Here is a 186027-nt window from a genome sequence, read left to right on the forward strand (position 1 = left end):
GCGGCGGCCCTGGCGCGCGGGCACCGTGCGGCGCTTGGCGTCCAGCACGCGTGCCTGCACGGTGACGTCCTCGCCCTCGCGCAGCGCGGCGAGGTCGGTCAGCTCGCCCCGGCGGTCGTATCGGCGCGGGTAGTACCGCAGCAGGTCGCCGAGGGTGTGCAGGTCGAGTTTGTCCTTGAAGGCCCGCGCGGAGCCCCCGAGGGCCACGCGCAGCGGTTCGTCCCAGGTGCTCACAGTGTCCCCGTCCCCGCCAGTCCGCTCTGCTCAACGCCACGGTAGTGGCAGCGTGTGACGCGTGGGAGGTTGCGCGGGCGGGGCCGGGTGGGCGTCCGGCCCCTCCCGACAGGGGTATACTCGTCGGAGTTCATCGCCTTTTCGCCATGCCCGCGTGGCGGATGCGATGCTCAGGTGGGGGTGCGAGGGCTTCGGCCGCACCGTCTCCACCACGACGAGTACGGGCACCGGTCTACGGTACGCATCCGCGTCTGACCACGTCCTTCGTGTACTCTTCCACGGTTGGCGTCCGCGCCAGCCTGTCCACCCGGCCTCTCCCGGTCGGTCGACCCTTCGCGTGCGGCGACGTGCGCGATCCCGAGCGCTTGAATGGAGTTACCGTGGCTTCCGTCTGCGACGTCTGCGGCAAGGGACCAGGGTTCGGTAACAGTGTTTCCCACTCGCACCGTCGCACCCGCCGCCGCTGGAACCCCAACATCCAGACCGTTCGCACCCGTGTGGGCGGCACGCCCAAGCGCGTGAACGCCTGCACCTCGTGCATCAAGGCCGGCAAGGTGACCCGCTAGGGTTCCAGCCTTCTGGATTCGACGAAGGCCCTCCGATCACTGGTCGGGGGGCCTTCGGCGTGTCCGGGGACCCGGTTGGCCGGGCCCCGCCCCCGTCCGGGGCGCGACGCGGCGGCTCAGAGGGCGCAGACGTGGCCGTTGAGCGAGCAGCGCACCGGGTACTGCGGTGCGCCGAGGGCGTCGAGTTCGAGCGTCGCCGAGTCGCCGGGCTCCAGGTCCTCCTGGGAACCGGGCTGACCGGCGAGGATGCCGTCCGAGAACGGTTCCCAGTCGGCGTCGCGGACCTCGATGACCTCCGCGGTGTCGAAGGCCAGGGCCAACTCCCAGGCGTCCAGCGTGACCCGGGAGGTGTTGGTGATGGTGACCCGCGCCGTGAACCCCGTCGCACTGGTCTCGACGAGCTCGTACACCACCGTGGTGGGCTCCACGCCCGACTGGACCTCCTCGCCGCGCTCGCCGGAGGAGCCGTCCTCCTCGTCGTCCGGTGAGGCCCCGTGGCTCGGACGCGCCCCGTCCTGGGTGCCCGGGATCTGTGTCGCACCCGGCGAACCGCCGAACTGGAGGTAGATCTGGGTCGTGCTGTAGCCGAAGAGCAGCAGGCCGAGGATGACTCCGGACACGACGAGGACGTTGATCAGCCGCGGGGGTTCGACGCGCTTGGGGACGGTGCTCTCCAGGTAGCCGCCGATCCGCCGCAGCACACCGGCGTCCTCCCGTTCGCTGCGGTGCACACCGCGCCGGGAGTCGTGCCGCGACACGTGCCGCCCCATAAACCGCCTCTCGACGATGCTCCGCTCCTGCCGGCCCTCGCCGGATGGACGCCGGTCGCGGACCTTCCGTGCCCGGGCGGTGACGAACGTTCCGGGGCTCTTCGCGCTCCACGAGGACGGGCGGGCCGCCCAGCGGACGGCGCGAGCCGCGTTGGCACAGCCTAGCGCGATCGCCAAACGGGACAAATCCCGGCAGTGTCAACGTTCGCGGAAGTGATCCCACCCGCTCCGGGCCGGTGGTCGGCCGCCCACGGTGACGGGCGTTCGCTCCGACGGGTCGGTCCCCTCCCCGGCCTCCCCTCCACCAGTGAGGACGCCGCCCATCCGGATCCAGTTCTCGGGGAGGTCGACGTCGGGTGGAAACGTCGCGGCCAGGGCGTGGTCCTCCCCGCCGCCGACCATGAGGTCACGGGCGACGCGTTCGGCGTCCTCCGGCCTCGTGCCCAAGAGGCGGACCCCCTCCAGGAGGGCGGGGTCGGGGCGGAGCGCGTCGGGGTCGAGGTCGACGCGGACCCCGCTGGCACGGCAGACGTGGCCGAGGTCCTGGGCGAGGCCGTCGCTCACGTCGAGCATGGCGGTGGCCCCCGCCCTCGCCGCCACCGGCCCCTCGGTGTAGGGCGGGCTCGGCCTGCGGTGTTCGGACAGGCACTCCGCGGGGCCGTCGATCCCCGCCTCCAGGAGGGCGAGGCCGGCCGCCGACAGTCCGAGGTGGCCGCAGTAGGCCACGACGTCGCCCGGGCGGGCGCCGTCGCGGCGTACGGGCGCGCGCCCCTGGAGATCGCCGAGCGCGGTGATCGCGACGGTCAGTGTGTCGGACGCCACCGTGTCCCCGCCCACGACGGCGCCGCCCGCCAGCGCGCACTCGTCGCGCACCCCGGCGGCGAACTCCTCCACCCAGGAGACGGGCAGGTCGGAAGGCGCGGCGAAGCCGATGAGCAGCCCGGTGGGGCGGGCGCCCATGGCGGCGACGTCGGCGAAGTTCTGGGCCACGGCACGGTGTCCGACGTCGCGCGCCGACGACCACTCCCGACGGAAGTGACGCCCTTCGACCAGCACGTCCGTGGTGGCGACCGTCCTGCCGTCGGGCGCCGCGACGACCGCCGCGTCGTCGCCGGGTCCGAGGATTACATCTTGCGTCGCGGGGAATTTGCTCGTCACACGTGTGATCAGAGCGAACTCACCAAGACCCCCAATGGTGCTCAACACAGGGATCAGGGTACGGTGACGCTCCGGAACGGTGGTCTAGACCCACGTTTGTCACCTGTTCGTCATCGGCCGCACCGTCGGCTCGGCCGGGGCCGCTCCACCTCACACCCGGCACACACGAAGGAGTTCACATGGTGCAGGCATACATCCTGATCCAGACCGAGGTCGGGCGGGCCGCCGAGGTCGCGGGGCGGATCAGGGAGATCGAGGGCGTCGACGAGGCGCACGACGTCACCGGGCCCTACGACGTGATCGTCCAGGCCCACGCCGACGACGTCGACTCCCTGGGCGCCCTGGTCGTGGCCCGGATCCAACGGCTGGACGGGATCGCCCGCACCCTGACCTGCCCGATCGTCAACATCTGACGGGACGGGTGGGGGTGCTGACCGTGGGGAGAGCCGGTGTGGGAGCGGCCGTCGCCGCCGTCCTGTTGGTGACCGGGTGCGGGGCGGGGACCGTGCGGATGGAACCGCCCGCGGTCGACGGGACGACCACGGAGGTCTGTACCGCGTTCGTCGCCGCGCTTCCCGACACCCTCCTGGACGCCGAACGCGCGAACGTGCGCCCCGAGTCCGACGTGATGGCGGCGTGGGGCGATCCCCCGATCGGTGTGCGTTGCGGAATCCCCCGTCCCGCGGCGCTGACCGTCGACGCCCCCCTCCAGGAGGTCGACGGGGTGCCCTGGCTTCCGGTGCCCGCCGACGATCCCGCCATGTTCGTGGCGGTGGGCCACACCGCCTACGTCGAGCTGACGGTGCCGCCGAGCCACGGCCCTCCGGCCGCCGCGCTGACCACCCTGAGCGCGCTCGTCGAGGAGCACATCCCGCCGCTGCCCGAGGGTCGGCTCTGACCCCGGGCGCGCGGGCCGCGCGGAGACGGGGAACACGACGAAAGACGAGAGAGGGGCCGCCGACGGTGCGTCGGCGGCCCCTGGTCGTGCGGCGGGAGGGATCGGTGAGGGAGTGAGGGGTTACTCCTCGGCGGGCGCGTCCGAGGCAGCGGCGTCCTCCTCGTTCCCGGACTCCTCGTCCGCCCGCTCCTCGTCGTCGGCGGCGTCGCCCTCGGCGTCCTGGTCCTCGTCCGCGCCGGTGTCGGCGCCGGAGCCGTCGTCCATCGGGCCCCCTCCGCCGAGGAAGCCCATGTCGCCCGTCTCGAGGCCCTCCTCGACCACGGACTCCGTCGCGGAGACCGCGCCGGAGCAGGCGGCACCCGGCTCGGGAACGTCGGTGCCGCGCTCGTAGAGGGCGACGAAGCGCTGGAGGGCCTCGTCGTCCGCGGTCTCGGCGGTGATCTGGCGGCCCCAGCTGGAGGCGACGATCGGCGCGTCCAGGTCGTCGTGGGGGGTGATGAGCAGGTAGTCGCCGGGGCTGTACATGTCCACCAGGGCGTCCACCTGATCCTGCGCCAGGTCGGGCGCGTAGTTGATCCACACCGCGCCGTGCTCCAGGGAGTGCACGCCGAGCTCGGGGGTCACGGCCTCGGGGTAGACACCGCAGTTCTGCCAGTAGGCCCAGTGGTCCCCGCCGACCGACGGCGACTGCGCGTAGTCCACCCGCTCGCCGACGTCGACGTGCTGGTAGGAGCCGACCTCGAACTCCTCCAGGCCGGGGATGATGCGGCTGCGGATCTCCATGAAGACCGCGAAGGCGAGCAGACCCAGGACCAGGGCGGCGGCGGCGCTGACGCCCGCGATGTTGAGTACCTTGCGGCGGCGCTCGAGCTTGAGCCGTTGTTCCCGCATCTCCGCGGCTCTACGACGCCGTTCCGCCGCCGTCTTCTTCTTGGCCACTGGGCCTCCCGGTACACATGCGGTCGAATGGGACTTATCTATCCTCTACTTTGGCACCACAGCCGTGCGATTCGACCAGGATGGGTCCATGGGACACAGAAGCGAGACCTCCGCCGGAGCCACCGGGGGAACCGACGACGCGCCGGACGAGGCCGCGCTCGGACCGGAGGAGGCGGACGGCGTCGCCGGGGGCGGATCTCCCCGTTCGGCCGGTCGCACCGTCCCCCTGGGCATCACTGTGATTCTGGTCACCCTCGCACTGGTGATCGGCTACCTCGTGGGACGCCCGTCCAGCCCGTTGGACAACAGCGCCGACGCGGGGTTCCTCCGGGACATGAGCTCCCACCACGCCCAGGCCGTGGACATGTCGCTCGTCATCATGGAGAAGACCGAGGACCCGGAGCTGCGGATCGTCGCGGTCGACATCGCCCGCACCCAGCAGGGCCAGATCGGGATCATGCAGGGCTGGTTGACCATGTGGGGGCTGAACTCGCGTGGCGCGGAGCCGCCGATGGCGTGGATGGAGGGCTCCGAGCACGACCACGGCGCGGGCGAGGGCGTCGTCCCGGAGACCATGCCCGGCCTGGCGACCGCGGAGGAGATGGACGCCCTCCGGGCCGCCGAGGGAGTGGCGGCCGAGATCATGTTCCTGGAGCTGATGATCGCCCACCACGAGGGCGGCATCGACATGGCCGAGGTGGCGGTCGAGCTCGGCGGCGAGGAGCTCGTGACCGACCTGGCGCAGGGGATGGCCGACGCCCAGGTGAAGGAGATCGAGGCGATGGAGGCCATGCTGGCCGACCGCGGCGTCGACGTCGAGGCGACGGCCGCGCGGGACTGACCCCGTCCGCCTCCGCGCGACCGCGTTGTCGCAGGTAGAGGCCTGATCCCAGGAAGAACGGGCGACCTCGCGCGATCCACCGCCGCAGCCCCCCACCCCCGCATCCACCCCCGAGGCCGCGCCGAGCAGGCGTTATCCCGGGGCCGCCCAGACTTACGACACGACGTAGCACTACGATGCGTAGTACTACGGCCAGTCGGTACCTGAGAGGTGGGCATGGAAGCTCTTGATCTCGCGAGGTGGCAGTTCGGGGTCACCACGATCTACCACTTCCTCTTCGTACCCCTGACCATCGGGTTGTCCTTCATCGTGGCGGTGCTCCAGACGGTCTGGTACCGGACCGGCAGACACGAGTACCTCCAGGCGACCCAGTTCTTCGGGAAGCTGTTCCTCATCAACTTCGCCATGGGCGTGGTCACCGGGATCGTGCAGGAGTTCCAGTTCGGGATGAACTGGAGCGAGTACTCCCGCTTCGTCGGGGACGTCTTCGGCGCCCCGCTGGCGATGGAGGCCCTGCTGGCCTTCTTCCTGGAGTCGACCTTCATCGGCCTGTGGATCTTCGGCTGGCACCGGCTGCCGCGCGCGGTGCACCTGCTCTGCATCTGGCTGGTGGCGCTCGGGACCAACCTGTCCGCCTACTTCATCCTGGCGGCCAACGCGTGGATGCGGCGGCCGGTCGGCTACGAGGTCGACCCGGAGACCGGCCGCGCCCAGCTCACCGACATCTGGGCCGTGCTGAGCAACGACCAGGCGTGGTCCACCTACCTGCACACCGTGTCGGCCGCGTTCATCACGGCCGGGCTGTTCGTCGTGTGCGTCAGCTGCTACAAGCTCTGGCGCAACACGCGGCACGACGACACCGGGGTGACGGGCGTGGTTCCGCCCAAGGGCGACCGCGCCCTGTTCCGCGGAACGCTCAAGGTCGGGCTGGTCTTCACCCTCCTGGCCGGGATGATCGTGGTCGTCTCCGGCGACCACCAGGCCAAGCTCGCCGCCGAGTACGAGCCGATGAAGCTCGCCGCCGCCGAGGCCCTGTGGGACACCGAGGAGGGCGCCGACTTCTCCGCCTTCGCCGTCGGCGACACCGAGGCCCGGTACAACCCCATCGACGTGACCGTGCCCAACGTCCTCAGCTTCCTGGCCACCGGGGAGTTCGACGGCGAGGTGCACGGGATGAACGACCTTCAGGAGGCCTACGAGGAGTACTACGGCCCCGGCGACTACACGCCCAACGTGTTCGTCGTGTACTGGGCGTTCCGCCTGATGATCGGTCTGGGAATGGCGGGGGTCGCGGTCGCGATCCTCGGGCTCCTCCTGACCAGGGGCGGCCGCTCGCCCCGGCCGTGGTTCTACTTCCTGGGGATGCTCGCCCTGCCCGCGGCGCTGGCCGCGAACATCCTGGGCTGGGTGCTCACCGAGATGGGCCGCCAGCCGTGGACCGTCCACGGCGAGCTGCTCACCGCCGCGAGCGTCTCCCCCGGGGTCAGCCTCGGGACGGTCGCCACCAGCCTCGCCGTCTTCACGGCCCTCTACGGCGTCCTCCTCGTGGTCGAGGTCGGGCTGCTGGTCAAGTACGTCAAGGCCGGGCCGTCGCACCTCGTCCCCGAACTGGAGGACGACGAGGACGAGGCCCGCATCCCGCACTTCAGCTACTAGGAGCCGAGGACCATGGAACTGACCGTCATCTGGTTCGTCGCCATCGCGGTCCTGTGGACCGGATACTTCGTCCTGGAGGGGTTCGACTTCGGGGTGGGCACGCTGCTGCCCTTCATGGGTCGGCGCGACTCCGTCGACCGCCGGGTCGCGATCAACGCGATCGGCCCGGTCTGGGACGCCAACGAGGTGTGGCTGCTCACGGCGGGCGGCGCGATGTTCGCCGCCTTCCCCGCCTGGTACGCGTCGCTGTTCAGCGGGTTCTACCTGCCGCTGCTCCTCATCCTGGTCGCCCTGATCGCGCGTGGCGTGGCCTTCGAGTACCGGGGCAAGCGGGACAGCGCGCGCTGGCGCGCCTGGTGGGACCGGGCGATCTTCTTCGGGAGCGTCGTCCCAGCCTTCCTGTGGGGGGTGGCCTTCGCCAACATCGTCCGGGGCGTGGCGATGGACGCCGACCACATCGTCACCGCGGGCCTCCTCGACCTGCTCAACCCCTACGGCCTGCTCGGCGGCGTGACCACGCTGTCGCTGTTCACCCTGCACGGGGCGGTGTTCCTGACGCTCAAGACCGACGGTCCGGTGCGGGTCCGGGCCCGGCGGGCCGCCCTGGCCTCCTCGTGCGTCGCGATCCCCGCCGGGGCGGCCTTCCTCGCGTGGACGCAGCTCGCCCACGGAGCCGCCTGGACCCTGCCGGTCGTGGTGATCGCCGCGACGGCCCTGGTGGGCGGGGTCGCCGCGACCTGGCGCGGACGGGAGGGGGTGGCCTTCACCCTGACCGCCGTGACCGTCCTGGCGGCGTCCACGGCCCTGTTCGGGTCGCTGTTCCCGAACGTGCTGCCCTCGACCACCGACCCGGCGTTCAGCCTGACCGTGTCGAACGCGGCCTCGGGCGAGTACACGCTCACGGTGATGACCTGGGTGGCCGTGGTGTTCCTGCCGTTGGTCATGCTCTACCAGGGGTGGAGCTACTGGGTGTTCCGCCGACGCGTGACCGGGGCGCAGGTCACGGGCGCGTCGGTCTCGGGGGGTGCGGCTCCGGGCGCGACCGGCGCCGCGCCGACCCCGGCCCCGTAGCCACCGCGCGTGGGACGTCCGTGCGCATCGCCCCGTACGGACGTCCCACGCGCGGCGTTCCCTCCCGTGCGCCCGGCGTCCCGCGCACGGCGCTCCGGCGCGTACGGCCCTCACCGGACGTTGTCCACAGCGCGCGAAGAGGCCCTGCCGCGCCTCGGATCGAGTGAGTAGGGTCCTAGGAGATCGTCCCGCCGTAGCATCCCCCGGCAAGGAGACCCGGTTGAAACCGCTAGACCCACGCCTGGTGCGTACCGCCGACGCGGTCCGGGTCCACCTGGCCGTCTCCGTCGCCAGCGGCGTGCTCATCACCGGGCTGATCCTGGCGCAGGCCTGGCTGCTCGCGTACACCATCACCGGGGCGGCCGGGGGCGCCGGGATGCGGACCCTGGGGTGGGCGATCGCGGCCGTCGCGGGGGTGGCCGTGGCCCGGGCGGTGCTCGCGTACCTGGCCGAGACCTCCGCCCTGCACAGCGCCGCGCGGACCAAGTCACAGCTGCGCAGACGCCTGGTCGCGCACGTGACCGACTCCGGTCGGGTGTGGACGGCCGAACCCGGAGCCGACGGCGAGGCGGGCTCCCCCAAGGCGGGTGAGCTGGTCACCCTGGCCACCCGAGGGCTGGACGCGCTCGACGACTACTTCGCCCGCTACCTGCCGCAGCTGGTGCTGTCCGCCATCGTCCCGCTCGCGGTGCTGGCGGTGGTGTTCTGGGCCGACTGGATCTCCGGGGTCGTCATCCTGGTGACACTGCCGCTGATCCCCCTGTTCATGGCGCTGATCGGGATGCACACCCAGTCGCGCACCGACCGCCAGTGGCGGCTGCTGAGCCGCCTGGGCGGGCACTTCCTGGACGTCGTCGAGGGGCTGCCCACGCTCGCGGTGTTCCGGCGTGCCAAGGCGCAGGCGGCCATCATCCGGCGGGTGGGCGAGGAGCACCGGCAGGCGACCATGGGCACCCTGCGGATCGCCTTCCTGTCGGCGTTCGCGCTGGAACTGCTGGCCACCCTGGCGGTGGCGCTGGTGGCCGTGGAGATCGGGCTGCGGCTCCTGGGCGGCTACATGGACTACCAGACGGCCCTGCTCGTGCTGATCCTGGCCCCCGAGGCCTACCTGCCGCTCCGGGAGGTGGGCGCGCGCTTCCACGCGAGCATGGAGGGGGTGGCCGCCGCCGAGCAGGTCTTCGCCGAACTGGACCGCACCCGCGGCACCCGCCGCCGTGCGACCGCGGTCGGGGCCGGGGAACCGCGGGAGCCCGAGGCCGGAGAACGGAGGGAGCACGCGCCGACCGGCGGAGTCTCCCCCGCCACCGGCGGAGACATCCGCCTGGAGGGGGTGGGTGTGCGCTATCCCGGGCGGGACCTGCCCGCGCTGACCGGCCTGGACCTGGAGATCACCGCTGGGGAGCACGTCCTGCTCACCGGGCCCAGCGGGGCGGGCAAGACGACCCTGCTGTCCCTGCTGCTGCGGTTGAACGAACCCGGCGAGGGCCGGATCAGCGTCCGGGCGCCCGGTGGGGACTGGGCACCGCTGGAGGACATTCCGGCGGAGGACTGGCGGCGGGGGATCGCGTGGGTCCCCCAGCACCCCTACCTGTTCGACGTCTCGGTGGCCGACAACATCCGGCTCGGTGCCCCGGACGCGTCCATGGAGCGGGTGCGCGAGGCCGCGCGGCGGGCCGAGGCCGACGCGTTCGTCTCCGCACTGCCCGAGGGATACAGCACCCGCCTGGGCGAGCGCGGCGCACGTCTGTCGGCCGGTCAGCGGCAGCGGATCGCGCTGGCGCGGGCGCTGTGCCGCGACGCGCCGCTGGTCCTGCTCGACGAGCCGACCGCCCACCTGGATCCGGAGAACGCGGCCGCGGTGCGCACGGCGGTCGCGCGGCTCCTGGAGGGGCGGACCGCCGTCATCGTCGCCCATGACACCGGATGGGCCCACGACGTGCTCGGCGCCGCGCCGCGCGTCGCCACCCTGCCACTGCCGAGCCTGGAGCGGAGTGTGTCGCGATGAGCGCCGAGGCGGAGGTCCCCGTGGAACACGGAACGGACGGGATCGTCAACGGCCGGGACCCGCTGCGGCGGATGATCGCCCTGGCGTGGCCGCGCGGGACCCGGTTCGCGTTGGGCGTGCTGTTGGGCGCGGCCGCGACCGGCGCCGGGGTCGCCCTGCTGGGTGTGGCGGCGTGGATGCTCGCGACCGCCGCCGACCATCCGCCGATCACCGCGCTCGGGGTGGCCGTGGTGGCCACCCGGGCCCTGGGCGTCAGCCGTGGTGTGGCCCGCTACCTCGAACGGCTCGTCACCCACGACGCCGCCTTCCGCACCCTGGCCGAGGTCCGCGTGCGGGTGTACGAGCGGCTGGCGGCCACCGAGCCGTTCGGCCGGTTCCGATCGGGCGACCTGGTGTCGCGGCTGGTCAACGACACCGAGGCGACGCTGGACCTGCTCGTGCGCGGACTGACGCCGCCGCTGGTGTCGGTGGTGACCGGTGGGGCGACCGTGCTCTTCCTGACCACGGTGTACGTGCCCGGCGGTCCGCTGCTCGCCGCGGGGCTGCTGCTGGCCGGTCTGGCGGTGCCGCTCGCGGCCGCCGCACTCGGCCGGGGGCCGGGGCGGCGGCAGGCCAGGGCGCGCGGCGAGCTGTCGACCGCGCTCGTGGACACCCTGCACGGGGCTCCGGACCTGGTGGCCTACGGGGCGATGGACCGGCAGGTGGAGCGGGTGAACGCCGCCGACGCCGAGCTGGCCCGGACGGAGCGGCGGGACGCGGCGATCCTCGGGTTCGGCGCGGGGGCGACCGCGCTGATCACCGGGCTCACCGTGTGGGCGGCGCTGCTGCTGGGCGTCACCGCCGTGGAGGGCGGCACGCTGAGCGCGGTGTCCCTGGCCGTGCTCGTGCTGACCACGCTCGCAGCGTTCGAGATCGTGGCGCCGCTGCCCGCGGTGGCCGCCAGGCTGGGGGCGATCCGGGCCAGCGGGGCGCGGCTGTTCGGGGTGCTGGACACGCCGCCCGCCATCGCTTCCCCGGCCCGTACGGGGCTGGAGCCGGAGGGCGACCCGACGGTGCGCGTACGGGACCTGCGCGTGCGGTACGGCCCCGAGGAGCCCTGGGCCCTGGACGGGGTGGACCTGGAGATCCCGGCCGGGTGGACGGTGGCGGTGATCGGGCCGAGCGGCGCCGGGAAGAGCACGTTGGCGTCGGTGCTGCTGCGGTTCCGCGACCCCGATGCGGGGCGGGTGGAGATCGGCGGCACGGACGTGACCGCCTACCCGGCGGACGAGGTGCGCGCCATGGTGTCGGGGGTGCCGCAGGATCCGCACGTGTTCGCGTCGACGCTCCGGGAGAACCTCAAGCTGGCGCGGCCCGGCGCGGAGGACGACGAGCTGTGGGCGGCGCTGCGCCGGGCCCGGCTTTCGGACGAGGTCGCCGCGATGCCCGAGGGCCTGGACACCCGGGTGGGCACGCACGGGCTGGGGCTGAGCGGCGGCATGGTGCAGCGGCTGGCGCTGGCCCGCGCCCTGCTCGCGTCACCCCGGGTGCTGGTCCTGGACGAGCCGACCGCGCACCTGGACCCGGACACCCGCGACGCGGTGATCGACGACCTGCTCGACGCCGCCGAGGGGTACTCGACCCTGCTGATCACGCACGACCTGGCGGGGCTGGAGCGGGTCGACCGGATCTACGTCGTGCGCGAGGGGAAGGTGATCCAGTCGGGCACCCACGCGGAGCTGTCGCAGGAGGAGGGGTGGTTCCGAACCGTGAGCGCTCACTGACCGTGATGGGCAGAGGAGTCCCCCGGACGTCCCGGAGACAGCAAGCCGGCCGGCCGCCCAGGCCACCCAGCGCGTTCGGTAGACCGCCCTGCTAGGTGAGGAGTGGTGTCGCCTCGATCTCGATGCCGAAGGGCTCCGGCAGCTTCACGGACGCGTGCAGGCCAGAACCCGACCCCCCTGGTCACCCGCGCGGCTGACACCGGCGGACCCATCCTCTAGGGTGCGTGCGTGATCAAGTCTCTTCGCGAAATCCTCGGTGGTGCGGGCGCGCTCGCGCGCGGCTTCGGCATGATGGTGCGCAGTCCGCGCCTCTTCGTGCTGGGCGCGCTGCCTCCGCTGTTCACGTCGCTGGTGTTCCTGGCGCTGTTCGTGACCCTGCTGGTCAACGTGTCCGACCTGGCGGCGTGGGCGACGCCGTTCTCGGAGGGGTGGGACCCCCTCTGGCGCGACGTCCTGCGTGGCGCGGTCGCCGTGGCGCTGTCGGTCGGCGCCGTCCTGGTCATGGTCGTGACCTTCACGACGGTGACGCTGACCTTGGGCTCGCCGATCTACGACAAGATCACCGAGCTGGTCGAGGAGCAGTTGGGCAACGCGCCCGAGGGGTCCGACGAGTCGCTGGCGGCCTCCATCGTGCGGGCGATCCGCCAGTCGCTCGGGATCATCCTCGCCTCGCTCGCGGTCACCCTGGTCGTGTTCGCGGTCGGGTTCGTCCCCCTGATCGGGCAGATCGTCGGCGCGGTCCTGGCGGCGGTGCTCGGCGGGTGGCTGCTCGCCATCGAACTCCTGGCCGGGGCGTTCGACCGGCGCGACCTGCTGCTCGTCCGGGACCGCCGCAGGTACATGGCCACCCGGCGGCTGCGCGTCCTCGGCTACGCGGTGCCCACGTACTTCCTGCTGGCGATACCGTTCGTGGCGATCGTGGTGTTCCCCGCGGCCGCGGCGGGCGGCACCATCCTGGCCCGGGAGCTGCTCGGCGCCGACGCCCAGCGAACCGGTGGCGGCGCGCTCCCGCACGGCGGCCCCCAGCCCCCGGGAGTTCCCCAGGGGCGGCAGCGCCCCCACACCCCGGGTTGGCACCAGGGCCAGGCCGGGCCGGGGACCCTGCCGGCTCCCGGCACCCCCTGGTCTCCCCAGGGTCCGGGGCACCCGCCCGCCCGGGGCTGACCCCTCCCCAGCGCAGGTGAAGGGCGGGTGACCGGCTCGGTCACCCGCCCTTCACGTGGGTCGCTAGCGCAGGCCCGGCGACCGTTGGAGAGCCGTCGTGATCATCCGGTCGACGAGCGCCGCGTAGTCCACGCCGGTCGCCTCCCACATCTGCGGGAAGGCCGACGCCGGGGTGAATCCGGGCATCGTGTTCAGCTCGTTGACGAGGATCTCGCCGTCCTCGGTGTAGAAGAAGTCCACCCGGGCCAGCCCCTCGCAGCCCATCGCCTCGAACACGTCGGCGGCCATCGCGCGCAGTCGGGCGGTGGCCTCCTCCGGGATCCGCGCCGGGATGGTCAGGCTGCTCGTGGAGAGGTACTTGGCCTCGAAGTCGTAGAAGTCGAACCCGTCCGCGACGTGCACCTCGGCGGGGAAGGAGACGTCGGGCGCTCCGCCGTCCTCGGCCTCCAGCACGCCGCACTCGATCTCGCGCCCGACGACCTGCGCCTCCACGATCACCTTGGGGTCGTGCTCGCGCGCGGCCTCGACGGCGGCGATCACCGCGTCGGCGTCCCCCGCGTCGCCCACCTTGCTGATGCCGACACTGCTGCCCGCGCGGGCGGGCTTGACGAAGACGGTCCCGCCGAGCTCGGCGACGTCGTCGAGCACCTTCTTGCGCTCGGTCCGCCACTGACGGTCGGTGATCGCCACGTAGTCGCTGGTCGGGATCCCGTTGCCGATGAGCATCGCCTTCATGAACACCTTGTCCATGGCGGCCGCGCTGGAGAACACCCCCGCGCCCGCGTAACGCACGCCCATCATCTCGAACAGGCCCTGGACGGTGCCGTCCTCGCCGAACGGTCCGTGCAGCAGCGGCAGCACGACGTCCACCCCGGCCAGGCGCTCCACGCCGTGCTCCGGGTCGACGGTCATCAGCTGACCGGCGGCGTCGAAGGGCAGCGCCAGGTCCGCGCCGTCCTCCGGGACGGCCGGCAGCGCCTTGGTCTCCCCGTCGATGCGCAACCGCTCGGGGTCGGCCGGGGTCAGGACCCAGTTGCCGGCCTTGGTGATGCCGACCGGCACGACCTCGTAGCGGTCGTGGTCGATGACGGACAGGACACTGCCCGCGGTGACGCAGGAGATCTCGTGCTCGGAACTACGACCGCCGAAGACGACGGCGACCCGAATCTTGCGCTGCTCGGACGACATGCTGCCTGACCCTATCTCGCCTTTTCATGGAACCGGAAACAGGAAACCATCCCGTTCGCGTCAAATGTCCCCGCCGAGCGCCGCGAGGGCGTCCTCGATGAGGTGTCGGGGGTCCTCCAGACCGATGGAGAACCGCACCGCTCCAGGTGAGATACCCGCGTCCGCCAGTTCGGTCTCGCCCATCGTGCGGTGCGTGGTGGAGGCCACGTGCCCCACCAGCGTGTGCGTCCCGCCCAGGGAGGCGGCGACCGTGCCCAGCCTGATCCGGTCGGCGAAGGCCATCCCCGCCTCCCTGCCGCCGCGCGGGTGCACGGTCACGACCGCACCGCACCGCCCGGCGTCGAACAGCTTCGCGGCCAGCTCCGCCTGCGGGTGCGAGGCCAGGGACGGGTGGTCGACCCGCTCCACCTCGGGATGCCCCTGCAGCGCGGCGGCGAACGCGGCGGCGGTCTCGCACTGCCGCTGGACCCGCAGCGGCAGGGTCTCCAGCCCCCGGTGCAGCAGATAGGCCTCGTCCGGGGCCAGGCACGGCCCCAGGTCGATCCGGGCCGCGCGGATCCGGTCGATCAGCTCGGGCGCGGCCACCGCCACACCGCCCGTGGCGTCGCTGTGGCCGCCGATGTACTTGGTGGCCGAGTGCAGCACGACATCCGCCCCGTGCTCCAGCGGACGGCACACCACGGGGGAGGCGAACGTCGAGTCCACGACGAGGGTCGCGCCCGCCTCCCGCGCGATCCGCGCCAGCGCGGGCAGGTCGGACACCGCCGTGGTGGGGTTGGACAGCGTCTCGGTGAACAGCACAGCCGTGTCCGGTCGCACCGCCGTCCGCACGGCGTCCAGGTCGGTGATGTCCACGAAGTCCGTCCGCACGCCGAACCGCCGGAGCAGCCCGTCGAGCAGCGAGTGCGTGTTGCCGTAGATCGACCGCGCCGCCACGACGTGCGACCCGGCCCGCGTCAGCGCCATGAGCACCGTGCTGATCGCCGCCATGCCCGACGCGAACGCCTGCCCCCGTACCGGCGCGTGCGATCCGCCGCCCTCCAGGGCGGCGACCCCCTCGGCGAACGCGTCCACGGTCGGACTGTCGATGCGCGCGTAGGAGTACCCCTCCCGCCGCCCCGCCAGCACGTCCGCGTACTCCCGCGAGGTGTCGAACGCGTAGGTGGTGGCCCGGTGGACCGGCATCCGCATCGGACGCTCGGCCGGGACGGGGGCGTGCGGGAGGTTCTGCGCCAGGGTGTGCTCCGAGTCGGGCCCCGGTGCGGGTGTACGCGGCATACTGCTCTCTCTCAGACCCCGTAGCGCTCGGGCTTCGTGCTGCGCGCCATGAACGCGATCAGCGCCTCCGCCGGGCTCAGGTCGTGGTGCATCATCTTGACGACGGCCTCGGTGATCGGCATGTCGACGCCGTGCCGCCACCCCAGTTCGAGGATCGACTCCGAGGACTTGACCCCCTCGGCCGTCTGCTTGGTCTCCGCGACGACCTGCTCCAGGGTCTTGCCCGCGCCCAGTTTCTCACCGAAGGTCCGGTTCCGCGACAGGGGTGAGGAGCATGTCGCCACGAGGTCACCCATCCCTGCCAGCCCGGACAGGGTGTGCTCGTCGGCCCCCAGGGTCACCGCGAGACGCGTCGTCTCGGCCAGCCCCCGGGTGATGAGCGACGCCTTGGTGTTGTCCCCGAGGCCCATCCCCTCCGCGACGCCCACGGCGAGCCCGATGACGTTCTTCATCGCGCCGCCGATCTCCACCCCGACCAGGTCGGTGCTCGTGTACGGACGGAAGTACGGCGCCCGGAACAGCGCCTGGAGCCGCACGGCCGTCTCCTCGTGCGGGCAGGCCACCACGGCGGTGGCGGGCTGGCGCTCGGCGATCTCCCGGGCCAGGTTGGGCCCGGAGACCACGGCGATCCGCTCCTCGGGGAACGCCAGGACCTCGGCGATGATCTGGCTGACCCGCAGCAGCGTGCCCAGCTCCACGCCCTTCATCAGGCTGACGATCACCGCGTCGTCGCGCAGGTGCTCCCGCCACTGGACGAGGTTGGCCCGCAGCGACTGCGAGGGCACCGCCAGCACCACCACGTCCGCTTCGGACAGCGCCTCGGCCGCGTCGGCCGTCGCCCGCAGCCGCGGGTTGAGCGTGATCCCCGGGAAGTAGTCCGGGTTCTCCGAGGTCTCGTTGATCGCGTCCACGACCGACGCGCGCCGCCCCCACAGCACGACCTCGACCTCCGGACTCCCCGGCTCCTCCACCCGCGCCTGGTCGGCCGCGTCCGCGATGATGTTGGCGAACACGGTCCCCCAGGAACCGGCGCCGAGAACGGCGATCCTCACCTTGTCGCTGCCCATCAGCCCCGTCACGCCTCGTTCTTCCCGTTGTCGTCGTCCGAGGTCCCGTCCTCCGCCGGTCCCCCGTCGTCCTTCTCGACCGTGCGCTCGGCCCGGGCCTCGACCCGCGCCCGCTTCATGTCGTAGGGCACCGCCGGGGGCTCCTCACCCCGGATCTTCGCCTGGAGGTCGGTGATGTCGCGCATGATCGCCTCGGTGGCATCGGTGAGGACCGAGGCGGTCAGCGGCCTGTCCCGGAAGCGGGACAGGTCCACCGGCGGTCCGGCCAGGAACTCCACGCGCTTGGGCGGGAACAGGCTGAGCTTCTTCTCCCCCTGGTACGGAAGGATGTTCTGCTCACCCCAGTGCGCCACCGGCACCACCGGCACGCCGGTGGTCAGCGCCAGGCGGGCCACGCCGGTCTTGGCGGTCATCGGCCACAGCTGGGGGTCACGCGTGCAGGTCCCCTCCGGGTAGAAGATCACGGAGGCGCCGTCCCTGGTGAGCGCCAGCTCGGCCTCCCGCAGCGCCTTGACCGCCTCGGTGGTGCCGCGCTTGATCGGGATCTGCCCCGTGCTCCTGGCGACCGACCGGACCACGGGGATCCGCATGACCGCGTCCTTCATGGTGAAGGTCGGCCAACGCCGCGCGCCCACGTACATGAAGTGCGAGACCGTGAGCGGGTCGACGGTGGACAGGTGGTTGGCGGCGATGATCACCCCGCCCCGGGCGGGAACGTGCTCGGTCCCCCGCCATACGGGCTTGGTCACCAGGCGGAGGAGGGGGCGCACGATCCACGCCACGACCACCTTCACCCACCGTGATTCTCGTTGCTTGGCCACGGGACTCCTCACTTCATCGCTCCCGGCCCGTCCGGACCCCGAAGCACAACCGGTTCAGTGTAGGACGAGCCGGTACCCGCTCCTCCAGTCCGGAGACGCACGTCACCGGGTGGGCGGCCGACCCGCCGGGCCCCGCGCCGCGCCGTGCCCCGAGCGCCTACCCTCGTGTCACTGTCGTTGCCGTATCCGACGCCCGGGGGGACCGTGACCGGCTTTGGAGAGCGAGACGGGGCCGCGGGCGCCGGGGTGCGCTGGTCCCTGGTCGTCCCAGTCAAGCACCTCGACCGGGCCAAGTCGCGACTGGCCCGTGCCGCGGGGCCGCTCCGGGGCGAGCTCGCGCTGGCCGTGGCCTGCGACACGGTGGCCGCCGCGCTCGCCTGCGCACGGGTCGACGCGGTGTTCGCGGTGACCGACGACGCCCGGGCCAGCGAGGCGCTGGCCGCCCTCGGCGCGGTCGTGGTCGGCGGTGAACCGGGCACGGGGCTCAACCCCGCGCTGCGGCACGGGGCCGCGGTCGCGCGGCGGCGCCTCCCCGGCAACGGGGTGTGCGCCCTGTCGGCCGACCTGCCCGCGCTGCGCCCCGGAGAACTCGCCCGCGTCCTGTCGGCGGCGTCGGGTCGGCGCCGCTCCTTCCTCCCCGACGCGCCCGGTGTGGGCACGACCCTGCTCGCGTCGAAGCCGGGGGAGCCGTTCCGACCGGCGTTCGAGGGCGCCTCGCGCGCCCGGCACCTGGCCTCCGGCGCCCGGGAACTGGTCGTGGAGGACGTGGACTCGGTCCGGCGGGACGTGGACACCCCCGAGGACCTGCGGGCGGCGGTCCGTCTCGGTGTGGGGGAGCGCACACGGGACCTGCTGGCGCGGATGGACGGGCACGCCCTGGCCGACGCGGCCCCGCGGACGCGGACCGCCCGGGCCCCCGTCGGGGACCCGGGCGGTGCCGACCCGTCGCCGTTGGGCGGTGGGACTACTTCTTCCCGTCGTTGACCAGGGCCTTGAAGTCAGCGCCAGCGCGGAACTTCGGAACGAAGCTCGCGGGGACGTTGATGGTGGCCCCGGTGGCGGGGTTGCGGGCGGTACGGGCCGCACGCTCGGACTTCTCGAACACACCGAAGCCCGTGATGGCGACCTTGTCGCCCGACGCCACTGTGGTCTGAATGGTCTCGAGCACAGCGTTGACCGCTTCGGTCGCGGTCTTCTTGTCTCCGAGACGCGCGGAGATCGCGTCGATCAGGTCACGCTTGTTCATAAGGTTCCTCCGGTTCCCCCTTGCTCGCACGAAATTAGGGGAAGCCCGGCCCGTTACACAAATACAAACGCCTGCGGGGAAGGCGTGTCGAGCCCTCGCCCACCTGCGCGCCAGTGACCGAAGGCAGCGGGCTCAGCTCACGGGACACCGTCCCACGCGTCCCTTTTGCCCTCGTGTGTGAGGCTCAAATGCCTACGTATAACCGGATTCCGGGCACCTCATGTGACGCGCTTAAGGACGCAAAGGCCGCAAGCGACCGGTCACACCAAGTAAAGGTAAAATATTTGGGGGCTGGCGGGTGTACTGCGTCACACCGCCCGCCAGCCCCCGCCCAGAGCACGATCCGGTGTCTACAGGGTCACGGGCAGCCAGCGCTGGCGCGTCTGCTCGAACTCCCCGATCCCGTCCGTGTGACGCAGCGTCAGGGCGATGTCGTCCAGCCCCTCCAGCAGCCGCCAACGGGTGTAGTCGTCCAGCTCGAAGGCCTCCTGGACGCCCGGGGCGCGGACCTCGCGGTTGACCAGGTCGACGGTCACCTCGGTGGCGGGGTCGGCCTCGACCATGTCCCACAGCCTCTCGATGACCTCCTGGGGCAGCAGGACGGTCAGCAGCCCGCCCTTGAGCGAGTTGCCCCGGAAGATGTCGGCGAAGCGCGACGACAGCACCGCGCGGAAGCCGTAGTCCTTCAGGGCCCACACGGCGTGCTCACGAGAGGAGCCGGTACCGAAGTCAGGGCCCGCCACCAGCACGGACGCGCCCGAGTGCTCGGCCCGGTTCAGGACGAAGTCGGGGTCGCTCCCGCGCCACTCGGCGAACAGGCCGTCCTCGAAGCCGGTGCGGCTCACGCGCTTGAGGTAGACGGCGGGGATGATCTGGTCGGTGTCCACGTTGCTGGCGCGCAGCGGCACGGCCCGACCGGTGTGGACGTCGATCTTCTCCATGACAGGTCTCTCCTAGGTGGTCGGGGCCCTACCGGGACACCAGGTCGGCGGGCGAGGACAGCGTTCCGCGCACGGCCGTCGCGGCGGCCACCTGCGGCGACACCAGGTGGGTGCGGCCGCCGCGCCCCTGGCGGCCCTCGAAGTTGCGGTTGGAGGTGGAGGCGCTGCGCTCACCGGGCTTGAGCTGGTCGGGGTTCATGCCCAGGCACATGGAGCACCCGGCCTCGCGCCACTCGGCGCCGGCCTCCTCGAAGATCCGGCCGAGCCCCTCCTCGTTGGCCTGCTCCTTGACCCGCATCGAGCCCGGGACGACCAGCATGCGGACGCCGTCGGCGACCTTGCGGCCCCGGATGATCTCGGCGGCGGTGCGCAGGTCCTCGATCCGGCCGTTGGTGCACGAGCCCAGGAAGACGGTGTCGACGCTCACCTCGCGCATCGGCGTGCCGGGGGCCAGGTCCATGTAGGCCAGGGCCTTCTCGGCGGCGGCGCGCGCGGTGGGGTCCTCGAAGGCGGCCGGATCGGGCACGGAGGCGTCCAGGGGCACGCCCTGGCCGGGGTTGGTGCCCCAGGTGACGAACGGGCTCAGCTCGTCGGCGTCCAGGACCACCTCGGCGTCGAAGACGGCGTCCTCGTCGGTGCGCAGGCTCTTCCAGTGCTCGACGGCCGCGTCGAAGTCCTCGTCCTTCGGGGCGTGGGCGCGCCCGCGCACGTAGTCGAACGTGGTCTGGTCGGGGGCGATCATCCCGGCGCGGGCGCCCGCCTCGATGGACATGTTGCACACCGTCATGCGGGCCTCCATCGACAGCGACTCGATGGCCTCGCCGCGGTACTCGATGACGTAGCCCTGGCCGCCGCCGGTGCCGATCTTGGCGATCACCGCGAGGATGATGTCCTTGGCGGACACACCCGGCCTGAGCGTGCCGTTGACCGTGACGGCCATGGTCTTGAACGGGGCCATGGGCAGCGTCTGGGTGGCCAGCACGTGCTCGACCTGACTGGTGCCGATACCGAAGGCCAGCGCGCCGAACGCGCCGTGGGTGCTGGTGTGGCTGTCGCCGCAGACGATGGTCATGCCGGGCTGGGTCAGGCCCAGCTGGGGACCGACCACGTGGACGACGCCCTGCTCGATGTCGCCCATCGGGTGCAGGCGGACGCCGAAGTCCGAGCAGTTCTTGCGCAGGGTCTCGACCTGCTTGCGGGAGACGGGGTCGGCGATCGGGGCCAGGAGGTTCTGGGTGGGGACGTTGTGGTCCTCGGTCGCGATGGTGAGGTCGGGGCGCCGCACGGACCGACCCGCCAGGCGCAGCCCCTCGAAGGCCTGCGGGCTGGTCACCTCGTGGATCAGGTGGAGGTCGATGTAGAGCAGATCCGGCTCGCCGTCGGCACGTCGGACGACGTGCTCCTCCCAGACCTTCTCGGCCATCGTGCGTGCCATGGGCGATCGCCTCTCTCGTTCTTCGTCTCGGGTCCGGACGGTGGTGGACCCAGCGCGGACGTGCGGGCTGACTTGCATTCCATATTTCGAGACGGCAATATCAAGTCATGGACAACTCTAGCTCATCCAGCGGCGTCGGTGTGCTGGACAAGACGATGTCGGTCCTCGACGCCTTGGAGTCGGGCCCGGCGTCCCTGGCCCAGTTGGTACAGATCACCGGTCTGGCGCGGCCCACCGCCCACCGTCTGGCCGTCGCCCTGGAGCGGCACCGCATGGTGGCCCGCGACAGCCAGGGCCGCTTCGTGCTGGGCCCGCGCCTGGGCGAGCTCTCCATCGCCACCGGCGAGGACCGGCTGCTGGCCGTGGCCGCGCCCGTTCTCGTCCAGCTCCGCGACCTGACCGGGGAGAGCGCCCAGCTCTACCGCCGCCAGGGCGACCTGCGGGTCTGCGTGGCCGCGTCGGAGCGCACCAGCGGCCTGCGGGACACCGTGCCGGTGGGCAGCGAACTCCCCATGAACGCCGGTTCGGCCGCCCAGGTGCTGCTCGCCTGGGAGGACCCCGACCGCATCCGCCGCTCCCTCGTGGGCGCCCGGTTCACGGCGGCCAGCCTCGCCCAGGTGCGCCGCCGCCGCTGGGCCCAGAGCGTCGCCGAGCGCGAACAGGGCGTCGCGTCGGTGTCGGCTCCCGTGTCGGGCCCGGGCGGACGGGTGATCGCCGCCGTCTCGGTCTCCGGACCGATAGAGCGCCTGACCCGCTCACCCGGACGGATGCACTCCCAGGCGGTGCTGTCGGCCGCCGAGAAGATCAGCGAGTCGCTGCACACGTACGAGGGCCGCTAGCCCCGTAGTCCCCCCGAGACCAGCCACCGCCACCAGGCCCGGAACGCACCGGCCACCGACCGCGCCCGCCGCACCCCGGCGGGCGCGGTCGTTTCCGTGTGCGCGAAAGCCGGCCCCGACCGTGGACACTTACTGACAACCTGTCTAACATGACAGCATGTCTCACACGAAAGTGACCGAGGACACACCCCCTCAGGCCGAGCTCGACGCCTTCCGCGAGCTCCAACAGCTCGCCTACCAGGCCGCCGGCGACGTGGCGGCCACCCTCGAACCCGGCGTCACCGAACGCGAGGCGGCCCGCCGCGTCCGCGAGCACCTCGAAGGACACGGGGTCCAGGACTGGTTTCACACCCCGTTCGCCTGGTTCGGCGACCGCACCGCCTTCCGCGGCTTCACGGTGCCCCTCCAGTTCTTTCCGACCAGTCGCGCACTCGAGGAGGGGATGCCGTTCATCCTCGACTGCGCGCCCGTCCGCGACGGCTACGTCGCCGACATCGGCTACTCCGGCTACCTCGGTGAGAACCCCCTGCACGACCGCCTCATGGACGACCTGCGCGCCCACCGCCGCCTCATCGTCGAACGGGTCCGCGCGGGCGACACCCTCCAGGACGTCTACCGCGCCGTCGACGCCCTCATCCGAGAACAGGGCTACGACAACCGCCACCGGGTGTATCCGGGCCGCGTCATCGCCCACCAGGTCGGCAGGGTGCACTCCCGGCTCCCCCGCGCGGTCGTCGCGGGCTTCGGGATCCGCTCGCTCCAGACCCTCGTCGGCGACCTCGTCGTCGAGCGCATGCACCACCGCTCACCGCTGTGGGCCGACGGGGACATCTCCGCGCACCCCGCCACCCCCGGCATGTGGGCGGTCGAACCGCACATCGGCTTCCGCGACATCGGCGTGAAGTTCGAGGAGATCCTCGTCGTCACCGAGGACGACGCCTACTGGCTCGACGACGACCTGCCGCACGTGCGCCGGTGGGACGCCCGTGCCCTCCCGTCGCCCTCCTCCTCCACCACCACCGAGGTGACCCGATGAGCTCCCCCTTCCGCCTCCACGGCCGCGTCACCACCGGCGACGGCCAGAGCCTCGCCGTCCACACCGCCGGGGACCCCGCGCGCCCCACTCTCCTCCTGGTCCACGGCTACCCCGACAACTCCTCCGTCTGGGACGCCCTCGCCGCGCGCCTGGCCACCGACCACCACGTCGTCGCCTACGACGTGCGGGGAGCGGGGCGCTCCACCGCGCCCGACGACCGCTCCGGGTACCGCCTCGACCGGCTCGCCGAGGACGTGGTCGCCGTCGCCGACGCGGTCAGCCCGGACACCCCCGTCCACCTCGTCGGCCACGACTGGGGCGCGATCCAGGGCTGGCACGCGGTCACCGAAGCCGCCCACGCACACCGCTTCGCCTCCTACACCGCCGTCTCCGGACCCAACCTCGACCACGCGGGCCACTGGTTCCGCCGCCGCCCCGACGGCCTGCGCCACGTGCTGCGCCAGTCCCTGCGCTCGGGCTACATCGGGTTCTTCCACCTGCCCGGCGTCCCCGAGGCCGCCTGGCTGACCGGCGTCGGCGGCCTCGCCCTGTCCGCACTCGAACGCGTCGGCGGCGGCCCGGGCGTCCCCGCCCGGCGCACCACCCGCGACTACCTCAACGGGCTCGCGCTCTACCGCGCCAACATGATCCCCCGCCTCACCCGCCCCGCCGAGCGCCGCACCGACGTCCCCGTCCAGGTCCTGGCCCCCACCCGCGACGCGTTCATGGTCGACCAGATCCAGTCCAACGCCGGCCGTTGGGCACCGGACCTGCGCTTCCACCGGTTCCAGGGCGGGCATTGGACCCTGCGCTCCCGCCCGGCGGCCGTGGCCGACCGCGTGCGCTCCCTCGTGGCCGAGATCGAGTCGGGGGCGCCGCGCCCCCGCCGTGTCCTCACCGCCCAGCAGGCCCGACGCCACGGCGGTTCCTTCGCCGGCCACACCGCCGTGGTCACCGGCGCGGGCAGCGGCATCGGCCGCGCGCTCTGCTTCGAGCTCGCCGAACGCGGCGCCCGGATCGTCGCCGTCGACATCGACGGCCCCGGCGCCGAACGCACCGCCGACCTGTCCGCCATGCTCACCCCGGGGGCGAGCGCCCAGCGCGTGGACGTCACCGACGCCGCCGCGGTGCACAAGCTCGCCGCGTGGGTCCGCGACGAGTACGGGGTCCCCGACCTGGTGGTCAACAACGCGGGGATCGGCGTGGCCGGGCCGTTCCTGGACACCACCGCCGAGGACTGGGAACGGGTCGTGGACGTCAACCTGTGGGGCGTGATCCACGGCTGCCGCGCCTTCGCCCCGATGATGGTCGAGGCCGGAGGCGGCGGGCGCATCGTCAACACCGCCTCGGCCGCCTCCTACCTGCCGTCCCGCGTCTACGGCGCCTACGCCACCACCAAGGCCGCCGTCCTCATGCTCAGCCGCAGCCTGCGCGGCGAACTCGCGGACAGGGGCGTCTCCGTCACCGCGGTGTGCCCCGGCCTGATCGACACCGGGATCGTCTCCAGCGCCCGCCTGTCCGGCCTGGGGGAGGACTCCGCCGCCAAGGACCGCCTCAACCGCCTCTACCGACTGCGCGGCTACACCCCCGAGAAGGCCGCCCGGCGCATCGCCGACGCCCTCGACCGGGATCCGGAGATCGTCCCGGTCACCGGTGAGGCCCACGCGGGCCTGCTGCTGTCCCGGCTCAGCCCGGGCGCGCTGCGCACCGCCGCCCGCCTGTCCCCTCCGGTCTGATCCGCCACCCCCGCTCCGCACAGGAGGCACCATGACCCCCGACCCCGTGGACACCGGCGTCCTCGCGCCCGCCACCACCTCCGAACCCCGCCAGGACGAACCCGACCGCCTCGTCCTGCACGCCCGCGACGTCCAGTTCGACTGGAGCCGCCTCGACCTGCACTGGATCCCCGGCGAACCGTTCGCCACCCACGTCATCAACGTGCTGCACCTGCTGCTGCCCGAGGGCGAGCGCTGGTTCGTCGAGGTCTTCAAGCAGGCGGTCCCCCACATCACCGACGACCGACTGCGCGAACAGGTGCTCGGGTTCATCGGCCAGGAGGCCGTGCACGCCGAGGCACACGCGGGCGTGCTCGACCACATGGACGCCCACGGCCTGGACCCGACGCCCTACGTCGCGCAGATCGCCTGGCTCTTCCGGATCGTGCTCGGCGACCGCGACCTCACCGGACAGCGCGCCGAGTCCTGGCTGCGCACCCGCCTGGCGATCATCGCCGGGATCGAGCACTACACCGCCGTCCTCGGCCAGTGGGTGCTCGACGCCGAGGAACTGGACCGGGCGGGCGCCGACCCGACCATGCTCGACCTGCTGCGCTGGCACGGCGCCGAGGAGGTCGAGCACCGCGCCGTCGCCTTCGACCTGTACACGCACGTGGACGGCGGCTACGCCCGCCGTGCACTGGCCATGGGGATCTCCGCGACCGTGCTCGCCGCCCTGTGGGTGCGCGGCGTGGCCTTCCTCGTCCGCGCCGACCCCTACCTGCGCGGTCGCGTCGACGGCCGCGTCCCGCGCGTCTCCTGGGCCCTGCGCGACGGACGGCGCGGCCTGATCCCCCACCTGAGCCGACTGGCGCGGGCGGTGCCCGAGTACCTGCGCCGGAGGTACCACCCCTCCCAGCACGGGTCCACCAGCCAGGCCGTCGCCTACCTGGCCGTCTCGCCCGCCGCCCGCGCCGCCGAGGCCGCGGAGCAGGAGGCGGCCCGGTGAGCGGCGGCGACCGCCGGACCGGCGACGCCGCCGACGTCAAGCACAGCGCCGAGTACTACGCGAACCCCGGGCCGCCGACGTCCCTGTTCCGCGGACGGGGCCCGGACCGTTTCTTCCGCCGGATCGGGTGGCTGGCCGACGCGATCGAGCCGATCGGCGCGCGGCTCCCCCCGGGGCACGCGCCCCCGCCGCCCACCGGGGACCTGCCGGTGCGCGTCGCGCGCGTGGACCGCCCGGCGCCGGACGTGGCCGCGCTGACCCTGGTCCCGGCCACCCCCGGCGCCCGCCTGCCCGCATGGCAGCCCGGACACCACGTGGACGTGGTCCTGGGCGGGGGCGTCGTGCGCCAGTACTCGCTCAACGGCGACCCGCGTGACCGCTCCTCCTACCGGATCGCCGTCCGCCGCATCCCCGGCGGCGCCGGGTCGGAGCTGGTGCACGCGCTGACCGAGGGCGATCCGGTGGGCCTGCGCGGGCCGCGCAACGCGTTCCCGTTCGCGCGCGCCGAGCGGTACCTGTTCGTCGCGGGCGGCATCGGCGTCACCCCGATCCTGCCCATGGTCCGCGAGGCGCACCGTGCGGGGACTCCGTTCCGGATGGTCTACACCGGGCGCTCGCGGGAGAGCATGCCGTTCGTCGACGAACTCCCCGAGGGCGCCGACGTGGTCGTGCGGCCCGACGACGAGTGCGGCGTCCCCGACGCGGCGGAGATCCTGGCGGGGCTCGGTCCGGGGACGGCGGTGTACGTGTGCGGTCCGGCGCCGCTGATCGGCGCGGTCCGCGCACGGGTCCCGGCGGGCACACCGTTCTTCTCCGAACGGTTCGCGCCCGCGCCGATCGCCGACGGCGCGCCGTTCGAGGTGCGCCTGGGCCGCGACGGCCCCGTGCTGTCCGTCCGGGCCGACGAGACGGCGCTGGAGGCGGTCCGCCGGGTACGCCCGCAGACCCCCTACTCCTGCCGTCAGGGCTTCTGCGGCACCTGCCGCGTGCGGCTGCTCGCGGGCTCCCCCGACCACCGGGACCGCCCGACCGGCGGCTCACCGCGCGGGGAGGAGTTCGCGCTGTGCGTGTCGCGCGCCCCGGAGGGCGAACGGCTGGTCGTCGACCTGTGAGGGCCTCGGCCGCGGGCGTCGGCGTCCGCGGCCGGGCGGTAGGTTCGAGGGGCGGGGACGCGGCGCCCGGACGGCCGGGCCCGTACCCGCACGGGCCGCCGGGCGCACGCCCGCGCGCGACACGTCCTCAGGAGGTCATGACGACCGTGGTGTCCCACAGGACCGACCGTCACCAGGCGCGGGTGACCACACGGTCGGAGGTCCCGGCGGACACGCCGACGACCCGGCGGCGACCCCGCCGCATGGCGCCGCACGAACGCCGGAACGACCTGATCCGGACGGCTCTGCGCGTGTTCGCGCGGCGCCCTCCCGGCGACGTCACCCCCGAGGACGTCGCGGAGGAGGCCGACGTCTCCCGAGCGCTGGTCTACCGGTACTTCCCCAACATGGCGGAGCTGCGGCGGGCCGCCCTGGAGCAGGCGATGGCCGAGCTGCTGCCCCGGCTCGCCCCGGCCGAGGACCTGCCGCCCCTGGAGCAGCTGCGCGAGGCGCTGCGGACGTTCGTCTCGTTCGCGGAGGCCTACGCGCCCTCGTACCGGGCGCTGCTGCGCGGCGGCTCGGTGGTCGCGACGGAGGAGACCGAGGCCGAGATCGACCGCGTGCGCGACCGGGTGCGCGCGATGATCCTCGAACGGGTCGGGGTCGACGACCCCTCGCCGCGCGTGCTCCTGTCCCTGCGCTGCTGGACGGCGTCGGTGGAGACCGCGGTGCTGGTGTGGTTGGAGGAGCGCCCGATGCCGCTGGAGGACCTGGCGGACCTGCTGCTCGACCAGCTGGTCGCCATGGTGGCGGCGTGCGGCGCGCCCGACGGCGAGCTGGCGAGGATGGCTCTGCTGGCCGGGAGCGGCACGGACTGACCGAGCCGCCACACGGCGTTCCCCCTCGCGACCGCCCGTGTCCACCCGGTGCCCCTACGGTGCGGAGCGTCCGTTCCCCCGCGGAACCACCCGTTCCTCCCGAAGAAGAGAGGCACCATGGCCCACGCGACCCGACGAGGCTTCCTGACCACCGTCACCGGCACGGCCCTGGCCACGACCGGTATGGCCTTCCTCCCCGCCGCCGAGGCGCTCGCCCGTCCCAGGGGCCGGGTCAGGGCCACCCTGGACGTCGTCTCCGACGTGCAGGGCGACCTGCGCGACTTCTCCATGGCCCTGAACCGGCTGGACGCCATGGGTACCGCGGACGCCCTGGTGGTCAACGGGGACCTGGTCAGCCACGGCCACGTGTCGCAGTACGAGGACTACTACGGTGTGCTCGACTCCCACCCCCACCCCGAGCTGGTGCTGAGCAGCATCGGCAACCACGAGCAGTACACCGACGAGCCGTTCGACACCCAGGTCTCCCGGTTCCTCGACTACACGGGGATGTCCGACGTGTACACCAGCACCGTCGTCGGCGGGGTCCCGCTGCTGACCATCGGCACCACCCGGCCGCAGCGGTCCGGGGACGTCGGGAGCCTGTTCGTGACGCTGGGCCGGGAGCAGCTGTCCTGGCTCGACTCCCGCCTGTCCGATCACCGACGCTCCGGTAAGCCGGTGCTCGTCTTCAGCCACCACGTGCTGCCCGACAGCATCTCCGGCTCCGTCGGGGAGGACCGCGCCGGCTTCTACGACAAGGACTTCGTCGACGAGACCGAACTGCTGGAGATCCTGGGCGACCACCCCAACGTGGTGTTCTTCTCCGGGCACACGCACTGGTCCCTGGAGCGCGACGACTGGGCCTCCAGGAAGATCGTGGCCGGTGGCCACCCCGACGGCTTCACCTGCGTCAACACCGGGTTCATCCAGACCATGTACGGGCCCGACGGCAACGGCGGCGAGACGACCGTCGACGGCCGGGCGGCACAGGGCCTGCGGGTGGAGGTCGCCGCGGACGGCGAGGTGACCGTGCACGCCCACGACTTCCGGGACGACCGGCTCATCAGGTCGCTGGTGATCCCCGCGACGCGCGGCCGCCGCCGGGGGCGCGGGAACTGACCGCGAGACGCGGCCCCAGCACGACGAAGGCCCCGCTCCGTACGAGCGGGGCCTTGCGTGACGTGTACCCCCGAGCGGATTCGAACCGCCGTTACCGCCTTGAGAGGGCGGCGTCCTAGGCCACTAGACGACGGGGGCCTTGGACGATCCAAGCGCGACCGTGAAGACCACGATACCCGCTCGAACCGGACATCAGCGACAAGCGCTGACCAGAGCAAAAGCTCCCACGATGTGGGAGCCTCTCCCTGTGGTACCCCCGAGCGGATTCGAACCGCCGTTACCGCCTTGAGAGGGCGGCGTCCTAGGCCACTAGACGACGGGGGCGCACGTTGGGTCGACGACCCGTGCGGCTCACGGAGGACCGTGAGACCGGAGCTGGGGTACCAGGACTCGAACCTAGACTAACTGAACCAGAATCAGTCGTGCTGCCGATTACACCATACCCCAGTGCTTTCGGGAGGACCTGGCCGCTCTCGCTTCCCTGTCCCCCTCGGCGACGTCGTTAACTCTAGCGGACATTCAGAGTGCTCGCGAACCGGAATCGGGGTGACCAGGCTGTGGCTCCGGCCACCCCGTCCGCGTCACTCCGCCGCGGCGTCCTTCTCCTGGGCGCGGAGCCGCTCCAGGGCCGCGCCGATCCGCGCCAGGACGCGGTCGCGGCCGAGCACCTCCAGCGACTCGAACAGCGGCAGGCCGACCGTGCGTCCGGTCACGGCCACGCGCACGGGGGCCTGGGCCTTGCCGAGCTTGAGCCCGAGCGAGGCGCCGGCCTCCTCCGTGGCGGCCTTCAGGGCCTCGGCGGTCCACTCCTGAGCGGGGTCGGCGAAGCGGTCCCGCGCGGCCTCCAGCATCTCCCCGCCCACGCCCGGCTTCATGGCCTTGGTCCAGCTCTTCTCATCCTCCACGGGCTCCGCGAGGAAGAGGAAGTCCACGTTGGGCACGATCTCGCTCAGCACGGCCACACGGCTCTGCGCGAGCGGGGCGACCGCCCGGAACACCGCGGGGTCGAAGTCGGCCGGATCCCAGGGCGCGGCGTCACCGGCCAGCCAGGGCTGGCAGCGGTGGATGAAGTCGTCCAGGTCCAGGGCGCGGACGTACTCGCCGTTGAAGGCGCGCAGCTTCTTCTCGTCGAAGAACGCGCTGGAGCTGTTGACGTCCTCCACCCGGAACAGCGGCCGCATCTCCTCCCACGGCATGATCTCGCGGTCGTCGCCCGGCGCCCAGCCCAGCAGCATGAGGTAGTTGACCATCGCCTCGGCCAGGTAGCCCTCCTCCTGGTAGGACTCCAGGGCGACCTTGTCCCGGCGCTTGGACAGCTTCTTGCGCTGCTCGTTGACGATGACGGGCAGGTGCGCCCACGTCGGCGGGGTCAGGCCCAGCGCCTCCCACAGCAGCTGCTGCTTGGGGGTGTTGGACAGGTGCTCCTCGCCGCGGATGACGTGCGTGATGCCCATCTCGACGTCGTCGACCACGTTGGCCAGGACGAACAGCGGGGAGCCGTCGGCGCGGGCGATCACGAAGTCCTCGATGGCGGCGTGGTCGAACTCCACGCTGCCGCGGATCCGGTCCTCGACGACCGTGGGGCCGCCCTCGGGCACGCGGAACCGCAGCGCCCGGCCCGGGCCGGGCTCCAGCCCGCGGTCGCGGCAGAAGCCGTCGTAGCCGAGGTTGGGGTTGTCCCGGCGCTCCTGCACCCGCTCACGGGTGCAGTCGCAGAAGTAGGCGCGGCCCTGCGCACGGAGCCGCTCGGCGGTCGCACGGTGCTGGTCGGCGTAGGACGACTGGAAGTAGGGCCCCTCGAAGTGCGGGTCGGCGTCGCTGATCCCCAGCCAGGCCAGCGCGCGGATGATGCCGTCGGTCCACTCCGGGCGGTTGCGGGCGGCGTCGGTGTCCTCGACGCGGAGCACCATGCGGCCCTCGGGGTCCTGCTGCGCCAGGGCCCAGTTGAACAGCGCGGAGCGGGCGCCGCCGACGTGGAACATGCCCGTGGGGGACGGGGCGAATCGGGTGCGAATAGGAGTCTCAGTCACGGTCACCAGGGTATCGGGGGCGGGCGGCCGCTCCCGGAACGCCGCTGGTCGGCGTTGGTGGCCGGGGCTCAGGTGGCCGAGGGCAGCGGTCGGGGGTAGGCGGGGCCCATCCCGAACCGCTGTGAGAGGACGTCGGCGAAGGCGGCGGCGATCTTCAGCTCGCCGTCGGCGTTGGGGTGGGTGCCGTCGTAGGCGTCGACGGCCGGGTCCCAGCCGTGGGGTCCGGCGATGTCCACGCTGACCACCGGGGAGGCGTCCGTGGACAGGTCGGCGGCGACCGCGCGGACCACCTCGTTGTAGGCGTACACACGCAGGGCGAACCCCTCGTCCGTCTCGGCGAGGGCGATGGGCAGGGCCTCGGCGATCACGACGCGCAGGTTCGGGTCGCCGCGCCGGGCCGCCTCCACGTAGTCGCGCAGGCGCCGTTCCATCTCCTCGGTCTCCACCGGCCAGAGCAGGTCGTTGACGCCGATCATGACGCACAGCACGTCCGGCTGGTGGACCCTCACCTCCTCCTCGATGGAGCCGGTCGCGTCGAGCAGGGTGCGCCCCCACAGGGCGTTGTGGTCCTGGTCGAAGGAGGGATCCCGGTACTCGACGGTGGCGGGGTCGCCGTCCGCGCCGGGCCACGCGGTCGCCGACGGGTCGGTCGGCTCCCCGGAGGCGCCCGTCGCGTCCTCCTCGGCGGTCGGCACCGGGAACATCATGTCCCGGGTGGCGGGGGCGGAGTAGGGGCCGACGAAGTCCAGGTCCTCGACGTGCGGGGCGAGGTGGTTCCACAGGCGGTAGCGCCAGGTCCAGTCGCCGTCGGCGCCCTGTGTCATGGAGTCGCCCGCGATCATGACGCGGCTGGGTTCGCGCACGGGGACCTCCTGCGCGGGGTCGCGGTCGTCGGATCCGTACCGGGTGAAGGCCCACAGGCCCGCGCCCAGCACGACGAGCAGGACGGCCAGTGCCCCCGCGATCACGAGCGGGGCCGGACGTCGGAGCGTGGCCACGGGGGATCCTTCCGTTTCCCGGGGTCGGCGGTACGGAGAGCGTACCGCCGACCCTCGGACGGGCCCGGCCTCGGGGGCGGGCGGCGTGCCACCGTGACCCGCGCGGAGGGAAGCGGCGGAGGAGGGCGGGTCAGTCCCGCGCGACCACGCGGTTGCGGATGGTGCCGAGCCGCTCGACGGTCACCGCGACCTCCTGGCCGACCCGGACCGGACCCACGCCCGCCGGGGTGCCGGTGAGGACGACGTCACCCGGGAGCAGGGTCATGAACGAGGTGACGTACTCGATGACGGCCGGGATGTCGTGGATGAACCGGGAGGTGTGGCCCTCCTGCCGGACCTCGCCGTCGACCGTGGTGGTCAGGGCCAGGTTCTGGGCCTCCTCGACGGTCAGCCCCGTGGTGATCCAGGGGCCGAGGGGGCAGAAGGAGTCGAAGCCCTTCGCCCGCGTCCACTGCTTGTCCCTCCTCTGGAGGTCGCGGGCGGTGACGTCGTTGGCGACCGTGTAGCCGAAGATGACGTCCTTGGCGCGCTCACGGGGCACCTCGCGGCACGGCCGGGAGATGACGAGGGCCAGTTCGCCCTCGTAGTGGATCTCCTCGGAGACCGCGGGGTGGAAGACGGGGTCCCGAGGACCGGTCACCGCCGTCGAGGGCTTGAGGAAGACCACGGGTTCCTCCGTGGGCTCACCCGTCACCTCGCGCATCTCCTCGACGTGGTCGGCGTAGTTCTTGCCGACGCACACCACCTTGGTGGGCAGGACGGGGGACAGGAGCCGGACGTCGGAGAGCTTGGCGCGCTCGCCGGTCGGCGCGATGTCACCGAGGAGGGGGTGGCCGTTGAGACGGGCGACGAACTCCTCCCCGCTGTCGGTGTCGGTCTCCACCAGGCCGAACCCGACCTCGTCCCCGGACGCGAAACGTGCGATGCGCACCTGATGCCTCCCAGCACCCCCGTCGACTCACTTGCGGTTGAAGGGTAACCGCGCGGACCGCCGCGAGCACACGCCATCGGGCCGCGTGACCGACATCCCCTCCCCCGTCGGGCTTCCGGCGCGACGCCTTGGCACGGATTCCGGGCCGCCTCTGGCATCCTGGAAGGGACGTCCGTTGTCGAGAGGTTGCAGCCAGTGCCCACGTCCGCTTCACGCAGGGGATCCCGCGCCCGGCACCGCCGACGCCGCCGGTACCCGTTGGGGCTCGCGCTCGGCCTGTGCCTCGTCTCCGGGGCCTCCATGGTCCTCATGGTCGCCGTGCCCGAACCGGGCGGCCTCGTCGCGCCGACCGAGACCGGGGCGACCGCGCTCCTGGAGGAGGGGTCGGGCGGGGACGGCACCGAACGCCGCTCCGCACCGGAGGGCCCCGCGAGCGCGACCGCCACCGTCGGTCCGGCGGCGGAGCCCGAGGCCGACGAGGAGGCCGCCGCCGAGGCCGAGGAGGACGTTCCGGTCCTGCTCCGCGCGGTCGAGGAGGAGGTCGACACCGCGGACGGCCGGGTGCGCACCATGGACGGCGAGGGCGAGGTCATGGGCGAGGGCCCGCTGCTGACCTTCGCCGTCGAGGTGGAGAAGGGCCTGCCCGGTGCCGCCGAGGACTTCGCGGCGGCCGTCGAGGAGATCCTCGGCGACCCCCGCAGCTGGGGCAACGACGGCGAGCGGTCGCTCCAGCGGGTGGACGGGGACGACGCCGACATCCGCGTGCTCCTGGCCGCCCCGGACACCGTCGACCGCCTGTGCGCGCCGCTGCGCACCAACGGGTTCGTCTCGTGCGCGAGCGGCAACCGCGCCGTCATCAACCAGAACCGGTGGGTGTCGGGCGTGGAGCACTTCGACGGCGACCTGGAGACCTACCGGATCTACCTGATCAACCACGAGGTGGGGCACACCCTGGGGCACGGCCACGTCTTCTGCCCCGGCGGGGGAGAGCCCGCGCCGGTGATGCAGCAGCAGACGCTGGGCCTCCAGGGGTGCGAGCCCAACGGGTGGGTGTACCCGGAGAACGGTTGACCCGGCGCCGGGCGCGCCGCCGCCGACCTCAGCCCCGCGGGTAGCCCTGCCGCAGGAGGCCGTAGGTGACGGCCTGTTCGAGCGCCACCCAGGACGCGTCGACGACGTTCGGGCCCACGCCCACCGTGGTCCACTCCCCGGCGCCGTCGCTGAAGCTGATGAGGATCCGCGTGATGGCGTTGGTACCGGAGCTGCCCTCCAGGATGCGGACCTTGTAGTCGGTCAGCTCCAACCCGGCCAGCGCCGTGTACACGCCCTCCAGCGCGCTGCGCAGCGCGCGGTCGAGCGCGTTGACGGGGCCGTTGCCCTCGGCCGTGGCGATCACCCGCTCGCCCTTGACCTGGAGCTTGACCGTGGCCTCGGTGAGGCTCTCGTAGCTGTCGTCCAGCGGGCTGGCCCCGCTGGTGGGGCGGCGTTCGGTGATCACCCGCCAGGACTCGGTGTCGAAGTAGCGGACCGGCGTGCCCAGCTCCTCCCGCAGCAGCAGTTCCAGCGAGCCGTCGGCGGCCTCGAAGCTGTACCCGGACAGTTCCAGGCCCTTGACCCGGTCCACGACACGCCCCGACAGCTCGCGGTCACCGCCCAGGTCCAGCCCCAGTTCCTGGGCCTTGAGCTCGATCGACGCGCGCCCGGCCATGTCGGAGACCAGCATGCGCATGCGGTTGCCGACCAGCGCGGGGTCGGTGTGCTGGTACAGGTCCGGGTCGACCTTGATCGCGGAGGCGTGCAGCCCGGCCTTGTGCGCGAACGCCGACACGCCCACGTAGGGCTGGTGGGTGTCCGGGGCGAGGTTGACGATCTCGGCGATCGCGGTCGCCACGCGCGTCATCTCCGGCAGACAGCCCTCGGGCAGGACGTCGCGCCCCTGCTTGAGGGTGAGCGCGCCGACGACGGAGAACAGGTTGGCGTTGCCGACCCGCTCTCCGTAGCCGTTGGCGGTGCACTGCACGTGCGTGGCCCCGGCCTCGACCGCGGCGAGGGTGTTGGCCACGGCGCATCCGGTGTCGTCCTGGGCGTGGACGCCCAGGCGGACCCCGGTGGCCTCGCGCACCTGGGTCACCACGCGGGCGACGTCGGCCGGGAGCATGCCGCCGTTGGTGTCGCACAGCACGACGACGTCGGCCCCGGCCTCGGCGGCCGTGCGCACGACGTCGAGCGCGTGCGCCGGGTCGTGGAGGTAGCCGTCGAAGAAGTGCTCGCAGTCCACGAACACCCGCTGACCGTGCTCGCGCAGGTGGGACACCGTGTCGGCGATCATGGCGAGGTTCTCGGGCAGGGTCGTGCGCAGGGCCCGTTCGACGTGCCGGCCGTCACTCTTGGCGACAAGGGTGACGACCGGTGCGCCGCTGTCGCGCAGGGCGGCCACCTGTGGGTCGTCGGCGGCCCGCACACCGGCCCGGCGGGTCGCGCCGAACGCGGTGAGTCGCGCGTGCTTCAGCGTGAGCTCTCGTGAAGCCCGCTGGAAGAACTCGGTGTCCTTGGGGTTGGCCCCCGGCCACCCGCCCTCGATGAACCCCACCCCGAAGTCGTCGAGCAGCTGCGCGATGGCCAGCTTGTCGGAGACCCGCAGGTTGATCCCCTCGCGCTGGGCGCCGTCGCGCAGCGTGGTGTCGAAGACGTGGAAACCGTCATCCCTCATGGGTGGTACTCCCGAAGGTGGACGCCGGGGCACCGGCCCGACCAACAAAAAAGACCCCTCGTGGACACGAGAGGTCAGCGCGCTGGCAGGGTCCGTGTGGACTGTCCCGGCGTGGATGGGCAGTCGGTCAGCCAGCGCGCCTCACGATAATGAGAACCTGAGACGGCATGGGGCCAGTGTGCCACATGGGGGTCGCGTCCTCCGAGTTCACACACGGATTGTCTCACTGTTCGAGACAGTGATTTCTCTTACCGGACGTTTCACCCCGGAGCCCGCTCCGCTCCGGGGGCGCCCGACCGGCTCGGGACCGGCCCGACACGGCGGCGGGCCGCCCGGCGCTCCGGACGGCCCGCGGTGGGACCACTGGGCGGTGACGCTGCTAGAACCGCGCGACCCACCCGTACTTGTCGGCGCGCTGGCCGGTCTGGATCCCCACGAGTTCCTCGCGCAGGCGCATCGTGACGGGGCCGGGGGTGCCGTCGCCGATGCGGAACTCGCCGTCGTCGCTTCTGACGAAGCCGACGGGGGTGATCACGGCGGCGGTACCGCAGGCGAACACCTCGGTGATCTCGCCGGACTCGGCGGCCTCCCGCCACTCCTCGATCGACAGCGGCGCCTCCTCGGCCTCGTGGCCCAGGTCCGGCGCCATGCGCAGCAGCGACTCGCGGGTGATGCCCGGCAGCAGCGTCCCGGTCAGCGGGGGCGTGCGCAGGCGCGCGTTCTCGCCGGAGCCGAACACGAACCACAGGTTCATGCCGCCCATCTCCTCGACCCAGCGGTGCTCTCGGGCGTCGAGCCAGACCACCTGGTCACAGCCCTTCTCGACCGCCTGGGCCTGGGCGAGGAAGCTGGCCGCGTAGTTGCCCGCGAACTTGGCGGCGCCGGTCCCGCCCGGGGCGGCCCGTGTGTAGTCCTTGGACAGCCAGACGGTCACCGGCTTGATGCCGCCGGAGAAGTAGGAGCCGACCGGTGACGCGATGAGCAGGTAGACGTAGCTGCGGGAGGGGTTGTTGACGCCGAGGCCGACGTCGGTGGCGATCATGAAGGGGCGCAGGTAGAGGCTGAAGTCGGGCTTGCTCGGAACCCAGTCGCCGTCGTGCTCGAGGAGGAGCTCGATCGACCGCAGGAAGAGGTCCTCGGGCAGCTCCGGCATCGCCATGCGGGCCGCGCTCCGGTTGAACCGCGCCGCGTTGGCGTCGGGCCGGAAGGAGGCCAGGGAGCCGTCGGGGTGGCGGTAGGCCTTGAGGCCCTCGAAGATCTCCTGGGCGTAGTGCAGCGCGGCGGTCGCCGGGTCCAGGCTCAGCGGCCCGTACGGCTCCAGCTTCGCGTCGTGCCAGCCCTCGCCCTCGGTGTAACGGATGGTCACCATGTGGTCGGTGAACACCTGGCCGAACCCGGGATTCTCCAGCAGTTCCTCTCGTTCGCGCGGGGTCTTCCGCCGGTCGGAGAGCTGGATGTCGAACGTCAACCCGCTTGTGGTGGTGTCGTTGTTCATGTCGTCGGTGGTCCTCTCGGGTGCATCAGGTCGGCAGCGCCGCCGACCTGGGATCTAGTCTGTCGGAAGAGCGCACCCGGTGCCAGACCGGAAGGTATGCGGACAACGGGCGCGCGCGGATGATCCGGGCGCGCCCGTCGGCGTGTGTCGGTGGTTCCGGCCGACGGCCGCGCCCGCGTGAGGGGGCAGGGCCGACGGCGTCGCGTCAGCCCTGCTCGCCTACTCGCGCGGCGAGGTCGTCGCCGATCTGGGAGGTGGAGCGCTCCTTGCCGCCCTGCGCACGGGTCTTGAGGTCCGCGGCGACCGCGCCCTCGATCCGGCGGGCGGCCTCGGGCACCCCGAGGTGGTCCAGCATGGTGGCGACCGACAGCACCGTGGCGGTGGGGTCGGCCTTGCCCTGACCGGCGATGTCGGGGGCGGAGCCGTGGACCGGCTCGAACATGCTGGGGAAGGTGTTGTCGGGGTTGACGTTGCCGCTGGCGGCGAGCCCGATGCCGCCGGTGACGGCGGCGCCGATGTCGGTGATGATGTCGCCGAACAGGTTGTCGGTGACCACGACGTCGAAGCGCGCGGGCTGGTTGACGAAGAACATGGCGGCCGCGTCGACGTGGCAGTAGTCGACGGCGACCTGCGGGTACTCGGCGCCGACCTCGCGCACGACGCGCTGCCAGAGCTCACCGGCGAAGGTCAGGACGTTGTCCTTGTGGACCAGGGTGAGCTTCTTCCGCGGGCGGGCGGCGGCCTTGGCGAAGGCGTAGCGGACGACGCGCTCGACCCCGAAGCGGGTGTTGACGCTGTCCTGGGTGGCGATCTCGTGCGGGGTGCCCTTGCGCAGCACGCCCCCGGCTCCGGCGTAGGGGCCCTCGGTGCCCTCGCGCACGACGAGCATGTCGATGTCCTCGGGCGACACGCCCGCCAGCGGGCTCTCGACGCCGGGGAAGAGGCGGACGGGGCGCAGGTTGACGTAGTGGTCGAAGTCGAAGCGCAGGCGCAGCAGGAGGCCGCGCTCCAGGACGCCGCTGGGGACGCTGGGGTCGCCGACGGCGCCCAGGAGGATCGCCTCGTGCCCGCGCAGCTCGGCCTCGACGGAGTCGGGCAGCGTCTCGCCGGTCCTGTGCCAGAGCCTGGCGCCCAGCTCGTACTCGGTGGCCTCGATGGCGAGGTCGTGCTGCGGGGCGACGGCCTCCAGGACCTTGAGCCCCTCGCCGACCACCTCGGGACCGATCCCGTCACCCGGGATGACGGCCAGTTTCACCGTGCGCGCTGCCATACGGACTGCCTCTAACTCGAACGGATCCCGCTTGTCTCACATGGCGAGATCAGATGAACAGTGAATGAGACAAGCCTAGCGGTCCAGCGGACCTCCGCCGTCCCTGCGGTCCAGAGCGCCCTGGAGCGCGCGGTGGACCTCGTCCTCGGTGTCGGGCGTGGACGGGTACTCGACCATGTCGTACATGTGATCCTCCGGGTGCGACGCGTGACGGCCGTCGGAGACGGCGCTGTCGGCTGTGGATGCGTGCGGCGGAGCCACGCGGAGCGGGGCGCGGCGGCCGTGCGGTCCCGGGCGCCGGAGCGCCTCGGGCGTGGGCGGCGATGGCCACGGAAGAAGGAGCGGTTCGCCCCGGCGGGATCGACTGCCGGATGTCGCCGTCGCGGGCCCGGTTCGGGCGGGCGGGGCGATGGGCGGCGGCGCCGGACGGTGGGTCCGAGCCGCTGACTCCTAGGACGACAGAATATCGGATGTCCAAGTATTTGACCAGGGCATCTCACCATGCGAGATACTAGCGTGTCGCCGCAGGTCAGAGGGGTTCCACGTCATGGCGCGAATACGGCGCAGGGCCGCGCCACGGTCGTGGCACGGCCCTGCGGTGATCGGGGGACGGAGAGACAGCCCACTCCATGACCTTCCCGTCCGGCAAACACCGGACGCGGAAAGGATCACGCCTGTGGACAGCCCTCCCCGAGAGGGGTCCCTCAGTCCTCCAGGTCGACCTGACGGGTGATGTCCGCCTGGATCTCGGCGGAGATCGAGGCCAGGACCTCGTCCGGCACCGCGGAGTCCACGGTCAGCGCGATGAGCGCCTTGCCGCCCTCCTGGTCCCGGATGACCTGCATGCCCGCGATGTTGACCCGGGCGTCGCCCAGCAGCGCGCCGACCTTGCCCACGATGCCCGGGCGGTCCTCGTAGGAGAGGAACACCATGTGCTCGCTGAGGCTGATCTCCATGCCGTAGTTGTTGATCTCCACCAGCTTCTCGACCTGGCGGGGACCGGTCAGGGTGCCCGACACCGACACCCGCTGGCCGTCGGCGAGCACACCGCGCACGGTGATGAGGTTGCGCCAGTCGCTGTTGTCGTCGCTGGTCACGAGGTTGACCTCGACGCCGCGCTCCTTGGCCAGCAGCGGAGCGTTGACGAAGGTCACCGTGTCCTCGACCACGTCGGCGAACACGCCCTTGAGCGCGGCGAGTTCCAGCACCTTGACGTCGTGGGCGGCGATCTCCCCGCGCACCTCCACGTCGATCCGGCTGGCGATCGTCCCCGCCAGGGAGGTGAACACCCGGCCCAGCTTCTCCGTGAGCGGCAGGCCCGGCTTGATCTCCTCGGCCACGCCCGTGCCCTGCACGTTCACCGCGTCGGGCACGAACTCGCCGGACAGCGCCAGCTTCACCGAGCGCGCCACCTGCGTGCCCGCCTTCTCCTGGGCCTCGGCGGTGCTGGCGCCCAGGTGGGGGGCCACCACGACGTTCTCGAACTCGAACAGCGGGCTGTCCGTGCACGGCTCCTTGGCGAAGACGTCGATACCGGCGCCGGCCACGCGGCCGTCCTTGAGCGCCCGGTACAGCGCGTCCTCGTCGAGGATCCCGCCGCGCGCGGCGTTGACGATCCGCACGTTCGGCTTGACCTTGCTCAGCGCCTCGTCGCTGATCAGGCCCAGCGTGTCCTTGTTCTTGGGCAGGTGGATGGTGATGAAGTCGCTGCGCTCCAGCAGGTCGTCCAGCGTGGTCATCTCCACGCCGATCTGCGCGGCCCGCACCGGCTGCACGAACGGGTCGTAGGCGATGACCTTCGTGCCGAACGCCGACAGCCGCTGGGCGACCAGGGCGCCGATCCGGCCCAGGCCGACGATGCCGACGACCTTCTCGTACAGCTCCACACCCGTGTACTTCGAGCGCTTCCACTCACCGTTGACGAGCGCGTTGTGCGCCGGGGCGGTGTTGCGCGCGCTGGCCAGCAGCAGGTTGATCGCCTGCTCGGCGGCGCTGATGATGTTGGAGGTCGGGGCGTTGACCACCAGGACGCCCGCCTTGGTGGCCGCGTCCACGTCCACGTTGTCCAGTCCGACACCGGCGCGGGCCACCACCTGGAGGCGGTTGGCCGCGGCCAGGGCCTCGGCGTCGATCTTGGTCGCGCTGCGCACGATGACGGCGTCGACGTCGGCGATGGCCGGGAGCAGCTGGGAGCGGTCGGCCCCGTCGACGCGGCGGACCTCGAAGTCCTCCTCGAGCAGCGCGATTCCGGCGGGCGAGAGTTCTTCCGCTACGAGTACGGCGGGTTTGGGCACAACGATTCCTTTTCGGGTGGTGCTACCCGAACGGGTGGAGGGAGCAGCCCGCATCGGGTGTGACGGCCGATCAAAAGTCTACTGCCGGAGTAGGGAAGCCCGCTGGTCGGTCGCTGGATCGGGGATCGAGCGCACACGTCCCCCTCCCCGCCACCCGCCGGGCCCCACCCCGTATACGCCTCCGGGGCGGGTGGGCACCCGCCCCGGAGGCGTCGGATCGTCAGGCCTTGAGCCAGCTCATGAGCGGGCGCAGCTGGGCGCCCACCTTCTCGATCGGCTCGTTCTGCTCGGCCTCCCGACGCTTGGTGAAGGTCGGCTGACCGGCGTCGAACTCGTCCATGAGCTCCTTGGCGTAGCTGCCGTCCTGGATCTCGCGCAGGATCTTGCGCATCTCCTCGCGGGTCTGCTCGGTGACGACGCGCGGGCCGCGGGTGTAGCCGCCGTACTCCGCGTTGTCCGACACCGACCAGTTCATCTTGGAGATGCCGCCCTCGTACATGAGGTCGACGATCAGCTTGAGCTCGTGCAGGCACTCGAAGTAGGCGATCTCCGGCTGGTAGCCCGCCTCGACCAGGGTGGCGAAACCGGCCTTGACCAGCTCCTCGGCGCCACCGCACAGGACGGCCTGCTCACCGAACAGGTCGGTCTCGGTCTCCTCGGTGAACGTCGTCCTGATGACGCCCGCCTTGGTGCCGCCGATGCCCTTGGCCCAGGACAGCGCCAGGTCCCAGGCCTGCCCGCTGGCGTCCTTCTCGACCGCGACCAGGCAGGGCACGCCGCGCCCGGCCTCGTACTGGCGGCGGACCAGGTGGCCCGGGCCCTTGGGGGCGACCATGGCCACGTCGACGCCCTCGGGCGGGGTGATGAGGCCGTAGCGAATGCTGAAGCCGTGGCCGAAGAAGAGCGCGTTGCCCGCCTCGAGGTTGGGCGCGATCTCGTTGGCGTACAGGTCCCGGTGGATGTGGTCGGGCACCAGGATCATGATGACGTCGGCCTCACGGGCGGCCTCGGCGGGGGTGAGGACGCGCAGCCCCTCCTCCTCGGCCTTGGCGCGGCTCTTGGAGCCCTCGGCCAGGCCGATCCGCACGTCGACGCCCGAGTCCCGCAGCGACAGCGCGTGCGCGTGCCCCTGGCTGCCGTAGCCGATCACGGCGACCTTCTTGCTCTGGATGAGCGCCAGGTCCGCGGCGTCGTCGTAGTACATCTGTGCTGCCACTTGGGGTTTCTCCTTGATTCTTACGTTCGTGTCTCGGGCCCGGCGCCGGCGTCCGGATGCCCGCGCGGACTCTCAGGCGCTGCGGTCGACCGCGCGCAGGGAGCGGTCGGTGATCGACCGGGGCCCGCGGCCCAGGGCGACCAGACCGGACTTGACGAGCTCCCTGATACCGAACGGTTCCAGGTTCTTGACCAGGGCATCGAGCTTCTCGGGATCACCGGTGGCCTCGATGACGACGACGTCCGGGCTGACGTCCACGACGTGCGCGCGGAACAGCTCGGCCGTCTGAAGCACGTGGGTGCGGCTGGACGCGTCGGCCTTGACCTTGACGAGCAGGAGCTCGCGCTGGACCGACGCGGTGGTGTCCATCTCCACGATCTTGACGACGTTCACCAGCTTGTTGAGCTGCTTGGTCACCTGCTCCAAGGGGTGGAGGTCGCAGTTGACCACGATCGTCATCCGGGACAGGCCCGCGTACTCAGTGGTGCTGACACTGAGCGAGTCGATGTTGAACCCGCGGCGGGAGAAGAGGGAGGAGGCACGTGCGAGGATACCCGGGGTGTCCTCCACCAGAACGGAAAGCGTGTGGCGGCTCATGGTGGTTCGGGCCTCTCCTAGTCCTCGTGTTCCCAGTTCGGCGCCATGTCGCGCGCGTACTGGATGTTGTCGTTGCTGACACCGGGGCCGACCATCGGCCAGACCATGGCGTCGTGGTTCACGGTGAAGTCCACGACGACCGGGACGTCGTCGATCGACATGGCCTTCTCGATGGTGGCGTCGATGTCCTCGGGGCGCTCGCAACGCAGGCCGACACAACCGTACGCCTCCGAGAGGCGGACGAAGTCGGGAATCCGCACCTTCTCGTCCTTGGGGGCGGTCTGGAGGTTGGTGTTGGAGTAGCGCCCCTCGTAGAACAGGGTCTGCCACTGGCGGACCATGCCCAGGTTGCCGTTGTTGACGACCGCGACCTTGATCGGGATGCCCTCGATCGCGCAGGTGGCGAGCTCCTGGTTGGTCATCTGGAAGCAGCCGTCGCCGTCGACCGACCACACCACGCGGTCCGGGTCGCCGACCTTGGCGCCGAGCGCGGCCGGGACCGAGAAGCCCATGGTGCCGAGGCCGCCGGAGTTCATGAAGGCCCCGGGGCGCTCGTAGTCGATGAACTGGGCGGCCCACATCTGGTGCTGGCCGACGCCGGCGACGTAGCTGGCCTCGGGTCCGGCGATCTTGCCCAGGCGCTGGATGACGGCCTGCGGGGACAGGCTCCCGTCGGTGGGCTCGTCGAAGCCCTTCGGGTAGGTCGTGCGCAGCCGGTTGAGCTGGCTCCACCAGCCGGCGTAGTCGCCCTGGCGGCCCTTCTCCTGTTCGGCCCGGACCGCGACCACCAGGTCGGCCAGCACCTCGCGGCAGTCGCCGACGATCGGCACGTCCGCGTGGCGGTTCTTGGAGATCTCCGCCGGGTCGATGTCGGCGTGGACGACCTTGGCGTCCGGGGCGAAGCTGTCCAGTCGGCCGGTGACGCGGTCGTCGAAGCGGGCGCCGAGCGCGACGATCAGGTCCGCCTTCTGGAGCGCGCCGACCGCCGCCACGTCGCCGTGCATGCCGGGCATGCCCACGCACAGCGGGTGGCTGTCGGGGAAGACGCCGCGGGCCATGAGGGTGGTGACCACGGGGACGCCGGTCAGCTCGGCCAGGACCCGCAGTTCGGCCGAGGCCCCGGCGCGCAGGACGCCGCCGCCCACGTACAGGACCGGGCGCCTGGCCTCGCTGATCATCCGGGCGGCCTCGCGGACCTGCTTGCCGTGCGGCTTGGTGACCGGGCGGTAGCCGGGCAGGTCCAGCCGCTCGGGCCAGACGAAGTCCGCCGAGGCCTGGAGGGCGTCCTTGGAGATGTCCACCAGGACGGGGCCGGGACGGCCGGTGGAGGCGATGTGGAAGGCCTCGGCGACCGTGCGCGGGATGTCGCGGACGTCCTTGACGAGGAAGTTGTGCTTGGTGATCGGCATCGTGATGCCGCAGATGTCGGCTTCCTGGAACGCGTCCGTGCCGATCATCGGGGAGGCCACCTGGCCGGTGATCGCGACCATGGGAACCGAGTCCATGTGCGCGTCGGCGAGGGGTGTGACGAGGTTGGTCGCTCCGGGGCCGCTGGTCGCCATGCACACCCCGGGACGACCCGTGGCGTAGGCGTAGCCCTCGGCCGCGTGGCCCGCTCCCTGCTCGTGGCGCATCAGGATGTGGCGCACCTTGGCCGAGTCGTAGAGGGGGTCGTAGGCGGGGAGGATGGCGCCACCGGGAATCCCGAAGACAGTGTCAACGCCGGCGTGCTCCAGCGACCTGATCAGCGATTGGGCGCCGGTCATCTGCTCGGTCATCTCAAGATCCTTCAGCGAGGGTCCAGAGCGGCACTGCGGCTCTGGCGTGGTGGGTCTGACTCAAGGTCTGGTCGGGCAATAAAAAAACCCCCACCGCCGGTGCGGTTGAGGGGTGGCGCGCAGCAGAACCAGGTCAGCTGGCTGCGGCGCGCCGACCAAGTACGAGAATCAGGGAGTTGCTCTGCACGATCACAACAGTGACCGAAGGAGTGGCCGCGCGTCAACAAGAACGACGTTTTGTCTCACTTTTTGAGACGCGAATGTCAGCATCCGACCGCCTACGCTGACACCCTGCGGCGTTGAGCAGGGCAAATCCGACGAAGCGCCCGCCGCCGTGTAACACAGAACACGCCGGAGGCCTTCCGCGTGTCCACACAGCGGAACACCTCCGGCGCCACGGCGGCGGGGGTCAGTCGAACAGCTCCTCGGCCCGGTCCACGGTCCCCGAGCGGCGTACCCAGAGCCTGAGCTCGTTCGTGTCGGTGGTCGAGGTGATCCGGTCCCGAACCTCGTCGGCGACCTCGATCCCCCGGCCGTCCAGGACCCCGAGGATCGCGTCGGCCATGCCCTTGGCCTCGCCCTCACGGAAGGGACGGCCGATCAACTCGGTCTTGAACTCGTAGTCGCGCAGCTTCACGATCTCCTCCAGAGATCCCCGGGCCGCGGCGGACAGCGCCGCGAGCACATAGTCAGAGTACAGCGAGGACGTCGACGCATCGAGGCTCTTCAGTGCCACGTACAGGGCCTCGAGAGCGGCGCGGTCCTCGGTCGGGTTGTTGGCCAGGGCCAGGACCGTCAGCACGGGGTGGTCGGCGGCCACCCCCTTGTCGGTGACGGGCTTGAGCATGTCGAGAGCGAACACCGTGGGCTGGATCTCGCCGCAGCCCAGATCGATGGGCTCGTCATAACTCTGCGCCAGGGCCGAGGTCGGCGTCAGCACCAGCAGGGCGACCGGGCACTTCAGGCGCAGACGGGTGTAGGCGACGTAGGCGGGCCAGGTGTAGAGCTTGCGAGGGTCCCACCCGCGCTGCGGCTCGGTGACGATCGCCAGCACGTGCACCGGCTCGTCGCCCTCGCCGGGGAGGGGCGGACGTTCGCACACCACGACGTTGTCCGAGTTGATGTAGGGAAACGCCGTGCTCGTGGCCTCGGCGGCGTCGCAACGCACCCGGGTGTACTCGGGCAACGGCCTCCCGGTGGCCTCCTGGAGCAGCTCCGCCGCGAAACCGGGGTCGTTCCGCAGCAGGTCGAGGGGAAACTCGTGTTGGAATGAGGGCATGGTGGCAACGTAGCCAGTGCGTCGGCATCCGCGCGGGTGAACGACGCAACGTCCGGGTATGTCGCCGATGCCCGGACGCACACGGCTACAGGCTGGCGCCCGCCTCGCCCCCGACCAGCGCCTCCACGCCGCTGGCGGGCATCGGGCGGGCCACCAGGAAGCCCTGGCCGTGGTCGCAGCCCATCCCCCGCAGCTGTTCGAGCTGCTCGGCGCGTTCGATGCCCTCGGCCACCACCTGCACGCCCAGGTCGCGCCCGAGCTGGATGATGGTGTGGGTGAGCAGCGTGACCGTGTCGTCGCGGCCCAGGTCGGCGGTGAACGACGGGTCGATCTTGATCGCGTCCACGCTCAGCTCGCGCAGGTGCGCCAGGGAGGCGTAGCCCATGCCGTAGTCGTCGATGGCCAGGCGCACGCCCAGCGCCCGCAGCTCGCCGAGGCGCTCGACCGCCTCGCCGCCGTCGCCCAGCAGGACGTCCTCGTCCACCTCGAGAGTGAGCACCTCCGCGGGCAGGCCCGTCTCGGCGAGGACCCGTTCGACGGTCTCCACGAAACGCGGCGACAGCACCTGCTTGGCGGACAGGTTCACCGACAGACCGATGTCCCAGTCCGACACCCGCCACACGGCGACCTTCTCGCAGGCCTCCCGCAGGATCCACTCGCCCAGGGGCACGATCATCCCCGACTCCTCGGCCGCGCCCAGGAAGGCGTCCGGGCCGAGCGGCTCCCCGTCGCGGTTCCACCGCACGAGCGCCTCGACCGCGGTCACCTGGGAGGTCCCGAGGTCGACGATCGGCTGGTACTCCAGGAAGAACTCGCCCCCGGCGAGCGCCTCGCGCAACCGGATCTGGAGTTCCAGGCGCGAGACCACCGTGTCGTGCATGTGCGCGGCGTACACCTCCACGTGGCCCGCCCCGCGCTCCTTGGCGCGCGTCATCGCCACGTCGGCGTTGCGCAGCAGCTCGCCGCTGTCGATGGTGGGCTCCGTGAAGGCCACGCCGATGCTCGCCGTCAGCAGAATGTTCCGGTCGGCCACCGGGAAGGGCTCCGACGCGATCGCCCGCCCCAGGCGTTCGGCCAGGTCCACGACCTGCTGGGCGCGCGGCATCCCCTCGACCAGGACCGCGAACTCGTCCCCGCCCCAGCGCGCGAGCGTGGCCGTGGAGTCCAGCTCGCCGCGGAGCCTGCGGGCCGCCTGCCCCAGGAGGTGGTCGCCGCGCACGTGCCCGGCGGAGTCGTTGACCGCGGTGAAACCGTCCAGGTCCAGGAAGATTACCGCGATGTCCCTGGTGGGCTCGTCGCTGATCGAGCGGTGCGCGAGCACGTCGCTCGCCCGTTCCTCCAGGTACGCCCGGTTCGGCAGCCCGGTGACGCCGTCGTGGAAGGTCAGGTGCTCCACCTCGTCCTGGAGCGCCACCTGCGCGCTGATGTCGCGCGTGGTCACGAGCAGGCGCGCGGGCTCACCCGGCTGCTCGTACAGGGACACCGTCGACTCGGTGTGCCGCCAGGTCCCATCCGCCGCGCGCACCCGCAGACGCAGGTGGACGCCCTGGCTGCCCCGGTCGGCGAACAGGTCGGTGACGGCCTCGGTGCGGGCCAGGTCCTCCGGGTGGACGAGCGCGGTGACCGGGGCGGCGAGGACGTCGTCGAGCCGGTAGCCGAACGCCTCCGCCGTGCCGGGGCTGACGTAGTGGACGCCCCCGTCGCGGTCCAGGACGAGGATGACGTCGCCGCTGTTGCGCGCCAGTTCGTGGAAGTGCCCCTCGCGGTTGCGCACCATGCGCGACAGGGTCGCGTTCTCCTCCAGCATGCCCAGGACGCGGACGAGCAGCACGACGACGGCGGTCCCCGCGGCCAGCGGCAGCACGGGGGCGACCCCCGGCAGCGCGAGCGAGGCGATCGTCAGGACCACGGTGGCCACCAGCACGGCGCCGACGGCCGCGAGTTCGGGGGCGAACCGGTACAGCCCCCGTCCGGTGATCCGGCGCGGGGTCGCGGCCTGGCGGTGCTCCACGAGCCACGGGAGCGCGCCCAGCAGTGCGAAGCCGAGCAGCTTGACCGGGTACTCGACGCCCCCGGCCACGGGCGGCCCCGTGAGCCGCGTGATCGCCCCGATCAGGTCCGCCCCGGCGATGAGGATCAGCGCGCCGATCGCCCACAGCACCGCCCGCCGCGTGCTGTGCGGCGACATGAACACCAGGGGCACCAGCAGGCACAGCACGACGATGTCGGCGACCGGGTAGACCAGTGCGAACCCGAGGAACCCGGCGCCCTCGCCCAGTTCCCGGTAGAGCGGCGCGAAGATCAGCAGCCACACCACGGAGAACACGGCGGCGGCGCAGACGTAGCTGTCGGTGATGTGCCGCAGCGCGGTCCGGAGCCCGCCCGGCCACGGCGCGAACCTGGTGAATCCGACTACGAAGAGTGGCAACGCGGCCAGGGCGAAGAGGTCGCCCAACGTGAGGGAGAACACGGATCCGGAACTGATCAGACCGGTGATCCCGTGCGTGAGGCCGCCCGCGCACCAGGCGAAGGCGGCGAACGCCAGGTTGCGCAGCGCGGCCGGGCCGTCGGCGCCGTCCGCCTGGGCCTCCTGGTCCGCTCCGGTCGCCGCCCAGCGGCGCGAGGCGTACAGCAGGGACGCCCCCGCGGCCCCCGCCGCCACGGCGCTGGGCCACTCGGCCAGATCCACGGCCACCGTCCCGCCAGCCGTGGGCACGAACGTCAGCGCGACGTGCACCAGGAAGACCACGCCCACGCCCGACAGCCACAGGTGGCGTGCCCTGCTGCCCATCACCGACCTCCCAGGGTGCGGGGCGCGGTGCTCGCGGCTCTCGGCCGCCGTCGCGCTCTCTCCTCGGACATGGGGCACCAACCTCGCGTCGTTCGACTCCGGGCGCGGCACGGCACCCGGTCGTCCGGGCCCTGGGACCGGGAGCGGCCGGCGGCCCGGGAGGGCGCGCGCACCCCCATGTTCGGCCACCCTACGCAACCAAGGTCACACAGCGATTGAGGACCGACTGAGAGTTGACGTCGGGGACATCACGCTCCGTGAGCAACGGGTGTGCGCCGGAGGTCCGCCGCACACCCGCCCCCGCTCAGTTCGCGCCGAGCTTGTCCAGGATGAGCTCGCGGGCGCGGCCGGCGTCGGCCTGTCCGCGCGTGGCCTTCATGACCGCGCCGACGAGGGCGCCGGCCGCGGCGACCTTGCCTCCGCGCACCTTGTCGGCGACGTCCGGGTTGGCCGCGATCGCCTCGTCGACGGCGGCGCCGAGCGCGCCGTCGTCGCTGACCACCTTGAGACCGCGCGCCTCGACGACCGCGTCCGGCTCGCCCTCACCGGCCAGGACGCCCTCGACGACCTGCCGGGCCAGCTTGTTGGTGAGCGTGCCCTCGGCGACGAGCGCGATGACCCGGGCCACCTGCTCGGGGGTGACGGGCAGGGCGGCCAGTTCGACCTCCTGCTCGGTGGCGCGGCGGGACAGCTCGTTCAGCCACAGCTTGCGCGCATCCGCGGACGGCGCGCCAGCGGCGACGGTCGCCTCGACCAGGTCGATGGCGTCGGCGTTGACGAGGTCGCGCAGCTCGGTGTCCGTGAGGTCCCACTCGGCGCGCACACGGGCGCGCTTGGCGGCGGGCAGCTCGGGCAGCGTGGCGCGCAGCTCCTCGATCCACTCCGCCGAGGGGGCGACAGGGACCAGGTCGGGGTCCGGGAAGTAGCGGTAGTCCTGGGCCTCCTCCTTGGAGCGGCCGGAGATGCTGCGGCCGGTGTTCTCCTGGAAGTGGCGGGTCTCCTGGACGACCTTCTGCCCGTCCTCCAGCACACCGGCCTGGCGCTCGATCTCGGAGCGCACGGCGCGCTCGACGGAGCGCAGCGAGTTGACGTTCTTGGTCTCGCTGCGGGTGCCCCACTCGTCGGCGCCGCGCTCGTTGACGGACACGTTCACGTCGACGCGCATGGAGCCCTCCTCCATACGCACGTCGGAGATGCCCAGCGAGCGGGCCAGGTCGCGCAGTTCGGCGGCGTAGGCGCGGGCGACCAGGGGGGCGAGCTCACCGGTGCCGGTGATGGGCCTGGTGACGATCTCCAGCAGCGGGATGCCCGCGCGGTTGTAGTCGACGATCGAGTAGTCGGCGCCGTGGATGCGGCCGGTGGCGCCGCCCACGTGGGAGGTCTTGCCGGTGTCCTCCTCCATGTGGACGCGCTCGATGTCCACGCGGAAGACCCGCGGCCCCTCGGGCGTGTCGACGGTGACGTCGAGGTGGCCGTCGACGCAGATCGGCTCGTCGTACTGGCTGATCTGGTAGTTCTTCGGCATGTCCGGGTAGAAGTAGTTCTTCCGGGCGAACCGGCCCCAGGGCGCGATCGAGCAGTCGAGGGCGAGCCCCAGCCGGATGGCGCTCTCGACGGCCTTGCGGTTGACGACCGGGAGCGATCCGGGGAGCGCGAGGCAGACCGGGCACACCTGGGTGTTGGGCTCCGCGCCGAACGCCGTGGGGCAGGCGCAGAACATCTTGGAGGCGGTGCCCAGCTCGATGTGGGTCTCCAAGCCGAGCACGGGCTCGTACTTGGCCAGCGCCTGCTCGTAGGCCACAGGGGTGGGGCCGCTGTTCGGGGCAGTGCTGGGAGTTACCGCGTGGGCCATCGCCGCGAACCCGTTTCCGTAGAGGACATACCTTCCAGGTCAGCCTACCGAGCGTAGGGGGGTGAGCTGCCCGCCCGTCGCCCCCCGTCATCCGTCGGCCCGCTCCGGAGGTCACGGGGAGCACACGATTGCGCCGCTGTCGTGCTCCGTCCCCGTCACCGACGGTGCCGGACCGTTAGTCTGGGTGTCCCAACATCGTGGTTTCGTCGGCTGCCCATCGGGCCGCCGTCCTTTCGCGGGGAGCATGTGAGCGTGTGGAGCATCCTGCGTCGGTGCGCCGCCGTGCTGACGTCGGCGGCCCTGGTCGGCGGACTGGTCGGCGCTTCCCCAGTTCTCGCCGACGACTTCTCCCGGGTGGACCGCGACCCGGTCGAGGGCGCGGCGGTGGTCCTCACCGACGGCGGTGAACTCCCCACCGCCCTGTTCAGTCTCCGGCTGGGCGGCAGCGACTCCGTGGGCGCCTACACGGCCACCGCCGAGGGCGAGGTGCGCCCGCGCACCGCCTACGTCGAGTCAGCGTGGGACGACAGCACGCAGTGGTCCGAAACCGACGCGGCGGCGGGCCCCGCGGACCGGGCGGCCTGGGTGGTCGCCAACTCCTATCCCCACGTGGACCTCACGGAGCTGGCCCTGGCCTCGGAGACGGTGTTCCTCGACGAGCGCCAGGCGATCGCGGGCACCCAGGCGGCGCTGTGGCACGTGCTGGACGGGGCCGAACTGGACCCGGCCGGCAACGACGCCGCGGTGACCGCGCTGTACGAGTACCTCGTGGCGGGCAGCGACCACGCCCCTGACGAGACGACGACCCCGTCCTTGGAGATCACCCCGTCCCAGATCGAGGCCGTGGCGCCCGAGGAACCCCTCGGGCCGATCACCGTGACCAGCGCGGGCACGGAGGCGGTCCAGCTCTCGCTTCGGGGCGCGCCCGCGTCCTGGCTGGTCGACGCGGGCGGCGAGCAGGTGCGCCGGGTGCGCGACGGCGCGTCGGTCTACCTCGACGTGGACCCGTCGGTCCCGGCCGGGGTGGTGACCCTGCACGCGCGCGGCAGCGACCTGCCGCTGCCCGAGGGACGCCTGTTCACCGGGCGGGACGGCGTGCGGACCCGGCCGCTGGTCACGGCGGAGCCGGGGACGACCACGAGTTCCACCGCCGCGACGCTCACCTGGCACGCCGGGGAGCCGGAGGCGCCCTCCAGTCCCGCGCCGCGGCCGTCCGGGACCGCCCCTCCCTCACCCGAGTCCGCGTCCGGCGCCGAGCCCCCGGTCGAGGTGCCCGACGCCACACCCGCCGACGAACCCACCCGTGAGGCGGAGGAACGCGTCGAGGGCGACGGCCTCGCCGGCACCGGGACCTGGCTCTCGGGACTGCTCGTCATCGCCGGCGCCCTGGTCGTCTCCGGCCTGCTCATCCTGGTTCTGGGTGGCAAACGCCGGAACTGACCGATATCGTTCCGCTCTGGCGTGGGGTCCGGATCAGGACATATGGCACCGCGTTTTGTACATGTCCGATTCAAGGACAAATTCCACGGAGTGGGTTGGATACGGCGGACGCGCTCGCTAGTATCGGGCCCGCGGCAGACATTCCACGACGAACGCGGCCCGCTCCCGCGTTGGCGCCCCCATCGATGACGCGTCCGCCCCACGGACGCGGTGCCTCACGCGTTCGGACTGTCCAGTGAGCGCCCAGACGGCCGTGACGAACCCGAAGACTCGTCGCGCCGGCGCCCGTGGAGGCCGTGCCCGTTCCATCCCCCCACGTCCACTCGTCCGGGCCTACCGGTAACCCCTAGAACAACCGGGACACAAGTTGATCCATTCGAATCTCCCCCGTTCCACCGCCCGTGTCGGCCTCGCGGCCACCGTGGCGGGCCTGCTCGCCTTCGGTCTGGCCGCCCCCGCGGCCGCCGACCCGGCGGAGCCCTACGAGGGTTCCGTCCGCGGCCGGTACGTCGGCAACGCCGAGTCCGGCGAGCGCATCGAGGTGAACGGCCAGCGCACCGAAGTGAGCCTGTTCAACCTCGAGCTGGAGAACGGCAACACGCTCACCACCTACTGCATCGACTTCGAGACCGCGATCCGCGGCAACGCGTGGTACCGCGAGGACGCCTGGAGCAACTACCCGGGCAAGGGCGACTTCGCCGAGCCCGGCAAGGTGCACTGGGTCCTCCAGAACGGCTACCCGGCGGTCGACACCGCCACGCTGGCCGAGGCCGCGGGCGCCACCGGGCGGACCACCGACGCCCAGGCGCTCTCCGCCACCCAGGCCGCCATCTGGCACTTCAGCAACGACGGCGCCGAGCTGACCGCGGCACACCCGAACGTGGAGGCGATCTACGACTACCTCGTCGAGCACGCCGATGAGCTCCCGCAGATCGAGGAGCCCGACGCCACGCTCAGCATCACGCCGGGCGAGGCCTCCGGTGAGGCGGGCGGGACCGTCGGCGAGTTCCTCGTCGAGACCAGCTTCGAGGGCGACATCGACGTCGACCTCGAAGCCCCCGACGGCGTCGTGCTGGTCGACCTGGAGTCCGGCGAGGTCGTGGACGAGGTCGGCAACGGCGACACCGTCGGCTTCTCCGTCCCCGAGGACGCCGCGGACGGCTCCGCCTCGTTCAGCCTGTCCACCACCGCCACGGTGCAGACCGGCCGCCTGTTCAAGGGTGAGGACGAGAACAACCCGACCCAGACCCTCATCACGGCCCAGGAGGGCGAGGTCGAGGTCTCCGCCTCGGCCACGGCCAGCTGGACCGCCGCCCCGGAGCCGTCGCCCTCCCCGAGCCCGAGCCCGGAGCCCTCCCCCAGCCCGAGCCCGGAGCCCTCGCCGACGCCGTCCCCGAGCCCGTCCGAGACCCCGACCCCGCCGCCCGCGGACGACCGTGACGAGCCGTCCCTGCCGGTCACCGGTAGCGCTCTGGCCGGTCTGGTGGCCGCCGGTGTCGCGGCCCTGGGCGCCGGTGCCGGTGCGATCTACCTGAGCCGCAAGCGCAAGTCCTCCGCCAACGAGTCCGTGGAGGGCTAACAGTATTTCTAGGGGCCGCCCTGGGGCGGTCGCGCACGAGGGGCCCGTCCGTGTGAGTGATCACGCGGGCGGGCCCCTCGCCCGTTCACGGCGTCCGCCCCGTGCCGCCCCTGCCCCGACCCACGGCCCCGGACACACGTGTGCCCGCCGTGTCGGACACGGCGGGCACCGGTGATCGCTCCGGGACCGACCCCACGCGGGGTCGATCCGAAACTAGACCGCGTACGGGTTGCGGGCGAGCAGGTCGCCGTCGCGCTCGGCCAGGGCCCGCTCGACCGCCGCCGCCACCCGGTAGGTGCGGTCGTCGGCCAGGGCCGGAGCCATGATCTGGAAGCCGACGGGCAGGCCGTCCTCGGGCGCGAGGCCGCACGGCACCGACAGCGACGCGTTCCCGGCCAGGTTGGACGGGATCGTGCACAGGTCGGCCAGGTACATCGCCATCGGGTCGTCCAGGCGCTCGCCGATCGGGAACGCGGTGGTCGGCGTGGTCGGGGAGACCAGCACGTCCACGTTCTCGAAGGCGGCGTCGAAGTCGCGCTTGATGAGCGTGCGCACCTGTTGGGCGCTGCCGTAGTAGGCGTCGTAGTACCCGCTGGACAGCGCGTAGGTGCCCAGGATGATGCGGCGCTTGACCTCGGCGCCGAAGCCCTGGGCACGGGTCAGCGACATGACCTCCTCGGCGCTGCGCGTGCCGTCGTCGCCGACCCGCAGGCCGTAGCGCATGGCGTCGAAGCGGGCCAGGTTCGAGGAGCACTCGCTGGGGGCGATGAGGTAGTACGCCGACAGCGCCGCGTCGAAGCTCGGGCAGGACAGCTCCACGACCTTGGCGCCCAGGGACTCCAAGAGCTCGATGGTCTCGTGGAAGCGCTGGCGCACGCCCGCCTGGAAGCCGTCGCTGTCCAGCTCCTTGACCACGCCGACCCGCAGGCCGTCGATGTCGCCCATGCGGGCGGCGTCCACCACCGGCGGCACCGGCGCGTCGACGGAGGTGGAGTCGTGCGGGTCGTGGCCGGAGAACGCCTCGTGGAGCAGGGCGGCGTCGAGCACGTTGCGCGCGAACGGGCCGGGGGTGTCCAGGGAGGAGGCGAAGGCGATCAGCCCGAAGCGGGAGGAGCCGCCGTAGGTGGGCTTGGCGCCGACCAGACCGCACACGGCGGCGGGCTGGCGGATGGAGCCGCCGGTGTCGGTGCCGGTGGCCAGGGGCGCCTCGAACGCGGCCACGGCCGCGGAGGAGCCGCCCGAGGAGCCGCCGGGGACGCGGTCGGTGTCCCACGGGTTGCGGGTCACCTGGTAGGCGGAGTTCTCCGTGGACGAGCCCATGGCGAACTCGTCCATGTTGGTCTTGCCCAGGATGACGAGACCGGCCTCGCGCAGGCGCGCGGTGACGGTGGCGTCGTACGGGGGCCGCCAGCCCTCGAGGATCTTCGAGGCGGCGGTGGTGGGCATGTCCTCGGTGGCGAACACGTCCTTGTGCGCGACGGGCACGCCGGCGAGCGGACCCAGCTCCTCGCCGGCGGCGCGGCGGGCGTCCACCTCGCGGGCCTGGGCGAGCGCGGACTCACGGCCCACGTGCAGGAAGGCGCCGATCTCCTCGTCCACGGCGCCGATCCGGTCGAGGTAGGCGGTGGCGGCCTCCTCCGAGGAGACCTCACCGGCCCGGATGGCCGCGCCGAGCTCGGCCGCGGTCAGGCTGACGACCTCGCTCATCACTCCTCCTCCCCGAGGATCCGCGGAACCCGGAAGCGCTGGTCCTCCACCGCGGGGGCCCCGGACAGGGCCTGCTCGGGCGTGAGGCAGGGTCGGGCCTCGTCGGGACGGTAGACGTTGGTCAACGGCAGCGCGTGCGAGCTGGGCGGGATGTCGCCCTTGGCGACCTCCTGCACCTTGGCCACGGCGGTGAGGATGTCACCGAGCTGGACGGCGAGCGTGTCGAGCTCGCCCTCGTCGAGCGCCAGCCGCGCCAACCGGGCGAGGTGCGCGACCTCATCGCGGGTGATGGCGGTCATCAGAACCATTTCTTCGGCGGACTCTTGTACCGCCCCAATCCTATGGCTCCGTGACCGGTCCCGACGCCGACCGGGGAACGAACCGCCGGCGCGCGGAGCGGTGGCGGGAGGAGGCCCCCGCGGGTGCGCCGCGGCCCCTGCCGCCGAGCCACCCGGTGACGTCGCGGGCGGCGAGCGCGGGGGAGAAGTAGTGGCCCTGGGCTGCGTGGCAGCCGGTGTCCCGGGCGGCCCGGGCGAGTTCGCGGGTCTGGACGCCCTCGGCGGTGGCGCTCATCCCCAGTGCCCTGACCAGGGCGATGGCGGCGCGGACGACGGTGTGGCCGTTGTCGGAGTCGTCGGTCAGCCGCGCGGTGAAGGACTCGTGGATCTTGACCTCGTCCAGGGGGAGTCCGGCGAGCTGGGCGAGGGTGAAGTGTCCGGTGCCGAAGTCGTCGAGGGCCAGGCCGACGCCGAGTCCGCGCAGCGCCCGGACCGCGGCCGTGGCGGCCTGGGTGTCGGTGATGAGCGCCTGTTCGCCGATCTCCAGGACGAGCTGCTCGGGCGGGACCCCGTGCTCGCGCAGCGCGGCCTCCACGGTGCCGGGCAGGGCGGGGTCGAGCAGCTCGCGCATGCTCAGGTTGACGGAGACGGGCAGGTCGATCCCGCCCTGGCGCCAGTCCGCGACGCGGGCGAGGGTGGTGTCCAGGACCTGGCCGGTGAACGCGCGGAACAGGTTGGACTGCTGCACGACCGGCATGAACTCGTCGGGGGTGAGCAGGCCCCGGGTCGGGTGGCGCCAGCGGGCGAGGGCCTCCAGGCCGACGGGGTGGCCGTCGGAGAGGCAGACCTTGGGTTGGTAGTACATCTCCAGGGCGCCCTCGGTGAGGCCGCGCCGGAGTTCGCTGAAGAGGCTGAGGCGGGCGGTGGAGTTGCGGTCCTTGCCGGGGTCGTAGGACTCGACGCCGGTCCGGCCGCTCTTGGCGACGTACATGGCGACGTCGGCGCGCTGCATGAGCAGCTCGAAGTCGGGGGCGTCGTCGGGGAAGAGCGCGATGCCGATGCTGGCCTCCAGGTCGAAGTCCATGCCGTCGAGGCGCACGGGTTCGGCGAGGGCGTCGCGGAGGCGGGCGGCGACCTCGCGGGCCGAGGCGGTGTCGCGGACCTTGGGCAGCAGGACGGCGAACTCGTCCCCGCCGAGCCGGGCGACGAGGTCGCCGGGGCGCACGCTGTGGGTGAGCCGCTGGGCGACGGTCTGGAGGAGGCGGTCGCCGGTGGGGTGGCCGAGAGTGTCGTTGACCTCCTTGAACCGGTCGAGATCGAGCAGGAGCAGGCCGACCCGGCTGCCGCGCTGCTGGGCGTGGCCGATGTCCTGGCGGGCGCGCTCGGTCAGGCGGGTCCGGTTGGCCAGGCCGGTGAGCTCGTCGTGGTTGGCCTGGTGGTCGCGCTTCACCGAGAGCAGCGCGCTGGTGTAGAGGGCGCCCAGGGGCACGGCGAACAGCGGCACGTACAGCACGGAGTGGGTCATGGCGGTGACGACCAGCGGCGCGAGGCTGAGCAGGACGCCGTTGACGTAGACCTGCTGGCCGAGTCCCTTGACCATGATCTGCGCCAGCGGCGCGCGTTCGTGCATGGCGACCGCGCACATGACCAGGACGCGGTTGACCACGAAGTAGGCGGCTCCGGCGAGGGCGACGGCGACGAGTTCGCCGCCCTCGGGCATCCAGGGGACGTCCATGACGGCGGGCAGGGCCAGGCGCAGGACCGCGTCGGCGACGCCGAGGGAGAGCGTGTACTGGGCGGCGTTGAACACGGTCCGGTGGACGGCGTGGCCGCGGACGAACCCGCCGACGCCGGTCGCCACGGCCTGGAGGAGAGCGGCGACCGGGAGGCCGAAGAAGAGGACGACGGCGAAGGAGAACGGCAGGGAGGTGGGGGTGCCGCTGTTGGGCGGCTGGCCGGGCATGGAGATCGGTCTGAGCTCGCCGAGGACGATCATGCACAGCAGGACCCACAGCAACGGTTCGGAGACGAGCGACTGGAGCTGGGCGAGGCCGAGTTCGAGGCTGGCGAAGACGAGCAGGCCCAGACCGGCGGCCATGGTGCTCGCCATGTACAGCCAGAGCGGTGTCCCGACCCGGGGACCGATGTCCCTGGTGCTGATGGGGTCCTTCATCCGTGGTCCTCGTGAGGGGGACGCGGAGACCGGCGACGTCCGGTGACGCCGCCGCTCCTGTGAGTCGAGGTTCCCACGAAACGGCCACCCCTCATGGCCGAATCCGGGATTTAGATGTGTCCACATCCAGGCGTTTGATGTCCAGCTTACGCGGTTTCATCACCAACTGTCGCGCGCCCGAGACTATCCGTGAAACACGGTGCGTAACGGTGGTGGACGAGGCGGGCCGGGCCGGATCGCCCCCGACCGGGCCCGCCGTATCCGCCATGGGTCTCCGGGGCCCGCCCTCGCCCTCCACCGACGCCTCGGTCGCGGCACCTCCCACCCGCGGACGCCCACGACACGGCGCCCGGACCGTTCGGGCGCTCCCGGTGGCACCCGACCCCGGGGAGCCGCGTCTAGGACTCGGCGCCCTCGTCGCCGTCACCGTCGCCGCCGTCACCGTCGGTGTCCTCGGGCGGGTTGGTCCGCTCCTTCATGGCCGCTTCCGGCCCCGACTCCAGCAGGACCTGGAAACCCCGTTCGTCGAGGATCGGCACGCCCAGCTTGACCGCCTTGTCGTACTTGGAGCCGGGGCTCTCCCCCGCCACCACGAAACTGGTCTTCTTGGACACCGACGCCGTCGCGCGTCCGCCGCGCTCGGCGATCGCCTCCTTGGCGCTGTCGCGGGTGAAACCCTCCAGGCCGCCGGTCACCACGATGGACAGGTCCTTGAGCAGGTCCGACCCGTACTCGGGCGCCTCGTCCTCCATACGGACCCCGGCGTCGCGCCATTTGCGGACGATCTCGGCGTGCCAGTCGACCTCGAACCACTCGCGGATGGACGTCGCGATGGTGGGGCCGATGCCGTCGACGGAGGCCAGCTCCTCCTCACCGGCCTCGCGGATGGCGTCCATGGAGCGGAAGTGGCGGGCCAGGTCCTCGGCCGCGCGCGGGCCCACGTGCCGGATGGACAGGGCCACCAGGACCCGCCACAGCGGCTTGCGCTTGGCCTCCTCCAACTGCTCGAAGAGCTTCTCGACGGTCTTCTTCGGCTCCCCCTCCTTGTTGGCGAAGAAGGACACCACCTTGGGGTCGCCGGTCTTGGGGTCGGTCTTGGGCTCGGTGGTGTCGGGGTCGAGGACGTACGTGCGGATGGGCAGCAGCTGTTCGACGGTGAGGTCGAACAGGTCGCCCTCGTCGCGCAGCGGCGGCTCGGCGGGTTCGAGCGGCTGGGTGAGGGCGGTGGCGGCCACGTAGCCGAGCGCCTCGATGTCCAGGGCCTTGCGTCCGGCGATGAAGGCGACGCGTTCGCGCAGCTGGCCCGGGCAGGAGCGGGCGTTGGGGCAGCGCAGGTCGACGTCGCCCTCCTTCTGCTGGCCGAGCCTGGTGCCGCACTCGGGGCAGTGCTCGGGCATGACGAACTCGCGCTCGTCGCCGGTGCGCAGGTCCACGACCGGGCCCACGATCTCGGGGATGACGTCGCCCGCCTTGCGCAGGACCACGGTGTCGCCGATCAGCACGCCCTTGCGGGCGACCTCCTGGGCGTTGTGGAGGGTGGCGAACTCGACCTCGGACCCGGCCACGACCACCGGCTCCATCACGCCGTACGGGGTGACCCGGCCGGTGCGGCCCACACCGACCTTGATGTCGACGAGCTTGGTGGTCACCTCCTCGGGCGGGTACTTGTACGCGATCGCCCAGCGGGGGGCCCGGCTGGTGGAGCCCAGGCGGCGCTGGAGGCCGAAGTCGTCGACCTTGACGACGATGCCGTCGATCTCGTAGGCGGGCACGTGGCGATCGCGCTCGTAACGGGCGACGTACGCGCGGACCGCGTCCATGGAGTCGACGACCTCGTAGCGGTCGCTGAGCGGCAGTCCCCACTCGCCGAGCAGCGCGTAGGCCTGGGACTGGCTGGTCAGGGCGGCGCCGTCCGAGGAGCCCTCGCCGCCGGCCGGTTCGTAGGCGCCCACGCCGTGCACGATCATCGACAGCGGGCGCGTGGCCGTGACGCGCGGGTCCTTCTGCCGCAGCGACCCGGCGGCGGCGTTGCGCGGGTTGGCGAAGACGTGCTCGCCCGCGTCGGCCATGCGCTTGTTGAGCCGCTCGAAGTCCTCGACGGCCAGGAAGACCTCGCCGCGCACCTCCAGAAGCTCGGGCGCGGGGCGGACGGACTCGTCGAGGCGTTCGGGGACGACGTCGATCGTGCGGATGTTGGGGGTGATGTCCTCGCCGACGCGGCCGTCACCGCGGGTGGCCGCGCGCACCAGGCGGCCGCGCTCGTAGACGAGGTCGACCGCGAGGCCGTCGATCTTCAGCTCGCACAGGTAGGCGTCCACCGGGACCTCGGAGCTGGCGCGGTCGGCCCAGGCGCCCAGTTCCTCGTAGTCGAAGGCGTTGCCCAGGCTCTCCATCCGCACCAGGTGCTCGACCTCGGCGAAGTCGACGCTGATGGGGGCGCCGACCTTCTGCGACGGCGAGTCCTGGGTGACGAGGATGGGGTGGCGCCGCTCGATGTCGAGCAGCTCGCCCATGAGCTGGTCGTACTCGGCGTCGGAGACGACGGGCTTGCCGAGGTAGTACCGGTAGCCGTAGTCGTCCAGATCCTGGCACAGCCGCTCGTGCCGGGCCCGGACCTCGTCGGGAACGTGGGTGGAGTCGTCGTGCGCGCTCACTGCCTGCCTTTCTTCTGCTCTCGTGCTCGCCTGCCGCGGTCGCGGACCCGGGGTGTGCCTACCCGCGGGGTTCGTCCCGCAGGACCCGGGCCCCGGCGCGGGCCGCGTCGAGGGCGGCGCGCGCGTGCCCGGGTGAGGCACCCGCGAGCCCGCACGTGGGCGTGGTGACCACCGCGCGGGAGAGCAGGTCAGGGGTGATTCCCAGCCGGTTCCAAAGCTCGCGTACGGGATCGACGGTAGCCGCCGGGTCGGACATTCGAGCATTGTCGGCGCGCGTGCCGTCGAGGGAGGGGACGACGCCGAGCAGCAGCCCGACGCCGGCCTCGACGGCGGTGCCGACCATCTCGTCGTGGTCCCGGTCGAGCAGCAGGGCGTTGAGGCTCAGGGCGCGGGCTCCGCTGCGGCGCATGAGGTCGATGGGGACCCCGGCGGAGCAGCAGTGCGCGACGGGGACCGCCCCGGCGTCGTCGAGGGCGGCGAAGAGCACGCGCAGGGCCGCCTCGACGTGGACGCGGTCGACGGCGGGCAGACGCCCGTACCCGCTGGCCGTGGGGAGGGAGCCGAGCAGGACGGCGGGCAGGGAGGGTTCGTCGACCTGGACGAGGAGGCGGGCGCCGGGGACGCGCCCGCGGACCTCGGCGACGTGGGCGAGGACGCCCTCCAGGTGGGATTCGGCCAGGTCGCGGCGGGCGCCCTGATCGGAGACGAGGCGCTGGCCGGAGCGGAGTTCGATCGACGCCGCGAGCGTCCAGGGCCCGGCGACCTGGATCTTGAGGGTGCCCTGGAAGCCGTGCGCGTGCTCGGTGAGGGCGTCCAGGTCGTAGGACATGAGGCTGGTGGCGCGCGCGATGTCGCGGCCGGGGCTGTCGACGACCCGCCAGCCGCTGGGCTGGACCTCGACGGGGAAGTCGACGAGGAGGCCGCCGGTGCGGCCGATCATGTCGGCGCCGACGCCGCGCGCGGGGAGTTCGGGGAGGTGCGGCAGGTCGGGGAGTTCGCCGAGGACGGTGCGGACGGCCTCGTCGGGGTCCTCCCCCGGCCAGGACCCGACACCGGTCGCGGAGGCGTCGGGCCAGGGGTAGCGGTGCTGTTCGGTCACGTTGCCCAAGGTTAGGGCAACGGGGCGCGGGTGACGCGTGACCGGGAGGGGGCCGTGTCCGCGCGACGGCAGCGCCGAGGAGCCGTCCGCGTTCGGTCTCGGCGGGAGTGGGCGGCGACCCGGCCATGGCTCCGATTTTAGTACCGGTATAGTATGGCCGGTATAGTTATTTGACACGGGAGAAGAGAGCCGCGTGATCGAGATCCTGAAGCCCACCCTGCTGCCCCGGGCGAGAGACACGGGCGCCCTGGTCGCCGACATCCTGCGGACGTTGAGGAGCCGTAGCACGATCGGCGTGAACCTTCTGGACATCGACCGGTGGGCCGAGAGCATGATCGCCGAGGCGGGAGCGCTGTCCTGCTACGTCGACTACGCGCCATCCTTCGGACGCGGCCCGTTCGGCCACCACATCTGCACGGCCGTCAACGACGCCGTACTGCACGGACGGCCGTACGACTACACGCTCGCCGACGGCGATCTGCTGACACTCGACCTCGCCGTCTCCCGAGGGGGAGTCGCCGCGGACGCCGCCGTCAGCTTCATCGTGGGCGACACGCGCCCCCCGGAGAGCGTCGCGATGATCAGGGCGACCGAACGCGCGCTGGCCGCGGGGATCGCCGCCGCCGGGCCCGGGGCCCGCATCGGCGACGTCTCCCACGCCATCGGCACGGTCCTCAGCGAGGCGGGGTACCCGATCAACACCGAGTACGGAGGCCACGGCATCGGATCGACGATGCACCAGGACCCGCACGTGGCGAACACCGGGCGGCCCGGCCGAGGGTACAGACTGCGCCCGGGGCTGCTGCTGGCACTGGAGCCGTGGGTCATGGCGGACACCGCCGAACTCGTCACCGACGCCGACGGGTGGACGCTGCGCAGTGCGACGGGCTGCCGGACGGCGCACAGTGAGCACACGATCGCCATCACCGACGACGGGGCCGAGATCCTCACCGCGTCGCAGCGGGCACGGCCGTGATCAACGCCCCGACCCGTGCGCCCGGACGCCCACCCCTACGCCGCACCACCGGGTCGCGACGGCCGGTGGGCCACCGGCCGCGCGGCTTCCGCCGAGGGGGTCGGGGAACCGACCGGCTCCCCCTCGGTCCCCTCCGCGTCGGCGGTCGCCGCGGCCCCGGCACGCTCCCGGCGGCGCGACCGCCACACCATGCCCGCGACGACGGCGACCGCCAGCGCCATCACGCCGACCGCCACCCACGGCGAGTCCAGGAACAGCCCCCACCAGGTGCCGACCACCCCCGAGAACACCACCGACCACAGGGCGGCCCAGATCAGCGACCCGAGGAACATCGCGACGAGGTAGCGTCCGAACCGCATGCGCATCGCCCCGGCCGCGAGGTTGACGGCGGTCTGCACGCCCACGGTGAGGAAACTCAGGGTGACGACGGGGGCGCCGAACCGGTCGATGCGGTCGCGCGCGGTCTCCAGGCGCGGGCCGAGCCGCCTGCCCGTCCGGCTACGGGACACGCCCTCGCCCAGCCCCCGGCCGATCCAGTACGTGGCCTGGACCCGGAGCAGGATCACACCGAGCAGCGTGAAGTAGACGATCCAGAAGGGCTGACCCTCCAGGAAACCGAACTCAGGCATGGACCAGGCCCCCTCATCTCGCCGTCACTATGCTATGCCTTACCTAAGTTCGGCAAGAGGGGCGGCGGCGCCGACGAGGGTGTTCCTTCCAACAGTCCAGGTCAGGCACCCGCCGACAGCCGGGTCCCGGTCAGACGCCCGTGTGCGACCGCGCCCCGGTCAGACGCCCGACGACGACCCGGTTCCGCCGACCCCGGCCTCCTCCGCCCGCGCGGTGGACGAGATCGTGGCCGACCCGAGCACGGTGTCGCCGTCGTAGACCACCACGGCCTGCCCCGGCGCCACACCCGTCGCGGGCTCCGCCAGACGCACCTCCAGCTCGGGCCCCTCCGCACCGTCGCGCTGCACGACACTGGCCGGGTACACCTCACCGTGGGCGCGCAGCTGCACGTGGCAGTCGGTCGGCTCGGTCAGCGGCTCGGAGCCGCTCCACACCGGACGCGCACCGGTGATCCGGTCGACGCGCAGCGCGTCGCGCGGCCCCACCGTCACCGTGTTGTCCACCGGCTCGATGGACAGCACGTAGCGCGGGTGCGGCGCCCCGCCCAGCCCCAGGCCCTTGCGCTGACCCACGGTGAACGCGTGCGCCCCGTCGTGCGTGCCGACCACGTTGCCGTCCTCGTCCTGGATCGGCCCCGGCCTGGCGCCCAGCCGCCGGTTGAGGAACCCGGCCGTGTCGCCGTCGGCGATGAAGCAGATGTCGTGGCTGTCCGGCTTGTCCGCCACCGACAGCCCACGCCGCTCGGCCTCGGCCCGCACCTCCTCCTTGGTGCAGTCGCCCAGCGGGAACATCGCGTGCGCGACCTTCTCGGCGGTGAGCACGCCCAGGACGTAGGACTGGTCCTTGGCGTGGTCGACGCTGCGCACCAGGCGCCCGTCGACCTTGCGCACGTGGTGCCCGGTGGCCACGGCGTCGAAGCCGAGCGCGATCGCCCGGTCCAGCACCGCCTCGAACTTGATCTTCTCGTTGCACCGCAGGCACGGGTTGGGCGTGTGGCCCGCCTCGTACTCGGCGACGAAGTCCGCCACGACCTCCCGGTCGAACTCCTCGGACATGTCCCACACGTAGAACGGGATGCCGATGACGTCGGCGGCGCGCCGCGCGTCGTGGGAGTCCTCCACCGTGCAGCAGCCCCGCGCCCCCGTGCGGTAGGACTGCGGGTTCTTGGAGAGCGCCAGATGAACGCCGGTGACGTCGTGGCCCGCCTCGGCCACCCGGGCCGCGGCGACCGCGGAGTCGACTCCGCCGGACATGGCTGCCAGTACACGCAAAGTCATAGTGCCGTCCAGCGTATGCGGCGCCCGGGGGTCACGGCCACGAGGATTCCGCCACTCCGCGCCACCCCCGCCGCGCCGCCCCATCCCACGCCGCCGCACCCGCCCCGCCGGACGCGCTCCCGACCGGCCCCGCGCGGCGAGGGTGGTCGCCGGTCTCTGCGAAAATCAGAGCATGGCTCTGTTCCGTCGTCGCCGCTCCGCCGACTCCACCACCGCCGTCACCGCGTTCTGGGACGCCTGGCCCGAGGTGCGTGAACCGCTGGCCAACGCCGTGGAGTCCGGTCAACCAGCCCCGGCCGAGGTGGCCGACCGCGTCACCGGCCTGGTCAAGGGCATCCACCCCGACCTGGACTGGGAGGTGGGGCGCCCGCCGGAGCAGAAGGGCGGCGACATCGAGGACCTGGACCTGTCGCCGGACGTCGACCCGAGCGCCCTCCTCGAACAGCTCGCCGCGTTGGACGACCCCTCCCGACTCACCGGCGGCCCCACCCACGCCATCACCCTGCGCCCCGGCGCCTCCGACGACGCGCGGATCATGTCCGAGCGCTGGGCCCGCTCCGCCCCCTCCGACGACCAGTGGGTCTTCCAGCCCGTGCGCCCCGCCGACCACGAGAAGCTGACGTCCGTCCTGACCTGGGACGACCACGAGCTCGACCTCTCGCACGTGTCGGTGTCCCTGCGTGTGAACCAGTCGACGGGAAAGATCGAGGTCGGCGTCTACCACCCCGACAACATGTTCCTGCCCGACGACGTGCGCCGCGGCGTCGCCGAGCACGTCACCCTGCTCGCCCTGGGCGAGGACGACGTGGTCCGCTGGATCGGCGAGACCATGTCGCTGGACGAGCCGCCGCTCGACCCGCTGCCGCCCACCTCGATGCCCTCGGTGGCGCGCCAGATGGCCGACCTGCTCGGCGGCGCCAACGGCTGGGTCACCCTGGAGGGCGCCCACCCGCTGTTCGGCGCGGTGCGGATCCTCGTCCGCCACCCGCTGACCCGCCGCGACTTCCCCGCGCTCTCCCTCTACGTGCAGGTGGTCGTCCCGTTCGCCACCATGGACGCCGAGAAGCGCCCGATCGAGGCCTCCGAGGCGGCCCTGGGCGACCTCGAAGCCCGTCTGGAGGGGGTGCTGGGTCGCAACGGCGCGCTGTTCGCCCAGAAGACCGAGCGCGGCGAGCGCCACTACCACTACTACCTGGACCCGGAGTCGGGCGTCCTGCCCGAGTTCGAGGCCCAGTTGGTCGACTGGCCCGAGGGGAAGGTCAAGCTCCGCAGCGAGCTCGACCCGGACTGGTCGTGGTTCAACGCCTTCCGCCGCCAGTACCGCCGCGAGCTGGGCTCCTAGGGCGGGTCCCGGGCTCCTCGCGGGACACGGCCCCGAACGGGACTCCGCCGCCGGTCGCCGTTGACCCTCGGCCGTCGGCCGTCGACCCGCTGTCGACCGCCGTTGACCCGGACCCGACCCTCGGGGCCGCGCGTCAAGCCCGAACCCGGCGTTGCACATCTGGCGCCCAAGCCGCAACAGGCGTAACGTGTCCTCACCGCCAGGAGGATGATCCGGGTTGTCATGGACGGTGTGCTGACACGATCGCCCACGCACCGACCGCGTGGATCCGCGGTCGGGCCGGTGCTCGCCCTGTGCCTGGTCGGTTCGCCGCTGATGTCCCTGTTCCCGTTGGGCGTCTGGGAGGCGGCCCGCGCGCTGGCGCTCAGCGGCGCGGTCCAGTGGGTGCTGCTGTTCGCCCCGGTCATCGTCGGCGTCATCCTTCTGATGATGTGGCTGTCCGCCCTCTGGCTGGAGGGGGCCGGCGCGCGCCACCCCACCTCGACGGCGGCGCTGGTGACCGGCACCGCCATGACCACGCCGGTGGTCGTGGGGTACCTGGCTCCGGCGTTCACCCCGTTTCCCGGGGGCCTCGCCGTCAACGTCGCCCTCCTGACCGCGGCGATCACCACCGTCGCCCTGGGCGCGTGCGCGCTGGTGGACCGGCTGCCGTACCCGTGGCCGCCCGGCCCGTTACCCGGACTGGTGGTGGTCGTGGCGGCGCTGGTGTCGCTGCCGCCGGCCTCGGAGGTCATGCGGGCGTGGGCCGCCGAGGAACGCTCACGCGACCAGATCACCGACTTCGCGCACACGATCGCCGTCCTCGACCACCCGGACTGGTCCGTCGCGCACGTCCACGAGGTCAGCGACGCCCTGCGCCTCACCTACCGCCACGCGGACGGAGCGACGGTCCACGTGCACTCCTGGGGCGGGTCGACCGCGCTCGGCCCGCACGGCGACGGCGTCCGCGCGGGCTGCGACCTCCCCGGGGTGAGCTGCTACGAGACCGACGGGTCGGTCCTGGTGGACCGGGGCCCGGACATCCCCGACGAGCTGCGCGTCCGCCTCGGCGACGGCACGGTCGTGAGCCTGACGTCGCCGCCGGACTCCCCCGCCGACGTGGCGCGCCTGGCCCCCTCCGTGCGCCCGGAGGCACCCGGTGAGCGCGACGTCCTGGTCGAGTCCGTCACCACGGACCCCGCGGCGTGAGCACGGGACCGCGGTCCAGGAGGACCCCGGGAGGCCTCAGGGGGTCGGACCGGTTTCCCCGTTCTCCCGCGCGAATGGTCACTCTGTGCGACCATCACCACCATGGGTGAGAAGACACGCCGAGTCGCGCTCCTGCGCCACTCCACGGCCAGCTGGTCCCATGACTCCGACCACGAACGCCCGCTGTCCGAACGCGGGCGCGAACAGGCCCCCGCCGCGGGTCGCTGGCTGGCGGAGAACGGGCTCGACTTCGACCTGGTGTTGAGTTCGACCGCCGTCCGCTGCCAGGAGACCTGGACCCTCGCCGGTCGCGAACTGCCCGCCCCCTCCAGAACCTCCTACGACGAACGGCTCTACGAGGCCACCCCCTCCGACCTGGTCACCCTCCTCCAGGAGATCGACGACGACGTGGACGACCTCCTCATCGTCGGCCACAACCCCGGCCTGCACTGGCTCGCCGACACCCTGACCGGGGAGGCCGAGGGCGACCTGCTGGCCCAGCTCAACGTCTCCGGCTTCCCCGCCAGCGCGGTCGCGCTCCTCACCCTCGAGGCGCCGTGGCGCGGCGTGGAGCACGGGGTCGGCCGCCTCGTCGCCTACTGGACCCCGCCGTCCTGACCGCCTCCCGCTCCCCCGGCTCCGGCCCGTTCCTGCCTCGACCGTCCCCGCGAACCGACCATTACCCTGGATCGGCACGGCTCCCGAGAGCAGGAACGACCGTTGACGCCTTGCCACACCCCTTGCCACCCCTCCGTCGGCGCCGAGGACGCGCCCTGCCCCTGGGAGACGCTGAGCCGGGCACCCTACGTCCGCGCCAACAGCGGCCCCGAGACCCACCGCTGGGAGACGCTGGCCGACACGGTTCCCGTGCTGGCGATGGCGCGCACCTACACGTCGGCGGTCCGGGTGCTGGAGAGCCTGGCGGTGTTCCGTGGCGACGACCGCGTCCGGATCGTCTTCGCGTTCAGTGACAGCACGGCCTTCAACGCCGGAACCCGGGAGCTCCTGGACTCCCACGGGGTGTCCCTCGTGCCCTGGGCGGTGCGGTTCTGCGTCCGGCCGCGCCTGGTCGTCACGGCCTCCGAGAACGTGGACCTCACCGGTTTCTCCTGCCCGGTCGTGGTCCTGCCGCACGGCATCGGCTTCCAGAAGTACGTGCCCGACCACCGCACCGGCGAGCGCCGCGTCTCCGGGCTGCCCCGGACCGAGTCCCACGACGCCGACAACGTCCACCTGGTGCTCTCCCACCCGGCCCAGCTCGCGCAGCTGCGCGCGGAACGCGTCCCCCTCGCCGACCGCGCCCACGTCGTCGGCGACCCGGCGCGGGACCGGCTCGTCGCCGCCCGACGCCTGCGCCACCACTACCGCGCCCGGCTCCGTGTCGCACGCGACCAGCGGCTGGTCGTGCTCACCTCCACCTGGGGTCCGCAGGGTTTGTTCGGCACCCGGCCCGGCCTGCCCGCCCGCCTGCTGGGCGCACTCCCCCACGACGACTACCGCGTGGCCGCCGTCCTGCACCCCAACGTGTGGTTCGCGCACAGCCCCTGGTCCGTCCGCCGCACCCTGGCCGACGCCCTCGACTCGGGCCTCCTGCTCATCCCGCCGGACGCCGGGTGGGGCGCCGCGGTGGTCGCCGCCGACTGCCTCATCGGCGACCACGGCAGCGTCACGCTGTACGGGGCCTCCCTCGACCTGCCCGTCCTGCTGGGCGCCTTCGGTGAGGAGTCCGTCCCGGACACGGCCGCCGCCGAACTGGCGCGCACCGCGCCGCGCCTCACCGACACGGGGCTGCGCGAGCAGGTGGAGGCCGCGATCGACGCGCACTCCCCGGCCCGGTACCGCCGGGCGACCGACCTCGCCTTCGCCCACCCGGGGCGGGGCGGGCGCAGGCTGGCCGAGTTCCTCTACGGGCGGCTGGGCCTCGGCCCCCGCGACGGGGACGGCACCGATCGGGCACTCCCGGTTCCCGTCCCCGACGCGGCCGGCGGCCCGCCACGCGCCTTCGAGGTGCACGGGTGGCTGGAGGGCGACCGGGAGATCGCGCTGGAACGCTTCCCCGCCGCGGCGCCCCGGACCCCGGCTCCGGTCCCCGGGACCGTCCGCCACCTGTCCGCGTTCGAGACCGAGACGCGGAACCCGCTCGTCACCTCGGCGTCGGTCGTGTGCCGGGACACCGACGCGCACGCCGACACGCGTGCCTGGGCCGAGGAGATCCTGGAGCTCCTGCCCGGCGCCCTGATGGCGGCGGCCGGCACCGGAACGGGCACCACCGGGACCACCGGCACCTCCACCACGCTCGTGACGGTCCGCGACGGCCGACGCTTCACGGTCCGCTCCGGTGCGCCGCTCGACACCGTGCTGGCGGCGGCCGTGGTCTACACGCTCCTCCGCACCTCCGACCAGGTCGCGGGCGCGTGCAAGGTCCGTGTGGGCTCGCTCCCCGTCGACGCCGTGATCGAGGCGGACCCGCTCACCCCTCCGGGAACTCCTGCTCCAACAGCCCCGTGACCTCCTTCGCCCGCGGGCTGCCCACCCGGGCGTAGAGCTCCCGCGCGCTCTCCAGGTGCCGACGCCGGTCGCCGACCGCGCCGAGCGACCCCAGGACCTCGGCGAGCCGGTGGTGCGCCTCCGCCTCGTAGTACCCCAGGTCCTCCCCGGAGCGTCTCCGGTACTCCCCGAACCCCTCCAACGCGTCGTTCAGGGCCGTCACCGCCGCGCGGTCGCGGCCCGCCTCCGCGTGGGCCCGGCCCAGCATGACGCGGGCGCGCGCCGCCATCCGGTGGTCGGGCCCCTCGGGCAGCGCGAGCAGGTCCGACAGGGCGGTCTCGACGTCGGCCGCGGCCTCCTCCGGCCGTCCCGCCGAGATCAGCGCGCCGCCCCGGAACAGGAGCGCGAGCGCGGCCCCGCGCACCGAGCGGGGGTCGTCGCTGGCCCGGTTGTGGCGGAGGGAGCGGTCGAAGGCGGCGACCGCCGCGTCCGGGTCGACGCCCTCCAGGTAGCGGCCGTGGAACTCCCACACGGACCCGCGCAGGAGTTCGTCGTCCACGTCCTCCACCAACTCCACCGCACGGGTGATGCGCGCCCGGGCCTCCTCGTCGCGACCCAGGTCGCGGAGCGGGCGCGACACCAGCGAGGACAGACGGGCCTCGGCGGCGGCGTCGCCCGCCATCCTGGCGGCGTCGGCGCCGGCGGTCCCGGTCGCGACCCAGTCGTGCACGTGGCGTTCGCCGAGGTAGAGGGCGGAGGCCAGCTCGGCGAACCGCCAGGTGTGCTCGTACATGCGCAGGTCCAGGCAGCCCAGCACCACGGCCATCAGCGTCGGGCGCTCCCGGGACAGCCACCGGCTCGCGGCCGCCCGGTCGCCGCCGAACGGGTCCTCGGCGCCCTCCAACAGCGCGTCCAGGTCGACCACGCGCAGCCGCTCGCCCCGGACGAGCCGCTCGGCGAACCCGAGCACGACCATGGCGGCGTCGAGCATCCGCCGCAGCCGCTCCCCGCGTGCCTCCGCGCCGTCCTCCGCCTCCGCGCGGTCGCGCGCGTGGGTGCGGATCAGCGCGTGCCGGAACCGCAGGGCTCCGTGCTCGTCGGTCTCGACGAGGTTGGCCGCGAGCAGCTCGTCGAGTCGGGCGTCGTCGCCCACCGCCAGGGCGACGGAGCGGTCGAAGGTCGCCCCGGGCCAGGTGCCCAGGGTCCGGTACAGGGCGGCGGTCCCGTCGGACAGCTCCGCGTACGCCGACTGGAAGATCACGTCGAGGTTGCTCCGTTCGTCCCCCACCGCCCTGAGTGTTCCGCCCGGGCCGCGCACCCGAGCGGCCAGCTCACGGGCGCCGCCCGGACCGCCCCGGCCGAGTCGTGCGCCGACCAGGACCAGGGCCAGCGGCAGCCCCGCGCACACCGCCAGCAGGTGGTCGACGGCCTCGGGGTCCTCGTCGGTCAGGTCGAAGTCGACCAGGCGTTGGAGCAGGGTGCGCGCGGCCGGAGCGTCGAGCGGCTCCAGGTCGCGCAGGCGAGCGCGGGCCGCGATCGTCAGTTCGCCCAGGTCGGGGCCGTCGCCCGAGGCCAGGACGAGGCTCCCCGGTCCGCTGGGGATCAGCGCGCGGATCTGGGCGGGTTCCCAGGCGCCCTCGACCACGACGAGGAGGCGTCGGCCCCGGGTGTGCGTGCGGTACGCGCCCGGCCAGTCCCTCGGGTCCGACGGCAGGGCCTCGCTGGCGCCGCCCAGCGATCGGAGGAACTGGGCGAGCGCGGCGTCGCTGTCCTCCCGGCCGCCGCGCTCGTACTCGTAGGTGAGCTGGCCGCCGGTGAAGTAGGCGCTGGTGGCGTAGGCGACCTGGTGCAGCAGGGAGGTCTTGCCGATGCCGAGCGGTCCCTGGCAGACCACGACCCTCGGCGGCGCGTCCGGGTCCATGAGGCCGCGGATCCACTCGATCGTGGCCTCGTGGTTGACGAAGTCCGGCGGTGGCGGCGGGACCTGCATCGGCGGGACGGCGGGGTCGCGCCCGCCGACGTGCTGGTGGAACTCCACGTTCCGGGCCTGGACCACCGTGGAGTCGCGGGCACCTCCGTGGACAGCGTTGTGCGTCTCGCCGCGCTCGGGGGTGTTGGCGCTCATACGTCTCCTGCGTGGGGGTGGAGATCCGGACCGACGGCTCTCACCGTACGGGAAAGCGCGAGGGCGGTCACGGCGGGCCGCACGGCGTGGCCGGGAGCGGTCACGGGAAGGAGCGCGTCCGGAATCGGTCACACCCCGTTCCCCCTCCACAGCACGCGGTCGGGAAGAAGCCGAAGGACGAGCCACTCAGTGACGCTGTGGGGGCTTCGACGAGGCGGGTCAACCGGCGACGGGCATCGGGTGGCGGGCCTCGCGGCGGGGCCACGGGATCAGCCGTCGCCGGGACGGAACCGGTTCGGGCTCAGGAGCCGGGGTCGGGTCGGTGTGCGGCCACAGCATCAGCAACAGGGCGTCGATGTCCTCGGCCTCCTGGAGGCCATCGCGGGTCATCACCCAGTACGACTGGGTCGCCTCGCCGAACCAGACCACCAGGTGCCGGTAGCGGGCCTGGATCGCGGCGGCCTTGGCGTGCTCGTGGGAGTACTCGGCACGGTGACCGCCGAGGCGAGGGAGAGCCTGCGCGCGAATCGTCCGGCACGTCGGGTGCGGGCAGCGGAGGCACACCGGCCCAAGCGTCTGCGACTTCCTCAGCATCGGGGCACACGGGCTCACGGGCTCGGGGGCGTGGGCTTTCGGAGCGTTGCCGGAGCGGGCGACAGCGGAGAGGTTCGTGAACATCGCGTCCTGCCTGTGGGTGTGGTTCGTACACGGGGGCGGGGGATGTGGGGGAGGCCGGGCGCGGCGGGGGTGCGCACGCCCGGCCCGTGCGTGTCAGGCCGCAGGCCGCGTGTCCCACAGGCTGCCTTCGAGGTCGAAGGCCAGGTAGTACCAGACGTGATGGGTCCGACCGCGCGCGTCGCTCCCCCAGTCGGTGGCGAACGCGTCCACCAGGGCGAGCCCCCGGCCGGATTCGGCGTTGAGGCCGAGGCCGTTCGGGTTGGCGACGGGGACGCCTTCCTCGGCGCAACCGGCCGTCCCGTTGTCCCGGCAGACCAGGTGCAGGCCGTCGCGGTGCCGGTCGACCACGAGGCTGTACGTTCCACCGGGGAGTCCCGAACGCGTGTGCTGGATGGCGTTGTTGCCCAGCTCGGAACCGAGGAGCGTGAACAGGTAGCGGTAGTCCTCGGACTCGGTCGCGGCGCAGGTGTCAAGGAACGCCCTGACCAGCGGCATGACGACCGGGATGCCGGGGAAGTCGTAGCGCCGGGCGCGGTAGTTGGAGCGCTCGGGCCGACCCGAGAAGTAATGCCTGCACCGGGGCCGGATGAAGGTCGAGAGGGGCACGGTGACGTCGCCGAGAGACGGCATCGCAAAGGTCGCGGGCATGACGAACACACTCCTTGACATGTCGGAGTACGGACAAAAGGGATGAATTGTGCCCGCAACAGGTGAGTTCGAGAATCCCGGGACGGCGGGATGGGGCACGGCGTAGCCTGGCCAGCGAGAACCCTCAGTGATCTGCTGGTGACCACACCATCTAGATAACCCTTATTCTTCGAGTTCTGCAAGTGAATCTAGAATTCTACCCATGGGTAACTAGTTAGGCTCACAACATGCAAGATCCCCGAAGCCCATCCCTGCGCCTACGACGACTCGCGACCGAACTCCGCCGCGCCCGCCTCGCCGCCGGGTATTCCTCCACCAGCGTGGCCAAGACGCTGAAGTGGAGCTCCCCTAAAGTCACAAAAATGGAGACCAGCGAGTCAAAGCGAATAAAACCGGACGATCTCGACAAGCTCATGGATCTATACGGGATCAACGACGCCGAGAAGCGCGACTCCATGCATGCGCTCGCACAGGATGCTCGCCTGCGAGGATGGTGGTCAAGGTACAAGGACGTCTTCCGGAACGAGTCGCTGCCGGACTTCGAGGCGGAGGCAACCGTCCTTCGGACGTACGAGTCCCAAGTGATCCCTGGCCTGCTCCAAACTCCTGCGTACGCGGCGGCCATCTTCAAGGGCGGACGCTACGCAAGTCCCCAGGAGATCGAACGGCGTACCGAAGCACGAATGGAGCGCCGGGGGATCCTCACTCGGTTCAGTCCCGTACACCTTCGAGCGGTCATCGATGAGTCTGCCTTCCAACGGCTCATAGGCGGGCCCGAGGTGCTGGCTGGCCAGCTCAAGTACCTGCTCCACATGGCCCAGATGCCGCACATCGACGTTCAGATGCTCCCTCTCAGCAAGGGTGCGCACTCTGGTCTCACCGCTCCGTTCACGATCCTGGACTTTCCCAACCCTCTGGACTCCTCCATCGTGTGTGTGGAGACTCTGAGCGATGCTCTGTATCTCGAGGAACCCGATGATGTAGAGCTGTACGCCGCCACCTTTGGGGATGTCCAGGCTTCGGCTATCAGTGCCGCCGAGACCGCCGAGTACATCACCAAGCAGATACACGTCTTGGAGACCACCCGTTGAGACGCTCAGCGTTGAACTTCTACAAGAGCAGCTACAGCGCGCACGACATCAACTGCGTTGAGGTCGCCCCTGTCCCCAGGAACTTCCGTAAGAGCAGCTACAGCGGACAGGGGGTCAACTGCGTCGAGGTGGGTGACCTCCCCGATGGGGCCGCCATCCGTGACTCGAAGCACCCGGACGCCGGGTACCTCCCCTTCGCCGCTACGGAGTGGGCGACCTTCCTCAGGGCCGCTCAGCTCTAGCTCCCACGCGCTCGACACCCGGACGCCCCTCCCCTCGGGTCTCCGGGTGTTCGCGCGGTCCACAGCCGTCAGTTCTCGCTTCCGGGCGGGATCATGGGTTGTCCCTCGCGCTCACGCACCAACCGTTCAAGGCGCTCGACCTGCTGGCTCAGCTCTGCGAGTCGATCCATCACGGCCTGGTGCTGAATCTCCTCCAACTCCTGGTCCTCGGCCCACATGCTCTTGTCGACCTCCTGCTCCATCGACGTGACGATCACACCGATGACGAGGTTGAGGATGATGAAGGTCGTGAGCACGATGTACAGGACGAAGAACATCCACCCCATCGGGTGGTGAGCGGCCACCGCATCGGCGACGTCCGGCCAGTTCTCGGTGGTCATCACGAGGAACAGCGTGTAGAGGGTCGTCCCCAGGTCGCCGAAGTACTCCGGCACGTTCTCGCCGAACAGCTGGTGTCCGAGGACCGCGGCGGAGTAGATGATCACCAGGAGCAGGCCGATCACGGTACCCATACCGGGGGCCGAGCGGAACAGAGCCGTGATGATCATCCTCATCTGGGGCACCACGCTGATGATCCTCAGGATCCGCAGGACGCGCAGCACCCGGAGCACGGAGAACGGGCCGGTCGCGGGGATGACGGACACGATCACGACGAGGAAGTCGAACCAGTTCCACGCGCTGCGGAAGTACTGTCCTCGCCAGGCGTAGACCTTGAGCGCCAACTCGATGACGAAGACACCGATGAACACGCGTTCCACGAGCAGGATATACGGAAGGGCGGAACCTCCGTAGGTGGCCCACCCCAAAACGGCGGCATTGGCCATAATCAGCAGAAGCATCAGGTTGCCAAACCATCTGCTCTCCACCAAGCGAGTGACCTGAGCACGCCGCAACGTCACATCCCCCTCCGCAATTCCACCCCCATTCGGGCAACCGACGACCAAATATATCGAAGGGCCCGGCCCACCCCTTGATCGACTTCCCCCCTCCGAAAGTCAGCGACGCGTCGCGTACCCCCGACCCCGAGCACCGCTGGTCACGCTGAAGGTTCGGACATGCGCGGTCACCAGTAAGTCACCGAGGGTGGGGAATCCGAGTGCGACATGCCACACTCCCGTTTTCGGTCGCGGCTGCCCCATCGGTACCCGGCCACGGAAACAACACGGTCGCGCACGGCTCACGGATACGGTCGCGCGAAATGCAGGTGACGCAAGGGATGTCACCCGGCGAACGGCGATTCCCGGGGAGACGGTGCTCGCTGGTATCTTCGCTGCTGGCCTGGCGAGAGAGCCCGAGCCGCCGGGCAGCGTCCGCGACCGAGGAAGAGGCATGCCGGAGCTGAAGTACTTCACCGGGTCGATGAACTCGGGCAAGAGCACGATGGCTCTCCAGGAGCACCACTCACGGGGTGGTGAGGGCGCGCTGTACACCAAGCAGGACCGCGCCGGGGCGGGGATCATCTCGTCGCGTCTGGGCCTGAAGTCGCCCGCGATCGAGGTGAGCGACGACCTGGACCTGTACGACGACATCGCGGAGCGCAAGGCCCCGTACGTGATCTGCGACGAGGCACAGTTCCTGTCGTTCAAGCAGGTCGGGCAGCTCGCGGGGGTCGTCGACGGGCTGCGCATCGACGTGTACTGCTACGGCATCCTGACCGACTTCCAGGGCCAGTTGTTCCCGGGGTCCAAGCGTCTGGTCGAGCTGGCCGACAAGATCGAGGTGCTACCCGTGTCCGCACGATGCTGGTGCGGTGAGCGCGCGACGCACAACGCGCGGGTCGTCGACGGCGTGATGGTCTACGAGGGCGAGCAGGTGCACATCGGCGGCAACGAGTCGTACACGACCCTGTGCCGCCACCACTTCATGGCTGGCGTCGCCTGACGCAGACCGTGGAGCTATCCGAAGGGTTCGAGGCTACCCGGGTCCCACGATGCCAAGCCTGACTTCAATGTACGAAAGCATCCAGTCCCTCTCGTACTCGAATACCGATGGCGAAAGCGGTTCGTTGCTTGCGTCTCCCACCGTGGAAGCGAACCTCATCTCATAGACGGTATCACCCGTTCGCAAAACGATTGCGTACACAGTCGTGCCATTCTCAGCAATTCCATGCGCATAATAAGATTCGTCAGTGACACCCGCGTCTCCGCTCGACGCTACGTCAATTGACAGGTCATCGATTTCAGCGACCCTGGCTTCAAAGTCATCATCCGCTAGGTACCCGGCGGGTTCACCGTTCTCATCTGCCACGAACGACTCATACGAAAAATCCATCACCAATGTCACGCTTGGCTTCTCCGACGGTGTCACACGCCACTGGCACTCGTCGGTGACAGACCTTGGAATCTCTCCCTCACCAGGATCCACATAGGCATCGCCTGAGTCGTTCCGAATCGCTTGAACTTCATTCACGTTCGGGATCGTTCTACCGCATAGATCGATCGCTCCAGTCCCTGTTGACTCCCGAGGCCTGATCGTCTGCTGGACCATGGGAACCTGAGGATCGGCTGACGGTTCCTCTTCAGCTGAAGTGAAGTCCAGAAAGACCCCTGCGATACCGATCACCGCACCGAAGACTCCGAAGGCAGCAACTGTTCCACAGCCGAAGACCGCCGCTGCCGCCCGCCAACCGTGCAGGCCCTTCTTCCGAACGGGCTCCTTCGTGTCAGCCACGGGTATCTTGTGCCTCCAACTGGGCGAGCACATTCGGGTGCTGCGACGGTCGCGTGAACCCCAGGATGTCCGCGCGGTTGGGGTCATCGTACTCGCGCACCGCGATCGGTCCACAGTTGGTGCACCAGGCCTCCACCATCAGCCCGTCACCGACCACCATTCCCACATGCCCGGGGCCCGGAGGTTCACCAGCCCTCGTGACGTCGAAGAACACCAGGTCACCCGGTTGCTCCTCCCCCATGGGAATCTCGGGCCCGAACCCCCACTGGTCCTGTGAGACGCGAGGGATGGTGATCCCGATGCTCTCGTAGGCCTTCTGCATGAGACCCGAGCAGTCAAAACCGACCGGTCCCGTTCCACCCCAGATATAGGGCTTCCCCCGCTGCGCCAACGCCCAGTCGACCACGGCCTGTGTGATCTCGTCAGGCGCCCGCCCGATCGGCAGCCCGTCCGTGTTGAGCTCGCACAGAACAGCGGTCTGAATGGAACCCGACGTGTTGAAGGCACCGTCGGCGTACCGCTCAGCCCACTCCATCACGTCGTCCACGTACCACCAGGCGTGGTTGTAGCCGAAGATGGCCTGACGTACATCCGTCTCCAGACCGGCCGCGATGAGATAGTCGGCGGCGGCCGGAATCGCGTCCGCGGGATCGTAGACGTTGACGATGCCGTCGCCGTTGCCATCGACACCGAAACCCTCGTCGGGACGGTCATTAACGGCCTGGATCGGTTCACCACCCCAACTGTTACCTGCTGCGGAGCCGTCCAGAGCACCGAACTGCATGGGGCCGGCCGCTCCCCAGTCGTTGTGTCCCTCGGTGATCCCTGGTCCGTCCCAGCGCCCGTGGTGGGATTCCACCTGGCCGACCCCGGCGAGAATGTTCCAGGGGATACCGCGATCCTCCCCGGCCTCCATGTAGAGATCCAGGTAGTTCTCCGGGATGGAGTCCATCGCATAGCCACTGGCGCCCGGTTGGTCGGCGTCGGCGTTGGGGCCACAGGCGAGCCCGTTGGAGAGAAAACTGCCGATCTGCTGTGTGGAGTTGGTGACCAACGGGACCAGGAACATCGTCAGCATGATCATGAGAGCGACCATGATCGCGGCCGTGATGCCGACCCATGTGCCCGTCGCACCTTGGTCGGAGGGGGTCGTGGGGGTGAGGCTGAGGCGGGGGACCAAGGGTTACTCCTCCCCGAACTGTCCTACGTCGGCGGGTTGGAAGTCGAAGACCAACCAGGCACCACCTTCGCGGATGACCGTCACGGCGAACTCGCCGAGGTCTTCGTCGAACTCCGAGTCCCCGGTCTCGGTGATGGACTGTGCCGTGACGACGAAGGTGACGGAGTCCTCCCCGAAGGTCCGGATCCGATCCACCTCGGCCCGCCCCTCGGCGACCGCTTCGGCCTCCGACATCTCCTCCCAGAAGGCACCGACCCGGCTCGTGTCCGCCAGCACCTCGGCGTACTCGTCGGTGGCCAGCTCCTCCATCGCACCGAAGTACGTCTCCGGGGACTGGTTGTAGTCGATGGTTCCGTAGGCCTCAGCGAAGGTCCTCGCAGTGGATCCCGCCGCGCGAAGTTCGTCCTCATCGAACGGGAACCAGGTCAGAACATCGACGTCGTCCTCGTCCGTCGTGGTGATCGGGCTCGGTTCGACCGTGGACAGGCCGCCCAGGGCAGAACTCTCACTCGTTCCGTCCTCCTGGTCCGACCGTGCCTCCTCGGGGGCAGCGGCAGGGTCTTCCCGGTCGTCATCGCCTCCGCCGAAACCGCCGAGGCTGAGATAGACACCGAACACCACCAGGACCACGATCAGGCCGATGAAGATCAGCCGCTGGGCGCGTTCGGACAGAGAGTTGGGCATCGCTCGGAGCCTTCGTACGTCAGTCGTCGTTCAGCCAGAAGGGGACGTCGCGCTTGCGGTCCCTCGGGCGGGAGCTGGACTCCCCCCAGAACGGGGTGATGGGTGCGTCGCTCTTGCGATTGCTGGATCCCGTCAGCCACCCGCCGTCACCGTCGCCACGGCTACCGCTCGGCGCCGCCGGGCGCGCAGGACGCTGGGGAGCGGGACGTTCCCGCCGCTCCCTCGAAGTCCCCCAACGGGAACCCCGGTTGCCGATGTTGCCCTTCGCGGGGGTTTCCTCTCGACCGTTGAAGATCCCTCGTCCGGTGCTGGGATCCGGCCGCTCGGCGCTCGCGGCGCGCCCACCAGCGGTGGAGGTACCTCCGCCGAACACGGATCCGCCGCTTCCACGACCGCCGTCCTCGCTTCGATCAGAGGAGCCTCGACCACCCGGGTTCGTTCCGAACACGGAGGCCCATCCGCTGTCTCCGGTTCCTGTGTAACCACCGCTCGGCCGTGGCGGGATCGAGCCGCCACCCAGGCTCGGTGCCTGCTCGGTGCTGCGACCAGTGTTCTCTCCGGAACGCTGGCCTCCACCGGAGGTAGTGGGTCCAGAGCGATGCACATTGAGCGGTGGAGCCGTGCGCTCACCGCGGACCCGTCCGTAGCCCGCGACACCACGTGCCCGAACCCCGTCACCTCGAGCCGTACCGCCTTCACCGAAGGCCGCTTCCCCGGTACCACCTTCGACCTCGCCCACCGGGTTACCGCCTCCTGCGGGCACTCCTGAGGCCGCTGCGGCGATCTGCGGAGCCCTCCTCAGCCCCCAGGCCTGAGCCTTGAGGTTGGCCATCGGCGGAAGCACGACGGCGCTCTTGCTGAGGGTCTGGCTCTGCGCCACGTCGCTGACGATGCGCGAGGTGAAGGAGTTGGCGTTGACCGACGTGAACAGGTACGCGAAGGGCTTGCGGTACACGAACAGCGCGACGGTGAACAGTGCCAGCAGGATCATCTGCAGGCCCCAACCGAGAGTGCTCGACATAACCATCCCGTAGCACATGACGAGCAGGGAGATCAGGAGCACCACGAAGATCTGCTTGAGCAGGAACCCGACCATCAGTTCCACCCATCGCAGCAGGACCATGCGGCCGTACCCCGGATGGATACCAATGAGGAGGAAGATGGGTGCTAGCAGGAAGAGCAGCAGGAACGCGATCTTCAGCACGATCAACGCCACAGACCCAGCGAGGATCAATCCACCCGCAAAGATGGAAGCAAAGAGCGCCAACGTGGCGATGCCCAAGCGACTTCCTTGATCCTCTCCAGCGAAAAGTGGATAGATGCTCGGATAGAACTCCTGCACATCCGCAGCAATCGCCTCATACGACTCCTGCTTTTCCTCAATTAGCGGTGTAGGGTCCAGTTCCCCGTCGACAATCTGCTGTTGTTCGATACGGCTGATTCCCTGAGCGGAGATGAGATCCACCGCGTGGTCCTCTCCCGCACTGTTCGCAAAAGGACCATTGCCAAACTGCCCCGCAACCCACGGCTGGCACACCAGGCTCGACCACAGCATGTCGGCGTTCCGTCTGACCTGGAAGTCCGCCTCCGACTCCCAGTCCGCCCGTTCCGGAGCCTCGGCCCCGGCCGGACACGTGCCCGAGCCTCCCCCGTACGGCACCTGTCCGACCGTACTGGTCACCAACTGACTGCCCGAATTCACCAGTCCACTCGCCAGACCCATGATCTGCGCCGGGTTCACCAGGATCCACATGCCGAGCCCCACCGCGGCCACCATCCACACCGTGGACTCGATGGTGAGTGTCACCCGCTTGCGGATCAGCCCGTACCACCCGAGCCAGATGGCTCCGAGGATGATGATCGTCGGGATCAGCGGTCGCCAGATCCCCTCCCTCAACGTCACGACGACGTCCTCGACCAGCTCGTTGAAACTGGCGAGCAGGCCATCAGAGGTGGCCGCCTGATAGACGGTGATCGTCGACTGGTTGATGGTCTTGGACAGGTCCCACGCCGTGTTGGCGAGGGTGGCCTGGGCTCCGTTGGAGATCCCGTCGACGCACGATTCGGTGATCATGTGCCACTGGGTCCCGGCGGTCCCGTACTGTCCGTACATGCTCGCGTCGGGGGGAAGCCCGTCCGGCGACCCCTGGATCGCGGACTGCGACTGGGGCGGAACCAACAACCCGTCCGAACCACTTCCCGCGGCCTCCGGCAGTGGCGCGGGCTCTCCGGGGCACAGTGTGTTCGCCTGCGCGCCGGTCGCGGGAAGCACGACGAACCCCACCATCAGGAGGAACATCATCAGAAGGCGTCGCCATCCGTGCCGTCGGACGTGCTGAAGCGTCATCTGCTGGCTCTCCTGCGTCGTGGTTCGTGCCGGGGGTCGATGGCAGACACGGTGACCCCGCCCGCGCACACGCCGTCGCCGGACCGCGCACGGGCGCAGCCCCCGCATGTCCCTACCCCATCCTCTATGGTGCTCCATCAGGGAGTCGGGAGATGAGTGCAACGCGTCGGGTTTTCCGGTTCCTACCGCCACGCCGGTCCACCCTGGGCACACGAAGCAGCACGCTCTCCATGTTTCCGCAGGTAACGGATGTCAACGGTCTTCCGGAACACCCATAAACCACCAGGCCACAATTGACGCGCCCAGCCATGAGTATGAGCGGGGTCACATCCACTTTCTCCGCCAAAAGTGGACATCTACCCAGAAATCGGACTAACGGCGGGGTTCCGGCCTGGCTTCCGCGATACCCAGAGTCCTCATTGCCGCACAGCCGAAATCCGACGCCCCTCGGCGCGTGCCCGACCACCGCACGGCCGCGTCTCCGGATGGCACCCGGACCGCCGGGGCACCGCGCACGCATCACGTCGCCCACCGGGCCGGAGCGCTCTCCGGGCATCTCCGTCGCGGCCGTGAACGCCATCGTCACGCCTCGGGCGGGGCACGGAGCAGGGGTGTTCCGGAGTGCTGAAACACCCCGCACCACCAATGACCGCAACCGGTCAGCTCGCGTCGGTCCCCGAGGTGTGCGCGGCCGTCCGCCTTACAGTGAGATGGACGCAGATATCGGCACCCGCCAGCACAATCCAGGGCGTCAGGGCTCTTCTCGGATAGATTGGCCTGCGCATCGTCCCCCACCCCCCAAGAAGGGATGCGCCCCTATGTCGTCCGACGGTCGTTCCTCCGTGGGCCGCTACGAGCTTCGCGAGCGGCTCGGCGCGGGCGGAATGGGAACGGTGTGGCGCGCCTGGGATCCGGCCCTCCAGCGCGACGTGGCCGTCAAGGAGGTCCTCCTCCCCGAGGGGATGGACCCGGACGCCCGCGCGGAGGCGTACGCCCGCAGCATGCGCGAGGCCCAGGCGACCGCCCGTATCAACAGCACGGCGGTGGTCGCCGTCCACGACGTGCTCGACGAGGGCGAGAGCCCGTGGATCGTCATGGAGCTGCTGTCGGGGGCCTCGCTCCAGCAGCACCTGGACGCCCACGGCCCCATGGCGGTGGAGCGGGTGGAGGACATCGCCCGGTCGGTGCTCGACGGCCTGCGCGCGGCGCACGCGGCGGGGGTCACGCACCGGGACATCAAGCCCGCCAACATCATGCTCACCGACGACGACCGCACGGTGCTCACCGACTTCGGCATCGCCAACGTCGACGGCGGCACGGCCCTCACCCAGACCGGCGTGTACATCGGGTCGCCGGAGTACATGGCCCCGGAGCGGTTCGAGGGCGAGCGCGCGCTGCCCGCCTCCGACCTGTGGAGCCTGGGCGTCACACTGTGCTCCCTGTTGGAGGGCCGGACCCCGTTCAAGAGGGACACCATCACCGGCATCATCAGCGCCGTCCTGACCGCTCCCCTGCCGCCGAGGTTGACCCTGCCCGGCGCCGCCGACCACACGGCGGGCACACCGCTGAACGCGCTCATCGGCGCGCTGCTGAACCGGGACGCCTCGGCACGACCGACCCCGGACGAGGCGCTCGCCCTGCTGGAGCGCGAGCGGTCGGCCCGGGCGGCCGGGAACGGCTCCGCGAACCCGGCCAGCGGCCCGCGGTACCCCCGGAGCGGCCCCCAGAGCCCTGTGCGCGAGCAGCACAGCCCGATGAGCGGCCCCCAGACGCCCGTCAGCGGCCCCCAGCACCCGGTGGGCGGACCGATGGGTGCGCAGCCCGGACGTCCTCAGCAGGGACCGCACGACACCCCGCACCCGAACGCTCCGGGGTCGCACACGCAGCAGCGGGGGTTCCCCGGGCACCAGGCCCCCGGTCCGCACACCCCCAACCCGTTGGCCGGGCGGTTCCCCGGTCAGCCGCCGAGCGGCCCCCAGCAGGCATACCAGCACCATGGTCAACACCCCGGCCACACGCGGACGGGGCCCGCCGGGGTCGGATCCGTCACGGGCACCGGTCCCGCCGGGGCTGGCGCCACCGCGCGGTTCGGTCCGGGCGGGAACACCGGGCCCATCGTCGGACAGCCGTCCCAGAGCGGGATGCGGCCTCAGGGCCCGGCCGGTCGGCCCGCGTGGAACGCCCAGGAAGCCGACGCGCCCAAGCCCGGGACGGTGATCGCCGCCGCGGTGATGCTGGGGCTCAACGCGCTCTACCTCATGGTGCTCACGGCCCTGTTCGCCCGCGAGGCGATCGACGGTTCCGAGGACTACACGTGGGGCACCGTGCTGCTGGTCGGCGGCTGGGGCGTGTTCTCGGCGTTCGCCGGGATGGGCCTGATGGCGCGGTCGCGGATCCTGTACGGGGCGGTGGTGATCGTCCAGACCGTGGTGTCGGTGCTGTTGATCCTCACCATGTTCTCGGTGTTCGTCTACACACCCGACCTGTTGTTCTGGTACGCGCTGGTACTCGTGTTCAACCTCGTGATCGGGGGGCTGCTGCTGATCCCGCCGAGGGCGCGCGCGTTCTTCGGGTTCGGTCCCGGCGTCTCCTGAGCGCGGGCGTGCTCCCGGCGCCGCCACCCGCACGGGAGGGACCGCGGGGGGAGCACGCGAGGCCCCCCGCGCCCTCTACCAGGTGATGACCGTCAGCTCACCGAGCTCGTCGAGCGCCACGCGGCCCTCCTCCGCGAGGATCCGCACCATCTCCTCCGCCTCGGAGACGCTGACGTGGCGCCCCCTGGACAGGGACTCCTTGAGGTCGGGGGTCTCCATCCACAGCCGAGGACCGGCGTGCCACATCATCTGGACGCACGAGCCGTCGTGGGCGACGAACACCGCGAAGCTGTCCGGGGCGGCGGTGAGCCGGTGGACGAGGGCGCGGGCGGCGGCGGTCTCCATGGGTTCGGGGACGTCGACGGCGCCGATGCCGTCGGCCGAGGTGTCCTGGTAGCTGGCCTCCACCATGCCGATCCGGTCCGAGACGGCGTCCTCCTCGGGCCAGACCCCGCCGACCGCCCATCGGCTGAGCGGCTCCTCCACGCGTTCACGGGACAGGGCGAGTCCGGTCTCGCGCACGCGGAGCACGTCGAAGTCGCGCTCGATCCGGATCGTGTCGCCCCGGTCGCTGGTGATCGTGGCCGCGAAGTTCTCGGGCAACCAGGGAAGGACCATGCGGGCGAGCTCGCGGACGGTCACCCTGCCCTCGTAGTGGCTGACCCACACGGGTGTGGCGTAGGCGCTGGGGTTGGTGAAGGCGGCCTCGACCGACGGCTCCCCCTCGACGGCGGGTCCCGGGTGGGCGGCGCCCCGCCCCCAGCGGCGCCAGCGGCCGTCCAGCGTGACCGCGAGCGTGGTGTCGGGGTCGCCGTTCCAGGCGACGGTGAGTCCGTGGGCGCGCAGGGTCTCGGCGATCTCCTCGCCGACGGCGGCGCGGCGGATCTCGTGGACGGCGCCGAAGCCGAGGTGGAGCCCGCGGCCCTCCGTCGCCCGGGTGGCCTCCTGGGCGTGGTAGTAGACGTAGCCGCGGATCGCGTGGCCCTCGTCCGTGTCGTGGGCGGCGATCTCCGAGCGGAGTGCGTCCCTGGCGCAGTTGCCACAGCAGGTGAAGTCCTCGCGGGCGACGATCCCGGACTCATCGAGGGCACGGAAGGCGCGGGTGAGCCGCTCGCCGTCGGTGCGCGCGGGCCAGCGGCGCTGCTGGTGGACGTGCTGGGCCATGGCGTCGTCGATGGCCGAGGCGAGCGGGGTGAGGGCCGCCGTCAGGTCCGACTCCCCCGGCCGTTCCCTCCCCTCCCGGTCGGCGTCGGACCGAAGGAGGTCGACGAGGTCCTCGCAGGCCGTCCGGTAGATCTCGACGAACCCTCCCTTCCCGTACACGACGTTGGCGGTCGCGCCGTTGAGTGCGGTGGCGAGAGGCTCCCAGTCTTCCGTCATGCGCCCAATCTGTCAGATCCGGCGGACACACGTGACCCGGCCCCCGGGACGTCGGCGCCCGGGACGTCCGTGCCCGGAACGTCGGCCCCCGGATCCGGCCACGCGCCGGGCGCCCCGGCGGTGAGGTCGTGGTCGACGAGACGCCGGACCCGTTCGTCGCGCACGCGCCGGGCGGCCTCGGTGGTCGCTGTGAGTTCCCGGAGGTCGGCGGAGCGGGTGTCGAGGAAGACCGCCGAGGCCAGGTGCTCGGCGTATTCGGCGGTGGAGTCGACCGCCTCCTGACACTGCTCCCATTCCCGGTGCGCGGCCACGGCCTGGTCCACCAGCCGCCCGTACTCGGTGATCTGCTCGACCCGGGCCCGGACCGCCGCGGCGACGGCCTCCAGCTGGGCGCGCTGGGGGCGGAGCGCCTCCCGAACCCGAGGTGAGGCCGCCCGCTGCCAGCGGCGCAGGTGGGCGCGGCGCAGCTCCCGCTGGCGGGCCAGAAGGGACGCGATCCGCCACTCCTGGTCGCGCAGGACCGCGAGGGCGCGGTCGGTGTCGAGGGAGTCGCCACCGCCGATCTCGTGGCGGGCTGCGGCGACCCGGTCGATCGTGCGCTGTACGGCCACGAGGTGGGCGTGGTCGGCGTCGCTGACGTCGTCGGGCAGCACGACCAGGCCCTCGTGGTCGGCGAGGGGTTCGCGGACCCGTGCGGTGGCCGCGTCTGCCCCGACGAGGGCGACGAAGACGCCGAACACGAGCCAGGGCACGGCCGAGACCGAGTCGTACGCCGCCACGGCGAGGATGGGGGTCGACACGACCGTTCCGGCTCCGGCGGCCACGCCCAGGACCCGGGTGGCGCGGTGGGTGTCCTCGGCGCAGACGAACACGAGGACCTGCGCCATGAGGATCACGGTGGTGACGAGCAGGCCGAGCGGCCAGCCGCCGGCGGCCGTGGCCAGAGCCGCGGTGAAGCCGACGGCGAGCACCTGGACGGCGCCCTCGCGGACGCGGAGGGAGCGGGTGACGATGTCCCCGTTGGCTCGGCGCGGGGGCGGCTCCGGGGCGTGGCTGTCCCGCGCGATCCGTTCGCGCAGCGCCTCGGGAAGGGTGGGGTCGATGACAGGTCGCGGCACGTCCTCACTCATGGGCGGTCCCTCGTGAGTGGTGGGTCTCGGTCGGGGGCGGAGTCGGTGCGCCGGGACGGGGAACCCGACAGAGTAGGTCATCCCCATCCCGGGCGGACCCCGAACCTGGCGCCACTCACCCCTTCTACGGTGGCTTGTCCGTTCCGACCGTGGACGTGCGCGAACGCCGTCGCCGCGCGGCCCGCTCCTTCTACCCGGCCTGTCCGGACGCGGACACGAGGTCGTCGTCCTCCTCGGACGGCCGTTGGCGGGTGGGGTTGGTGTCCAACCAGCGCAGGAGGTTCTCGGAGACCAGGTCCACGCCGATCCGGCCCGCCCGCCCGTCGAGGTCGCGGAACAGGCACTCGCCGTTGCCGAGGTTGCGCAGCACCGCCAGGTGGTCCTCGGTCGGCTCGACGCCGAGCAGGGACATGACGCTCTCCACCTCGAACCGCTCGCTGGAGCGGAACGCGAACACCGAGGACAGGCAGTTGGTGACCTGTTCGTTGAGCAGGTCACCGGCGTTCTGGGAGACGAGGATGAGCGCCGTGTTGCGGGAGCGGCCCATCCGGGAGACCTCCGGGACGAGCTTGGCGCCCTCGGGGGTGGACGTGACCGCCCACGCCTCGTCGAGGAAGATCGCCTTGGGCAGGTGGCGGTCCAGCCCGTTCATGAGGCGGCGGGCGAACTGGGAGACGAGGTAGAGCAGGGCGACGGACAGGCGTTGTTCGTAGGAGTAGTCGTCGCGGCCCACGCCGGAGTCGGGCAGGGTGAGGCCGCCCAGGGTGAACACGGTGGTCCAGCCCTCGGTGTCGATCCGGGCGTCGCCCTGGGGGTCGAAGCACAGGCTGGCCAGGCGCATCTCCGACATCGACTGGAGGACCGCGCCCAGGTTGCGGGAGGCGGCGCCGGGCGAGGAGACCAGGTGGTCGACCACCTTGGCCAGGGACGGGCGGGGTTGGTTGGCGACCGCGGCCACGGCCTGGATCATCGCCGACTCGCGCTCCTCGCTCATGCGCGGCAGGAGGAGTCGGAGGGTCTCGGTGGCCATGGTCTTGCGCGAGGGCAGGTCGTCGCCGAACGCGAAGGGGTCGAGCAGGCCCGGCTGGGCCGACCCCAGCGACATGACGCGGGCCTTGCGGCCACGTCGCTGGAGGAGCTCGACGAGGGACTCGGCGTCGCCCTTGGGGTCGATGGCGGCGACGGTGACCCCGCGCAGCGCGAGCTGGTAGATGAGCAGGAGGGCCAGGGTGGTCTTGCCACCGCCGGGCTCACCGGTGACGGCGATGGCGGTGGGGCGGTTGCGAGCCGCGGCGACCAGGGGGTCGAAGTGGACGATGGAGCGGGCGCGCCCGATGGTCTCGCCGACGTAGGGGCCCACCCAGCCGCCGCCGGAGTGGTCGACGCGGTCGCCGACGTCGACGGTGGCGGTGGGCATGCCGCCCGCGATGGTGCGCAGGGGCTGGCGCTGGGCGTAGGCGCCCAGGCGAATGCGGTCGCCGGGCAGGGCCTCGTTGAACAGGGAGAACTGGTCGCCGGTGGAGTTGATGACGTCGATGCCGATGTCGCGGTAGTGCTCGATGACCGCCTCGACATGCTGGCCGAGGAGGCGTTCGGTGGGCGCGGACACCATGAGGCGGTGCCAGCCGTAGACGAACGGGAGGCGCTCCTTGGTGATGCCGTGCTCCAGCATCCGGGCGGCGTCGATCTGTTCGGCCAGGGCGATCGGGGCCTCGACGCCCGCCTCGCGGATGTGCGCGTCCATGTCGCGGGCGTGCGCGAGCTTGCGGCCGACGTCCTTGCTGGCCTTGGCGGGCGGGATGAGCTTCATGCGCAGGGACATCTCGACGGGGAAGGGCAGCGCGTCGGCGTGGTGCATCCAGGGCTCGCCGTCCGGGAAGGGCATGAGGTCCGGGAAGCGGGCGAAGGACAGGAAGGCGACGTGGGTGGACCCGGCGGGCTGTTCGAGGCGGAGGGAGGAGCGGCCGTTGTGCACGACGCCGTCGACGAGCGCCTCGATCTCGCCCCGTCCCCACGTGCGGCGGCCGACGGCGGAGGGGCGGACCTCCTCGGCGGTGCCGCTGACCGCGTGGCGGATCAGCCAGGCGATCTCGTCGGAGGTGGCGTGGCGGGCGTGCAGGGAGCTGGCGGCCAGGGCGCGGCCGAGGCGTTCGGACTGCTCGGTCCAGCGGGCGATCTCGCGGTCGTCGACGGCGTCGTCGGTGATGCCGAGGACCTGTTCGGTGCGCTGGTAGGCGCCGAAGAGCTGGGAGAAGAGACCGAGGCCGCCCCCGGCGCTGCGCGGGCCGAGCCGGACGCCGAGGTAGACCTCCTTGGTCCAGAAGTCCTTGGCCCACACGTGCCGGTACATCTCGTCGAGGTAGTCGTACCAGCCGGGGCCGGAGTCGGCGGTGGCGTCCAGGCGGGTGGCCCAGGCGGCGGCGGGGTAGGTCCGGTGGGCGACGCGGAGGTGGACCTCGGCGTCGTTCATGCGGATGGCGGCGAGCGCGATGGTGATGTTCGTGGCGAGGGCCTGGCGTTCCTCGGGGGTGGTGAACTCGTAGGACACCGTCGGCAGGCGGAAGTAGGCCCAGGCCTCGGTGTCGCTGAACAGCACGCGGTCGTCGAAGTAGCGGACCGCGAGGCGGGTCGCGCCCCGGGTACCCCTGGTGCCGGTCATCTGTCACCCTTCTGGTCGCGTCGCGGCGGGGCGAGTCCCCGATCCGGGGCCGCCCCCGGGTCTCCCGCCTGTGCCACCCTCCATCAAACCATCCTGATCCCCCCGCCAGCTTGAGCCGATGGGCGAATCAGGTCGGCCGCGGAGCGGGACGGGGACGGCCGTATCGCCCCCAGCCGACACGGCGTTGGTCGCACCGGCCCGGGCGCGTGTCGGCCGCTGGAACGACCCCGGTCACGGAAGAAGGGCGCATGGTGTGCACCGCGCCTACGAGTACCTTCTTCGCCCGACCAAGCGGCAACGGATCGCCCTTGCTGGCATGATGCGGGACCACGGCTCGCCGTACAACGGTGTGCTGCAGGAACGACGCGATGTCTACGCGCGCCTGTCGAAGACGCGCATCAAGTACGCGACCAGTCCGCCCAACCCACAGCGATCCGCGTGTTCGATCCCGACGGACAGGGGCGCTGGTCGTTCTCCTCCCAACAGGCCGCCCTGCGTCGTTGGGACAAGGCCTTCTTCCGCCGCGTGCAGGCCGGTCACGAACCCGGCTCCCCCGGTTCAAGGGGGTCGGCCACTTCGACACCGTCGTCTTCCCCAAGGACGGCGACGGGTGCCGGTGGGACTCCACCCCGCCGACACGGGCGGAGCCCGCTCCTGGGAGGGGACGGGCTCCGTCGAACTGGTCCTGCGGGCGGGGCGCCACCGGAACGCCCGTTCCCGCGGACCTAGCAGCGGGTGTTGATCGTGTACTGGAGGGTGGACCGCTCGGCCGAGGTGACGGTGAGGTCGTAGCGGTACTTCACGTTGATCCAGGACTTGACGTAGTCGCAGTGGACGGCCGTGTTCGGCGGCATCCACTCGGAGGGGTCGTCGTCGCCCTTGCGGCTGTTGCTGGAGGGGGTGGCCAGCCACAGCTGCGACGAGTCCACGTCGTTGGCGAAGGCGCGGCGCTCGGAGGTGCTCCAGTAACGGGCTCCGGTCTTCCAGGCCTCGCTGAGCGGGACCATGTGGTCGACGCTGATCCGCGAGGGGTCGTCGTGGACCCACGTGTCGTCGAAGGCGCTCCACCACCTGCCGGACGTGGGCTGGCAACTGGAGTTGGTCACGACGTCGTGCCCGTCGCGCATGAGGACGACCTGGCGCGCCGAGCAGTTGCCCTGGACGTCGACCCAGTGCGGGAAGAGGCTGCGGTCGTAGCCGGACTGGGGCCCCTTGGGGGCGACCGTGAGGGAGTCGAGCTGGCTCTGGGCCGCCGAGGTGCTGGGAATGCCTGGGGGGAGCGTGTGGTCGGCGGAGGCGGGGGACGCCCAGCCGAGGACGACCACCAGGATCGCGGCGGCGACGGCGGCCAGGGTTCTGTGGAGAGGGCGGGGGATGGGGGGCACGTTTTCTCCTCTGGAGCGGGTCGGGAGAAGGGGGCCCCACCAGAGTGCGCCGCCCGCGGTTTCCACACCAGTTCCGCCAGGGGAATTCGCGCGTAATGCGGGGTGACCGAGATGGGTCCCCACGGGGACTCCGGCCTCACGGCTGTACCAGATCCCTGTGATCTAGCGCACAGGAAAAGTCGAAGTATTCGCCGGTTATCGCGGAGACGACGGCTACAAGTGGACGACCTGGGACGATGCGCCGAGTCGCGTTCTTGAAGCACCCTTGACGCAATGACGCAGGTGAGGCACACCTTAGGCGACGGAGCCGACCGAAAAAGGAGAAAAACAGGGGGACGGATTTTCCGTTTACCCCCATATAGTATGGCAGTAATACCCAGCAAGAGGTTCATTAAACACTACGCCAGGAGGCATCATCATGAAGGTCGGCGAATATTTGTTAAGTTCGCGTGTCGTAAGGTGACCGCCGACCTCAGAGAGGATGAACCCCACCGAGGGGATCGGCCATGACTCTGCAGATGGATGCCCCAACCGCGGACGAGTACCCGACCCGGAAGGCGAACGAGCCCGCTCTTCTGTACCGCAAGGACCCCACCGTCTGGGGTGCGGCGGAGGACGGACCCTTCAGCGCTGGGGAGATCAGCGCGTACGACCAGCGCGGCTACGCGCAGGTGCCGGCCCTCGTCTCGGCGCGGGAGGTGAGTGCCTTCCACGCGGAGCTGGACCGGCTCAGCTCCGACCGCGCGCTGCGCGAGGACGAGCGGGTGATCGTGGAACCGACGTCGAACGAGGTCCGCTCGATCTTCGAGGTCCACAGGATCAGCAAGGTCTTCCACGACCTGGTCAACGACCCGCGCCTGGTGGAGCGCGCCCGGCAGATCCTCGGGTCGGACGTGTACGTGCACCAGAGCCGGATCAACTACAAGCCCGGATTCGGCGGGGGCTCCTTCTACTGGCATTCGGACTTCGAGACGTGGCACGCCGAGGACGGCATGCCACGGATGCGAGCGGCCAGCGTCTCCATCTCGCTGACCGAGAACTTCACGCACAACGGCGCCCTGATGATCATGCCCGGCTCGCACAGGACGTTCGTGTCGTGCGTCGGCGCGACCCCGAACGACCACTACCGGGCGTCGCTGAGGAGCCAGCACGTGGGCACACCCGACCAGGACTCGCTGACCATGCTGTCCGAGCGGCACGGCATCGACGTGCTCACCGGCCAGGCGGGCGACGCGACCGTGTTCGACTCCAACTGCATGCACGGTTCGGGCGGCAACATCACGCCCTACCCCCGGTCGAACATCTTCATCGTGTTCAACAGCGTCGAGAACGCGTGTGTGAAACCGTTCGCCGCGTCCGACCCGCGCCCGGAGTTCCTGTCCGCGCGTGACTTCACCCCGGTCGGCCGCTGAGGTTCGACACCAGGATTCCCCTCGTGCGGGCGGGCGCGTGCCCGCCCGCACCCGTGTCAGGTCCGGGTGAGGGTGTTGACGAGGACGCCGCCCAGGGCGCCGTGGGCCCGCTTGGTCGCGGGGCGCAGGGCGCCTACGTCGACACGGGTGTAGGACGAGCCCAGGTGGTCGTCCCAGGGGACGCGGACGATCGCCCGGCAGCGACCGCGCGCGACCCGTTCGGCGGCGTCCACGTCCTCCAGGCTGCGTTTGCTCACCCCGTTCACCACGAGCACCGAACTGGCCCGCAGGGCGCCGTAGCCGTTGCCGTCCAGCCACTCGAAGGTCATGGAGACGGCCCGCTCGGCGTCGGCGTTGGCCGGGGCGACCAGGACCAGGCCGTCGGCCACCGGGAGTGCCCTGGCCACGCCGGTCGCGGCGGGGTCGAGCAGAGTCACGGAGTAGAAGCGGCCGAGCAGATCCGTCAGATGGGCGTAGTCGCGGTCGTCGAGTGTCTGGACGTAGGGGTCGTCCAGGGTCTGGACGACCTCCAGCCCCGTGCTCGCCCGGGAGGTGTAGCCGCGCATCCGCGCGTAGTCGTCGACCTCGTCCGCGTTGGCGAGCAGAGCGGTGAGGGTCTCGGGGGTCTGAGCGCCGACGCGACGGGAGAGGCCGTTGGGACCCGGGTTGACGTCGACCGCGACGACCGGTTCGTCCCGGTGGGCGGCGAGGGTGTGCCCGATCATGAGCGAGGTGACGGTCTGACCGGCACCGCCGGTGCAGCCGAGCACGACGAGGCTGCGGGGTTCGGTCAGCGGGGTGCGCAGCCGCGCGATGTCGCTCGCGGGCAGGTCGGAGCGGACGGGGGTGGCGCCGCCGGTGACCACCTTGGCCAGACGACGCCAGCCGCGCGTGCCGCCGGAGTCGTGGGCGGCCGGGTCCTGCGGTCCGGGGGCCGCGGGTACGGGGCGCGGGGCCGGGACGCCGCGGGGGGTGTCGCCGAGGCGCTCCTGTTCGCCGGTGCCGTGGTCGAGTTCGAGAGCGGGCCTGGGCTCCTCGCGACGCGGGGGCTCGGGGGCCTCGCCGGGCACGGGCCGACCGAAGAGGTGGCCGAGCTTGCGCGCGTTCTGCGCGACGCGGTGGAAGGCGCCGTCGTGCGGGTCGTGGACGTCGGGGTGGGTGTGGGGGGTGGCGGCCTGGTCGGAGACTTCGTCCCGGGCCGATGCGGCGGCGCGCTCCTCGGCGAGGGCGTCCGCCATGCTGCGGTTGGCGCGGGGGTCGCGGAGGGGCGCGTCGGAGGAGCGCCGGTCGGCCTCGCGGCGGCGGGCGAGCGCGGCGGCCTCGGCCTCCTCCAGGTCCTCCGCGGTCCGGCGAGGAGCGGCTTCCTCGCCGGAGCGGGTGCGGGAGGTGGGGGCGTCGGGGTTGGAACCGGCCGTGGTCCGGGGGTTGTCGGAGGCCTCGGACGGTGACGGGGCGTCGGCTGTGGCCTGGGCGTCGGCCGTGGCGTGGGTGTCAGGGGTGGACCGGCTGTCGGCGGTGGCCTCGGTGCCGGACGCGGTCGCCGCAGCCTCATCCTCGGAGCTGCTCCGGGCACTCGACGTGGTCCGGGGGACCGACGTGGGTCGGACATCAGAAGAGGTCCATGGGCCGGACGTGGCTCCGGAGGCGGAGCCCGGAGAGTCCGATACGGGCTGCGCGACCACGGGCTCCGACGTGTCCCGAGAGTCAGTCGCGGCCCGCGAGGCCGAGGTTGCCCCGGGGGCGGACGAGCCCCGGGAATCGGGTGTGGACTGGGCACCGGACGAGGTCCGGGCACTCAACGTGGTCCGGGGGACCGACGTGGGTCGGGCATCAGAAGAGGTCCGTGGGCCGGACGTGGCCCCCGAGTCCGACGAGTCCGAGGTCGGCTGATCTCCTGACGTCGCCCCCGAGACGGGGGTGGCCCGGGATTCGGAGCTGGTTCCGGAGGCGGACGTGTCCCGCGCATCGGCCTCGGGCCCTGGCCCGGCACTGGACCGGGAGCCGGGGCGTCGGCCGGGCGCGGCGTCGCCGTCGGTCGCGCCGCGCACCTCGGCGAAACTCGCCAGCTCCCCCGTTCCGTGGTCGAGCTGCGTGAACGGCTTGGCCTCGGTGGCTTCGCCACTGGTGGCGGGTGTGCTGTCGTCGGCGGCACCAGCCGCCGAATCCTCGGACGCGGGCGTGGCGGCGGCGTCGGTCGTCGGCTCGGCGGGACCGTCGACGTTCTCCTCCCGCAGCTCGCTGGCCGGGATCACCGGGTTCCCGCGGTCACCCACCTTGGGCTGGTCGGGGTGTCGCTTCTTGCCGTCGTCGAACCACTCCGCGGGGCTCTCCGCCTCCGGTTCGCGCTCGCCGTCGCGCAGGGCGTCGGCGAACGTGGGCCGCGGCGGTGCGGGGGTGTCCGCCTTGCTGAGGTGCTGGTCGAGCACCGACATGTGCTCTTTCCACTCCGGCCCGCGGTCCTCGTCGTCGTGGCTCGGCTGGGAAGGCATGGCGGCCTGCTCGCCGGTCCCGTGGTCCAGCTCCAGCGGAGGCTTCGCCGACGGCTCGGCCGGTTCCTCCACCGTGTCGGCGGGTTCGGCGGTGTCGTCGGAACTCGTGGTCGGCTCGTCCTCCGGGGTGGCGGAGGTCGGCGGCAGCCACGGGGCGGAGGGGCTCTCCGGCGTGACGGGGCGTCCGGTCGCCGCCGCGTAACGTTCGGCGTAGTCGGAGAGGTCGCCGAGGTTCGCGCGGTCCGACGACTCCTGCTCGGTTCCGCCCTGCCGTGCGCTGTCCAGCTCCCAGGGCGCCGCGTGGGGGCGGCCCTTGCGGCGGGGCGGGCGGGGCGGCTCGTCGGCGGGAAGCGCGGTGCCGCGTGACCGTGCGAACGGCGGCTCCTGGGGGGCGCGTTCGCGCACACGCTCGCTCCGGCGCTCGTCGAGCTCGCGGGCGACACGGATGCCCTGAACACGTCCGCGCAGGCGGCGGGCGGCGGAGGACTCGGCCGTCTCGGGCTCGGGGGCGGACATGACCTCCTCGGCGCGGCGGCGCTCGCGTTCGCGCTCGGGGCCGGAGGTCGCCTCGTCCATCTCGGCGCGGCTCATCGCCCCGGTGTCGCCGACCTCGTAGGCCGCCTTGGCGCTGAGGCCGACGGGGGTCTGGCCGGAGGGGGCGCGCAGGCGGGTGAGCCACTCGGCGTCGTCGCCCTCCTCCTCGTGCTCGTCCGGAGAGTCGGCCTCGGTGGGGGTCGGGGGCACGGGCTCCAGGGCGAAGCCGAAGTAGTTCAGCACCCGACGGCTCACCCCGCGGGTGTCCGCGGTCTCGGTGCGAACCTCGTCCTCCGCCGGGACGTACACGGGCTCGTCGGCGACGGCGGGTTGGGGGCGGGCGGCGGGCCCGGCCACACCGACGAGCGGCGGGGCCGACTCCGGGGTGGGGTGTTCCGGTTCCTCCGCGACGACCGGCTCGGCGATCTCCGGAGCGGCGTGCTCGGTGCGGCGCCGCCCGGCCACGGGCAGCGGACCGGCGTCCGGGTGGCGGTGCCACACGCGCACCACCACCCGGACCTCGCCGGACTCGTACTCGGGGGCCAGCCGCGTGTACACGCGGGACTCGGTGAGGAACCGGGCCTGGGAGATGAGCAGTTCGGTGAGGCGTTTGCCCTCGATCACCGGCCGGGTGGCGAGCACGGTGATCACTCCGGGCGGCACCACCCACAGCACCAGGTGCCAGCCGTTGCCGAAGGTGAACGGGGCGTTGAGGATGCTGAGCAGCACCACCCAGATCGCGAAGACCCCTAGGGCGACCCCGAAGGTCCCCACCGGGAGCGGCATGGGCAACCGGAAATCGTAGAGCTTGTACAGCCGCTTCTCGATACGCCAGATGTTGGTGTATGTGGGCAGATCCACGTTCCCGGCCTCCCTCGCCTATTCCGCCGATACGCCCATCGCTCGCGCGAGCGCCACCGCGATGACCTCGATGATGCCGGGGACGTAGAAGACGATCCCGATGAAGATCGCCAGGATGATGAACTGCGCGAACCGCGTGATCTCCCGCGTGAACAGGAAGAACACCGCCACGATCGACACGATGACGAGGAAGAGCGGCCCGAAGAAGCCGCGGAGGAAGTCGGCGAGGCCGCCGGTGTCCGGGGCCTCCTGCGTCGGCGCCGCGAGATGGAGCAGGTCGGCGCCGCCCGCCTGGGCGAGGGCGTCCGTCGTGGAGGACAACAGGGGGAGCATGTCAGGCGCCGTCCTCCGGTGTCGTCTTGCGTGTGCGCATGGTTCTTCTCGTCTCCTTGCCTACGGGCCCCGTCAGCCGCCGAACGAGCTCGGGGCGCCCTGGATGTCACGCACGTGCCACTCGTCGCCGGAGTCGACCACGGTGACCAGGTAGTCCTGCACCAGCTGGCCGGCTTCCGTCCCGTCGGAGGCCGGGACGTTCCAGCGCACGGTGGCCGCCACCTGTCGTACGTCATCATCCCCGGTCGAGGACTGGGATGGCACCGTGATCTCGGACAGTTCGGCGAATTCCAGGGTGTTCTGCGGAAGTGGGGTGATCGAGGCACCCTGTTCCAGGAATCGCTCCAGGAACTCCGGCTCCCCGGCGTAGGCCTCGAAGAAGCCGGGCAGCACCTCCTGGAGCTGCTCGGTGGCGGCCGGGTCGGTCTCGAAGGCCGCGCCGGGCGGCAGCGTCGCCCGCGTGGGCGCGGCCAGCAGCGCGGGGCGTCCGGAGACCACCAGGGCGTCCTCGTCGGCGTAGACCGGCACGTCCAGGCGCATGGGTTCGCCGTTGACGTCGGCGCGGACGACGACGATCGCGTTGTTGTCGTCGAGGACGTCGACGGCGACGACGGTGAGGTTGTCGCCGGTGAGGCTGTCGGCCGTGGCGTCGAGGGCGGTGGCCTCGCCCTCGGGGACGAACGCGGCGAGTTCGCCCAGACGCTCCTCGGTGTCGGAGGTGTCGAGGTAGACCTCCGCGAAGCGGAGCGCGAAAGCCGCGGACGCGGTCTCGGGGTAGGCGACGGCGTCGCCGGTCTCGGGCTCCTCCGCGGTGCTCGGCAGGGCGAAGCCGCCGCGCAGGGGGAACCAGATGCCGTTGAAGACGACGACGACGATGAACGCCCACAGGACGGCGCGGCCCACTCCGACCCACCAGCGCCCGCCGGCCCCCGCGCGGGGTGGACGGGGCCCGGGTACGCCAGCCCCCTCCTCGGTGCCGTCGGTCAGGTCACGCCCGGCCGTGCCGAGCCGTGACGCCTTCGCCATCCCCGCCTCCTGCGCTCAGTCGCCGCCGCCCGATCCGGGCGGCGGATCCACCATGCCCTTGTCTACCCCATCCCTATAGTGAGGCATTGTGCGGGTTGGGAGCGGCCATGGTGGCTCCGCGTTTCCACGCCGATGACGGACGAACCAGACCGGTCGAAGTGCACAAAAGTGATCGAATGCGGAGAATTCCCAGGTAAACGGGACCACGACCGTGCAGGTCAGTGCATTTCCGGATGTCCAAGTCAGGGATTAGTCACCTGGCGGAAAGCAGCGTGTTGCCCCCGGGAGTGAAAAACCGTTGGCGGGATGTAACCGGCGTCTCCCTCGGGGCAGCCATACACGTCTCCGCCGCGCGGGGCCCCGGCGAGACGCGCCGTCCGGGTGACGCGTTCCTCGGAATGCCGGGCAGCCGACCGCTGTTGACGTCCCTCGCAAGCAGACACCCCGCCCGGGGGCGCACCCCTCCCCGAACCCGGTCGCCCGAGAAAGAAGCCGTCACATGCGCGTCGAGATCTGGACCGACATCAACTGCCCCTGGTGCTACGTGGGCAAGGCCCGCTTCGACAAGGCGCTCGACGGCTTCGAGCACCGCGACCGGGTGGAGGTCGTGCACCGCTCCTTCGAGCTGGACCCCTCGCACCCCAGCGGCGAGGGCGTCCCCGTCGTGCCGTTGCTCGCGAGGAAGTACGGCATCACCGAGGCACAGGCCGTCCAGGCCGAGCGGCGCATCGCCGACAACGCGGCCGCCGAGGGTCTGGAGTACCGCACGGAGGGGCGGGACGTCGGCAACAGCTTCGACATGCACCGCCTGCTGCACCTCGCCGCGGAGCACGGCCGCCAGGGCGCGCTGATCGACGTCCTCTACCGGGCCAACTTCGCGGAGGAGCGCTCCGCCTTCGAGGGCGACGAGCGGCTCGTGGAGCTGGCGGTCGAGGCCGGGTTGGCGGCCGAGGAGGCCCGGGCGGTCCTCGCCGACCCCGAACGCTACGCCGCCGAGGTGCGCGCCGACGAGCGGGAGGCCGCCCAGCTCGGCGCCACCGGGGTGCCCTTCTTCGTTCTCGACCGCGCCTACGGCGTCTCCGGAGCCCAGCCCGTCGAGGCGTTCCGCCAGGCGCTGGGCCAGGCCTGGGCGCACCGCTCGCCCCTCACCGTGGTCGACGGTCCGCAGGACGCCGAGGCGTGCGGCCCCGACGGGTGCGCCCCGCCCGCCCGCGACTGACCGGCGGCGAACGCCGTCGCAGGTGGTCATCGCCTGGATCCCCTGTGGCAGGATTGCGCCATGAGCAACGTCTTCTTCGACATCACCATCGACGGTCAGCCCGCCGGCAGGATCGTCTTCACGCTGTACGACGACGTGGTGCCCGAGACCGCGCGGAACTTCCGGGAGCTCGCCACCGGAGAGCACGGCTTCGGTTACGAGGGTTCCTCGTTCCACCGCGTCATCCCGGCATTCATGCTGCAGGGCGGCGACTTCGACAAGGGCGACGGCACCGGCGGCCGAAGCATCTACGGAGAGACCTTCAACGACGAGAACTTCGAACGCAAGCACGACCGGCCCGGCCTCCTGTCCATGGCGAACGCGGGCAGGAACACCAACGGCTCCCAGTTCTTCATCACCACCGTCCCCACCCCCTGGCTGGACGGCAAGCACGTCGTCTTCGGCGAGGTCGTCGAGGGCATGGACGTCGTGAAGGAGATCGAGAAGCTGGGCTCGGCCAGCGGCCGGGTCGCCAAGGAGGCCGCCATCGCGAAGTCGGGCACCGTGTAACGACGCCCGTCACGACACGGAGGGAGTCGGCACGGGCGGCCCGTCGCCCATCCGGCACGGCACGAGCGAAAGGGTCCACCCCCACGGGGGCGGACCCTTTCGGATTTCGTGACCACCGGATCAGCGCGGTGGCGCCGTGTGTCAGACGTTGAAGCGGAACTCCACCACGTCGCCGTCGGCCATGACGTAGTCCTTGCCCTCCATACGGACCCGGCCGGCGGCGCGGGCCGCCTGCATGTCGCCCGCCTCCACCAGGTCGTCGTAGGAGACCACCTCGGCCTTGATGAAGCCGCGCTGGAAGTCGGTGTGGATGACCCCGGCCGCCTCGGGAGCCGTCGCGCCCTTGCGCACGGTCCAGGCACGGGCCTCCTTGGGACCGGCGGTGAGGTAGGTCTGGAGGCCCAGGGTGTCGAAGCCGACCCGGGCCAGCTGCGCCAGTCCCGACTCCTTCTGCCCCATGGACTCCAGGAGCTCCTGCGCCTCCTCCTCGTCCAACTCGGCCAGCTCCGCCTCGATCTTGGCGTCGAGGAAGATCGCCTCGGCCGGGGCGACGAGCTCCTGGAGCTTCGCGCGCAGCACCTCGTTGGTCAGCTCACCGCTGTCGAGGTTGAACACGTAGATGAACGGCTTGACGGTGAGCAGGCTGAGCTCACGCAGCCGGTGCGTGTCCAGGCCCTCGGCCGCGTAGAGCGAGGTGCCGTCGTCGAGGATCTCGCGAGCGGCCAGCGCCGTCTGGAGCAGCTCCTGGGCGTCCTTGTCCTTGGCGTTGCGCTTGGCGTCCTTCTCCAGCCGCGGAATCGCCTTCTCCAGGGTCTGGAGGTCGGCGAGAATCAACTCGGTGTTGATGGTCTCGATGTCACGCGAGGGCTCGATGTCACCGTCGACGTGGGTGACGTCGGGGTCGTCGAAGACCCGGATCACCTGGCAGATGGCGTCGCTCTCGCGGATGTTGGCGAGGAACTTGTTGCCCAGGCCCTCACCGGTCGAGGCGCCGCGCACGATGCCCGCGATGTCGACGAAGTCCACCGTCGCCGGGAGGACCTTCGCCGAACCGAAGATCTCGGCCAGGGTGGCGAGCCGGGAATCGGGCACACCCACGACCCCGACATTGGGCTCGATGGTCGCGAACGGGTAGTTCGCGGCCAGAGCTTCGTTCTTGGTCAGCGCGTTGAAGAGGGTGGACTTGCCGACGTTGGGCAGGCCGACGATCCCGATAGACAGACTCACAAGGTCAGAGTCTATGCGGACCGGCGGGTGGGCAGATCCGTCGCGGCCGAGCCGATCCGTCGCCGTCGGAGGGCGGGGCCAATCACCGAAACGCACTGCGCAGGGGACGCCACGCGCAGTAGGTTCGAGACAGTCGCCGGAGTCCTGGGGCGGAGGGGGCACACGGGGGCGCCGTGGACGGGCGTCGCCCCGGTGTCGCGGGACGCCGAGCGGTCCGCTCCCCCATCCCGCGCCACGACCCCGTTCCCGGGGGAGAAGCAGGGGGAGACAACTGTGGTCACCGACCAACTACGCGCACTCGTACGCCGCTATCCCATGGTGCGCTTCGCCACGCGCCAGATCCGCGTCCACCTCCCCAGACGGCTGGGCGGGCTCGACCCGGCCCGGGTGCCGCCGTGGAACCGGGACCTGACCGTCGTCCTGCCCCGGCTGGAGACCGGGACGCCTCCCACCGGTCCGGACAGCATCGCGCTGCGCCTGCCCGGCGACCTCACCGTCCCGCGGCGCCTGGCCGCGTCGGGCTTCACCCGGCACGAACCCGACAGCCTCGCCTGCTTCCTGGCGATGCTCGACCACGCCCCGCCCGGCGCGGTCCTCGACGTGGGCTCCGGGGTGGGCGTGTACTCGATCCTGGCCAGCGCGCGCACGGAGCGCGCCGTCTTCGCCTTCGAGCCCACCCCGGAGATCGCCTCGGCGGCCCGCGTGGTGTCCCGGAGCGCCGACCTGGGCTTCACCGTCGTGGAACTGGCGCTGAGCAACCACAACGGCACCGCCCACCTGCGCCGGGCCCGGCACAACGACATGTGCAACACGATCGTCCACACCTCGCGCGCCGACCTCGCGCACATCCCGGTGGCCGTGGTGACCCTGTGCCGGTGGAACGAGGAGGCGTCGGTCCGGCCGTCGGTGCTCAAGGTGGACACGGCGGGCACGGAACCGGACGTGGTGGCGGGCGGGCTGGAGGTCCTGCGGCGCCACCGGCCCTGGATGCTGGTGAAGGTGCGCCCGGACCGGGGGCTGGAGGAGCGGCTCATGGCACTGCTCGACCCGCTGGAGTACACGTGGTACCCGGTGAGCGGTCCGCCTCCCTACGAGCCGCGCCCGGAGATCGCCGGGCGGGCGTCGCCCGCGTGGGAGCGGATGTGGATGTTCACCCCCTCCCCGGCCCCGGAGGCGTTCTGGTCCTCGGTCAGCGCGTGGCGGCGCGCCCTGGAGGAGTGCTCGCCCGGGGCGCGGCGGAATCCCTGACCGCGCCCCGGTTCGGGGCCGAACCCTCAGGACGACCCGAGGGTGCCCACCAGCGCGGCCAGGCGCTCCACCGCGGCCGGGTCCTCGCCGGAGGCGTACGTGCGGTCGGCGGTGAGCGCGCTGACCGAGGCCGCTCCCTCCGCGAGGAGCGCCGCGCTGTCCGCGTTCTCCTTCGTCTCGGGCAGGCAGTCCGGGGTGTCCGGTGCGCAGACGGTCACCCCGAGCTCGAAGGAGTCCTCGCCGGAGAACTCGGGGAGCAGGACGGTTCCGGTGCCCGCCTCGGTCCACCGGACGTCGGCGGCGGGCTCTCCGTCCGGGGAGTGCGGGTGGTTGACGTTGACCAGGTACTCACTGGTGAGCAGGTCGGCGCCGTGCATCCGAGCGACGAGGTCCGCGGCGAAGGCGGCGGTGGCGGTGTAGGTCTCGGGGGTGACCATCAGGTCCTCGTCGATCGAGGCGCTCACCGCGATGGACGGGATCCCGGCGAGCTGTCCCGCGAGGGCCGCGCCGACCGTGCCGGAGTTGGGGATCTGGGTGGCCACGTTGGGACCGGAGTTGACGCCCGAGATCACCAGGTCCGGCGCGTCGTCCCAGCCGACCAGCTCCGGCAGGCCGTGGCGGAGCGCGAAGTTCACGGAGTCGACCGGGGTGGCGCTCGGCGAGTCCTCGTCGCAGGGCCCGTCCTCGACGCAGACGCCGTAGACCGCGCCCTCACCGGAGGCGTCGGCGCAGTCGCCGGCGTACTCGTCGGGGAGTCCGGGGTGCTGTCCCAGACCGAACGACCCACTGTGGGAGATGGCGCTGCTCATGCTGGACTGGTAGTCCCAGGGTGCGAAGACGACGACGTCCGCGCCCGCCTCGCACAGCGCCGACCGCAGCTCGTACAGACCGAGGCCGTCCGAACCGTCCTCCTCGGCCGCCTGCATGGAGTCGTCGTTGCCCAGGAGGACCCGGACGCCGTCGAGGGAGGCGGGGGCGAACTCCTCGGGCGCGCCGGTGTCCGAGGCCTGGTCGGAGGAGGTGTCGGGTGCGGTGCACGCGGCAAGGAGGGGGAGTGCCGCCAGGACGGCGGCGCGGCGGATCGTGCGGGATGGCATGAACGGATGACCTTCCGTGTCGGGGGATGGACGCGCGGTGGGCGCGGTGATCCGTCCGGACGCGCGAGCGGTCCGGGCGGAAGCGGGCGGGGTGGGAGGGGGCGGCGATCGGTGCGAAGAACGCACGGCGAAGGCGGGGCGCGTGTGCCGGGCGGGGCGCACGGCCCGTTGACCGGCCGGTGGGCGCCCCGCCCGTGCGGTGGTTACAGCCAGCCGTCGAGGGAGGCGAGGAAGGCCGGGTAGTCGTCCCGGTGGATGCAGTGGCCCGCGCCCTCGACGGTCCGGACGGTGAAGCCGCGCTCGGCGAGCAGGCGGGCGCCGTCCTCGCCCACGGTGAAGCTCGGGTCGGCCAGTTGGACCAGGGAGGGCACCACGGCCTCCTTCGGCATCCGGTCCTCCGCCGACGCCTCGGTGATGACGTCGAAGAAGTCGGGGTCGAAGGCGGCGAACCCGACGAGCTCGGCCTCGACGTCGGCGTCGCTCCAGCGCGGGTTCATGGCGCGCACGCTCTCCGCCGTGGCCTGGGCGACCATGCGGCGCATGGCTCCGAGTGCGGCCGCCGAGGCCCCGCTGAACTGGAACGCCGGGTCGGAGTAGACCGCGCGTGCCGGGCGCAGGCGATCGACGGCCAGGGAGAGGGCCAGACCGCCCATGGAGTGACCGACGGCCAGGTCGGCGCCGGTCGGAAGGGTGTCGACCAGGTCCTGGCCGAGCGCCGTGACGGAGTACTCACCGCGCGGACTCTTCCCGTGGCCGCGCAGGTCGACGCCGATCACCCGGTAGCCGCGGTCGAGCAGGTCGGCTTCGAGGGCATGCCAGGTGCCGTGGTCGGACATGGCGCCGTGGACGAGCAGGGCGGTGCGGTCGCCGTCGCCGGTCACGTGGGTCGCGAGTCGCATGGGTCTCTCCTGTGCGGGTGGTCGGGGACGGGTTCGGGGTGGGTCGGGGGTGCGCGGTGTCAGCGCACCTGGCGGACGAAGACGATGGCGAGCGCCCCCAGGAGGCCGACGGCTGAGCCGACCAGGAACAGCGACCCGTAGCCGCCCAGGTGGAGGATGATCGCCGAGGCGATGAACGGGGCGATGATCTGCGGCCCGGCGGCGGCGATGTTGAGGACGCCCATGTCCCGGGCCGCGTCGGCGTCGCTCGGCAGGACGAGGGTGGCCAGGGCGGTGTCCACGGCCATGAAGCAGCCGAACGCGCTGCCGTTGACCGCGGCGAACACGAGCATGCCGGTCCAGGTCGGCGAGAGGAACGGGATGAGCATCGCCAGAGCGGAGACGACGCCCGAGACCAGCGCGAAGAGCTTGCGGCGGTCGAGGCGGTCGGAGAGCGGTCCGCCGACGGCCGTGGTGAGGACGGTGCCCACGGCGGTCACGAGGGTGAGCACGGTGACGGCGGCGGCGGGTTCCAGGCCCTCGGGCAGCGCGATGAAGTAGTCGAGGATGTAGAGCTGGAAGCCGAAGATGAGGAAGTAGCCGAGGAAGAGCAGGGCGCGGCCGGTGAAGACCAGGGCGAAGTCGCGGTGGGCCAGGGCGGACAGGAAGCGGCCCAGCGCGGCGACGGGGTTGCCGCCCGCGGTGGTGTCGCGCTCGGGCAGCTCGTCGCCTCGGGGGTCGTGGGTGGTCGAGGTGAGCAGGACCGCCGAGGCGACGACGATGCCGCCGAGGACGATGTAGCCGATGGGGAGCTGGGCGGTGAAGAGGGCCGCGAGGCCGGTGCCCAGGACGCCCGCCACGGAGAGCGCGATGCCCATGGCGGCGGCCGCGGTGCCGCGCCGCTCGTGGGGAACGCGGTCGGGGATGATCGCGGTGAGCGCCGCGTGGTGCAGGTTCATGGCGCCCTGAGCCAGGCACCAGCCGATCACGATCATCAGGAGCGAGTCGGCGTAGCCCAGGACGAACACGAGGACGAACGCGGCGAGCGCGCCGCCGAGGAGCCAGGGGTTGCGGCGCCCCCAGCGGGTGCGGGTGCGGTCGGAGAGCGCACCGCCGATCGGGTTGAAGACGGTGCCGAAGACGGCGGCGATCCCGCCGACCAGGCCGAGGTTGGCGACGGCGGCCTGCTCGTCGCCGGGGGTGAGCGCCTGGACCTGGAGGGGGAGCAGAACCGCTCCGATGCCGAGGTAGAAGGCGTAGACGGCGAGGTTGCCCACACCCAGGAGCGGGATGAGGCGGCCGAGGCCACGCCGTCCGGTGGGTGGGGTGGGGGCCTGGGTGGGGGCGGACCCCCGCGCGTCCGGCCTGGGGGAAGCGTGCTCGGACATGTGGTGTCTCCCTGGCGTGAACCTGTGTGACGAAGAAACGCCTGTTCAGGCGTTGGTTACGCGTTTAAGCTAGGTTACGCGTTTAACCTTGTCAATAGATTCGACATCGGCAGTTCACACACGCCGGTCCCGCCGGAAACCTCCGCCGGGCTCCGGCCCCGACAGGCAGGGCAAGATAGGTCCATGACTTCCATCCGCCCCCGACCCGCCACCATCACCGACATCGCCAAGCGCGCGGGCGTGTCGACCGCGACCGTGTCGTACGTCCTCAACGACACCCCGGGGGCGCGCATCCCGGAGGCGACGCGGTCGCGCGTGCGGTCCGTCGCCGACGAGCTGGGCTACGTCCCGCATGCCAGTGCCCGATCGCTGCGCACCGGCAGCAGCGACCTCGTGCTGTACGTGCAGATGGACGTCGTCCAGGGGCCGCTGGCGTCGCGGTTCCTGCACGACCTGTCGCGCGGGCTGCGGGAGCTGGGTTACACGCTCATGCAGTACGGGCCGGAGCGCAGTCGGGGGGTGAAGGCCGCGCGGTCGTGGGCGGGCATGCGTCCGTCCGCCGTCATCGCCGGGGACGACCGGCTCACCCCGGCGGGGATCGAGCTGCTGCGCAAGGCCGACATCCGGGTGATCGCGGTGGGCACGTCCTCCGGGCGAGCCAAGGAGCTGGGCGTGTCCACGCTGACCATGGACCACCACGGGCTGGGTGAGATCGCCGGACGCCACCTGGTCGAGCGGGGCTGTCGCGACATCGCCTCGGTCGTGCCCGGGCAGGACGTGCTGCGCCAGATGGGTGAGCGGCGCTTGGCGGGCGTGCGGTCCGGAGCCGGGGTGGCCGAGGAGTCCGGGTCGGGGGCCGGAGTTGGTTCGGGGACCGGATCCGAGGTCACCGTTCGGCGCCACGACATGGACTGGACACCCGAGAGCGCGGCGGAACTCGTCGGGACGTGGCTCGAGGAGGGGCTGCCCGACGGGGTGTTCGGCTACAACGACGAGTTCAGCGGGCTGCTGCTCGGCGCGCTGGTGGACGCGGGCGTGCGGGTCCCCGAGCAGGTCGCGCTGGTGGGCGCGGACGACGTGATGCTGTGCCAGATGCTGCGGCCGCGGCTGACGAGCGTGCGCATGGAGTCGGAGGACCCCGAGGCCACGGCGCGGCGGATCGTCGACGCGGTCCGGGGCCGCGCCGAGGTCCACCTGTCCCCCTGGACGCCGGTCCTGGTACAGCGGGAGACGTAGGGCCGGCGGCTGGACGGCCGGGTGGGGTGCCCGCGGGCGGGGCGGGCGGAATGCCCGAACAGCCAGGGCGGGGAGGGCACGGACGGCTTGGACGGGGTGCCCGCGGGCGACCGGGGCGGGGAAGCCGTGTCGCACCCGACCCCTGGCTGTCCACAGTTCCGGGAATGGGCCTGGCAGGGCAGACCGCGACCGTGGTTTAGTCGTATTTGGGGGCGCTCACAGCCCGCCCGGCATCGGCATGCCCACCGACGCGCCCGCCCCCGGCCACTCGTCGAGGACCACTCGTCGACGACCTGGGCGGAACGCTCGGGTCGGTGGGCACACGGCATGGCGGGGACGATTGAGATCCCCCTTATAGGTCAGAGGACCACGGTGGAGCCCCGATCCGCCAGCCCTGTCCGGCTACCTGTGGACAACGCGACCTGAGCGGGGGCGCGGCACCTGCCCGCTCGGGGACACGACACGGGCCCCGCCCGGAGACACGACACCGGCCCGCCCGGGACGCGACACCCGCCCACCCGGGGGCGCGGCACCGGCCCACCCGAGGGCACGGCACCCGCCCGCCCGGGACGCGGTACGGGCCCCGCACGGCCGGGTGCTGGTCGGCACACGGCGGCCGGGCGGGGCACGGTCAACGGACGTCGACGGGCGGAGTCCCGTCCACGCGGGTCGACCGGGACGGACCCCCGATCAGCGCAGCTCGACGGGGACGGACAGGCGGGTGTCCTGGTACGAGCGGCCGACCAGCAGCTCGTACGCCCCCGCCACGTACTCCCACTCGTCGGCGTCGGCCGCCCACGTGCGGATCGCGTCGCGCGGCACCGTGACCACGGCCTCGACCGTCGCTCCCGCCGCCGCGCGCACGGTCGCGAACCCGGCCAGCACGCGCGCGGGCCGGTCCCCGGGCTCGCGCGGCGCCAGGTAGACCTGCACGACCTCGTCGCCGTCGCGCTCGCCGACGTTGGTCACCCGTACCCGCACCTCGGCCAGGTCGTCCCCCTCGGTGTCGGGTCCGGCCAGCTCGACGTCCACGGAGTCATAGCGCCACTCCGTGTAGGACAGCCCGTGCCCGAAGCAGAACGCCGGGGCGGTCCCGGTGCGCTCCCAGGCCCGGTAGCCCACGAACACCCCCTCGGTGTAGTCCAGCACGCCGTCGGTGGGCGCCACCTCCAGCACCGGCACGTCCTCCGCCGCGACCGGCCACGTCGTGGGCAGGCGCCCGGACGGGTCCCGGTCGCCGAGCAGCACGTCCGCGAGCGCCCCGCCGACCTCCTGACCGCCGAACCAGGTCAGGAGGATCGCCGACACGTCCTCCCGCCAGGGCATGTCCACCGGCGCACCGGCGTTGACCACGACCACGGTGCGCTCGTTGACCTCCGCGACCCGCGCGACCAGCTCGTCCTGGCGCCCGGGCAGCCGCAGGTCGGAGCGGTCGAAGCCCTCCGACTCGACCTCCGCCGTCGTGGCCACCAGGACGACGGCGACGTCGGCGCCCCGAGCCGCCTCGACCGCCTCCGCGATCAGCTCGTCGTCGTCGGCCATCGGCCCCCGGTGGGTGAGGGTGAAGCCGATGAAGGTGAAATCGCCCATCCCCAGGTCCTGGTGGGTCTTGACCACGCTGACCCGGACCTCCTCACCCGCGGTCAACTCCACCGGGACGGTGGTCGTGGGCGGGTCGAACATCGCCGCGCCCGGGTCGTCGCCCTCGAAGTGCAGCTCACCGTCGAAGACGACGTCGCCGCCGACCGTGAGGACGTAGCGCCCGGCGCCCGAGATCCCGAAGACGTGCTCGCCGGTCGCCTCCGGCGTGAAGGCCCCGCTCACCTCGACCCGGTCCAGCTCGGCGTTGGCCACGCCGCCGGGCAGCTCCCCGATCCAGCGGGCGGTGCCGTCGGGCAGCGACTCCGTGGTCAGCACCCGGCCGTCGGCGGCCAGGAACGCGGCGGTCATCGGCGCCGCCACGGCGGGCAGGTTCGCGCGCGGGTCGGCGCCCACCGCGTAGGTCAGCTCCACGCCCTCGGGCAGGGCGGCCCGCAGCCCCTCCAGCGGAGTGACCGTGCGCTCGGCGAACACGCTGGCGCTGCCGCCACCGCTGGTGCGGGCCTCGGAGGCGGCCAGGCCGATGAGCGCGACCCTTCGCGTCCGGGCCGGGTCGACGGGCAGCGCCTCGCGCTCGTTGCGCAGCAGCACGAAGGACCGGGTGGCGATCTCGCGGGCGACGGCGCGCCCGTCCAGCCCCGACGGCCGGTCGGCGGGGGCGACGACGGGTTCGGCCCCCTCCAGCAGGCCCACGCGGGCGGCGAGCAGCAGGACGCGTCGGGCGAGCGCGTCCACCGCCTTCTCCGGAACGCGACCGTCGCGGACGGCGTCGACGAGGTGCTGGCCGTAGACCGTGTTGGGTCCGGGCATGGCCACGTCGAGCCCCGCCAGGCAGTCGCGGACGGTGTCGCGGGCGGCGGTCCAGTCCGAGACGATGAACCCGTCGAAGCCCCATTCGTCGCGCAGCACGGAGTTGAGGTCGAGGTGCTCGGTCATCGTCGTGCCGTTGACCTTGTTGTACGCGGCCATGACGCCCCAGGGCCGCGCGAGGGCGACGATGCGCTCGAAGGGGGCGAGGTAGATCTCGCGCAGCGTCCGCTCATCGGCGCGCACGTCCACGGTGAAACGGTCGGTCTCGGAGTCGTTGGCGACGAAGTGCTTGACGGTGGTGCCGACCCCGCCGTCCTGGACGCCCAGGACGTAGGCGGCGCCGATCTCCCCGGTGAGGTAGGGGTCCTCGGAGAACGTCTCGAAGTGGCGTCCGCCCAGCGGGGAGCGGTGCATGTTGACGGCCGGGGCGAGCAGGACGTGGACCCCCTTGCGCCGGGCCTCCTGGGCGAGCAGGTGCCCGGCGGTGCGCACGAGGTCGCGGTCCCAGGTGGCGGCGATGGCGGTGGGGCTGGGCAGCTGGATGGAGGGGTCGTCGGGGGTCCAGCGCTCGCCGCGCACGCCGACGGGCCCGTCGGACATGACGAGGCGGCCGAGACCGATGGCGGGGTTGGCGGCGACGGCCCACATGGAGTCGCCGGAGAGCAGGCGGACCTTGGCTTCGAGGTCGAGGGCGGCCAGTGCGGCGTCGACCCGCCGTTCGCGGGCCAGGTCGGCGTCGGTCGGTGCGGTCATGTCTCTCCCACGGGTGCGTCGGGGACACGGAAGGAATTTACCTACCGGTCATTCAGCAAAACACTGACCTCAGATTAAACGCTTAAGCTGAGCGTGTGAAGCCCCCGCGAGTAGCCTGGCCCCGATGACCGAGCCCGAACCCACTCCCGCACCGACCCGACGGGGACGCGGCCGCCCGCCCGCGACCGGACGCCGGGACGAGATCCTCGACGCCGCGCTGGCCGAGTTCGCCGAGTCCGGTGTGCAGGGCACCTCGCTCGCCGCCGTCGCGCGCCGGGTCGGGCTGAGCCAGCAGGGCGTGCTGCACCACTTCCCCAGCAGGGAGGCCCTGCTCATCGCCGCGCTCGCCCGGCGCGACGAGGTCGACGTCCGCGAACTCGACGGCCTCGACGAGACCGCCGCCGTCGTCGAACTCGCCGAACGCAACGCCCGCCGCCCCGAGGTGGTCCGCCTGCACAGCCTGCTCACCGCCGAGGGCCTGACCGGTGACCACCCCGCCTCCGACTACGTCCGCGACCGCTACGCGCGCGTCCGCGAGCAACTCGCGCGCACCCTGCGCGCCGAACACGGGGACCGGCTGCCGAGCGGCGCCACCCCCGACCAGGCCGCGGCCCTCCTCACCGCCGCCATGGACGGCATCCAGCTCCAGTGGCTCTACGACCCGGATTCGGTGGACATGCCGGCCTTGGTGGGACTCCTCACCGATGTCCTGCGTGGCGCGCCTCCGGAATCCGGCCGCTCCTGACACCATGAGCGACATGGACGCCCTCGTTCTCGTTCTCGTGCTCCTCGTCGGTCTGGCCCTCGGGGTCGCGGTCGGTTGGGCCCTGGCCCGCGGCCGTTCGGCCGAGGACCGCGCGAACGCCCGTGCGGCCGAGGAGCGCGCCGCCTACGTCGAGGAACAGCTGGCCGACCGGTTCCGCGCGCTGTCGGCACAGGCACTGGACCAGACCAACCAGCGCTTCCTCGAACTGGCCGAGGGGCGGCTGCGCGCGGTCAGCGCCGAGGCCGGGGGCGACCTCGACGAGCGGCGCCGCGCAGTGGAGCGCATGGTCGAACCGCTGACCGCCACGCTCAACCGGGTGGAGACACAGCTGCGCGAGGCGGACGCTGGGCGGGCCGCCGCCCACGCCGAGCTCGCCAAGCAGGTCGAGCTGGTGCGTGAGGGCTCCGAGCGCCTGCGGGACCAGACGCGGGCGCTGGTGACCGCGCTGCGGCGGCCGGAGGCACGCGGACGGTGGGGCGAGCTGCAACTGCGCAGGGTGGCGGAGCTGGCGGGGATGTCCGCGCACTGCGACTTCGACGAGCAGGCGAGCACGGGCGACGGCGCCCTCCGCCCGGACATGGTGGTGCGCCTGGCGGGCGGCAAGAACATCGTCGTGGACGCCAAGGTGCCGCTGGCCGCCTACCTGGACGCGGTCGAGTCCGAGGACGAGGCGGTCTCGGACGAGCGGATGCGCGCCCACTCCAGGCAGCTGCGCACCCACGTCGGCCAGTTGGCGGCGAAGTCGTACTGGGCGGCCTTCGCCCCGGCGCCGGAGTTCGTCGTGCTGTTCGTTCCAGGGGAGGCGTTCCTGGCCCCCGCCCTGGAGCGCGATCCGGGGCTGCTGGAGCACGCGATGGCGCGGCGGGTGCACATCGCCACGCCGACGACGCTGATCTCCCTGCTGCGCACCGCGCAGTACGCGTGGCAGCAGGAGGCGCTGAGCGAGAACGCGCGGGAGGTGTTCGAACTGGGCAAGCTGCTGCACAGCCGCCTCAGCACACTGGGCGGGCACGTGGAGGGCCTGGGCCGGGCGTTGGGCCGGACGGTGAGCGCGTACAACCAGACGGTGGGCTCCCTGGAGAGCCGGGTCCTGGTGACCGCCCGCCGGTTCAACGAACTCGGGTTGGCGGACGGCGAGCTGGAACGGCCGTCGGGTGTGGAGGAGCGTCCGCGCACGACAGCCGCGCCCGAACTGTCCGCACCTGAAATGGTTGAATAAGGAATGTCCGTCACCGCGTCGATCACAGCCCGCGACGAAATTCGGCGCGAGGTTAACGCGAACAAGGGTCAGACCCAAACGGGTCCAGAAGGTACCGCTCCGCCGGTGTGGCACCGGATCCAGGCGGAACCATCACGCCCCAACCCGGTGTCCAACGGGTGGAAGACGTGTTCGTCGCGGATGGGGCAACCAGCCGAAATGGCGACACGATCCAAGGAAAAGTCACCGAAGACTCACGTGAAGTGACACACTGAACACTGTGAGTAACACACTTGGGAGGCGCACGGTCATGCCCCCGCGGAAGGCGGATGGTCCGAGGCCCGGACACCCACCGCACTCCGTACGGCCCCGCGGCCGCGGACGGGACGTCCCTCGCGCCACGAAGTCCAACCGTACGGATCCACCACCCTCGGCGCCCGAGCGGCGGCCGCCCCGCCTGACCGGCCGGGGCGGGGTGCTGCTGATCTGCGTCCTCAGCTTCGCCGGGACGATGATCGCGCACTGGACGTCCGCCCCCGCGGCCCCGGGGCTGGCCTTCACCACCGCGTGCCTGGTCACCGCGTCACTGGTCCGGCCGAGCGACCTGCTGTCGCTGTCGGTCAGCCCGCCCATCGCCTACTTCGTCGCCGTGGCCGCCGCCGAGAGCCTGATCGCGTTGGGCAACGAGGGTTTCGCCCGCGTGCTGACGCTGGGTCTGGCCTCGCGCCTGGCGGAGGTGGCCCCGTGGCTGTTCCTGGGCACGGCGCTGGTGCTGGTGATCGGGGTCTTCCGAGGGTTGCCCGGCAACATCCGCGAGCTGAGCGACGACGTCAACGGTCGGCGGTAGCGCCCCCGAGGGGACGTCCGCCCGGCGGCGGGGGACGCCTAGAAGGGGGCGTCGTCGTTCTCGGAGGCCTCACCCTGACGTTCGTCCATGGCGGCGGCCAGCTTGGCGCGGGCTCCCTCCAGCCACTGTTCGCACACGCGTGCCAGCTCCTCGCCGCGCTCCCACAGCGCGAGGGAGTCCTTGAGGCTGAGACCGCCGGACTCCAACTGTCGGACGACGTTGTTCAGCTCCTCCCGGCTCTCCTCGTAGCTGAGCTCGGGCTCGGCGTTCGCCGTGTCCTGGTCGTCGACCCGCTTCGCCATGTCTACTCCCCCTCCGTGGTGTGCTCGGTGTCGTCCGTGCGTTCGGTGTCTCCGGTTCGCCCGGGGCGCCCGGTGTCCTCGGTGTGGATCGCGTCCACGGTCGCCGTCAGGCTGTCCTCGGCGAAGCGCACGCGCAGGGACTCCCCCACGCTCGGCTCGGCCGCGGACCGGACCACCGACCCGTCCCCGCGCTGCACGATGGCGTAGCCCCGCGCCAGGGTGGTGGCCGGGGACAGGGCGTGCAGGCGGGCCCGCGTGTGCCCGAGCCCCTCGCCCGCCCGGTCCAGGGAGACGGTCAGGCTGCGACGGGCGCGGTCGCGCAGTTCCAGGACCTGTTCGGTGAGGCGGTCGATCTCGCGGACGGGGCTGGCCAGCGCCGGACGCGAGCGGATGCCCCGCAACCAGGCGAGTTCACGCTCCACTCCGCCCCGGATGACCCGGCGTCCCCGGTCGCGCAGCTGCCGGATGATCTCCAACTGCTCCCCCACGTCGGGGACGGTCCGCTTGGCGGCGTCGGTGGGCGTGGAGGCGCGCAGGTCGGCGACGTGGTCCAGCAGCGGGGCGTCCTGCTCGTGCCCGATCGCGCTCACCACCGGCGTCCCCGCGGCGGCCACCGCCCGGACCAGCGCCTCGTCGGAGAACGGCAGCAGGTCCTCCAGGGAGCCGCCGCCGCGCGCGATGACGATGACGTCGACGTCCGGGTGCGAGTCCAGCTCCTTGAGCGCCTCCATGACCTCGCGGACCGCGCGGTCGCCCTGCACGGCGACGGGACGGACCTCGAAGCGCACGGCGGGCCAGCGGCGGCGGCCGTTCTCCAGCACGTCCCGCTCGGCCGCCGAGTCACGGCCGCAGATGAGGCCGACCGTGTTGGGCAGGAACGGCAGCGGGCGTTTGCGTTCGGCGGCGAACAGACCCTCGGCCGCCAGGGTGCGGCGCAGCTGGTCGAGCCGGGCGAGGAGTTCGCCGAGACCGACGTGGCGGATCTCCAACGCGCGCAGCGAGAAGGTGCCGCGCACCTCGTAGAAGTCGGGCTTGGCGTGGACGACCACGCGCGCCCCGGCCTCGGGCGGCGGGCTCTGCGCGTCCAGGACCGAGGTCTGGCACACGACGCGCACGGACACGTTGGCGACGGGGTCGCGCAGGGTCATGTACGCCATGCGGCCACGCCGGTTGAGCTCGGCGATCTGGCCCTCGACCCAGATCCGGCCCAGGCGGTTGATCCAGTTGCCGACGGCGCTCAGCACGACGCGTACCGGCTGCGGCGCCTCGGCGGAACTCTCCATCCCCATACCGAACGACCCTACGGGAGGCCGCCGACAACCCCGCACGACGCGGCCCGCGGCCGGACGGATCCTCAGTTGACGACATGGAAAGTCAGCGGCTAAGTTTCCAGCATGGAAACTGAACCCGTGACCCCCCGTCCGACCCCCGAGGAGGCGGCCGCCGCGCTGCGCGAGGTGGAGGAGGCCCAGGAGACGACGCGTGCCGTGAGGGTGCCCGCCTGGTACTACCCGGTGCTCGGACTGATCGTCGCCCCCTACGGACTGCTGTTCGTCATCCCCCGCACTGGCGTGTGGCTCGCCGTGTACCTGCTCGGTCTGGCCGTGTTCATGGCCGCGACCGTCGTGCTGATGCGGGTCGGCGTGAACCAGATGGGGGTCTTCCGGTGGCTGACCTTCGAGGAACTGCGGCCCATCGCGATCTGGTCCCTGTTCCCGGTCCTCGGAGGGATCGGGCTGTACCTCGCCTACGGCACCCCGTGGGCCTGGGTCGCCGCGACCGTCGGGCTGGGCGCCGCCATCGCCCTGTTCGGTCCGTACCACCGCCGCACCAGCCCCTACTACCAGGAGGGCGGGAACCGTTGAGCGCCGAGTCGGACGACGGTTTCAACGCGACGATCCACGCACCCCAGCGGCTGCGGATCTGCGCGATGCTCGACGCCGCCGACCGGGTCGAGTTCGCCACCGTCCAGGCGCGCCTGGAGGTGAGCGCATCGGTCCTCAGCAAACACGTGAGCGTCCTGACGGACAAGGGCTACCTGGACCAGAGCCGGGCCACACGGGACCGACGACAGCGCGTGTGGCTCTCCCTCACCAAGGAGGGGCGGTCCGCCTACCGCACCCACGTGGCCGCGCTGCGCGCGATCACGGGCGCCTGAGCGCACCCCCGGCGGGGCCGCCGGAACGGCGGGGCGGCCCCGCCGCGACGGGAGCGGTCACTCGGCGGACTCCAGCTTGGCGATGCGGTTGTCGTACATCTTGATGAACTCGGGCCGACCCTGGTGCGCGACCTCGTAGGCGCGCAGGTCGCGGACCTGGCCGATGGTGAGCTTGCGCAGGCGGGCACGGATCGAGGGCAGCGTGAGGTCGTCGTAGGTGGGGACGGCGAGCTCGTCCGCGCTGGGGGCCGCCTCCTTGCGGACCCGCTCCAGGACCTCGTCGCTGGCGACCTCGGTGTGGGCCTCGGCGACCGCGATCTCCTCGGCGATCTCCGCGCTCCTCTCCTGGAGGTCGGCCGTCGCGGGCGCGGGGGACTCGGGCGAGGTCTCGTCGACGGAGGCGGGAGCGTCGTCGCCCGCCGCGGTCTCGGCGGCGGTCTCCTCCGCGACGGCCACGGCCTCCTCGGAAGCGGAGTCCTCGGTCCTCTCCGGAGCGTCGGCCTTCGCGGACTCCCCGGCCTCCTCGGCGGCCGGGCGCTCCGTGGCGGCGGCCTCGGGAGCCTCGCTCGCGGGGGGCGCCTCGGCGGCCGGGGGTTCCTGCGGCTCGGCGCTCCGGGGCGCGGCGGGCTCGGCCGCCTTCGCGGGAGCGGTGACGGGCATGGCCTCCTTGCGCCCGAAGATCCCCTTGACCAGGGTCAGCAGCTTCGTGGCGACGGTCGGATTCGACATAGGACGGGGGCTCCTGATGCTTTCGGCGGGTGGGCGAGCGGCGCGCGTCCAGCAAACCAGCAAGGCCGTGTTGGGGGCGAACCGTCGATCGGATGCGATGGTGAACCAGGATAGAGGAGGGAGGATCACCATGAGCAGGGGATAAGTGAACGATTTCGCCACGTCGAGGGAGAACGGGCGACGTTTCGCCCTCCCGTCCGCCCCGGCCCGACCCTCACACGGCCCCCGTCCGGACCGGTCCGGAGAACGTCCACGTCAGTGCCCTCTCCCACATCCGCCCCGGGAACCGCTCGGGACACCTAGGATGGAGGACATGACTGCGACGACCACTGCGACGAACCAACGCCGTGTCCTGCTCGCCAACCCCCGCGGATACTGCGCCGGTGTCGACCGCGCGGTCATCACCGTCGAGAAGGCCCTGGAGCAGTACGGCGCACCGATCTACGTGCGCAAGCAGATCGTGCACAACACCCACGTGGTGCGCACCCTGGAGGAGCGCGGCGCGATCTTCGTCGAGGAGACCGAGGAGGTGCCCGAGGGCGCCATCGTCGTCTTCTCCGCGCACGGTGTGTCCCCCGCCGTCCACGAACAGGCCGAGCGGCGCAAGCTCAAGACCATCGACGCCACCTGCCCGCTCGTGACCAAGGTCCACAAGGAGGCCAAGCGCTTCGCGGCCGAGGACCGGGACATCATCCTCATCGGCCACATCGGCCACGAGGAGGTCGAGGGCACCAGCGGTGAGGCCCCCGAGCACATCCAGATCGTGGAGAGCCCGGACGAGGTGGACAAGGTCCAGGTCCGGGACCCGAACAACGTCTCCTGGCTGTCGCAGACGACGCTGTCGGTCGACGAGACGACCCAGACCGTGAACGCGCTCCGCGACCGGTTCCCCAACCTGCTCGACCCGCCCAGCGACGACATCTGCTACGCCACGTCCAACCGCCAGGACGCGGTCAAGGCCATGGCCCCCGAGTGCGAGCTGGTCATCGTGGTCGGCTCCGACAACTCGTCGAACTCGGTCCGCCTGGTCGAGGTCGCCCTCGACGCCGGCGCCGACGCCGCCCACCTCATCGACAACGCGTCGCTCATGGACGACGCCTGGCTGGAGGGCGTGACCACGGTCGGCGTCACCAGCGGCGCGTCCGTGCCGGACATCCTGGTCCGCGAGCTGCTCGACAAGCTGTCCGCGCGCGGCTACGACTCGGTCACCCCGGTGACCACGGCCGACGAGACCCTGACCTTCTCGCTGCCCAAGGAGCTCCGCCGCGACCTGCGCGCCGAGTAGTCCACACGCGAGACGGCCCCCGCCGATCGGCGGGGGCCGTCGCCGTGCGGTGACCTCCGGAAGGGGCGGGCACCGGGGACGCTCCGCTCAGTCGTCCTCCGGCTCCTCGGACGCGTCGTCACCGTCGTCGTCGGTCTCCAGCCCCTCGGCCAGGCGGGCGAGCTCGTCGACGTCCGCGCTGCCCGCGACGACCAGGGTCACGTCCTCCTCGTACAGGACGAGCGCGCCCCAATCATCGGACTCGTGGTGGTCCCACTCGCGTCCGCCCACCGCGACCGTGCCGACCTCCTCCGCGTCGCGGACCTGCTCGGCCACGAACCCGTCCGGATCGGCGTCGCTCTGGACGAACCTGGCGTGGCTGTCCGCCGCCGTGGCGTAGCCGACGCTCCACTCGACGGGACCGCTCGTGTCGAGGGTCGAACTGGTGGGCGTCCACCCCTGGGCCGGAAGGTCCTCCGACGGGACGGTCACCGGGTAGTCGGCCGCCTCGCGCAGGACGTCGATGTCGGGACGGTAGTCCACGGTCGGGATGCGCTCGCCGGAGCGGGTGGAGACCACGAACGCCATCACCAGGAGGATGCCGACGACGATCCCGAGGGAGATGGCGTAGTTGACGAAGGTCGCGTTGGACCGGCTGTACTCACTCATGACGCACCCCAGCTTGCCGCAGGTCCCGGACCTCTCTGACCCGGGGTCGGTCTGGCCCCCGTCGTCACTCCCGGCGCCCGGGCTCCAGCTTGGCGAGCAGCCGCGTGATGTCGTCGGCCAGAGCGTGCGCGTCCGCGTCGTCGCGGCGCACGACCTCGGCCACGGCCAGCAGCATCGCGCCGCTCACCACGATCAGCAGCGCCTCGTCCACCGGCTCGTCGGCCTTGCGGAACAGCGCCACGTTGCGGTCGGTCCACTGGGTGAGCCGCGCGCGCAGCTGGTAGTCGAATCCGGGCGGGCCGTCGCCGCTGAAGAACAGCCGTGCCGTGTCCCGCTCCTCGATGCATCCCAGCAGGTAGGCACGGGCGGCGATGTTCATCAGCCGTGTGGGGTCGCTCTCACCGGCCGCGCGGGCGTCCACCACCGCCTGGTGGGTGCGCTCCTGCTGCCGCTGCTGGAACTCCTCGTACAGGGCCAGGTACAGGTCGGCCTTGCCCGTGAAGTGGTGGTACAGGCTGCCGACACTGGCGCCCGCCACCGCGACGACCTCGCTCACGCCCGCCTTCGCGAAGCCCACGGTGTTGAAGACCTGGGCCGCCGCCCCGAGCAGAGCACTACGGGTGGCCGCGCCACGCGGGGACACCCGCGCGGGCTTGTCCGTCTTGTCCACTGTCATGCCCTCACTCCAGTCCGCGTGCCGCCAGACTAGACGGTACCTGGCACGTCGCGGGCGGCGTCATCTGGTGCGGCGCACCCACAGCAGCCGGGGATCACGTCGGGTGACTACCCTAGGTGCCGAAGCCCCGCCCCGATCCCTGACGAAAGGTGTCACTCCATGTCGCAGGCCAGCGGCTCGCCCGCGTCCCCCACCGCCACCGCCCCTGCCCCCGACCGCAACCTCGCGCTCGAACTCGTCCGCGTCACCGAGACGGCCGCGCTGGCCGCCGCCCGCTGGGTCGGCAAGGGGGACAAGATCGGCGCGGACGGCGCCGCCGTGCGCGGCATGCGGCACATGATCAGCACCGTCTCGATGAACGGCACCGTGGTCATCGGCGAGGGCGAGAAGGACGACGCCCCCATGCTCTTCAACGGTGAGCGCGTCGGCGACGGCGGCGGCCAGGAGTGGGACGTGGCGGTCGACCCGATCGACGGCACCACGCTCACCGCCATGGGCATGCCCAACGCGATCGCCGTGATCGCGGTGAGCCCCCGGCACACCATGTTCGACCCGTCCGCGGTGTTCTACATGGAGAAGCTCGCCACCGGCCCGGAGGCCGCCGAGGTCGTCGACATCGCCGCTCCGGTGGGTGACAACATCCGCGCGGTCGCGCGGGCCAAGGGCAAGTCGCCGCAGGACGTCACGGTGGTCATCCTGGACCGCCCCCGCCACAAGCAGATCGTCCAGGACGTGCGGGACGCGGGCGCGCGCATCAAGTTCATCCGTGACGGCGACGTCGCGGGCGCGATCATGGCCGCCCGCGCCGGGACCGGTGTGGACCTGCTGCTCGGCATCGGCGGGACCCCGGAGGGCATCATCGCCGCCTGCGCGATGAAGTGCCTGGGCGGTGTCATCCAGGGCCGCCTGTGGCCCAAGGACGAGCCGGAGCGCCAGAAGGCGATCGCCGCCGGCCACGATCTGGACCGCGTGCTGAGCACCGACGACCTCGTCTCCTCCGACGACGTGTTCTTCGCGGCGACGGGCATCACCGACGGCGAGTTGGTCGGCGGGGTGCGCTACGAGTCCTCCCGGGTCATCACGGACTCGCTCGTCATGCGCGGCCGGAGTGGTACCGTCCGCCAGGTGCTCAGCGAGCACCGGCTGAGCAAGCTGTCGGCCTACAGCGGAGTGGACCTCACGTCCGCCCCGTAACCGTCCCACCCGCACGGGACCGGTGAGGCCACGCGTCGCACCCGTCACACCAGGAACACGACCACGTCGGGAACGCAACGGAGCCCGCGCGCATCAGATCTCGTGTTCCCCGTGTGGTCGCACACCGAGTTCCCGCTCATCGGAGGTCCGATGTCCTACCCCGATCCCCCGCAGCAGCCCCAGTGGCAGCCGCCCCAGCCCGGGCGGCCCGCCCCCGGCTTCGGGCCGCCCCAGGGCGGCGTGCCCGGGCAGCCGCCGTACCCCGGTGGCGGCGCACCCGGCGGTCCGCCGCCGGTCGGTCCGCCCCCCGGCCAGTTCGCGGGCGGTCCGTACCCGGGTGGGCCGGTCCCGCCGTCGGGCGGGCGGCGCAACCGCTGGCTGATCCCCTCGGCCGTCGGTGTGGCGGTCGTGGTGATGGCGAGCACGGTGTGGGCCACGGTGGCGCTGGTCGACTTCGGCGGCCCGAAGCCCGAGTCCGTCCTGCCCGCGAGTGCGGCGGCCTTCGCCAAGCTCGACCTGTCCATCGACGGCGCCCAGGCGATCGAGCTGCTCCAGTTCGTCGAACGGCTCCCGGACGAGGTCACCGAGGAGATGGGTGAGCCCGACGGCGACATGACGGAGACGTTCGCGGAGGGCTTCACCGAGGTCTTCCCGGACGCCCGTCAGAGCGAGGTCGAGGAGTGGATCGGCCAGGGCGTGGGCGCCGCCGTCTGGCCGACGGACTCGTCGAGCGTCGACGGGGACATGGCCGGAGCGGTCGCGCTGGCGGTGACCGACGAGCGGTTGGCCGAGGAGACCTTCGCCGACATCGAGGGCGACGACCTGGCCTACGAGGTCGTGGACGGCTTCGTCGTCTTCTCCGACTCCGACGCGATGCTGGACGACCTCCAGGACCAGATGGAGGAGTTCGGCCCGCTGGAGCGCGACGACGTCTTCTCCTCGGACATGGCCGACCTCCCCTCCGGGAGCCTGGCCGCGATGTGGGCGGACGGCGCGGCGCTCATGGAGTTGGAGGAATTCGCGAGCGATGAGTACGGCCTCGTCGAAGCCCAGCGGATCAGTGGCCGGATGACCGCGTCCGTGCGCGTGGACGGCGACTACCTCGAGGCGCGGATGGACGCCTTCGACTTCGAGATGAGCGAGTCCGACCTGTCCTGGCTCGCGGAGGCGCCCGGGGCGAGCGTGGAGGCGATGGGCACCCTGCCCGAGAACACGGTCATCGCCGTGGGCGCCAGCGGGCTCGGCGACGCGCTGACCCAGGCCTGGGAGAACGACCAGCTGCCGATGAGCCGGGGCGAGCGCACGGAGATCGAGCGCGAGTTCAACTCCTTCGGCGTCCCGCTCCCCGGCAGCCTCTCCGGCCTGTTGGGCACCTCGACCGCGTTCGGGATCACCAGTATCGACCCGGAGAGCTTCTTCGGCTCCTCCTACGGCGGCGGCGAGGAGGTCAGCTTCCAGTACCGTGCGGTCGGCGGCGACGAGCAGGCGCTCAGCGCCCTCATGGAGGGGACGTTCGAGGGCACGTACTCGACGCCGCCGAACGTGAGCGGCGAGGGCGACGCCGTCGTGGTCTCGCAGGGCACCAGCGACACGGGGCGGCTGGCGGACGACCCGGTGTTCCAGCAGACCATGCAGGACATGGACGACGCCGTCATCGCCGGGTTCTTCGACCTGCGCCAGGTGCTGCCCGAGGAGGACGTCGCCGACCCCGACCAGTGGGGCGCGGTGGGGTTCGGCATGAGCGTCACCGACGAGGGGCGCCGGGGCAGCGTCGAGCTGCGCTGGTCGCCCAGCGCCGCGTAGTCCACGCGTTCGGACACGCGTTCCGGACGGCGCGGGGGGATCGTCTCCCGCGCCGTTCGCGTGTCCGGGGCCGGTCGGCGCCGACCCGTCCTGTGATGGGTGTGCGTCCTGACCCGGGTCCCCGTCCGCGCGTGCCCGCGGCGCGGCGACAGCGGCCTCAACTGACGACGCGGCGGCGCATCTGTCTGACCGCCAGGAACCAGATGACCACGATGAACACCAGCACCACGGCGACGTGTCCGAGCACGGCCCGCACCTCCAGGCCGCCGAACACCGCGCCCCGGATCAGCTCGACCGCGTGGTAGAGCGGGTTCACCATGGCCCCCGCCTGCACCCACCCTGGCAGCTCGGTGAGCGGGAAGAACGTGCCCGCCATGAGGAACAGCGGCGTGAACAGTCCACTGAACACGTAGTCCATGGACCGCACCGACCTGATCACCGCCGAGATCCAGATCCCGAACAGCGAGAAGGCGAACCCGACGACGAACGAGATGACCGGCACGAACACCACCCAGGGCCCCGGTCTCAGCCCGAACCCGACCGCCACCAGCAGCGGCACGCAGCCGTAGGCCGCCGAGCGCAGCGCCAGCCACAACGCCTCCCCGGTCACCACCTCGCGCACGTCGACGGGGGCCGCGAGGATCCCCTCGTAGGTGTGCTGGAACCGGCGCTTGATGAAGGTGTTGATGACGGCGGGCATCATCGACTGGAACATGATCGACACCGCCACGATGCCGGTGCCGAGGAAGTCGATGTAGCTGTATCCGGCGAGCGTCCCCACCAGGGCGCCCATGCCGAAGCCGAAGGCGAGCAGGTACAGCGTGGGTTCCACCACGGCGGCGAAGGTGGTCGACCGCCAGGACTCGCGGTAGAGGATCCACTCACGGGCGACGACGCCCAGCACCGCGTCCATCTCGAACCGTCCGGGGCGCGCGTGCACCTCCGGGCGCGCGTCCTCGCGGGTCTGTTCCAGGGTCATTCGAAAGTCTCTCCGGTCAGGGCGACGAACACGTCCTCCAGGTTGCTCGCCCGGCGCAGGGGTGCGCCGAGCCGGTCACGCAGCGGGTCGGGCAGCTCCTCGGCGCGCAGCACGGACAGGGTCGTGCCGGTGCGGCGGGTGGTGAACCCCTGGTCGTGCAGGAGGCGTTCGAGCCCGACCACGCCCTCCGCGCCCGGGATGTACTCCTCCACGGTCGCGCCCGCGTACTTGGCGACGAGGTCGGCCGGGCTTCCGCGCTCGACGATCCTGCCCCGCGCCATGAGCGCGACCTCGTCGGAGAGGCGCTCGGCCTCCTCGATGTAGTGCGTGGACATCAGGACGGTGACCCCCTCGTCCCGCAGTGCGGAGATGACGCTCCACAGGTCCTGGCGCACCTGGGGGTCGAGCCCGACGGTCGGTTCGTCCATGAGGACGAGTTCCGGGCGGTGCAGCAGCGCGCGGACGATGAGGAGGCGGCGGCGCATCCCCCCGGAGAGACTGTCCACCCGGGTGCCGCCCCGGCCGTCGAGCTGGGCCAGCCGCATGGCGCGGGCGATGGCCTCGGCCCGGCGGCGGCGCGGGACGCGGTACAGGTAGGTGAACATCAGGAGGTTCTGCTCGACGGTGAGTTCCTCGTCGAGGTTGTCGTGCTGGGGGACGACGCCCATGCGGGCGCGGGCCCACTTGGACTCGGCCGGGATCTCGTGGCCGAGGATGCGGATCTCGCCCTCGTCGGCCAGGCTCTGCGCGGTGAGCATCCGCATGGTGGTCGACTTCCCCGCCCCGTTGGGCCCCAGGAGCCCGAGGACGACGCCCTGAGGGACCTCCAGGTCGAGTCCGTCGACGGCGGTGAGGGACCCGAAGCGTTTGACGACCCCGCGCAGGAGCAGTGCGGGCACGGCCGGAGCGTCCCGGCCGCTCATGGCGGCGCTTCCGGGCACCCGACGGCCGGGGAGTGATGTGCTCATGAGCCAACCGTAGGCATCGGGCGGCGCTGATATCCAGCGCTTTTCTCCGCCTGTGGACAACCCTGGCCGCCCCCCGACCCCACGGAAAACCCGTTGCCCCCGCCCACCGGTCGACCTATCATCGACAGCTGCTGACGAGAACCCGCGGGCCGCGCCCGCACACGACAAGGATCGGTGAGTATGACCCGGACCGCGCCGAGCGCGCCTCACCCCTGTGCGGACGGCCCGCGTCCCCGATCCCGTTCGGCGACCTGACGCGGCACCGCCCCACCGTCGAGACCCGCTCGGCGCTCCTCCTGCTGTCCTTTCGACCAGTCCAGCAAGGAGTTCCCGGGTGTCCAACACCGAACCGAACCCCACCACGTTCACCTGCGTTCGTTGCGGCCTCACCGTCTCCGCCCTCGGCCCCGACGGCGATCCGCGCGACCACTGCCCGAGCTGTCTGAGCTCCCGGCACGTCGTCGACCAGACCGACGGCGGCGCCGCCCGCTGCGGCGGACGGATGGCGCCGATCTCCGTCGCGGTCCAGCGCGGCGGAGCCTGGCTGCTCGTGCACCGCTGCGCCCTGTGCGACGAGATGTCCGAGGGCCCCGTCGCCGCGGACGACAACCACCTCGTGCTCATGGGCATCGCCGTGCGTCCGCTCGCCGACCCGCCCTTCCCGCTCGACCTGCTCGGGGAGGTGTGACCGTGGGACGGCGCAACTCCCCGAGCGATCGGCGCCCGCAGCGCCGCAAGAGCGTCACGCACGTCCACGGCGAGTCCGGCCGGGCCGGGGCGTTCCGCTGCGCGGAGTGTCGGCTCCAGGTCCCGGTCGACGCACCGGGCACGGCCCACCGCAACCACTGTCCGCACTGCCTGACCAGCCTGCACGTGGACCGGAGAATCCCCGGCGACCGCGCGTCCGGCTGCCGGGGGCGGATGGTCGCGCTGGGCCTGACCACGCGCTCGGACGGCGAGTGGCTCATCGTGCACCGCTGCGTCCGCTGCGCGGAGCTCGGCGCCAACCGCGTGGCGGGCGACGACAACGTCCGCGCGCTGGTGCGCCTGGCGGTGCGGCCCCTGGCGGCCGCCACCGTCCCGCTCCGGATGCCGCTCCTCCCGTGACCGGGATCCCCGTCCGCCGGTCCGCCTCAACGGGCGGCCCGGCGGACGGGGTCGGCCCCGCCGTGGGCTGATTTAGGGCGTGTTCGGTGGATGCTGCCCGTCGCGAGCGGCGTCTCCAGTGCGGCTATCGCAAGGCCGAAGAAGGAGTCAGCCCGGGTTGGCTGTCGACTGATGAGAACGCGGCGAGAGTTGTGCTGGGGCGACGCGCAGCAGGGTACGTGTCCGCCGAATACGCCCTAGGGTGGCGGTGTGAGTGAGGATGTCTCCCCCGCCCGACTCCGCGCCTCCCACCGCGACCGGGAGCGGGTCCTGAAGGTGCTGCGCGACGCCGCCGCCGACGGCCGCCTCGACCTGGACGAGTTCTCGGAGCGCAGCGGTCGCGCGCAGGAGGCCCGTACCCTCGGTGAACTCCCGGCCCTGACCGCCGACCTCCTCCCCGCCGAGGAACAGCCCATCCGCCTGGAGCCCCAGCCCGTCCTCGCCCTGTTCTCGACCCTCAGCCGCCGCGGCCGGTGGGTGGCGGTCCCCGGCGAGCATGTCGCCGCGCTCGCCGGACGGGTCGACGTCGACATGCGCGAGGCCCTGCTCCTGCGCAACCGGCACCGGATGACCGTGAGCGCCGTGCTCGGCCGTGTCGAGATCGACGTCCCCGAGGGCGTCGAGGTGCGCCTGCGCGGCTGGTCCTTCCTCGGGCTGCGCACCACCACCGCGCGCCCGTCCACGCTTTCCCACCCGCCCGTCCTGGAGATCGACGGCTTCACCCTGCTCGGCTCCGTCCGGGTCCGTCAGCCCAGGCGACGCCGCCTCCTGGGTTGGCGGAGACGTCCGCGGCGGCGCGGGATCGGCGCCTGAGGCCGGGCCCGAATCGGACATGACGCGCGCAACACCGCCAACTCAGGGTGAGTGGCCGTGTCCGTTCGTGCGTCTGGCAGGCTGTGACTCACAGGTTTTCCCAGGAGGGATGGGTTGCAATGAGTGAGTTCCGCATCGAGCACGACTCGATGGGCGAGGTCAGGGTTCCCGCCGAGGCCAAGTGGCGGGCCCAGACGCAGCGCGCGGTCGAGAACTTCCCGATCTCCGGCCAGGGTCTGGAGGGCGCCCACATCGCCGCCCTCGGCCAGATCAAGGCCGCCGCGGCCAAGGTCAACGCGGAGCTCGGCGTCATCGGCGACGACCACGGCAAGGCCATCCGCGACGCGGCCCTGGAGGTCGCCGAGGGCAAGTGGAACACCGAGTTCCCGATCGACGTGTTCCAGACGGGCTCCGGCACCTCCAGCAACATGAACACCAACGAGGTCGTGGCCACGATCGCCAGGGAGCGCACCGGCCTGGACGTGCACCCCAACGACCACGTCAACGCGTCGCAGTCCTCCAACGACGTCTTCCCGTCCTCGATCCACATCGCCGCCACCGCGGCCGTCCAGCAGGACCTGATCCCGGCGCTGCGGCACCTGGAGGGCGAGCTCACCCGCAAGTCGGTCGAGTTCGCGTCCGTCGTCAAGAGCGGCCGCACCCACCTCATGGACGCCACCCCGGTCACCCTCGGCCAGGAGTTCGCCGGGTTCGCCGCCCAGGTGCGCTACGGCGTCGAGCGCCTGGAGGCCGTCCTGCCGCGCGTCGCCGAACTCCCCCTGGGCGGCACCGCGGTCGGCACCGGCATCAACACCCCGGAGGGCTTCGCCGCGCGCGTCATCGCCGAGATCGCCGCGAACACCGGCCTTCCCCTCACCGAGGCCCGCGACCACTTCGAGGCCCAGGGCGCCCGTGACGGCCTGGTCGAGCTGTCCGGCCAGCTGCGGACGATCGCCGTGGCCTACTGCAAGATCGCCAACGACATCCGCTGGATGGGTTCGGGCCCGACCACCGGCCTGTCCGAGATCCGCCTCCCCGACCTCCAGCCCGGCTCGTCGATCATGCCCGGCAAGGTCAACCCGGTCCTGTGCGAGGCCGTGCTCCAGGTCGCCTCGCAGGTCGTCGGCAACGACGCGGCGGTGGCCTTCGGCGGGGCGAGCGGCAACTTCGAGCTCAACGTCCAGCTGCCGATGATCGCCCGCAACGTGCTGGAGTCGATCCGCCTGCTGGCCAACGTCTCGCGCGTGTTCGCGGACCGCTGCGTCGCCGGGATCGAGGCCAACGAGGACCAGTGCCGCACCTACGCGGAGTCCTCCCCCTCGATCGTCACGCCGCTCAACCGCTACATCGGCTACGAGGAGGCCGCCAAGGTCGCCAAGCAGTCGCTCGCCGAGCGCAAGACCATCCGCCAGGTGGTCATCGAGCGCGGGTACGTCCAGGACGGCAAGCTCACCGAGGAGCAGCTCGACGCCGCCCTCGACGTCCTGAAGATGACCAACGCGCGCCAGTAGTCGCGAGCTGACGACGGCGGGGCGCCCCATGGCGGTGGGCCGCCCCGCCGACCGGGGTCACGGTCGGGGTTCCGCACCCCCTTTCCCAGGAACCTTTTCGCCCCGGGTGCCATCGGACCTTCGTGTCAGAGCACCCGCAGGAGCCCGCCGAGAGAGCGATACATGTCGATGAACAGCGACCCTGAACGCATCGTCGCGGACCGCTACGTCCTTCGTCGCGAGCTCGGCCGCGGCGGGATGGGTGTGGTCTGGGAGGCCTTCGACCCGTCCCTGGACCGGATCGTCGCCATCAAACAGGTGCTCCTGCCCGACCACTTCACCGAGTCGGAGCGGGCGGACGCGCACGCCCGTGTGCGGAGGGAGGCCCGCTCCGCGGCCCGGGTCAGCCACCCCACCGTGATCACCGTCCACGACGTGTTCGTCTTCGAGGGCGACCCGTGGGTGGTCATGGAGCTGGTCGAGGGCGGGTCGCTCCAGGACGTGCTCGCCGAGCGCGGCGCCCTGGACCTGGAGACCGCCGCGACGGTCGCCGAGTCGCTCCTGCGGGCCGTACGGGCGGCCAACGAGGCCGGGGTCCTGCACCGCGACATCAAGCCCGGCAACATCATGATGGCCACGGACGGCCGGGTCATCCTCACCGACTTCGGCATCGCCACGATGGAGGGCGGGCCGAGCATCACGCGCACCGGCGCCCTCATCGGTTCGCCCGAGTACATGCCGCCGGAGCGTCTGGAGGGCGGCCCCGCCGAGCACCGGGGCGACCTGTGGAGCATCGGCGTGACCCTGTTCGCCGCGGTGGAGGGTTTCTCGCCGTTCAAGCGGGACAGCATCACGGCCGCGATCGCCGCGGTGATCTCCGCGCCGCTGCCGCCGATGACGCGCGCCGGGTGGCTGGAGCCGGTCATCACCGGCCTCCTGGAGCGCGACCCGGGCCGGAGGCTGTCCGCCGACGCGGCGCTGGCCGTGCTGAGCGGGCGCGGCAGCGGCGGCACGGGCGCCCAGCCCTCGGCGGCGCCCGGAGGCGACACCGGTGGACAGGCCGTCGGCGCGATCGGCGCGGCCGGAGTCCCCGTGCCCGGACCGGCCGGTCACCCCGGCGGCCCCCACCCGGGCTTCCACGGGCCCGCGCACCACGCACCGAGCGGCGGCCACCCCGTGCCGAACACCGGACCCCGGCCCGCCGGTCCGTATCCGGGCCCCGGGCCGACCACACCCCACCCGAGTCTCCACCGGCCCCCGCACGGTCCCGTCCACCCGCCCGCTCCGCCGCACGGCGGTGGGCCCGGCGGCACCACCGGGCCCGTCCACTCCGGTGGGCACGGCGGCGGCCGGGGGTCCGGGACGGGCACGACGGGCAAACTCCTCGTCGGGCTGGGCGCCGGCGGCGTGGTCGTGGTGCTCGTCGCGGTGGTGGCGGCGGCGCTCATGGTCCGCTCGGGCGGTGAGCCGAACGGGCGGGACCCGGTGATCGAGCCCCCGCGGCAGACGGGCGGCCCCACGTCGCAGCAGTCGCCTCCGGAGCCGACCGGGAGCGGCGATCCGGGCTGGACCGACGAGGACCCGCCGTCCTACGACGATCTGACGACCTTCCGGTCACGGTGGTTCGACGTGGACTACCCGAGCGGGTGGACGGTCGACGACTCCAGGATCGACGAGACGCTGGTCTACTTCGTCGCGCCCGGGCAGGACCACCAGGTCCTGGCGACCGGTTGGACGGAGCAGGAGTTCGAGGGCACCAGCGCCGAGTACCTGGAGGAGACCGAGGGCGGCACGAACGTCGTTCCGGACGACGTCACGACCGGCTACGAGCAGCTGGAGCTGAACGAGGTCGACGGCGACGACTTCCCCGACTCGTGGGGCGGGGAGTGGGACGTCGCCTACGTCGAGGCCGACTTCTCGAACGTGCAGTGGGGCACGGCGGAGCGGCACTTCTGGCGGTACGTGATCAACTTCGAGTACGAGGACCAGCGGATCTTCTACCTCGTGAGCGTCAACGTGCCGCGCGAGCAGGCCGACGACTACGACGACCTCGCCGAGGAGATCATCCAGACGTTCGACCCGCACACCGGCTGACGCGGGGCCGCGCGGGCGCCGGGTGTCAGGCCCGGCGCCCGCGCGACGGGCCGGTCAGTACCAGCCGTTGGCCTGGGAGTGGGCCCAGGCCTCACACGGGGTGCCGTAGCGACCCTTGATGTAGTCGATGCCCCACGCGATCTGTGTGGCGGGGTTGGTGCGCCAGTCGTCGCCGTGGCTGGCCATCTTGTCGCCGGGGAGGGACTGCGGGATGCCGTAGGCGCCGGAACTCGGGTTCTGCGCCGTGTGGTTCCAGTTGCTCTCCTTCTGCCACAGGGGTTCGAGGCAGTCGTCGAACTCGCTGGCGGCCCAGCCCTCGGCCAGGACCATGTCGCGCGCGAGGGCCCTCGCGTCGCCGGTGAACTCGGGAGCGTCGGACCCCGGCTCCTCCTCTTCCTCCTCCACCTCCTCCACGATGTCGCTGGCCTGGACCTGGAGGGACAGCACGCCGCCGCCGACCGCGGCGTCGCGCTCCTGCTCGGCCCGCGTGCGCAGGGTCTGGAGCTCCTCGTCGGTCAGTTCCTCGGAGGCGAAGAACTCCTCCTCGGCTTCGGAGTCGGCCGCGGGCGCCTCGGCGTCCGGGACGGCGGCGCCGACGGCCGCGTCCGGCTCGGCGTCGTCGTCCGCGAAGGCGACGACGGCGAAGGTCCCGCCGACGACGAGGGTCGCCGCACCGACGGCCGCGGTGATGCGCAGCGACATTCGGTTGAGTACCACGGTTGCCTTTCCCAAGAGGGGGTGTTCGGGCAGGGAGGTCCCTGGTGGAACAGGTGGGCGCCCGCACCAGAGGGGGGTCGGGCGCCACGGGGGCGCGCACGGCCAGGGGTGCGTGCCGTTCGGTGGGGACGGGGACTCCGTTCGACCCACCGCGGCGAGGGGGCCGCTCAACGCGGAACGCACTGTGCGGCGGATTCAGCCTGCACCACCGTCACGGTAAAGCAACGCCACTTTTACTGTGCCTTGGGTCACATTACGGAATGTGCCTGATTTACGGTGCTTTGACCTGCGAAGGGACACGAAGAGTCAAGAGGTGACCAAGTGCTCAGTGTTGTGGGAAGTGTCGCCTGAGCACTCTGTGGCGATGGCACCATGTCCGCAACGGCGATCTGAGTATCCGTACGGATGTCTGCGCGCCGGGATCGGACCAGGATGGCCGTATGAACGGACAAGGACCCCCACCACGCCGCGCGGTTCCGGAGCTCGCGTGCCCGGACTGCCGCGCTCCCCTGGGCGACCGGGCCCGCACCTGCGCGCGGTGCGGGATCCTGCTCGTGGGGCCCAGGGCCGAACGCCTCTGGCACATCGACATGGAACTGGCCGCACTCGTCGACCGCACGACCGCGCTGGACGCCGAACGGACCTCCCTGCTCCAGCTGCTGCGCCAGGAGTCCCTCACCGCCGCGCGGTCGGGCGCCCAGGAGCCCCAGGACCCCGCGGCCGCACCCGCGGCGCAGGGCCCGCCGACCCGACCGGCCGCCCAGGCTCCCCAGGACCCCTCGGTCCAGGGATTCCCATGGACCCCTCCCGCATCTCAGACCCCATCGCACTCAGCCGCTCCCCTGGCCCCCTCGGTCCAGGGGGCCTCGCCCGCGTGGCCGCATCCGGCCGCCTCGCCCGACACCCCGCCGATGGTGGTGGACGACGCCCTCGGTCCCGACCAGGGGTTCGGCCCGGATTCCGGTCAGCGGGTCGTGTCCGTGAGCGTCCCCGGAACCGATCCGGTCCCCGGTTCCCACGCCCCGGCGCACCCGGCTGCGACGCGCACGGGCGAGGTCACGCGGCGTTCGGCGCAGAACGTCATCCTCGGTCTGGGCGGACTGCTCGTGGGCATCGCGGCCCTGGTCTTCGCCGTCTGGACGTGGAGCGACATGGGCACCGGCACGCGCGCGACCGTGCTCGGCCTGACCACCCTCACGATCGCCGGGGTCGCTCTCCCGCTGCACCGGCGCGGCCTGCGCGCGAGCGCCGAGACCTTCGGGGCGCTGGCGGCGGGACTGCTCTGCGTCGACGCCCTCGCCCTGTTCCTGCTGTCGGACGGGCTCACCAACGTCGCGGGGTACGCGGCGGGCGCCCTCGCGGCGATCGGCGCGCTGCTCGCCCTGTACCCGCTGGTCGTCCCCCTGGCCGGGCCGAGGGTCCTCACGGTGGTGTTCGCCCAGCCGGTCGCCCTCCTGACCGTGCTGGCCACGCCGTTCGACGGCCGTTGGCCCTGGCTGCTGCCCGCCGTCGCCGCCACCGCGCTGGCCGACGCGGTCGTCGCCCGTCGGCTCGGAGCGCCCCGCCCCGGGCGTCCCGTGCGGACCCTGTACTGGTCGGCGCTCCTGCTGTGGCTCGGCGCCGCCGGAGTGTCCGCGATCGTGCTGTTCACCACCGCCCCCGGGGTCGACCCGGAGCGCTGGTGGGCGGTGGCCGCGACCCTGGCCCTGCTCGGGGTGACCGGTCTGCTGCTGGCACGGCGCCCCGTGCCCGCTCTGGGCCTCCCCGCTGGAGCGTTCGCCGGCGCCGCCCTCGTGGCCCTGGGCGCGGTGCCGCTCGCGGCCGGTCCCGCCTCGCTTCCCGCGCTGCCCCGGATGCCCCTGGCGCCGTGGTCGGGCGGGAACGAGGCCGTCACCGCCCCGACCGCCGTGCTCCTGGGGATCGCCGTCCCGGATCCAGGGTCGCCGTCCGCCCTCGTCCACCTCGTCGCGGTCCTGCTGGGCGCCGGACTGGCGGTGGCCGCGACCGCCCTGCTGCTGCGCCGGTTCGTGCTGCCCGCCGTCGCCGTGGCGGCCCCTGCCGCGCTGCTGGCCGTGCCTGTGCTCCTGGGGTTCCCCGGCGTCGTCGCGGCCGTCTGGGCGGTTCTGTGCGGCGCGGCGCTCATCCTGGGCGCGGTGGCCCTCCGCTCGGGCCACCTGGGCTGGATCCCGGTGATCACGGGCACGCTCACCCTGGTGACGGGCGTGTCCTGGTCGCTGTCCTCGCCCCACACCACCGCGGCCGCGCTCCTGCTGACGGCCGCGACCGTGCTCGTCCTGGCCCTCGTCCAGGCACGGCTGGGGGTCGGGCGGGAGGACGGACCCGCCCGGCCCCTGTACGCGGCCAGCGTGGCCCTGTGGGCGCTCACCCTGATCGTGGGTGGGGCACTGCTCGTCTGGACACGGGTGACCGGGGGCGCCGCGGGACCGACGGACTGGTCGTTCACCGCGCTCGTGCTCACGACCGGCGCCGCCGCGCTGGTGTTCGGGCGGTCGCCGAACCCGTTCGCCGGACCCGGAGCGGACGGCGCCGCCCTCCCGCCGTCGGCCACGATCGCGGGTCTGCTCCTGCTGCCGACCGCCCCGCTCCTGTCCGGCCCGCTGCTCGCCGGTCCCGGCTCCTCCCCGGCGCCACCGGGGTCGGCGGTGCCCCACACGCCCTGGGGAGCGCCCGTGTCGGCGCTGCTCGACCCCGCGCACGAGGTCCTGGGAGTGTCGGTCCGAACCGGCGCCCCGGCCGTCGGGGTCGCGCTCGGCGTCGTCGCGACCGGGGTCCTCGCCGTCCTGGTGGCCAGGGTCGCCGACCGGCGGTGGACGGCGGCGGCGATCGCGCTCGCCGCACCCGCCGCGCTCGTCCCGCTGCCGGTGGTCCTCGGGCTTCCGTTCGTCGTGGCGATCGTGTGGACGGTGCTCGTCGGCGCCGCGCTCACCCTGGCCGTGTCCCGGGTCGCGGGCGGCTCCGCCTGGGTTCCGGCGGCCACCGGCACGCTCACCCTCCTCCTCGGCATGCTGTGGGCCCTGCCCGAACGGCACGCCACCCTGGTCGCGCTCGCCGTGCTCTCCGCGACCGCGCTGGCCAACGCGCTGGTCCTCGTGCGGATCGCCGTCCCCGAGCGGCGCGACCGGGCGCTCCGGGTGGGCGTGACGACCGTGGCGCTGGGGTTCCTCGCCGTCGTGAACGGCGCGGTCTGCCTGGTCGCGATCGCCGCGGTCGACGGCGGACCCGTGTCCCGGTGGCTGCTCGCCGCCACCGCGCTCATGGTCGGGACGGCCGCCCTGACGGTCAGCCGGGCGCCGCACCCGTTCACCCCGACGCCCACCGGCGCGGGCGCCGCGCCCGGCGGTGGACCGGCCCCTCAGCGGTCGCCGTTCGGCCTGGTCGGTCTGGTCCTGCTCGCCGTCGTCCCCCTGGTCGCCGGACCGCGCGGCGCGCCGGTGCTGGCCGGGTTCGCCCGCGTCCCGTTCCTGTCCCCGGCCGCGCCGGGGGACCTCCTCCTGCCCGCGCACGTCTTCCTGGGGCTGCCGGGCCAGCCGGACGCGGGCACCGCCGTGGCCGTGGCGTTCGGTGTGGTGCTGAGCGGTGTGTTCGCCGTCGGGGCGACGCTCCTCCTCGCCCGTCGGTGGAGCGCGCACGCCGCCGCGCTCGTGGCCCCGTCCGCGCTCGTCCCCGTCCCGATCGTCCTCGGCGCTCCGTTCGCGGTCGCCCTGGCCTGGACCCTCGCCGTCGGCTCCGTCCTCGTCGTGGCCTCGGCTCCGCTCCGGGACCGACGGGTGGCCTGGGTGCCCGGGGTGACCGGTCTGCTCACCCTGCTGCTGGGGCTGTGCTGGGCCCTGCCGGAGCCGTACGCCCTCTCCGCCGCGCTCACGGCCGTCGCGGTGGCCTGCGCCGTCGCGGCCGCGCTGGCCGGGACCGCCCTCGTCGCCGCGGGCGGCACGGCCGTGGCCACGGCGGCCACCGGGGCCTGCGCGCTGACGGTGCCGCTGGCCCTGGGGGTGGCGGTGGAGTACGCGGCCCTGGTTCCCATCGCGCTGGTGGCCGGGGTGGCGGCGGTCGCCCCCCGGCTGCGCAGCCCGCTGCTGGAGAGCGCCGAGATCCCGGCGGCCCTGTGGGCGGCGGTCGCGGTGACCGTGACCGCGGTGGCGGGCACCCGCGGGGAGCTCGTGGCGCTCGCCCTGGCCCTGGTCGGTGTGATCGCCCTGGCCAGCGCCGTACGACCGCGCCGCCGGTGGCTCGCCGGGGTCGGCGGGGCGCTCATGCTCGTGGCGCTGTGGACCGTGCTGGGTGCATGGGGTGTGACCGCCCCCGAGGCGTACACGGTGGTGCCGGCGACCGCCGCGCTGGTCGTCGGGTGGGAGTGGAGCCGCAAGGCCGCCCCGCCGCCGTCGAGCTGGGCCGCGTACGGCGGCGGGCTCGCCCTGCTGCTCCTGCCCACCGTGGTGATGGTGTTCGACGGCTCCGGCACGCTCTGGCGGGTGCCCGCCGTTCTCGCCGCGGGCCTGGCCGTCGCCGTGTGGGGGCTGCGGGCGCGGCTCCAGGCCGCGCTGGTCCTGGGCGCGACCGCCCTGCTGGTGTCGTCGCTGCGGGCCTTCGGGCCGCCGCTGTGGGACCTGACCGTCCTGCTGCCCAACTGGGTGCCGTTCGCGGTCGTCGGGGTGGCCCTGCTCGTGGTGGGCGCGCGGTACGAGTCCAGCCTGGCCCGCGTCAGGCGGTGGGGCGCGCTGGTGTCCGGAATGCGGTGACGGATCCGCGGGAGCGGTGGCCCGCCCTGGCGTGGAGTGCCAGGACGGGCTCGCCCGTCGCCCGCCCGTCACCCACCACAAGCCTCAGAGGAGGGTTTCCGGCCCGCGTTCCTCCCTCGTACGGACGCCTACGGCGCGGTTCCCCCTATCCTCGTCAGTTCTCCAGCATCTCCGTGACCAGCGCGGCGATCGGCGACCGCTCGGACCGGTTCAGGGTCACGTGCGCGAACAGCGGGTGGCCCTTGAGCTTCTCGATCACCGCGACGACCCCGTCGTGGCGGCCGACCCGCAGGTTGTCGCGCTGGGCGATGTCGTGGGTGAGCACCACCCGCGAGTTCTCCCCCAGCCGGGACAGCACGGTGAGCAGGACCCCGCGCTCCAGCGACTGGGCCTCGTCCACGATCACGAACGCGTCGTGCAGCGAGCGCCCGCGGATGTGCGTGAGCGGGAGCACCTCCAACATGCCCCGGTCCACGATCTCCTCGATGACGTCCTCGCTGGTCACGGCGGACAGGGTGTCGTGCACCGCCTGACCCCACGGGGTCATCTTGTCGTTCTCGGTCCCGGGCAGGTAGCCGAGCTCCTGACCGCCCACCGCGTAGAGCGGGCGGAACACCATCACCTTGCGGTGCTGGCGGCGCTCCAGGACCGACTCCAGCCCCGCGCACAGCGCCAGTGCCGACTTCCCGGTGCCCGCGCGCCCGCCCAGGGAGACGATGCCCACCTCCGGGTCCGTGAGCAGGTCCAGCGCGATCCGCTGCTCCGCGCTGCGGCCGTGCAGGCCGAACACGTCGCGATCGCCGCGCACCAGCCGCACGGACTTGTCGGCCCGCACCCGCCCGAGCGCCTTGCCCCGTTCGGACACCAGCACCAGACCGGTGTGGCAGGGCAGGTCGCGGGCCTCCTCGATCTCACTGGCGCCCGCCTCGAACAGCTCCCCGATCCGGTGGGCGGGCACGTCCAGCTCGGCCATCCCCGTCCACCCGTGCTCGATGGCGAGCTCGGCCCGGTACTCGTCGGCGGCCAGGCCGATCGAGGAGGCCTTGATCCGCATCGGCAGATCCTTGCTCACCAGCACGACGTCGCCCTCGGCGGCCCCGCCGTCCTCCCCCTCGGCCGCGTCCTCGCGGCCGAGCGGCGAGAGCTGGAGGTTGCGCGCCACCGTCAGGATCCGGGTGTCGTTGTCGCCGAGGCGGAACCCCGCCGGCAGGACCTCCGGATCGCTGTGGTTGAGTTCGACGCGCAGCGTGCCGCCCTGGTCGTTCACCGGCACCGGGACGTCCAGTCGACCATGGGCGACCCGCAGGTCGTCCAGGAGGCGCAGCGCCTGGCGCGCGAAGTACCCGAGTTCCGGGTGGTGTCGCTTGCTCTCCAGCTCGGTGATCACCACCACGGGGATGACGACCTCGTGCTCGGCGAACCGGGTGACCGCCATCGGGTCGGCGAGCAGGACGCTGGTGTCGAGCACGTACACGCGCGTGCCCTCCGTCACCTCCGGGTGGGGGGCTGCGGGGGACTGGGTGTCACGGCGATCGGTCGAGGAACTAGCCACTCGTTCTCCCCTTGGGCACCGCTGGGGCGCCCTACTGTCACGGGATCATGGAGGACCGGGACCTGGCCCCAGAGGGCCGGGTCCGGCCCTCCTCGTTGACGTTCCGCGGTGACGGAGGAGATCAATGAGCCGGGGCCTCCCGAACGGATGGACGAACGCCATCCGTCTGATCCGACGCTACGTGCCCACCGGCCCGTTTTCCAGAGCCCCGGCCCGACATGCGGTGAACACCGCGTTAAGGGGTCCCTCCGAGGTGGGAGGTGGGGGCGGGGGTCAGGAGCCGAAGCGACGGTTGCGCGCGCCGTACGAACGCAGTGCACGAAGGAAGTCGACCCTGCGGAAAGCAGGCCAGTGGACCTCGCAGAAGTAGAACTCCGAGTGCACGCTCTGCCACAGCATGAAACCGGACAGTCGCTGCTCCCCCGACGTGCGGATGAGCAGGTCGGGATCGGGCTGGCCGCGCGTGTAGAGATGCCGCGCGATGTCCTCGATGTCCAGGCGCTCAGCCAGCTCCTGGATACCGGTGCCCTTGGCCGCCTCCTCCTGGAGGAGCGACCGAACCGCGTCGGCGATCTCACGTCTACCCCCATACCCGACGGCGACGTTGACAACCAGACCCGGATTGCCGGATGTGGCCGCTTCCGCCTCTTTCAGGGCGCGGGCGGTGGTGTCGGGCAGGACGTCGAGGGCTCCGACAGGCCGGGTGTTCCATCCCTCGTCCCTCAGCCGGCCGACGGTGGCCTCGATGATGCGCAGGAGCGGTTGGAGCTCGGAGTCGTCGCGGGTCAGGTTGTCGGTGGACAGCATCCAGATGGTGACCACCTGCACGCCCAACTCGTCGCACCAGCGCAGGAGTTCGAAGATCTTGTCCGCGCCGGCGCGGTGCCCGTCCACGAGCGCCTGCTTGCCGCTGCTCCGGGCCCAGCGCCGGTTCCCGTCCAGCACCACACCGACGTGGCGCGGCATCTCCTGGCTGGTCAGGTCACGTTCGAGACGTCGCTCGTACAACCAGTACAGGGGGTCACGAAGCCCCATGGGCGATACCTCTCAGAGCTGGAGCAGTAACGGCACACGCCGGAGCGGCGGCCGGGAAGGGATGTCTCCCAGAGTAGTTCGCCGCGGGCGGCTACGTCACGGCGAGCGACTTGCGCACGTGCTTGCGCCCCTGGTGGATCCGGGACTTGACCGTGCCCAGCGCCAGGTTGAGCTCGGAGGCGATCTCGTTGTAGTCCATCTGGCACAGGTCGCGCAGGACCAGGGGGGCGACCAGGTTGGGGCGGTCCTTCTCCAGCTGGTCGAGCGCTTCCAGCAGGTCGATGCGCGAACCGGCGATGACACTGGTCGTGCGGGGGTCGCTCTGGTGGGGCATGCGCTCGGCCTCGGTGGGGAACTCGGCCGCGCGGCGCTTCATGGAGCGGTAGGTCTGACGGGCGGAGTTGGACACCACGGTGTACAGCCACGTGGTGAAGAGGGAGTCGCCCTTGAAGCTGCCGATCTTGCGGGCCACGCGCAGCAGCGCGTCCTGACACGCCTCCTCCGCGTCCTGGCGGTAGGGCAGGAACCGGGAGCAGCGACGCAGCACCTCGGGCTGGATGCGGCGCAGGACTTCGTCCAGGGCGGCGGAGTCGCCGTCCCTGGCCCGCCGGGCGAGGTCCTCCAGCTCCTGGTCGACGTTGCTCGCCACCCGGCGCCGGGGCGCGGGGGTCTCGTCGTGGACTGGGTGGTCACTAGTGGCCATGGGTGGTCTCTCCCTGATTCGCGCCCCTCGTGCTGGTGCACACGTCCGCCTACGGGTCCAATGGATGTCCATGCCCCGTGGAGATCGGAGGTATCCGGAGTGGGGATCATATCCGCGGAACGCGGCGTGGGGGTCTAGATGGTGTATTAGTGGGCAACGACCGCGTTTCCACCCCCGACAGACCGAGGCGGACATGAGCCAACCGGAGGCCTTCGGACGTTACCGCGTCATCAGGCGCCTGGGTTCCGGCTCCTTCGCGACCGTCTGGTTGGCACAGGACGATCTGCTCAACTATCCGGTGGCCATCAAGGTACTCGCCGAGAACTGGGCGCACCAGATGGACATCCAGCACCGGTTCCTGGAGGAGGCGCGCATCCTGCGCCAGACCGACTCCACGTGGCTGGTGGCCGTGCACGACGTGGACGTGCTGCCCGACGGGCGGCCGTACATGGTGATGACCTACGCCGACCAGGGCAGCGTGGCCGATCTCATCCGCCGAGGTCAGCTACCTCTCGACGAGGCGCTGCGGCTGCTGACCGAGATCGGCCAGGGCATCACCGTGCTGCACAACCACGGCACGATCCACCGTGACATCAAGCCGTCCAACGTCCTGCTCCAATCGTCACCGGTGGGCCAGCGGGTGCTGGTGGCGGACCTGGGGTTCGCGAAGTCGATCGACGAGGCGTCGGGGTTCACCGCGGCCGCCGGGACCCCCGGGTACATGTCGCCGGAGCAGAGCATCCCCGGCGGTGACCTGGACGTTCGCTCGGACGTGTACTCGCTCGGCGCGGTCGCCTACGAGCTCATCACCGGACGTCCGCCCTCGCGCCCGCCGGTGCGGATCGCACCTGGCCGGATCCGGCCAGGGCTGCCTCCGGCGCTCGACACGCTCATCCTGTCGGCACTTTCGGTGGACCGGGAAAGCCGTCCAGCGGACGCCAAAACCTTCACCGATCGGGTCAGGGCGATCCGTATGTCGCCCCATCTGCCCCGAGCGGACCCGTGGTGGAGCCGTTACCGGATGCCCTGGCACCGGGCGGGCCGCCTCCTGGCCGTCCTCGCCGTGACGTTCGCCGGCGTGACCTCCTCCGTCGGCCACCCCGGGCTGGACCTGGCACGCATCCAGTCCGACGGCCACGAGCTGGAGGTGGGCGTCCCCCTGGCCTGGTTCGCCGAGCTCGACGTCGACCGGGAGGCCCGGCCGGTGGCGGCTGACGCGGGCGCGGGTCCAGGACTGCTCGTGGCGACCGACGTCGACGCCTGGCACTCCACCGACGAGCCGTCCTACGGGATCTACGCGACGGTCATGCCGGGCGCCCAACGCCTGGACGCGATCGCCGACACCGAACCGTGCGACGGCGCCCCGACCCAGCGCGCCACCGACGGCGGCACGTGGGAGGGCACCGTGTGGGAGTGGGCGGACTGCGACGGCAACGGGTCCTTCAGCAGCGCCGCCGTGCACGAACCGGGCGTGCCCAAGACCGTCTACCTGGAGGTCCGGCAGCCCGACTACCGACCCGACCTGGTGGACAAGATCATCGGCGCGATCGCCCTGCGCTGAGCCGCACCGCCTCGGGCGCCCACGGGGCCGGGGACGCCTCCTCCTCCCACCCGCCACCGCCTTCGCCGGACGGGCTCAGGCTCCGGCCAACCGCTCCCTCAGCCCCTCCGGCGTGGTGACCGGCAGCTTGCAGGTGAAGCCCTCGCACACGTACGCGGTGGCCCGGCCGTCGATCGGCGCGCGTCCGCGCAGCAGCGGCACGTCGCCGTCCGTGCGGCCGTCCCCGCGCGAGAGCGCCGTCCCCAGCGGCGCCCAGCGCAGCGCCGTGCGCACCAGCTCGTCGACGGCGGGATCGTCCGGGTCGCCGACCACCGCGACCGCGCGCGGGCCGCTCAACACGGCCTCCCCCGTGGCCAGGGCCCACCCGGCGAACCGGGCGGCCTTCTCCGCCAGGAGCGACACCGGTGACAGCGCGCCCTCGGCGGCCGTCCGGTGCCGCTCCGACCCGGTCAGCGCCGCGTAGGTCAGCAGCGCGGAGGCGGCGGCCGACCGGCCCGAGGGGGTGGCGTTGTCGGTCGGGTCCTGGGGGCGGCTGAACAGGCGCTCGGCGTCGTCCGCGGTGTCGAAGAGCCCGCCCTCCCCGTCGCCGAAGTGCTCCAGGACGGCGTCGAGCAGGCGCCCCGCCTCGTGCGCGTAGCGGGCCTCGCCGGTCACCCCGTGCAGGGCGAGCAGCCCCTCGGCCATGTCCGCGTAGTCCTCCAGCACGCCCGCGCTGGTTCCGGCACGGCCGTCGCGGGAGGTGCGCACGAGACGGCCGTCGCGCACGTGGACGTCCAGGATCAGGTCGGCGGCGGCGCGGGCGGCGTCCACCAGGTCGGGGCGCTCGAACAGGGCTCCCGCCTCGGCCAGGGCGGCCACGGCCAGGCCGTTCCAGGCGGCCACCACCTTGTCGTCCCGGCCGGGGGCCTCGCGGTCCGCACGGGCACGCAGCAGCGCCGCGCGGACGCGGTCGTACCGCGCGGGGTCGGCGGGGGGCTGGGCGAGCTGGAGGACCGAGGCACCGCGCTCGAAGGTGCCCCCCTCCGTCACGTCGAACACCCGCGCGGCGAACTCGGCGTCCTCCGCGCCGAGGACCTCGCGCAGCTGGGCGGGCGTCCACACGTAGAAGGCGCCCTCCTCACCCTCGGTGTCGGCGTCCAGGGACGAGGCGAAGCCGCCCTCGGAGGTGCGCAGGTCGCGCACCATCCAGTCGGCGGTCTCCTCGGCGACCCGGTGCAGGAGAGCGCGCTCGTCGGGCTCGGCGAGGCCCGTGTCGGACGGCCTGCGGCTCATCCGGGTGTAGGCGCGCAGCAGGAGCGCGTTGTCGTAGAGCATCTTCTCGAAGTGGGGCACCACCCACTCCCGGTCCACCGCGTAGCGGGCGAAACCGCCGCCGAGCTGGTCGTAGATGCCGCCGCGGGCCATCCCGACCGCCGTGCCCGCGGCCATCAGCCCGGCGGGTGTGGGCTCCCCCGTGCTCTGGAGCGGCAGGGAGCGCTCGTGCTGCGCGGTGAGGAACGACAGCAGCATCGACGGCGGGAACTTGGGCTCGGTGCCGAAACCGCCGTGGCCATGGTCGTAGTCGCGGACCAGCGCCTGCACCGCCAGGTCCAGGGTCTCCCGCGCGGGCGGGGGCGCGGCGGCCAGGGTACGCGGCCCGCTGAGCGCGGTCACCACCCGGTCGCCCTGCTTGAGGAGTTCGTCGCGCCTGTCGCGCCAGGCCGTGGCCACGCCCTCCAGGAGCCGCTGGAAGTGGTCGCGCGGGAAGTAGGTCCCGCAGTAGAAGGGCGCCCCGTCGGGGGTGGCGAACACGGTCATGGGCCACCCGCCCTGGCCGGTCATGGCCTGGGTGGCCTCCATGTACACGGCGTCGACGTCGGGGCGTTCCTCGCGGTCCACCTTGACGTTGACGAAGAGGGCGTTCATCCGCTCGGCGGTCGCCGCGTCCTCGAAGGACTCGTGGGCCATCACGTGGCACCAGTGGCAGGCGGCGTAGCCGACGGAGACGAGCACGGGCACGTCGCGACGGCGCGCCTCGGCGAACGCCTCCTCACCCCAGGGGTACCACTCCACGGGGTTGTCGGCGTGCTGCAGGAGGTACGGGCTGGTCGCGTCGCTCAGGCGGTTGGGCATACCTCCACTGTGCCATCAGCCGCACGCGCCCCAGCGGAGGCGTGGTCCCCGCTGGGGCAGGGCGGGACCGGAGCCTCAGTCCTTCCCGGTCTCCGCGCCGTCGCCCGAGGCCGCGGCCACGGTGGCGCCGTCGCCGGACTCGGTGTGCTCGGCGGACAGGCCGCGCAGCTTCCCGGTCATGTTGCGCATGAGGAAGTAGAGCGCGACCCCGATCGCGAACACCGTGAGGAAGCCCAGGACACCGGGGGTCACGAGGTTCCGGTCCAGCTCGATCTGGTCCGCCAGCACGGGCGCGGAGGTCAGCAGCGTGTTCATGCCACTCATACTCTCACCGACTCGGTGACGCCCGCGAAGAGGTCCGTCTCCGGGACCTCGGTGTCGACCAGGGAACGGACCAGGTGGTAGTCCTCCGTCGGCCAGGCCTCGGCCTTGATCTCGTTGGACACCGCGAACCAGAAGCCGTCGGGGTCGACCTGGGTGGCGTGCGCCCTGAGCGCCTCGTCGGCGATGTCGAAGTACTCGCTCGCCTGGACCCGGGTGGTGATCTCCCAGCGCGGGCGGTCCATGTCCTTGATGCGCCCGACCCACTCGGCGAACGGGTTCTCCAGGCCGCGCTCGGCGAGGACCTTGGCCAGCGCGTCGAACCGCTCGGGCGGGAAGGACACGAAGTAGTACAGCTTGAGCGGCTGCCACGGCTCACCGGCCTCCGGGTAGGCGTCCGGGTCGCCGGCGGTGTCGAAGGCGTGCATCGACACCTTGTGGGTCATGATGTGGTCCGGGTGGGGGTATCCGCCCTGCTCGTCGTAGGTGAGGATGACGTGCGGACGGAACCGGCGGATCGACGCGACGAGGGGCTCGGCGCCCTCCTCGACCGGGAGGGTGGCGAAGCTGCCCTCGGGCAGGGGCGGCAGCGGGTCGCCCTCGGGCAGGCCGGAGTCGACGAAACCGGCGAACTCCTGCCGGATGCCGAGGATCTCCCTGGCCCGGTCCATCTCCTCGCGCCGGACCTGGGCGATGTTCTCTCGGATCTCGGGACGTTCCATCGCGGGGTTGAGGATGTCGCCGCGTTCACCACCGGTCATGGTGACGACGAGCACGTCGACGCCCTCCTCCACGTAACGCGCCATGGTGGCCGCGCCCTTGCTGGACTCGTCGTCGGGGTGGGCATGAACCGCCATGAGGCGCAGTCGCTCGGACAACGAAGGATTCTCCTTGACTCGGTGAACGGCTCGACGGGTGGGCCGTCCGGGCACCCCGAGAGCACGGCATGGACGACTCACGCGTGGGCCGAGTAGGGGGGCGGTCAGGTCGGGGATATCTTAGACAACACCGTCCCCTCGTTCGGAGATTCCCGATGCCCGCGACCCCGGAAGAAGCCGCCGTGAACAGTGCCGACGCCACGCCAGCGCTGCACAAGAGGCACGGCAACGGCCCGCTCTTCTTCGTCTTCGGGACCGTCTTCGCCGTCGTCACGGCGATCGGGTGGGGCTACTCCGTCATGAACTACTCGGGCCTGGCCGGTGGGGTGTACCACCAGGTCGTGTCCTACGAGATCGCGTCGGCCGACGAGGCGAGGATCACCTTCGAGGTCAACAGCCAGTCCGGCGCCCAGTGCCTCATCACGGCCCTGGACGACCAGCACGTCCAGGTCGGCCAGGCCCGTTCCACGGCCGAGGCGGGGAACCGCATGGTCACCACGAGCGTTGACACGGTTCGAGAGGCTTCCACGGTAGAAGTCGCCTCGTGCAGGGAACAAGACTCGGAGGACTGATCCACCGAACCCTCCCCCTGCGTGGCCCGGTACCAGGATGGACACGCGAGGCCCAGTGCGCGTCGACGCACGGTGATATTCTCGTGAGTTCAGCTCTGGCCGCCTGGTGGCCATTGCTACGAGTACACCAAGGAGTTCCCGTGACCCAGACCCGCGACGACAACGTCACCTGGCTCACCCAGGAGGCGTACGACCGGCTCAAGGGAGAGCTGGACCACCTGACGGGGCGCGGGCGCGTCGAGATCGCGGAGAAGATCGAGGCGGCCCGGGAAGAGGGCGACCTGAAGGAGAACGGCGGCTACCACGCCGCCAAGGAGGAGCAGGGCAAGATGGAGGCCCGCATCCTCCAGCTCACCGAGATCCTGCGCACCGCGCGGGTCGGCGAGGCGCCCCGGACCGAGGGTGTGGTGGGTCCCGGCATGACGGTCACCGTCAGGTTCGACGGTGACGACGAGGAGGTCACCTTCCTCCTCGCCTCGCGTGAGGAGAGCGGCGCCCCCATCGACGTGTACTCCCCCAGGTCGCCGCTCGGTTCGGCCATCAACGGCAAGCGTGTGGGTGAGAACGTGAGCTACCAGCTCCCCAACGGCCGTTCCCTGGGCGTGGAGATCATCGACGCGGTGCCCTACAACGGCGCCTGACGCCGCGGAGACCGGGTGAGGGGCGGAGATCCGCCCCTCACCTCCGCCCGAACGGGTCCTCGTCGGCCACACCAGGCACGGCCGTCGCATCGGTACTCTCGAATCCCGGAGGGCGGCCACGCCCCGACGAGAACCACCCACCGAGGAACCGCATGTCCACCCCCCACTGGTATCCGCAGGACCCCAGGTACGCCGCCCCGTCCGCCCCCGGCGCGCACGGAGGGCCCGAGCTGGCCGGTTTCGGCCGCCGACTGGCCGCGCGGTCCATCGACTACGTCCTCGCCGCGATCGCCGCGACCGCGTTCTTCGTCGTCGTGGTCATCCTGCTGATGCTGCTGACCGGCGACTCCGACACCAGTGACGCCGAGGCCAGCGTCTGGGCACTGATGCTCTTGTTCGGCTGGGGCGTGCTGCTGTTCTTCTACGACTGGCTGTACCTGGTGGCGTGGGGACGCACCCTGGGCAAGGCCATGGTCGGGATCAGGGTGGTGAACGCCGCCGACGGCGGTCGGCTCAGCCAGGGCCAGGCCATGGGCCGGGCCGCGCTGTTCGGACTTCCCCAGTCGCTGCCGGTTCTGGGCCACCTGTTCTCCCTGGGCGAGTCCATGGCCTCCCTCGGGGAGCACCGCCGTGCCCTCCACGACCGGGCCTGCGGCACCGTCGTCATCCGCGCCTGACCCGCACCGACCGAGGCGGCCCTCAAGGAAGCGGTTCGCACGCGGGCGCGCCGGAGCCGCCGTCGGCGAACACGGCCGGGACGTAGTTGTCCTCCCCGATCCGGTACCAGGCGTCATCCGTCCCGAACGGCCCCCTGGCCACGTCCCCGACCGCCTGGCAGGCCACGTCCACGACCGCCGTGTGCGCGGCCAGCCCCACCGGGGAGTGCTCCAGTCCGGGCCCGCCCCGCACGATCACCGGATCGCGCTGGGTGGCGGTCGTGATCCTGGCCTTGGCGCGGTACTCGGCGGTCCACAGGTAGTCGACCTCCACCCACCCGTTGTCGGGCAGCTGGAGCCCCTCGCGGAACGCGCCGTCGGCCAGGTCGATCCCGGCCGGGTTGCCGACCCTGCGGCCGAAGCCGTCGCGACCGCCGTTGTGGCCGTCGGAGTAGGCGGCCTGCGCCTGGGGGCGGCCGTGCGTCAGGTCGGGCCAGCTCTGGCGGGACTCGTTCCAGTGGTCGTCGGTGATGTTCCACGGGCCCACGTCCCACACCGGGAGGTAGGCGCAGCGGGGTTCGTGGGCCGCGGGCGAGGCCTGGGCTTTCGGTCCCAGCGCCCCCGTCGTGCACACCCGCACCGTGTAGTCGCCCCCGCCCCGGGGAGCCAGGGCGCGGCGCGACGGCAGCGCCACGAAGTGGTCGGCGGTGCGGATGGTGTGGCCGTTGGCGGTGCGCCCGCCGACCAGACCGATCCGGGTGGCGAAGAGCCGGGCGGAGAACGGCGTGATCCGCTCGTCCCCGGCTCCCTCCCGCCCCTCCTTCTCGTCGGTGCGGTCCTCGGGGGCCTCGGAACCGTGCGTCCCGTCCGCCCCCGGCCGGTCGTGCCCGTCGGGGCCCTCAGATCCGCCAGGTCCCTCAGGTCCGCCGTGCGGCGACGGATCGGCCGGACGCACCCCCAGTCCGGTCAGCGCCGTGTCGTCCCCGTCCAGCTCCACCCGCAGCTGCACGCGGGAGACGCTCTCGGGCAGGGTGACCCGACCGTGCTCCGGCGCCGGGTGCCATTCGGTCCACATGCCGTCGTCGCGCACGCCGCGCGCCTCGGCCAGCACGTCGCCCCGGTCCCCCTCGGCCCGCACGAACAGGTCCACCGTGTCGGTGCGCGCCCCCAGTCCCCGTTCGGGGAAGGTGGCCAGCCCGGTGTCGGGGGCGGCGTGCTCCCTGCGGGCGCTGGTCCCGTCCGCCGACCCGCCGGCGGCCACGCGCAACGCGCCGTCGTCGAGCACCAGCCCGACCCGGTCGGCGGAGGCGAGGTCCTGTGCGATCCAGTGCGTCCGCGCGAGGGCCGGGGCCGTCGGCACCAGCAGTGCGACGGCGCTCAGGGCGGCCAGGGTCTGCGCGGTGGCCGGGCACCGACGGTCGGACATGGCATCTTCCTTCACCCACAGAGGACAGGTTCGTCACTCTCAGTAAGCGCCCTGGTGCGTGCGCACTCAAGGAGCTTGTGTCGGGTGTTGGTGATACGCCGGTAAAAGTCCGATCCGTCAGGCAACCCTCAGTCGGCGAAGGCGAGCAGGCACGCGGTGAACCCGTGGACGTGGTTGACACCGCCGACCGGCCCGATCTCCCCCGCCGCGAAGAACCCCGCCACCGCGTCCACGCCCAGGATGCGGCGGACCGCGAGCACGTCGTGGTCGGCCTGCGGGAACAGGGCTCCGCCCCGCCCGTTGCAGGAGAAGAGCAGACCGGCACCGACCTCGTGCTCCGCGCCGAAGTCGGCCAGTCTCCGGGCCAGGTCCTCGTCCGCCGTCCCCGCGTCGCGCACCTGGAAGCGCACGGTCTGGCCGACCTCGACCATGTCCCCGACCGCCAGCGCGCCCATGTCGGGATCGACGCCGGCGAGCGCCCGGATCAGGAAGTCGCCCTGCTCGTGCTTCTCCGCGTACTCGTCGATGGCGATGCCCACGTGCAACCCCTGGGCGGCCAGCTCGCGGTCCTCCTCGTCCAGCGAGTCCAACAGGCCCTCGAGCTTCTCGTAGGCGTTGGTCCCCGCGAGTTCCAACAGGAGGTTTCCCTCAGCCTTGGTGACGGTCATGTTCGGGCCGATCGGGCGGCAGCCCTGGCTGACCACGGTCCCGAGCACCCCCTCACCGCCGACCAGCACCCCGATGGCGCCGCTGTCGACCACGTCACCGTCGCAGAACAGCCGGACGGACTCCTCTCCCCGCAGCCCGTCGGCCATGCCCCCGACGAGCGGCAGCCCGCCGAGCGCCGGGGTGGACTCGCGGACGAAGGCCTGGGTGGGGAACTCGTAGGGGTTGGCCAGCAGGATCGCCACCCGGTCGAGCGGGCCGGGTTCGCGCATACCGACCACGGCGAGGTGGTCCTCCTCCAGGATGGTGTCCAGCTGGAACGGGGTGAGCTCCACGTCCGGCAGCCGCGCGCACCACACGCTGACCGCGCCCTGGCCCTCCACACCGCGACCGCCGCCGATCACGCCGGTGGAGCTGCACCCGAGCGCGACGGCGCCGGGGACCAGCTCCATCACGCGCCGGCCGGCGAGCGTGACCTCGTCCGGATCGGCGCCGCTGACGAAGAAGCACACGAGGTCGACGGCCCCCTCGACCTGTTCGAGAGCGCTCACCACGGCCCGTTCGGCCGCGTTCACGAGGTCGGCCCCCGTCGTCAGAGCATCGCCGAACCGTGCCACCAGCCGCCACCCCGCCTTCACCGGCTCTCCGGCCGGACCTCGGACCGCACCTTCACTCCCATTCTTCCACTCCCCGCCCCACTCTGGGGGTCGTCGGCCACCGGGACCACCGAGACTCCCTAGACTCCTTGGCGTGAGTCCCGCCACGCCGCCCCCACCGCCGAGCGACCTCCCGAGCACCCGCGCCGCGCTGCGCGCGTCCGGACACGTCCACCGTCCCGTGGCCGCCGAGGTGCGGGACAACCTGCTGCGCCGGATGGGCGCGGGCCGACCGCGCTTCCCCGGGCTGCACGGATTCGACGCCACGGTGCTCCCGCAGGTGGAGCGGGCGCTGATCGCCGGGCACGACATCGTGCTCCTGGGCGAGCGCGGCCAGGGCAAGACACGGCTGATCCGCACCCTGGCCGGGCTCCTCGACGAGTGGTCGCCCGCCGTCGCGGGCTGCCCCGTCAACGACCACCCGTTCGCGCCCGTGTGCCCGGGGTGCCGGGCGCGGGCCGACCGCGAGGGCGACGCCCTCCCCGTCGTCTGGCGGCACCGCGACGACCGCTACGGGGAGAAGCTCGCCACCCCCGACACCGGTGTGGGCGAGCTCATCGGCGACGTGGACCCCGTCCGGCTGGCCGAGGGCCGCTCGCTCAGCGACCCCGAGACCATCCACTACGGCCTCGTGCCGCGCGCCAACCGGGGCGTCTTCTGCGTCAACGAGCTGCCGGACCTGCCGGCCCGCGCCCAGGTGGCGCTCTTCAACGTGTTGGAGGAGCGCGACCTCCAGATCCGCGGGTACACCCTGCGGCTGCCGCTGGACCTGCTGCTGGTCGCCAGCGCCAACCCGGAGGACTACACGAGCCGCGGGCGGATCGTCACCCCCCTCAAGGACCGGTTCGGCGCCCAGGTGCGCACCCACTACCCGCTGGAACTCGACGACGAACTCGCGCTGGTGCGGCAGGAGGCGGCGCTCCCCGAGGGCACCACCGTCCCCGCGCACCTGCTGGAGGCCGTCGCGCGGTTCACGCGGCTGGTCCGCGCGTCCAAGAAGGTCGACGGCCGCTCCGGGGTGTCGGTGCGCTTCTCCGTGGCCGCCGCCGAGACCGTCGCCGCGTCGGCCCTGCGCCGCGCCGCCCTGAGCGGCGAGGACGTCCCGGTGGCCCGGGTCAGCGACCTGCCCGCCGTCGTCGAACCGCTGCTGGGCAAGGTCGAGTTCGAGCTGGAGGCCGAGGGGCGCGAGGCCGAGATCCTGCACGTGCTCCTGCGGCGGGCGGTCGCCGACACCTTCCGCGCCCGGCTCGGCGAGGCCGACCTGTCCCCCCTCGCCGACCGCTTCGCCGGGGGCGGCACCGTGGAGACCGGCGACCTCGTCGGCGCCGCGGAACTCCTGCGCCGGGTGGGCGCCGTGCCGGGCCTGTCCGCCCTCATCGAGAGCGCCGCGCCCGAGGCCGAGGACGGCCCGCCCACCCAGGGCCTGGCCGCGGCGGTGGTCGAGTTCGCGTTGGAGGGGCTGTACCTGGAACGGCGCCTGTCCAAGGACGCCGTCCCCGACGGCGGGGTCTACCGGTTCTGAACCGGGACGACGGAGGCACACGCGGGAGGAGACGGGCATGAGGTTCCGCTACCGGGCGTACACGGGCGGCCCGGACCCGCTGGCCGACCCCGACCCGCCGCCCGCCGAGGAGCGGGTCGAGGCGACCGCCCTCGAACGGGCACGGGAGGGGGACGGCGACGCGGGTGAGGGCACCGCTGGGGGGCACCCCCTGGACGGGTCGCGATCCGACGGCCTGCTGGCCCCCGGGGTGGGGAACGGCCACGGACTCACCCCGCGCGAGCTGCGGCGGCTCGGCCGTGTCGCGCTGCGCGACATCGAGCGGGCCGCACGGAGCGGAGCGGGTCAGCACGCGGGCGGCGGCGCGTCGGGCGCCGAGCCCACGGGAGCGGCGCTGCCCCGCGAGGCGGACGACGACCGCCCCCTCGACCCCGCGGCCACCGTGCGGGCGGCGACGCTGCGCCGGAGTGATCCCGCGGAGCGGGCGATCCGGCTGCGCGCGGACGACCTCCGCGTCGCCGAGACCGAACCGGTCGGCGCGCGGGCGGTGTCGCTGCTGGTCGACGTGTCGCACTCGATGGTCGAGCGCGCCCTGCACACGGCGGCCGCCCGGACCGCCCTGGCCCTGCACGCCCTGGTCGGGACCCACCATCCGGAGGACCGGATCCAGCTGGTCGGCTTCGGTGACACCGCGCACGAGCTGACCCCGGCCCGGCTGGCGGCGCACGCGTGGCGGCGCGCCCCCGGCACCAACCTGCACCACGCGCTGCGACTGGCCAGGCGGAACGCGCGGCGCCACCGCGGTCTGCGGCCCCTGGTGCTGGTGGTCACCGACGGCGAGCCCACCGCGCACGTGGACGACGACGGCCGCGCCCGGTTCGCGTGGCCGCCCGACCCGCGTACCGCCGAGGTCACCCTGACGGAGCTGGACGGGCTGCTGCGCGAGGGTGCTGAGGTGGTGTTCTTCCTGCTCGCCGACGACCCCCGGCTGCGCGCCTTCGCCGCCGGGGTGGAGCGGCGGCGGGCGGTGCGGGTCGTGCGCGCCGACGCCGCCGCCCTGGGGCCGCTCGTGGTCGGGCGGTACCTGGAGCGGCGGGGCTGAGCGTCCGGGAGGCGGCGGTCAGAGTTCGAAGACGTTGACGTCGGAGGCCAGGACCAGCAGCGCCTCGGGAGCCTCGCCGCCGGAGTAGAGGAGCTGGTGGCGGTTGGCGGGCATGATCGTCTCGGTGAACCGCAGGGCGACGTCCTCGGCGTAGGCCACGCGTTCCTGGACGAGCAGCGGGATGCCGGGGCCGAGCCCGAAGGCCTCGGCCTCGTCGGGAGAGGGCATGCGCGCGCCGACGACGTCCCAGTTCCAGGTCTCCTGGTGGCCCAGGTCGCTCAGGGTGGTGCTGACCCCCTGGTTGAGGCGTTCGGGCGACATCAGCGGCGTGTTGTTGGCGATGGCGAACGGGAAGTAGGTGATCTGGGACTGCCAGAGCCCGCCCTCGACGAAGCGGTCGCAGGAGCGGATGACGACGAGGCCGCCCTGCGGGGCCGTGGGGTCGGTCTCAGGGCGCAGGCGCTTGGCCACGCGCGGGCTGATGGTGTCCAGGCTGACCTTGATCTTCTCGTCGATGTTGTGGTAACCGGCCTCGCGCAGGTGCGGCTGGTAGCCCTCCTGGAAGCGCTCGGAGTCCGAGCCGCCGGAGACGGGTGTGGCCAGGTGGATGATGGGCCGGTGGTCGGCGGCGTAGGCCCCGCGGCCCGCGCGGATGGCGATGCGGCCCTCCTCCTGGAGGATGCGCATCCCCATGCGCGCCGTGGCACGGGAGACGTCGAACCGCTCCGCGAGTTCCTCCTCCCCGGGAAGGCGGTCGCCGGGCTTGTACTCGCCCCTGGCCAGCGCCTCGCGCAGATGGTCGGCGACCACGGTCTTCTTTGACGTGCTCATCTGTGTGCTCAGTCCCGGTGGTAGGCCTTGAGGTTGCCGTGTTCGAACTGGTATCGGATGCTGTGCCCGGCGTAGACGGTGTGCACCACGCGGATCGGGCGTTCCTCGGAGTAGTCGGTGCGGTGCACGTTCAGCACGGGCACGCCCGGGGGGAGTTCGAGCTGCGACGCCTCCTGGGGCGTCGGCATGCGGGTCTCCACCTCGTCGACGCAGCCGACCTGGCGGTGGCCGTGCTCCATGAGGACCTCCAGGGCGCTGTCCACGTCCTCGGGCATCATGAGCGCGGTGCCCTGGACGAGCTCCATGGGGTAGTAGGCCGAGCTGGTGGAGCCGGACACGTCCCCGGAGAACCGGTACATGCGCCGGACGACGGTCATGTCGCCCTCGGGGACGCGGAGGCGGCTCGCGATGTCGGGTGTGGCGCTGAGGAGCTGGAGCTCCTCCAGGGTCTGCCCGGACAGGGCGGACTCGTTGAGGCCCGTGCCCTTGGTGGGCCGGGTGGCGTAGAAGGTCTCGGGAACGACGTTCTGGACGAAGTGCCCGCGGCCGGGCCTGCTGAGGATGAGGCCCTGGTTGCGGAGCATGCCCAGGGCGAGGCGGACGGTGTTGCGGGAGGCCTCGAAGCGCTCCTCCAGCTGCTTCTCGGAGGGGAGCTGTCCTCCGGGAGGAAGGGTGCGGTCCTGGATCTCGCGGCGCAAGATCCGGGCGATCTGTCGGTATCTACTTTCTGCCCGCATAAGTCCGCTCTCGAAGGGGTAGTAGTCCAACACGTTGGCTTGTACCAACAAGATGAGCACAACACCAACGGAACATGTCCATCTGGTTCGCCTCTACCCATCCTAGGGGAAGGCCACCCTAAGTACACGGCCCCCAGCCCCCGGAGCCGACGGAGATCATCCGTGGTCGTCGCCCGTCGCCGACCACCGAGGACACGGAAAGACCTCGTGAGCACACGCGAGACTCCCCCCTCAGCACGTGAGAGGGGAGTCAACGGAACTGAACCGACATCCGTGAGGAGAACACCATGATCCCCCTCGTCATCACGCTCGTCGGCGTCGTACTCCTGGGCCTGGCCGCGGGGTTCTTCCTCGCCGTCTCCATCGGCATCCGGCGTCAGGACCGCCGTGGCAGCTACCGGTCCCTGCGTCAGGAGGACGACCGGAGCGCCCTGTCCCGCACCGGAAGCCTCGTCGTCGGCCTGCGCTTCACCAACGACGCCCCCTCCCCCGACCGGCGGGACCGCACCCCCACCGCGGTCTGAGGCCCGGTCAGTCCTCCAGCGCCCGCAGCAGGTCCGCCACCAGGTCGTCCGCCGACTCGATGCCGACGGAGATCCGTACCAGGTCGGCCGGAACCTCCAGGGCGGACCCCGCGGTGGACGCGTGCGTCATCCGACCGGGGTGCTCGATCAGGGACTCGACCCCGCCCAGTGACTCCCCCAGGGTGAAGACCTCGGTGCGCTCGCACAGCCGCAGCGCCGCCTTCTCCCCGTCGCGCAGGGTGAAGGACACCATCCCGCCGAAGGAGCGCATCTGCCGCTCCGCGATCTTGTGCCCCGGGTGGCCGTCCAACCCGGGGTAGTACACCGTGCGCACCGCCGGGTGGCGCTCCAGGTCGGCCACGACCCGCTCCGCGTTGGCGCTGTGCCGGTCCATGCGCACGCCGAGCGTCTTGATTCCGCGCAGTGTCAGCCAGGAGTCGAACGGCCCCGGCACCGCGCCCATGGTGTTCTGGTGGAAGGCCAGCCGCTCGCCCAGTTCGGCGTCGGCGACCACCAGGGCGCCGCCGACCACGTCGGAGTGCCCGCCGAGGTACTTGGTCGTGGAGTGCACGACCACGTCCGCGCCCAGCGTGAGCGGCTGCTGGAGGTAGGGCGAGGCGAACGTGTTGTCGACGACGTACAGCGCGCCCGCGTCGTGCGCGATCCGCGCGACCGTCTCGATGTCGGTGATGTTGAGCAGCGGGTTGGTGGGCGTCTCCGTCCACACGACCCTGGTGGTGGGGCGCAGCGCCGCGCGCACGGCCTCGGGGTCGGTCTGGTCGACCGCGTCCCAGGTGACGCCCCAGCGCTCGACGACCTTGGAGACCAGACGGAAGGTGCCGCCGTAGGCGTCGCCGGGGATGATGATGTGGTCGCCGGGCGAGAGGACCGTGCGCAGCAGCGTGTCCTCGGCGGCCATGCCCGAGGCGAAGGCCAGCCCGCGCACACCGGACTCCAGCGCGGCCAGGCACTCCTCCAGGGCGGCGCGCGTCGGGTTGCCCGTGCGCGAGTACTCGTAGCCCTGGCGCAGACCGCCCACGCCGTCCTGGGCGTAGGTGCTGGTCTGGTAGATCGGCACCACCACGGCCCCGGTCCCGGCGTCCGGTTCCTGCCCCGCGTGGATGGCCAGCGTTTCAAACCCGTCGAACGTCATGGGGCCACAATAGCCGCCAACCACCACTGCAGCCCCGGTTTCCACAGCTCCTAGGCGGGCGGGAACCGCGTGGCCGATCCCGGTTCCGGCGGCTCCGTCGGCGCCTCGGGCGGGAGCCCCGCCGCGGGGGTGGGCACACGGGTCGGGGTGCCGCTCTCGCGCATCGGCGGGTCCCATCCCCACTCGGGGTCGTACGTGCGCACGACCTTCCCGGGGACGCCGGCGACGACGCAGTGGTCGGGGTAGCGGCCGGGCCGGACCACCGTGCCCGCCGCGACCACGCAGTTGCGGCCCAGGTGGACGCCGGGCAGGATCACCGCGTTCGCGCCGATCCAGGTGCCGTCGCCGATGCTCACGGGGTCGTCGACGGGCCACTGGAGGCCGACGGGGATCTGGGTGTTGGCGTAGGAGTGGTTCTGGTCGGTGATGTAGACGTAGGGGCCGGTGTAGACGTGGTCCCCGATGTCCACGGACCGGTGCGCGACGATGTGCGACCCGCGGCCGATCGCGCAGCCCGAGCCGATCCGCACGACGGTGCCGGGCCCCAGGTCGTAGTCGGGTCCCATGCCCGCCGCGAGGGTCATGTCGCCGCCCAGCACGGTGTGCACGCCGATCTCGATCCACGGCTCCCCGTACAGGGTGGCGGTCGGGAAGGCGATCGCCGAGCCCGCGCCGAAGCGCGCGAACCTCCTGGCCGCCTTGGAGTCCGCGCGGATTTCGGCGTTGCTCCGCGCGTACGACCAGACGGAGCGGATGATCCAGGACAACAGCCGCGACACGCGAGCTCCCATGTGTTACCTGCCAGTAATGTTGCCGCGAAGGGTAGCAGTGTCCGAGTATGCGCCGCTCCATCCGGTATGCACACATCGGGGCCCCGGACCGCGCGGAACGCGGTCCGGGGCCCCGAGAGCCGCGGGCGTCAGCCGGAGAGGTGGGCCAGCAGGTCCTGTCGGGTGAGGATCCCCACGGGACGGCCGTCGCGCAGCACGACCAGCGCGCCCGAGCCCCGCAGCAAGCGCACGCAGTCGCTCACCGGCGTGCCCGTGCCGACCGTGGCCAGCGGCTCGCCCATGTGCGTCTCCACGCTGTCGTCCAGCTGGGCGCGGCCGTCGAAGAGGGCGTCCAGGACGTCGCGCTCGGCGATGGAGCCGACCACCTCGGCCGCCATGACCGGCGGCTCCTCCTTCATCACCGGCAGCTGGGAGACCCCGTACTCGCGCATGATCGCCACGGCGGTGCCGATGGTCTCGTGCGGGTGGGTGTGCACGAAGTCCGGCATCGCGGCGCCCTTGCCGTTCAGGACCTGCCCCGCGGTGGCTTCCTCGGTCTCCGCCGACAGGAAGCCGTAGTCGGCCATCCACTCGTCGTTGAAGATCTTGCCGAGGTAGCCGCGGCCGCCGTCGGGCAGCAGCACGACGATGACGTCGTCGGGCCCCGCGTCCCGGGCCACCCGCAGCGCCGCCTCGACCGCCAGACCGCAGGACCCGCCGACCAGCAGCGCCTCCTCACGCGCCAGCCGACGCGTCATGAGGAAGGAGTCCTTGTCGCTCACGGCCACGATGTCGTCGCAGATCCCCGTGTCGTAGGTGCCGGGCCAGATGTCCTCGCCCACGCCCTCGACCAGGTAGGGACGGCCCGACCCGCCCGAGTACACCGAGCCCTCGGGGTCGGCGCCGATCACCTTGACCCGCCCTCCCGAGACCTCCTTGAGGTAGCGTCCGGTGCCGCTGATCGTCCCGCCGGTGCCGATGCCCGCGACGAAGTGCGTCACGCGCCCCTCGGTCTGGTCCCAGATCTCGGGGCCGGTGGAGTGGTAGTGCGACTCCGGGTTGTTCTGGTTCTCGTACTGGTTCGGCTTCCACGCACCCGGGATCTCCTCGGCCAGCCGGTCCGAGACCGAGTAGTAGGAGTCGGGGTGGTCCGGGGCGACCGTCGTCGGGCAGACCACGACCTCGGCGCCGTAGGCGCGCAGCACCGCCAGCTTGTCCGGGCCCACCTTGTCCGGGCAGACGAAGACGCAGCGGTAGCCCTTCTCCTGCGCGACCATGGCCAGACCGATCCCGGTGTTGCCGGAGGTCGGCTCGACGATGGTGCCGCCCGGCCTGAGCTCGCCGCTCTTCTCCGCGGCCTCGACCATGCGCAGCGCGATGCGGTCCTTGACCGAACCGCCGGGGTTGAAGTACTCGACCTTGGCGATGACGGTCGGCGCGAGCCCCTCGGTGACCTTCCGAAGACGCACCAGCGGGGTGTCCCCCACCAGGTCGATCAGTGAGTCGTGTACCCGCACTGTGGGCTCCCTCAACGTCATGGCGACCGGATCCGTCGGTCCGCCTGGTCCTCGCCCCCGGCCGCGTCGACCGGGGCGGTGGGCCGGTCCGACCCACCACACCTCGACTCTAAGCCGTTCCCGCGCGGTTCGCGCCGCGCTCCCGCGGTGTCGGTCCCCCGACGTCACGCACGGGCGCGAGCCGACTGACCGCCCGGCGGGGATCGTGTGCCGCCCGAGGTACGTGACCCGCCGGTGCTGCGGATGTAGCCTCGACTCCAACCGACCCGCCCCAGGGCGGACGGAAGACGAGGCCCCGGGGGTGGTCCGATGCTGCGAGCCGCACGCGCACGGCGCATCGCCGCCGCCACGGCGTTCGGCGGCGGCGGGGTGACGCTCGTGGGCGCGGGCGCCGTCGCCCTCCTCTACCTCCAGGCGCGGCTCGCCCGACGCGCGGTCGGCGTCACCCCGTGGAAGCGGCCCCGGGTCAACGGGGTCTACGGCGACGGTCCCGAACCGCCCCTGCGCATGCTCATGCTGGGCGACTCCACGGCGGCCGGTTTCGCGGTCGCCGAGAGCACGCAGACCCCGGGTGTGCTGCTGGCGGCGGGGATCGCGGGCGCGGCCGACCGGCCGGTGCGGCTGCGCTGCACCGCCTCACCCGGCGCCACCTCCGCGGACCTCGCCGACCAGGCCGAGCGCGCCGAGGCCTTCCAGGAGGCCACCCGCTACGACGTGGCGGTCGTCTTCATCGGCGCCAACGACGTCATCCGCAGGGTCCGGCCGGGCGACGCCGTCGACCAGCTGCGCGACCTCACCCGCCGCCTCGTCGACCAGGGCACGGCCGTGGTCGTGGCGACCTGCCCGGACCTCGGCACGGTCCGCCCGATCAGCTGGCCGCTCCGCTCGGTCGCGCGGCGCGTCTCCCGGCAGCTCGCCGCCGCCCAGACCATCGCCGTCACCGAGGTCGGCGGGCGCACGGTCTCCCTGAGCGACCTGCTCTCCGACGACTTCCGCTCCGACCCCCGCTCCATGTTCGGACCCGACCGGTTCCACCCGTCGGCACTCGGGTACGCCCAGGCGGCCTCCGCCGTCCTGCCCTCGGTGTGCGCCGCGCTCGGGCTGCTCCCCGAACCCGGCCAGCCCGAACGGCCCGAGGGCATCCTGCCGGTGGACCGGGCCGCGGTCATGGCCGCCGAGACCCCCGGCACCGAGGTGTCCCGGATCCCCGTGCAGCCGGAGGGCAGGCGCGGCCGGTGGGCCGCCCGGGTCAGGATCCCCTTCCGTGCGCGCGGCGCCCGGACCGGGCCCGCGGACGTCCCGACCGGGGAGGCCGCCGCGGAGCGGTCGGTGGAGACGGCCGGGCGGACCGCCCACGACGGGACGGACGGCACGGACGACGCGCCAAGGCCGACCCCGGGTGGCGACGGCGAGGGACCGACATGTTAACTGGTCAGTAACAAGACGGGCCACGGGGGTCGAGGCAGGCCAGGCCGCCCGGCCACCCCGAGGGACCGGCACCGCAGCACCCCGACACCGAATGGGACGAAGCACATGCCCGAAGCAGTCATCGTCGCCACCGCGCGCTCCCCGATCGGCCGTGCCTTCAAGGGTTCCCTGAAGGACATCCGGCCCGACGACCTGACCGCCCAGATCGTCAGCGCCGCCCTGGCCAAGGTGCCCGAGCTCGACCCCACGAACATCGACGACCTCATGCTCGGGTGCGGCCTGCCCGGCGGCGAACAGGGCTTCAACCTGGCCCGGATCGTCGCCGTCCAGCTCGGCCTCGACACCGTCCCGGGCACGACCGTGACCCGGTACTGCTCCTCGTCCCTCCAGACCACCCGCATGGCCTACCACGCGATCAAGGCGGGCGAGGGCGACGTCTTCGTCTCCGCCGGCGTGGAGACGGTCAGCCGCTTCGCCCACGGCAGCAGCGACAACCCGCAGAACGAGAACCCGCTCTTCGCCGACGCCAAGGCCCGCACGGAGAAGCGCGCCGAGGGCGGCGCCGACGCCTGGACCGACCCGCGCGAGGACGGAAACCTGCCCGACGCCTACATCGCGATGGGCCAGACCGCCGAGAACGTCGCCCAGGTCACCGGCGTCTCCCGCCAGCGGCAGGACGAGTTCGCGGTCCGCTCGCAGAACCTCGCCGAAAAGTCGCTGGACAACGGGTTCTGGGAGCGCGAGATCACCCCGGTGACCCTCCCGGACGGCACCGTGGTCAGCACCGACGACGGCATCCGCCGCGGCACCACCTACGAGAAGGTCAGCCAGCTCAAGCCGGTGTTCCGGCCCGACGGCACGGTCACCGCGGGCAACGCCTGCCCCCTCAACGACGGCGCCGCCGCGCTGGTCGTCATGAGCGACACCCGCGCCGCCCAGCTGGGCATCACCCCGCTGGCGCGCATCGTGTCCACGGGGGTCAGCGGCCTCAGCCCCGAGATCATGGGCCTCGGCCCGGTGGAGGCCTCCCGGCAGGCGCTCGCCCGCGCCAACATGGCCATCGGCGACATCGACCTGGCCGAGATCAACGAGGCCTTCGCCGCGCAGGTCCTGCCCTCCGCCGACCAGCTGGGCATCGACATCGACGGCCAGCTCAACGTCAACGGCGGCGCCATCGCGGTCGGCCACCCGTTCGGCATGACCGGCGCCCGGATCACCGGCACGCTGCTCAACGGCCTCCAGTTCCACGACAAGACGTTCGGCCTGGAGACCATGTGCGTCGGCGGCGGCCAGGGCATGGCGGCCGTCTTCGAGCGCCTGAGCTAATCCGCGGACCGCTCCGCGACTCCCGCCCGGACCCGCCTCCACGGGTCCGGGCGGAGCCGTCTGCGGTGGCCAAGGGCGACCTCGCGGACAAACGATCTGCCTCGCGCAGGGTAAAAGCTGGTGACCGGGGCTTGTCCAGAACGTGATCCTGATGCAGTGTCGCAGGTAAGGTCACATGCCAACGCGCCGCCGGAGGTGCCCATGTCGGTAACCCACTCGCCGGAGATCCACGCCAAGCTCATCGAACGCGTCCCGGCCGTCACCGGCCGCGGGCTCCCCGAGTGGTTCGACGCCCTGGACAAGGGCCCGAGCCTGGTCCGTTGCTCGGCCCGGTCGAACTGGCTCGCCGACGAGTACAACCTGCCCCACTGGTACGCCCAGGCGATCGTCACCGAGTACGAGCGCCGTCGCCGCAACCGTTCGATTCCCACCCCTCGCCGCGACGGGTCCTGACCCGTCGAGCGACGTAGCCCGCTTCCGAGGCTCCGTCCAACGGCGGAGGGGCCACCCCCGGGATGAACCCGGGAGGCGGCCCCTCGCCACGTCCGATACCGTCGCCGCTACTCGGCGAAGATCGACTTGATGATCCAGAGCAGGCGCAGGATCTCGATGTAGAGCCAGACCAGCGACACGGTCAGGCCGAAGGCGAACTGCCAGGCGAACTTCGCCGGGATGCCCGCCTGGACGCCCTCCTCGATGCCGCGGAACTCGATCGCCAGCGTCAGCGCGGCGACGACCACGAGCACCAGGCCGACCACGAGGCCCAGCGGGCTGGGCTCGCGCAGGCCGAGGCCGCCGGCGATGAAGAAGCTCAGCACGAAGTTGATGAGCAGGAGCACGAAGGCGCCCAGGACCGCGAAGGTGACGGCCTTGACGAAGCCGTCGGTCACCTTGATGATCCGGAACTTGTACAGCGCCAGCATCACACCGAACACGGCGACGGTGCCGACCACGGCCTGGGAGACCAGGGAGCCGCTCGCACCGGCGTCACCCGTGGTCGCCGCCAGCTGCGCGCCGAGCAGGGCCGACAGACCACCGACGAACAGGCCCTCCAGGGCCGAGTACGTCAGGATCAGGCCGGCGTTGGTGCTCTGCCTGAAGCCGATGATCAGGCCCAGGACGAGACCGCCCAGGGCGCCGACCACGGTCAGCAACAGGGCGAGGCCCGGGTTGGAGCCGAAGAGGAAGTAGTTGACGACGCCCAGGACCGCGACGATCCCGAGCGACATGCCGGTGCGCACGACGACGTCGTCGATGGTCATCGGCTGGGCGTCGGCGCCCTGGACCGGACCCGCGGGGTAGCCCTGCTGCGGGTGTCCGGGCTGGCCGTAGCCCTGCTGGGGGTAGGCGGCCTGGGGGTACGGCTGGCCGTACCCCGGCTGGCCATAACCCTGTTGGGGGTATCCCTGCTGCGGGTACGCCTGACCGTAGCCGGGCTGGGCGTAGGCGCCCGTCCCGGACTGCTTGAGCGCCCGCTTGAGGACGGGGTTGGAACTCCGCAACCTCATGTCTCGTCATGGCCTTTCACGCGTGGTTTGCTGCCCACAAGGTAACGTATCGGGCTTCCGGCGGGTTCCAGGGCCAGGTCACCGTTACGACACGGCGCGGGGCCGGCGTCCCCGTGCGGGAACGCCGGCCCCGGCGCGGCATCGACCGGATCAGTTCCGGGTGATCACCGAACGCGCGAGGAACAGCACGTTGGCCGGGCGCTCGGCGAGACGGCGCATGTAGTAGCCGTACCACTCGTCGCCGTAGGGGACGTAGACGCGCATCCGTTTGCCCTCGGCCGCCAGGCGGACCTGTTCGGCGTCGCGGATGCCGTAGAGCATCTGGTACTCGTACTCGTCCGCCGAACGGCCGTTGGCCTTGGCCAGCTCCCCGGCGATGGCCACCATGCGCGGGTCGTGCGAGGCGACCATCGGGTAGCCGTCGCCCTCCATGAGGATGCGCAGCGCGCGCACGTACGCCTTGTCGACCTCGGCCTTGTCCCGGTAGGCGACGGAGGCGGGCTCGTCGTAGGCGCCCTTGCACAGGCGCACGCGCGAACCGGCGCCGCTCAGGTCACGGCAGTCGGCCTCGGTGCGGTGCAGGTAGGCCTGGAGGACGGCGCCGACGCTGGGGAAGTCCTCGCGCAGCTCGCGCAGGATGCCCAGCGTGGAGTCGGTGGTGGTGTGGTCCTCCATGTCCAGCGTCACCGTGGTGCCGATCGCCGCCGCGGCCTCGGCGATCCGCCGGGCGTTGTCCAGCGCGATCTTCTCGCCGTCCTGGTTGAGGAACTGGCCGACCGCCGACAGCTTGACCGACACCTCGGCGCGCCCGCCCAGACCGGCCTCGCCCAGGGCGGCCAGCAGGTCCTCGTAGGCGGTCACCGTGGCGCTGGCCTGTGCCAGGTCGGTGGTGTCCTCGCCCAGGAAGTCGAGCGTGACGTACCGGTCGGCGGCCAGGTCGGCGACGGCGGGCAGGGCCTCGCCGAGGCTGGAGCCGGCGACGAACCGGGAGACCAGGCCCCGGGTGACGGGAGTGCGCTCGACGATCGTGCGGCAGGTCTTGGACCTGGCGGCGAGCAGCAGGGACTTACGAAGCATGGAGACCTCGACGAAGACGTGCGCGAGCCGATCGGCCGGCGCGGACTGCGGTGACTGCCGGAGATGACCGGCCGTACCGGTGAACTCCTCGGGGGGTGGACCGCCCCGCGCCACCGGGGTGGTGGCGGCGCGGGGCGGCATGCGGACCGTGCGGGCGGACCCGACTAGTCCATGTGCGGGTAGGAGGAGGTCGTCGGCGCGACGAAGGTCTCCTTGATGGCGCGCGGGCTGGCCCAGCGCGACAGGTTCTGCGCCGAACCGGCCTTGTCGTTGGTGCCGGAGGCGCGGCCGCCGCCGAACGGCTGCTGGCCCACGATGGAGCCGGTCGGCCGGTCGTTGACGTAGAAGTTGCCCGCGGTGAAGCGCAGCGCCTCGGTGGCCTTGGCGATCGCGGCGCGGTCCTTGGCCAGGACGGCGCCGGTCAGCGCGTAGGCGGAGCCCTGGTCGACGATGTCGAGGATCTCGTCGAACTTCTCGTCCTCGTAGACGTGGACGGCGACGATCGGGCCGAAGTACTCGGTGCGGAACACGTCGTGGGAGGGGTCGGAGCCCTCGATGACGGTCGGGCGCACGAAGTAGCCGACCGAGTCGTCGGCGGTGCCGCCGGCGATGATCGACAGGGTCGGGTCGGACTTGGCGTCCTCCAGGACCTTGGCGAGCTTGTCGAAGGCGCGGCGGTCGATGACGGCGCCGACGAAGTTCGACAGGTCGGTGACGTCGCCCATCCTGATCGCCTCGGTCTCGGCGACGAGGTCGTCGCGGATCTGCTCCCACACGGAGCGGGCGACGAAGGCGCGCGAGGCGGCCGAGCACTTCTGGCCCTGGTACTCGAAGGAACCGCGGACGATCGCGGTGCGCAGGACCTCGGGGTCGGCGGAGGAGTGCGCGACGATGAAGTCCTTGCCGCCGGTCTCGCCGACGATCCGCGGGTAGCTCCGGTAGTTGGAGATGTTCTCGCCGACGGTCTTCCACAGGTGCTGGAAGGTGCGGGTCGAACCGGTGAAGTGCACACCGGCCAGGTCCGGGTCGTTCAGGGCGACGTCGGAGACGGCCAGGCCGTCGCCGGTCACCATGTTGATGACGCCCGGGGGAAGACCGGCCTCCTCCAGCAGGCGCATCGTGAACTCGGCGGCGAACTGCTGCGTCGGGGACGGCTTCCACACGACCACGTTGCCCATGAGGGCCGGGGCCGTGGGCAGGTTGCCCGCGATGGCGGTGAAGTTGAAGGGCGTGATCGCGTAGACGAAGCCCTCCAGCGGCCGCTGCTCCATGCGGTTCCACACGCCGGGGACGCTCAGCGGCTGCTGCTCGATGAGCTGCCGCGCGTAGGAGACGTTGAAGCGCCAGAAGTCGATGAGCTCACAGGCCGAGTCGATCTCCGCCTGCTGCACCGTCTTGGACTGGCCGAGCATGGTGGCGGCGTTGATCGTGGCGCGCCACGGGCCGGCGAGCAGTTCGGCAGCGCGCAGGATGATGGCGGCGCGGTCGTCGAAGGACATCGCGCGCCAGGCCGGGGCCGCGGCCTTGGCGGCGGCGATCGCGTCGCGGGCGTCGTCGTGGGTGGCGTTGCCCATGGTGCCCAGGACGGCGGCGTGACGGTGCGGCTGCACGGCGTCGATGCGCTCGCCACCGCCCATGCGGCGCTCACCGCCGATGTACATCGGCAGGTCGATGCTCTCCCGACCGAGTTCGTCGAGTGCGGCGACGAGCTCGGCGCGCTCAGCGCTGCCGGGCGCGTACGACAGAACGGGCTCGTTCTTCGGCAGCGGGACGTTGGTCACGGCGTCCATGGGCACCTCCCTGGAAAGTCTGTCCCTGTTCCACACAGGGTTGATCTGATTCAACGCTCTCAGAACCAACGTATGGGAACCTTGTGGGACAGGCCACTCTTTGCCAGGCTTATTTGTCCAATAGGACAAAATGGGGGGCATATGAGCACAGACGCCCCACTTCCCGGCCCGATCCACCCCGGAGACGACGAGCCTCGCCTCCCCGTGGCGCGGCGCGACGTCCTGCCTGGTCACCCCGGTGAGGGTGAGGCGGGTACGACCGGGATCCCGCTGCGGAGGCTGCTCCTCGTCGTCGGCGATCCGGTGATGGACGTCGCGGCGGCCCCCGCCGGGTTGGATGTTCAGGTGGACAACGTCGTCATCCTCGACCCGGAGGACCGCACCGAGGCCCGGTCGGGGGACCTCGTCCTCCTGATCGGCGCCCGCGGCGGGGCCGCCCGCAGACTCGTGCGGGCGCTCGCCGAGCGGGGCGCCACGGCCGTGGCGGTCAAGACGAGCAGCCACGCCCCACCGGAGGAGGTACTGCCTCCGCCCGCCGGCGCGCGCGGGGCCCGGTCCTACCGCCCCGGGGGCAAGGACGAGTTGGCCGCCCTGCGCGCGGAGGCCGAGGACGCCGGGATCGTCCTGCTCGCCGTCCGGCCGGAGGTGCGCTGGGACCAGTTGCAGTCGGTGTGCCAGAACATCGTCGACGACGCCCGGCCCTCCCACTCCGAGGATCTGGGCGAGACCTCCGGCGACCTGTTCTCCATGGCGCAGACGATCGCGCGGCTGACCAACGGGCTGGTGGCGATCGAGGACTCGGCGAGCCGGGTGCTGGCCTACTCGTCCGGCTCCGAGGTGGACGAGCTGCGCCGCCTGTCCGTCCTGGGCCGCCGGGGCCCGGAACCCTACCTGGCGCTGCTGCGGGAGTGGGGGGTGTTCACCAAGCTGCGCTCCGGCGAGGAGGTCGTGCGCATCGACGAACACCCCGACCTGGGCATCCGCCGACGCCTGGCGGTCGGCATCCACGCGGGACGCCAGCCACTGGGGTCGATCTGGGTGCAGGAGGGGTCGGAGCCGCTGGCCGAGCACGCCGAGGAGGCGCTGCTGGGCGCGGCGCGCACGACCGCGCTGCACATGATCCGGCAGCGGACCCAGGCCAGCGCGGGGCTGCGCCTGCGCGAGGACCTGCTGTCGAGCCTGTTGGAGGGGCGGATCGACGCGAGCGCGCTGGCCGACACGGTGGAGGTGCACGCCGACCGCGGGGCGCTGGTCGTGGCGTTCTCCCTCACCCAGCAGACGGCGTCGGCCGCCGACGCGGAGACGGGCGGCGAGGAGCGCCCGGGACGGCCGGGTCCGCCCGACCGCCCCGAACGCGAGCTGCGCCGCCGCCAGCTCATCGACCTGGTGTCGGTGCACACCGCCGCCTACCGGCGCAGCGCGCTGGTGACCGAGCTGGGCGGACGGGTGTACGTGCTGCTGCCCGACCTCGTGCGCGGTCGCGAGGGGTGGCGCGGCGTGGAGCAGTCGGTGCTCACGCTGACCCGCAAGACCGTGGCGGCGGCGCGGGCGGCGCTGGACCTGGAGGTGCAGGCGGCCGTGGGGTCGCTGGTGGAGCGGCTGGGCGAGGTCCCCGACTCCCGCGCGGAGGCGGACCGGGTGCTGGACGCGATGGGCCGCGACCTGGACCGGGGCCTGGACTGGGCGGTGGCCACCATCTCCGACGTGCGCTCGCGGGTGCTGATCAGCGAGACCCTGGCCCACCTGCGGGCGGACCCGTCGCTGCGCGATCCCCGGGTGAGCCGCCTGATCGAGTACGACCGCGCGGGCGGCGCCGACCTGGTGACCTCGCTGCTGGCCTACCTGGAGGCGTTCGGGGACGCGCGGGCGGCGGCGGAGCGGCTGCACATCCACCCGAACACGCTGCGGTACCGGGTGCGGCGGGCCGCGGCGGTGAGCGGCATCGACCTGGGCGACCCGGGCGAACGGCTCTTCACACAGCTCCAGCTGCTGATGGAGCACCACCGGCCGACCCGCTGACCGCGGCGGCCGAGCCCCGTGCCGAGCTCGCGAGGCCGCATGGGCAGCGAGGGGCGTACGGGGTTCTGCAGGAGGAGCCAAGCCGCCAGCGAGGAACGAGCCAGGCGAAGGCGACGACGAAGAACCGCGTTCTTCACGCCCCGAGCCCCGTGCCGAGCTCGCGAGGCCGCATGGGCACAGTACCCCCGGTCGGACTCGAACCGACACTTGTGACCCTTTTAGGGGGCCTGCCTCTTCCATTGGGCTACGAGGGCGAGCCCATCATACCGGCCGGGGTGATTGCCCACTTTGACTCGGCTTGGCCGGATGGGGACACGAAACGGCCGGCTTCCCCTGGGAAACCGGCCGTTCCGTGCGTGTACGCGCGGGTCAGCTGACGCGGCGCAGGTGACCGTCCTGGACGATCTGCGGCGCGCTGGCCTCCTCGAAGGCGTGCCGCGGCTCGATCATCTCCGGCAGCGCGGCGAAGTCGCGGCGCAGCAGGAAGGCGAGCGTCCAGTCGGCCAGCACCCGCATCTTGCGGTTGAAGGTCGGGACGGCGTACAGGTGGTAGGCGCGGTGCGCGTACCAGGCGAGACGGCCGTTGAGCTTGATCTTCCCGAAGAGCTGGGCGGCGCCCTTGTGCAGGCCGAGCCCGGCGACGGCGCCGAGGTTCTTGTGGCGGTAGGCCTTGAGCTTGCCGCCGCGCAGGGTGGCGATCACGTTGTCGGCGAGCACCGGGGCCTGGCGGACCGCGTTCTGGGCGTTGGGCGGGTAGTAGCCGCCGTTGCCGTCGGGCACCTGGGCGTTGTCGCCACCGGCGTAGGCGTTCTCCACACCGTTGACGGTCAGGTACTCGCTGGTGTCGACGTGGCCCTTGGGGCCGAGCGGCAGGTCGCTGGCCTCGACGACCGGGCTGGGCTTGACGCCCGCCGTCCACACCAGGGTGTCCGCGTCGAACTCGGTGCCGTCGCTGAGCTTGATGCGCTGGTCGGTCGCCGACTCCAGGAAGGTCTTGAGCCGGACGTCGATGCCGCGCTGGCGCAGCTGGTTGAGCGCCTTGGTGCCGACCTCGGGGCCGACCTCGGGCAGGATCTTGTCGGCCGCCTCGATGAGGTAGAACTGAACGTCCTCCAGGCCGATCGAGCTGTACATCCGGACCGCGTCGCGGACCAGGTCCTCCAGCTCGGCGATGGCCTCGGCCCCGGCGAAACCGCCGCCGACGAAGACGAAGCGGAGCGCCTTGGCGCGGACCTCCGCGTCGTCGGTGGAGTCGGCGATGGCGAGCTGGTTGAGGACGTGGTTGCGGAGGTAGGCGGCCTCCTCCACGGTCTTGATGCCGATGCCCCACTCGGCCAGGCCCGGGATGGGCAGCGTGCGCGAGACCGCGCCGGCGGCCAGCACGATGTGGTCGTAGTGGAGGGTCTCGGGCTCGCCGACGTTGGGCTCGTAGCGGACGGAGCGCTCGGCGTGGTCGATGCGCACGACACGGCCGCCGAGGACACGGACCCGGTCGAAGACCTTGCGCAGGGGCACCACCACGTGGCGCGGGGAGATGTTGCCGGCGGCGGTCTCGGGCAGGAACGGCTGGTAGGTCATGTAGGAGTTCGGGTCGATGACGGTGATGCGGGCCTCACCGGGACCGAGCTTCCTCTCCAGCCGCCTCGCGGTGTACATCCCGAGGTAACCGCCGCCGACGATGAGCACGTGCGGAATCTCCGCCTCGTCCCCTCCGCCGTGTACCAGTCGGTAGTTCCTGCTCTCGGTCATCGCATATCCGCCCTAACGGTGTTCTGTGGCGCCCTTGCCCGGGGCGGCGAAGAGTGTCGCGGTCTTCGGTCGCCCCCGTCGAAACGCCCGGTCAGATCCCTGGTGGGATCCTTGGGGTGTTACGACCCTGTTGCTTGTGCATTCTTTCACAAGCACCCGCCGACAGAGAAGGTTCACAGCCGTTCACCTTCTCACCACTTTCCCACCCACGCCCGTGACATTTGCGCAGGTCAGAGTGGTTGTGAATGCTTTCACAAGGTTGTTCCGGGTGACACGTCTCACCCGGAGGAGCAGGTCAGGGGCCGTGCGGCCCCAGCCCCGCGCGTACCCGTTCGGGCACCCGAACCCGGGCCGAAGCGAAGCGGGGGCCCGAGACCAGCACCGCCTACACGACCAGGCTCCAGGCGACCCCGTCCAGGATGTCGTGCTCGCTCGCCGTGAAGCAGTCCGCGCCCGTGCGCGCCAGCACCCGGGACAGCACCAGCGCGCCCGCGCCGATCACGTCCACCCGGCCGGGGTGCATGACCCCGATCCGCGCCCGCTCGTCGTGGCTGGAACGCAGCAGTCCGGCCGTGATGCGCTCCAGGTCCGCGACGTCCACCCGCGTGTGGTGGATCCGCTCGGAGTCGTACTCGGGCAGGTCGAGGGCGATCCCCGCGACCGTCGTCGCCGTCCCGGCCACGCACACCACCGAACCGGCCTCGCTGAGCGGGACGACCTTCTCCACCTCGTCCAGAGCGGCGTCGATGTCCGCCGTGGCCGCCGCGACCTGCTCGGCCGTCGGCGGGTCGTCGCGCAGGTGCCGCTCGGTCATCCGCACGCACCCGATGTCCACCGACAGCGACGCCCGCACCAGCTCACCGTCCGGGCCGCCCTCGCCGCCGAGGACGAACTCGGTGGACCCGCCGCCGATGTCGACCACCAGGAACGGCGGCGTGAACCCGTCGTCCTCCGCCTCGGCCTCGAACTCGGCGGTGGCGCCCACGAAGGACAGCTCCGCCTCGTCCAGCCCGGTGACCACCTCGGGCTCGACCCCGATGATCTCCTTCACCCCGTCGACGAACACCTGGCGGTTGCTCGCGTCCCGGGTCGCGCTGGTCGCCACCATGCGCACCGTGTCCGGGCCGAGCTCGATGCCGTACGCCCGGATCGCCTCGGCGTACCCGCGCAGCGCGTCGAAGGTGCGCTCCAGGGCCTGGGGCGCGAACGCCCCCGTCTCGTCGACGCCCTCACCCAGGCGGACGATCTCCATCCGCCGGTCGACGTCGACCACCTGGACCTCGTCGCCGTCCACGTGCACGACCTCGGCGACCAGCAGCCGGATCGAGTTGGTTCCGCAGTCGATGGCCGCGACACCGCTCATGACCTGTTCCCTTCCTCGGGCACGTCCTCGTCCACGCACACACACGGTCCCCGGTCCCACCAGTCCGGGAGTTCCTTCAGCGCCTCGGCCCCGAACGGGTTGACCCCCGGCTCCGCCAGCTCGTGGGCGACCAGCGCGTGCAGGCACTTGACCCGGGTCGGCATGCCCCCGGTGCTCTGCATCCCCTCGGGCAGCGGCTCCACCCCGTCCAGCCGCGCCTGCTCGGCGCGCTCGGCCAGGTAGGACTCGTGCGCCCTGGTGTAGGCGGCCTGGAGGTCGGGGTCCTCGCCCAGGCGCTCCTGCATCGCGCGCATCCGGCCCTCGTTCTCCAGCCGACCGATGGCGGAGGCGGCGCGCGGGCAGGTCAGGTAGTACAGCGTCGGGAACGGTTCCCCGCTCTCCAGACGCGGTGCGGTGCGGACCACGTCGGGCAGGCCGCACGGGCACCGGTGGGCGACCGCGCGCACCCCGCGCGGCGTGCGGCCCAGCTGACGTTCGACGGCGGCGACGTCGCGCGCCGAGACCAGGCCCTGCGGCGGCCGGTCGTCGCCCTCGCGCGGGACGTTCTCGTGGTGCCCGGGGGCGGGCTGATCTGCGGAAGTCATGACGGGCCCCAGCCTATGGCACCGGGGGATCCCCGACTCCGGCCCGTCGGTCAGATCCCCGCGTCCGGCTCCGGGTTGTCGGCCCGCACGACCGAGCGCCACAGCGTCTCGAACCACGGCTCCGACGGCGGCGACTCGGGTCCGTCCTCGTCCTCGTCCTCGGGGCTGATGACGATGTAGGTGATCTCGTCGGGGTACTGGTAGTGGAGACGGACGCGCGCCTCGTCCTCCACGTACTCGTCCCGCGTGAGCTCCTCCTCCCGCTGCTGGAGGGCGCGCACGTCCTCCTCCATGCGGGCGCGCTCCTCCTGGAGCTGCGCGATCTGCGAGCGTTGCAGGACGTACTCGCGCAGGGGGTAGGCCAGGCTGAGCGCGATCACGCACACGACCAGGGCGAGGATGGCCGCGCGACTGGTGAGCATGGGCCGCACCCGCCGGGTGCGGCCCCCGCTCGACCTCGGCGCCTCCGCGTTCCGAGCACCCCTGCGATCCGACCCGTCGGCTCTGGTGGCCTTCGTCGTCTTTGGGGGCGGCTGTTTGGATTCGCGGGACACTGGGGCAGACTAGCCGCGGTCGGCGAACCTCGGGAAGGCCGACACGCCCGCGTACACGGCGGCGTCGGCGAGCTCCTCCTCGATCCGCAGCAGCTGGTTGTACTTCGCGACGCGCTCGCTGCGGGCCGGGGCGCCGGTCTTGATCTGGCCGGCGTTGGTGGCCACCGCGATGTCGGCGATGGTGGTGTCCTCGGTCTCGCCGGAGCGGTGGCTGATCATCGCCGTGTAGCCGCTGCGCTGGGCGAGGCTGACCGCGTCCAGGGTCTCGGTGAGCGTGCCGATCTGGTTGACCTTCACGAGCAGCGAGTTGGCGGTGTCGGCGTCGATGCCGCGCTTGAGCCGCTCGGGGTTGGTGACGAACAGGTCGTCGCCGACCAGCTGCACCTTGTCGCCCAGGGTGGCGGTGAGGCGCTTCCAGCCCTCCCAGTCCTCCTCGTCGAGCGGGTCCTCGATCGAGACGAGCGGGTAGTCGGCGACCAGCTCGGCGTAGTAGGCGGCCATCTCCTCGGACGTGCGCGGCTTGCCCTCGAAGGTGTACACGCCGTCCGAGTACAGCTCGGTGGCGGCCACGTCCAGGGCGAGCGCGATGTCCTCGCCCGGGGTGTACCCGGCCTTCGTGATCGCCTCGACGATGAGGTCGAGGGCGGCACGGTTGCTCTCCAGGTTCGGGGCGAAACCGCCCTCGTCGCCGACCCCGGTGCCCAGGCCGTGGGACTTGAGGACCGACTTGAGGGAGTGGTAGACCTCCGCGCCCCAGCGCACGGCCTCGGAGAAGGTGGCCGCGCCGATCGGCGCGATCATGAACTCCTGGATGTCGACGTTGCTGTCGGCGTGCGCGCCGCCGTTGAGGATGTTCATCATCGGCACGGGCAGCACGTGCGCGTTCGGCCCGCCGATGTAGCGGAACAGCGGCAGCCCGGCCTCGTCGGCGGCGGCCCTGGCCACGGCCAGCGAGACGCCGAGGATGGCGTTGGCGCCGATCCGCGACTTGTCGGGCGTGCCGTCCAGGTCGATGAGCGCACGGTCGATGAGGCGCTGCTCGTCGGCGTCGCTGCCGAGCAGAGCGCCGGTGATCTCGTCGTTGACGGCGCGGACGGCCTTCTCCACGCCCTTGCCGCCGTACCGCTCGCCGCCGTCACGCAGCTCGACGGCCTCGAACTGGCCGGTGGAGGCGCCGCTGGGGACGCCCGCGCGCGCGAAGGTGCCGTCGTCGAGCAGGACCTCGACCTCGACTGTCGGGTTGCCCCGGGAATCGAGGATCTCCCGCGCCTGGACTGACTCGATGGACGCCACGGTCACTCTCCGTATCTTGGGTTTGGTCGGACCACTGGTTCTGGACCCGACACGAGGGTAGCGACCCCCTGACCGGCGCCGCTCGCCCACCCGGCCGGAATGGTCTAGACCCACCGTGATCCCCTCCGGCGGCTACGCTGTGCCCCGGCACGCCTTACGGGCATCCGACAACACCGCGCCTATAGTGCGAGAACGGCGAACCTCCCTCTCGGACCGGGCTCGGCCGCCCGCCACGGGCACCGTGCCCCTCACGTGGACGGCGGGACGGCACGACGACATGGGCAACCCTCAGAGCCAGACGAACGACACCCACCGGGCGCTGCGGCCCGTCCGCCAGAGATCGGCGGAGCTGCGCCTGCTCGTCCCGGCGCTGGTGACCGGCGCGGCCGGTCTGGTCACCGCGTCGCTCTCGCTGACCGCCGAGGTCGACCCGTCCGTCCTCGTCGCCGTCGCCGTGGTCAGCGCGGGCGCGATCGCCCTGCACGTCCTGCTCCGGATCCTCGCCCCCTACGCCGACCCCGTGATCCTGCCGCTGGCCACGGTCCTCAACGCGCTCGGCCTGACCATGATCTGGGCGCTCCAGATGGCCGAGGCCGAGCCCGCCCACGGCGACGCCGACCGACAGCTCATGTGGACGGTCGTGGGCATGGTGCTGTGCGGGGCCACGATCGTCCTGGTGCGCCAGCCGCGCCGCCTCACCATGTACACCTACGTCATCGCCGTGGCGGCCCTGCTGCTGCTCCTGCTGCCGCTCTCACCCCTGGGGATCGAGGTGCTCGGGGCGCGCCGGTGGATCGGGATCGGCCCGTTCACCATGCAGCCGTCGGAGTTCGCGAAGGTCCTGCTGGTCATCTTCCTCGCCTCCTACCTGGGGCGGCGACGCGAGGTCATGTCCCTGGTCACCCGCACGGTCAGGGTGGGCCGGACCAAGGTGTTCAGCGTCCCCCGCGCCCGGGACCTGGCGCCCATGGCGGTCGGCTGGGGCATGGCGATCCTGCTGCTGGTGGGCACCCGCGACCTGGGCACGTCGCTGCTGCTGTTCGGCACCTTCCTGGCCGTCCTGTACGCCGCGACCGCCCGCAAGTCGTGGGTGGCCATCGGCCTGGTCGCCTTCTCCGCCGGGGCCTACGTCGCCTACCTGCTGTTCGGGCACGTGCGCAACCGCGTGGAGATCTGGCTGAACGCCTTCGACCCCGACGTCTACGGTCGGCCGGGCGGCAGCTTCCAGGTGGTCGAGGGCATGTTCGCGCTGGCCAACGGAGGCGTGCTCGGCACCGGCTTCAACGAGGGGTTCGTGCAGGAGGTCTTCGCCGCCGACAGCGACCTCATCCTGGTCTCGATCGGCGAGAAGCTGGGGCTGACCGGCCTCCTGGCCGTCCTGATGCTGCTGTTCCTGCTCGCCGAACGGGGCTTCCGGATCGCGCTGGGCTGCCGCGACGTCTTCCTGAAGCTCACCGCGCTGGGGTACGCGTTCCTCCTGGCCTTCAACGTGTTCATCGTCCTGGGCGGCGCCACCCTCGTCATCCCGCTCACCGGCATGACCACGCCGTTCCTGTCCGCGGGCGGGTCGGCGCTGATGGCCAACTGGGTGATCGTCGGCCTGTGGCTGGTCATCAGCGAACGGGCGCGCCGCCCCCAGGAGACCTTCGCCGAGGGCCACGCGCCCGGCGACGCCGCCACGGAGGTCATCGACCTGCGCCGGGACCGGCGCCGCCCGCGCCGGGCGGAGGGGTGAGCCACCGCCCACCGGGAGCGGCGGCCCACCCCTGGGTCAGGTGAGGAAGGTGATGCACAACGACGCGACGACGAACGCGAAGAGCATCACCACCGCCGAGTAGCCGAGCACACTGCCCGCGCGCAGCCGCGTCAGCGCGAGCAGCGGCAGCGCCCAGAACGGCTGGATGCCGTTGGTGAGCTGGTCGCCCATCGCGACCGCCATCACGCCGACCCCCGGGTCGATGCCCAGGGACTCGGTGGCTCCGATGACCACGGGCCCCTGCACCGCCCACTGGCCGCCGCCCGAGGGCACCGCGAAGTTGACCAGGGCGGCGCTGGTCAGCGCCCAGAACGGGTAGCTGAACGGCGTGGCGACGGACACGAAGGCCTCGGTGACGACCTCCAACAGCCCCGAACTCGCCATGATCCCCATGATGCCCGCGTAGAAGGGGAACTGGACGATGACCGCCCCGGCGTTGCGGGCCCCCTCGGCGGCCGCCGCCGAGTACCCCGCCAGCGTCCCGTGCAGGCCCAGGCCCGCGATGAGGAAGGTGAAGTTGAGCAGGTTGATGTCCATGCCCACGACACCGTCGACCACCAGCGCGGGCACCAGGTACACCAACCCCACGGCCACCACCGGGTAGACCAGCAGGCGGCTGTGCATGAGGCGCTGCGCCGGGGACAGCTCCCGCCGGGCGGTCGCGGTGCGGACCCCACCGCCCCCGCCCGCGCCACCGGAGCCGTCGTCGGTGTCACCGGCATGGTCGTCGTCGTGGGACTCGATCTCCTCGCTGTCCTCGGCCCGGGGATGCATGCTCATCAGCAGCAGCGGGGCGCCGATCAGCATCGCGGCGAGGAAGACCAGGTTGAACGGCTGGAGGATGGTCTCGCTCAGCGGGATGAGCCCGATCCGCTCCTCCAGGAAGTGCCCGGGGGTGTTGACCAGCAGCGGCGCCGACCCGGACAGGCCGCTGTGCCAGACCATGAGGCCGACGTAGCCGCCCGCCGCCACCAGCGGGAAGTGCACCCGGATGCCGCGCTCCCGGCACGACCGGGCCACCTCCACCGCCAGCAGGGCGCCCGCGATGAGGCCGAGCCCCCAGTGCAGCGTGCCCAGCAGGGCGGCGCCCAGCGCGGTGACGCCGACCGCGGAGAGCGGGCCGCGCGTGCGGCCCGCCACCCAGGTGATCGCCCGCCTGGCCGGTGGCGAGGAGGCGAGCGCGTACCCGGTGACCAGCACCAGGGTCATCTGCATGCCGAACTGGAGGAGGTTCCAGAACCCGCCGTACCAGTCGCCGACCAGTTCGAGCGGGGTGCGGTCGGTCAGCCCGAGGGCCAGACCGAAGACGAGGACCGTGAGGAAGATCGCGAACACGAAGGCGTCCGGCACCCAGCGGGTGCTGAACGCGGCGAGGAGGTTTCCGAACCGACGCATGAGGCTCCCATCGTCGGGCGCCCCTCGCCCGGGGAACGGGGGAGATCCGAGCCCAGGGTGCGCCCACACCGGAGCACTGTGCGTGACGCGTCACATGGGCGTCAAGTCCCGTTGACACCGTTTCCCGTCGCCGGGGCGTGTGCCGCGGCCACATACCCCGCCGTACAGGGGACGCCCTACCCCTCGTCGGCCGCACCGGCCCGGCGCCAGTAGCGCCGCCACTCGTCCTCGGACAGCTCCCTGGGGTCACGGCCGTCCGCCCTGGCCAGCCCCTCGGCGGCACGCACCCGGGCGTCGAACCGGCGCGCCGCCGCCCGCAGGTCGCCCTCGGCGTCGCGGCCCCGCTCACGCTCGGCCGCCACCGCCGCGAACAGCTCCCCGCCCGCTCCGCCGTCGTCGGCGACCAGGTCCGCCGGAACGCCGTTGCGCACCGCCCGCCGCTGCAACTCCTCCGACAGCAGCACGGCGGGCTGGGCGAAGGGCACCCCGTCCAGCACCGACCCCTCGCCGTCGTGCCCCCTGGCCCTGGCCTTCTCCCGGCGCTCGGCGGCCTTGATCGCCTCCCAGTTGCTCTTGACCTCGTCGGCCCCGGACACCTCCACCCCGCCGAACACGTGCGGGTGGCGGCGGGTCATCTTGTCGATGATGGCGTCGGCGACGTCGTCCACGGTGAACCGCGCCGGGTCGCCCTCGGGGCGCTCGGCGGCGATCGCCGCGTGGAAGACCACCTGGAGCAGCACGTCCCCGAGCTCCTCGGGCAGCAGGGACGGGTCGCCCTCCTCGATGATCTCCAGGGTCTCGTAGGCCTCCTGGATCAGGTACTTGGCCAGCGACTCGTGGGTCTGGCCCCGGTCCCAGGGGCACTCCCGGCGCAGCGTGGCCATCACCTCGACCAGGTGCTGCAACCGGTGTCCGGGGGCCGGGTGCCCGTCGTGGCCGGGGGTCTCGCGCATCACCGTCTCCTACAGCTCCTTCTCCGGCAACCAGCCGCCCTCGCGCAGCGCGGCCAACACCCTGGCCGCGGACTCGTGCGGGTCCTCGTCCACGGTGTCGATGACCATGTCGGCGTCGGTCGGCTCCTCGTAGGGGTCGGAGATCCCGGTGAACTCGGGGATCTCCCCCGCCCGCGCCTTGGCGTACAACCCCTTGCGGTCCCGGGCCTCGCACACCTCCAGCGGCGTCGCCACGTGGACGAGGAAGAAGTCGCCGAACTCCTCCACCATCGCCCGCACCTCGGCCCGGCTCCGGGCGTAGGGGGCGATCGGCGCGCACACCGCCACCCCGCCGTGCCGGGTGATCTCGGAGGCCACGTAGCCGATGCGGCGGACGTTCATCTCGCGGTCCTCCCGCGCGAAGGTCAGCCCCTTGGACAGCATCAGCCGCACGACGTCGCCGTCCAGCAGCGTCACCGTCCGCCCGGCCCGGTTGACGCCCTCGCGCACCCGCCGCGCGATCGTCGACTTTCCCGAGCCCGACAGCCCGGTGAACAGCAGCGTCAGCCCGCGCCGGGTCCGCGCCGGACGCAGCCGGGCCAGCTCCGCGCCCACCCGGGCCGGGGTGAACCAGGACGGCAGCTCACGGCCGTGCGCCAGCTCCACGGCCACCTCCGCGTCGCTCGGCTCGGCGCGGCGCGCCCCCTCGGCCACGTCCTCCCGGGGCCGCCACATCGCCCCGGCCGTGTCGTAGCACCACGGTTCCGGCGACACCAGGGCCACCGGAGGCGCCAGAGCCGCGGCGCCCTCGACGTCGGCGCCCGCCGGACCGGCCTCCACCATCATGTGCGTGGCCCCGTAGGCGGCGGCCACGTGCGCGGCCAGCGCCACGTCGCGCGCGCCCCACCGGCCGCCGAACGCCCCCTCGGAACGGGCGGCCGCGCGCGGCAGTGTGCACACGACGAACCGCGTGCGCGCCGACAGCAGGGGCTGCGCCGCGAGCACGGCCGGGGCCAGGCCCTCGTCCTCCAGCGGGGCGTCCACGATCACCAGCAGGTCGGCGTGGCCCAGCGCCTTGGCCTGGGCGCGGACCTGGTGCAGCGCGCGGTGGTGCAGGGGGCGGTCGGTGACCACGGCCAGCAGCGGATGGTCGGGGCCGAGTTCACGCTGACCGCGCACCTCGGCCGGGGGCACCCGCAGCTTCCGCAGGACGCCGCCCATGGGCAGGTTGGTCAGGGACACCTCACCGGCCACGTGTCGACGCTCCGCGCGCCCGTCCCCGCCGTCGGCCGACCAGCGCTCGGTGACCGCCACCTCCGCCAGCGGGAAGCCCTCGGGGTCGGCCAGCACCAACCGGTCCTCGCCGACGAGGTGCTCGGGGACGGTCAGGGTGACCGGAACCGGCCAGCCGCCGCCGTCCGGCAGCCGCCCGTCCCGCTCGACCGACGCGGCCTGTTCCCTAGTCATGAAGCCGGGCAGCGGACACGCGCCGTTGAGGATCAGCTCCAGGTGCGCGAGCTCGTCCTGGGCCGGGGTCAACACCCGCGCCTCCGGCCGGTCGGAGCTCCCGACCGGCGTGCGTCCCCACCCGTTGGCACTCACCGCACGCTCCCTCATCTGTCGTGGTCCGCGATGCACCCAGCGTATGCCCGCCCCTGACCCGGACTCCGCGCCGATCCGCCCGATCCGGAATACAGCCAGGTCAGAGCTGGTTTCACTCGCTGTGCGCCGTTCCTCTTCCGTGGGACGGCTCCGCGGGCGCGCGGCCGCGGCCGCCGTCCACGGCCGACCGCGCGAAGCCGGGGGAGTCGCTAGGCTGAGAGGTACCGGGCGGCCGTTCACGACACTGCCGCCCTCCACCGTGCAGGCCGCGACCACCGCCTGATCCGGACCACTCCCACTCTTGGTGCTATGAGCCTCATTGGACTTCTCGCCGACGTCTGCAAGGACCCGGCACTGCACAGCGCGATCGAGGCCGCCCGCGGCGGCCGCGATCCCCACACCGACCTCATCGCCCCCGCGGCGCTGCGCCCGTTCATGGTGGGCGCGCTGGCCGCGGACGCCCCCGTCGGCGCCGGACGCCCGGTCCTGGCCATCACCGCCACCGAGCGGGAGGCCACCGACCTCACCGACGCCCTCGGCTCCCTGCTGCCCGCCGACACGGTGGCGCACTTCCCCGCCTGGGAGACCCTGCCGCACGAGCGTCTGTCTCCCCGCTCCGACACCGTCGGCCAGCGCCTGGCCGTGCTGCGCCGCCTCGCCCACCCCGACCCCTCCGACCCCCTCACCACCCCGCTGCGGGTGGTCGTGGCACCGGTCCGCAGCGTCCTCCAGCCGCTCGTGGGCGGCCTGGGCGACCTGGAGCCGGTGCGGATCCGCCCCGGCGACGAGGCGCCCCTGGAGGAGGTGGTCGACGCCCTGGCCATGACCGGCTACGCGCGCGTCGACCTGGTCGAGAAGCGCGGTGACATGGCCGTGCGCGGCGGCATCCTGGACGTCTTCCCGCCCACCGAGGAACACCCGCTGCGGCTGGAGTTCTGGGGCGACACCGTCGAGGACATCCGCTACTTCCAGGTCGCCGACCAGCGCTCCATCCAGCCGCCCGAGGGCGGCGCCCCCGGCGCCGACGCCGCCTCCGGCCTGTTCGCGCCGCCCTGCCGCGAGCTCCTGCTCACCGACACCGTCCGCGAACGCGCCCGCGCCCTGGCCGCCGAACACCCGTCCCTCGCCGAGATCCTCACCAAGATCGCCGACGGCGTCACGGTCGAGGGCATGGAGGCGTTCGCTCCCGTGCTCGCCGACCGTATGGAGCCGTTCTTCTCCTACCTGCCCGAGGGCGCGCTCGTCGTCGGCTGCGACCCCGAGCGCATCCGCACCCGCGCCGTCGAGCTGGAGGCGACCAGCGCCGAGTTCCTCGACGCCTCCTGGATCAACGCCGCCTCCGGTGGGGAGGCCCCCATCGACCTGGGCGATTCGGCGTACATGTCCATCGCCGACCTGCGCGCCTCCGCCAGCGAACTGGGCCTGCCCTGGTGGGGGCTGACCCCGTTCGGCGCCGACGGCCGGGGCGCCGCCGAGGAGGACCACGCCGTCGTCGTGGGCGCCGTGCCCGCCGAGTCCTACCGGGGCGACACCGAACGCGCCCTGGCCGACGTCAAGGGCTGGCTGCACGACGACTGGAGCGTCGTCATGGTCACCCAGGGCCACGGCCCCGCCGAACGGCTCGTGGCGATGCTGCGCGACGCGGGCCTGGGCGCCACCCTGGCCGCCGACCTCGCCGAACCGCCCGCGTCCGCCGTGGCCACCGTGACCACCGGCCTGGTCGACCACGGGTTCCTGCTCAGGTCCGTGCGCACCGTCGTGCTCACCGAGACCGACCTGGTCGGGCAGAAGTCCTCCACCCGCGACATGCGCAGGATGCCCAGCCGGCGGCGCGGCACGGTCGACCCGCTCCAGCTCAAGCCGGGCGACTACGTCGTGCACGAACAGCACGGCGTGGGCCGCTACCTGGAGATGGTCAGCCGCCAGGTGCAGGGCGCCACCCGCGACTACCTGCTCATCGAGTACGCGCCGTCCAAGCGCGGCCAACCCGGCGACCGCCTGTTCGTGCCCACCGAGCAGCTGGGCGAGGTCACCCGGTACGTCGGCGGCGAGGCGCCGACGCTGTCCAAGATGGGCGGCGCCGAGTGGAGCAAGGCCAAGAGCCGGGCCCGCAAGGTGGTGCGCGAGATCGCCGGCGACCTCATCCGGCTGTACTCCGCCCGGCAGGCCTCCCCCGGCCACGCGTTCGGTCCGGACACCCCGTGGCAGCGGGAGTTGGAGGACGCGTTCCCCTACGTCGAGACGCCCGACCAGCTCGCCGCGATCGACGAGGTCAAGAAGGACATGGGCCGCTCGGTCCCGATGGACCGGCTGATCTGCGGCGACGTCGGCTACGGCAAGACCGAGGTCGCCGTGCGCGCCGCGTTCAAGGCGGTGCAGGACGGCAAGCAGGTCGCCCTGCTCGTGCCGACCACCCTGCTGGTCCAGCAGCACCTGTCCACGTTCACCGAGCGGTACGCGTCCTTCCCGGTCACGGTCAAGCCGATGTCGCGGTTCCAGACCGACGCCGAGGTGGAGCTGACCCGCGAGGGGCTGCGCAGCGGCGAGGTCGACGTGGTCATCGGCACGCACCGGCTGCTGTCGGCCGAGACCCGGTTCAAGGACCTGGGCCTGGTCATCATCGACGAGGAGCAGCGCTTCGGCGTCGAGCACAAGGAGTCGCTCAAGCGGCTGCGCACCCAGGTCGACGTGCTCGCCATGTCCGCCACGCCGATCCCGCGCACGCTGGAGATGGGGCTCACCGGCATCCGGGAGATGACCACCATCCTCACCCCGCCGGAGGAGCGCCACCCGGTGCTCACCTTCGTCGGCCCCTACGAGGACAAGCAGATCACCGCCGCCATCCGCCGCGAGCTGATGCGCGAGGGGCAGGTGTTCTTCGTGCACAACCGGGTGGCCTCCATCGACAAGGTCGCGGCGTCCATCCAGCGCCTGGTGCCCGAGGCCCGCGTGGCCTACGCGCACGGCCAGATGAACGAGCAGCAGCTCGAGAAGGTGATGGTCGACTTCTGGGAGAAGAACTTCGACGTGCTGGTCTCCACGACCATCGTCGAGTCCGGCCTGGACGTGCCCAACGCCAACACCCTCATCATCGACCGCGCCGACACCTACGGCCTGTCCCAGCTGCACCAGCTGCGCGGCCGGGTCGGCCGGGGCCGTGAGCGCGCCTACGCCTACTTCCTCTACCCGCCGGAGAAGCCGCTCACCGAGACCGCCTACGAGCGGCTGGCCACGGTCGCGCAGCACACCGAGACCGGCGCGGGCATGTACGTGGCGATGAAGGACCTGGAGATCCGCGGCGCGGGCAACATCCTGGGCGCCGAGCAGTCCGGGACCATCGCCGGGGTCGGCTTCGACCTGTACGTGCGCATGGTCGGCGAGGCCGTCGCCGAGCTCAAGGGCGACCCGGACGCGGCCGCGGAGGTCGAGACCCGCGTCGAGCTGCCCATCAACGCGCACATCCCGCACGACTACGTGCCGGGCGAGCGGCTGCGCCTGCAGTCCTACAAGCGCATCGCCAGCGTCACCCGCGAGGAGGACATCCTCGCCGCGTACGAGGAGCTCACCGACCGGTACGGCGCCCCGCCCGAGCCGGTGGACAACCTCATGGCCGTGGCGCGGTTCCGGGTGCTGGCCAAGTCGGCGGGCCTGTCCGACGTGGTCCTGCAGGGCAACCAGATCCGTTTCGCCCCGGTGGAGCTGCGCGAGTCGCAGGAGCTGCGGCTGCGGCGGATGTACCCCAAGTCCGTGCGCAAGGAGGCGACCAGGACGCTCCTCGTGCCGGTGCCCAAGGCGGGCGGGATCGGCGGCAAGCCGCTGCGCGACCTGGAACTGCTCGCGTGGTGCACGGAGCTGGTGAACGCGATCTTCGAACCCGCGAAGAAGGCCGCCGCCAAGGGCTGACCCCCCGTCCCGGGCCCCGTCGTACCCGGCGGGGCCCGGTTCCGTTCCGCCGGGCGGTCGGCGCACGACCTCGACGGTCAGGGAGCGTCGGCCTCCTCCGGCGCGGCCTCGTAGCTGATCCCGTACAACTCCTCGGACTCCTCGTCGCCGTGCCGGCGGCGTCCGCGGCGCTTCTCCGCCTTCCGGGCACGCCGTTCCTCCCCGCGCTGGGCGCGCAGCTCGGCACGGGCCTCCCGACGCGCGGCGCGCTCGGCCCGCTTCTCCCGTTTGGCCCGCTCCCGGACCCGTTGCCGTGCGGTGAAGCGCTCCGCCTCGGACGGCGCCCGCTCCTCGGGCTCGTCCTCCTCGTCCTCGCGCGGGCGCAGCGGCGTCACCGTGGCCAGCCCCTCGCCCACCGGCACCGGCCCGGGCAGCTCCGACTCGGCCTTCCCGGCCTTCTCGTCCTTCGCCCGTTCCGGGGCCTCGGCCGCGGCGGCGACCGCCAGGCGCATCCGGCGCGTGTACCACCAGTTGGCGATCCAGGCCGCGATCGCCGCCGCCGCCCCGACCTCCAGAGCCGCGACCAGCCCCACCTGCCACGAGGAGGGGCCGATGTCGGTCAGCCGCTCCGCCCCCAGCGAACCGCCCGCCAGCTCGCCCAGCGCGGCGCAGACCATCCCCGTGGTCACACCGCACACGAACCCCCACAGCGGCGCCGCCTCGCTGACCACGTCCGGCGCGCTGCGCTGGGTCAGCACACCGCCGACCGCGCCCGCCGCGAACGGGACGGCCAGCGCCGCCAGCGACACCACGGGCGCGGCCCCGTCGGCGGGAAGCGCCGCCAGCATCGGGAACATCGGGAGCGGGCCCACGGAGACGCCGGTGGGCGCCACGACCGTCGCCGCGCCCATCGTGAACCCCGGCCCGAGCGCGTAGCAGACGGCGAACACCACCGCGTTGGGCAGGTAGGCGAGCTGGACGAGCAGGAGCAGCGCCCCACCGACCACCCCGGGGGCGAGGGCCCGGGTCGCCTCGACCGCCTCGGGCAGGTTGACGGCGAGCGCCGCCAGGAACAGCAGGAGCCCGCCCAGCAGCAGGGAGCCGGTGGCGGCGCCCATCCCCACCAGGAGGGAGCGCGCACGCCCCGGCATGAGTCCCAGCAGGGCGCGCACCGCCACCCCCCGTTCACGCATCATCTGGCGCAGCGCCCCGAGCCCCCCGGACAGGAACGCGATGACGAACCCCATCACCAGCGCACGCGGCATGCTGGGCTCCACCGTGTCGGTGCGCGCCAGCAGCGCGAGCGTGCCCGCGATCGCCGCGTAGGGTCCGGCGATCGCCAACGCGGCCCGGTGCACGTGCCGCAGCCGACCGATCTCGCAGCTGCGCGCCAGCCAGCGCCCCGACCGGTACAGGAGCAGGGCGGGGATGAGGACCAACCCGATCGGCAGCAGCCCGAACTGGCCGTCCTGGATGGTGAAGGACACGTGGTGGCTCACGAGCCAGGCGAGCACGGCCCCCTGGAGGAGTTCGACGATCTCCTCGCCGAACGGCGCGTGCGGCGCGGCCACCCAGCCGGCGATGGTGAGCGTGACGATGACCGCGAGGCCGCTGCCCGCCGCGGTGGCGGCGGCGATCCCGCCGGTCGGGTAGAGCGGCCGAGGCCTGTGGGAGGGTTCCCGGGGCGGGTCGACCGGCGTGCCGCTCGGCCGTTTCCGGCCGCGGTCAGGGGGAGATCCTGGCGTACTCACCCGACTTATGCTGCCAGGCACCGGAATGCTCCGTGGTACCCCGGCGACGCGTGTCGTCGGCGAACCGGAACCCCACGCCCCGTACCGGCGTCCCAGAGGGAGCGGCGAGACGCACGGGACCGGGGTGACCCACCGCACGACCACCACCCCCTCAAGCACTCCGAAGGAACCCCATGACCAGCCCCGACCACGGCTACCGACTGTCCGACGACGAGCGCGACGAGGCTCTGGAACGGCTGCGGACGGCGCTCTCCGAGGGGCGGCTGGACCTCGACGAACACGAGTCCCGGTCCGCCACGGCCCTGACGGCGGTCACCACCGCCGACCTGGCCCCGCTCTTCGACGACATCCCCCCGCGCCTGCGTCCCGCGACGCTCACGAACCCCCAGACGCCGCCCGCCGACCCGGCGCCCGCCGAACCGACGGCGAAGACCCCGGCCGTGCCCGCGGCCGACGACGGGCGTGAGGGCAACCGGGCGACCGGACCGCTCATCTGGGGCGGGTTCCTCTTCGTCCTGTGGGGGCTGCCCGCGATCATCAGCGGGAACCAGTACGCCATCATCGGCTGGCTGGCCTTCTTCGCGCTCGTCGTCGTCCCCGGCCTGGCCGTGGCCACCACGCGCGAGCTCCGCGCGAGGAGGACCCGCCGCGAGCTCGGGGGCGGGCGCGGCGAGATCGGGGGCGCATGAGAAACGGCCCCGCCCCCACACGGGGGACGGGGCCGTGACGGCGCCGCGTCCTGGGACAGCTCGGTCCTAGAACAGCTCGCGCACCAGCTTGGCGGTCTCGCTGGGGGTCTTGCCGACCTTGACGCCGACGGCCTCCAGGGCCTCCTTCTTGGCGGCGGCGGTGCCGGAGGAGCCCGACACGATCGCGCCCGCGTGGCCCATGGTCTTGCCCTCGGGGGCGGTGAACCCGGCCACGTAGCCGACGACCGGCTTGGACACGTGCTCCTTGATGAAGTCGGCGGCACGCTCCTCGGCGTCGCCGCCGATCTCACCGATCATCACGATCACGTCGGTGTCGGGGTCGGCCTCGAACGCGGCGAGCGCGTCGATGTGCGTGGTCCCGATGATCGGGTCGCCACCGATGCCCACGGCCGAGGAGAAACCGATGTCGCGCAGCTCGTACATCATCTGGTACGTCAGCGTCCCGGACTTGGACACCAGCCCGATCCGGCCCGGCTTGGTGATGTCGGCCGGGATGATGCCCGCGTTGGACTGACCCGGCGTGATCAGACCCGGGCAGTTCGGGCCGATGATCCGCGTCTTGTTGCCCTTGGCGCGCGCGTGCGCCCAGAAGGCGGCGGTGTCGTGCACCGGGATGCCCTCGGTGATGACGACGGCCAGGCCGATCCCGGCGTCGATCGCCTCGATGACCGCGCCCTTGCAGAACTTCGGCGGGACGAAGATGACGGTGACGTCGGCGCCGGTGGCCTCCATGCCCTCGGCCACGGAGCCGAAGACCGGAACCTCGGCGCCGTCGAAGTCGACGCTCTGCCCGGCCTTGCGCGGGTTGACGCCGCCGACGATGTTGGTGCCCGACGCGAGCATGCGGCGGGTGTGCTTGGTGCCCTCAGAGCCGGTCATGCCCTGGACCAGCACCTTGCTGTCCTTGTTCAGGAAGATAGCCATGGTGTCCGTTCCCCTACTTCGCCGCGAGCTCGGCGGCCTGAGCGGCGGCGCCGTCCATCGTGTCGACCTGTCGCACGGCCGGGTGGGCGCGCTTGGTGAGGATCTCGCGACCCAGCTCGGCGTTGTTCCCGTCCAGGCGGACGACCAGCGGCTTGGAGACGTCCTCGCCGCGGCTCTCCAGCAGCTCCAGGGCCTGGACGATGCCGTTGGCGACGGCGTCGCAGGCGGTGATGCCGCCGAAGACGTTGACGAACACGCTCTTGACCGCGGGGTCTCCGAGGATGATCTCGAGACCGTTGGCCATGACCTCGGCGGACGCCCCGCCGCCGATGTCGAGGAAGTTCGCGGGCTTGACGGCGCCGTGCGCCTCGCCGGCGTAGGCGACCACGTCCAGGGTGGACATGACCAGACCCGCGCCGTTGCCGATGATGCCGACCTCGCCGTCGAGCTTGACGTAGTTGAGGCCCTTCTCCTTGGCGGCGACCTCGAGCGGGTCACCCTCCTCCGGGAAGGTGAGGCTCTCCAGGTCCTGGCGGAACTCGGCGTTCTCGTCCAGGGTCACCTTGCCGTCGAGGGCGACGACGCGGCCGTCCTTGGTGAGGATGAGCGGGTTGACCTCGACGAGGGTGGCGTCCTTGCCGACGAAGGCGTCCCACAGCTTCGTGATGACCTCGGCCGCGCCCTCGGCGGCGGCCTGCGGGAGCTTGCCCGCCTTGGCGATCTCCGCGGCGATGTCGGCGGGAGCGCCGGTCAGCGGGTCGACGGCGATCTTGGCGACCGCGTCGGGGTTGGAGACCGCGACCTCCTCGATCTCCATGCCTCCCTCGGCGGAGCAGATCGACAGGAACGTGCGGTTCGCGCGGTCCAGGAGGAAGGAGAAGTAGTACTCCTCCGCGATGTCGGAGGCCTCCTCGACCAGGACGCGGTGGACCGTGTGGCCCTTGATGTCCATTCCGAGGATCTGCTCGGCCTTGGCCTGGGCGTCCTCGGGCCCCTCGGCGACCTTCACACCGCCGGCCTTGCCGCGGCCGCCGGTCTTGACCTGCGCCTTGACGACGACGCGAGGCTTGCCCGCGGCGGCGAACTCCTCAGCGATGGCACGTGCCTCGGCGGCCGTGCTCGCCACCTTCCCCTGGGGTACGGGAACCCCGTACTCTGCGAAGAGTTGCTTCGCCTGGTATTCGAACAGGTCCACGAGGGTCCGTCCTTGTAACTCGCTGGCTCAAGAGTGTCTGCCGGGGTGGCCTCGTCCGGATCGGCTGCGACCCACTGATCATGTGTCACACGACGCGCAGCCTCGTTGGGCTGGGTTGCTGCAGAAGACGCCGGGTATCGCCACCCGCGACATGCGCAAAGCTTAGTCGCCCGAGATCTGGCCGACGGACACTGGGGGCGTGTTGCCCAAGGCCGCTGCGGCCCGATCAGCGCTCATACGGCCCCACGAGGCACCTCTGGTGGGAATTCGTGTGATCAGAGACACGAACAATCACACCATCTCAGGCGGATCACCCCTTGGAGGATGCGACGAACATCACCCGCGCGCGGTCGCCGGACGCACGTTCTCCCGCACCCAGTCGGCGATCTCCGCCGTCGGCGCGCCGGGGGTGAAGATCCTGGCGACCCCCATCCGCTCCAACTCCTCGATGTCGGCCTCGGGGATGATGCCGCCCCCGAAGACCCGGATGTCGGCGGCGTCGTTCTCCCGCAGCAGCTCCATGACGCGGGCGAAGATGGTCATGTGGGCGCCGGAGAGCACGGACAGACCGATGGCGTCGGCGTCCTCCTGGAGCGCGGTGGCGACGATCATCTCGGGCGTCTGCCGCAGCCCGGTGTAGATGACCTCGACCCCGGCGTCGCGCAGCACGCGGGCCACGATCTTCACCCCGCGGTCATGCCCGTCCAGACCGGGCTTGGCGACGACGACCCTGGTCATGACACACCCCCCGGGAGAAGCGTAACCCAGGGATGGCCGCCACGCGTGGGGGTATCTTCCCGGCATGGGGGAGAACGGGGAGAACTTCGAACGGCTCAGCACCGAGGAACTGCGGGACCGCGCCGTGGAGCTCGCGCGTGAGCGGTGGGACGTGCGCTTCTTCTGGCGCCTGCTGAGGCTGATCCCGGCGGCCGAGGCGGTCGCGGGCAACATGGAGGCGAGCGACGCCAGCGTCGCCCAGGCGTCCGGGTTCCTGTACGAGGCCCTGTCCGTGGAGAGCGACACGAAGGTGCAGGAGGCCCTGCGCCCGGTCTATGTGGAGTATCTCAAGACCCACGAAGGCTGATGTCCGAAAACCGCCAGCCGAGGGTCTGACGCGTCGGTGAACATGGACTCATGGACGACGACCAGCGCTACCGCGCCGTGCACAGCCGCGACGCCCGTTTCGACGGCGTGTTCTACACCGCGGTGCGCACGACCGGTATCTACTGCCGCCCCAGCTGCCCGGCGGTGACGCCCAAGCGGGAGAACACGAGCTTCTTCCCGTCGGCCGCCGCCGCGCAGGAGTCCGGCTACCGGGCCTGCAAGCGCTGCCGCCCCGACCGGACGCCCGGTTCCCCCGAGTGGAACCTGCGAGCCGACGTCGTGGGCCGGGCGATGCGCCTCATCCAGGACGGCGCCGTGGACCGCGGCGGGGTGAGCGCCCTCGCCTCGGCCGTCGGGTACAGCGAGCGCCAGCTCAACCGCCTGTTGACCGCCGAACTGGGGGCGGGCGCCCTGGCCCTGGCCCGGACGGAACGCGCGCAGACCGCGCGCATCCTGGTGGAGACCACCGACATGCCGCTCGCGGACGTGGCCTTCGCGTCGGGCTTCTCCAGCATCCGGCAGTTCAACGAGACGATGCGCGCGGTCTTCGACCGGACCCCGACCGAGATGCGCGGGGGCGGCCCCGCGTCGGAGGGGTCGCTCACGCTCCGGCTGCCCTACCGGGACCCGATCGACCTCGACCGGATGCTGCGTTTCCTGGGCGACCGGGCGGTCCCCGGCGTCGAGGAGTTCCGCGACGGCGCGTACCGCCGCACGCTGTCCCTCCCGCACGGACCGGGCATCGTCGAACTCTCCGCCGGTGACCGGTACGTCGTGTGTCGGCTGCGGCTGTCCGACCCCGGCGACCTGATGTCCGCCGTCCGTCGGTGCCGGTGGCTGCTGGATCTGGACGCCGACCCGCGAGCGGTGTTCGAGGCGCTGCGTGACGATCCGGTCCTGGGCCCCACGGTGGCCGCGCACCCCGGGATCCGCTCCCCCGGCCACGTGGACGCGGCCGAACTGGCCGTCCGAGCGGTACTCGGGCAGCAGGTCTCCGTGCGGGCCGCCCGAACGCTGGCCGGTCGGCTGGTCGAGCGGTTCGGCCCGCCGCTGCCGGAGGGTCTGGAGGACTCCGGAGGCGGGCTGACCCACCTCTTTCCGAGTCCTGAGACCCTGGCCTCGATCGACCCGGCCGACCTGTCGATGCCCGTCTCTCGGGGGCGTGCCCTGGTCGGCCTCTGCTCGGCGATCGCCGACGGCGACGTCGACCTCGGTCCCGGCTGTGACCGGGAACGGACCGGGAAGGACCTTCTGGCGCTCCGCGGCATCGGCCCGTGGACCGCGAGCTACATCCGCATGCGCGGTCTGGGCGATCCCGACGTCTTCCTCGACGGCGACCTGGGCGTCCGCCAGGCCCTGCGCAGCGAGCAGATCACACCGGAACAATGGAGCCCGTGGCGGTCCTACGCCACACACCTCCTGTGGGCGAGAACGGATACGACATGAACCAGCCAGCGTTGCCACTCGACGTGGAAGTACCGCGCCCGGAGGCGCCGCCGCGACTGCTCCGACAGGAGTTCCGCGAGGCGACGGGACCGACCCGCTACGCCACCATGGACTCCCCCATCGGCGAGCTGACGCTCTTCGGCGACGCGGAGTCCCTCAGCGGGGTGTGGACCAGCACGAAGACCATCCCCGAGAACTGGGACAGGGATCAGCCCGCCTTCACGGAGGCGATCGACCAGTTGGAGGCCTACTTCGCGGGCGAGCTTCGGGAGTTCGACCTCCCGCTCGCCCCGGCCGGTACGGAGTGGCAGCTGAAGGTGTGGGCCGCGCTGACCACGATCCCGTACGGCGAGACCGCCTCCTACGGCCAGCTGGCGGAGGAGCTGGGCCGTCCCACCGCCTCCCGGGCGGTCGGCATGGCCAATGGCCGCAACCCGATCAGCATCATCGTGCCGTGCCATCGGGTGATCGGGGCCGACGGGTCCCTGACCGGCTACGCGGGCGGCCTGGAACGCAAGAAGTTCCTGCTCGCCCTGGAGTCCTAGCGGACACGCGTCGGCCCGGGGGGGAGCCCCTCCCGGGCCGACGTCTGTCCGCGGTCCCACCGCGTCCTGGCCCGCCGCGGCCGGGACGCGCGGAGCGCGGGGCGGGGGCGGCGGCCTTTGACCCGCCGTGTGGTGACCGGGGTGGGAGGGTTCGCGGCCAACCCCCTGGAGTGCCGTACCGGTCGAACATGCCGCAACCCCCCGTGTAGTTGAGCGAGCGGGAACGGTGACCCCCAACCCCCCTGTAGTGACCAGGGCGGGAGGGTGTCCGGCCAACCCCCTGGAGTGCCGTACCGGTCGAGCATGCCGCAACCCCCC

The 186027-nt window shown here is 72.0% G+C and carries 152 protein-coding genes and 4 tRNA genes (1 of these 156 only partly in view); 65 read left to right on the forward strand and 91 right to left on the reverse strand.

Features of this window, described 5'->3' with window-relative positions; all coding sequences use genetic code 11:
• On the reverse strand, positions 1 to 234 hold the beginning of the coding sequence (gene recG / locus AB0I72_RS12060) for an ATP-dependent DNA helicase RecG (RefSeq protein WP_358566244.1). 1968 nt of this gene lie to the left of the window's left edge; 234 of the gene's 2202 nt are visible here — the first part of the coding sequence; the start codon lies at positions 232 to 234; the stop codon falls past the left edge of the window.
• Positions 235 to 614: 380 nt separating this feature from the next.
• On the opposite strand from recG, the gene rpmB reads away from it, so the two are divergent.
• Entirely contained in the window at positions 615 to 800 is a 186-nt protein-coding gene (gene rpmB, locus AB0I72_RS12065) for a 50S ribosomal protein L28 (RefSeq protein WP_013151263.1), read from the forward strand.
• A 116-nt stretch (positions 801 to 916) separates the two neighbouring features.
• On the opposite strand, the gene AB0I72_RS12070 is transcribed toward rpmB, so the two are convergent.
• A complete protein-coding gene (locus tag AB0I72_RS12070) occupies positions 917 to 1570 on the reverse strand; it encodes a cellulose binding domain-containing protein (protein ID WP_358566247.1) in 654 nt (217 codons plus the stop codon).
• Between the two features lie 198 nt (positions 1571 to 1768).
• Positions 1769 to 2776, reverse strand: coding sequence for a thiamine-phosphate kinase (locus AB0I72_RS12075; protein WP_358566250.1), 1008 nt, complete (start codon positions 2774 to 2776; stop codon positions 1769 to 1771).
• Between the two features lie 131 nt (positions 2777 to 2907).
• Here AB0I72_RS12075 and AB0I72_RS12080 point away from each other — a divergent pair, with 131 nt between their 5' ends.
• Positions 2908 to 3141 carry an Lrp/AsnC ligand binding domain-containing protein gene (locus AB0I72_RS12080; RefSeq protein WP_358566253.1) on the forward strand — a complete coding sequence of 78 codons (234 nt, stop codon included), beginning with the start codon at positions 2908 to 2910 and terminating at the stop codon, positions 3139 to 3141.
• A gap of 38 nt (positions 3142 to 3179) precedes the next feature.
• Complete coding sequence (locus AB0I72_RS12085; RefSeq protein WP_358566256.1) at positions 3180 to 3626, forward strand: DUF3515 domain-containing protein; 447 nt, start codon at positions 3180 to 3182, stop codon at positions 3624 to 3626.
• A gap of 120 nt (positions 3627 to 3746) precedes the next feature.
• Here the strand turns inward: AB0I72_RS12085 and AB0I72_RS12090 are convergent, their stop codons facing one another.
• Positions 3747 to 4565 carry a DUF3105 domain-containing protein gene (locus AB0I72_RS12090; protein ID WP_358566259.1) on the reverse strand — a complete coding sequence of 273 codons (819 nt, stop codon included), beginning with the start codon at positions 4563 to 4565 and terminating at the stop codon, positions 3747 to 3749.
• Positions 4566 to 4653: 88 nt separating this feature from the next.
• Between AB0I72_RS12090 and AB0I72_RS12095 the strand changes: the two genes are divergently transcribed.
• From AB0I72_RS12095 to AB0I72_RS12120, 6 genes are all read left to right on the forward strand, one after another.
• Positions 4654 to 5406 (forward strand): DUF305 domain-containing protein, encoded by a 753-nt coding sequence (locus tag AB0I72_RS12095; protein ID WP_358566262.1) that lies wholly within the window; start codon positions 4654 to 4656, stop codon positions 5404 to 5406.
• 216 nt (positions 5407 to 5622) lie between these two features.
• Positions 5623 to 7062, forward strand: coding sequence for a cytochrome ubiquinol oxidase subunit I (locus AB0I72_RS12100; RefSeq protein ID WP_358566265.1), 1440 nt, complete (start codon positions 5623 to 5625; stop codon positions 7060 to 7062).
• 12 nt (positions 7063 to 7074) lie between these two features.
• On the forward strand, positions 7075 to 8133 hold the full coding sequence (gene cydB / locus AB0I72_RS12105; RefSeq protein WP_358566268.1) for a cytochrome d ubiquinol oxidase subunit II: 1059 nt from the start codon (positions 7075 to 7077) through the stop codon (positions 8131 to 8133).
• A 220-nt stretch (positions 8134 to 8353) separates the two neighbouring features.
• Complete coding sequence (gene cydD, locus AB0I72_RS12110; RefSeq protein ID WP_358566271.1) at positions 8354 to 10138, forward strand: thiol reductant ABC exporter subunit CydD; 1785 nt, start codon at positions 8354 to 8356, stop codon at positions 10136 to 10138.
• A complete protein-coding gene (gene cydC, locus AB0I72_RS12115) occupies positions 10135 to 11901 on the forward strand; it encodes a thiol reductant ABC exporter subunit CydC (protein ID WP_358566274.1) in 1767 nt (588 codons plus the stop codon). Before cydD ends, cydC begins: the two co-directional genes overlap by 4 nt.
• A 228-nt stretch (positions 11902 to 12129) precedes the next feature.
• Positions 12130 to 13065 carry an EI24 domain-containing protein gene (locus AB0I72_RS12120; RefSeq protein WP_358566277.1) on the forward strand — a complete coding sequence of 312 codons (936 nt, stop codon included), beginning with the start codon at positions 12130 to 12132 and terminating at the stop codon, positions 13063 to 13065.
• A 63-nt stretch (positions 13066 to 13128) separates the two neighbouring features.
• On the opposite strand, the gene AB0I72_RS12125 is transcribed toward AB0I72_RS12120, so the two are convergent.
• The 4 genes from AB0I72_RS12125 to AB0I72_RS12140 are packed head-to-tail and all read right to left on the reverse strand — an operon-like array spanning position 13129 to position 17419.
• On the reverse strand, positions 13129 to 14253 hold the full coding sequence (locus AB0I72_RS12125) for a D-alanine--D-alanine ligase family protein (RefSeq protein ID WP_358566280.1): 1125 nt from the start codon (positions 14251 to 14253) through the stop codon (positions 13129 to 13131).
• 60 nt (positions 14254 to 14313) lie between these two features.
• The gene (locus tag AB0I72_RS12130; RefSeq protein WP_358566283.1) at positions 14314 to 15531 is read right to left on the reverse strand and encodes an aminotransferase class I/II-fold pyridoxal phosphate-dependent enzyme; all 1218 of its coding nucleotides are present in this window, start codon (positions 15529 to 15531) and stop codon (positions 14314 to 14316) included.
• An 11-nt stretch (positions 15532 to 15542) separates the two neighbouring features.
• The gene (locus tag AB0I72_RS12135; RefSeq protein ID WP_358566667.1) at positions 15543 to 16598 is read right to left on the reverse strand and encodes an NAD(P)H-dependent glycerol-3-phosphate dehydrogenase; all 1056 of its coding nucleotides are present in this window, start codon (positions 16596 to 16598) and stop codon (positions 15543 to 15545) included.
• An 8-nt stretch (positions 16599 to 16606) separates the two neighbouring features.
• Positions 16607 to 17419: a lysophospholipid acyltransferase family protein gene (locus AB0I72_RS12140; RefSeq protein ID WP_358566286.1), complete on the reverse strand. Its 813-nt coding sequence runs from the start codon at positions 17417 to 17419 to the stop codon at positions 16607 to 16609.
• Positions 17420 to 17623: 204 nt separating this feature from the next.
• Here AB0I72_RS12140 and cofC point away from each other — a divergent pair, with 204 nt between their 5' ends.
• Positions 17624 to 18403 (forward strand): 2-phospho-L-lactate guanylyltransferase, encoded by a 780-nt coding sequence (gene cofC, locus AB0I72_RS12145; protein WP_358566289.1) that lies wholly within the window; start codon positions 17624 to 17626, stop codon positions 18401 to 18403.
• Here the strand turns inward: cofC and AB0I72_RS12150 are convergent.
• From AB0I72_RS12150 to leuC, 3 genes are all read right to left on the reverse strand, one after another.
• Positions 18384 to 18665, reverse strand: a complete 282-nt coding sequence (locus tag AB0I72_RS12150; protein ID WP_075927139.1) for an HU family DNA-binding protein — start codon at positions 18663 to 18665, stop codon at positions 18384 to 18386. The two genes, cofC and AB0I72_RS12150, sit on opposite strands and share 20 nt — an antisense overlap.
• Before the next feature lie 350 nt (positions 18666 to 19015).
• Positions 19016 to 19606: a 3-isopropylmalate dehydratase small subunit gene (leuD, locus tag AB0I72_RS12155; protein ID WP_358566293.1), complete on the reverse strand. Its 591-nt coding sequence runs from the start codon at positions 19604 to 19606 to the stop codon at positions 19016 to 19018.
• A 28-nt stretch (positions 19607 to 19634) separates the two neighbouring features.
• Positions 19635 to 21041, reverse strand: coding sequence for a 3-isopropylmalate dehydratase large subunit (leuC, locus tag AB0I72_RS12160; protein ID WP_358566296.1), 1407 nt, complete (start codon positions 21039 to 21041; stop codon positions 19635 to 19637).
• 107 nt (positions 21042 to 21148) lie between these two features.
• Between leuC and AB0I72_RS12165 the strand changes: the two genes are divergently transcribed.
• From AB0I72_RS12165 to AB0I72_RS12195, 7 genes are all read left to right on the forward strand, one after another.
• The gene (locus AB0I72_RS12165) at positions 21149 to 21880 is read left to right on the forward strand and encodes an IclR family transcriptional regulator (RefSeq protein ID WP_193789746.1); all 732 of its coding nucleotides are present in this window, start codon (positions 21149 to 21151) and stop codon (positions 21878 to 21880) included.
• 157 nt (positions 21881 to 22037) lie between these two features.
• Positions 22038 to 22916 (forward strand): M24 family metallopeptidase, encoded by an 879-nt coding sequence (locus AB0I72_RS12170; protein WP_358566301.1) that lies wholly within the window; start codon positions 22038 to 22040, stop codon positions 22914 to 22916.
• Positions 22913 to 24652 carry an SDR family oxidoreductase gene (locus AB0I72_RS12175; RefSeq protein WP_358566304.1) on the forward strand — a complete coding sequence of 580 codons (1740 nt, stop codon included), beginning with the start codon at positions 22913 to 22915 and terminating at the stop codon, positions 24650 to 24652. Before AB0I72_RS12170 ends, AB0I72_RS12175 begins: the two co-directional genes overlap by 4 nt.
• A 31-nt stretch (positions 24653 to 24683) precedes the next feature.
• Positions 24684 to 25640: a metal-dependent hydrolase gene (locus AB0I72_RS12180; RefSeq protein WP_358566307.1), complete on the forward strand. Its 957-nt coding sequence runs from the start codon at positions 24684 to 24686 to the stop codon at positions 25638 to 25640.
• Positions 25637 to 26752 (forward strand): PDR/VanB family oxidoreductase, encoded by a 1116-nt coding sequence (locus tag AB0I72_RS12185; RefSeq protein WP_358566310.1) that lies wholly within the window; start codon positions 25637 to 25639, stop codon positions 26750 to 26752. Before AB0I72_RS12180 ends, AB0I72_RS12185 begins: the two co-directional genes overlap by 4 nt.
• A gap of 242 nt (positions 26753 to 26994) precedes the next feature.
• Complete coding sequence (locus AB0I72_RS12190; RefSeq protein ID WP_358566670.1) at positions 26995 to 27609, forward strand: TetR/AcrR family transcriptional regulator; 615 nt, start codon at positions 26995 to 26997, stop codon at positions 27607 to 27609.
• Positions 27610 to 27726: 117 nt separating this feature from the next.
• Entirely contained in the window at positions 27727 to 28728 is a 1002-nt protein-coding gene (locus AB0I72_RS12195; RefSeq protein WP_358566312.1) for a DUF4073 domain-containing protein, read from the forward strand.
• A gap of 65 nt (positions 28729 to 28793) precedes the next feature.
• On the opposite strand, the gene AB0I72_RS12200 is transcribed toward AB0I72_RS12195, so the two are convergent.
• From AB0I72_RS12200 to AB0I72_RS12225, 6 genes are all read right to left on the reverse strand, one after another.
• Positions 28794 to 28866, reverse strand: a tRNA-Glu gene (locus tag AB0I72_RS12200).
• A gap of 110 nt (positions 28867 to 28976) precedes the next feature.
• Positions 28977 to 29052 (reverse strand) — tRNA-Glu (locus tag AB0I72_RS12205).
• Between the two features lie 51 nt (positions 29053 to 29103).
• Positions 29104 to 29175, reverse strand: a tRNA-Gln gene (locus AB0I72_RS12210).
• A gap of 134 nt (positions 29176 to 29309) precedes the next feature.
• Complete coding sequence (gene gltX / locus AB0I72_RS12215; RefSeq protein ID WP_358566315.1) at positions 29310 to 30758, reverse strand: glutamate--tRNA ligase; 1449 nt, start codon at positions 30756 to 30758, stop codon at positions 29310 to 29312.
• Positions 30759 to 30826: 68 nt separating this feature from the next.
• Positions 30827 to 31756 carry a GDSL-type esterase/lipase family protein gene (locus AB0I72_RS12220; RefSeq protein WP_358566318.1) on the reverse strand — a complete coding sequence of 310 codons (930 nt, stop codon included), beginning with the start codon at positions 31754 to 31756 and terminating at the stop codon, positions 30827 to 30829.
• A 130-nt stretch (positions 31757 to 31886) separates the two neighbouring features.
• On the reverse strand, positions 31887 to 32687 hold the full coding sequence (locus AB0I72_RS12225; RefSeq protein ID WP_358566321.1) for a fumarylacetoacetate hydrolase family protein: 801 nt from the start codon (positions 32685 to 32687) through the stop codon (positions 31887 to 31889).
• 258 nt (positions 32688 to 32945) lie between these two features.
• Here AB0I72_RS12225 and AB0I72_RS12230 point away from each other — a divergent pair, with 258 nt between their 5' ends.
• Complete coding sequence (locus AB0I72_RS12230) at positions 32946 to 33758, forward strand: DUF3152 domain-containing protein (protein WP_358566672.1); 813 nt, start codon at positions 32946 to 32948, stop codon at positions 33756 to 33758.
• A 28-nt stretch (positions 33759 to 33786) separates the two neighbouring features.
• Here AB0I72_RS12230 and cimA read toward each other — a convergent pair whose 3' ends face one another.
• The 10 genes from cimA to gatB all read right to left on the reverse strand — a co-directional run bounded on the left by cimA (position 33787) and on the right by gatB (position 49918).
• Positions 33787 to 35397, reverse strand: a complete 1611-nt coding sequence (cimA, locus tag AB0I72_RS12235) for a citramalate synthase (protein ID WP_358566324.1) — start codon at positions 35395 to 35397, stop codon at positions 33787 to 33789.
• A 379-nt stretch (positions 35398 to 35776) separates the two neighbouring features.
• Entirely contained in the window at positions 35777 to 36892 is a 1116-nt protein-coding gene (locus tag AB0I72_RS12240; protein ID WP_358566327.1) for a branched-chain amino acid aminotransferase, read from the reverse strand.
• A gap of 205 nt (positions 36893 to 37097) precedes the next feature.
• Complete coding sequence (locus tag AB0I72_RS12245; RefSeq protein WP_358566330.1) at positions 37098 to 38162, reverse strand: 3-isopropylmalate dehydrogenase; 1065 nt, start codon at positions 38160 to 38162, stop codon at positions 37098 to 37100.
• Between the two features lie 704 nt (positions 38163 to 38866).
• The gene (gene serA, locus AB0I72_RS12250; RefSeq protein ID WP_358566333.1) at positions 38867 to 40456 is read right to left on the reverse strand and encodes a phosphoglycerate dehydrogenase; all 1590 of its coding nucleotides are present in this window, start codon (positions 40454 to 40456) and stop codon (positions 38867 to 38869) included.
• A gap of 220 nt (positions 40457 to 40676) precedes the next feature.
• Positions 40677 to 41672, reverse strand: coding sequence for a ketol-acid reductoisomerase (gene ilvC / locus AB0I72_RS12255; RefSeq protein WP_358566336.1), 996 nt, complete (start codon positions 41670 to 41672; stop codon positions 40677 to 40679).
• A gap of 72 nt (positions 41673 to 41744) precedes the next feature.
• A complete protein-coding gene (gene ilvN / locus AB0I72_RS12260; RefSeq protein WP_075927147.1) occupies positions 41745 to 42269 on the reverse strand; it encodes an acetolactate synthase small subunit in 525 nt (174 codons plus the stop codon).
• Positions 42270 to 42286: 17 nt separating this feature from the next.
• Positions 42287 to 44047, reverse strand: coding sequence for an acetolactate synthase large subunit (locus tag AB0I72_RS12265; protein WP_358566339.1), 1761 nt, complete (start codon positions 44045 to 44047; stop codon positions 42287 to 42289).
• Between the two features lie 409 nt (positions 44048 to 44456).
• Entirely contained in the window at positions 44457 to 45326 is an 870-nt protein-coding gene (locus AB0I72_RS12270; RefSeq protein WP_358566342.1) for a hypothetical protein, read from the reverse strand.
• Between the two features lie 85 nt (positions 45327 to 45411).
• Positions 45412 to 48117 (reverse strand): GGDEF domain-containing protein, encoded by a 2706-nt coding sequence (locus AB0I72_RS12275; protein WP_358566345.1) that lies wholly within the window; start codon positions 48115 to 48117, stop codon positions 45412 to 45414.
• Between the two features lie 304 nt (positions 48118 to 48421).
• Positions 48422 to 49918 carry an Asp-tRNA(Asn)/Glu-tRNA(Gln) amidotransferase subunit GatB gene (gatB, locus tag AB0I72_RS12280; protein ID WP_358566675.1) on the reverse strand — a complete coding sequence of 499 codons (1497 nt, stop codon included), beginning with the start codon at positions 49916 to 49918 and terminating at the stop codon, positions 48422 to 48424.
• 303 nt (positions 49919 to 50221) lie between these two features.
• Here gatB and AB0I72_RS12285 point away from each other — a divergent pair, with 303 nt between their 5' ends.
• Positions 50222 to 51409 carry a Cys-Gln thioester bond-forming surface protein gene (locus tag AB0I72_RS12285; RefSeq protein ID WP_358566678.1) on the forward strand — a complete coding sequence of 396 codons (1188 nt, stop codon included), beginning with the start codon at positions 50222 to 50224 and terminating at the stop codon, positions 51407 to 51409.
• Positions 51410 to 51776: 367 nt separating this feature from the next.
• Positions 51777 to 52988: a thioester domain-containing protein gene (locus tag AB0I72_RS12290; protein ID WP_358566348.1), complete on the forward strand. Its 1212-nt coding sequence runs from the start codon at positions 51777 to 51779 to the stop codon at positions 52986 to 52988.
• 213 nt (positions 52989 to 53201) lie between these two features.
• Here AB0I72_RS12290 and gatA read toward each other — a convergent pair whose 3' ends face one another.
• The 5 genes from gatA to AB0I72_RS12315 form a co-directional block, all read right to left on the reverse strand.
• On the reverse strand, positions 53202 to 54695 hold the full coding sequence (gene gatA / locus AB0I72_RS12295; protein ID WP_358566351.1) for an Asp-tRNA(Asn)/Glu-tRNA(Gln) amidotransferase subunit GatA: 1494 nt from the start codon (positions 54693 to 54695) through the stop codon (positions 53202 to 53204).
• A complete protein-coding gene (gene gatC, locus AB0I72_RS12300; RefSeq protein ID WP_358566354.1) occupies positions 54695 to 54994 on the reverse strand; it encodes an Asp-tRNA(Asn)/Glu-tRNA(Gln) amidotransferase subunit GatC in 300 nt (99 codons plus the stop codon). Before gatC ends, gatA begins: the two co-directional genes overlap by 1 nt.
• Positions 54995 to 55034: 40 nt before the next feature.
• Positions 55035 to 57146, reverse strand: coding sequence for an EAL domain-containing protein (locus AB0I72_RS12305; RefSeq protein WP_358566357.1), 2112 nt, complete (start codon positions 57144 to 57146; stop codon positions 55035 to 55037).
• 398 nt (positions 57147 to 57544) lie between these two features.
• On the reverse strand, positions 57545 to 59800 hold the full coding sequence (ligA, locus tag AB0I72_RS12310) for an NAD-dependent DNA ligase LigA (RefSeq protein WP_358566360.1): 2256 nt from the start codon (positions 59798 to 59800) through the stop codon (positions 57545 to 57547).
• Between the two features lie 58 nt (positions 59801 to 59858).
• Positions 59859 to 60899, reverse strand: coding sequence for a methionine synthase (locus AB0I72_RS12315; RefSeq protein ID WP_358566363.1), 1041 nt, complete (start codon positions 60897 to 60899; stop codon positions 59859 to 59861).
• Between the two features lie 193 nt (positions 60900 to 61092).
• Here AB0I72_RS12315 and map point away from each other — a divergent pair, with 193 nt between their 5' ends.
• A complete protein-coding gene (gene map / locus AB0I72_RS12320; RefSeq protein WP_358566366.1) occupies positions 61093 to 61875 on the forward strand; it encodes a type I methionyl aminopeptidase in 783 nt (260 codons plus the stop codon).
• A 35-nt stretch (positions 61876 to 61910) separates the two neighbouring features.
• Here the strand turns inward: map and AB0I72_RS12325 are convergent, their stop codons facing one another.
• Together AB0I72_RS12325 and mnmA are read right to left on the reverse strand one after the other, a co-directional pair.
• On the reverse strand, positions 61911 to 62504 hold the full coding sequence (locus AB0I72_RS12325; protein WP_358566369.1) for a VTT domain-containing protein: 594 nt from the start codon (positions 62502 to 62504) through the stop codon (positions 61911 to 61913).
• Positions 62505 to 62663: 159 nt separating this feature from the next.
• Positions 62664 to 63782 (reverse strand): tRNA 2-thiouridine(34) synthase MnmA, encoded by a 1119-nt coding sequence (gene mnmA / locus AB0I72_RS12330; RefSeq protein WP_358566372.1) that lies wholly within the window; start codon positions 63780 to 63782, stop codon positions 62664 to 62666.
• A 172-nt stretch (positions 63783 to 63954) separates the two neighbouring features.
• Between mnmA and AB0I72_RS12335 the strand changes: the two genes are divergently transcribed.
• From AB0I72_RS12335 to AB0I72_RS12350, 4 genes are all read left to right on the forward strand, one after another.
• Positions 63955 to 65124: a DUF695 domain-containing protein gene (locus tag AB0I72_RS12335; RefSeq protein ID WP_358566375.1), complete on the forward strand. Its 1170-nt coding sequence runs from the start codon at positions 63955 to 63957 to the stop codon at positions 65122 to 65124.
• A 207-nt stretch (positions 65125 to 65331) separates the two neighbouring features.
• The gene (locus tag AB0I72_RS12340; protein WP_358566378.1) at positions 65332 to 66312 is read left to right on the forward strand and encodes a hypothetical protein; all 981 of its coding nucleotides are present in this window, start codon (positions 65332 to 65334) and stop codon (positions 66310 to 66312) included.
• Positions 66313 to 66414: 102 nt separating this feature from the next.
• On the forward strand, positions 66415 to 66930 hold the full coding sequence (locus AB0I72_RS12345; RefSeq protein ID WP_358566380.1) for a histidine phosphatase family protein: 516 nt from the start codon (positions 66415 to 66417) through the stop codon (positions 66928 to 66930).
• A gap of 102 nt (positions 66931 to 67032) precedes the next feature.
• Complete coding sequence (locus AB0I72_RS12350) at positions 67033 to 68820, forward strand: hypothetical protein (RefSeq protein ID WP_358566383.1); 1788 nt, start codon at positions 67033 to 67035, stop codon at positions 68818 to 68820.
• Here AB0I72_RS12350 and AB0I72_RS12355 read toward each other — a convergent pair.
• The 3 genes from AB0I72_RS12355 to AB0I72_RS12365 all read right to left on the reverse strand — a co-directional run bounded on the left by AB0I72_RS12355 (position 68783) and on the right by AB0I72_RS12365 (position 72250).
• Positions 68783 to 70924, reverse strand: coding sequence for a tetratricopeptide repeat protein (locus AB0I72_RS12355; RefSeq protein WP_358566386.1), 2142 nt, complete (start codon positions 70922 to 70924; stop codon positions 68783 to 68785). The genes AB0I72_RS12350 and AB0I72_RS12355 overlap by 38 nt on opposite strands.
• 219 nt (positions 70925 to 71143) lie before the next feature.
• Complete coding sequence (locus AB0I72_RS12360) at positions 71144 to 71518, reverse strand: hypothetical protein (protein WP_358566389.1); 375 nt, start codon at positions 71516 to 71518, stop codon at positions 71144 to 71146.
• A gap of 177 nt (positions 71519 to 71695) precedes the next feature.
• Complete coding sequence (locus tag AB0I72_RS12365) at positions 71696 to 72250, reverse strand: ATP-binding protein (protein ID WP_358566392.1); 555 nt, start codon at positions 72248 to 72250, stop codon at positions 71696 to 71698.
• Between the two features lie 227 nt (positions 72251 to 72477).
• Between AB0I72_RS12365 and AB0I72_RS12370 the strand changes: the two genes are divergently transcribed.
• A complete protein-coding gene (locus AB0I72_RS12370) occupies positions 72478 to 73341 on the forward strand; it encodes a helix-turn-helix transcriptional regulator (protein WP_358566395.1) in 864 nt (287 codons plus the stop codon).
• Positions 73338 to 73583, forward strand: coding sequence for a DUF397 domain-containing protein (locus AB0I72_RS12375; RefSeq protein ID WP_358566397.1), 246 nt, complete (start codon positions 73338 to 73340; stop codon positions 73581 to 73583). The genes AB0I72_RS12370 and AB0I72_RS12375 overlap by 4 nt, the downstream gene beginning before the upstream one ends.
• A gap of 68 nt (positions 73584 to 73651) precedes the next feature.
• Here AB0I72_RS12375 and AB0I72_RS12380 read toward each other — a convergent pair whose 3' ends face one another.
• A complete protein-coding gene (locus tag AB0I72_RS12380) occupies positions 73652 to 74422 on the reverse strand; it encodes an ion transporter (RefSeq protein WP_358566399.1) in 771 nt (256 codons plus the stop codon).
• A 490-nt stretch (positions 74423 to 74912) separates the two neighbouring features.
• Between AB0I72_RS12380 and AB0I72_RS12385 the strand changes: the two genes are divergently transcribed.
• Positions 74913 to 75464, forward strand: a complete 552-nt coding sequence (locus AB0I72_RS12385) for a thymidine kinase (RefSeq protein WP_358566401.1) — start codon at positions 74913 to 74915, stop codon at positions 75462 to 75464.
• A 33-nt stretch (positions 75465 to 75497) separates the two neighbouring features.
• On the opposite strand, the gene AB0I72_RS12390 is transcribed toward AB0I72_RS12385, so the two are convergent.
• From AB0I72_RS12390 to AB0I72_RS12405, 4 genes are all read right to left on the reverse strand, one after another.
• Positions 75498 to 76253, reverse strand: coding sequence for a hypothetical protein (locus AB0I72_RS12390; RefSeq protein ID WP_358566404.1), 756 nt, complete (start codon positions 76251 to 76253; stop codon positions 75498 to 75500).
• Complete coding sequence (locus tag AB0I72_RS12395) at positions 76246 to 77349, reverse strand: C40 family peptidase (RefSeq protein WP_358566681.1); 1104 nt, start codon at positions 77347 to 77349, stop codon at positions 76246 to 76248. The genes AB0I72_RS12390 and AB0I72_RS12395 overlap by 8 nt, the downstream gene beginning before the upstream one ends.
• Positions 77350 to 77436: 87 nt before the next feature.
• Entirely contained in the window at positions 77437 to 78117 is a 681-nt protein-coding gene (locus tag AB0I72_RS12400) for a hypothetical protein (protein ID WP_358566407.1), read from the reverse strand.
• A 19-nt stretch (positions 78118 to 78136) separates the two neighbouring features.
• A complete protein-coding gene (locus AB0I72_RS12405) occupies positions 78137 to 80464 on the reverse strand; it encodes a type IV secretion system protein (RefSeq protein WP_358566410.1) in 2328 nt (775 codons plus the stop codon).
• An 818-nt stretch (positions 80465 to 81282) separates the two neighbouring features.
• Here AB0I72_RS12405 and AB0I72_RS12410 point away from each other — a divergent pair.
• Positions 81283 to 83058 (forward strand): protein kinase, encoded by a 1776-nt coding sequence (locus tag AB0I72_RS12410; protein WP_358566413.1) that lies wholly within the window; start codon positions 81283 to 81285, stop codon positions 83056 to 83058.
• A 75-nt stretch (positions 83059 to 83133) separates the two neighbouring features.
• Here AB0I72_RS12410 and AB0I72_RS12415 read toward each other — a convergent pair whose 3' ends face one another.
• From AB0I72_RS12415 to AB0I72_RS12430, 4 genes are all read right to left on the reverse strand, one after another.
• Complete coding sequence (locus tag AB0I72_RS12415) at positions 83134 to 84438, reverse strand: hypothetical protein (RefSeq protein WP_358566416.1); 1305 nt, start codon at positions 84436 to 84438, stop codon at positions 83134 to 83136.
• Entirely contained in the window at positions 84435 to 85568 is a 1134-nt protein-coding gene (locus AB0I72_RS12420) for a hypothetical protein (RefSeq protein ID WP_358566419.1), read from the reverse strand. The genes AB0I72_RS12415 and AB0I72_RS12420 overlap by 4 nt, the downstream gene beginning before the upstream one ends.
• A gap of 190 nt (positions 85569 to 85758) precedes the next feature.
• Positions 85759 to 88227: an ATP-binding protein gene (locus tag AB0I72_RS12425; RefSeq protein ID WP_358566422.1), complete on the reverse strand. Its 2469-nt coding sequence runs from the start codon at positions 88225 to 88227 to the stop codon at positions 85759 to 85761.
• 725 nt (positions 88228 to 88952) lie between these two features.
• The gene (locus AB0I72_RS12430; protein WP_358566424.1) at positions 88953 to 89612 is read right to left on the reverse strand and encodes an HNH endonuclease family protein; all 660 of its coding nucleotides are present in this window, start codon (positions 89610 to 89612) and stop codon (positions 88953 to 88955) included.
• Positions 89613 to 90118: 506 nt separating this feature from the next.
• Here AB0I72_RS12430 and thpD point away from each other — a divergent pair.
• Positions 90119 to 91024 (forward strand): ectoine hydroxylase, encoded by a 906-nt coding sequence (gene thpD, locus AB0I72_RS12435; RefSeq protein ID WP_358566426.1) that lies wholly within the window; start codon positions 90119 to 90121, stop codon positions 91022 to 91024.
• 56 nt (positions 91025 to 91080) lie between these two features.
• Here thpD and AB0I72_RS12440 read toward each other — a convergent pair whose 3' ends face one another.
• The 3 genes from AB0I72_RS12440 to AB0I72_RS12450 form a co-directional block, all read right to left on the reverse strand.
• Positions 91081 to 94908 carry a TcpE family conjugal transfer membrane protein gene (locus AB0I72_RS12440; protein WP_358566429.1) on the reverse strand — a complete coding sequence of 1276 codons (3828 nt, stop codon included), beginning with the start codon at positions 94906 to 94908 and terminating at the stop codon, positions 91081 to 91083.
• Positions 94909 to 94926: 18 nt separating this feature from the next.
• Complete coding sequence (locus AB0I72_RS12445; RefSeq protein ID WP_358566432.1) at positions 94927 to 95241, reverse strand: hypothetical protein; 315 nt, start codon at positions 95239 to 95241, stop codon at positions 94927 to 94929.
• Positions 95242 to 95313: 72 nt separating this feature from the next.
• A complete protein-coding gene (locus AB0I72_RS12450) occupies positions 95314 to 96267 on the reverse strand; it encodes a conjugal transfer protein (RefSeq protein ID WP_358566435.1) in 954 nt (317 codons plus the stop codon).
• A 499-nt stretch (positions 96268 to 96766) separates the two neighbouring features.
• On the opposite strand from AB0I72_RS12450, the gene AB0I72_RS12455 reads away from it, so the two are divergent.
• Positions 96767 to 97486, forward strand: a complete 720-nt coding sequence (locus tag AB0I72_RS12455) for a DsbA family oxidoreductase (RefSeq protein WP_358566438.1) — start codon at positions 96767 to 96769, stop codon at positions 97484 to 97486.
• 60 nt (positions 97487 to 97546) lie between these two features.
• Positions 97547 to 98035: a peptidylprolyl isomerase gene (locus AB0I72_RS12460; RefSeq protein WP_358566441.1), complete on the forward strand. Its 489-nt coding sequence runs from the start codon at positions 97547 to 97549 to the stop codon at positions 98033 to 98035.
• 141 nt (positions 98036 to 98176) lie between these two features.
• On the opposite strand, the gene ychF is transcribed toward AB0I72_RS12460, so the two are convergent.
• Positions 98177 to 99262, reverse strand: coding sequence for a redox-regulated ATPase YchF (gene ychF / locus AB0I72_RS12465; RefSeq protein ID WP_358566444.1), 1086 nt, complete (start codon positions 99260 to 99262; stop codon positions 98177 to 98179).
• Between the two features lie 273 nt (positions 99263 to 99535).
• Between ychF and AB0I72_RS12470 the strand changes: the two genes are divergently transcribed.
• Positions 99536 to 100510: an FkbM family methyltransferase gene (locus AB0I72_RS12470; protein WP_358566447.1), complete on the forward strand. Its 975-nt coding sequence runs from the start codon at positions 99536 to 99538 to the stop codon at positions 100508 to 100510.
• Between the two features lie 26 nt (positions 100511 to 100536).
• Here the strand turns inward: AB0I72_RS12470 and AB0I72_RS12475 are convergent, their stop codons facing one another.
• The 3 genes from AB0I72_RS12475 to AB0I72_RS12485 all read right to left on the reverse strand — a co-directional run bounded on the left by AB0I72_RS12475 (position 100537) and on the right by AB0I72_RS12485 (position 103873).
• A complete protein-coding gene (locus tag AB0I72_RS12475; protein ID WP_358566450.1) occupies positions 100537 to 101607 on the reverse strand; it encodes a 5'/3'-nucleotidase SurE in 1071 nt (356 codons plus the stop codon).
• 203 nt (positions 101608 to 101810) lie between these two features.
• Positions 101811 to 102506, reverse strand: coding sequence for an alpha/beta hydrolase (locus AB0I72_RS12480; RefSeq protein ID WP_358566453.1), 696 nt, complete (start codon positions 102504 to 102506; stop codon positions 101811 to 101813).
• A 59-nt stretch (positions 102507 to 102565) separates the two neighbouring features.
• Positions 102566 to 103873 carry an MFS transporter gene (locus AB0I72_RS12485; protein WP_358566456.1) on the reverse strand — a complete coding sequence of 436 codons (1308 nt, stop codon included), beginning with the start codon at positions 103871 to 103873 and terminating at the stop codon, positions 102566 to 102568.
• A gap of 183 nt (positions 103874 to 104056) precedes the next feature.
• On the opposite strand from AB0I72_RS12485, the gene AB0I72_RS12490 reads away from it, so the two are divergent.
• Positions 104057 to 105109 (forward strand): LacI family DNA-binding transcriptional regulator, encoded by a 1053-nt coding sequence (locus tag AB0I72_RS12490; RefSeq protein ID WP_358566458.1) that lies wholly within the window; start codon positions 104057 to 104059, stop codon positions 105107 to 105109.
• Positions 105110 to 105799: 690 nt separating this feature from the next.
• Here the strand turns inward: AB0I72_RS12490 and AB0I72_RS12495 are convergent.
• Positions 105800 to 108271, reverse strand: a complete 2472-nt coding sequence (locus tag AB0I72_RS12495; RefSeq protein ID WP_358566461.1) for a glycoside hydrolase family 3 C-terminal domain-containing protein — start codon at positions 108269 to 108271, stop codon at positions 105800 to 105802.
• Between the two features lie 124 nt (positions 108272 to 108395).
• Between AB0I72_RS12495 and AB0I72_RS12500 the strand changes: the two genes are divergently transcribed.
• The 3 genes from AB0I72_RS12500 (at position 108396) to AB0I72_RS12510 (ending at position 111082) form a co-directional block, all read left to right on the forward strand.
• Positions 108396 to 109016 (forward strand): TetR/AcrR family transcriptional regulator, encoded by a 621-nt coding sequence (locus tag AB0I72_RS12500; RefSeq protein ID WP_358566464.1) that lies wholly within the window; start codon positions 108396 to 108398, stop codon positions 109014 to 109016.
• 13 nt (positions 109017 to 109029) lie between these two features.
• Positions 109030 to 110256, forward strand: coding sequence for a DNA recombination protein RmuC (locus tag AB0I72_RS12505; RefSeq protein WP_358566467.1), 1227 nt, complete (start codon positions 109030 to 109032; stop codon positions 110254 to 110256).
• A 289-nt stretch (positions 110257 to 110545) separates the two neighbouring features.
• Positions 110546 to 111082 (forward strand): DUF6542 domain-containing protein, encoded by a 537-nt coding sequence (locus AB0I72_RS12510; protein ID WP_358566470.1) that lies wholly within the window; start codon positions 110546 to 110548, stop codon positions 111080 to 111082.
• Positions 111083 to 111120: 38 nt separating this feature from the next.
• Here the strand turns inward: AB0I72_RS12510 and AB0I72_RS12515 are convergent, their stop codons facing one another.
• The gene (locus AB0I72_RS12515) at positions 111121 to 111384 is read right to left on the reverse strand and encodes an exodeoxyribonuclease VII small subunit (RefSeq protein ID WP_358566473.1); all 264 of its coding nucleotides are present in this window, start codon (positions 111382 to 111384) and stop codon (positions 111121 to 111123) included.
• 2 nt (positions 111385 to 111386) lie between these two features.
• A complete protein-coding gene (gene xseA, locus AB0I72_RS12520; protein ID WP_358566476.1) occupies positions 111387 to 112673 on the reverse strand; it encodes an exodeoxyribonuclease VII large subunit in 1287 nt (428 codons plus the stop codon).
• A 105-nt stretch (positions 112674 to 112778) separates the two neighbouring features.
• Between xseA and AB0I72_RS12525 the strand changes: the two genes are divergently transcribed.
• Positions 112779 to 113249 (forward strand): hypothetical protein, encoded by a 471-nt coding sequence (locus tag AB0I72_RS12525; RefSeq protein WP_358566479.1) that lies wholly within the window; start codon positions 112779 to 112781, stop codon positions 113247 to 113249.
• Positions 113246 to 113542, forward strand: a complete 297-nt coding sequence (locus AB0I72_RS12530; protein WP_358566482.1) for a transcriptional regulator — start codon at positions 113246 to 113248, stop codon at positions 113540 to 113542. Before AB0I72_RS12525 ends, AB0I72_RS12530 begins: the two co-directional genes overlap by 4 nt.
• A gap of 57 nt (positions 113543 to 113599) precedes the next feature.
• Here the strand turns inward: AB0I72_RS12530 and AB0I72_RS12535 are convergent, their stop codons facing one another.
• Positions 113600 to 114271 carry a hypothetical protein gene (locus AB0I72_RS12535; protein ID WP_358566485.1) on the reverse strand — a complete coding sequence of 224 codons (672 nt, stop codon included), beginning with the start codon at positions 114269 to 114271 and terminating at the stop codon, positions 113600 to 113602.
• Positions 114272 to 114584: 313 nt separating this feature from the next.
• On the opposite strand from AB0I72_RS12535, the gene AB0I72_RS12540 reads away from it, so the two are divergent.
• Positions 114585 to 115556 carry a 4-hydroxy-3-methylbut-2-enyl diphosphate reductase gene (locus AB0I72_RS12540; protein ID WP_358566488.1) on the forward strand — a complete coding sequence of 324 codons (972 nt, stop codon included), beginning with the start codon at positions 114585 to 114587 and terminating at the stop codon, positions 115554 to 115556.
• 87 nt (positions 115557 to 115643) lie between these two features.
• Here AB0I72_RS12540 and AB0I72_RS12545 read toward each other — a convergent pair whose 3' ends face one another.
• Both AB0I72_RS12545 and AB0I72_RS12550 read right to left on the reverse strand, forming a co-directional pair.
• Positions 115644 to 116204, reverse strand: a complete 561-nt coding sequence (locus AB0I72_RS12545) for a DUF4245 domain-containing protein (RefSeq protein WP_358566490.1) — start codon at positions 116202 to 116204, stop codon at positions 115644 to 115646.
• A 64-nt stretch (positions 116205 to 116268) separates the two neighbouring features.
• Entirely contained in the window at positions 116269 to 116874 is a 606-nt protein-coding gene (locus tag AB0I72_RS12550; protein ID WP_358566684.1) for a TetR/AcrR family transcriptional regulator, read from the reverse strand.
• 165 nt (positions 116875 to 117039) lie between these two features.
• Between AB0I72_RS12550 and glpX the strand changes: the two genes are divergently transcribed.
• Both glpX and AB0I72_RS12560 read left to right on the forward strand, forming a co-directional pair.
• Complete coding sequence (gene glpX / locus AB0I72_RS12555) at positions 117040 to 118074, forward strand: class II fructose-bisphosphatase (protein WP_358566493.1); 1035 nt, start codon at positions 117040 to 117042, stop codon at positions 118072 to 118074.
• A gap of 150 nt (positions 118075 to 118224) precedes the next feature.
• Positions 118225 to 119877: a hypothetical protein gene (locus AB0I72_RS12560; RefSeq protein WP_358566496.1), complete on the forward strand. Its 1653-nt coding sequence runs from the start codon at positions 118225 to 118227 to the stop codon at positions 119875 to 119877.
• A 157-nt stretch (positions 119878 to 120034) separates the two neighbouring features.
• On the opposite strand, the gene AB0I72_RS12565 is transcribed toward AB0I72_RS12560, so the two are convergent.
• Positions 120035 to 120856: an ABC transporter permease gene (locus AB0I72_RS12565; protein WP_358566499.1), complete on the reverse strand. Its 822-nt coding sequence runs from the start codon at positions 120854 to 120856 to the stop codon at positions 120035 to 120037.
• Complete coding sequence (locus AB0I72_RS12570) at positions 120853 to 121779, reverse strand: ABC transporter ATP-binding protein (protein WP_358566687.1); 927 nt, start codon at positions 121777 to 121779, stop codon at positions 120853 to 120855. The genes AB0I72_RS12565 and AB0I72_RS12570 overlap by 4 nt, the downstream gene beginning before the upstream one ends.
• Positions 121780 to 122158: 379 nt before the next feature.
• Between AB0I72_RS12570 and AB0I72_RS12575 the strand changes: the two genes are divergently transcribed.
• The 5 genes from AB0I72_RS12575 to AB0I72_RS12595 all read left to right on the forward strand — a co-directional run bounded on the left by AB0I72_RS12575 (position 122159) and on the right by AB0I72_RS12595 (position 127367).
• Complete coding sequence (locus AB0I72_RS12575) at positions 122159 to 122512, forward strand: RNHCP domain-containing protein (protein WP_358566502.1); 354 nt, start codon at positions 122159 to 122161, stop codon at positions 122510 to 122512.
• Positions 122509 to 122931 carry an RNHCP domain-containing protein gene (locus tag AB0I72_RS12580; RefSeq protein WP_358566505.1) on the forward strand — a complete coding sequence of 141 codons (423 nt, stop codon included), beginning with the start codon at positions 122509 to 122511 and terminating at the stop codon, positions 122929 to 122931. Before AB0I72_RS12575 ends, AB0I72_RS12580 begins: the two co-directional genes overlap by 4 nt.
• A gap of 249 nt (positions 122932 to 123180) precedes the next feature.
• On the forward strand, positions 123181 to 123783 hold the full coding sequence (locus AB0I72_RS12585) for a DUF1707 domain-containing protein (RefSeq protein WP_358566508.1): 603 nt from the start codon (positions 123181 to 123183) through the stop codon (positions 123781 to 123783).
• Between the two features lie 119 nt (positions 123784 to 123902).
• Positions 123903 to 125294 (forward strand): class II fumarate hydratase, encoded by a 1392-nt coding sequence (locus AB0I72_RS12590; RefSeq protein ID WP_358566511.1) that lies wholly within the window; start codon positions 123903 to 123905, stop codon positions 125292 to 125294.
• A 162-nt stretch (positions 125295 to 125456) separates the two neighbouring features.
• On the forward strand, positions 125457 to 127367 hold the full coding sequence (locus AB0I72_RS12595; protein WP_358566514.1) for a serine/threonine-protein kinase: 1911 nt from the start codon (positions 125457 to 125459) through the stop codon (positions 127365 to 127367).
• A 54-nt stretch (positions 127368 to 127421) separates the two neighbouring features.
• On the opposite strand, the gene AB0I72_RS12600 is transcribed toward AB0I72_RS12595, so the two are convergent.
• A complete protein-coding gene (locus AB0I72_RS12600; protein WP_358566689.1) occupies positions 127422 to 128069 on the reverse strand; it encodes a transglycosylase SLT domain-containing protein in 648 nt (215 codons plus the stop codon).
• Between the two features lie 455 nt (positions 128070 to 128524).
• Between AB0I72_RS12600 and AB0I72_RS12605 the strand changes: the two genes are divergently transcribed.
• Entirely contained in the window at positions 128525 to 132841 is a 4317-nt protein-coding gene (locus tag AB0I72_RS12605) for a hypothetical protein (protein WP_358566517.1), read from the forward strand.
• Between the two features lie 154 nt (positions 132842 to 132995).
• Here the strand turns inward: AB0I72_RS12605 and AB0I72_RS12610 are convergent, their stop codons facing one another.
• The 3 genes from AB0I72_RS12610 to AB0I72_RS12620 form a co-directional block, all read right to left on the reverse strand.
• Entirely contained in the window at positions 132996 to 134393 is a 1398-nt protein-coding gene (locus AB0I72_RS12610; protein WP_358566520.1) for a PhoH family protein, read from the reverse strand.
• Positions 134394 to 134666: 273 nt separating this feature from the next.
• On the reverse strand, positions 134667 to 135428 hold the full coding sequence (locus AB0I72_RS12615; RefSeq protein ID WP_358566523.1) for an isoprenyl transferase: 762 nt from the start codon (positions 135426 to 135428) through the stop codon (positions 134667 to 134669).
• Positions 135429 to 135519: 91 nt separating this feature from the next.
• Complete coding sequence (locus tag AB0I72_RS12620) at positions 135520 to 136131, reverse strand: sigma-70 family RNA polymerase sigma factor (protein ID WP_358566526.1); 612 nt, start codon at positions 136129 to 136131, stop codon at positions 135520 to 135522.
• Between the two features lie 193 nt (positions 136132 to 136324).
• Here AB0I72_RS12620 and AB0I72_RS12625 point away from each other — a divergent pair, with 193 nt between their 5' ends.
• Positions 136325 to 137692, forward strand: coding sequence for a serine/threonine-protein kinase (locus AB0I72_RS12625; protein WP_358566529.1), 1368 nt, complete (start codon positions 136325 to 136327; stop codon positions 137690 to 137692).
• 75 nt (positions 137693 to 137767) lie between these two features.
• Here the strand turns inward: AB0I72_RS12625 and AB0I72_RS12630 are convergent, their stop codons facing one another.
• The 3 genes from AB0I72_RS12630 to mca all read right to left on the reverse strand — a co-directional run bounded on the left by AB0I72_RS12630 (position 137768) and on the right by mca (position 141003).
• On the reverse strand, positions 137768 to 139804 hold the full coding sequence (locus AB0I72_RS12630) for a thioredoxin domain-containing protein (protein WP_358566532.1): 2037 nt from the start codon (positions 139802 to 139804) through the stop codon (positions 137768 to 137770).
• Between the two features lie 75 nt (positions 139805 to 139879).
• The gene (locus tag AB0I72_RS12635) at positions 139880 to 140119 is read right to left on the reverse strand and encodes a hypothetical protein (RefSeq protein WP_358566535.1); all 240 of its coding nucleotides are present in this window, start codon (positions 140117 to 140119) and stop codon (positions 139880 to 139882) included.
• A gap of 5 nt (positions 140120 to 140124) precedes the next feature.
• Positions 140125 to 141003 carry a mycothiol conjugate amidase Mca gene (mca, locus tag AB0I72_RS12640; RefSeq protein WP_358566538.1) on the reverse strand — a complete coding sequence of 293 codons (879 nt, stop codon included), beginning with the start codon at positions 141001 to 141003 and terminating at the stop codon, positions 140125 to 140127.
• Positions 141004 to 141158: 155 nt separating this feature from the next.
• Between mca and AB0I72_RS12645 the strand changes: the two genes are divergently transcribed.
• From AB0I72_RS12645 to AB0I72_RS12655, 3 genes are all read left to right on the forward strand, one after another.
• Positions 141159 to 141575: a DUF4307 domain-containing protein gene (locus AB0I72_RS12645; protein WP_358566540.1), complete on the forward strand. Its 417-nt coding sequence runs from the start codon at positions 141159 to 141161 to the stop codon at positions 141573 to 141575.
• Positions 141576 to 141715: 140 nt separating this feature from the next.
• Positions 141716 to 142216: a transcription elongation factor GreA gene (greA, locus tag AB0I72_RS12650; protein WP_358566543.1), complete on the forward strand. Its 501-nt coding sequence runs from the start codon at positions 141716 to 141718 to the stop codon at positions 142214 to 142216.
• A 152-nt stretch (positions 142217 to 142368) separates the two neighbouring features.
• Positions 142369 to 142893, forward strand: coding sequence for an RDD family protein (locus AB0I72_RS12655; protein WP_358566546.1), 525 nt, complete (start codon positions 142369 to 142371; stop codon positions 142891 to 142893).
• A gap of 22 nt (positions 142894 to 142915) precedes the next feature.
• On the opposite strand, the gene AB0I72_RS12660 is transcribed toward AB0I72_RS12655, so the two are convergent.
• Positions 142916 to 144298, reverse strand: coding sequence for a hypothetical protein (locus AB0I72_RS12660; RefSeq protein WP_358566549.1), 1383 nt, complete (start codon positions 144296 to 144298; stop codon positions 142916 to 142918).
• Between the two features lie 128 nt (positions 144299 to 144426).
• Positions 144427 to 145581: an FIST N-terminal domain-containing protein gene (locus AB0I72_RS12665; RefSeq protein ID WP_358566552.1), complete on the reverse strand. Its 1155-nt coding sequence runs from the start codon at positions 145579 to 145581 to the stop codon at positions 144427 to 144429.
• 133 nt (positions 145582 to 145714) lie between these two features.
• Here AB0I72_RS12665 and AB0I72_RS12670 point away from each other — a divergent pair, with 133 nt between their 5' ends.
• Both AB0I72_RS12670 and AB0I72_RS12675 read left to right on the forward strand, forming a co-directional pair.
• On the forward strand, positions 145715 to 147142 hold the full coding sequence (locus AB0I72_RS12670) for a sigma 54-interacting transcriptional regulator (protein WP_358566555.1): 1428 nt from the start codon (positions 145715 to 145717) through the stop codon (positions 147140 to 147142).
• Positions 147143 to 147179: 37 nt separating this feature from the next.
• Positions 147180 to 148223, forward strand: coding sequence for a VWA domain-containing protein (locus tag AB0I72_RS12675; RefSeq protein WP_358566558.1), 1044 nt, complete (start codon positions 147180 to 147182; stop codon positions 148221 to 148223).
• An 18-nt stretch (positions 148224 to 148241) separates the two neighbouring features.
• Here the strand turns inward: AB0I72_RS12675 and AB0I72_RS12680 are convergent, their stop codons facing one another.
• Both AB0I72_RS12680 and AB0I72_RS12685 read right to left on the reverse strand, forming a co-directional pair.
• Positions 148242 to 149054 carry a GntR family transcriptional regulator gene (locus AB0I72_RS12680; RefSeq protein WP_358566561.1) on the reverse strand — a complete coding sequence of 271 codons (813 nt, stop codon included), beginning with the start codon at positions 149052 to 149054 and terminating at the stop codon, positions 148242 to 148244.
• A gap of 8 nt (positions 149055 to 149062) precedes the next feature.
• Positions 149063 to 149791 carry a GntR family transcriptional regulator gene (locus AB0I72_RS12685; RefSeq protein WP_358566692.1) on the reverse strand — a complete coding sequence of 243 codons (729 nt, stop codon included), beginning with the start codon at positions 149789 to 149791 and terminating at the stop codon, positions 149063 to 149065.
• 287 nt (positions 149792 to 150078) lie between these two features.
• Between AB0I72_RS12685 and AB0I72_RS12690 the strand changes: the two genes are divergently transcribed.
• A complete protein-coding gene (locus AB0I72_RS12690) occupies positions 150079 to 150315 on the forward strand; it encodes a hypothetical protein (protein ID WP_358566564.1) in 237 nt (78 codons plus the stop codon).
• Between the two features lie 7 nt (positions 150316 to 150322).
• Here the strand turns inward: AB0I72_RS12690 and AB0I72_RS12695 are convergent, their stop codons facing one another.
• From AB0I72_RS12695 to AB0I72_RS12705, 3 genes are all read right to left on the reverse strand, one after another.
• The gene (locus tag AB0I72_RS12695; protein ID WP_358566567.1) at positions 150323 to 151468 is read right to left on the reverse strand and encodes a cystathionine gamma-synthase; all 1146 of its coding nucleotides are present in this window, start codon (positions 151466 to 151468) and stop codon (positions 150323 to 150325) included.
• 50 nt (positions 151469 to 151518) lie between these two features.
• Positions 151519 to 152259 (reverse strand): acyltransferase, encoded by a 741-nt coding sequence (locus AB0I72_RS12700; RefSeq protein WP_358566570.1) that lies wholly within the window; start codon positions 152257 to 152259, stop codon positions 151519 to 151521.
• Between the two features lie 128 nt (positions 152260 to 152387).
• A complete protein-coding gene (locus tag AB0I72_RS12705; RefSeq protein ID WP_358566573.1) occupies positions 152388 to 153755 on the reverse strand; it encodes a cystathionine beta-synthase in 1368 nt (455 codons plus the stop codon).
• Positions 153756 to 154064: 309 nt separating this feature from the next.
• Here AB0I72_RS12705 and AB0I72_RS12710 point away from each other — a divergent pair, with 309 nt between their 5' ends.
• The 3 genes from AB0I72_RS12710 (at position 154065) to AB0I72_RS12720 (ending at position 156962) form a co-directional block, all read left to right on the forward strand.
• On the forward strand, positions 154065 to 155183 hold the full coding sequence (locus AB0I72_RS12710; RefSeq protein ID WP_358566576.1) for an SGNH/GDSL hydrolase family protein: 1119 nt from the start codon (positions 154065 to 154067) through the stop codon (positions 155181 to 155183).
• A 105-nt stretch (positions 155184 to 155288) separates the two neighbouring features.
• Positions 155289 to 156509, forward strand: a complete 1221-nt coding sequence (locus AB0I72_RS12715) for an acetyl-CoA C-acetyltransferase (protein ID WP_358566579.1) — start codon at positions 155289 to 155291, stop codon at positions 156507 to 156509.
• Positions 156510 to 156710: 201 nt separating this feature from the next.
• Positions 156711 to 156962: a DUF4287 domain-containing protein gene (locus tag AB0I72_RS12720; RefSeq protein WP_358566582.1), complete on the forward strand. Its 252-nt coding sequence runs from the start codon at positions 156711 to 156713 to the stop codon at positions 156960 to 156962.
• Between the two features lie 107 nt (positions 156963 to 157069).
• Here the strand turns inward: AB0I72_RS12720 and AB0I72_RS12725 are convergent, their stop codons facing one another.
• The 3 genes from AB0I72_RS12725 to pruA all read right to left on the reverse strand — a co-directional run bounded on the left by AB0I72_RS12725 (position 157070) and on the right by pruA (position 160884).
• On the reverse strand, positions 157070 to 158017 hold the full coding sequence (locus AB0I72_RS12725; protein WP_358566585.1) for a Bax inhibitor-1/YccA family protein: 948 nt from the start codon (positions 158015 to 158017) through the stop codon (positions 157070 to 157072).
• 150 nt (positions 158018 to 158167) lie between these two features.
• Positions 158168 to 159094, reverse strand: a complete 927-nt coding sequence (locus tag AB0I72_RS12730) for a proline dehydrogenase family protein (protein ID WP_358566695.1) — start codon at positions 159092 to 159094, stop codon at positions 158168 to 158170.
• 164 nt (positions 159095 to 159258) lie between these two features.
• Positions 159259 to 160884, reverse strand: a complete 1626-nt coding sequence (gene pruA / locus AB0I72_RS12735) for an L-glutamate gamma-semialdehyde dehydrogenase (RefSeq protein ID WP_358566587.1) — start codon at positions 160882 to 160884, stop codon at positions 159259 to 159261.
• Positions 160885 to 161190: 306 nt separating this feature from the next.
• On the opposite strand from pruA, the gene AB0I72_RS12740 reads away from it, so the two are divergent.
• The gene (locus AB0I72_RS12740) at positions 161191 to 162903 is read left to right on the forward strand and encodes a helix-turn-helix domain-containing protein (protein ID WP_358566698.1); all 1713 of its coding nucleotides are present in this window, start codon (positions 161191 to 161193) and stop codon (positions 162901 to 162903) included.
• 180 nt (positions 162904 to 163083) lie between these two features.
• Here AB0I72_RS12740 and AB0I72_RS12745 read toward each other — a convergent pair.
• From AB0I72_RS12745 to eno, 6 genes are all read right to left on the reverse strand, one after another.
• Positions 163084 to 163157: transfer RNA gene (locus AB0I72_RS12745), tRNA-Leu, on the reverse strand.
• Positions 163158 to 163272: 115 nt separating this feature from the next.
• The gene (locus AB0I72_RS12750; RefSeq protein WP_358566590.1) at positions 163273 to 164652 is read right to left on the reverse strand and encodes an NAD(P)/FAD-dependent oxidoreductase; all 1380 of its coding nucleotides are present in this window, start codon (positions 164650 to 164652) and stop codon (positions 163273 to 163275) included.
• A 385-nt stretch (positions 164653 to 165037) separates the two neighbouring features.
• Positions 165038 to 166015, reverse strand: a complete 978-nt coding sequence (locus AB0I72_RS12755) for a Ppx/GppA phosphatase family protein (protein ID WP_358566593.1) — start codon at positions 166013 to 166015, stop codon at positions 165038 to 165040.
• Entirely contained in the window at positions 166012 to 166620 is a 609-nt protein-coding gene (locus tag AB0I72_RS12760) for a DUF501 domain-containing protein (protein WP_358566596.1), read from the reverse strand. Before AB0I72_RS12760 ends, AB0I72_RS12755 begins: the two co-directional genes overlap by 4 nt.
• A 50-nt stretch (positions 166621 to 166670) precedes the next feature.
• Positions 166671 to 167042 carry a septum formation initiator family protein gene (locus AB0I72_RS12765; RefSeq protein WP_358566599.1) on the reverse strand — a complete coding sequence of 124 codons (372 nt, stop codon included), beginning with the start codon at positions 167040 to 167042 and terminating at the stop codon, positions 166671 to 166673.
• A 141-nt stretch (positions 167043 to 167183) separates the two neighbouring features.
• Complete coding sequence (eno, locus tag AB0I72_RS12770) at positions 167184 to 168467, reverse strand: phosphopyruvate hydratase (protein ID WP_358566602.1); 1284 nt, start codon at positions 168465 to 168467, stop codon at positions 167184 to 167186.
• A gap of 277 nt (positions 168468 to 168744) precedes the next feature.
• Here eno and AB0I72_RS12775 point away from each other — a divergent pair, with 277 nt between their 5' ends.
• Positions 168745 to 170202 carry an FtsW/RodA/SpoVE family cell cycle protein gene (locus AB0I72_RS12775; protein ID WP_358566605.1) on the forward strand — a complete coding sequence of 486 codons (1458 nt, stop codon included), beginning with the start codon at positions 168745 to 168747 and terminating at the stop codon, positions 170200 to 170202.
• 36 nt (positions 170203 to 170238) lie between these two features.
• Here the strand turns inward: AB0I72_RS12775 and AB0I72_RS12780 are convergent, their stop codons facing one another.
• From AB0I72_RS12780 to cysC, 3 genes are all read right to left on the reverse strand, one after another.
• Entirely contained in the window at positions 170239 to 171618 is a 1380-nt protein-coding gene (locus AB0I72_RS12780; RefSeq protein ID WP_358566608.1) for a TIGR00366 family protein, read from the reverse strand.
• Between the two features lie 176 nt (positions 171619 to 171794).
• On the reverse strand, positions 171795 to 172571 hold the full coding sequence (locus AB0I72_RS12785; RefSeq protein WP_358566611.1) for a MazG family protein: 777 nt from the start codon (positions 172569 to 172571) through the stop codon (positions 171795 to 171797).
• A gap of 9 nt (positions 172572 to 172580) precedes the next feature.
• Positions 172581 to 174092 (reverse strand): adenylyl-sulfate kinase, encoded by a 1512-nt coding sequence (gene cysC / locus AB0I72_RS12790; protein WP_358566701.1) that lies wholly within the window; start codon positions 174090 to 174092, stop codon positions 172581 to 172583.
• Between the two features lie 369 nt (positions 174093 to 174461).
• On the opposite strand from cysC, the gene mfd reads away from it, so the two are divergent.
• A complete protein-coding gene (gene mfd / locus AB0I72_RS12795) occupies positions 174462 to 178055 on the forward strand; it encodes a transcription-repair coupling factor (protein ID WP_358566614.1) in 3594 nt (1197 codons plus the stop codon).
• 77 nt (positions 178056 to 178132) lie between these two features.
• On the opposite strand, the gene AB0I72_RS12800 is transcribed toward mfd, so the two are convergent.
• Entirely contained in the window at positions 178133 to 179671 is a 1539-nt protein-coding gene (locus tag AB0I72_RS12800; RefSeq protein WP_358566704.1) for a DUF6350 family protein, read from the reverse strand.
• A gap of 287 nt (positions 179672 to 179958) precedes the next feature.
• On the opposite strand from AB0I72_RS12800, the gene AB0I72_RS12805 reads away from it, so the two are divergent.
• Positions 179959 to 180474: a DUF1707 domain-containing protein gene (locus AB0I72_RS12805; RefSeq protein ID WP_358566617.1), complete on the forward strand. Its 516-nt coding sequence runs from the start codon at positions 179959 to 179961 to the stop codon at positions 180472 to 180474.
• A gap of 66 nt (positions 180475 to 180540) precedes the next feature.
• On the opposite strand, the gene sucD is transcribed toward AB0I72_RS12805, so the two are convergent.
• From sucD to AB0I72_RS12820, 3 genes are all read right to left on the reverse strand, one after another.
• On the reverse strand, positions 180541 to 181419 hold the full coding sequence (sucD, locus tag AB0I72_RS12810; RefSeq protein WP_358566620.1) for a succinate--CoA ligase subunit alpha: 879 nt from the start codon (positions 181417 to 181419) through the stop codon (positions 180541 to 180543).
• 13 nt (positions 181420 to 181432) lie between these two features.
• A complete protein-coding gene (gene sucC / locus AB0I72_RS12815) occupies positions 181433 to 182614 on the reverse strand; it encodes an ADP-forming succinate--CoA ligase subunit beta (protein WP_358566623.1) in 1182 nt (393 codons plus the stop codon).
• A gap of 336 nt (positions 182615 to 182950) precedes the next feature.
• Positions 182951 to 183352: a cobalamin B12-binding domain-containing protein gene (locus AB0I72_RS12820; protein WP_358566626.1), complete on the reverse strand. Its 402-nt coding sequence runs from the start codon at positions 183350 to 183352 to the stop codon at positions 182951 to 182953.
• Between the two features lie 64 nt (positions 183353 to 183416).
• Between AB0I72_RS12820 and AB0I72_RS12825 the strand changes: the two genes are divergently transcribed.
• The 3 genes from AB0I72_RS12825 to AB0I72_RS12835 are packed head-to-tail and all read left to right on the forward strand — an operon-like array spanning position 183417 to position 185709.
• Positions 183417 to 183698 carry a hypothetical protein gene (locus AB0I72_RS12825; protein ID WP_358566629.1) on the forward strand — a complete coding sequence of 94 codons (282 nt, stop codon included), beginning with the start codon at positions 183417 to 183419 and terminating at the stop codon, positions 183696 to 183698.
• A 50-nt stretch (positions 183699 to 183748) separates the two neighbouring features.
• Positions 183749 to 185164 carry an AlkA N-terminal domain-containing protein gene (locus AB0I72_RS12830; RefSeq protein ID WP_358566631.1) on the forward strand — a complete coding sequence of 472 codons (1416 nt, stop codon included), beginning with the start codon at positions 183749 to 183751 and terminating at the stop codon, positions 185162 to 185164.
• A complete protein-coding gene (locus AB0I72_RS12835; protein ID WP_358566634.1) occupies positions 185161 to 185709 on the forward strand; it encodes a methylated-DNA--[protein]-cysteine S-methyltransferase in 549 nt (182 codons plus the stop codon). Before AB0I72_RS12830 ends, AB0I72_RS12835 begins: the two co-directional genes overlap by 4 nt.
• The last annotated feature ends 318 nt before the right edge of the window (positions 185710 to 186027 follow it).

The organism is Nocardiopsis sp. NPDC049922, from assembly GCF_040660275.1.
GTDB lineage: Bacteria > Actinomycetota > Actinomycetes > Streptosporangiales > Streptosporangiaceae > Nocardiopsis.

Coding starts and splice junctions, on each gene's coding strand:
- AB0I72_RS12070 (WP_358566247.1), bottom strand. CDS start 1,570: ATGGGGCGGCACGTGTCGCGGCACGACTCCCGGCGCGGTGTGCACCGC.
- AB0I72_RS12080 (WP_358566253.1), top strand. CDS start 2,908: ATGGTGCAGGCATACATCCTGATCCAGACCGAGGTCGGGCGGGCCGCC.
- AB0I72_RS12095 (WP_358566262.1), top strand. CDS start 4,654: ATGGGACACAGAAGCGAGACCTCCGCCGGAGCCACCGGGGGAACCGAC.
- AB0I72_RS12100 (WP_358566265.1), top strand. CDS start 5,623: ATGGAAGCTCTTGATCTCGCGAGGTGGCAGTTCGGGGTCACCACGATC.
- cydB (WP_358566268.1), top strand. CDS start 7,075: ATGGAACTGACCGTCATCTGGTTCGTCGCCATCGCGGTCCTGTGGACC.
- cydC (WP_358566274.1), top strand. CDS start 10,135: ATGAGCGCCGAGGCGGAGGTCCCCGTGGAACACGGAACGGACGGGATC.
- AB0I72_RS12125 (WP_358566280.1), bottom strand. CDS start 14,253: ATGTCGTCCGAGCAGCGCAAGATTCGGGTCGCCGTCGTCTTCGGCGGT.
- AB0I72_RS12130 (WP_358566283.1), bottom strand. CDS start 15,531: ATGCCGCGTACACCCGCACCGGGGCCCGACTCGGAGCACACCCTGGCG.
- AB0I72_RS12135 (WP_358566667.1), bottom strand. CDS start 16,598: ATGGGCAGCGACAAGGTGAGGATCGCCGTTCTCGGCGCCGGTTCCTGG.
- AB0I72_RS12150 (WP_075927139.1), bottom strand. CDS start 18,665: ATGAACAAGCGTGACCTGATCGACGCGATCTCCGCGCGTCTCGGAGAC.
- leuD (WP_358566293.1), bottom strand. CDS start 19,606: ATGGAGAAGATCGACGTCCACACCGGTCGGGCCGTGCCGCTGCGCGCC.
- leuC (WP_358566296.1), bottom strand. CDS start 21,041: ATGGCACGCACGATGGCCGAGAAGGTCTGGGAGGAGCACGTCGTCCGA.
- AB0I72_RS12165 (WP_193789746.1), top strand. CDS start 21,149: ATGGACAACTCTAGCTCATCCAGCGGCGTCGGTGTGCTGGACAAGACG.
- AB0I72_RS12170 (WP_358566301.1), top strand. CDS start 22,038: ATGTCTCACACGAAAGTGACCGAGGACACACCCCCTCAGGCCGAGCTC.
- AB0I72_RS12175 (WP_358566304.1), top strand. CDS start 22,913: ATGAGCTCCCCCTTCCGCCTCCACGGCCGCGTCACCACCGGCGACGGC.
- AB0I72_RS12180 (WP_358566307.1), top strand. CDS start 24,684: ATGACCCCCGACCCCGTGGACACCGGCGTCCTCGCGCCCGCCACCACC.
- AB0I72_RS12190 (WP_358566670.1), top strand. CDS start 26,995: ATGGCGCCGCACGAACGCCGGAACGACCTGATCCGGACGGCTCTGCGC.
- AB0I72_RS12195 (WP_358566312.1), top strand. CDS start 27,727: ATGGCCCACGCGACCCGACGAGGCTTCCTGACCACCGTCACCGGCACG.
- cimA (WP_358566324.1), bottom strand. CDS start 35,397: ATGAGGGATGACGGTTTCCACGTCTTCGACACCACGCTGCGCGACGGC.
- AB0I72_RS12240 (WP_358566327.1), bottom strand. CDS start 36,892: ATGAACAACGACACCACCACAAGCGGGTTGACGTTCGACATCCAGCTC.
- AB0I72_RS12245 (WP_358566330.1), bottom strand. CDS start 38,162: ATGGCAGCGCGCACGGTGAAACTGGCCGTCATCCCGGGTGACGGGATC.
- ilvN (WP_075927147.1), bottom strand. CDS start 42,269: ATGAGCCGCCACACGCTTTCCGTTCTGGTGGAGGACACCCCGGGTATC.
- AB0I72_RS12265 (WP_358566339.1), bottom strand. CDS start 44,047: ATGACCGAGCAGATGACCGGCGCCCAATCGCTGATCAGGTCGCTGGAG.
- AB0I72_RS12270 (WP_358566342.1), bottom strand. CDS start 45,326: ATGCCCTCATTCCAACACGAGTTTCCCCTCGACCTGCTGCGGAACGAC.
- AB0I72_RS12275 (WP_358566345.1), bottom strand. CDS start 48,117: ATGGGCAGCAGGGCACGCCACCTGTGGCTGTCGGGCGTGGGCGTGGTC.
- gatA (WP_358566351.1), bottom strand. CDS start 54,695: ATGAGCGAGGTCGTCAGCCTGACCGCGGCCGAGCTCGGCGCGGCCATC.
- gatC (WP_358566354.1), bottom strand. CDS start 54,994: ATGACCGCCATCACCCGCGATGAGGTCGCGCACCTCGCCCGGTTGGCG.
- AB0I72_RS12305 (WP_358566357.1), bottom strand. CDS start 57,146: ATGAAGGACCCCATCAGCACCAGGGACATCGGTCCCCGGGTCGGGACA.
- AB0I72_RS12325 (WP_358566369.1), bottom strand. CDS start 62,504: ATGCCTGAGTTCGGTTTCCTGGAGGGTCAGCCCTTCTGGATCGTCTAC.
- mnmA (WP_358566372.1), bottom strand. CDS start 63,782: ATGACTTTGCGTGTACTGGCAGCCATGTCCGGCGGAGTCGACTCCGCG.
- AB0I72_RS12335 (WP_358566375.1), top strand. CDS start 63,955: ATGGCTCTGTTCCGTCGTCGCCGCTCCGCCGACTCCACCACCGCCGTC.
- AB0I72_RS12340 (WP_358566378.1), top strand. CDS start 65,332: ATGATCCGGGTTGTCATGGACGGTGTGCTGACACGATCGCCCACGCAC.
- AB0I72_RS12345 (WP_358566380.1), top strand. CDS start 66,415: ATGGGTGAGAAGACACGCCGAGTCGCGCTCCTGCGCCACTCCACGGCC.
- AB0I72_RS12355 (WP_358566386.1), bottom strand. CDS start 70,924: ATGAGCGCCAACACCCCCGAGCGCGGCGAGACGCACAACGCTGTCCAC.
- AB0I72_RS12360 (WP_358566389.1), bottom strand. CDS start 71,518: ATGCTGAGGAAGTCGCAGACGCTTGGGCCGGTGTGCCTCCGCTGCCCG.
- AB0I72_RS12365 (WP_358566392.1), bottom strand. CDS start 72,250: ATGCCCGCGACCTTTGCGATGCCGTCTCTCGGCGACGTCACCGTGCCC.
- AB0I72_RS12370 (WP_358566395.1), top strand. CDS start 72,478: ATGCAAGATCCCCGAAGCCCATCCCTGCGCCTACGACGACTCGCGACC.
- AB0I72_RS12380 (WP_358566399.1), bottom strand. CDS start 74,422: ATGCTTCTGCTGATTATGGCCAATGCCGCCGTTTTGGGGTGGGCCACC.
- AB0I72_RS12385 (WP_358566401.1), top strand. CDS start 74,913: ATGCCGGAGCTGAAGTACTTCACCGGGTCGATGAACTCGGGCAAGAGC.
- AB0I72_RS12395 (WP_358566681.1), bottom strand. CDS start 77,349: ATGGTCGCTCTCATGATCATGCTGACGATGTTCCTGGTCCCGTTGGTC.
- AB0I72_RS12400 (WP_358566407.1), bottom strand. CDS start 78,117: ATGCCCAACTCTCTGTCCGAACGCGCCCAGCGGCTGATCTTCATCGGC.
- AB0I72_RS12405 (WP_358566410.1), bottom strand. CDS start 80,464: ATGACGCTTCAGCACGTCCGACGGCACGGATGGCGACGCCTTCTGATG.
- AB0I72_RS12410 (WP_358566413.1), top strand. CDS start 81,283: ATGTCGTCCGACGGTCGTTCCTCCGTGGGCCGCTACGAGCTTCGCGAG.
- AB0I72_RS12415 (WP_358566416.1), bottom strand. CDS start 84,438: ATGACGGAAGACTGGGAGCCTCTCGCCACCGCACTCAACGGCGCGACC.
- AB0I72_RS12420 (WP_358566419.1), bottom strand. CDS start 85,568: ATGAGTGAGGACGTGCCGCGACCTGTCATCGACCCCACCCTTCCCGAG.
- AB0I72_RS12425 (WP_358566422.1), bottom strand. CDS start 88,227: ATGACCGGCACCAGGGGTACCCGGGGCGCGACCCGCCTCGCGGTCCGC.
- thpD (WP_358566426.1), top strand. CDS start 90,119: ATGACTCTGCAGATGGATGCCCCAACCGCGGACGAGTACCCGACCCGG.
- AB0I72_RS12445 (WP_358566432.1), bottom strand. CDS start 95,241: ATGCTCCCCCTGTTGTCCTCCACGACGGACGCCCTCGCCCAGGCGGGC.
- AB0I72_RS12450 (WP_358566435.1), bottom strand. CDS start 96,267: ATGGCGAAGGCGTCACGGCTCGGCACGGCCGGGCGTGACCTGACCGAC.
- AB0I72_RS12455 (WP_358566438.1), top strand. CDS start 96,767: ATGCGCGTCGAGATCTGGACCGACATCAACTGCCCCTGGTGCTACGTG.
- AB0I72_RS12460 (WP_358566441.1), top strand. CDS start 97,547: ATGAGCAACGTCTTCTTCGACATCACCATCGACGGTCAGCCCGCCGGC.
- AB0I72_RS12475 (WP_358566450.1), bottom strand. CDS start 101,607: ATGCCATCCCGCACGATCCGCCGCGCCGCCGTCCTGGCGGCACTCCCC.
- AB0I72_RS12480 (WP_358566453.1), bottom strand. CDS start 102,506: ATGCGACTCGCGACCCACGTGACCGGCGACGGCGACCGCACCGCCCTG.
- AB0I72_RS12485 (WP_358566456.1), bottom strand. CDS start 103,873: ATGTCCGAGCACGCTTCCCCCAGGCCGGACGCGCGGGGGTCCGCCCCC.
- AB0I72_RS12490 (WP_358566458.1), top strand. CDS start 104,057: ATGACTTCCATCCGCCCCCGACCCGCCACCATCACCGACATCGCCAAG.
- AB0I72_RS12495 (WP_358566461.1), bottom strand. CDS start 108,271: ATGACCGCACCGACCGACGCCGACCTGGCCCGCGAACGGCGGGTCGAC.
- AB0I72_RS12500 (WP_358566464.1), top strand. CDS start 108,396: ATGACCGAGCCCGAACCCACTCCCGCACCGACCCGACGGGGACGCGGC.
- AB0I72_RS12505 (WP_358566467.1), top strand. CDS start 109,030: ATGGACGCCCTCGTTCTCGTTCTCGTGCTCCTCGTCGGTCTGGCCCTC.
- AB0I72_RS12510 (WP_358566470.1), top strand. CDS start 110,546: ATGCCCCCGCGGAAGGCGGATGGTCCGAGGCCCGGACACCCACCGCAC.
- AB0I72_RS12515 (WP_358566473.1), bottom strand. CDS start 111,384: ATGGCGAAGCGGGTCGACGACCAGGACACGGCGAACGCCGAGCCCGAG.
- xseA (WP_358566476.1), bottom strand. CDS start 112,673: ATGGGGATGGAGAGTTCCGCCGAGGCGCCGCAGCCGGTACGCGTCGTG.
- AB0I72_RS12525 (WP_358566479.1), top strand. CDS start 112,779: ATGGAAACTGAACCCGTGACCCCCCGTCCGACCCCCGAGGAGGCGGCC.
- AB0I72_RS12535 (WP_358566485.1), bottom strand. CDS start 114,271: ATGTCGAATCCGACCGTCGCCACGAAGCTGCTGACCCTGGTCAAGGGG.
- AB0I72_RS12540 (WP_358566488.1), top strand. CDS start 114,585: ATGACTGCGACGACCACTGCGACGAACCAACGCCGTGTCCTGCTCGCC.
- AB0I72_RS12545 (WP_358566490.1), bottom strand. CDS start 116,204: ATGAGTGAGTACAGCCGGTCCAACGCGACCTTCGTCAACTACGCCATC.
- glpX (WP_358566493.1), top strand. CDS start 117,040: ATGTCGCAGGCCAGCGGCTCGCCCGCGTCCCCCACCGCCACCGCCCCT.
- AB0I72_RS12560 (WP_358566496.1), top strand. CDS start 118,225: ATGTCCTACCCCGATCCCCCGCAGCAGCCCCAGTGGCAGCCGCCCCAG.
- AB0I72_RS12565 (WP_358566499.1), bottom strand. CDS start 120,856: ATGACCCTGGAACAGACCCGCGAGGACGCGCGCCCGGAGGTGCACGCG.
- AB0I72_RS12570 (WP_358566687.1), bottom strand. CDS start 121,779: ATGAGCGGCCGGGACGCTCCGGCCGTGCCCGCACTGCTCCTGCGCGGG.
- AB0I72_RS12590 (WP_358566511.1), top strand. CDS start 123,903: ATGAGTGAGTTCCGCATCGAGCACGACTCGATGGGCGAGGTCAGGGTT.
- AB0I72_RS12595 (WP_358566514.1), top strand. CDS start 125,457: ATGTCGATGAACAGCGACCCTGAACGCATCGTCGCGGACCGCTACGTC.
- AB0I72_RS12600 (WP_358566689.1), bottom strand. CDS start 128,069: ATGTCGCTGCGCATCACCGCGGCCGTCGGTGCGGCGACCCTCGTCGTC.
- AB0I72_RS12605 (WP_358566517.1), top strand. CDS start 128,525: ATGAACGGACAAGGACCCCCACCACGCCGCGCGGTTCCGGAGCTCGCG.
- AB0I72_RS12615 (WP_358566523.1), bottom strand. CDS start 135,428: ATGGGGCTTCGTGACCCCCTGTACTGGTTGTACGAGCGACGTCTCGAA.
- AB0I72_RS12620 (WP_358566526.1), bottom strand. CDS start 136,131: ATGGCCACTAGTGACCACCCAGTCCACGACGAGACCCCCGCGCCCCGG.
- AB0I72_RS12625 (WP_358566529.1), top strand. CDS start 136,325: ATGAGCCAACCGGAGGCCTTCGGACGTTACCGCGTCATCAGGCGCCTG.
- AB0I72_RS12630 (WP_358566532.1), bottom strand. CDS start 139,804: ATGCCCAACCGCCTGAGCGACGCGACCAGCCCGTACCTCCTGCAGCAC.
- AB0I72_RS12635 (WP_358566535.1), bottom strand. CDS start 140,119: ATGAACACGCTGCTGACCTCCGCGCCCGTGCTGGCGGACCAGATCGAG.
- AB0I72_RS12645 (WP_358566540.1), top strand. CDS start 141,159: ATGCCCGCGACCCCGGAAGAAGCCGCCGTGAACAGTGCCGACGCCACG.
- AB0I72_RS12655 (WP_358566546.1), top strand. CDS start 142,369: ATGTCCACCCCCCACTGGTATCCGCAGGACCCCAGGTACGCCGCCCCG.
- AB0I72_RS12660 (WP_358566549.1), bottom strand. CDS start 144,298: ATGTCCGACCGTCGGTGCCCGGCCACCGCGCAGACCCTGGCCGCCCTG.
- AB0I72_RS12675 (WP_358566558.1), top strand. CDS start 147,180: ATGAGGTTCCGCTACCGGGCGTACACGGGCGGCCCGGACCCGCTGGCC.
- AB0I72_RS12680 (WP_358566561.1), bottom strand. CDS start 149,054: ATGAGCACGTCAAAGAAGACCGTGGTCGCCGACCATCTGCGCGAGGCG.
- AB0I72_RS12685 (WP_358566692.1), bottom strand. CDS start 149,791: ATGCGGGCAGAAAGTAGATACCGACAGATCGCCCGGATCTTGCGCCGC.
- AB0I72_RS12690 (WP_358566564.1), top strand. CDS start 150,079: ATGATCCCCCTCGTCATCACGCTCGTCGGCGTCGTACTCCTGGGCCTG.
- AB0I72_RS12695 (WP_358566567.1), bottom strand. CDS start 151,468: ATGACGTTCGACGGGTTTGAAACGCTGGCCATCCACGCGGGGCAGGAA.
- AB0I72_RS12700 (WP_358566570.1), bottom strand. CDS start 152,259: ATGGGAGCTCGCGTGTCGCGGCTGTTGTCCTGGATCATCCGCTCCGTC.
- AB0I72_RS12710 (WP_358566576.1), top strand. CDS start 154,065: ATGCTGCGAGCCGCACGCGCACGGCGCATCGCCGCCGCCACGGCGTTC.
- AB0I72_RS12715 (WP_358566579.1), top strand. CDS start 155,289: ATGCCCGAAGCAGTCATCGTCGCCACCGCGCGCTCCCCGATCGGCCGT.
- AB0I72_RS12720 (WP_358566582.1), top strand. CDS start 156,711: ATGTCGGTAACCCACTCGCCGGAGATCCACGCCAAGCTCATCGAACGC.
- AB0I72_RS12725 (WP_358566585.1), bottom strand. CDS start 158,017: ATGAGGTTGCGGAGTTCCAACCCCGTCCTCAAGCGGGCGCTCAAGCAG.
- AB0I72_RS12730 (WP_358566695.1), bottom strand. CDS start 159,094: ATGCTTCGTAAGTCCCTGCTGCTCGCCGCCAGGTCCAAGACCTGCCGC.
- pruA (WP_358566587.1), bottom strand. CDS start 160,884: ATGGACGCCGTGACCAACGTCCCGCTGCCGAAGAACGAGCCCGTTCTG.
- AB0I72_RS12740 (WP_358566698.1), top strand. CDS start 161,191: ATGGACGTCGCGGCGGCCCCCGCCGGGTTGGATGTTCAGGTGGACAAC.
- AB0I72_RS12750 (WP_358566590.1), bottom strand. CDS start 164,652: ATGACCGAGAGCAGGAACTACCGACTGGTACACGGCGGAGGGGACGAG.
- AB0I72_RS12755 (WP_358566593.1), bottom strand. CDS start 166,015: ATGAGCGGTGTCGCGGCCATCGACTGCGGAACCAACTCGATCCGGCTG.
- AB0I72_RS12760 (WP_358566596.1), bottom strand. CDS start 166,620: ATGACTTCCGCAGATCAGCCCGCCCCCGGGCACCACGAGAACGTCCCG.
- AB0I72_RS12765 (WP_358566599.1), bottom strand. CDS start 167,042: ATGCTCACCAGTCGCGCGGCCATCCTCGCCCTGGTCGTGTGCGTGATC.
- AB0I72_RS12775 (WP_358566605.1), top strand. CDS start 168,745: ATGGGCAACCCTCAGAGCCAGACGAACGACACCCACCGGGCGCTGCGG.
- AB0I72_RS12780 (WP_358566608.1), bottom strand. CDS start 171,618: ATGCGTCGGTTCGGAAACCTCCTCGCCGCGTTCAGCACCCGCTGGGTG.
- AB0I72_RS12785 (WP_358566611.1), bottom strand. CDS start 172,571: ATGCGCGAGACCCCCGGCCACGACGGGCACCCGGCCCCCGGACACCGG.
- mfd (WP_358566614.1), top strand. CDS start 174,462: ATGAGCCTCATTGGACTTCTCGCCGACGTCTGCAAGGACCCGGCACTG.
- AB0I72_RS12805 (WP_358566617.1), top strand. CDS start 179,959: ATGACCAGCCCCGACCACGGCTACCGACTGTCCGACGACGAGCGCGAC.
- sucD (WP_358566620.1), bottom strand. CDS start 181,419: ATGGCTATCTTCCTGAACAAGGACAGCAAGGTGCTGGTCCAGGGCATG.
- AB0I72_RS12820 (WP_358566626.1), bottom strand. CDS start 183,352: ATGACCAGGGTCGTCGTCGCCAAGCCCGGTCTGGACGGGCATGACCGC.
- AB0I72_RS12825 (WP_358566629.1), top strand. CDS start 183,417: ATGGGGGAGAACGGGGAGAACTTCGAACGGCTCAGCACCGAGGAACTG.
- AB0I72_RS12830 (WP_358566631.1), top strand. CDS start 183,749: ATGGACGACGACCAGCGCTACCGCGCCGTGCACAGCCGCGACGCCCGT.
- AB0I72_RS12835 (WP_358566634.1), top strand. CDS start 185,161: ATGAACCAGCCAGCGTTGCCACTCGACGTGGAAGTACCGCGCCCGGAG.